At 66.5% G+C, this 230,686-nt stretch carries 187 protein-coding genes, 2 pseudogenes and 1 riboswitch (2 of these 190 only partly in view); of the genes and pseudogenes, 100 read left to right on the top strand and 89 right to left on the bottom strand.

Annotated features, from left to right (window positions below; all coding sequences use genetic code 11):
- Positions 1 to 1,051: the 5' portion of a helix-turn-helix transcriptional regulator gene (locus N4261_RS25670; RefSeq protein WP_261758088.1), read on the bottom strand. 428 nt of this gene lie to the left of the window's left edge; 1,051 of the gene's 1,479 nt are visible here — the first part of the coding sequence; it begins with the start codon at positions 1,049 to 1,051; its stop codon lies beyond the left edge, outside the window.
- Between the two features lie 230 nt (positions 1,052 to 1,281).
- On the opposite strand from N4261_RS25670, the gene N4261_RS25665 reads away from it, so the two are divergent.
- The 12 genes from N4261_RS25665 to N4261_RS25610 all read left to right on the top strand — a co-directional run bounded on the left by N4261_RS25665 (position 1,282) and on the right by N4261_RS25610 (position 16,021).
- A complete protein-coding gene (locus tag N4261_RS25665) occupies positions 1,282 to 1,926 on the top strand; it encodes a GNAT family N-acetyltransferase (protein ID WP_261758087.1) in 645 nt (214 codons plus the stop codon).
- 9 nt (positions 1,927 to 1,935) lie between these two features.
- A complete protein-coding gene (sctU, locus tag N4261_RS25660; RefSeq protein ID WP_261758086.1) occupies positions 1,936 to 3,015 on the top strand; it encodes a type III secretion system export apparatus subunit SctU in 1,080 nt (359 codons plus the stop codon).
- Between the two features lie 50 nt (positions 3,016 to 3,065).
- Entirely contained in the window at positions 3,066 to 5,123 is a 2,058-nt protein-coding gene (sctV, locus tag N4261_RS25655) for a type III secretion system export apparatus subunit SctV (protein WP_261758085.1), read from the top strand.
- Between the two features lie 16 nt (positions 5,124 to 5,139).
- Positions 5,140 to 5,844 (top strand): type III secretion HpaP family protein, encoded by a 705-nt coding sequence (locus N4261_RS25650; RefSeq protein ID WP_261758083.1) that lies wholly within the window; start codon positions 5,140 to 5,142, stop codon positions 5,842 to 5,844.
- Positions 5,841 to 6,839 (top strand): type III secretion system cytoplasmic ring protein SctQ, encoded by a 999-nt coding sequence (gene sctQ, locus N4261_RS25645; RefSeq protein ID WP_261758082.1) that lies wholly within the window; start codon positions 5,841 to 5,843, stop codon positions 6,837 to 6,839. Before N4261_RS25650 ends, sctQ begins: the two co-directional genes overlap by 4 nt.
- The gene (gene sctR, locus N4261_RS25640; RefSeq protein ID WP_261758081.1) at positions 6,817 to 7,473 is read left to right on the top strand and encodes a type III secretion system export apparatus subunit SctR; all 657 of its coding nucleotides are present in this window, start codon (positions 6,817 to 6,819) and stop codon (positions 7,471 to 7,473) included. Before sctQ ends, sctR begins: the two co-directional genes overlap by 23 nt.
- 37 nt (positions 7,474 to 7,510) lie before the next feature.
- The gene (gene sctS, locus N4261_RS25635; protein ID WP_261758080.1) at positions 7,511 to 7,774 is read left to right on the top strand and encodes a type III secretion system export apparatus subunit SctS; all 264 of its coding nucleotides are present in this window, start codon (positions 7,511 to 7,513) and stop codon (positions 7,772 to 7,774) included.
- The gene (locus N4261_RS25630) at positions 7,771 to 8,592 is read left to right on the top strand and encodes a hypothetical protein (protein ID WP_261758078.1); all 822 of its coding nucleotides are present in this window, start codon (positions 7,771 to 7,773) and stop codon (positions 8,590 to 8,592) included. The genes sctS and N4261_RS25630 overlap by 4 nt, the downstream gene beginning before the upstream one ends.
- On the top strand, positions 8,589 to 9,044 hold the full coding sequence (locus N4261_RS25625) for a CesT family type III secretion system chaperone (protein ID WP_261758077.1): 456 nt from the start codon (positions 8,589 to 8,591) through the stop codon (positions 9,042 to 9,044). The genes N4261_RS25630 and N4261_RS25625 overlap by 4 nt, the downstream gene beginning before the upstream one ends.
- A gap of 232 nt (positions 9,045 to 9,276) precedes the next feature.
- Entirely contained in the window at positions 9,277 to 11,400 is a 2,124-nt protein-coding gene (locus N4261_RS25620) for a type I restriction-modification system subunit M (protein WP_261758076.1), read from the top strand.
- Positions 11,400 to 12,719, top strand: coding sequence for a restriction endonuclease subunit S (locus tag N4261_RS25615; protein WP_261758074.1), 1,320 nt, complete (start codon positions 11,400 to 11,402; stop codon positions 12,717 to 12,719). The genes N4261_RS25620 and N4261_RS25615 overlap by 1 nt, the downstream gene beginning before the upstream one ends.
- 41 nt (positions 12,720 to 12,760) lie before the next feature.
- Entirely contained in the window at positions 12,761 to 16,021 is a 3,261-nt protein-coding gene (locus N4261_RS25610; RefSeq protein WP_261758073.1) for a type I restriction endonuclease subunit R, read from the top strand.
- A gap of 151 nt (positions 16,022 to 16,172) precedes the next feature.
- Here the strand turns inward: N4261_RS25610 and sctT are convergent, their stop codons facing one another.
- From sctT to N4261_RS25530, 16 genes are all read right to left on the bottom strand, one after another.
- The gene (sctT, locus tag N4261_RS25605) at positions 16,173 to 17,066 is read right to left on the bottom strand and encodes a type III secretion system export apparatus subunit SctT (RefSeq protein WP_261758072.1); all 894 of its coding nucleotides are present in this window, start codon (positions 17,064 to 17,066) and stop codon (positions 16,173 to 16,175) included.
- On the bottom strand, positions 17,063 to 17,578 hold the full coding sequence (locus N4261_RS25600; RefSeq protein WP_261758071.1) for a hypothetical protein: 516 nt from the start codon (positions 17,576 to 17,578) through the stop codon (positions 17,063 to 17,065). The genes sctT and N4261_RS25600 overlap by 4 nt, the downstream gene beginning before the upstream one ends.
- Positions 17,578 to 18,900, bottom strand: coding sequence for a type III secretion system ATPase SctN (sctN, locus tag N4261_RS25595; protein WP_261758070.1), 1,323 nt, complete (start codon positions 18,898 to 18,900; stop codon positions 17,578 to 17,580). The genes N4261_RS25600 and sctN overlap by 1 nt, the downstream gene beginning before the upstream one ends.
- Entirely contained in the window at positions 18,897 to 19,586 is a 690-nt protein-coding gene (gene sctL, locus N4261_RS25590; protein ID WP_261758069.1) for a type III secretion system stator protein SctL, read from the bottom strand. Before sctL ends, sctN begins: the two co-directional genes overlap by 4 nt.
- Positions 19,580 to 20,215: a type III secretion protein HrpB4 gene (locus tag N4261_RS25585; protein WP_261758067.1), complete on the bottom strand. Its 636-nt coding sequence runs from the start codon at positions 20,213 to 20,215 to the stop codon at positions 19,580 to 19,582. The genes sctL and N4261_RS25585 overlap by 7 nt, the downstream gene beginning before the upstream one ends.
- A 5-nt stretch (positions 20,216 to 20,220) precedes the next feature.
- Positions 20,221 to 21,057 carry a type III secretion system inner membrane ring lipoprotein SctJ gene (sctJ, locus tag N4261_RS25580; RefSeq protein ID WP_261758066.1) on the bottom strand — a complete coding sequence of 279 codons (837 nt, stop codon included), beginning with the start codon at positions 21,055 to 21,057 and terminating at the stop codon, positions 20,221 to 20,223.
- A 1-nt stretch (position 21,058) separates the two neighbouring features.
- A complete protein-coding gene (locus tag N4261_RS25575) occupies positions 21,059 to 21,445 on the bottom strand; it encodes a hypothetical protein (protein ID WP_261758065.1) in 387 nt (128 codons plus the stop codon).
- Between the two features lie 110 nt (positions 21,446 to 21,555).
- The gene (locus N4261_RS25570) at positions 21,556 to 22,014 is read right to left on the bottom strand and encodes an HrpB1 family type III secretion system apparatus protein (protein WP_261758063.1); all 459 of its coding nucleotides are present in this window, start codon (positions 22,012 to 22,014) and stop codon (positions 21,556 to 21,558) included.
- A gap of 95 nt (positions 22,015 to 22,109) precedes the next feature.
- Positions 22,110 to 23,318 (bottom strand): hypothetical protein, encoded by a 1,209-nt coding sequence (locus tag N4261_RS25565; protein WP_261758062.1) that lies wholly within the window; start codon positions 23,316 to 23,318, stop codon positions 22,110 to 22,112.
- Positions 23,319 to 23,381: 63 nt separating this feature from the next.
- Positions 23,382 to 23,597, bottom strand: a complete 216-nt coding sequence (locus N4261_RS25560) for a hypothetical protein (protein WP_261758061.1) — start codon at positions 23,595 to 23,597, stop codon at positions 23,382 to 23,384.
- A gap of 89 nt (positions 23,598 to 23,686) precedes the next feature.
- Positions 23,687 to 23,839, bottom strand: coding sequence for a hypothetical protein (locus N4261_RS25555; RefSeq protein ID WP_261758060.1), 153 nt, complete (start codon positions 23,837 to 23,839; stop codon positions 23,687 to 23,689).
- 264 nt (positions 23,840 to 24,103) lie between these two features.
- Positions 24,104 to 24,508: a hypothetical protein gene (locus N4261_RS25550; protein ID WP_261758059.1), complete on the bottom strand. Its 405-nt coding sequence runs from the start codon at positions 24,506 to 24,508 to the stop codon at positions 24,104 to 24,106.
- A 64-nt stretch (positions 24,509 to 24,572) separates the two neighbouring features.
- A complete protein-coding gene (locus tag N4261_RS25545; RefSeq protein ID WP_261758058.1) occupies positions 24,573 to 24,836 on the bottom strand; it encodes a hypothetical protein in 264 nt (87 codons plus the stop codon).
- On the bottom strand, positions 24,836 to 25,885 hold the full coding sequence (locus tag N4261_RS25540) for a secretion protein (protein WP_261758057.1): 1,050 nt from the start codon (positions 25,883 to 25,885) through the stop codon (positions 24,836 to 24,838). The genes N4261_RS25545 and N4261_RS25540 overlap by 1 nt, the downstream gene beginning before the upstream one ends.
- A gap of 40 nt (positions 25,886 to 25,925) precedes the next feature.
- Positions 25,926 to 27,863: a type III secretion system outer membrane ring subunit SctC gene (gene sctC / locus N4261_RS25535; RefSeq protein ID WP_261758056.1), complete on the bottom strand. Its 1,938-nt coding sequence runs from the start codon at positions 27,861 to 27,863 to the stop codon at positions 25,926 to 25,928.
- A gap of 119 nt (positions 27,864 to 27,982) precedes the next feature.
- Entirely contained in the window at positions 27,983 to 28,192 is a 210-nt protein-coding gene (locus N4261_RS25530) for a hypothetical protein (protein WP_261758055.1), read from the bottom strand.
- Positions 28,193 to 28,581: 389 nt separating this feature from the next.
- Here N4261_RS25530 and N4261_RS25525 point away from each other — a divergent pair, with 389 nt between their 5' ends.
- Both N4261_RS25525 and N4261_RS25520 read left to right on the top strand, forming a co-directional pair.
- Positions 28,582 to 29,397: a lytic transglycosylase domain-containing protein gene (locus N4261_RS25525; RefSeq protein WP_261758054.1), complete on the top strand. Its 816-nt coding sequence runs from the start codon at positions 28,582 to 28,584 to the stop codon at positions 29,395 to 29,397.
- Between the two features lie 126 nt (positions 29,398 to 29,523).
- Positions 29,524 to 30,141, top strand: a complete 618-nt coding sequence (locus N4261_RS25520; RefSeq protein ID WP_261758053.1) for a response regulator transcription factor — start codon at positions 29,524 to 29,526, stop codon at positions 30,139 to 30,141.
- A gap of 99 nt (positions 30,142 to 30,240) precedes the next feature.
- On the opposite strand, the gene N4261_RS25515 is transcribed toward N4261_RS25520, so the two are convergent.
- The 7 genes from N4261_RS25515 to N4261_RS25485 all read right to left on the bottom strand — a co-directional run bounded on the left by N4261_RS25515 (position 30,241) and on the right by N4261_RS25485 (position 43,123).
- On the bottom strand, positions 30,241 to 30,660 hold the full coding sequence (locus N4261_RS25515; protein ID WP_261758052.1) for a type III secretion system chaperone family protein: 420 nt from the start codon (positions 30,658 to 30,660) through the stop codon (positions 30,241 to 30,243).
- A gap of 63 nt (positions 30,661 to 30,723) precedes the next feature.
- Complete coding sequence (locus N4261_RS25510; RefSeq protein WP_261758051.1) at positions 30,724 to 32,472, bottom strand: hypothetical protein; 1,749 nt, start codon at positions 32,470 to 32,472, stop codon at positions 30,724 to 30,726.
- 243 nt (positions 32,473 to 32,715) lie between these two features.
- Positions 32,716 to 35,241, bottom strand: coding sequence for an ATP-binding protein (locus N4261_RS25505; RefSeq protein ID WP_261758050.1), 2,526 nt, complete (start codon positions 35,239 to 35,241; stop codon positions 32,716 to 32,718).
- 265 nt (positions 35,242 to 35,506) lie between these two features.
- Positions 35,507 to 37,897 carry a hypothetical protein gene (locus tag N4261_RS25500; protein ID WP_261758049.1) on the bottom strand — a complete coding sequence of 797 codons (2,391 nt, stop codon included), beginning with the start codon at positions 37,895 to 37,897 and terminating at the stop codon, positions 35,507 to 35,509.
- A 200-nt stretch (positions 37,898 to 38,097) separates the two neighbouring features.
- Complete coding sequence (locus N4261_RS25495; protein WP_261758048.1) at positions 38,098 to 39,048, bottom strand: SET domain-containing protein; 951 nt, start codon at positions 39,046 to 39,048, stop codon at positions 38,098 to 38,100.
- Positions 39,049 to 39,174: 126 nt separating this feature from the next.
- The gene (locus N4261_RS25490) at positions 39,175 to 40,815 is read right to left on the bottom strand and encodes a PepSY domain-containing protein (protein ID WP_261758047.1); all 1,641 of its coding nucleotides are present in this window, start codon (positions 40,813 to 40,815) and stop codon (positions 39,175 to 39,177) included.
- Positions 40,802 to 43,123 (bottom strand): TonB-dependent receptor, encoded by a 2,322-nt coding sequence (locus N4261_RS25485; protein ID WP_261758046.1) that lies wholly within the window; start codon positions 43,121 to 43,123, stop codon positions 40,802 to 40,804. The genes N4261_RS25490 and N4261_RS25485 overlap by 14 nt, the downstream gene beginning before the upstream one ends.
- 117 nt (positions 43,124 to 43,240) lie before the next feature.
- Positions 43,241 to 43,496, bottom strand: a riboswitch (cobalamin riboswitch).
- A 196-nt stretch (positions 43,497 to 43,692) separates the two neighbouring features.
- Here N4261_RS25485 and N4261_RS25480 point away from each other — a divergent pair.
- Positions 43,693 to 44,565: a DUF4394 domain-containing protein gene (locus N4261_RS25480; protein WP_261758045.1), complete on the top strand. Its 873-nt coding sequence runs from the start codon at positions 43,693 to 43,695 to the stop codon at positions 44,563 to 44,565.
- A 389-nt stretch (positions 44,566 to 44,954) separates the two neighbouring features.
- Here N4261_RS25480 and N4261_RS25475 read toward each other — a convergent pair whose 3' ends face one another.
- Positions 44,955 to 45,746, bottom strand: coding sequence for a bestrophin-like domain (locus tag N4261_RS25475; RefSeq protein WP_261758044.1), 792 nt, complete (start codon positions 45,744 to 45,746; stop codon positions 44,955 to 44,957).
- Positions 45,747 to 45,946: 200 nt separating this feature from the next.
- Here N4261_RS25475 and N4261_RS25470 point away from each other — a divergent pair, with 200 nt between their 5' ends.
- The gene (locus N4261_RS25470; protein ID WP_261758043.1) at positions 45,947 to 47,176 is read left to right on the top strand and encodes an amidohydrolase family protein; all 1,230 of its coding nucleotides are present in this window, start codon (positions 45,947 to 45,949) and stop codon (positions 47,174 to 47,176) included.
- Positions 47,177 to 47,406: 230 nt separating this feature from the next.
- A complete protein-coding gene (locus N4261_RS25465) occupies positions 47,407 to 49,344 on the top strand; it encodes a M61 family metallopeptidase (protein ID WP_261758042.1) in 1,938 nt (645 codons plus the stop codon).
- 275 nt (positions 49,345 to 49,619) lie between these two features.
- Here the strand turns inward: N4261_RS25465 and N4261_RS25460 are convergent, their stop codons facing one another.
- Entirely contained in the window at positions 49,620 to 50,135 is a 516-nt protein-coding gene (locus N4261_RS25460) for a nuclear transport factor 2 family protein (protein WP_261758041.1), read from the bottom strand.
- A gap of 249 nt (positions 50,136 to 50,384) precedes the next feature.
- Between N4261_RS25460 and N4261_RS25455 the strand changes: the two genes are divergently transcribed.
- Positions 50,385 to 51,308 (top strand): AraC family transcriptional regulator, encoded by a 924-nt coding sequence (locus N4261_RS25455; protein ID WP_261758040.1) that lies wholly within the window; start codon positions 50,385 to 50,387, stop codon positions 51,306 to 51,308.
- A gap of 169 nt (positions 51,309 to 51,477) precedes the next feature.
- Here N4261_RS25455 and N4261_RS25450 read toward each other — a convergent pair whose 3' ends face one another.
- The 8 genes from N4261_RS25450 to N4261_RS25415 all read right to left on the bottom strand — a co-directional run bounded on the left by N4261_RS25450 (position 51,478) and on the right by N4261_RS25415 (position 62,664).
- A complete protein-coding gene (locus tag N4261_RS25450) occupies positions 51,478 to 53,496 on the bottom strand; it encodes a DUF6765 family protein (protein ID WP_261758039.1) in 2,019 nt (672 codons plus the stop codon).
- A 548-nt stretch (positions 53,497 to 54,044) separates the two neighbouring features.
- A complete protein-coding gene (locus N4261_RS25445; protein ID WP_435531980.1) occupies positions 54,045 to 55,307 on the bottom strand; it encodes a PepSY-associated TM helix domain-containing protein in 1,263 nt (420 codons plus the stop codon).
- Positions 55,308 to 55,488: 181 nt separating this feature from the next.
- Positions 55,489 to 57,576 carry a TonB-dependent receptor family protein gene (locus tag N4261_RS25440; RefSeq protein WP_261758038.1) on the bottom strand — a complete coding sequence of 696 codons (2,088 nt, stop codon included), beginning with the start codon at positions 57,574 to 57,576 and terminating at the stop codon, positions 55,489 to 55,491.
- Positions 57,577 to 57,643: 67 nt separating this feature from the next.
- Positions 57,644 to 58,468: a DJ-1/PfpI family protein gene (locus N4261_RS25435; RefSeq protein ID WP_261758037.1), complete on the bottom strand. Its 825-nt coding sequence runs from the start codon at positions 58,466 to 58,468 to the stop codon at positions 57,644 to 57,646.
- A gap of 10 nt (positions 58,469 to 58,478) precedes the next feature.
- Complete coding sequence (locus N4261_RS25430; protein ID WP_261758036.1) at positions 58,479 to 60,608, bottom strand: TonB-dependent siderophore receptor; 2,130 nt, start codon at positions 60,606 to 60,608, stop codon at positions 58,479 to 58,481.
- A 75-nt stretch (positions 60,609 to 60,683) separates the two neighbouring features.
- On the bottom strand, positions 60,684 to 61,160 hold the full coding sequence (locus tag N4261_RS25425; protein WP_261758034.1) for a copper chaperone PCu(A)C: 477 nt from the start codon (positions 61,158 to 61,160) through the stop codon (positions 60,684 to 60,686).
- A gap of 52 nt (positions 61,161 to 61,212) precedes the next feature.
- On the bottom strand, positions 61,213 to 61,809 hold the full coding sequence (locus tag N4261_RS25420) for an SCO family protein (protein ID WP_261758033.1): 597 nt from the start codon (positions 61,807 to 61,809) through the stop codon (positions 61,213 to 61,215).
- 447 nt (positions 61,810 to 62,256) lie between these two features.
- Positions 62,257 to 62,664 carry a DUF2946 domain-containing protein gene (locus tag N4261_RS25415; protein ID WP_261758032.1) on the bottom strand — a complete coding sequence of 136 codons (408 nt, stop codon included), beginning with the start codon at positions 62,662 to 62,664 and terminating at the stop codon, positions 62,257 to 62,259.
- A 402-nt stretch (positions 62,665 to 63,066) separates the two neighbouring features.
- On the opposite strand from N4261_RS25415, the gene N4261_RS25410 reads away from it, so the two are divergent.
- On the top strand, positions 63,067 to 63,714 hold the full coding sequence (locus tag N4261_RS25410; protein ID WP_261758031.1) for an MBL fold metallo-hydrolase: 648 nt from the start codon (positions 63,067 to 63,069) through the stop codon (positions 63,712 to 63,714).
- A 12-nt stretch (positions 63,715 to 63,726) separates the two neighbouring features.
- Here the strand turns inward: N4261_RS25410 and N4261_RS25405 are convergent, their stop codons facing one another.
- Positions 63,727 to 64,689, bottom strand: a complete 963-nt coding sequence (locus N4261_RS25405; protein ID WP_261758030.1) for a M48 family metallopeptidase — start codon at positions 64,687 to 64,689, stop codon at positions 63,727 to 63,729.
- A gap of 240 nt (positions 64,690 to 64,929) precedes the next feature.
- On the opposite strand from N4261_RS25405, the gene N4261_RS25400 reads away from it, so the two are divergent.
- On the top strand, positions 64,930 to 65,445 hold the full coding sequence (locus N4261_RS25400; RefSeq protein WP_435531979.1) for a flavin reductase family protein: 516 nt from the start codon (positions 64,930 to 64,932) through the stop codon (positions 65,443 to 65,445).
- Positions 65,446 to 65,633: 188 nt separating this feature from the next.
- Here N4261_RS25400 and N4261_RS25395 read toward each other — a convergent pair whose 3' ends face one another.
- The 4 genes from N4261_RS25395 to N4261_RS25380 all read right to left on the bottom strand — a co-directional run bounded on the left by N4261_RS25395 (position 65,634) and on the right by N4261_RS25380 (position 69,091).
- Positions 65,634 to 67,124, bottom strand: a complete 1,491-nt coding sequence (locus tag N4261_RS25395) for a hypothetical protein (RefSeq protein ID WP_261758029.1) — start codon at positions 67,122 to 67,124, stop codon at positions 65,634 to 65,636.
- On the bottom strand, positions 67,121 to 68,068 hold the full coding sequence (locus N4261_RS25390; RefSeq protein WP_261758028.1) for an ABC transporter ATP-binding protein: 948 nt from the start codon (positions 68,066 to 68,068) through the stop codon (positions 67,121 to 67,123). Before N4261_RS25390 ends, N4261_RS25395 begins: the two co-directional genes overlap by 4 nt.
- Entirely contained in the window at positions 68,065 to 68,466 is a 402-nt protein-coding gene (locus N4261_RS25385; protein WP_261758027.1) for a GntR family transcriptional regulator, read from the bottom strand. Before N4261_RS25385 ends, N4261_RS25390 begins: the two co-directional genes overlap by 4 nt.
- A 313-nt stretch (positions 68,467 to 68,779) precedes the next feature.
- The gene (locus tag N4261_RS25380) at positions 68,780 to 69,091 is read right to left on the bottom strand and encodes a hypothetical protein (RefSeq protein ID WP_261758026.1); all 312 of its coding nucleotides are present in this window, start codon (positions 69,089 to 69,091) and stop codon (positions 68,780 to 68,782) included.
- A 72-nt stretch (positions 69,092 to 69,163) separates the two neighbouring features.
- Between N4261_RS25380 and N4261_RS25375 the strand changes: the two genes are divergently transcribed.
- Complete coding sequence (locus N4261_RS25375; protein WP_261758025.1) at positions 69,164 to 70,111, top strand: hypothetical protein; 948 nt, start codon at positions 69,164 to 69,166, stop codon at positions 70,109 to 70,111.
- Entirely contained in the window at positions 70,101 to 70,826 is a 726-nt protein-coding gene (locus N4261_RS25370) for an SH3 domain-containing protein (RefSeq protein WP_092945496.1), read from the top strand. Before N4261_RS25375 ends, N4261_RS25370 begins: the two co-directional genes overlap by 11 nt.
- A gap of 1,467 nt (positions 70,827 to 72,293) precedes the next feature.
- Here N4261_RS25370 and N4261_RS25365 read toward each other — a convergent pair.
- Positions 72,294 to 73,190: an AraC family transcriptional regulator gene (locus N4261_RS25365; RefSeq protein WP_261758023.1), complete on the bottom strand. Its 897-nt coding sequence runs from the start codon at positions 73,188 to 73,190 to the stop codon at positions 72,294 to 72,296.
- An 89-nt stretch (positions 73,191 to 73,279) separates the two neighbouring features.
- Between N4261_RS25365 and N4261_RS25360 the strand changes: the two genes are divergently transcribed.
- Positions 73,280 to 73,978 (top strand): DUF4336 domain-containing protein, encoded by a 699-nt coding sequence (locus tag N4261_RS25360; RefSeq protein WP_261758022.1) that lies wholly within the window; start codon positions 73,280 to 73,282, stop codon positions 73,976 to 73,978.
- Positions 73,979 to 74,057: 79 nt separating this feature from the next.
- Here N4261_RS25360 and N4261_RS25355 read toward each other — a convergent pair whose 3' ends face one another.
- The 3 genes from N4261_RS25355 to N4261_RS25345 all read right to left on the bottom strand — a co-directional run bounded on the left by N4261_RS25355 (position 74,058) and on the right by N4261_RS25345 (position 78,580).
- The gene (locus N4261_RS25355; protein ID WP_261758021.1) at positions 74,058 to 74,369 is read right to left on the bottom strand and encodes a hypothetical protein; all 312 of its coding nucleotides are present in this window, start codon (positions 74,367 to 74,369) and stop codon (positions 74,058 to 74,060) included.
- A gap of 417 nt (positions 74,370 to 74,786) precedes the next feature.
- Complete coding sequence (locus N4261_RS25350) at positions 74,787 to 75,287, bottom strand: hypothetical protein (RefSeq protein ID WP_261758020.1); 501 nt, start codon at positions 75,285 to 75,287, stop codon at positions 74,787 to 74,789.
- 377 nt (positions 75,288 to 75,664) lie between these two features.
- Complete coding sequence (locus tag N4261_RS25345; RefSeq protein WP_261758019.1) at positions 75,665 to 78,580, bottom strand: di-heme oxidoredictase family protein; 2,916 nt, start codon at positions 78,578 to 78,580, stop codon at positions 75,665 to 75,667.
- A gap of 746 nt (positions 78,581 to 79,326) precedes the next feature.
- Here N4261_RS25345 and trhA point away from each other — a divergent pair.
- The 8 genes from trhA (at position 79,327) to soxA (ending at position 85,915) form a co-directional block, all read left to right on the top strand.
- A complete protein-coding gene (trhA, locus tag N4261_RS25340) occupies positions 79,327 to 80,028 on the top strand; it encodes a PAQR family membrane homeostasis protein TrhA (RefSeq protein ID WP_261758018.1) in 702 nt (233 codons plus the stop codon).
- A gap of 290 nt (positions 80,029 to 80,318) precedes the next feature.
- Positions 80,319 to 81,014 (top strand): NYN domain-containing protein, encoded by a 696-nt coding sequence (locus N4261_RS25335; RefSeq protein ID WP_261758017.1) that lies wholly within the window; start codon positions 80,319 to 80,321, stop codon positions 81,012 to 81,014.
- A 115-nt stretch (positions 81,015 to 81,129) separates the two neighbouring features.
- Positions 81,130 to 81,633: a (2Fe-2S)-binding protein gene (locus N4261_RS25330; RefSeq protein WP_261758016.1), complete on the top strand. Its 504-nt coding sequence runs from the start codon at positions 81,130 to 81,132 to the stop codon at positions 81,631 to 81,633.
- On the top strand, positions 81,630 to 83,918 hold the full coding sequence (locus N4261_RS25325; RefSeq protein ID WP_261758015.1) for a xanthine dehydrogenase family protein molybdopterin-binding subunit: 2,289 nt from the start codon (positions 81,630 to 81,632) through the stop codon (positions 83,916 to 83,918). The genes N4261_RS25330 and N4261_RS25325 overlap by 4 nt, the downstream gene beginning before the upstream one ends.
- 22 nt (positions 83,919 to 83,940) lie before the next feature.
- Positions 83,941 to 84,360 (top strand): sulfur oxidation c-type cytochrome SoxX, encoded by a 420-nt coding sequence (gene soxX, locus N4261_RS25320; RefSeq protein WP_261758014.1) that lies wholly within the window; start codon positions 83,941 to 83,943, stop codon positions 84,358 to 84,360.
- Complete coding sequence (locus N4261_RS25315; RefSeq protein ID WP_261758013.1) at positions 84,357 to 84,842, top strand: thiosulfate oxidation carrier protein SoxY; 486 nt, start codon at positions 84,357 to 84,359, stop codon at positions 84,840 to 84,842. The genes soxX and N4261_RS25315 overlap by 4 nt, the downstream gene beginning before the upstream one ends.
- A gap of 3 nt (positions 84,843 to 84,845) precedes the next feature.
- Positions 84,846 to 85,166: a thiosulfate oxidation carrier complex protein SoxZ gene (locus N4261_RS25310; protein WP_261758012.1), complete on the top strand. Its 321-nt coding sequence runs from the start codon at positions 84,846 to 84,848 to the stop codon at positions 85,164 to 85,166.
- Positions 85,166 to 85,915 (top strand): sulfur oxidation c-type cytochrome SoxA, encoded by a 750-nt coding sequence (gene soxA, locus N4261_RS25305; RefSeq protein WP_261758011.1) that lies wholly within the window; start codon positions 85,166 to 85,168, stop codon positions 85,913 to 85,915. The genes N4261_RS25310 and soxA overlap by 1 nt, the downstream gene beginning before the upstream one ends.
- Positions 85,916 to 86,047: 132 nt before the next feature.
- Here the strand turns inward: soxA and mdoH are convergent, their stop codons facing one another.
- The 7 genes from mdoH to N4261_RS25270 form a co-directional block, all read right to left on the bottom strand.
- Positions 86,048 to 88,150 (bottom strand): glucans biosynthesis glucosyltransferase MdoH, encoded by a 2,103-nt coding sequence (gene mdoH / locus N4261_RS25300; protein WP_261758010.1) that lies wholly within the window; start codon positions 88,148 to 88,150, stop codon positions 86,048 to 86,050.
- Positions 88,147 to 89,688, bottom strand: a complete 1,542-nt coding sequence (locus N4261_RS25295; protein WP_261758008.1) for a glucan biosynthesis protein G — start codon at positions 89,686 to 89,688, stop codon at positions 88,147 to 88,149. The genes mdoH and N4261_RS25295 overlap by 4 nt, the downstream gene beginning before the upstream one ends.
- 163 nt (positions 89,689 to 89,851) lie before the next feature.
- Positions 89,852 to 91,219, bottom strand: a complete 1,368-nt coding sequence (locus tag N4261_RS25290) for a sigma 54-interacting transcriptional regulator (protein ID WP_261760847.1) — start codon at positions 91,217 to 91,219, stop codon at positions 89,852 to 89,854.
- Between the two features lie 56 nt (positions 91,220 to 91,275).
- Entirely contained in the window at positions 91,276 to 91,911 is a 636-nt protein-coding gene (locus N4261_RS25285; protein ID WP_261758007.1) for a hypothetical protein, read from the bottom strand.
- Between the two features lie 14 nt (positions 91,912 to 91,925).
- Complete coding sequence (locus N4261_RS25280; RefSeq protein WP_261758006.1) at positions 91,926 to 93,377, bottom strand: sensor histidine kinase; 1,452 nt, start codon at positions 93,375 to 93,377, stop codon at positions 91,926 to 91,928.
- A gap of 307 nt (positions 93,378 to 93,684) precedes the next feature.
- The gene (locus N4261_RS25275; protein WP_261758005.1) at positions 93,685 to 95,877 is read right to left on the bottom strand and encodes a phosphocholine-specific phospholipase C; all 2,193 of its coding nucleotides are present in this window, start codon (positions 95,875 to 95,877) and stop codon (positions 93,685 to 93,687) included.
- Between the two features lie 109 nt (positions 95,878 to 95,986).
- On the bottom strand, positions 95,987 to 96,580 hold the full coding sequence (locus N4261_RS25270) for a PEP-CTERM sorting domain-containing protein (RefSeq protein ID WP_261758004.1): 594 nt from the start codon (positions 96,578 to 96,580) through the stop codon (positions 95,987 to 95,989).
- A 559-nt stretch (positions 96,581 to 97,139) separates the two neighbouring features.
- Here N4261_RS25270 and N4261_RS25265 point away from each other — a divergent pair.
- Positions 97,140 to 97,757 (top strand): ORF6N domain-containing protein, encoded by a 618-nt coding sequence (locus N4261_RS25265; RefSeq protein ID WP_261758003.1) that lies wholly within the window; start codon positions 97,140 to 97,142, stop codon positions 97,755 to 97,757.
- Positions 97,758 to 98,027: 270 nt separating this feature from the next.
- Here N4261_RS25265 and N4261_RS25260 read toward each other — a convergent pair whose 3' ends face one another.
- The 5 genes from N4261_RS25260 to N4261_RS25240 form a co-directional block, all read right to left on the bottom strand.
- Positions 98,028 to 98,642 (bottom strand): HD domain-containing protein, encoded by a 615-nt coding sequence (locus N4261_RS25260; protein WP_261758002.1) that lies wholly within the window; start codon positions 98,640 to 98,642, stop codon positions 98,028 to 98,030.
- Positions 98,639 to 99,007 (bottom strand): hypothetical protein, encoded by a 369-nt coding sequence (locus tag N4261_RS25255; protein ID WP_261758001.1) that lies wholly within the window; start codon positions 99,005 to 99,007, stop codon positions 98,639 to 98,641. Before N4261_RS25255 ends, N4261_RS25260 begins: the two co-directional genes overlap by 4 nt.
- A gap of 22 nt (positions 99,008 to 99,029) precedes the next feature.
- The gene (locus N4261_RS25250) at positions 99,030 to 100,991 is read right to left on the bottom strand and encodes an ABC transporter substrate-binding protein (protein WP_261758000.1); all 1,962 of its coding nucleotides are present in this window, start codon (positions 100,989 to 100,991) and stop codon (positions 99,030 to 99,032) included.
- Positions 100,992 to 101,010: 19 nt separating this feature from the next.
- The gene (locus N4261_RS25245; RefSeq protein ID WP_261757999.1) at positions 101,011 to 102,969 is read right to left on the bottom strand and encodes an ABC transporter substrate-binding protein; all 1,959 of its coding nucleotides are present in this window, start codon (positions 102,967 to 102,969) and stop codon (positions 101,011 to 101,013) included.
- Between the two features lie 103 nt (positions 102,970 to 103,072).
- Complete coding sequence (locus tag N4261_RS25240; protein ID WP_261757998.1) at positions 103,073 to 104,959, bottom strand: ABC transporter substrate-binding protein; 1,887 nt, start codon at positions 104,957 to 104,959, stop codon at positions 103,073 to 103,075.
- Positions 104,960 to 105,320: 361 nt separating this feature from the next.
- Between N4261_RS25240 and N4261_RS25235 the strand changes: the two genes are divergently transcribed.
- The 6 genes from N4261_RS25235 to N4261_RS25210 all read left to right on the top strand — a co-directional run bounded on the left by N4261_RS25235 (position 105,321) and on the right by N4261_RS25210 (position 115,315).
- Positions 105,321 to 106,259, top strand: a complete 939-nt coding sequence (locus N4261_RS25235) for an ABC transporter permease (protein ID WP_261757997.1) — start codon at positions 105,321 to 105,323, stop codon at positions 106,257 to 106,259.
- Positions 106,260 to 106,350: 91 nt separating this feature from the next.
- A complete protein-coding gene (locus tag N4261_RS25230) occupies positions 106,351 to 107,406 on the top strand; it encodes an ABC transporter permease (protein ID WP_261757996.1) in 1,056 nt (351 codons plus the stop codon).
- Between the two features lie 35 nt (positions 107,407 to 107,441).
- The gene (locus N4261_RS25225) at positions 107,442 to 109,139 is read left to right on the top strand and encodes an ABC transporter ATP-binding protein (protein ID WP_261757995.1); all 1,698 of its coding nucleotides are present in this window, start codon (positions 107,442 to 107,444) and stop codon (positions 109,137 to 109,139) included.
- Positions 109,140 to 109,561: 422 nt separating this feature from the next.
- A complete protein-coding gene (locus N4261_RS25220) occupies positions 109,562 to 110,845 on the top strand; it encodes a solute carrier family 23 protein (protein WP_261757994.1) in 1,284 nt (427 codons plus the stop codon).
- Between the two features lie 247 nt (positions 110,846 to 111,092).
- Positions 111,093 to 113,117: a GGDEF domain-containing protein gene (locus tag N4261_RS25215; RefSeq protein ID WP_261757993.1), complete on the top strand. Its 2,025-nt coding sequence runs from the start codon at positions 111,093 to 111,095 to the stop codon at positions 113,115 to 113,117.
- Between the two features lie 200 nt (positions 113,118 to 113,317).
- Positions 113,318 to 115,315 (top strand): GGDEF domain-containing protein, encoded by a 1,998-nt coding sequence (locus N4261_RS25210; RefSeq protein ID WP_261757992.1) that lies wholly within the window; start codon positions 113,318 to 113,320, stop codon positions 115,313 to 115,315.
- 105 nt (positions 115,316 to 115,420) lie between these two features.
- On the opposite strand, the gene N4261_RS25205 is transcribed toward N4261_RS25210, so the two are convergent.
- Positions 115,421 to 116,317: an aldo/keto reductase family oxidoreductase gene (locus N4261_RS25205; protein WP_261757991.1), complete on the bottom strand. Its 897-nt coding sequence runs from the start codon at positions 116,315 to 116,317 to the stop codon at positions 115,421 to 115,423.
- Between the two features lie 99 nt (positions 116,318 to 116,416).
- Here N4261_RS25205 and N4261_RS25200 point away from each other — a divergent pair, with 99 nt between their 5' ends.
- On the top strand, positions 116,417 to 117,310 hold the full coding sequence (locus N4261_RS25200) for a LysR family transcriptional regulator (RefSeq protein ID WP_261757990.1): 894 nt from the start codon (positions 116,417 to 116,419) through the stop codon (positions 117,308 to 117,310).
- Between the two features lie 101 nt (positions 117,311 to 117,411).
- On the opposite strand, the gene N4261_RS25195 is transcribed toward N4261_RS25200, so the two are convergent.
- A complete protein-coding gene (locus tag N4261_RS25195) occupies positions 117,412 to 118,197 on the bottom strand; it encodes an exodeoxyribonuclease III (protein WP_261757989.1) in 786 nt (261 codons plus the stop codon).
- Between the two features lie 505 nt (positions 118,198 to 118,702).
- Between N4261_RS25195 and N4261_RS25190 the strand changes: the two genes are divergently transcribed.
- The 3 genes from N4261_RS25190 to N4261_RS25180 all read left to right on the top strand — a co-directional run bounded on the left by N4261_RS25190 (position 118,703) and on the right by N4261_RS25180 (position 122,873).
- A complete protein-coding gene (locus N4261_RS25190) occupies positions 118,703 to 120,952 on the top strand; it encodes a TonB-dependent receptor (protein WP_261757988.1) in 2,250 nt (749 codons plus the stop codon).
- Positions 120,953 to 121,353: 401 nt separating this feature from the next.
- Positions 121,354 to 122,028, top strand: coding sequence for an orotate phosphoribosyltransferase (gene pyrE, locus N4261_RS25185; RefSeq protein WP_261757987.1), 675 nt, complete (start codon positions 121,354 to 121,356; stop codon positions 122,026 to 122,028).
- A complete protein-coding gene (locus N4261_RS25180; protein ID WP_261757985.1) occupies positions 122,028 to 122,873 on the top strand; it encodes a hypothetical protein in 846 nt (281 codons plus the stop codon). The genes pyrE and N4261_RS25180 overlap by 1 nt, the downstream gene beginning before the upstream one ends.
- Positions 122,874 to 123,119: 246 nt before the next feature.
- Here the strand turns inward: N4261_RS25180 and gatB are convergent, their stop codons facing one another.
- The 3 genes from gatB to gatC are packed head-to-tail and all read right to left on the bottom strand — an operon-like array spanning position 123,120 to position 126,381.
- Entirely contained in the window at positions 123,120 to 124,577 is a 1,458-nt protein-coding gene (gene gatB, locus N4261_RS25175) for an Asp-tRNA(Asn)/Glu-tRNA(Gln) amidotransferase subunit GatB (protein ID WP_261757984.1), read from the bottom strand.
- Between the two features lie 5 nt (positions 124,578 to 124,582).
- A complete protein-coding gene (gatA, locus tag N4261_RS25170) occupies positions 124,583 to 126,085 on the bottom strand; it encodes an Asp-tRNA(Asn)/Glu-tRNA(Gln) amidotransferase subunit GatA (protein ID WP_261757983.1) in 1,503 nt (500 codons plus the stop codon).
- A complete protein-coding gene (gatC, locus tag N4261_RS25165) occupies positions 126,082 to 126,381 on the bottom strand; it encodes an Asp-tRNA(Asn)/Glu-tRNA(Gln) amidotransferase subunit GatC (RefSeq protein ID WP_261757982.1) in 300 nt (99 codons plus the stop codon). The genes gatA and gatC overlap by 4 nt, the downstream gene beginning before the upstream one ends.
- A 365-nt stretch (positions 126,382 to 126,746) precedes the next feature.
- Between gatC and N4261_RS25160 the strand changes: the two genes are divergently transcribed.
- The 5 genes from N4261_RS25160 (at position 126,747) to rodA (ending at position 132,939) form a co-directional block, all read left to right on the top strand.
- A complete protein-coding gene (locus tag N4261_RS25160; protein ID WP_261757981.1) occupies positions 126,747 to 127,790 on the top strand; it encodes a rod shape-determining protein in 1,044 nt (347 codons plus the stop codon).
- A 245-nt stretch (positions 127,791 to 128,035) separates the two neighbouring features.
- On the top strand, positions 128,036 to 129,046 hold the full coding sequence (mreC, locus tag N4261_RS25155; RefSeq protein ID WP_261757980.1) for a rod shape-determining protein MreC: 1,011 nt from the start codon (positions 128,036 to 128,038) through the stop codon (positions 129,044 to 129,046).
- Positions 129,043 to 129,564, top strand: coding sequence for a rod shape-determining protein MreD (gene mreD, locus N4261_RS25150; protein WP_261757979.1), 522 nt, complete (start codon positions 129,043 to 129,045; stop codon positions 129,562 to 129,564). Before mreC ends, mreD begins: the two co-directional genes overlap by 4 nt.
- A 25-nt stretch (positions 129,565 to 129,589) precedes the next feature.
- On the top strand, positions 129,590 to 131,788 hold the full coding sequence (gene mrdA / locus N4261_RS25145; protein WP_261757978.1) for a penicillin-binding protein 2: 2,199 nt from the start codon (positions 129,590 to 129,592) through the stop codon (positions 131,786 to 131,788).
- On the top strand, positions 131,785 to 132,939 hold the full coding sequence (gene rodA / locus N4261_RS25140; protein ID WP_261757977.1) for a rod shape-determining protein RodA: 1,155 nt from the start codon (positions 131,785 to 131,787) through the stop codon (positions 132,937 to 132,939). Before mrdA ends, rodA begins: the two co-directional genes overlap by 4 nt.
- Positions 132,940 to 133,017: 78 nt before the next feature.
- Here rodA and N4261_RS25135 read toward each other — a convergent pair whose 3' ends face one another.
- From N4261_RS25135 to N4261_RS25125, 3 genes are all read right to left on the bottom strand, one after another.
- The gene (locus N4261_RS25135) at positions 133,018 to 133,881 is read right to left on the bottom strand and encodes a Uma2 family endonuclease (RefSeq protein WP_261757976.1); all 864 of its coding nucleotides are present in this window, start codon (positions 133,879 to 133,881) and stop codon (positions 133,018 to 133,020) included.
- A 233-nt stretch (positions 133,882 to 134,114) separates the two neighbouring features.
- Positions 134,115 to 135,605, bottom strand: a complete 1,491-nt coding sequence (locus N4261_RS25130) for a sensor histidine kinase (RefSeq protein WP_261757974.1) — start codon at positions 135,603 to 135,605, stop codon at positions 134,115 to 134,117.
- A gap of 164 nt (positions 135,606 to 135,769) precedes the next feature.
- Positions 135,770 to 136,441 carry a response regulator gene (locus N4261_RS25125; RefSeq protein ID WP_261757973.1) on the bottom strand — a complete coding sequence of 224 codons (672 nt, stop codon included), beginning with the start codon at positions 136,439 to 136,441 and terminating at the stop codon, positions 135,770 to 135,772.
- 319 nt (positions 136,442 to 136,760) lie between these two features.
- Between N4261_RS25125 and recA the strand changes: the two genes are divergently transcribed.
- From recA to N4261_RS25050, 15 genes and pseudogenes are all read left to right on the top strand, one after another.
- Complete coding sequence (recA, locus tag N4261_RS25120; protein WP_261757972.1) at positions 136,761 to 137,804, top strand: recombinase RecA; 1,044 nt, start codon at positions 136,761 to 136,763, stop codon at positions 137,802 to 137,804.
- A 265-nt stretch (positions 137,805 to 138,069) separates the two neighbouring features.
- Positions 138,070 to 138,168: pseudogene (locus N4261_RS26190) on the top strand (recombination regulator RecX); the annotation flags it as partial.
- Between the two features lie 36 nt (positions 138,169 to 138,204).
- Positions 138,205 to 138,771: a regulatory protein RecX gene (locus N4261_RS25115; RefSeq protein WP_354005417.1), complete on the top strand. Its 567-nt coding sequence runs from the start codon at positions 138,205 to 138,207 to the stop codon at positions 138,769 to 138,771.
- 542 nt (positions 138,772 to 139,313) lie between these two features.
- The gene (gene sucC / locus N4261_RS25110) at positions 139,314 to 140,474 is read left to right on the top strand and encodes an ADP-forming succinate--CoA ligase subunit beta (protein ID WP_261757970.1); all 1,161 of its coding nucleotides are present in this window, start codon (positions 139,314 to 139,316) and stop codon (positions 140,472 to 140,474) included.
- A 27-nt stretch (positions 140,475 to 140,501) separates the two neighbouring features.
- Positions 140,502 to 141,395: a succinate--CoA ligase subunit alpha gene (gene sucD, locus N4261_RS25105; protein ID WP_261757969.1), complete on the top strand. Its 894-nt coding sequence runs from the start codon at positions 140,502 to 140,504 to the stop codon at positions 141,393 to 141,395.
- A 189-nt stretch (positions 141,396 to 141,584) separates the two neighbouring features.
- Entirely contained in the window at positions 141,585 to 142,316 is a 732-nt protein-coding gene (locus N4261_RS25100) for a TerC family protein (protein ID WP_261757968.1), read from the top strand.
- 18 nt (positions 142,317 to 142,334) lie between these two features.
- Positions 142,335 to 143,414 carry a serine/threonine-protein kinase gene (locus tag N4261_RS25095; RefSeq protein WP_261757967.1) on the top strand — a complete coding sequence of 360 codons (1,080 nt, stop codon included), beginning with the start codon at positions 142,335 to 142,337 and terminating at the stop codon, positions 143,412 to 143,414.
- Complete coding sequence (locus tag N4261_RS25090) at positions 143,411 to 144,205, top strand: Stp1/IreP family PP2C-type Ser/Thr phosphatase (RefSeq protein WP_261757966.1); 795 nt, start codon at positions 143,411 to 143,413, stop codon at positions 144,203 to 144,205. The genes N4261_RS25095 and N4261_RS25090 overlap by 4 nt, the downstream gene beginning before the upstream one ends.
- Positions 144,206 to 144,245: 40 nt before the next feature.
- Positions 144,246 to 144,914: an FHA domain-containing protein gene (locus N4261_RS25085; protein ID WP_261757965.1), complete on the top strand. Its 669-nt coding sequence runs from the start codon at positions 144,246 to 144,248 to the stop codon at positions 144,912 to 144,914.
- 197 nt (positions 144,915 to 145,111) lie between these two features.
- A complete protein-coding gene (locus N4261_RS25080; RefSeq protein WP_261757964.1) occupies positions 145,112 to 145,912 on the top strand; it encodes an MBL fold metallo-hydrolase in 801 nt (266 codons plus the stop codon).
- Positions 145,913 to 146,183: 271 nt separating this feature from the next.
- Positions 146,184 to 146,642, top strand: coding sequence for a pilin (locus tag N4261_RS25075; RefSeq protein WP_261757963.1), 459 nt, complete (start codon positions 146,184 to 146,186; stop codon positions 146,640 to 146,642).
- Positions 146,643 to 146,952: 310 nt separating this feature from the next.
- The gene (locus tag N4261_RS25065) at positions 146,953 to 147,411 is read left to right on the top strand and encodes a pilin (protein ID WP_290428843.1); all 459 of its coding nucleotides are present in this window, start codon (positions 146,953 to 146,955) and stop codon (positions 147,409 to 147,411) included.
- Between the two features lie 68 nt (positions 147,412 to 147,479).
- Positions 147,480 to 148,862 (top strand): O-antigen ligase family protein, encoded by a 1,383-nt coding sequence (locus tag N4261_RS25060; RefSeq protein ID WP_261757962.1) that lies wholly within the window; start codon positions 147,480 to 147,482, stop codon positions 148,860 to 148,862.
- 8 nt (positions 148,863 to 148,870) lie between these two features.
- Positions 148,871 to 149,626 (top strand): TfpX/TfpZ family type IV pilin accessory protein, encoded by a 756-nt coding sequence (gene tfpZ / locus N4261_RS25055; RefSeq protein ID WP_261757961.1) that lies wholly within the window; start codon positions 148,871 to 148,873, stop codon positions 149,624 to 149,626.
- A gap of 104 nt (positions 149,627 to 149,730) precedes the next feature.
- Positions 149,731 to 151,566: a PglL family O-oligosaccharyltransferase gene (locus tag N4261_RS25050; protein ID WP_261757960.1), complete on the top strand. Its 1,836-nt coding sequence runs from the start codon at positions 149,731 to 149,733 to the stop codon at positions 151,564 to 151,566.
- 106 nt (positions 151,567 to 151,672) lie between these two features.
- Here N4261_RS25050 and moaC read toward each other — a convergent pair whose 3' ends face one another.
- Positions 151,673 to 152,155, bottom strand: a complete 483-nt coding sequence (gene moaC / locus N4261_RS25045) for a cyclic pyranopterin monophosphate synthase MoaC (protein WP_261757959.1) — start codon at positions 152,153 to 152,155, stop codon at positions 151,673 to 151,675.
- A gap of 62 nt (positions 152,156 to 152,217) precedes the next feature.
- On the opposite strand from moaC, the gene N4261_RS25040 reads away from it, so the two are divergent.
- Positions 152,218 to 153,786, top strand: coding sequence for a M48 family metalloprotease (locus N4261_RS25040; protein WP_261757958.1), 1,569 nt, complete (start codon positions 152,218 to 152,220; stop codon positions 153,784 to 153,786).
- 55 nt (positions 153,787 to 153,841) lie between these two features.
- Here the strand turns inward: N4261_RS25040 and N4261_RS25035 are convergent, their stop codons facing one another.
- Positions 153,842 to 154,198, bottom strand: a complete 357-nt coding sequence (locus tag N4261_RS25035; RefSeq protein WP_261757957.1) for a phage holin family protein — start codon at positions 154,196 to 154,198, stop codon at positions 153,842 to 153,844.
- A 308-nt stretch (positions 154,199 to 154,506) separates the two neighbouring features.
- Here N4261_RS25035 and N4261_RS25030 point away from each other — a divergent pair, with 308 nt between their 5' ends.
- From N4261_RS25030 to N4261_RS24990, 9 genes are all read left to right on the top strand, one after another.
- On the top strand, positions 154,507 to 155,490 hold the full coding sequence (locus N4261_RS25030) for a TerC family protein (RefSeq protein WP_261757956.1): 984 nt from the start codon (positions 154,507 to 154,509) through the stop codon (positions 155,488 to 155,490).
- A 407-nt stretch (positions 155,491 to 155,897) separates the two neighbouring features.
- Positions 155,898 to 158,207 (top strand): TonB-dependent siderophore receptor, encoded by a 2,310-nt coding sequence (locus N4261_RS25025; RefSeq protein ID WP_261757955.1) that lies wholly within the window; start codon positions 155,898 to 155,900, stop codon positions 158,205 to 158,207.
- 201 nt (positions 158,208 to 158,408) lie between these two features.
- Positions 158,409 to 159,089, top strand: coding sequence for a Fe2+-dependent dioxygenase (locus N4261_RS25020; protein ID WP_261757954.1), 681 nt, complete (start codon positions 158,409 to 158,411; stop codon positions 159,087 to 159,089).
- 4 nt (positions 159,090 to 159,093) lie between these two features.
- Positions 159,094 to 159,834, top strand: coding sequence for a PepSY-associated TM helix domain-containing protein (locus N4261_RS25015; RefSeq protein WP_261757953.1), 741 nt, complete (start codon positions 159,094 to 159,096; stop codon positions 159,832 to 159,834).
- Positions 159,835 to 159,937: 103 nt separating this feature from the next.
- Complete coding sequence (locus N4261_RS25010; RefSeq protein ID WP_261757952.1) at positions 159,938 to 160,486, top strand: DUF2271 domain-containing protein; 549 nt, start codon at positions 159,938 to 159,940, stop codon at positions 160,484 to 160,486.
- Between the two features lie 23 nt (positions 160,487 to 160,509).
- A complete protein-coding gene (locus N4261_RS25005; protein WP_261757951.1) occupies positions 160,510 to 161,349 on the top strand; it encodes a DUF4198 domain-containing protein in 840 nt (279 codons plus the stop codon).
- Positions 161,350 to 161,356: 7 nt separating this feature from the next.
- Entirely contained in the window at positions 161,357 to 162,412 is a 1,056-nt protein-coding gene (locus N4261_RS25000) for an FAD:protein FMN transferase (protein ID WP_261757949.1), read from the top strand.
- Between the two features lie 289 nt (positions 162,413 to 162,701).
- Positions 162,702 to 164,315 carry a sulfite reductase subunit alpha gene (locus N4261_RS24995; protein WP_435531978.1) on the top strand — a complete coding sequence of 538 codons (1,614 nt, stop codon included), beginning with the start codon at positions 162,702 to 162,704 and terminating at the stop codon, positions 164,313 to 164,315.
- Positions 164,316 to 164,508: 193 nt separating this feature from the next.
- Positions 164,509 to 164,952: an SWIB/MDM2 domain-containing protein gene (locus N4261_RS24990; RefSeq protein ID WP_261757948.1), complete on the top strand. Its 444-nt coding sequence runs from the start codon at positions 164,509 to 164,511 to the stop codon at positions 164,950 to 164,952.
- A gap of 93 nt (positions 164,953 to 165,045) precedes the next feature.
- Here N4261_RS24990 and N4261_RS24985 read toward each other — a convergent pair whose 3' ends face one another.
- On the bottom strand, positions 165,046 to 165,438 hold the full coding sequence (locus N4261_RS24985) for a response regulator (RefSeq protein WP_261757947.1): 393 nt from the start codon (positions 165,436 to 165,438) through the stop codon (positions 165,046 to 165,048).
- A gap of 410 nt (positions 165,439 to 165,848) precedes the next feature.
- On the opposite strand from N4261_RS24985, the gene N4261_RS24980 reads away from it, so the two are divergent.
- Complete coding sequence (locus N4261_RS24980) at positions 165,849 to 166,679, top strand: MHFG family PEP-CTERM protein (protein ID WP_261757946.1); 831 nt, start codon at positions 165,849 to 165,851, stop codon at positions 166,677 to 166,679.
- Between the two features lie 6 nt (positions 166,680 to 166,685).
- Here the strand turns inward: N4261_RS24980 and uvrA are convergent, their stop codons facing one another.
- Positions 166,686 to 169,562, bottom strand: a complete 2,877-nt coding sequence (gene uvrA, locus N4261_RS24975; RefSeq protein ID WP_261760845.1) for an excinuclease ABC subunit UvrA — start codon at positions 169,560 to 169,562, stop codon at positions 166,686 to 166,688.
- A 359-nt stretch (positions 169,563 to 169,921) separates the two neighbouring features.
- Between uvrA and N4261_RS24970 the strand changes: the two genes are divergently transcribed.
- From N4261_RS24970 to N4261_RS24945, 6 genes are all read left to right on the top strand, one after another.
- Positions 169,922 to 172,075: an alpha/beta hydrolase family protein gene (locus N4261_RS24970; RefSeq protein WP_261757945.1), complete on the top strand. Its 2,154-nt coding sequence runs from the start codon at positions 169,922 to 169,924 to the stop codon at positions 172,073 to 172,075.
- A gap of 188 nt (positions 172,076 to 172,263) precedes the next feature.
- The gene (locus N4261_RS24965; protein ID WP_261757944.1) at positions 172,264 to 174,249 is read left to right on the top strand and encodes a putative bifunctional diguanylate cyclase/phosphodiesterase; all 1,986 of its coding nucleotides are present in this window, start codon (positions 172,264 to 172,266) and stop codon (positions 174,247 to 174,249) included.
- A 203-nt stretch (positions 174,250 to 174,452) separates the two neighbouring features.
- Entirely contained in the window at positions 174,453 to 174,632 is a 180-nt protein-coding gene (locus N4261_RS24960; protein ID WP_261757943.1) for a hypothetical protein, read from the top strand.
- A 250-nt stretch (positions 174,633 to 174,882) separates the two neighbouring features.
- On the top strand, positions 174,883 to 175,143 hold the full coding sequence (locus N4261_RS24955; protein WP_261757942.1) for a hypothetical protein: 261 nt from the start codon (positions 174,883 to 174,885) through the stop codon (positions 175,141 to 175,143).
- A 301-nt stretch (positions 175,144 to 175,444) separates the two neighbouring features.
- Positions 175,445 to 175,699, top strand: coding sequence for a hypothetical protein (locus N4261_RS24950; protein ID WP_261757941.1), 255 nt, complete (start codon positions 175,445 to 175,447; stop codon positions 175,697 to 175,699).
- 431 nt (positions 175,700 to 176,130) lie between these two features.
- The gene (locus N4261_RS24945; RefSeq protein ID WP_261757940.1) at positions 176,131 to 176,400 is read left to right on the top strand and encodes a hypothetical protein; all 270 of its coding nucleotides are present in this window, start codon (positions 176,131 to 176,133) and stop codon (positions 176,398 to 176,400) included.
- A gap of 215 nt (positions 176,401 to 176,615) precedes the next feature.
- Here N4261_RS24945 and recQ read toward each other — a convergent pair whose 3' ends face one another.
- A complete protein-coding gene (gene recQ / locus N4261_RS24940; RefSeq protein ID WP_261757939.1) occupies positions 176,616 to 178,487 on the bottom strand; it encodes a DNA helicase RecQ in 1,872 nt (623 codons plus the stop codon).
- A gap of 106 nt (positions 178,488 to 178,593) precedes the next feature.
- Between recQ and N4261_RS24935 the strand changes: the two genes are divergently transcribed.
- From N4261_RS24935 to N4261_RS24890, 10 genes and pseudogenes are all read left to right on the top strand, one after another.
- Positions 178,594 to 179,562 (top strand): GGDEF domain-containing protein, encoded by a 969-nt coding sequence (locus N4261_RS24935; RefSeq protein WP_261757938.1) that lies wholly within the window; start codon positions 178,594 to 178,596, stop codon positions 179,560 to 179,562.
- A gap of 166 nt (positions 179,563 to 179,728) precedes the next feature.
- Positions 179,729 to 180,283, top strand: coding sequence for a single-stranded DNA-binding protein (gene ssb, locus N4261_RS24930; RefSeq protein ID WP_261757937.1), 555 nt, complete (start codon positions 179,729 to 179,731; stop codon positions 180,281 to 180,283).
- Between the two features lie 430 nt (positions 180,284 to 180,713).
- Positions 180,714 to 181,862: an NAD(P)H-dependent flavin oxidoreductase gene (locus tag N4261_RS24925; RefSeq protein WP_261760844.1), complete on the top strand. Its 1,149-nt coding sequence runs from the start codon at positions 180,714 to 180,716 to the stop codon at positions 181,860 to 181,862.
- A gap of 574 nt (positions 181,863 to 182,436) precedes the next feature.
- Complete coding sequence (locus N4261_RS24920) at positions 182,437 to 185,019, top strand: RHS repeat domain-containing protein (RefSeq protein ID WP_261757936.1); 2,583 nt, start codon at positions 182,437 to 182,439, stop codon at positions 185,017 to 185,019.
- Complete coding sequence (locus N4261_RS24915; RefSeq protein WP_261757935.1) at positions 185,019 to 187,544, top strand: RHS repeat domain-containing protein; 2,526 nt, start codon at positions 185,019 to 185,021, stop codon at positions 187,542 to 187,544. Before N4261_RS24920 ends, N4261_RS24915 begins: the two co-directional genes overlap by 1 nt.
- Before the next feature lie 2 nt (positions 187,545 to 187,546).
- Positions 187,547 to 189,862, top strand: a complete 2,316-nt coding sequence (locus N4261_RS24910) for an RHS repeat-associated core domain-containing protein (RefSeq protein ID WP_261757934.1) — start codon at positions 187,547 to 187,549, stop codon at positions 189,860 to 189,862.
- Entirely contained in the window at positions 189,841 to 190,455 is a 615-nt protein-coding gene (locus tag N4261_RS24905; protein ID WP_261757933.1) for a hypothetical protein, read from the top strand. The genes N4261_RS24910 and N4261_RS24905 overlap by 22 nt, the downstream gene beginning before the upstream one ends.
- A 44-nt stretch (positions 190,456 to 190,499) precedes the next feature.
- Positions 190,500 to 191,333, top strand: a complete 834-nt coding sequence (locus tag N4261_RS24900) for an RHS repeat-associated core domain-containing protein (protein WP_261757932.1) — start codon at positions 190,500 to 190,502, stop codon at positions 191,331 to 191,333.
- Complete coding sequence (locus tag N4261_RS24895; RefSeq protein WP_261757931.1) at positions 191,330 to 191,650, top strand: hypothetical protein; 321 nt, start codon at positions 191,330 to 191,332, stop codon at positions 191,648 to 191,650. Before N4261_RS24900 ends, N4261_RS24895 begins: the two co-directional genes overlap by 4 nt.
- Positions 191,651 to 191,682: 32 nt before the next feature.
- A pseudogene (locus N4261_RS24890) lies at positions 191,683 to 191,907 on the top strand (RHS repeat-associated core domain-containing protein); the annotation flags it as partial.
- Between the two features lie 1,463 nt (positions 191,908 to 193,370).
- Here the strand turns inward: N4261_RS24890 and N4261_RS24885 are convergent.
- From N4261_RS24885 to mnmA, 3 genes are all read right to left on the bottom strand, one after another.
- Positions 193,371 to 194,015, bottom strand: a complete 645-nt coding sequence (locus N4261_RS24885; RefSeq protein ID WP_261757930.1) for a response regulator — start codon at positions 194,013 to 194,015, stop codon at positions 193,371 to 193,373.
- Between the two features lie 23 nt (positions 194,016 to 194,038).
- The gene (locus tag N4261_RS24880) at positions 194,039 to 195,280 is read right to left on the bottom strand and encodes a sensor histidine kinase (RefSeq protein ID WP_261757929.1); all 1,242 of its coding nucleotides are present in this window, start codon (positions 195,278 to 195,280) and stop codon (positions 194,039 to 194,041) included.
- Between the two features lie 201 nt (positions 195,281 to 195,481).
- Positions 195,482 to 196,588 (bottom strand): tRNA 2-thiouridine(34) synthase MnmA, encoded by a 1,107-nt coding sequence (gene mnmA, locus N4261_RS24875; protein WP_261757928.1) that lies wholly within the window; start codon positions 196,586 to 196,588, stop codon positions 195,482 to 195,484.
- Positions 196,589 to 197,007: 419 nt separating this feature from the next.
- On the opposite strand from mnmA, the gene N4261_RS24870 reads away from it, so the two are divergent.
- Positions 197,008 to 197,883 (top strand): response regulator, encoded by an 876-nt coding sequence (locus N4261_RS24870; RefSeq protein WP_261757927.1) that lies wholly within the window; start codon positions 197,008 to 197,010, stop codon positions 197,881 to 197,883.
- A 184-nt stretch (positions 197,884 to 198,067) separates the two neighbouring features.
- Here N4261_RS24870 and N4261_RS24865 read toward each other — a convergent pair whose 3' ends face one another.
- The 3 genes from N4261_RS24865 to N4261_RS24855 form a co-directional block, all read right to left on the bottom strand.
- Complete coding sequence (locus N4261_RS24865) at positions 198,068 to 198,574, bottom strand: NUDIX hydrolase (RefSeq protein WP_261757926.1); 507 nt, start codon at positions 198,572 to 198,574, stop codon at positions 198,068 to 198,070.
- Positions 198,575 to 198,581: 7 nt separating this feature from the next.
- Positions 198,582 to 198,788 carry a hypothetical protein gene (locus N4261_RS24860; RefSeq protein WP_261757925.1) on the bottom strand — a complete coding sequence of 69 codons (207 nt, stop codon included), beginning with the start codon at positions 198,786 to 198,788 and terminating at the stop codon, positions 198,582 to 198,584.
- Positions 198,789 to 199,017: 229 nt separating this feature from the next.
- Positions 199,018 to 199,542: a hypothetical protein gene (locus N4261_RS24855; protein ID WP_261757923.1), complete on the bottom strand. Its 525-nt coding sequence runs from the start codon at positions 199,540 to 199,542 to the stop codon at positions 199,018 to 199,020.
- Positions 199,543 to 200,078: 536 nt separating this feature from the next.
- On the opposite strand from N4261_RS24855, the gene N4261_RS24850 reads away from it, so the two are divergent.
- The 7 genes from N4261_RS24850 (at position 200,079) to N4261_RS24820 (ending at position 207,339) form a co-directional block, all read left to right on the top strand.
- Positions 200,079 to 201,197, top strand: coding sequence for a Re/Si-specific NAD(P)(+) transhydrogenase subunit alpha (locus N4261_RS24850; protein WP_261757922.1), 1,119 nt, complete (start codon positions 200,079 to 200,081; stop codon positions 201,195 to 201,197).
- A gap of 150 nt (positions 201,198 to 201,347) precedes the next feature.
- Positions 201,348 to 201,647, top strand: a complete 300-nt coding sequence (locus N4261_RS24845) for an NAD(P) transhydrogenase subunit alpha part 2 (protein ID WP_261757921.1) — start codon at positions 201,348 to 201,350, stop codon at positions 201,645 to 201,647.
- Positions 201,648 to 201,873: 226 nt separating this feature from the next.
- Entirely contained in the window at positions 201,874 to 203,295 is a 1,422-nt protein-coding gene (locus N4261_RS24840; RefSeq protein ID WP_261757920.1) for an NAD(P)(+) transhydrogenase (Re/Si-specific) subunit beta, read from the top strand.
- Between the two features lie 207 nt (positions 203,296 to 203,502).
- Positions 203,503 to 205,176, top strand: a complete 1,674-nt coding sequence (locus tag N4261_RS24835) for a long-chain-fatty-acid--CoA ligase (RefSeq protein ID WP_261757919.1) — start codon at positions 203,503 to 203,505, stop codon at positions 205,174 to 205,176.
- 67 nt (positions 205,177 to 205,243) lie between these two features.
- Complete coding sequence (locus N4261_RS24830) at positions 205,244 to 205,786, top strand: hypothetical protein (RefSeq protein ID WP_261757918.1); 543 nt, start codon at positions 205,244 to 205,246, stop codon at positions 205,784 to 205,786.
- Between the two features lie 58 nt (positions 205,787 to 205,844).
- The gene (locus tag N4261_RS24825; protein WP_261757917.1) at positions 205,845 to 206,411 is read left to right on the top strand and encodes an NADPH-dependent FMN reductase; all 567 of its coding nucleotides are present in this window, start codon (positions 205,845 to 205,847) and stop codon (positions 206,409 to 206,411) included.
- A gap of 136 nt (positions 206,412 to 206,547) precedes the next feature.
- Complete coding sequence (locus tag N4261_RS24820; protein WP_261757916.1) at positions 206,548 to 207,339, top strand: 16S rRNA (uracil(1498)-N(3))-methyltransferase; 792 nt, start codon at positions 206,548 to 206,550, stop codon at positions 207,337 to 207,339.
- 134 nt (positions 207,340 to 207,473) lie between these two features.
- Here N4261_RS24820 and N4261_RS24815 read toward each other — a convergent pair whose 3' ends face one another.
- From N4261_RS24815 to N4261_RS24795, 5 genes are all read right to left on the bottom strand, one after another.
- Positions 207,474 to 208,769: a THUMP domain-containing class I SAM-dependent RNA methyltransferase gene (locus N4261_RS24815; RefSeq protein WP_261757915.1), complete on the bottom strand. Its 1,296-nt coding sequence runs from the start codon at positions 208,767 to 208,769 to the stop codon at positions 207,474 to 207,476.
- Positions 208,770 to 208,890: 121 nt separating this feature from the next.
- Entirely contained in the window at positions 208,891 to 210,438 is a 1,548-nt protein-coding gene (locus N4261_RS24810; RefSeq protein WP_261757914.1) for an RNA polymerase factor sigma-54, read from the bottom strand.
- A gap of 15 nt (positions 210,439 to 210,453) precedes the next feature.
- On the bottom strand, positions 210,454 to 211,221 hold the full coding sequence (gene lptB / locus N4261_RS24805; RefSeq protein ID WP_261757913.1) for an LPS export ABC transporter ATP-binding protein: 768 nt from the start codon (positions 211,219 to 211,221) through the stop codon (positions 210,454 to 210,456).
- The gene (gene lptA, locus N4261_RS24800) at positions 211,218 to 211,838 is read right to left on the bottom strand and encodes a lipopolysaccharide transport periplasmic protein LptA (protein ID WP_261757912.1); all 621 of its coding nucleotides are present in this window, start codon (positions 211,836 to 211,838) and stop codon (positions 211,218 to 211,220) included. The genes lptB and lptA overlap by 4 nt, the downstream gene beginning before the upstream one ends.
- 476 nt (positions 211,839 to 212,314) lie before the next feature.
- The gene (locus N4261_RS24795) at positions 212,315 to 215,314 is read right to left on the bottom strand and encodes a polysaccharide deacetylase family protein (protein WP_261757910.1); all 3,000 of its coding nucleotides are present in this window, start codon (positions 215,312 to 215,314) and stop codon (positions 212,315 to 212,317) included.
- 197 nt (positions 215,315 to 215,511) lie between these two features.
- Between N4261_RS24795 and purB the strand changes: the two genes are divergently transcribed.
- The gene (gene purB, locus N4261_RS24790) at positions 215,512 to 216,879 is read left to right on the top strand and encodes an adenylosuccinate lyase (RefSeq protein ID WP_261757909.1); all 1,368 of its coding nucleotides are present in this window, start codon (positions 215,512 to 215,514) and stop codon (positions 216,877 to 216,879) included.
- A gap of 184 nt (positions 216,880 to 217,063) precedes the next feature.
- Here purB and N4261_RS24785 read toward each other — a convergent pair whose 3' ends face one another.
- The 5 genes from N4261_RS24785 to N4261_RS24765 form a co-directional block, all read right to left on the bottom strand.
- Entirely contained in the window at positions 217,064 to 217,636 is a 573-nt protein-coding gene (locus tag N4261_RS24785) for an outer membrane beta-barrel protein (RefSeq protein ID WP_261757908.1), read from the bottom strand.
- 227 nt (positions 217,637 to 217,863) lie between these two features.
- Complete coding sequence (locus N4261_RS24780) at positions 217,864 to 218,031, bottom strand: hypothetical protein (protein WP_261757907.1); 168 nt, start codon at positions 218,029 to 218,031, stop codon at positions 217,864 to 217,866.
- Entirely contained in the window at positions 218,028 to 219,341 is a 1,314-nt protein-coding gene (locus N4261_RS24775) for an ATP-binding protein (protein ID WP_261757906.1), read from the bottom strand. Before N4261_RS24775 ends, N4261_RS24780 begins: the two co-directional genes overlap by 4 nt.
- Positions 219,341 to 220,042, bottom strand: a complete 702-nt coding sequence (locus tag N4261_RS24770) for a winged helix-turn-helix domain-containing protein (protein WP_261757905.1) — start codon at positions 220,040 to 220,042, stop codon at positions 219,341 to 219,343. The genes N4261_RS24775 and N4261_RS24770 overlap by 1 nt, the downstream gene beginning before the upstream one ends.
- A 107-nt stretch (positions 220,043 to 220,149) precedes the next feature.
- Positions 220,150 to 220,914: a GNAT family N-acetyltransferase gene (locus tag N4261_RS24765; RefSeq protein ID WP_261757904.1), complete on the bottom strand. Its 765-nt coding sequence runs from the start codon at positions 220,912 to 220,914 to the stop codon at positions 220,150 to 220,152.
- A 147-nt stretch (positions 220,915 to 221,061) separates the two neighbouring features.
- Between N4261_RS24765 and pyrF the strand changes: the two genes are divergently transcribed.
- Positions 221,062 to 221,898 carry an orotidine-5'-phosphate decarboxylase gene (gene pyrF / locus N4261_RS24760; protein ID WP_261757903.1) on the top strand — a complete coding sequence of 279 codons (837 nt, stop codon included), beginning with the start codon at positions 221,062 to 221,064 and terminating at the stop codon, positions 221,896 to 221,898.
- Positions 221,899 to 222,258: 360 nt separating this feature from the next.
- Positions 222,259 to 225,519: a PAS domain-containing hybrid sensor histidine kinase/response regulator gene (locus N4261_RS24755; protein ID WP_261757902.1), complete on the top strand. Its 3,261-nt coding sequence runs from the start codon at positions 222,259 to 222,261 to the stop codon at positions 225,517 to 225,519.
- Between the two features lie 360 nt (positions 225,520 to 225,879).
- On the opposite strand, the gene N4261_RS24750 is transcribed toward N4261_RS24755, so the two are convergent.
- The 5 genes in view from N4261_RS24750 to leuS are tightly spaced (at most 27 nt apart) and all read right to left on the bottom strand, a layout consistent with a single transcriptional unit that may run on beyond the window.
- A complete protein-coding gene (locus N4261_RS24750) occupies positions 225,880 to 228,300 on the bottom strand; it encodes a putative bifunctional diguanylate cyclase/phosphodiesterase (RefSeq protein ID WP_261757901.1) in 2,421 nt (806 codons plus the stop codon).
- A complete protein-coding gene (locus N4261_RS24745; RefSeq protein ID WP_261757900.1) occupies positions 228,300 to 228,962 on the bottom strand; it encodes a methylamine utilization protein in 663 nt (220 codons plus the stop codon). The genes N4261_RS24750 and N4261_RS24745 overlap by 1 nt, the downstream gene beginning before the upstream one ends.
- A gap of 27 nt (positions 228,963 to 228,989) precedes the next feature.
- On the bottom strand, positions 228,990 to 230,057 hold the full coding sequence (holA, locus tag N4261_RS24740) for a DNA polymerase III subunit delta (RefSeq protein ID WP_261757899.1): 1,068 nt from the start codon (positions 230,055 to 230,057) through the stop codon (positions 228,990 to 228,992).
- A gap of 18 nt (positions 230,058 to 230,075) precedes the next feature.
- Entirely contained in the window at positions 230,076 to 230,567 is a 492-nt protein-coding gene (locus N4261_RS24735; RefSeq protein ID WP_261757898.1) for an LPS-assembly lipoprotein LptE, read from the bottom strand.
- Positions 230,568 to 230,571: 4 nt separating this feature from the next.
- Positions 230,572 to 230,686: the 3' end of a leucine--tRNA ligase gene (gene leuS, locus N4261_RS24730; protein WP_261757897.1), read on the bottom strand. 2,528 nt of this gene lie beyond the right edge of the window; the window shows 115 of its 2,643 coding nt (coding positions 2,529–2,643); the start codon falls outside the window, past its right edge — the gene reads right to left on this strand; the stop codon is at positions 230,572 to 230,574.

Here is a 230,686-nt window from a genome sequence, read left to right as displayed (position 1 = left end):
GTTCCTGATGCTCCAGGAACCGGGAGTAGGGCACCCGGGTGAGTTCGGAGCGCAGCCGCGTGAGCGTCAGCTGCGCATGTTGGCGGTAGCAGCGCAGCGCATCGGCATGCCGGCCCTGCATCGCATGCAGCCGCGAGGCGCAGTAGCGCAGCTCGATGGCGTGGCGGTGATGCTGCTGGCGCACGTCGTCCACACCCAGCGAGCCCAGCAGCTCGGAGGCCGCATGGCCGTTGCCCTGTTCCAGCAAGGCCAGCGCGGCTTCCACCCGGCCACGCTCTTCCATCTGCACCAGGCGGCGCTCGCGGCACCAGCGCAGGATGTCGAAGACCTCCGCCGTGCCGCCGGGCTGTCCCAGCCCCGGCTCCATCAGCGCGGCCAGGAAGTGCAACCGTTGCACCACGCCGGGCATTGATTGCAAGGTCGCGGCAGAGGCGCGCAGCGTGGTGGCGGTGACCCGTTCCATCGCGCCGTCGCAGGCGCTGCCGCCCAGGTCATCGAACTGCCGCAGCCAGCGCGCGGTGCGCAGCTCCAGACCGATGGCCTCCAACAGCCGTTGCACCACCGGGGTCGACGACGCCGCCAGGTTGACCGCATGGGCCAGCGTGCGCGTGGCCCGACGGTGTTCGCCGACGGCCTGCATCGCCTTGGCCAGGCCCGCCAGCGCCTCGATGCGCAAGGCCACCGGCGCGTCTTCCGCATCGGCCACCACATTGAAGGTTTCCGCCGCGCGGCCCGGCTTGTTCAGATGCAGGAACAGGAAGCCCCGATCCATCGAGGACATCCACCGCACCTGTGATCGCGGCATGCCTTCGAACAGTCTCAGCTGCTTCTGGACCAGCTCTTCGGCCTGCTCTTCGCGACCCGCGACCAGCAGCGCCTGCACCAGGACCTGGCCCAGCACCGCGAGCCGATCACGCTCACCGCTGGCCACGCGGTCCAGGCGTCCCAGACCGAGGTGCAGCGCCTCTTGCACATCTCCGCGCCAGACGGCGCGGGCCACATCGGCATCCTGCGCGTCCAATCGGATTCCGCTGAGTGCAAGCAACATCATCGTCAACTCCCTTGCTGATTCGCCACAGCGGCGCAAGGAAATAGTAGGCAGATGGGCGGGCCGCGATGCTCACATCTTCACGATGAAATTCTCAACAATCCTCACAGCCCGACCGACCGGTCAATGCGTGCGCCGTCGCGAATTCGCGTCCACGCGCAACGCTTCGCTCCCGGGTGAAAAGATCGTCGCAGCGAGTGGTGACATCGCGCCTCGATCCCAAAGGAGCGCGTGTGTCCCTCGCCCTGACCGCCCCCGAGAAACAGGAACACCAGCCGCTGGCTCAGCTCCGCCTTCGCCATGCCACGCTGGCCGATGCGCAGGCGATCGCTGCCATCTACAACGCGTCGTTGCGCACGCCACCCTATCAGGCGGACGGCACCACCGAGGCCGACGGCGCGCGCTGGCTCGCCGAACAGATGGCGCAGGTCCGGCAACTGGATGCCCCGCCGATTGCACACTACCTCGGTCCGATGAGCCTGCCCATGGCCGCCAACCTGATCGCGGTGCATCTGCGTGCGAAGCGGCACATGCTGGTGGCCGAGCTGGATGGCGATGTGGTGGGCTGGATGGGCTCGCTCGGGCTGCATGAACGGCCGGGCCTCAGCACCCTGTTCGAGATCGCCTACTACGTCGCGCCGCGTGTGCGCGGACGAGGCATCGGCACGCGGCTGGTGGATCACCTGATCCAGAACGCCAGCGAATGGGGCGTGGACCGGCTGCTGGCCATGGTGTGGAGCGACAACGCCGCCAGCCTCTCGGTCCTGCGCCGCGCGGGTTTCGACGCCTGGGGCGCGCTGCCGGGCGCCATCACCGCCTTCGGCAAGCGGCGCGACATGCTGCTGCTGGGCCGGGTCCTGCCCAACGTCACCGGTTGAGCGCGCGCCATGGGTGAGAAGACCGAAGAGCCCAGCCAGAAAAAGCTGGACGACGCCAAGAAGAAGGGCCAGTCCCCCAAGAGCCAGGACATCAATGCGGCCGCCGGCCTGCTGGTGGTGACCGTCTGCCTCAGTGCGGCCGCCAGCACCGCGCTGGACCATCTGCGCCGGCTGTTCGATCTGGCCAGCGGCATCGGCATGCAGATCAGCAGCAACGAGCAGATGCATGCGATCGCCATCGACATCGCCATCGAGGGTCTGTGGATCGTGCTGCCGTTCGTGGTGGCCGCGATTGTGGTGGGCATCATCGCGTCCTTCGCGCAGGTGGGCTTCAACATCACCTTCGAGCCGATCGCGCCCAACTTCGACAAGATCAATCCCGGCTCGGGCCTGAAGAAGCTGATCTCGATGCGTTCCATCATCGAGTTCATCAAGACCGTGTTCAAGGCGATCCTAGTGGGCGCGGTGGTCGCGGTCATCACCATCGGCCTGATCCCGTTGCTGGTGGGCGCGGCCACGCAGACCCCGATGGGTGTGGTGGCGGTGGCCTGGGGCGCGATGCTCAAGCTGTTCATTGCCGCGGTCATCGCCCTGATCGTGATCGGCCCGGTGGACTTCGGCATCCAGCGATGGCTGTTCATGCGCGACCAGCGCATGGACAAGGACGAGGTCAAGCGCGAATACAAGGAAATGGAAGGCGACCCCATCGTCAAGGGCCAGCGTCGCCGACTGGCCAACGAGATCGCCAACAGCAACCCGAAGCAGTCGGTGCCCAACGCGACGGTGGTGGTGACCAATCCCACCCACTATGCGGTGGCGCTTCGCTACAAGCCGGGCGAGACCCCGCTGCCGATCATCGTGGCCAAGGGCGCGGATGCGCAGGCCATGGAGATCCGCCGCATCGCCGAAGCCAGCGGGGTGCCCATCGTGGGCGATCCGCCGCTGGCGCGTGCCCTGTTCAAGGTGGCGCTGGACGAGACCGTCCCCGAGCCGTTGTTCGATGCCGTGGCCGCCGTGCTGCGCTGGGTGGCGATGCTGGACCGTGTCGGTCTGGATGCCAGCGGCGCCCGCGCGTCGCCGCCCGCCTGATTCCGGTCCCCCACCTTCACGTCCGCCCCCACGCCCGCACGGAGTTCCCCATGGCCAGACCCCTGTTGGACAAAGGCACCCTCGGCAACGACCTGGCGATGAGCCTGCTGGTCGTGGCCATCGTCGGCCTGATGATCTTGCCGCTGCCCACGGTGGCGATCGACTCGCTGCTGGCCGTCAACCTGGCGGTGAGCGTGCTGCTGTTGATGACCTCGCTGTTCATTCCGAATGCGGTCGCGCTGTCGTCGTTTCCGTCGCTGCTGCTGTTCACCACGCTGTTCCGGCTGTCGTTGAACATCGCCTCCACCAAGTCCATCCTGCTGCATGCGGACGCGGGTCACCTGATCGAAAGCTTCGGCGAGCTGGTGGTGGGTGGCAACCTGGTGGTGGGCATCGTGGTGTTCCTGATCATCACGGTGGTGCAGTTCATCGTGATCAGCAAGGGCTCGGAACGGGTGGCGGAAGTCGGCGCGCGCTTCACCCTGGATGCAATGCCCGGCAAGCAGATGAGCATCGATGCCGACCTGCGCGCCGGCCTGCTCTCGGGCGACGAGGCCCGTCGCAAGCGGGCGCTGCTGGGCATGGAAAGCCAGATGCATGGCGGCATGGACGGCGCGATGAAGTTCGTGAAGGGCGATGCGATCGCCGGTCTGATCATCACGCTGGTCAACATCCTGGCCGGCATCGTCGTGGGCATCATGTACCACGGCATGACCGCCGGCGAGGCGGCCAACCGTTTTGCGGTGCTGTCGATCGGCGATGCGATGGTGTCGCAGATTCCGTCGCTCTTCATCTGCGTGGCCGCGGGCGTGCTGATCACCCGGGTGGCGGATGAGCATGAGAAGAAGCCGCGCTCCCTGGGCCAGGAGATCTTTGCCCAGCTCACCGCCAACGTGCGGGCGATGTACCTGGCGTCCGGCCTGGTGATTTCTTTCGCCGCAGTGCCCGGTTTCCCGGCGCTGCAGTTTCTGGCGCTCGGTGTGGGCCTGGCGGTGGCGGGGCGTTATCTGTCGCGCCAACGCAAGTCCGGCGAGGGCGAGGTGGCCTCCGCGCCGATGGCCGCGCTGCAGCGCGAAGGCGCCAAGGGCGACGCGCCGTCCATCATGCATGAGGCGCCGCATTTCTCGCGGCCGCTGGCGGTGCGGATGTCCCCGGCGCTGGCGCAGTTGCTGATCCCTGCGCAGCTCGACACCGCCATGGAACGCGAGCGCCTGCAGTTGCAGACGATGCTCGGCGTGCCCTTCCCCGGCGTGTGCATGTGGGTGGCGCCGGAGCTGGAGGCGCTGCGTTTCGAGGTGCTGATCAACGATGTGCCGGTGCGCGATGTCACTCTGCCCGGACGCCTGCTGTGCCTGCCACCGGAGTCGCCCCTCGCCGCGCAGGCGGCGCGCCACGGCGCCTTGCTGGATCAGGCGGAATCGCTCTGGTTGCCGCCGGAGCAGGTGCCGGAGGCCGAGCGCGCGAAGTGCATGGACATCGAGCAGGTGGTGGCCCGCCAGGTCGTCTTTCTGCTGCGCCGTCATGCGCACCTGTTCATGGGCGTGCAGGAGATCCAGTGGATCGTCGACAAGGCCGCCGCCGACTATCCGGGCCTGGTGGCCGAGGTGCAGAAGATCCTGCCGCTGCAGCGCATCGCCGAAGTGATGCGCCGGCTGCTGGAGGAACAGGTGCCCATCCGCAATGTGCGCAGCATCTTCGAGAGCCTGATCACCTGGGGCCCGAAGGAAAAGGACATGCTGCTGCTCACCGAGTATGTGCGCGGCGATCTGGGTCGCTACCTCAGCTTCGAGGCCAGCGCGGGCCAGAACTACATCTCGGCCATCCTGCTGGATCCTGGGGTCGAGCAGGCCATCCGTCAGTGCATCAAGCCCACGCCGGCCGGCAACTACCTGGCGATGGCGCCGGAGAGCGCCGCCGCGATCACCGAGAAGGTGATGCAGATCGTCGGCGACCAGCCGCAGCGAGGCGTGGCGGTCATCACCTCGATGGACATCCGGCGCTATGTGAAGAAGATGATCGAGTCGCGCCTGGACTGGATGCGGGTGTATTCGTACCAGGAGCTGGGTAACCAGATCGAGCTGCGGCCGCTGGGCCGCGTGGTGGCTTGATGGCGGCCTGCGCGCGATGACCGACGAAGAGGTTCGCCGCATCCGGCGCATCATCGAAGGACCGCCCGTGCCACCGCCGCCGGTGGACCCGCGGCAGGCCGAGCGCTTCCAGCGCGCGCTGGGCAGCACGCGCCGGGTCGCGGTGCCCGCCGGGGCCGATCGGACGGACAGGACCGCCCGTGAGGAGAAGGCCGAGGACCGCCGCAAGCCGGAGACCCCGGCGGCGCGTGACGCGTCGCCGTCGGCAGGTTCGTCGCGCACCGCGACGGCCGCGCCCACCGGCACTGCCGCACCGGCCGACGGTCAGCGACCGCTGCCGCCGGTGGTGGCGGTGCCGGGCATCGCCGCGCGGGAGACGGCGGAGGAGGATGGCCGCTTCACCGCCTCGCCGGTGGTGCATCCGCCGCTGCCCACGCTGCCGGTGGTGAACTGGACGCCGTTGCCGCAGGGCTGGGATGCCGCCTTGGTCGACACCATTTCGCTGCTGTGCCGCAGCTCGGATCCGAACTTCCACAGCTGGACGATCCTGGTGCCGCTCAATCCCGAGACCCTGCCTCACACCGAGTTGCGGCTGAGCTTTTCGCCCCATCGCCTGCAGCTTCGCTTCAGCACCCAGTCGACCCGCTCGCTGGCCCTAGTGTCTGCGCACCACGAGGCCTTGCGCGGTTTGCTGCGACAGGCCCTGCCCGACGATCGCCACATCGACATCGAGATCACATGACCCGGCCGTCGCCTCCCGCCGCCCCGTTGACCGGGCGCCTGCCCGCGTCCACGCCGGGCCAGGCCCTGCTGTCGCGCCTGGCCTTCGATGCGCGTTTCAGCCGCTGGCTGAGCGAGACCTTGCGGCATCCGTCGGTGTCGGTGTCCCGACGCGCCAGTGGCGGTCGCTGGCGGCTGAGCTGCGACAGCGACCACGGCCGGTTCAGCCTCGCGGTCGACATCGCGGACTGGCCCGCCCTGCAACTCGCTGTCGCCATGGACGATGCGGCCGATGCCTGCGCCGTGCTCACCGTCTTGCTGGCCCCCTGGGCCGAGGCCCTGGCGCCCGCGCTGGGCACGGTGCGGGTGGCGGCGGTCGCCCCCATCGACGGCCCTTCGCCCGAGGTGGCCGTGGTGAGCTTCGGCGACCTCCGCATCGGCTGGCACGACGCCGATGCCGACTTGCTGGACCGCCTCAGCCTGCTCTGCCTGCGGCCCGGCGTCACCGACATCCAACCCTTTGCCGCGCTGCCGCTGCGATCGCGCCTGCGGCTGCTGGCCCGATCCCTGCCGCGTGCGGTGCTGCAGTCGCTGCGCATCGGCGACGTGGTGCTGGCCGGCGACCAGGCGCCGCTGCTGCTGTGCGGCGTGGGCCGCACGCTGCAGGCCCGCGTCCACATCCATCCCAAGGAGTTCACCGTGCATGTTGCCGAGTCCCCCTATGTCGCCGAAGACCCCGGTGTGCCCGACGCCCCGGCCGCCAGCGCCAGCACCTTGGACGAGCTGCAGCTGCCGGTCGCGTTCGAGCTCGACACCGCGCGGGTGAGCCTGGCCGATCTGGCCAACATGGCGCCGGGCTATGCGGTGGAGCTGGATGTGCCGCTGGCCGAGGCGGCCGTGCGCCTCATCTGCCACGGCCAGACGCTGGGCCACGGTCAGTTGATCGCCATCGGCGACCGGCTGGGCGTTCGCATCACCCGCCTGGAGTTCGTGCATGACGCCGCTGTCGCAAGCTGATCCCGTCTCACTGTTCCTGGTGCTGCTGGCGCTGGCGGCGCTGCCGTTCGCCGCCATGGTGGTGACGTCCTACACCAAGATCTCGATCGTGCTGGGTCTGCTGCGCAATGCCATCGGCGTTCAGCAGGTGCCGCCCAACATGGTGCTCAACGGCGTGGCGATCATCATCTCCTGCTACATCATGGCGCCGGTGTTCATCGAGGCGTCCAAGGGCCTGACCTCGCCGTCGGCGCAGAGCTCCAGCACCCAGACCCTGATGCAGGCGGCGGACTCGGCCCGCGAGCCTTTCCGGAAGTTCCTCGACCAGCATGCGGAGGAGCGGGAGAAGCAGTTCTTCCTGAAGTCGGCCGCCATCATCTGGCCGGCTGACCAGGCCGCCGCGCTGAAGAAGGATGACCTGATCGTGCTCGCCCCGGCCTTCCTGCTCAGCGAGCTGACGGCGGCTTTCCGCATCGGCTTCCTGCTCTACCTGGCCTTCATCGTGATCGACATCGTGATCGCCAATGTGCTGCTGGCCATGGGTTTGTCGCAGGTCACGCCCAGCAATGTGGCGATCCCGTTCAAGCTGCTGTTGTTCGTCACGCTGGATGGCTGGTCGCGACTGGTGCATGGCCTGGTGCTGACCTACCGATGAGCCTGGTGTGCCCAACGCCCTCTGACCGGAGTTCCGCATGAACTATGACGTGATCGTCCAACTGACGTCTGAAGCGCTGATGATGTGTGTGGTGCTGTCGCTGCCGGCGGTGGTGGTGTCGGCGGTGATCGGCCTGCTGGTGTCGTTCTTCCAGGCCATCACTTCGCTGCAGGATTCGAGCATCTCGCAGGGCATCAAGCTGCTGGCGGTGACCGGCGTGGTCGTGTTGACCGCGCCCTGGGCCGGCTCGACGCTGATGAAGTTCTCGGAAAATCTCTTCGCCGCCGTGTTCCAGACATGAGGCTCGACCGCGCCCAACAGACCCAGCAGGCGGCCGAGGCGCGGGCGCAGGAGCAGCACGCGTCCGGCCACGGCCACAAGGGGTTCGCCGGTGGCAGCCACAAGGGCACCACCTATCGGCATGCGCCGCGGGCCCAGGCGCCGGCGCGTCGCAACACGGGCCCGGCTCCCCGCGCCAAGCCGCGACCTGCGCCCAACGCCCGATCCGCCGGTCATCCCGAGGACGACCATGCGCAGTTGCCGGCTTCGGACCCGCAGCAGTTGGCACAGATGTCGATGCAGTCGGTCAGCGGCCCGAAAGGCCAGCAGCGTTCCGGCGCGTCATCGGATCCGCAACAGCGCGGCAGCCTGACCGATCGGTCCCATTCCCCACCGCCGCCGCCCGGACCGCCGGTGGGCGAAGGTGCCGCCCTGCGCCAGAGCCGCAAGCCGGCTGCGGCGCGGATGCTGGCCACGCCTGCGCCCGGCGGCATGCCGGCGGAGGCGATGTTCGATGCGATCGCCTCGCTCTACTTCGGCAACGCCACCGCGGCGGCGGCCACTCGGCTGGCGACGCTGGCGGCCGCGGCGCGGCACCGACCGGCCGACAGCCAGACGCCCACGATGGCCGAGGTCAAGGCCGCGGTCATGGCCTGGTGTGCCAAGGCGGGCAAGCCGCCTTCGGGCACCGAGGCGGAGCGCAATGCCAATCTGCTGTTCCCGATCTTTGCGTTGCGGGCATTGCGGCCGCTGCCGGAGGGCCCGCAAGGCCTGGCCGATGTCCGCAATGCGTTGCTGCAGCGCGCCACGCTGCCATCGCCCCTGGAGCGACGTTCATGAGCTACGACCGCTATTGCCAACTGATCCGCGAGCTGTGCGAGGTGGTGGAACTGCCCGATGCCGAGACCGCCATCGCCCGCAATGCCATCGAGGTCGAGGGCTTCGAGGTGCTGCTTGGGCATTACGACAACGACCCGGAGGCGATGTACCTGAACTTCACCTTCGGCAGCGTCACCTCCGGCCGCAGCCTGCGGGTGTTTCGGCTGATGCTGGAAGCCAATCTCACGCTGTATGCGCAGGACCAGGCGCAGCTTGGCCTGGATGCCGATACCGGCCTGGTGCTGCTGATCGTGCGCATTCCCATGACGCACGATACGGATGGCGTGTATCTGGCGGACACCTTCAACCATTACGCGGAGCACGGCCGGTACTGGAGGGAGAACATCCTTGTTGCCGAAGACGAGATGTTCGAGAGCCTGAGCCACGGCGATTACGCGTGGCTGCGGGTGTGAGGGGTTGAGCCATTGGGCTGAGCAAGCGATCGCTGCTGTTGGACCTCGTTCAAGCTGGAGCGGCTGTCAGCGAAGACGGAACGACTGCCCACTTACCTGCCAGCTGGTGGTCTCGTCGTTGATCGCGGTGCCGCGATTGCTGGGCTTCGTCCAGCGCGTCCGGGCTACTCCGAGCCGATGCTAAGCGGTCACTGACATGGCCGGACTTTGTCCCTCCGTTACCATTCGGGGCATGAATCGTGACCAACTAAAAAGACTAGAAACTGACCTCTGGATTGCCGCCGACAAGCTCCGCGCCAATTCCGACCTCAAGGCCAGCGAGTACAGCACCCCCGTCCTGGGCCTGATCTTCCTCAAGTTCGCCGATAACAAGTACCGTCAGCACGAAGCGGCCATCGACCAGGAGTACGCCAAGCTCAAGGGCACGCGAGCCGAGCGCAGCGAGCAAGACATCGCCATCGAGAGGTGCGGCTTCTACCTGAAGCCCCAGGCCCGCTACGACTACCTGCTGAACCTGCCCGAGAAGGAAAACATCGCCAAGGCCATCCGCGCCGCGATGGCCAGCATCGAGAACACCAAGCCAGAGCTGCTGGGCGTGCTCCCGCAGGAGGAGTACGACCGCTTCACACGCAGCCCCAAGAACCAGCACATCCCCAAGGATCTGCTCAAGCTGTTCTCCGACATCCCGGTGGATGCCTCGGGCGACGTGTTCGGCCAGATCTATGAATACTTCCTCGCCAACTTCGCGCTCAGCGAGGGCCAGGGCGGCGGCGAATTCTTCACGCCGCGCTCCGTCGTCAAGCTGATGACCGAGATCATCGAGCCCCATGGCGGTAAGGTCTTCGACCCGGCTTGCGGCTCCGGCGGCATGTTCGTGCAGTCGGCCGAGTTCATCCACCAGCACCAGGCCGACAAGGCCGCTGATCTGGACGTCTTCGTCTGCGGCACCGAGAAGACGTTGGAGACGGTGAAGCTCGCCAAGATGAACCTCGCCGTGAACAACCTCCGCGGCGACATCAAGCAGGCCAACACCTATTACGAGGACCCCTTCAACGCCTTCGGCGCCTTCGACTACGTGATGGCCAACCCGCCGTTCAACGTGGACGACGTGACGCTGGACGCCGTGGAGAAGGACCGCCGCTTCAACACCTACGGCGTGCCCCGCAACAAGACCAAGGCCAAAGCAGTGGGCGGCAAGGACGGCAAGGAAAAAGCCGTCGAGACCGTTCCCAACGGCAACTACCTCTGGATCAACCTCTTCGCCACTTCGCTCAAACCCGGTGGCCGCGCCGCGCTGGTGATGGCCAACTCGGCCAGCGATGCCCGCCACTCCGAGGCCGACATCCGCCAGACGCTCATCGGGCAGAACCTCATCTACGGCATGCTCACGCTGCCGTCCAACCTGTTCTACACCGTCACGCTGCCGGCCACGCTGTGGTTCTTCGACAAGGGCAAGACCGATGAAAAGGTGCTGTTCATCGACGCCCGCAACATCTTCACGCAGGTGGACCGCGCCCACCGCGAGCTGAGCGACGAGCAGATTCAGAACATCGCCCTCATCCCCCGCCTGCACAAGGGCCGCCGCCAGGAGTTCGTGGACCAGGTGGACCGCTACCTGCATCAAGGTATGGCGCAACTCAAGGACGCGGCCGAGCACCTGCCTGCCTTGAGCGAACGCCTGCTTTCCGTGCTGGCTGAAGAAGCGGCCGATGCCCAGACCAACCAGGCCGCGCGCGACGCCATCGACGCGCTGCAGGCGCAGTGGGGCCAGCTCGCTCCGCTGGCACAGGCCCAGGACCAGCACGAACGCACCCGCGGCCAGAAGCACAGCGTGGACGAGCGCAACAAAACCCAGCACCTGCTGCGTGCCCAGTTCACGCCCTTCTTCACCGGCCTGCACGCAGCGGTGAAGGCGCTGGACAAGGCCATCCGGGAGATGGACAAGCGCAAGGCCGAGGCCGCAAAGGCGGATGGCAAGCGCGCCACCGCTAACCGCCAGACCAAGGGCGTGAAGGCGGCGGTGCAGGCTCTGCACGATGAGTTGAAGGCCGCCGAGCTGTACTACCAGCATGTGAGCTGGCTGCAGGAGCGCTTCCCCCAGGCCGCCTACGAAGACGTCACAGGCCTGTGCAAGCTCGCCAGCCGCGAGGAGATGGCCGAGCAGGATTGGTCGCTAAACCCCGGCCGGTATGTAGGGGTGGTGATTGAGGAAGACGGGAAGACGGAGGAGGAGTTCCTGGCGGACCTCGCCGTCGCTCGCGATCAGCTTCAGGAACTGAGTGATGTCGCAAGCGCGCTTCAGCGCACCATCGCCGAAAACGTCTCGACCGTGTTGGGCGAGGAACAGCAAACGTGATGCAAGCGCCAATCCTGTTTTCTGACCTCATTGCCGAGACCAAGGATGGCGAGTGGGGGGAAGGCCAAGAGGCGCCAGGGCATGTGCTCTGCGACGTCATTCGCGGGACTGACTTCGCCAGTCTGAACGCTCCGAGCCTTGAGCTACCTCAACGCTGGGTCCCTGAGCACTTGGTCGTGCGCAAGGCTCTCGAGGCCGATGACATCCTCATCGAAACAGCTGGCGGTACTGCCAAGCAATCGACAGGCAGAACTGCACTCGTCACCAAGGAGTTCTTGGCGTCTCGGGGAGATCGCCCGGTATTGTGTTCGAGCTTTGCTCGGCATTTGCGCGTTGACCGAGACAAAGTCCAGCCCGTCTACCTTTACTACGTACTCCAGGCGCTTTACGTCTCCGGGTACATGGGCGTCTTCAATCTTCAGCACACAGGGGTTGCCCGGTTCCAGTTCACTGCCTTCAGGACAAAGACGCGGCTAGCGCTCCACGAGAAAGCCGCCCAGCCCAAGATCGCGGCGACGCTCAAGAGCTACGACGACCTGATCGCCAACAACCAGCGCCGCATCGCCTTGCTGGAGTCCATGGCCGAAGAGATCTACCGCGAGTGGTTTGTGCGGATGCGGTTTCCTGGATATGCAACGGCTGCACACGAGCGAGGAATGCCTTTGGGTTGGCAGGCATCAACGGCCACCGAGATGGTGCAGGTTCTAGGTGGTGGCACGCCGAGCACGGAGGTCAGCCAATACTGGGGTGGTGATATCCCCTTCTTCTCTCCGAAGGATTCGCATGACGGTGCGTATTGCTTGCAGACTGAACAGAGCATCACCGAACTGGGCTTGGAAAATTGCGCATCCAGGCGCTTTCCGAAGGACACGATCTTCATCACCGCACGGGGGACGGTCGGCAACCTAGTGTTGGCCGGTGAGCCGATGGCCATGAACCAGTCCTGCTACGCGCTGGTCCCCAAGATCGACAAGAAGCCGTACTTCGTGTTCGCCGGGCTCAGGTGCGCAGTCAATGTGATCAAAGGGGTCTCGAACTCTGGCGTCTTCGACAACGTGGTCATGGACACCTTCAAGATCATTCCACTGATCAATCCTGGCTTCGCCCTTCGTGACAGGTACAACGAAGTAGCTGAGCCGATTTTTGAGCAGTCGCTCATGCTGCGCCGGGCCAACACCCGCTTACGCGCTACCCGTGACGCCCTGCTCCCCCGCCTGATCTCCGGCAAACTCCGCGTCGATGCGTTAGACATCCAGTTCCCGCCCAGCATGCAGCCGCCGCCCGCAGAGGCCGCGCCGCGTGAGGCGATAAACAGTTAATAGGTCCCCTTCTCCACAGCCGGCAACACCAGGGAGGTGCCATGGCCGCAGCGAAAAATTTCATCAGCGAAGACGACATCGAGCGGGCCCTGCTCCAGCGGCTACAGCATCTGTGCGGCTTTAACGCGTTGAACTGCTTCACGACCCAGCCGGATGATCTGAAGGATGGCTCTGGCCGTGCCGACAAGCGCGAGGTGATCCTGGCCGACCGTGTGCGCGCCGCGTTGGAGCGGCTGAACCCACAAGCCCCGGCTCACGCCGTGGACCACGCCCTGGCGCAACTGGTGCAGCCGCGTACGGCGATGAGCCTGGTGGCGGCTAACCGGGAGATGGACGCGCTGATCCGCGACGGCGTGCCTGTGACCTACAAGCCCGAGATCGGGCCGCAGGCGGGGCAGATGGTGACCGAGCGGCTGAAGGTCATCGACTTCGAGGCTCCCGACCCGCGCACCGGCCGCAACCACTACCTGGCGGTAAGCCAGCTCTGGGTGCGTGGTGAGCACGGCTACCGCCGGCCCGACGTGCTGCTATACGTCAACGGCCTGCCACTGGTGTTCATCGAGCTGAAGAACAGCAACGTGAAGCTTCGCGCGGCCTTCGACGACAACCTCACGACCTACAAGGCCGAGATCCCGCAGCTCTTCACCGCCAATGCGCTGTGTCTGCTGAGCAATGGCATCGAGACCCGGCTGGGCAGCATCACGGCGCAGTGGGAGCACTTCTTCACATGGCTGCGAGTGGACGACGAGAAGGAAAAGCTGGACCGCCCGGCCATTGCCGCCCAGGGCCTGAGTGTGGAGCGGGCGGTGCTGGGCCTGCTGATGCCGGAGCGCCTGCTGGACTACGTGGAGAACTTCTGCGTGTTCTACCGCGAGACGCAGAAGATCATCGCCCAGAACCACCAGTTCATCGGCGTGAACAACGCCTTCGAGCAGTTCAAGCACCGCCGTGAGCTGGGCGGCAAGCTGGGGGTGTTCTGGCACACCCAGGGCTCGGGCAAGAGCTTCTCGATGGTGTTTTACACGCGCAAGATCTTCCGCAAGCTCACCGGCAACTTCACGTTCCTGGTGGTGACCGACCGCGACGACCTGGACGGGCAGATCTACCGCAACTTCCTGCACACCGGCGTGGTGGCGCCCAAGGACGATGTGCGGCCCAAGGGCAGCGCGCAATTGCGCGAGATGCTGGGCAAGAACAAGCGCGTGGTGTTCACGCTGATCCAGAAGTTCCGCTTCGAGAAGGGCAGGGACTACCCGCAGCTGTCGGAGCGCGACGACATCGTTGTCATCGTGGACGAGGCGCACCGCACGCAGTACGCGGGCCTGGCCGAGAACATGCGCGCCGGCCTGCCGAATGCGAACTTCCTGGCCTTCACTGGCACGCCGCTGCTGGGCCAGGAGCGCAAGACCAATGCGTGGTTTGGCGACTATGTGTCGGAGTACAACTTCCAGCAGAGCGTGGAGGACGGCGCCACCGTGCCGCTGTTCTACGAGAAGCGCGTGCCGGAGGTGTTGATCCAGAACGACGATCTGAGCGAAGAGTTCGCTGCGATCCTGGAAGACGAAAACCTGGACGGCGAGGCGCAGGAGAAGCTGGAGAAGCGCTTTGCGCAGGAGATGGAGGTCGTCAAACGCGAGGATCGATTGGACACGATTGCGCGCGACATCGTCTATCACTTCCCCCGCCGCGGCTACCTGGGCAAGGGCATCGTTATCTCGGTGGACAAGTTCACCGCCGTGACGATGTTCGACAAAGTGCAGACGTTGTGGAAAGCCGAGATCAAGGCGCTGAACGGCCGTATCACCGCGACGACCAACGACGTGGAGCGCCAGCGCTTGAAGCAGCTCAAGGCCTGGATGGGCGCGGTGCAGATGGCAGTGATCGTCAGCGAAGAGGCCGGCGAGGACGAAAAGTTCGCCAAGAAGGGCTTGGACATCAAGCCGCACCGGCAGCGTATGAACGCGCTAGATGAGCACAGCCACGACATCGAGTTCAACTTCAAGGACCCGGAGCACCCGTTGCAACTGGTGTTCGTCTGCGCGATGTGGCTGACGGGCTTCGACGCGCCGACGGTGAGCACGCTGTACCTGGACAAGCCCATGCAGGGCCACACGCTGATGCAGACCATCGCGCGGGCTAACCGGGTCAGCGGCCATGAGATCCTGGGCGTGGTCAAGCGGCATGGCGAGATCGTGGATTACTACAACGTCTTCCGCCGCATGAAGAGGGCCTTGCGCGACTACGCCGCAGGCCCGGAGGATGACGAGCTGCCGGTGCGAGACAAGAGCCATTTGTTCACTCTGCTGGACGAAGCCATCGACCAGGGCTTGGCGTACTGCCACGTCCAGGGCGTTCCACTGCACGAGGCGCTGGAACGTGGTGACGTGTTCACCAAGCTAGGCCAGTTCAACGGCTTTGCAGACACGCTTCTGGCAAGTGACGAGCAGCGCAAATCCTTCAACGTCTACGAGAACACGATTTCCTCGCTCTACGAGGCCTGCAAGCCCGAGGTGCTCGGCCGCAAGCTGAGCCGTGTGGTGTCGGCCTTCCAGTATCTGCGCGGCGTAATGGACAGCATCGTCGAGGGGGCTGACATCGACTGCGCGGTGCAGCGCATCGAGGCGCTCCTGGACGCCAGCGTGGTGGTGGACAACGTCGAGGCCTTCTCGGCCAAGGAGTTCGAGGCACAGTACAAGATTGTGCAGCGCGGCAAGGCCTGGAACTTGAGCACAGTGAATGTCGAGAAGCTGCGCGAGGAGTTCAAGCGTGCGCCGTTCAAGAACATCCAGATTGCCGACCTGCAGGCCTTCCTACAGCGCAAGTTGGCCGAGATGCTGGCTCAAAACAGCACGCGTACGGACTTCATCCAGCGACTGCAGCGGGTGATCGACGCCTACAACTCCGGCGCCACGTCTACCGAGAACTACTACGACGAGCTGACTGCCTATGCCCAGGAGCTCAAGCAAGAGGCCGAACGGCACATCCGCGAGGGCCTGACCGAGGACGAGCTGGAGCTGTTCGACCTGCTCAAGAAGGAGTCACTGACGCAGGATGAGACCCAGCGCGTTAAGCTCGCAGCCAAGCATCTGCTGAAGCGCCTCGTGGAGCAACAGCCCAGAGTGCTGATCCAGAACTGGCACCAGAGCGCACAGACGCAGAAGCAGGTGCGGGCAGAGATTGAGCGTGTACTGGACGTCGACCTGCCCGACAGCTACGACCGCACGACGTTTAAGCAGAAGTGCGACAACGTTTATGACCTTGCCGTGGAGTACGCGGCCAGGGGTAAGAAATGGGCTGCCTGAACTGAACGCGTTTGGATCGGCTCATGCAGTCTCCTTAGCCGCCTAACGTGTTCTCGGGAGACAGCCGACGCCGCCTAGGAAGGCCCGATGCGCCCTAGATCGGCGCGCCCCGACACGAGTAAACCGTCGATAGCTTATCGGAATCTGCCGCTCACCGCCCCGCGTCCACCCCTGACGCAGCCGGCGACGATCCCGTCGCTCCGCGGGGTTCTGCAGCCTGCTCCTGCCTCCCCGCCCGGCTCCATTGCGCCATCTCGCTAGACAGCGTCTGCAGCGCCAGCGCCGGCCGGACCTGTTCGAAGAACACCACCACCAGCAGCGACAGCATCGCGATCGCGACCGCGCCCTTGATCGGCTGCGCCAGGTTGTTGGGCTCCAGCTTCTCTGCGGACTTGGACAGGATGCCGAAGCCCAGGTCGATCAGCGTCAGCACCAGCATCGCGGGCGCGGCGATCTTGACCATCATCTCCAGGTAGTTCCCGGTCTGGACGCGGATGAAGTCCTCCAGGATGTTGGACCACGCCGGCGTCAGGCTGCCGATCGGCCACCAGTTGAAGGAATCGAACAGCAGCCCGGTCAGCACCATCATGCCGCCCAGCAGGTAGAAGCCCGCGATGGCCAGCTGCGACAGCAGGTTGCCCACCGGCGTGCTCTGCTCACCGCTCAGCGGGTTGGTCTGCTGGACGTTGTTGTAGCCCGCCTGGTTGTCGATCAGCACGCCCACACCTTCGGCCACCCAGAACACGGTGGAGGCGGCGAACCCCAGCATCAGCCCGATCAGCGCCTCCTTGCCCAGGATGATCGCCAGTTGGACCATGTCCACGTTGTGCACCAGGCTGGCCGGCTGGCCCCAGGCGATGAAGATCGCCAGGCACAGGCACACGCCGTTGCGCACATTGCCCTGCAGGCTTTGGTCGGTGGTGGCCGGCAGCACCAGGAAGATGGCGTAGACCCGCAGCAGGCAGACCGCCAGCAGCATCACGGCGTCCTTGAGCACGGCGCCCGCGCCCATCACCGCCGAGAAGCTGGAGAACATGTCGTTCATGCGTGCTGCTCCGCGAAGGCCGCTTGTTCACGCCGCTGTGCCACCTTGCGGGCGACGGCCGCTTCCTCGCTCTCTTCGTCCTGGGTGTCTTCGCCTTCCTGATCGATCTGCTTGAGCCGCTGTTGCCGGCGATCCTCCAACTGCTCGATCTGCCGCTCAGCGCGCTGCAGCGCCTGCCGCGCCGCCACCAGTCGCGCCTGGGCCTGCACGACCTGCGCGGCGGCGGCCTGCTCCGCCTCGGCGGCCTGGCGGACCAGATCCGACAGGCCTTGCAGCACCAACGTCAAGGTGACCGCTTCATCGGGCCGGAAGCCACCGTCGCTGCCCAGGGATTGGATCTTGGCCGCGCACGTCGCTTCATTGGCCACGCTCAGGGCGTGCTGGTGCACCGCCGCGTCATGGGCCTGCTGCGTGGCCGCCAGGTGCGCGGCGGCCGCCTGCACCTGCTGCTCCAGCGGTTCCAGTCGGCGGCGCTTGACCCACAGCAGTGTCTTCAGCGAGCGCAGGTCCATCATCCGTCGACCAAGGCCTGCAGCTCGGCCACGGTCTGCTCGAACGGACGCAGGTCGCTGGTGGCCTGGTTCAGGAACTCGCGGATGGCGGCATGCTTGCGCACCGCCTCGTCGGCCAGTGCGTCGTTGCCGGGCTTGTACTCGCCCATCTGGATCAGCATGTCCATCTCGTCGTACTTGGCCATCAGCTTGCGCAAGGTGCCGTTGGCCTTCTGATGCGGGGCCGGCACGATCTGCGACATCACCCGGCTCAAGCTGCCCAGCACATCGATGGCCGGATACTGGTTGCGCGCGGCGATCTTGCGCGACAGGATCATGTGGCCGTCCAGGATGCCTCGCACTTCTTCCGCGATCGGGTCGCTGCCGCTGTCGTCCTCGGCCAGCACGGTGTAGAGCGCGGTGATCGAGCCGGTGGCGCCCATGCCGGTGCGTTCCAGTAGCCGAGGAATCTCGGCAAAGACCGACGGTGGATAACCGCGCCGGGCCGGTGACTCGCCCGCCGCCAGGCCGATCTCGCGCTGGGCGCGGGCGAAGCGGGTGAGCGAGTCCATCATCAGCAGCACCCGCAGGCCGCGGTCGCGGAAGTACTCGGCGATGGCGGTGGCCACATGGGCGGCCTTGGCGCGCTCGATCGAGGACCGGTCCGAGGTGGCGCACACGACCACCGACCGGGCCATGCCTTCCTTGCCCATGATGATCTCGATGAACTCGCGCACCTCGCGGCCGCGTTCGCCGATCAGCGCGATCACGCTGATGTCGCATTGGGTGCCGCGCGCCAGCATGCCCATCAGGGTGCTCTTGCCGACGCCGGCCGGCGCGAAGATGCCCATGCGCTGGCCTTCGCCGAGGGTGATCATGCCGTCGATCACCTTCACGCCAGTGGGCAGTGGGTGCTCGATCATCTCGCGGTCCATCGGACTGGGCGGCATCGCGAACACGGGTCGCGACTCGTCGCACACCAGCGGCGGGCCACCGTCGACCGGCTGGCCGAGGCTGTCCACCACCCGGCCCAGCAGCGCATCGCCCACGGGAATGCTCTGGATCTGACCCAGTCCGACCACCCGTGTCTGACCCGCGCTCACGCCGAGGATCGAGCCGAAGGGCGACAGGATGGTCTGCCCCTGGGAGAAGCCGATCACTTCGGCCACCTGCAGCAGCTGGCCGCCGGCATCCAGCAGATGGCACATCTCGCCAAGCTTGGCGGAAAGTCCGCTGGCGCGCACCAGCGTACCCACCACCTCGGTCACCTTGCCGCTGCGATGAATGATCTCGGCGCCGGAGAGCTCCAGCTCCATCCAATGGCTGAGGTCCTTCAGGTTCATTCGGCCACCGCTCGGCGCACCGCCCGCGACATCGCGGCACGCAGCGCATCCAGTTGGGTGGTGAGACTCGCATCCACCACGCCGATGTCGGACTCGAACAGGCAACTGCCCGACGGCAGCGCCGGGTCCACCACCACCTCCACCGTGAGGCCCGCCGCCTGCAGATCGGGCACCGCCGCGATGCCATCGCGCGCCGCCTCGAAGTCGGCGGTGCTGACCCGCAGCGTGAGCGCCGTGGCCGAGCGCGACAGCGACTGCACGCTCTTCAGCGCCCGTTGATAGAGCGCAGCGCGGCCCTCGGTCTGGACGATCCGCTCGACCGCGCTGGTCACCACATCGGCCAGGCGCTCATGCAGACCGCGCACCACCTTGGCCTGGTCCACCGCCTGGTCGGCCTGCCGTTCATGCCAGGCCAGGGCGGCCTGACGCTCGCCTTCGGCGCGGCCGGCTTCGCAGGCGGCTTCGATGCGCGCCTGGGCCTGCGTCAGCAGGGCCTCGGCCTCGGCCCGTGCGTCAGCCAGGATCTGCTCGGCCTGGGCGCGGGCGTCGGCCAGCAGCTCATCCGCCCGTTCGGCCGCATCGCGACGCACGGTGGCGACTTCCCGCAACACCGCCACGTCGGCGGCCCGCACCACACCGTGGTCCGCGCCGGCCCGGGCCGCCTCGCCTTGCCACCAGATCAGCATGGCCAGTTCACTCCTGCATCGGCCAAGGCGGCCAGTGATTCGGTAACGCCGCGATCGGCGGGCACGTCAGGCTGCGCCAGGACATCTGCCAGCAGCGTGCGCGGCATGGAGAGTTGAACGATCTGTCGCACCGCGTCGTCTTCCGGCGCGAGCTGCGCGGACCAGTCGGCAAAGCCCACGCAGGCCCAGACCACCGGGGACCAATTGGCGGTGGCGGCATCCACCGGCTTGCCGCTGCGACTCATGGCGGCCAGCGCATCGAAGCTGTCGCCCAGCGCGCGTTGCAGCGGCGCGCGCACGCTGCGGTCGATGCAGCAGCGCAGCACGCCGGGGCGTCGCGCCAGCGCGATCGTGCACAGACGATGCAGCAGGTCGCCGCGCGGCAGCAGGCACAAGCGGGTGAGCGGGTCGGCAAAGCGCCGCAGCCGGGGCAGGCCACCGGCGGCGCGCAGACGGCCGCTCCACAGCCGCGGCATCAGGCGGCGGGCGTCGGCCTCCGGCATCGCATCGACGAAGGCCCAGGGGGTCATCACCTCTTCGCGCCATTCGGCATCCAGGTCGTCGATCAGGCCCTGCAGCTTGTGGCCGAACGCCAGCGCCCAACTGGCCTGCTGTTCAGCGGTGACCATGGTCGTCAAGCCTGGCTGGGGGCTGCCACGCCGAAGCGGCGCGCCAGTGGCAAGGGCAGCCAGGCGGGCTTCTTCCACACCACCAGCCCGAAGGCGCCGCCGACCAGTGCCAGCAGGGCCAGGACACCGCCGGCCAGCCAGGCCCACCAGGCATCGACCGGCACCGGCGCGCTGGCCACCGGCAGCATCGCGCCGGGCACCAGCGTGACGGTGACGTTCTCGTAGGTCAGGCCCTCCACGCTCCGGGCGACCATGCTCTTGATGGAGGGCGCCAGCATCGGCACATCGATCTCCGGCCGGTACTTGACGAACACCGACGCGCTGGACGGCTTGACCGTGGTGGCCATCGGATCATTGTTGGGCAGCACGATGTGCACCTTGGCGACGATCACCCCGTCGATCTTGGACAGCGTGCTCGACAGCTCCTGCGACACGCCGTGGATGAAGCGCACCCGTTCCTCGGTGGGCGTGGAGATCAGCCCTTCCTTCTTGAACATGTCGCCCAGCGAGACGTACTTGTCGGTCGGCAGGCCGTTGGCGCGCAGGATGCTGAGGGCATTCACCACGTCCTTCTCGTCCACCGCGACGTTCCAGGTCTTGCCGGCGTCGCTGGTCTTCTTCTCGGCGTCCACGCCGCGGCCCAGCAAGGCCGCCACCATCTCGTTGGCTTCGGCCTCGGTCCGCTTGGTGTAGAGGTCGGTCTTGCAGGCGCTGAGCAGGCACAGCAGGGCCATCAGCACCAGCAGGCTCAGCCGGCGCCGCACGGCGCCGACCGCTGAGGCACTTGCGGGCGCCGTCAGCGGGAACCGGGTGGGAACGCGGGGGACAGCGGCGGCGTTCATGTCATTGGTTCTTCATCAACGTCTGCAGGCCGTTCTTGCTGCTCTGGGCCACCGAGGTGCAGGCGGTGAACTGCAGGCCCTGGGTCGCCACCTGCAGGTTGAGCTCCATGGAGCGGGTGGTCAGCTCCTGCAGGTCCATGGTGGGGGCCTCGGCGACGAAGCGCTGCATGTCCGCGGTCACGTGGCGGGAGGCCTCGTCCAGCGTGTGCAGCGTCTTGGTCATCGTCGAATCCGGGCCGTTCATTGCCTGCGCGGCACTCGCGTCCGGCTGCGGCTCGCGGGCCATCAACTGCTCGAACTTCTGCGCCTGCGCCTGCAGGTCCGGGCCGGGGGCGGCGGCCTGGCGCATCACCTCGTGCACGGAAATCGCCTGGATCGGATCGGTCATCGTGGTCTCCTTGGAACGCCAGAGGCAGTGACAGCGGCACCTTCGGCAATGCGGCAATGCGCCGCCTCGGCCGGCACGCCAGCCGGCACCGTCGCCGGGTGCGGCCGGGATCAGGCCCGCATGTAAGCGACGTGCGACAGTTCCAGCGGCAGGCTGGGGACGGCAGCTGCTTCCTCTGCACTGTCCTGCGCCTCGTCCGGATTGAGCAGGGTGCGCACCATGTCCAGGGCCTCCGGATTGGTGGAGGTGTGCAGCACATCCTGGGCGGTGTCGCGCCAGCCCATGTCGCCGGTGGCGAACTGGCAGTAGGCGAGGAAGGCCTTGGCGGTGCTCCATTCGGGCGCGGCGGCATCCAGGTTGCGCAGGGTGCGCATCGCATCCGACCAGTGGCCGCGCTTCATCGCGATCCACGCCTCGAAGAAGTCCAGCTCGGAGACCTTGGGGCGCAGCAGGCGCACCGCGCCCAGCAGGGTTTCCGCGTCGTCGAGCCGCTCGCGGTCCACGGCCATGCTCACCAGGCCCACCAGGCCGGAGACGAATTCTTTGCGTTGCAGTGAGGAATCGATCATTTCCGCTCCATGCTTCTCGTTGAGGCGTCGGGTCAGGGATCCGGGAGACACCCCCGCGCGCCAGGCAATGCCGCGCGGGGGCTGGTCCGCTCAGATCAGCCGCGGGCCAGGGTCTTGTCCAGGTCCTTGAGGCTGAACTTGTTGTCGCCGCGCTGGTCGGCCTTGCCCTCGGAGATCTTCTGCGCGTTGTCCGCAGCGAAGCTCAGGGCCTTGTCCTGCAGGAACTTCTGGCAGGCCTGCATCAGCTGGAAGCTGGGCTGGTTGCCATCGGGCATGGCCTTGCCCTGGGCCACGTCCTTGACGGTGTCCAGATCGAAGGTCTTGCCGTCCTTGGACAGCGCATTGAAGTTCTCGCGCAGCGTCGAGACCGCGTCGCGCTGGCCGGCGTCCAGACCCTTCTTCTGCAGCGAGGCGGACAGGTCGCCGATGCCGATCGTGCCGTCCGGACGGCCGCCGAAGATGCCCTTGCCAGCGTTGTCCGCATCGGCGGTGTCGAGCTTGCGCAGTGCGCCCTTGCCCTCGTCGCTCTTGAGGAACTTGCAGGCGGCCTGGAATTCGGGCGTGAAGTCTTCCGGCTTCATGCCCTTGGGACGAATGCCGCTGGCGGCGTCATCCAGGTCCTTGGACGTCATCTTGGTCATGCCGGAACCCAGCATGCCCTTGGCGAGCGCCGATTCCGCGCGGTCCGCATTCATCGGACCGCCGGCGCCGCCCAGCAGACCCTGGTTGCCCAGGGCGTTGAGCGTGCCGGCCAGGGCGCCGGCAGCGCCCAGCGCGCCACCCAGGCCTTCGATGGCCGAGCCCAGCGCGTTCATCACGTTGCCGCCCGCGCCTTGCAGCGCCGCCTGGCCCAGGCCGCCGAGTGCCTGGTTCAGACCGTTCAGGCCTTGGGTGAGACCGCCCAGGCTCTGGCCCAGACCTTGGCCCAAGCCTTGACCGAGGCCTTGACCCAGACCCTGCGTCAGGCCGCCCAGCGCCTGGTTCAGGCCTTGGGTCAGACCTTCCAGCGCATGGCCGAGACCGCCCAGGCCCTGACCCAGGCCGCCGAGCGCCTGCGTCAGGCCGCTCAGCGGCGCGCCCATGGCCTGGCTCAGGCCGCCCAGGGCCTGGCTCACGCCTTGGCCGGCCGCGCTCAGGGCGCTGGCCAGCGGATTCTTCAAGAGGTTGTCCAGCGGTTGCAGCAGCTGCTGCAGTCCTTGCAGGCCTTGTTGAAGGCCTTGCAGTGCCTGCTGAATGCCGCCCAGGGGACTGTTCTCAATCCCTTGCAGCGCCAGGTTCAGCGGCGATTGAATGATCATGCTCATGTTCAATGCTCCGACAATGATTGATGCGGTGAGGCGATGACGCGGCGTGGAGGAAGTCCCCGGTCACACCAGGCCCTTGACGCTGTCGCCGCCCGCCTTGAACTTCTTGCCGAGGGCTTCCGACATGGCCGATTCCTGGCTCATGCGACCCATGGCCAGGTTGTTCGCGATGGTCTGCTTGCTTTGCGCCGCCAGCTGGTCCATCAGGGCTTGCGCCGTGGCGGATGCGCCTGCGGACTGCGCGCCGCCGATCGCCGCTCCCGAGCTTGAGATCGACATGGAGTTCTCCCTGCACGGCGCGGTGTGCCCACCGACGCCGTGAAAAACACGCCAGCCCACCAGGGGCCGGCGTGTTCAGTGCGATGACGTCAGACCAGGCCTTTGACGCTGTCGCCGGAGGCCTTGAACTTCTTGCCCAGGGCTTCCGACATGGAGGCCTCTTGGCTCATGCGGCCCATTTGCAGGTTGTTCTTCATTTGCTGAACGTTCTGCGCTTCCATCTGGCCCATCATTTGGTCCATGGTTGCGGTGCTGCCAGCCGATTGCGCACCACCGATTGCTGCTCCACCAGACATGACTCTCTCCTAGTTGATACGGAAGGTGACTTCCGGAATGAAGGCGCCGCGAGGCACCCGAAAAAGATGGAACGACCTATTCGTTCCACCAAACACTGTCGATCGGCGGGTCCTTCGGACCTGGGATTCGATCGATCCGTGGTTCTCTGGCGCCGCCGGCCCTTCGACCGGCGACGTCGTGGATTCATCCGCGGCCATCGGGCCGCGTCTTCATTGCAGCGTCGCCGCGTAGGCCAGCACACCATTGGCGGCCTGGCGCACGTTCTGGTCGGCGCTGGTGGCCAGGATCTCGTCCAGGATCCCCTTCCACCGCGCGTCTCGCGCCAGCAAGAAGGCGGTGGCCAGCGCGACCTTGGCGCCCTCGTCGTCCGGATGGGCCTCCACATGCTGGCCGAGCGTCGACGAGGCGTACTCCGCATCGCCCCCGATGCTGTGGGCGATGGCGCGGCACACGCGGAACGGCGTCGGGTCGTCGAGCGTGAGCTCCACGGCCGCGCTGACCGTGTCGGCATCGTCACGGGCCCGGTACACGGCACCCAGCAGCCCCACCGCCATCAGGTTGCGGTAGACCAGCGGGTAGCCGGACGCGTCGGGGGTCGGGGCTTCAGCGGCCATCGGGGTCTCCTTGTGGACGTTCTGGGCGTGACGAGAAACGTGAGTCGGTCGGGACGGGCCGGGCTCAGGCCGGCAGCGAGGCGGTGTGGATCGATTCCCACACATGGCGCACGATGCGCTGCGAGGCACGGAAGCCTTCGATCAGCTGCGAGGTGAGCTGGCGCTCCGCATCCGGCAGCGGCGTCTGCAGATGGCTTTCGCTGGTCTGCGCCACAGTGTCGAAGTAGCTCAGCATGGCGCGGGTGCGTTCGCCGCTCAGGTCGTCGGTCAGGGTCTTCTCGATGTGCGCGAGGTCCGCGAACACGGTCTGCTCGATGGGGTTGTCCATCAGGGTTCTCCGAGAGGTGAGGGGTTGACGCCGGGATTGACGGGCGCGGAGGCGGGCTCGGTGTTGGACGAGGTGTCCGCGACCGGGGTCCGCAACGAGAGGTGCTTGATGCCGTCGGCGGTCTGCACGTACTGCAGGCCGTCGTCGTTGAGCATGGCGCCCACACGGGCGCGGGAGGTCGGCAGCGTCTCGGTGGCCAGCACCTCGATGCGGGCGACCAAGGGGCCGATGTCGGTCGCCACACGGCGGGCTTCGTTCTGGAGCTGCGCAGGATCGGGCGACTGGCCCTCGACCGCGAACACGCCCTGGCCGCGGTAGCTCACCCGCAGGCCCGGTTGATTCAAGGCATCGCCAATCTGGCGCACCAGGTCGCTGGCGGCGGCATAGCGGTGCAGCAACTGGTCTTCGCCGAAGGGCTGCAGCGCGGCACGCACCCGGGCGGTGGCGGCGCTGTCCGGCAGCAGGCCTTCGACCACCACACGACGATCGATCTGGCGCACCGTCAGGCCCAGGACGCCCGCCGTGGACAAAGCCCGCTGCACCCGCTCCAGCGGACGGATCGGCGCGGTGGCGGTGGCCGAGGCCACCGTCTGGGTGGAGACCACGATCGCCAGTCCCGCCGTCAGCGCGGCCACGCACACCACCGCACCGACCTTCATGCGGGTGGAGGCGCTTTGACGTGGCGCCTGGACCGGGGGCGGGGCCATCAGCGCCTGCATCAGGGTCATGTCGCTCGGCCAGGCGGCGCCATCGGGGCCGGCGCACAGCACGATGTCTCCGAAGCGTCGCGGCATGAAGTCGACCAGCCGGCCCAGAGGGCTGGCGGGCTGACCGTCGTTGCCGGAGACATGGAGGGCGAGAGACACGGCGGATCCTTCATGGTCGCCCATCGGGTCGACCGCTTCGTCGAACATCAGGATCAGCGCGGGCTGGTCCCAATCGCTGATCTGCAGGTCGGCCTCTTCATCGCTGGCGATTCGGTAGTGCCGACGGGTCAACAGTAATTGCGCCCCTGCGTGCAGACCGGTGAGGATGCGAAGCTGCTTCATGGTTTGCGAATCCGGATGCGTGACCGTGAAGAGGCGGTGCTCAGGACGCGGAGCCCGCGTCGTGCATGAACGATTCGGGCACCGGTGTCGACACCGACGGTGCGGGCACCGAAGCCGGTGGCAGCGGCGCCTGCATGCCGCGAGGCTGCCCTGGTGCGGCATTGCCGGCCGTGCCGTTGTTCGTGCCGGCGGCCGTGGGCGGCAGGTCCGCCGGCTCACGGATGAGTCGCGGCGAGATCAGGAAGAGCCGTTCGCTGGAGCCCGACAGTTCCGAGGTCTGACGGAACAGCCCGCCCAGCACCGGCACCCGTCCCAGGACCGGCACCTCGTCGCGCCGCGTGGACTGGTTGGTGGTGGTGATGCCGCCGATCAGCAGGCTTTCGCCTTCGCCCACATGGGCCTCGGTCATGATCTCGGTCCGCTTGACGATGGGCACGTTGTCCACCCGATCGGCCTCGAAGCTGCCGTCCTCGATGTAGAGCGACAGCTTGATGCGGCGGGACACGCCGGTCCCATCGGCAATCGAGGTGATCTGCGGCGTGACCTGCAGCAAGGTGCCGGCCTCGATCTGGAACACATTGGCCTCGAGGTTGCCTGCCACCCGCACCGTCACCACGCGCTTCTCGCGCATCACCGCGGGCCGGTTGGCCACGCCCAGCACCTTCGGCTTGGCAATCACCCGGGCCTTGCCCCGCGCGCTCAGCGCATTGATGCGCGCCATCAGCTCACGCCCGGCGTTGGACCACAAGGTGCTCAGGGTGAAGGTGCCCGAGGTGTCGCTGGCGGGCTGGCTCACACCGAAGCTGCTCTTGCTGCCGCGCACATTCCAGTCGATGCCCAGCGAGTCGATGCTGTCGCTGCTGACGTCGATGATGGTGGCTTCCAGCTCGACCAGCACCGGCTGTACATCCAGGCGGCGGATCAGGTCGATGTATTCATCCATGCGCTGCGGTCGGCCATGGATCACCACCGAGTTGGTGCCCTCGTCGGCCTCGAAGACCGGCGGCGTCTCATCATCCACCGGGCTTTGCAGGCCGCGGGCACTGCTGCCAGCGCCGGCGCCCTTCTGCGACGGCTGGCCGCTGGTGGCCTGCCCGGGCTTGCGCGCCATCACATCGGCCAGTCGGGTGTCGCGGCCCATCACGCCCTGCATGGCGCGCAGCTTCTCGGGCTGCACCTCGACCATCGTGGGCGCATCCGCTGCGGCTGCCGGGCCGTTGGTGGCGCCGCCGTAGAGCGAGGTCAGCGTGGAGGCGATGCCGCGGATGCGGGTCTGTCCGAAGTTGCGGTCACCGGCGGAGGCGAATCGCAGCGGCACCACCCGCACCGTCTTGCGATTGCGTTCCATCGCGCCGACGTCCAGCGACTCGACCGCCGCGGCAATCAACTCCACATGGCGCGGCGGTCCGTAGACCAGCAGTGTGCTTTCGCTGGCATTGAATCGCAGCGGAAAGCGGCTGTCGCCGAGTTGCAGCGATTCCAGCAGCTCCGCGACCTGTTCGCGTCGGAAGCCCTTGAGTCGGAACAGGCGGCTCTGCACCGAGCCGGCCGGGTAGAAGTAGAGCGCCGTGCCGTCGTGATACCAGACGATGCCGTAGGCCCGGGTCATCGAGTCCAGGAACTTCTCCGGCGTGGTGTCGAAGCTGGCCTGCACCGTGCCTTCGATCCCATCGGCCATCACCGCGGGCAGGCCCTGGCTGGAGGCGAAGTCCAGCAGCACCTCGCTCACCCGCTTGCTCTCGGCCTTGTAGACGAAACGCTGGCTGCGCCATTGGCGCGAGACCCGGTTGGCGGCACGCGGCGTCTTGGCGGCTGGCGCGCGAGCGGCCGGAGGCGTTGCTGCAGCGGCGGGTGGCGTGTCGGCCGACGGTGGGGTCTCGGGCGTCTGCCGCGCCGCCCAGGCCAACGGCGGCGCGCACAGGGCCAGGCTCAGGCACACCTGTGGAAGGACGGGGAATCGAAGGCGGGGGGCATGCACGATGGAACGACCTGTTCTCGGAACTCGGAACTCTGATCTCGGGTCTTGGGCTTGGGCTTGGTCTGTGAGCACTGGGCTCCGGACGCTGCGCGCTGCGCACTGGGCGCCGCGCGACGTTCTTATTCCTCGTCCTGCATCGACTGCTTGATGGCGTCGGTCATCTTGTTCATCGACTTGGTCATCGCCTGCTGGTTCTGCTGCATGCGCATGATCAGGTTCTGGCCCATCAGGCTTTCGAACTTCTCCATCGCTGCGGCATCGGTAGCGCCGGTCGACGCGGTCGGTGCGGTGCTGGTGGCGGCCGTGGTCGAGCTGATCGAGTGACTCATGTCGGACTCCATGGATGCGATGGCCGGACCATAGAAGGGGACCGCGACGGCGCGCGGTTCGGACCCGAAGCGGACGACTCGCAGGCGAAGTGGCACGACCGCGGGTCGGCCCGTGATCGGGTGCGGTTCGGCTCGTGGTGACGGCCTTCGCATGGACGTGATCCGTCCGGTGCGGCTTGCCTAGAGTCCGGGTCTTCATTCCGTCATGGAGAACCCTGGGCATGCTGTCGTCATGGTTGTTGTTGCCGACGCATGGACTCATGCCCACGTGGCATGGGTCTGGACGGCGATATGAAGCGGCTTGGTACCGGTTGCAGCGACGGCCGCCGCGCGGGTTGCCACGCACCGCGTGGCGTGCCGTGGTGAGCGCGTGGGCACTGCCTTCCGCGATGGTGGTGACGACCTTTGTGATGGCGCCGATGTTGGTGTCTGCGCAAGCGATCGGGACCTCCGTGGCCGGCGCGACAGCGCAGAGCGTGGCGCGTCCGCGCGCCAACGCCGGGGCTGGTACCGATACCGATAGCGATACCGTGCTTCGCTATCGCTGCACCTTGCTCGATGGCAGGGTGCACACGCTCGTCGAGGACCTGCGGCTGCGGCATCCGGACCTGGTCGACCATTGCGAGCCGGTGCGGCTGGTCGCGCAGGCGCAGCGCATCGAGGACGCGCGCGACATGCCGATGCCCAGCCGGCGCGCAGCCTCCTGGCTGACGGTGATCCAGGGGCCGTCATCGCGCTGGGACGCCCCCGATGGCGCACCGCAATGGCGGGCCATGCCGCCCGCGCTGGCGGCCTTGGTTCAGTCGGCCAGCGACCGCCATCAGCTCGATCCGGTGCTGGTGTCGGCGCTGATCTTTCAGGAGTCGCGTTATCAATCGAACGCGCGTTCGCCCAAGGGCGCGATGGGCTTGATGCAGCTGATGCCGGCCACGGCCGCGCGATACGGTGTGACCTCGCCTCAGGACCTGCTGGATCCCCGCATCAATGTGGATGTGGGCGTGCGCCACCTGCGCAGTCTGCATGATCGCTATGACGGTCGCGTGGACCTGATGCTGGCCGCTTACAACGCCGGTGAAGGCGCGGTGAGCCGATACGGCAACCGCATTCCGCCCTACCGCGAGACGGAGGATTACGTGCGTCAGATCACCGCACGTGTTGGTGTGCCTGGCCCCCGCGTTTCGGGGGGCATAAATGCAAATGAATGAAACGTAAAGGACTTGAAAGATGGCATTCAGGACAGTGGGAACTCCCCAAGGTCCTCAAGGTTGCCCTTCGTGAAAATCGCTACCCTCGCCCCTTCCCGAACACTTGAGCAATTTGTTGCCGCGGCCTTGCAAGAAGCCGGATTCGAGGCCAGCCTTCATACCCATGTCGCGTCCTTGCTTGCGACCTTGCGCAGCGACGACATCCAGGCGGTGGTGCTGGAAGACCATGACCCGCTGATCGATGGCTGGCTCACCGCCTTGCGGTTGCACACCGGCCGACCGCTGTCGGTCATCGTGGTGGGCCTGGGCGACTCGGTGGGCATCTCGCGCGCGCTGCAACGCGGTGCGGATGACTATGCCGTCATCACTGACGGCGCCGAGCCGCTGATCCATCGCCTGCGCGGCCGCATCCAGTCGCGGTTGGACGCGCAGCGGGCCACCTCGCTGCGCGCCGGCCCTTATTCGTTGCATGCGCCCACCCAGATCCTCTCGACCGGCCACGGCGAGGTGAGCCTCACCGCGCGCGAGTTCGCGCTGGCCTGGGCGCTGTTCGAGAACCTCGGCCGTGTGGTCAGCATGCAGACGCTCTCCAACGAGATCTGGGGCCGTTCCAGCGACATCGGACGCCGCACCATCGAGCAGCATGTCTACAAGCTGCGCCGCAAGTTCAACGGCGAGCCGGGGCCCGCCGGCGGTCCGCGTATTCAGACGGTCTACGGCGTCGGTTATCGCCTCGAGGTCTGACGACAACGGCCCGGCCGCCCGGCAGCGCATGCGCCGGACGGCCGGGCCGTTGAGCACCGACCTCGGTCTCGGACTCGGTCTCAGTCTGGGGCTCGGACCTCACACGGCCGTCAGCACCTCGCGGGTGTCCAGCGTGATGCGTTGCATCGCCCGCAGCAGGGCCACCGCCGCTTCGGCGGAGTCGCGCTGGGTGGAGAACACCTGCATCAGCATCAGCGACCGACTGCCGGTGTCGAAGCCGAACACCGGCATCGCCGGACCGCACAGCATCAGCTGGGTGTGCAGCACGGCCTCCAGGACCGGCGCGGCCTGCTCGGTGGTGCCGACCGGCCCGATGAGTGCCTGGGCCATCAGCTGCGAGTCGTCGCCGGTGAGGGTGCGGGTCCAGAGGATGGGCACATCGCCCAACACCACCGCGGACTGGGCCACGCAGCGCTGATGATCGGCTTCGCTCAGGCCCAGGGCGGCGTGGACGCCGCGCAGCCAGGGCAGGGTGGATTCGGGGATCGGATGACTCATGGCGGGTTCCGTGATGGGAGGAGGGACGGGGTCAAAGGCGCTGCGGACGGCACACGTCAGACGTCACGGTGCTGCGGGATTCGCGGCGGCTTTGCGTTCGTTGCTTTTGTGCTTGCGCACGTCGTCGTTGAGCTGATAAGACTTGACCGTCAGCGCCAGCAGGCTGCCGAGCACCAGACCAGCGCAGACCGCATGCACCGTGGCCTGGGTGGCGATCTGATCGGCCGGCCGGCTGCCGTTGGCATTGGGCGGGGTCTGCGTCTGGATCGCCTGCATCACGCCCAGCGCCATGAGCGCCGGCACCATGGTGTTGAAGACCCGGGTGTCGACGCGCTCGGCCTGCCGCCCCAGTTCATCGCGGGTGAACGGGTTGCGGAAATCATTGTGCAGATGAGCGACGTGGGAGTGGTGGGTCTCCTGCATGCGTCGGGCCGAGGCTTGGTCCACCATGTGATCCTCGACCGACGAGGTCAACATGTTGGCCACGCCGGCGATCGCCCCGGCCAGCACCGCCATGCCGCGGGGTGAGTTCCAGGCGGGTTGGCCGCCGAGGGCGAACTGCTGAATCAGCTGACCCGTGAAATCGATGCCCGCAGCCGCGACACCGAACTGAGCCCGCATGCTCAACGGGATGTCGGCAGCGCGCAGATTGCGGCCCTCGGGTGGCTGGGCCACGTTGCCCTTCTGGTTGCCGACGTGCACCGTGTTGATCGCGGGTCGGAGCATCTCGCGGAACTGTGATTGCAGATGGGCGATCACCTGGATCGCCGCCACCGACTGGGCCACCGACTGCAATTGCGGATGGCTGCGCGCCATGACGCTCAGGCTCAGCGCCGCTGCGTCACCCGCGAGGATGCCGACGGTCTGGGCGCCTTGCCACAGGCGCCTCGCGGTGCTGCTGTTCTCGCCCGCTTCCTCGCCGGCGAAGGCGCGGTTGGCGACCGTGGAAGCCGATTCGCTGTGCATCTGTGACGCGATGCGTCGGACCAGCGACAGAGCGGTCAACCCGACCTGCAATCCCAGGGCGACATTTGGATTCGAGACCAGCAATCGGGCCATCTCCGGCGCCAGCACCCCCTGCACAACAGTTCGCACGCCTGCCACCGGAATCGCGTGGCGCGCGTTTTGCGCTGCGAAGAAGGCCACCCTGCCAGCGGGCTCAGGTTCGGGCTGAGGTTCAGGATGAGGTTCGGGGCCAGCGGGCGCCACCCCGCCCTGCGCATTCCCACTCGCACGCAGTTGCTCGCGTGCTTGCGCCACGCCCTGGCCCAGCGTGAGCGCGGCGGCCTCCGCGCCGCCTGACTGAGTGGGCGAGGCCAGCGCGATGTAATCCCCATGGGGAGGCAATCCACCGGTGGGTGATGGCGCCGACCGGGTACTCGACGACCGCACGAGCCCGTTGGACGGGGGATCCCGCTCGATCTCGATGATGTGATCCCGAACCGGCGTTGGCGGCCCATCCGTTTCATTCGAAGCCCTGCGGGACAAGGGCGGCGTGGGCTCACGCTGCAGGACCTCTGGCTGCTGCTGGGCAGCCTGGGAGGAGACAGATCCCCCCGCGGCGGGGGGCGTCCGCTGCAGCACCTCGTTCAAGGACTGGCGTGGCGATGGCGAGCCGCTCGAGGAGGACGTGCGGCGGCTCAGGCCTTGCAGCTCCACCGATGTCGGCGGACCGCGGTGCTGCGGCGAGCGGGGTAAGGACGGGGTGGACGATGAGCCCGTACCGGTGGGCGTGTTCGTCGATGGCTGAATCGTGGTGAGCGGGATGGCCGCGCTGCTCGCGCCGGTGTTGAGCGTGGGGGACTTCGTCATGGGGTACCTCGTGTGGACCCCACTCTCGGCAGACCCGATGACGTTGCCGTGACGCCCCCATGACCGGGCCCGGGCCCCTTCGTCCCGTTGGAATCGCCTTCGCGTGGGTCGTGTCCTCCGCGGCGAGCGACCGCCTCGGCAGGGCGTGACGGCGCTGACGCTGCGAGCGCGCCCGCAGCACCTCGAGATTGATCAGAGGGCGCTCACGTCGCGCCCCGGAGCCGGGCGCCGTTCAGGTCGCAGTCAGGTGGCCTCGACCAGACCGTCGGCTGCCGCGGCATTGCGGATCGGGGCCGGCGCGAGGGCCAGCGCGGCGGTGATGGCCTCGTCCTCCGACCAAGCCGCGCCTTCATGCTGCAGACGGGCGAGTCGGAACCCATCGAGTTGATGGCGCATCTTCCCCACCAGCACCCGCCACGCCGACGCGGATTCCACCTGATCGAACCGTGCGCGGCAGACATAGCCCATCAGCCGGGCGCCGTTGTCATGCCGGCCTTCCTCGATCGCCAACCAGGCGAAGACCGGCGCCACCCGCTCGAATCGCTCACGCGACCCGGACTGCCAGCGCTCGATGAACTCGGTGAGCAGCACCCGCGCCTTGGCCGCGCGGCCCTCGGCCAGCATCGACACCGCCAGGCAGATCAGCGCCCGTCCCCGGATCGACTCCGGACCGCAGGCCATCAGATGGCGAACGATGCCGCGCATGCGCAGCGCTTGGCCGTGCATCAGTTGTACCGTCGTCAGTCGATGCAGGTCGTCCTTCAGCCACGCGGCGGCGCCGATCTCGGTGGCCAGCGCCATCGAGTTCCCCAGCGCATCCACGGCCTCTTCGCCCCGCCCTTCCAGGGCCCACAGATGGGCCTGGGCGGCCAGGCCCCACAGGCGGGTGCGGACCGACCAGTCGCCCTCGGGCAGGGTGTTGATTTCGGCCACGAGCTCGCCCAGGGCGGACAGGCTGAGTTCGCCGTCCTCCACCACCTGACGGCACAGCGCGAGGTAGAGCAAGGCCGGATCGTTGGCCGTGCGGCTCAACGCGACCGCGCGGCGGAACCAGCTGGCGGCCTGCACCGGCGCGACCGTCGACAGCAGATGCGCATGATCGATGCAGTAACGAGCCCGCAGGGCCGTGGGCAAGGTGGCGGGCAACTCGGATTCGAAGGCGGCGTGTCGCCAGCGCACCTCGTCCGCGAGCCCCAGCAGCTCGAACAACTCGCGGGAGCGGGCCAGCAAGGTCACGCCCGCCGCCGGATCATGGATCAGGCACCAGTCCATCGCCGCGCGCAGGTTGCACAGCTCCGGGGCGAATTCAGCCAGCCAGCGGTCGTCCGGCATCAGGTGCCAGGCCCGCTCGGCGCGTTCGAACAACTGCACCATGGTGTGCGCATGCTGGCGGCGCACGATGTCGGTCTCGCCGGCCTCCTCCTGCAGCAACTGGCCATAGGCGCGCAGGTTCTCGCTCAGCCGATGGCGCGGCCGCTCGCCGGCCTCCACCGTCACCAGCGAGTGATCGACCAGGTTCTCCAGCGCATCCGCCACCGCCCAGGCATCCAGGCCGCAGTCATCCACTGCGGTGACGACCATGTCCAGGGTGAAGCCGCCTTCGAAGGGCTCCAGGCGGCGCAGCACCAGGCGTTCGGTGTCGGTCAGCAGCTCATGGCTGGCGTCCATCGAGGCGCGCAGCGAGCGATGCCGTTGCGGGCCGGCCTGCGTGCCGCGGGTCAGCAGCCGGAAGCGGTCGTTCAGCCGCTCGCTCAATGGGTCGATGCCGAACATCGCCAGGCGGCCGGCGGCGAGCTGCAGCGCCAGCGGCAGGCCATCCAGCCGGCGGCACAGGGCAATCACCGGCGCCACGTTGTGCGGCCCGAGCGAAAAGCCCTGATCTTGTGCACGGGCGTGGTCGACAAACAGCGCCACCGCACCATGTTCGAGCGCTTCCTGCGCATCGCAGGGCCCGGCAGGCACCGACAGCGGCGGTGGGCGGAACAGCCGCTCACCGGTCACCCGCAGCACCTTGCGGCTGGTGACCATCAGGCTGACCTGCTCGGTGCCCTCCAGCACCGCATGGCAGAAGGTGGCGGCCTGCGCCGCATCCACCTCCGCGTTGTCGAGGACCAGCAGCAGGTCGGTCGATCGCAGCACGGCCAGCAGCGCCGTCAGCTCGGTGCCCGGCTCCAGGCCCAGCGCCATGGCGACCGCACTGACCACGGGCAGCGGACCCTCATCGCGCAGCAGGTCGACCCACAGCACACCGTCGCGGAAGGCGGGTCTGCGCAGATGGGCGCAGGCCAGCGCGAGGGTGGACTTGCCCAGGCCGGGCGCGCCCACCACGGTCACCAGCCGGTGCTGTGCGCTGCGCAGGGCCAGCGCCTGCAGATCATGTTGGCGGCCGATGAACACGGGCGGTGCGGCCGGCAGCGCCACGGGCGTGATCGACGGGCCGGTGGCGGGCTCGGCGCCGGGCGGGGTGTCCGGCTCATCCATGCGCAGGGCGAAACGATAGCCCTTGCCGGCATGGGTCTCGATCGCGCCCCGGCCGAGCACCCGGCGCAGGGCCGACACATGCACCGCGGCATTGTTTTCCTCGACCACCTGGCCGGGCCAGACCGCATTCATCAGCGCGTCCTTGGAGACCAAGGCGCCCCGATGCGCGACCAGCACCGCCAGCAGGTCGAACTGCCGGCTCCCCAGCCGCACAGGCTCCCCCTGGACCAGGAGCACCCGCTCGGCCAAGTCCAGCTCGAATCCTTCGAAGCGATAACGACTTGTCACTTCATCTGCCCTTCATGACGCTCGCCGACAGTCGCCGCCGATCGTGGCGCATTGAATCGCGCTGCAGGGGGGCGGTCGCTGGGCGGGTCCGCTGACGTGCGGACCGCATGAGACGTGACGAAGTTTACGGGCGCCATGTGACAACGTCCAGGCGCCAGGTCTTGCCTGCAGCGTGTCTGGCAACGAAAGGTGACGGACGGCGTCCGCTGGGCGCGGGCGCGCGGTGCGTCTCAGCGCCGTGGTGCGGCGTGCCCCACGGCGGGGCTCAGCGCAGGTGGCCCATCTCCAGATCCGGGGTGGGGTGGGTGACGGGGTTGGGGGTGGGGGTGGGGTTCGTGGTGTCCCGAGGCGGCACGATCAACTTCAGTCCATTGGCCAGGTTCGCCTTGGCGTTGATCCAGAAATTCAGGCCGATCCAGGCGGGGTAGTTGCCTTCGGCGGCCTTGTGGAAGGGGTTGGCGTCCTGGAGCTTGTCGCCCAGGGCGATGGGCATGCCATTGGGCAGGGTCAGACCGAAATTGATGAGCATGCGCGCCGCGATGCCGGCGGCCATGGTGTGATAGTCGACCGAGTCATTGACCGAATGGCCGGCGGTGGCGCCGGGGAGCCTGCTCTTCATCAGGGTGGAGGTCAGGTCGGAGAGCGTGTCGCAGCCGATGCTGACGGCGCGCTGGCCGACGGCCGAGACCATCATGGCCGCGGCTTGGGCCATGGGCTCGGAATAGCCTTGGGCCTTGAAGGTCTCGGTGAGCATCGGTGTGACCTTGGCGCCGATGGCCGCGCCCGCCATGCCGCCGGCGATCGAGGTCCACATGTCGTTGAAGCCGGCCATCATTCGCGGCAACTCGCGTTGAAGGAAGGTCTTGTCCGGCAGCGAGATGGTGGCGCCCAGCGACGGAGCGGTCTTCATGTTCTCGCCGACGACCTCCTTGCCGATCGCCGCGGCCAAGCCGCCCATCGCGGAGGCGGTGGCCGTCAAGGTTTCCTTGGAGGCACCGAGCTTGCCACCGGCCGTCAGGGTCAGCGCCTGTACCGCCAGGGCGATCGCATGGCCACCGCCGTAGGTGACCGAGCGCTGGCCGAAGGTGGCCCACAACGCGCTCAGCAACTGGTCCCGAGTGACGGGTGGGCGCGCCGCCGCCGCCTCCTGGCCAGCGCCCGCGCCGCCGGACGTCGGCGGGGGAACGTCCGGCCCGCTGCCGGTCCCCTGGACCGCTGTGGACTGGGCCGTGGGCGTCCCGGCTGGGCTGAGGGCGGGGGGCGTGTTCAGTTGGGGCGGCTGCGCGAGGGGCTGAGTGAGCGTGGCAGGCACCTGTGGCGATCCCGCGCTGCCCCCGGCGCTGGCTTGACGGCCGGTGGGGGTTTGCAGCGGATGGAACGGCACCTGGCTGCCGCTGAGGCCGCTGGCGGGCGACGGTATTTGCGGCGAGCTTGCCGTGGTGGTGCTCGCCGCAGGTCGCGGCAGTTCGAGCGAGAGACGAGGCCGTGCGGCCCCTTCGCCGCCAGACGTCTTGCTTGGCCCCGGCAGCGATTCACGGCGCTGCGGCAGCCGGGTGGTGTCGGGCGTCCACGGGTCGTTGGTCGGCGATGTCTGCGGCTTGACGAGGCTGGTGGTGCTGGCGCTGGTGGCGTTGGTGCTGCTGCTGGTGTTGCCGGCGAGCGCCGGTGCCTTGCCGTTGCCATCCAGCGAGGATGTCCTCGCGGGCGTGGGGCGTTCGGTCGGACGCTCCCCCAGGCTGGGCTGCTGCGTGGCGCTGGACGTCGACAGATCGGCCGATTGGCGACGCGCCGGCACTTCTGCGGTGGAAGCGGCTGTGGCGGACGATGGGAGCGCTTCTGCCGATTGGCTCCTCGTCAGCGGCGGGCGCCCGGAGGGCAGGCCCGGATTCGGATTGGCATTGGCATTGGCATTGGCATTGGGGTTCGGATTGGCGCTGACATTGCCGTCGACGTGGGTGGTCGTGGGGGGCGTGGCCGGCGTGGTGGCGGTGTTGGCAACGGTCGTGGCGGCTGACGTGGCGGTGGCTGGGCCCTGCAGGTCGATCGAGTTTCGACGCACCGTCGACGTCTGCGCGGTCGTCGTGGCGGCGCTGGTGGTCGGCATCGACGAGGTGCGCGTCAAGGTGTGGCCGGTGCTGGGCGCCCATGGTTCGCGGGCTGGGGTGGGTGTCGTCGGCGTGGTGGCGGTTGGGGTGGCGGGCGACGACGGCGTCGTCGTCACCGGTGCGGTCACGGTGGCCGCTGCAGTGGAGGCAGTGGCGGCCGCCGCAGCGGTCGGCGTGGTGGGCTGGGGAGAGCCGCCCGTGGGCGTGGACGCCCGGGGCGTGGTGGGCGTGTTGGCGGTATTGAGCGTGGCGGGCGAGGTGTCGAGCGAGGGGCGTCGCTGCTGGGCTGACACCGCGCTGCCGCCGTCACGCTGAAGCGGCGGTGGCAGAGACTGGCTGCGCGGCAGCGACTGACTGCGCGGCGCGACGCTGTCCCCTTCACTGTTGCGGCGCTGGGGTCGCGCGCTCAGCCGCGTGTCCTGGAAGCTGCCGCCGGGCTGGCCGCCGGGCGGGGTGGTGGGCGTCGCGGGCGTCGCGGGCGTGTTGGGCGGTGTGGCCGGGGTGGGGTCCTGAACGGTCGGTGACTGGCGGTTCTGAACGGAACTGACCATGGCGGAACTCCCTTCGACGTGACACGATCGACGATGCCCCACGGCCGAGGCATGGCTGACATCCGACCGCGACTGTCAGCGCCCACCCAGGCGTGCGCTGGGCTCAGGCGAAGGGGTGCCGCCTCATGCGAAGCGCTGCGCCTGGATCCGAACCTGACCGAGCCTGTCGTGCGGATCTGTCATCACGCCGACACAAGGACTCAGCGACGTTCGCCCAGGTCGTAGTTCCAGCGCAGCTCGGTGCCGGCGGGAATGTCGGTGGCGGCGCGGAAGGCATGGATGCGGGCCTGCCAGCCGTGGCGCATCGCCACCCGGAAGCTCTCGCCGCTGACGTTGTAGCCAGTCTCGGGATGACCGGTCACACGGCCCTCGGCATCCACAGTGAACAAGGTGTTCATCAGCGACATCAGGTTCTCGCCGTTCACCGCCAGCGTGCCGGGCTCTTCGGCCGCGGCCATGAGGTAGCGGTCGTCGTCGAGCAGGAAGATGTCCACCTCGTCCATCAACTGGCCGCCGTACACGCCCAGACAGGTGCCGGCAGGGATGTGGGTGCGGGCGAACACGCCCCATTGGCCGATGAGAGCGCTCTCGCTGGGCGAGCGCAGGTCGGCGGCGGTCAACTGGCGGGGTTCCAGGTGGCGCAGGCAGGTGGAGGACCGGGTGCGCCGGCTGTTGCGCGAGGCGGTGAAGGGCTCGACATCGGCAAAGTCGTCGGGCCGGTCCAGCACGTCGAGGATGTGGATCACGCCGTGGTCGGCATCGCGGAACGGCGGATCGCCGCAGCGGTCGTGGCGATAGGCGCGGCGGGTGACCCGCTGGCGGTGGTCGTTGCGCACCTGCTGGAGCAAGGCGAGCCAGCGTTCGGTGCCGTAGGAGAGCAGCTCCAGCTGGCGAGTCCGCTCGGACAGGCTGAGCTGGCTGTCGGCGGGCAGGCTGGGCACGCGCGGGCCGTCCTCGGCGGGGCCGCTCCCTTCGTCAGGCTCTGCGGGCATCAGGCTGAGCAGGCGTTCCCGGCAGCTCAGCACATGGTCCATGTGGGCGCGTCGGCGCTGGGCCCTCGGCAGCGTGTGGATCGCGTGGTAGCGCTCCCAGAGCAGGCGATCAACGGCGGACTTGTCCCAGGTACGGGTGGTGGTGGCGGCGACGTTCACGGCGAGGCTCCCCGGTGGCGCAAACAGCCAGGGTACGCATCGCCGTGGGCGCCCTGCGCCACGCACCGAAGGCATGGGTGCAGGCGCGAAGGTGGTGCGACACCGCCCCGCCGGTCGCCTCAGCCCTCAAGCGCCTTTCGCGCCTTTCGCGCCTTTCGTGCCTTTCGCGCCTTTCGTGCCTTTCGTGCCTTTCGTGCCTTTCGCACCGTCCGCGCCTTTCGCATCCTGCGCGCCGCTGCGACGGCGTGACGGGTGACGCAAGCGCCGCCAACCGATCACCATGCCGCTGATGGCGACGATGGATCCAGCCGCCAGCAGCAGTCCGGTCACCACCTCCCAGAGCGGGCGGCGTTGAATCAGCCATGGGAAGTCGAGGCTGTGCGGCGCGTTGAACAGCCAGCGGCGCCATCGCGCCTGCGCCTGGCTGACGCCGAGGATCTGCCCATTCGCCGGATCCACATGCAGCCAGGTCAGCGCCGCATCGGTGAACCGCACCCGCCACACCGGCAGCACCCGCGTGCCGTGGTGGCTGTACCAATGCGCGTCCTCGCGGTCGAGCCACTGCAGCGCCGGGGGCGTCGCATCGGGCATGAAGCGCCGAGCGGCGGCGGTCAGGTCCTCGTCGGAGAGCGCGAAGGCCGTACCCGTGCGCGCGTCCACCACCTGCCGGTGGCCGGCCGCATCGCGCCACTGCATCAGCAAGCGCCCGTCGAAGGACAGGAGTTGCAGTTCACGTGCATCGGGCAGCGGCGGTGGGCCGAGTGCCGACAGGTCGGGCGTGAACGGCCCTTGCCAGCGCAGCTGCGCCGCTTCGTCCGATCCGGTGCGCTGGAACCATCGATTGGGGTCCATCGACAGCCAGCCGCTGGCCACCCAGGTGCAGACCAACAAGCCGCCCATCAGGCCGGTCAGATGGTGCCAGCGCATCCATCCACGGTACGGAGAGCAACTGCCGTTCTTGAAACGCTGGCGCAGCCGCACGCGCATCAGGCCGATCACCATGCCGGAGACCGCCGAGGCAATGCCCGCGCCGCTGACCCACAACACCACGGTGCGCCACAGCGGTGGGTCGGCGCGCAGCGGCGTGAAGTAGAGCCAATGCGGCACCGAACCCAGCCAGTTCCAGAAGCGCTCATGGCGGGTGGTGTCGCGCACGACCTCGCCGGTGACGGCGGAGATGTAGAGCATGGTGCCTGCGGCATCACCCACCTCCACGCGGTGCAGCGGCCGCAGCGCGTCCAGACCTTGCGGCACCGTCCACTGATCGCGATCGAGGGTCTCGACCACGCGGGCGCCCGGCGATCGGGAGAAGGCCTGACCGATGCGAGTGGCCGCCGTCGCGTCCACCGGCCCGAGGGCGCGGCCATTGACGGCGGACCACGCATGCGCTCGTCCCTTCGCATCCACGACCCGCCAGACCGGTTGGAATGCGTCGCCCTCGGGTGTGGCGGTGGCCATCATCTCCAGTGTCATGCGGCGTGGCGGCCGTGCACGAACCGCGTCCGGCAGCTCGCGCCACACCGCGGCCGGATTCACCCGGACCTGATCGGTGCGCAGTGGCGCCAGTCCGGTGAGCCGCTCTGCCTGGGTGAGCGCGGGATAGCCCACGAACATCATCACCAGCCCCGACAGGAACCAGATGACGAAGAGCAGGCAGCCGGCGATGCCCAGCCAACGGTGGGTCAGATAGAGCGCGCGTCGAAGCACCGGCCACGCCGGTGCCACAGCGGCCCAGCGGCGGGGCGCTGCCGTGTCAGAAGCGGACATAGGCGGACAGCTCCACGCTGCGCGGCCGTCCGAGCAGCCACTGGTTGCCGTTGTTGGACGTGCTGATCGCATAGGTCCGATCCAGCAGGTTGACGATCTGCAGGCCGAGGCGAAGATCCGGCCGTGCCTGCCAAGCGAGCACGGCATCGGTCACCGTGTAGGACGCGATCTGTCGGCTGTTGGCGGTGTCCACTTGTCGGCGTCCCACGTGGCGGATGCCGGCCGAGGCGGTCCAGTCGCTCAGGAGGCGCCAGTGCAGCCAGGCATTGGCGGTGGTCTCCGGGACGCCCGTCGGCGTGTTGCCATCGCGAGAGACCAGCGTGCCGCCGACGATCTCCCGGAAGTCGTCATAGCGCGCCCTCAGCCGCGCGACGTTGGCCTCCAGGCGCCAGGCGCTGCCCAGCGCCAGCTCGACCGAGGCCTCCACCCCTTGCGACGACTGCTGGCCGATCTGCTGCTGCACGTTGGGCTGGATCGGATCGCGCGAGAGCAGCTTGTTCTTCTCGATGCGGTAGCCCGCCACGGTCCAGGCGCTGCGTCGATCGGACAGCAGTTGCTTGTAACCGACCTCGACCTGCCGGCCGGTGGTCAGCTCGAACTGCTGCTGCGCGGCCGAGGTGGTGAGCAAGGCGCCGAGCGGATCGACCGCACGGCCGATCTGCGCATACGCCGACTGGGTAGACGAGGGCGCGAACACCAGTCCCAGACGGCCGGTGGTGACGTTGAAGCGTTTGTCGAAGCTGTTGGCCGGCGCGACCAGATCCTCCCGAGCGATCTTCGCGTGGTCCTGGCGCAGACCCGCCACAACCGACCACTGCGCATTCACCGCCAGGCGGTTCTCCAGGAACAAGGCCTGTGTGGTGGACCGGGCACGGTAGCGCGGCGTGTAGGGATAGGCGGCCTGATAGCGGCCCACGACCGGATCGAAGGGATCGACACCGATGCTGCCGCTGAAATAGGGCGAATCGTTGATGTGGGTGAAGCGGATGCGGTTGAACTCCAGCCCGAGGCTGAGCTGGTTCTCCATGCCGGCCACGGCCTGTCGGAGCCGCAGATCGCTGCGATTGCCCAGCTGCTCCTGCACATGGCCGATTTCCAGGAAGCTGCTCTGCTTCACTTGGCCGGTGGCCGCGTCCCAGGTGTAGCTCTCGGCATTACGCCAATGCCTGCGGCTGTCGAGGTGATAGAGCTGGTTGCGCAGCTGCACCGTGTCGGTCGGTGTCCATTGGGCGTCCAGCCGGGTCCAACGGTCGCGGTACTTGATCGCGGCATCCTCGGCGTTGTAGTTCTGGTGCCTGGTGCGATCGTCCAGCCGACCGTTGATCAGCGGCACGCCGAAATACGTCTGCGGCTGTTGATGGCCTTCGTCCCGGGACAGCGTGAGGTTGAGCGAGGGTGAGAGGTCCAGACGCAGCGCGCCGCCGACGGCCAGGCTTTCGGCATCGCCCCGGGCCATGAAACCGTCGGTCTTGCGGTGGCTGATGTCCACGCGGTAGGACCAGCGCTCATCGAGCGCGCCGCCGCTGCCGTAGGCGAGTTGGCGGGTGTGGTCGGCCCCGAGCGCGAGGCGGGCTTCCTGCCGAATCGGCGTGCGGGTCGGCTTCTTGGGCACCAGGTTGATGGCCGCGCCGATGGCGCCTTCGCCATAGATCACCGAGGCGGCGCCGCGCAGGACCTCGATGCGATCGGTGGACCAGGGGTCGAAGGGGAAGGTGATCGTGCCCGCCGCCACGTAGAGCCGGGTGCCATCGAACAGCTGCATCACCGAGCCATGGCCATTGAAGCCGCGCGCGCCCATGGACGTGCCCCCGTTGCCCGGCGCAGCGGACATCGAGAGACCGGTGGCGCGGCTGGCCGCCTCCAGCACGGTGAGGTCGCCGCGTTCGCGGATCGTGTCGCCGCTCAGCAGCTCGATGCTCGCGGGGGTCTCGAGCGGGGTTAGGCCCAAGCGGCTGGCGGTCGTCGGCGTGGTGAGGGTGGGCTTGGCCTCGGTCTTGCCGCTGATGCGCACCTCGGGCAGCGTGCTGGAGCCGGCGGCCCCGGGCGTGATGGCCACCGCTGCTGTCGTGGTGGCGGTAGTTGTGGCTGTGGTTGTGGCTGTAGCTGTGGCTGTGGCTGTGGCTGTGGCCGTCGCCGTCGCCGTCGCCATGACGGTTGGCGGATCCTGCGCGCTGGCCAGGCCGGTCAGGCCCAGGCCAGCCACCGTGCAGGCGATGGCCAGCGGGCTGGGGGCAAGGGCGGGTGCGGTGTGGCCGTGGCCGCAGGCGCGGCGGATGGTCGTGGTGAATCCACGAGCGAGGCGGGTCATGGGTGGGCTCCATCGGCCCGCGTCCCCGCAGGCCATTGCTGTGAATGGAGGCCGACGGGGCGAGCACGGACGACGCCGCACAGGCGTGCGACGCCGACGGCGCACCGCACCCCGCGGCTTCCGGAGCAGTTGCAGGCCGGTATCCGGGCTCGCGGCGTGTTTCGGAATGCGGTGGGCGCATCCCGGAACCGAGTCCTCGCCTTCCCATGCCCTGAGGGACACAGTGACCGTCGACGTGCGGACGCCGACATGAGGACTCTTGAACCGCTGACCGTTGCGGGGGCAGCACAGGCCTTGCATCGCAGGGATGCGCACCTGTTTCCCGTTTAACCCAGCCGTGAGACGGCCGGGCACCTTCAACTGATGATCTGCCGACGACACAGGGCCGTGCAGCGGCGGCGATTCTAGGGGAGTCTGCGCGCGGCCAAGCAGAGTGCGCAGTTTTCCTCATCCTCCCCCGCACGCACGCGATGGACGGGTGAGGGACGTGACAAGCGCATTCGCAAGCGCGAGGATCGTGTTCCCACTCATGCTGTCAGGGAGAGGTTATGGCGAATCGAGTCTTGCCCATGTGGCCACGGGGGCCGCTGCTCGGCATTGCGGCCGTGCTGTCGGCCTGTTCGACGACGATGGAGGCGCCGCTCGGTCCTCCAGCCAAGGAAGTGGCGGTGGCCGTCACCGCTGCCAATGAGCTGATCCAGTTCAATGCGGGGCAGCCGCAAAAGGTCCTGTGGACCAAGCCGCTGCAGGGTCTGTCCTCCGGCGAGCGCCTGCTGGGCATCGACTACCGGGTGGCCCGCGGCCAGTTGTATGGCCTGGGAAGCACCGGCCAGCTCTATCGCATCCATACCGGCACCGGGCAGACCGAAAAAATCGGCACGCCGGTGGCCCTGCCCTCCGACGGAGCGACGGAATGGGGCGTTGATTTCAATCCCACGGTCGACCGCATTCGTGTGGTCAATGACGCCGGCGTGAACATGCGGCTGCATCCGGACACCGGGGCGGTGGTGGATTCGAACCCGGACCAGCCGGGCGTGCAACTGGACGGCCGACTGGTCTACGACAGCGCGGATGTGAACGTGGACAAGACGCCTGGCATCGTCGCGGCGGGCTACACCTACAACAAGGACAACGAGAAGATCACGACCAACTACGCGCTCGACGGCAAGCTCGGCGTGCTGGTGCATCAGGGGTCGAAGGAAGGTGTTCAGCCGGTGGTCTCGCCCAACACGGGGCGCCTGTTCACTGTCGGCTCCCTGGGCATCGGCAGCTTTGCCAAGGCCACATTGGACCTCTCCGACATCGGCAACGTGGCCTACAGCGCGGTGTCGTCCCAAGGCAAGTCGACCTGGTATCGGATCGACCTGATGACCGGCAAGGCCACGCGCATCGGCAGTGTGGGCGTTTCATCTGAAGTGGTGGGCGCGGCGATCGAGCCTTGAGCTGCGCGTCGTGGTGCCGTCAGCTGTGAGCCCCGGGCACGGAAGCGCCAGCCGCTGCGGCGTTGACGGTGTCGAGTCGATGAAAAAAAGGAGCCCGCACAAGCGGGCTCCTTCGGTGCCGCACTTTCAGGCGGCGTTCTTCCGGATTGATATCGGTGGACGCGCCCTCATCGATGTCGGCGCGACGAATGTCCTCTGACACTGGCAGGCAGTGAACAACGGCAACGGGCAGTGGCTCCACGCCGCGATTGCAGAAGGCCGATCCCGCCAGTGCGGAATGAGCGCGTTCGATAGCATGCCGTGGCAATCCCCTTTCGCGCCGATCGGCAGATGCATCGGGTTCAGGTGTTGTGGCCCATGGACATGCGAGTGAGGCAACGCCGGGCGATTCATCGAGGCCCCAAGTCCCACTGCGCCATCTCTTGAAGGCTGATCTCGTAGGGCTGGGGGCTTACGCTCTGCTCGCCGACGAAGGGCCGGTCCATCTGCACGATGAAGAAGAACACCAGCCCGGTCGAACACGAGAGCAGGGCCACCGCCGTGCGGTTGAACGCCGTCGGGGGCAGAACCAGCATTGGCATCAGCGAAAGCACGCCGCCCGCGATGACGACGAACCACAGCGTGGCGGGCACCGACAGCTCACTGGCGCTGACGCGATCAAGCCGGAACTTCAGCACCTCATTCATGCGAGCCCAGATCTCGGTCAGCAGAATGGTCTGGGCCGGCGTGGTCGGCTCCACCGTCTGCAAGGCGCGAAAGATGCGGTTGATGCGGTCGCCGTTGTCGCGGTGGCCGGGCTCCTTCTGCATCTTCACCCATTCGTCGTCCACGATGCTGCGCGTGTATTCCCGAAGCCGCTCCCGCGCGGCCAATGCAGCCGGTGTGCCCAGCACCCCTAGGTCCCGCGCCAGTTCACTGATGGTGACGGCCTCATTGCTCACCGCGTTGTCCGCAGACCGATAGGCGTCCCAGACGGAGACGGCACAGAAGGCGAGCAGCAGCGAATTGAGCGTGGCAACCAGTGCCAGCAGCGTCATGGCCAAGCCCTTGTCTGCTTCCTCGAATCGGGGCTTCAAGAAGCGATGGATGACCTCGAAGCTGGCCATGGCCGGGACCATCCATCCGGTCATCAGCAAGACGCCGAATTGCCAGACAGGCAGTTGGTAGATCCAAAGCGGCATGTGGGCCTCGACGAGCAGATGGAGTCCTGCAGACTAGAGACCCGCTGGCGATGCCGCCATCGGCGATCAACCGAGATGGGCCAGCAAATACTCCGAGCCGCGCCTTCCCAAGATGGGCGAGCACCTCTGATAGGCTGCGACGCATGCGAACCCTCCGCCTGCCCCTCGTCCGCGTTGCCGCTGCCCTGATGTGCTGCGGAATGACCACCCCCTTTGCTCAAGCCGCCGATGACGGCGTCCGCGCACTGCGCGGCGTGAGGATCTATCCCGCGCCGGATGCGCCGCCCATCGACGATGGCGTGGTGCTGGTGCGCGACGGTCGCATCGTGGGGGTCGGCGCACGCAGTGCGGTGTCGAAGGAAATCCCCCCCTTGGCGTCGGCCTGCGATGGCGGCGTGGTGGTGGCGGGTTTTCAGAACAGCCATGTGCACCTCAATGGCGCGGCGTTCGCCAAGGCCAAGACCGCCCCCGCGGCCACGCTGGAGGCAGGGCTGACGGCGCTGTTGACGCGGTATGGCTTCACCACGGCGTTCGACATCGCCTCCGACCGTGACAACACGCTGGCCTTGCGGGCACGGGTGAATCAGGGCGAACTCAAAGGACCGCGGCTGCTCACCGCGGGACTGCCGCTGTTCCCGCCCCAGGGCCTTCCCGCCTATCTCGATCACTTCGATCCGGCCTTCCTGGCCAAGCTGCCGCAGCCCGCGACGGTGGCGTCGGCCTTGGCCACGGTGCGCCAGAACCTCGATGCCGGTGCGGAAGGCACCAAGCTGTTCCTGGTGACGCCGCAGCGCGATCGGCCGCCGAAGCGCATTGCGGCCGACATTGCCGAAGCCGCCGTGGCCGAAACCCATCGACGCGGTCATCTGGCCTTCGCGCATCCGACCGACCTGGACGGCGTGCGGGCGGCCTTGCGCGCCCAGGTGGACATCCTGGCGCATCCGCCGCTGGGTGTGCCGGGCCCCTGGCCGACGGAGCTGATGGATGCGCTGCGCGCGGCGGGTGTCTACATGGTGCCCACGCTCAAGCTGCTTCGGTATGAGCTCGTCAAGGAGCAGGTGCCGGCGCCACAGGCCGACGCCGTGTTGCAGGACAGCGTGCGCGAGGTGGGCCGCTTTGCGGCGGCCGGTGGCAAGTTGCTCTTCGGCACCGACGTCGACTACATGGAAGACAGCGATCCCACCGAGGAGTACGAGCTGCTGGCGCAGGCGGGCCTGCGCCCGATGCAGATCCTCGCGTCCCTGACGACGGTGCCGGCCGAACGATGGAAGGAGACGGCCCGACGGGGTCAGCTCAAGCCCGGCCTGGAGGCCGACCTCGTGGTGCTGGACGGCGATCCGGCGGTGTCCGTCAAACACTTCGCGAAGGTGAAGTGCACGGTGCGCGGAGGCCGCTTGATCTGGGCTGCGGCAGAAGCCCCCGCACGATGACGCGGCGATGACGCGGTGACGGTCTGGTGGCCACCGGTCCACGGCCCCATGGGACAGCCGAACCCCGGCGTTCACGGGCGACGCGGCTAACATTCGCGCGCTGTAGCGGCCTGGTGGATGGCGAGGCACATCCCAGCGGCATCGCCTGACCCGAGGGTGGGACTCCCGTCTGCCCGACTTCAGCCCGACGCCGGCACCGACGCCTTCTTCTCGATCCTAGAGTCATTCGAATGAATTCATCTCCGGCAAAGCGGCGGTCACCCGCAGTCGCCGCGACGATCGCTGCACTGGCGATCGTCGCGACTCCAGCCTCTGCTGCGCCCACCGGCTCGGCCTTGTCTGGCCCGGGTGCTGCGATCCAACGGGTGCCCGCGATGACGGCGGCTGCATTTCCTGGCGTGGTCGTGCTGGATGTGGATGCGACGGATGTGACGCACAAGGTGTTCCGCATCCGGCAACAGATCCCGCTGTCCGGCTCCAAGGCCATCACCCTGCTCTACCCGCAATGGCAAGCCGCCAGCCACGCACCCAGCGGCCAGGTGGGACGCGTCGCGGGGCTGACCGTGCAGGCCCATGGCCAACCCGTCCGGTGGACGCGGGACGCATCGCAACCGCATGCGTTCCACCTGCAGCCGCCGAAGGGGGCGACGGTTCTGGATGTCGAGTTCCGCTACCTCTCGCCGCGCGGCGGGAACCGGGCACTGGGGCGGCACATCGTCAATGTCGGCTGGTCCAATCTGCTGCTCTACCCGGCGGGGTATGAGCGGGACAAGATCTGGGTGTCGGCTTCAGTCACGCTGCCGGACGGCTTGCATCCCGCCACCAGCCTGCCCACCGTGGCCGCACCGGAGGGCCGCGTGCGCATCGCGCCGGTGAGGCTGTCTGCGTTGATGGACGCGCCCTTGCTCGCCGGCCGGCATTGGCGGGAAGAGGCCGTGTCGACGCGGCCGGACCAGCCGGTGCAGTTGCATGTCTTCGCCAACGACCCGGCGGACCTGGCCACGTCAGCGGATCGCGCCGAGGCCTTCCGCCGATCGATCGCCCAGGTGCAACTGCTTTTCGGTGAGCGTGCGCGGCCGCCGTTTCACGTCCTGATGGCCTTGGATGAACGCATGGGCGGACCCGGCGGCATCGAGCACCGTCACGCCACCGAGCTGTTCCTGCCGGACGACTACCTGCGTTCGCCGCAGAGCAATCTGCGCAATCTCGATCTCGCGCTGCACGAATACATCCATTCGTGGAACGGCACCCAGTTCGTGCCGGCCGACATGCGGGCGCACAACTACAACGAGCCGCTGCAGAACTCGCTGCTGTGGGTCTACGAGGGCCTGACCCAGTACCTCGGCAAGGTGACGGCCGCCCGCGGTGGCATGCGGACGCTGGAGGAGGCGTTGGATGATCTGGCGATCGACGCCGCCCTCGCGCAGACGCAGGCCTCTCACCGCTGGAAGTCGTTGCGGGACAGCGTCCATGATCCGGTGACCTTGTCAGGCAAGGGCATCGAGTGGTCCGATTTCACCGGCAAGAAGAACTACTACGGCGACGGTGCGCTCCTTTGGCTGGCGGTGGATGTGGAGATCCGTACCCGCAGCGGTGGGCGCAAGAGCCTGGACGACTTCGTGCGCCTGTTCTTCTCCGCGCCGACGCGCGGGGTGGACGACACGCGTTTCTATACCGAGGCCGAGGTGCACCAGGCCTTGCAGCAGGTGGTGCCTGGGGACTGGAAACGCTTCCTCGATGCGCGCCTGGATGCATTGGACGCCGATCTGTTGTTGACGGGCCTGGCGCGTGCGGGCTATCGGCTGGTCTACAGCGACTCGCCGTCCATCACCTTCGCGCAGGATGCGCGTGACCGAGGGGTGGAGGACCACCTCTTCTCGCTGGGCCTCGCGGTGGATGCGTCCGGCGCGGTTCGCGCGGTGCAATGGGACGGACCGGCCTTCCGAGCGGGCTTGGCGCCTGGGGCCAAGCTCCGGCAGGTCAATGGCGCGCCGTTCTCCGTGGATGGGCTCAAGGCGGCCGTCGGCGCGGCGCGGCCGGTGCGTTTGCGGGTGGATCAGGACGGGTCGTCCATCGAGCTGGAGGTCGCCAGTCCGGGGCTGCGGTACCCCCGGCTGGAGCGGGTCGAGGCGGGCGCGGTGTTGGATGAGATCTTTCGGGCGCGGTAGGGGGCGTTCGGATGCGCGGGCAGCTGCAGTCGCCAGTGCGGGTGCTTCGAAGCCTCTCGCCTTCCTTTGCTGCGCGGTAAAACACTCGCTCGTCTTCCGAGCGGCATCCACCGCGCGGCGGTCATCGCCGCAGTGGATGACCGGCGTCGGAGATCGAGCAGTCGATTGAACATTCGATTGAACGGTCGATTGACCGGCGCGTCCGGCGCATCAGCGCAGCACACCTCGCGGCCCTGCGCGCAGGGCCACTTGCAAGCCGATGACAGCATGCGGGCTCATCGGTCCTCTTTCTTGGTGGGGGCCGGTACGCGGCGGAGCACGTCGTCGTAGGGGACGAGATCGAGAAAGGCGATGACCTCGGTGGCCCGCAGGTCGGTCATCTTGAAGATCCACACATAGCTGTTGCGATAGGGCCGGCCATCGGCCGCCACGCCGGCGCCGTCCCAATGCACGATCACCTCGTCACCCTCGGCCCAGAGCCCCTTCACCGTGGGGCGGATCGGCGAGGACAGGCGCGAGGCGAAGGGCGCCACCGCGCGTGTCATGAAGTCGTCGCGGCCCTCATAGGTCCCGGCGGCGGGGCTGGTGCCCTTGATGGTCCAGCGCACGTCGGGCGCCAGCACGTCCTGGAAGAAGGTCGCACCGCCGGCGGCCCACTTCTCAAAGGCTTTCCGGACGAGCGAGCGATTGCGTTCAGTGGGCGTGTCACCCGCATGCGCCAGCGCCTGCCCGCTGATCGGCGCGGCAAGCACCAGCGGCGCTGCGGCCATGAAATGTCGTCGCAAGGTCATGCGGTTTCTCCTGTTTCAAGGTGAGGGTTCGTCGCACCCGCCGGCCGCGAGACTTGCATGCCGCCTCGGCCCAGCCGCTGGAATGGATCTGGGGCTGGGTGAGATGGCATCATGAAATCTCATCGGCGACGGGTGGCATCGGCCAGGCCAAGTGTGTCGCGGCCCGGCCGAAGGCTGTAGATGCATCGTCCGGCGTTCTTGCACGATCGTCTCAGCGCCGTCACTGGCCCTTTCTGACCGGAGTACCGCATGGGTTCGCTCGCCAGGCTTGTCGAGATCCTCAGTCGTCACGCCACCGCCGAGGGCATGCAGCGCACCGCCATCCCGGGCGTCAGCGTGGTCCGCGCGCAATCGCCCACGCTGCCGATGCCGGTGCTATATCAGCCGACGCTCTGCCTCATCGCGCAGGGCCGCAAGCAGGTGATGCTGGGCCGCACGGCCTATGTCTATCACCCGGCGAAGTACTTGCTCGCGTCGATCGATCTGCCGGTCACCGGGGCGGTGATCGAGGCCAGTGAGGAAGCGCCTTACCTGAGCCTCGTGCTCGACCTGAACACGGCCGAGCTGACGGATCTCGCGCTGCGCCACCCGGTGGAAGCGCCCCGGGCAGAACCGTTGGATGAGCCGTTGGATGAGATGCCCAGCGCGGGCATCGCGCTCAACGACACCACGCCCGCTTTGTTGGATGCGGCGGTGAGGCTGGTGAGCCTGCTCGACACCCCGCGCGACATCGAGGCGCTGTCGCCGCTGGTGGGGCGCGAGATGCTCTACCGGCTTCTGACCGGCCCGGGCAACCACCTGGTGCGGCAGATGGCGCAAGCCGAGAGCCGCCTCAACCAGATCGCCAAGGCCGTTGCCTGGCTGCGTGACCACTATGACGAGCCGTTCCGGATCGACGACCTGGCCGAGATCGCCGGCATGGGCCGGTCGACCTTCCACGCCCATTTCAAGGCCGTCACATCGCTGAGTCCGCTGGCGTTCCGCAGCCAGCTTCGGCTGCAGGAGGCGCGAAGGCTGATGGTGGCCGAAGCGATGGACGCAGCCGGTGCGGGATTCCGGGTGGGCTATGAAAGCCCCTCGCAGTTCAGCCGGGACTACACCCGCCTGTTCGGGCTGCCGCCTGCGAGGGACGCCGGCCGGCTGCGCAGCGCGGGCCGGCGATCGGCGAACTGACAAGGTCATCAGGGCCTAGGCGTCTCGTTCATGCAGCGAGGGCCCGTGTGGACGCCCACCCTGTGTGGGCGCATGCGTGCTGCCTGCATCGAGATGAACCACCGCCGGTCCCCCGGAACGCCAGCCAGGCGCGGTCTGTGGGACGGCCATCGCGTGACCGCAATGGATGTCAGAGGTGCTGACTCACCCCCTTGTCCGGCGGCGGTGCGCTGGCGGGAATGCTGACCACCGGGTTCAGCAGATAGGGCGTGATCTGCCAGAACACCTCGGTGTTGACGGCCTTCACATCGGTGCCATCTACGCCGAGGAACCAACCCGGATAGCGCACGCTTTCGAAGGAGGAGAGGCCGGACTCCGGGTCGATGTTGCGTTTCCATCGCTGGTTCCTGCTGCCGTCGAAGGTGTTGAACCAGAGAATCTTCGACACGATGCTTTCGGGGTACTCGAGGAACAGTTGCTTGCCCACACGGTTCTCGAACGTGCGCAGGTACACCCCCTCGTCGGGATTGAATTCAACCAGCCTGATCGGCTGGGCCCGTGTGGCATCGGCGCTGACGGTCGGCGTGAAGGCCTGGCGCACGGCGCCGGAGCTGAATCGCGACGTGGCCGAGAAGCTCAGGCAGCGGCCCTCCCGCTGCATCACAAACCAATCCGGCGTGCTGGATTTGTCGGCATCGGTGGTGCTGTAGGGACCGAGCAGGACACTGTTCATCTCGTCCGATGAGGCGGTGGTGACGAGTGCGTCGTTGAGCGTCTGACTGGTCGCGTCAGTGGGGTTCCAGTAGCGGCTGAATTCGTCGATCACCGACTGGCGCGGGTCCATTGCCGTCGAGAACTGGGCGCTGCGAATGACGCGGCCGATGCCATTGCTCATGCCGCGCAACTGACCGTAATTGGCGCGGAACAGCAGCTTGGCGGCGATGGTCCATTTGAAGAACTGAAGCGTCTTGAAGGTGTCGAGCGGGATGGGATCGGACCCCATTTGCTCGACCGTCTTGGGCCAGCCGTACTTGGCCTCGTTGTAGCCCGGGATCGGATTGAAGGGGACGTTGTCCAGCAGTTTGGCAAGCGCGGCGCCCCAACGTTCCTCGGACTTCTGAAACCATTCGGTGGAGGGAACGCACAGCCCCTGGTCGTACATCCGGATCTCATTGGCCGACTTCACATCGGGACAGAAGAGCTGCTTGATCATGGTGAAAGACTGTCCGGAGGTCAGGCTCTGGATGTGGTCATCACGCATCTGCTGGTTGTTCCAGTCGAAGGGCCAGTTGTTCAGGATGCACTTGAGCGCGAGCGTCATGTCGATGAACGCATCCATGTACTGCTGGGGGTTGTTGCGCACGATCGCGGCATTCGACCAGGCTGGCTGGTAGCGGATGGCCAGGCAGGAGCAATCGGGCATGTGCCCCATCTGGCCATGGCCGAGTGCGCTGGTGGCGATGTTGTTGGCCAAGGGCGGATAGGTGTTCAGCCAATCCACCGAGACATTCGTCGGCCAGACGATGTCGCGGAAAGTGTCCTCCTTGGGCAGCCATTGGGTGCCCTTCCATTCGCCATAGAGCGTGAATTGGCCGGGATCCTTCGAGTAGCCGTTCTTCAGTCCGTTGAGCGCATAGGAGGCGGTGCCGGCGAAGTCTTGATGCGCGTAGGTATCGGCGAAGACATGCATCACGCAGCCAACGACCATCTGTGCCAGTTCGGCGTCGGTCCCCTTGATTCGTGCAAAGGCGGTGCGCGCGAAGTTGATCATGTTCTGCGCACTGTCACTGCGCGGGCGGCACAGCAGCTGAATGCTTTCGGCCGAATCGTTGGTGAGGTCGCCCTGCGCATCGATGCCCGGGCGCAGCTCGACGAGCTTGGAGCGCTGCCCCGGAAAGTTGCCCGGCAGGAAATGGAACGGCATCCAGATCTGTCGGGTCTCGTCGTAGTCCGACGACGGGGCCCAGGTGGTCACGCCGTAGACGGAGGTGATGAGCGGGAAGAAGGGATAAATGGTGCCGTCACTCATCCGGACGTTGAATTGCCGGGCGCGGCTGCCCAGCGAGAAGATGCCGCCGGTATGGGTCAGGGCCTCGGTGCAGTCGTCGATGAACTGGGCCGAGGTGCCGATGGCGCGCGCCGCATCGGGACTGAAGCCCGCACAGGCTGCGGCCAGGACAGTGCCGTAATAGTGGAAGTCGCGGTCCATGGGAGCTCCCTGTGGTGGAGGTGACGAAACGGATCAGGCGTTGGCGGCGGACGTGACGAGGCTGAAGAGCGCATCGGGCCCGTCCGTCCGTCGGGCAGGCGGTCATGGACGCGGTCGTTCAGACGATCGGTCAGGCGACGGGTCGGGCCCGTCAGAACGGCCTTCTTTGCACCGTGTGGAAATGCTAGGAATCAGGCGCCGTCGCCGATAGGCGCGTCCCACGGGAAACACGGGCTGGATGCCGCAGATGACGTGGCGGTCCGCCGTCGAAAGCGCGGGGCGTGATCAGCAGATTGACCGCATGGGGGAGGACCCATGAGGGGGCCCGGCGGTCGTGATGAGGCCTGAGGGGCGAAATCCGGTGGATTCGCGGACGGGGTCGGGCGGGCGGCACCGCGTGGTGAGGGCGGCAAGCGGGGCGGCCTTGGCGGCTCACCCAATTTCCTCGCTCGCCCATGCCGGCCTCGCGGAGCTGGGCGTTCGGGAAGGGGCGGTCCTTCTGGTGGCCTGAGACCGCTGCTGGCTTGAATCGGCCGTCTATCTACAGGCTACAGGCCGAACCGCGCGCGCCAGTGGTCAGGCACTGCCGCATCCAGGACCAGGACGACCACGATCGACGCCCCCAACAGCGGATACAGCAAGCCAAGCGCCGCCGCCACTGCCACGGCGCCGAATGCGGCGCGATCGCCGTCGCGCCGCGGCGGCGCGCCCAGCCGGCCCTGCGGACGACGCTTCCACCACATCACGACCGCTGAGACGGCGAGCAACACGATGGACAGGCATCCCGCCAGCATCACCAGCTGGTTCAGCCCACCGAATTGACGTCCGGTGTGCAGGCTGATGCCCCATTCCACTGCTTTTCCCACCGCGCCGTAGTCGCGATATCCCACGTCGGCGAGCACCTCGCCCGAGTACCTGTCCAGATGAACGACACGCTGGCGCGTGACGTCGTCAGGCATCGACATCGCGGTGAAGACGCCGGTGGGACCGACCGGCAGGCCGATGGATGCGCCGGCGGGGATGCCCAGGCCTGCGAAGCGGTTTACCGCCGCGTCGATCCCGAACGTGGGAGATCGACGTGCCGATGCCGATGCCGATGCCGTCGACGCCGGAAGCTTGGCCGCGCTCATCGTCCATGGCGTGTCGCCGACGCTGGTCAGCGGCGGCGTCGACGCCGGCTTGCCCCAGAGATAACCCGGCAGGCCCACTCCCCAGTCGTTGGTGAGTTGTCCGAATTGCCTGCCCCAGAACGCCGACCAGGGCATGCCAGTGACGGCGAGGAAGAGGATGGCCACCGCAGCCACTGAACCGATGACGGCGTGGAGGTCCCGCCACCACAGGCGTTGTGTGGGGCGCCCGCGCACGGACATGACCCCGCCGGAGCGCCTGCGAGGCCACCACAGGAACACGCCGGACACCACCAATACGATGGCCCAACCGGCAACGATCTCGACGCCATGGTTCGCCACCGGCCCTGCCATCGTCATCGAGTGCAGCTGCTTGGCGATCTCCATCAGCTTGAGGTCGTCCCGCAACTGTCCCAGCACGCGACCGTCGACTGGGTCCAGGTAGACGCTGACCATGCCCTGCGCGGTACGAAGCCCGACCTGCGCGCTTCGCCCCGTGGCCTTCGGTCCGATGAAGCGAACCGGCGTGCCCGGCACTGCCGCTGCCGCGCGCTCGATCAAGACCGACGCGGCCAGCGGCGGCTGCTTCGAAGGCTCGACCTTCAACAGCGCCGCATAGACAAGGTCATCGATTTCATCCTTGTAGAGATAGAGCGCCCCTGTGATGGCCATCAGCGCCAGCACGGGCAGGCAGATCAGGCCGGCATAGAAGTGCCAGCGCCAGACCCGCAGGTACAGCGACGAGTCGGGTCGAACGGTGCCGCCGGTGGGCTGGGGCATGCCCGTGCCGCGGGCGTCGGTGGTTGCATCGGTGTTGATCGGTGGGGTGGCGGTCATGGCAAATCCGGGTGGGTCGCAGGTGTCCTCAGAACGTCAGGCGCGCGCCGACATACACCGAACGGGGCTCGCCCGGCGACAGGATCGCGTCGCCGGCCGCCGCCCGGTCGCGCACGCTGAACTGCGACACATGGGCCTTGTCCCCGAGGTTTCGTCCTTCGACATAAGCCTCCCAGCCCTTGCCACCCAACCCCGCCCGCAGGCCCCACAGCGTGTAGGCATCGACCTGGTAGGTGTTGCTGAAGTCGGCCCAGCGGCGCCCGATGACGTCGAACGTCGGACCCGCGAAAAAGCCGCTGGCATGCCGGTACAGCACCTCGCCCTTGACCGCGTACTTCGGCGCGGCAGGCAGATCGCCGTGGCCATAGACGCGATCGCCGCGGAATTTGAAGTGATTCAGTGTCAGGTTGACCAATGGCTCGATGCGATGCGTGCCGGTGGCGTCCACTGCCAGGCTCGCGCCCACCAGCGCCTCGAGTCCGGCATGGATCGTCCGTCCGGCATTCATCGACAGGCTGGTGCCCGGGGCGTCGGGATCGTCGCGCGACAGAATCTCATTGCGCAGTCGGCCGTAATAGAGCGCGGTCTCCCAATGCCAGCGATGGCGGCCGGCGGTGTGAGTGCCGCGGGTTCCGATTTCCGCCACCACGCCCCGCATCGCCGCCAGCGCGGAGCCGTCTCCACGTGCGTCGTCCTGCAATTCGAAGGTCGTGGGGGCCTCGTACAAACGGCTCAGGTTGGTAAATACCTGGATGTCCGGCGTCAGTTGACGGATCAGGCCCGCGCGCGGATTGACGGCGTCATAGTCGCCGCTCGGATGGAGCAGCGCGCCGCCCGGCACACTGGTGTTGCGAATGTCGCGGCTGCTGTTGACCACTTGGGCGCCGTACACCGCCGTCCAGCCCGATGCGAACTGCCAGCGGTCCATCGCGAAAAGCTCCAGGCTGTCCGCCTGGTTGTCGACGGTGGTGAACGGTGTCTGCGTCCAACTGCTCGGGGTGTAGCTGTCATTGCTGCCCTTGACCGTCATGCGCGCGTAGTTCAGCCCCAGCAGCAGACCGTGCGTGCCGACGCGCCGCTCGTAGCGCAGCGTGGCGCCGGCGTTGCGCTGCTCGGTGTCGATGAGCAGGCTGAAGTACGGCGGCGAGTAGACGATCGGGTGGAAGAGCTTCTGGCGCTCATAGGACAGCCCGGCGCTGAGCTTGGTGTCGGCGTCGATCTGCCAGGTCGTCTTGTTGGCCAGGCGCCAGGTCTTGACGTTGTACTGGTAGTCGCCTGCGGCGGCCGCGGCCTGCGCCTGCTTCGGATCGTCCGCCCATTCGTCACGCGTGAGCGCGCCGGGCAACTGCTGCTTGTTGTCGATGGCGGTGACATAGAAGCGGGTCTGCACGCGTTCGTCGATCTGCCAGCCGGCATTGGCGTAGACGGCGCTGCGCCGCTGGCGCTGATGCTCGCGGTAGCCGTCGCTGCGCTTGCCCTCCACCGTGACCAGGCCGTCGAAGGCGCCGGCATGCCCGCCCATGGTGGCGCGCGCCTGACGTTGTCCGTGGCTCCCGCCGTTGATGAGCACTTCGTTGACGGCACTGTCGCGCGCGGTCGGCGTGATGAAGTCAATCGCTCCGCCCAGCGTACTGGCACCGTAGGTGAGCGCATTGGCGCCGCGCGCCACGATGGCATAGCGAGCGGACAACGGGTCGACATCACGGTTGTGGTTGTTGCCATCAGCTCCGGTCACCGGCAGGCCGTCGACCAGCAGCTTGATGCCGTTGCCGTCGTAGTTCGTTGCGTCCAGGTTGGAGCCGCGTGAGGAGTAGAAGGTGGCGTCGCCGGTCGAGCCGCTGGCGACGAAGAGGCCCGGCACGTAGCGCAGCGCATCGGCCAGGCTGGTGACGTTGCGCTGCCGCAGGCCCTCCCCGTCCAGGACGGTCACAGCGCCCGGCGTGGCGGCTTGCTCAGTCTCGATGTCTTTCCTGACGGGGTCGGAGGCGGTCCTGCCAGTGACGACGACGCCTTGCAACTGCGTGGGTGGGGCCGCAGGCGCGGTGCTCTGGGTCTGTGCGAAGGCGTATGGGGTGAAGGCGAGCGCGGACAGGAGCGCGCAGGTGGGGTGGTTCATTGAAGCAAATCCTGGTCAAAACAGTTGGGGCGGTTCAATCGGCCGAAGGCACGAAGGCACGAAGGCGTCAGCCGCCGAGCGCCGACGTCGCCGACGCGCGCATGTCGGCCCTGAGGGTGTCGAACATGGCGTCCATCATTTGATGCACCGCCGGCGGCGCGGTCTTCGGCGTGCCGGCATTCAGCGGCGGCTGAGGGGCGTACTCGGCCATCAGTTGCACGCCCTGCGCGTAGGTCTTGTCGCGCAATCTGGCAACGACCGCCAGCCCGAGGTCGAGTCCGGCCGAGACGCCCGCGCCGGTGACGACCTTGCCGTCCCATACCACCCGCCGGTCCACCGGAATGGCACCGAAGTCCTTCAGCAGCGCACGGGTTCCCCAATGGCTGGTCGCCCGCTTGCCGCGCAACAAGCCGGCTTGGCCGAGGATCATCGAGCCGGTGCAGACCGAGGCCACCATCTTGGCCCGGCGTCCGCGATCGGCGACCCAGGCGATCAGCGCGGGGTCTCGCATCACCTTGAGCGTGCCCACGTCTCCGCCGGGGACAAACAGGATGTCCAGATCCGCCGGCGCTTCATCCAGCGTCATGGTGGGCACGAAGGTGATGCCGTTCTGGCCCCGCACGGGCTCGTTCGTGGCGGCCACCAGGTGGACGGTCGCACCCCAGAGGCTGGTGAACATGTGGTACGGACCGACCAGGTCGAGTGCCGTGAAGTCGGGGTAGAGCAGCATCGCAATCTGCTCTTTGCCGTGCCACTGGGGTGGCATGGTGCTCATGTCGTGCATTACCTCGGGCGCCGAGGGCTTGGACGCTGCCGCCTGGGTCGCGACAGCGGAGCCCGCAACGCTGGCCGCAGCGAGCTTGCGCAGGAATTGACGTCGTGCGTGGGCCATCTTGTGCTCCTCAATAGTCCAGGCGCAAGGTGACCGATGCCGTGCGCGGCGTGCCGGTCTGGATCCAGTCGCGCGCTCCAGGGTGGCTGCCGCTGTAGTACAGCCTGTCGAACACGTTCTTCAGGTTGAACTGGACCGAACCCTTGCCTGAACCGGCGCGGAACCCGTAGGACAGCATTGCATCGACCCGGCCGTAGCCCGGCAGCTGGAAGCTGTTCAATTGGTCGCCTTCGCGTTGGCTCTGGAAGAACACGCCAGCGCCGGCGGCCCATTGCGCATCGAACATCCAACGACCCCACACGCTGCCGGAATGGCGCGCCGCATTCGCCAGACGGGTGCCGGCGTAGGTGCCGTTGTCGGTGATGTTCGCTTCCAGGTAGGCATAAGACGCCATGACGGCGAGCTGCCGCGTGAGCTGGCCCAGCAGGTCGATCTCCAGTCCGCGCGAACGGGCCTCGCCGATGGTGGTGATGGTCGGGTACAGGCTGTAGTCCGCGCGGTTGCGCTTGACGAGGTCGAACAGGGCCACCGTGGTGTTGAGCGCGCCCTCAAGCATGGAGCTTTTCCAGCCGATCTCCACCTGCCGCGCACGCTCGGCCTGCAAGGGCGAGCCGTCAGGATTGCGGCCGTTGTTGGCGGCGACCGAGTCCTGGTACTGCGTGTACAGCGTCTGCCCAGGCGAGACCTCGTAGACGAGTCCGACACGAGGCGTCGTGAAGCTCTGGCGGTTCAGGTCCAGCGTTGGATCGGCGCTGTACAGGCCCGCAGTGCGATCGTGGCGCAGCGCGAACACGGCGTGCCAGCCGCTGCCGAGCTGAATCTGATCCTGCACGACCAGGCTGGTCCAGCGCTGGACGTCCCTTGTCTCGGACCCCGGCGCCAGCGTTTGGCCGATGGTGGGTGTGCCGCTGAAGTCCGGGTGGTTGACGTCCACGGCATTGACCTGGGCGAACACCAGCGCCCCGGTGCGGCGGGTCTCGTAATGATCCAGCTCGAACAGCCACTTGTGCGTCAGCCCACCCCAGGTGATGTCACCTTGCAAGTCCAGTGTGGCCTGGTCCAGGCGCACCCGACCGTCGGGGCGGTCGTAATAGTAGTAGCGGCACATGCGCTGCAGTGGGGTGGTCTCCACGCAGCTGTCGGCGGGGCCGGTACCGGCGCCGAGATCGACCCGGTAGGGCCAGATGTCGACTTCCTTCGTCTTTGCGCGCAGGGTCACGGCGCGGGCCTTCAGGGTCCACGTCGGTGACAGCCGAGTCGATGCATCCAGGGTGAGCGACTGGCTGTCAAAGGAAGACAGTTCGGGCGCATTGTTGAACTGCAGCGAGCGTGGCACCTTGGCCGGCCGGTCGCCATCGGCGTAGACGCCGAAGTCGTTGCGGTATTTCTGCGCGTTGCGGTCGTAGGCCACCGACACCCGCGTGTCGGCGTCGGGGATCCAGGCGATCGTGCCGCTGAAGGCCGCCAGGCGGTTCTCGACGAAATCCCGGTTGGACTTCGCAGTGTCGTACGACGCGCTGGCACGGCCAAGCAGGGTCTTGTCGCGGTTCAGGGCGCCTGCGCCTTCAACGATGGTGCGCGATTGGTCGTACTGGCCGAAGGTCTGCTCGATGCCGAAGCTCGGTGTGGCCGACAAGGCGCGCGGCACGATATTGATCAGTCCCCCCGGCTCGGCGCGACCATAGAGCACCGACGCCGGCCCTTTGACCACCTCGACCGAATCGACGTTGGCCATGTTGACCGGCACGCCTTTGACCTTCACGCCATTGATGTAGTAGGTGGACATGCCCGACATGGGGCCGGAGGCGGTCATCGATTCGGTCTGGAAGCCACGCAGCAAGATGAGCGGTTGCGCGCTGCCGTTGAAGCCGAAGTCACTGCCCGTGCCGGCGACATTGCGGATGGCATCGGTCAGCGTCAGCGCCTTCTGATCGTTCAGCACTGCACGGGGAACGACCTGCACCGACTGGGGCGTGAGCAGGTTCGGTGTGTCGGTCTTGGTGGCCGTCGAGCTGGGCGGCGGCTGATAGCTTTGAGACGTGCCGTTGACTTCGACACGCTCAAGTTCGCTGGTCTGGGCTTGCGCGGAGATCGCGAACAGGACAGCGCTGGCGATCGGGGTGAATCGTTGAAATGTCATTGTTTTCTTTCAGAGTCGGCGCGGTCCGACGCGCCGGTGAGGCCGGCCGGTATCGGTCGGCCCCGAAGTCGCGGCTCAGTGCTTGTGTTCCCCGTGTTCATCCTTGGGTGCGACCGCAGCGTTGAGCGCTCGTACCGGCACCTTGACGTCCTGTGTCTTGCGGGCGCCGCTCTTGTCTTCGAACACCAGGGTGAGCGGGACTGTCTGGCCTTCCTTCACCTGCGCTGGCAGGTCCATCAACATGACGTGGTAGCCGCCGGGCTTGAGCTCGACGGTCTTGCCCGCCGGCAACTCGATGGCGCGGACCTGCCGCATGCGCATGACGTTGTCCTGCATCGCCATCTCGTGCACTTCCGCTTTCGGGGTGAGCGGCGTGTTCACGGACACCAGCCGCGTGTCCTGGCTGGCGGTCAGTTGCATGAAGGCGCCAGTCGCCTTCTGTTGGGGGACGGTGGCGCGGATCCAGGCCTCTTTGACGGTCACCTGCGCATGGGCAGACACAGCCAGCACGGTGCCGGCGATGAGAATGGCGGACTTGATTCGGGAATACATGGATGTCTCCTTGGGTGTGCGGCCTTCGATGGCCTCGAGGAATGACGCTGTGTCAGGGAATGAGCAGCAGCCGGATGTCGGCGGCCAGGTCGGCTGCGGGCATGTCATGCTTGATGGCCACACGCAGACGCCCTTGCGGATCGAACAGATAACTGAGCGTCGTGTGGTCGAGCGTGTAGCTCGATCCGGTCGGGACCTTGTGGAAGAAGACCTTGAAGTCCTTGGCCACAGCGGCTGTCCCGGCGGCGTCGGCCCACAGACCGAGGAAGCCCGGATCGAAGGCCGTCGTGTAGCTGCGAAGAACGCCCGGCGTGTCACGCTCAGGATCCAGCGTCACGAACAGCACCTGCAGGAGCCCGGCATCCCTGCCCAGCAACTGCCTCACGGCCGCAGCCCGTGTCAGCGCCGTCGGGCAAACGTCGGGGCACTGCGTAAAGCCGAAGAACAGCAGCACGACCTGACCCCGGAAGTCCGTCAGGCGGCGGAGCCGACCGTCGGGATCACGCAGTTGGAAGTCACGTCCATAGGCAGCGCCGGTGAGATTGACGCCGTGAAACGGCGGATCCTTCGGTTGGCAGCCCGTCAGGCCGAGGAGCAAGGTAGCAGCTGCGGCCAGCAGCGACCGCCTGACATGGCATGCGGACTTCATGTCGGCCTCCCGACCTGGTGGCTAGGCATCGTGATCAGCCTCAGCGCCGGCGGATGCGGGTCGGATACCGGCGAACAGTGGCAATCACGGTTCGGACCCTGCAAGGACGCAGGGATGGCCCGCTGGGGCTGAAATGGATCGGCGGCACGTGGGGTCGCCAGGAGCCGCACGCTCAGGACCATGAGCAGCAGGGCCAAGCCCAGGCTCAACCCCAGCACGAGGTGAGCGCCCAGGCGGGCGAAGTCGGATCGAGTCATGAAGACTCCTCCATCAAACGGAGCCGTTCCGGGCGCAATTGACGGCTCCGGGAGGAGCGCGCGCAAAGGCCGGACGGCAGATTGCAGCAGAGCGGCGTGCCGAATGAAGGCGCACCGCACGTCGACTCCGTGAGCGTGTCTGCGCCGCAGCGACGCAGTGGTCGCCGAGCGGGTCAGTCAACGGAGTGGATCAGGCCGCGACGGGAGGGGCGCGTGCGAGTGCACCGGCCCAGGCGAACAGCGGGCGTGGTGCGAGATAGAAGAGCCGCGGCAGCGCGAAGCTGAGCGACTCGTTCAACCGCCAGTTCAGCGGTGCGGGCGGCAAGTAGGGAACCGCCGTATGGATGGCACAGTAGGTGCAACGCTCCATCATCGACGCCGTGTGGCGCTTGTCCGAATCGGACGCCGGCGCGAGGTCTTCAGACCGGTCCACATCCAAGCGGACGAACTTCGCGCCAGTGACCGTGCAGACCTCCGCCCACACCGCCGTATCCCGCGGCAACGCAAGGTGCGACAGCAGCGGCAGCAGTGCGCTGGTCAAGATCGCGAGGGACACGATCCAGACCAAGCGGTTGACGAAGGGCCGTAAAGCGGACATGGCGGGAGTGTACGAGCCCGGGCGCAAATTGCCCTCGTCGCGCGGTGGACGAATTGTCCTAGGGAAGTTCCGTATGACGCCCGCATCGGGCGGCCCGATGCGTTGCAGATCCTTGTCATCGCTCCTGCTAAGGCGACGACTGCTGGGGGCGCATTGAGGCCCTTCGCGAATCAAAGCCACCCCGGTTGGCGGGCGTTCTGCTGAACCTGTCGGGTGCGGCTGCACGACCGTCCGATCATCGACGGTCGGCGGTTGGGACCAATTCAGACCCGGTGGGGCCGATCGCGAGAAAATCGCCGGTCCGGCCCGAGCGCACAAGCAGTCCGTCGTGCCGCCTGCAGAGTCGCGCATCTTCCGGTGCTGCCGCGGCAGCTTTTGTCTTTCCGCAGAACCATCGACCTCATGCCTCTCCACTACCGCACCCTCCCTGTCACCGCCTTCCAACAAAACTGCTCGCTGGTCTGGTGCGATGTCACCAAGGAGGCGGCCGTCATCGATCCGGGTGGTGAAGTGGCGCGTCTGGTCGCCGCCGCCGACTCGTTGGGCCTCACGCTCAAGGCCATCTGGCTGACCCATGCCCACATCGATCACGCCGGCGGCGCAGGTCAGCTGGCTCGCGAGCAGGGCCTGCCGATCATCGGGCCGCATACCGGCGACCAGTTCTGGATCACCTCGCTGCCTCAGCAGTCGGCGATGTTCGGCTTCCCGCCCGCCGAGATGTTCACCCCCACCCGCTGGCTGGAGGATGGTGACGAGGTGCAGATCGGCCACGAGTCCCTGACAGTGCGGCACTGCCCTGGCCACACCCCCGGGCATGTGGTCTTCCACTCCGCCAGTGCGAAGCGCTGCTTCGTGGGCGACGTGCTGTTTGCCGGCAGCATCGGGCGCACCGATTTCCCCGGCGGGGACCACGCCACGCTGATCCGATCGATCACCGAGCGGCTCTGGCCCATGGGCGACGACACCGTGTTCATTCCCGGCCACGGTCCCGAGAGCCACTTCGGCGAGGAACGCCGCAGCAATCCGTTCGTGCGTGGCCGGTGGGGGTGAGCGCGCCGACGCTCAGGCGGCCGGCGCGCTGAAGCGCTCGGTGGGTTTGGCGGCGCGTTGGTACAGGCCCTCGACCTTGGGCAGATTGGCGCGGATGTCCTGGATGCGTGTCGGCCCGGCCGGGTGGGTGGACAGCATCTGCGGCGGGGCGCCCTTGGCGGCACGGCCCATCTTTTCCCACAGCGAGACGCCGGCCTCGGGGTTGTAGCCGGCGCGGGCCGCCAGCTCCATGCCCACCAGGTCGGCCTCGGATTCATCTTCCCGGCTGAAGCGCAGTGACAGCAGCTGTCCGCCGATGCCGGCGATCGAGCGGCCCATGTTGCCCAGGCCGAAGATCGCGGCCCCCAGCTCGATGGCGCCGTTGGTGGCCATGGTCTTGCCCATGCGTTCGCGGGCGTGCTCGCGCAGCGCGTGGGCGATTTCGTGACCCATGACGATGGCGACCTCGTCGTCGGTCAGCTGCAGGGTCTTGAGGATGCCGTAGTAGAAGGCGATCTTGCCGCCGGGCATGCAGAAGGCGTTGATCTCCTTGCTGCCCAGCAGGTTCACCTCCCACTGCCATTGCTGCGCGCGGGCGTTCCAGCTGTTGGTCAGCGGGATGATGCGTTGAGCGATGAAGCGCAGGCGTCGCAACTGCGGGTCGTTGGCGGGCGCCAGCGCGCGTTGCTGCTGGGCCTGCTTCATCATCTGCGCGTATTGCTGCTGACCGGCGGCTTCGATCTGCTCCGGCGGGATCAGGCGGGTGGTCCAGCTTTGCTTGCCGACCTCGACGCCATCGCGCGCCCAGGCCGGTACGACCGCCGCGCCGCCCGCTGCACCCAGCAGGCCGGTGAACAGGCGACGCGACAGGCGTGGCCCGCCAGCGGGCGCATCCGCGGCGGCGCCGCAGCCGCAGTCGTCACAGCGGCCGAAACCGCGGGTGGGGGCCGAGCTCAGGATCGGCTCGCCGTCGGGGTGGAAATCGACTTCATCCATGCGGTGATTCTAGGGAGGCTGCGCGGCACACCCCGCGAACCCCCCACACCGATTCGGGTGGACCGCTTCGTGGCCCACGGCAGGCATGCAGGGCCCCATGGCAAGGATGCATCACGTGCAGAAGGTCCGCCCCAGGCGCTTCAAGGGTTCCGGGGCATGGCGCAGGGACTTCGAAGGCAGGTGACAATCGCGTCCACCATGTCCCAGCCGTCCTCCCCTCCGTCCGCCTCCCTTACCGGGTTGACGATCGATCCCGCCGAGTCGGCCTGCCCCGCCGCGTTCGATCCGCAGCAGTTCCGCGCCGCGCTGGGCATGTTCGCCACCGGTGTCACCATCGTCACCGCGCGCGCGCAGGACGGCACGCTGGTCGGATTGACCGCCAATTCCTTCAACTCGGTGTCCCTGTCGCCGCCGCTGGTGCTGTGGAGCCTGGCGCAGCGTGCCGGCTCGATGCCGGTGTTCAGCCGCGGCTCGCATTACGCGATCAACATCCTGGCGGCGGACCAGAAGGACCTGGCCCAGCGCTTCGCCACCCGCGACATCGACCGCTTCGCCGGCGTGCGCTGGCGCGAAGGCTGTGGCGGTGCGCCGGTGCTGGAGGGCTGCGCGGCGGTCTTCGAATGCGCCAACCGCAGCCAGTATGAGGAAGGCGACCATGTCATCTTCGTCGGCGAGGTCGAAGCCTGCAGCCGCGTGCCCGATGCGCAGCCGTTGATCTTCCACGGCGGCCGCTACTACACCGAGCTGCCGATCTGATGCCGCTGGCCGCCTCGTCCGTCAGGGCGATGCGGTGGCCTGGCCAGCGGGGTGCCGTCTCCATGGCCTTCAGACGCGAGGTGAAGCGCGTTTGACGCTGATGACGCTGATGACGCTGATGACGCGCGCATCGAGCGGCCATCGCTCACCGATCACCCATTCGTCACATGTCCATCACCCGGTGGCGGTCAGCTCCAGCGTCCGACCGGCCAGAAGGTCGGGCGGGTCACCACGCGACGCCAGCGAACGACGATGCCGACGGCGGTCAGCGCCACGGAGATGCCCATGAACAGCCACGGCGAGATGTCCAGCTTGGACACCAGGACGCCGAGACCCAGCATGCAGGCGACCAGCCCCATCACCAGCAAGGCCATGTGGGAGCCGTTGGGCTCGCCCTGGCGTGACCAGTCGCGCCACAGCAGCAGGCCGGCGGGCAAGGCGATGGTCGAGTAGTTCAGCCCCATCGAGAACAGCGTTGTGCTGCTGGATCCGGCGCTTTGCAGGTCCATGGCCACTTGCAGACCGACGATCAATGACAGGCCGAAGCCCCAGCAACCCAGGAACTGAAGGAACTGGCGTCGAGCCAGACCGCGATTGAGCGCTTCGCCGCGCGGCATTCCGGGCAACAGCAGCAACAGGGCCTGTTCGCGGCGCCGTTTGTAGAGCGCCGACGGTGTGGCCATGACCGGGTTGATCAACATGCTCATCACCCCGAAGGCAAAGCCGCTGACTGCATTGCGCAGGCCGATGTGGCCGCGGTCCCCCGTGATCGCGAATCCCACCGCGAAGGCGATCAGCACGCCGGCAATGATCACCAGTGAAGTGCCGATGACCATGCTCCAGTGCGTACCGGGATTGGCCACCAATTCGGCTCTGGCCAATGCGGAGCGGGGGGTCGATGTGGCGCGGCGCACCAGATGCTCACGCCAGATCACCCGCAGCCAGCAGAACAAATGGCGGAAGAACAGCGCCAGTCGGCCCTCAGGGAACAGGTTGGTCACGCGGCCACCGAACGCGTGTTCCTTCATGGCCTGGCGCATGGCCTGAGCACGCAGGTACTGCTGGCCGTGGGTCGGTCCGCCGGACTGGAACAGACGCCAGAGCATGAAGCCCATCAGGCCCAAGGCCAGTGCCGCCTGCGTCACCGGCTGGCGTTCATGCCAGCCCTGCATCACGGCCACGACCATCCGCCAGGCGGGGGATTTGAGCCAGATGCCGGCGGTCGACGGCACCACCCACACCAGCGTCCACAGCAGCGGCCAACGCGTCAGGATCGACAGCGCGAAGCAGGCCGCTCCGCCCACGATCGCCCACAACAGGAAGCTGCCGTCGACGAGGGACATCAGCGCCCCGGCCGTCAACGCCAAACCGAGGAACAGTCCGACAGCCACCTCGCGCAGCTGCCGCAACTGCCCCGGCACCAGGCGGGCAGCGATCGGGTGGTTCTGCGCCTGCAGCGCCATGAACGCGGACCACCAGACGAAGATCAGGCTGAAGGCCAGGAGCGACGGCATCGCCTTGGCCGTCATGTCCCAGCCCCCGAAGGTGAAGGTCAACACCATCGCGATCAAGGCCACCGGCACCGCGATGATGAAGAACATCTTGAACTTGCGACCCACCGCGCCCAGGATCTGCGCATGTCCGCCGGCCGGGCGCGGCGCGGCCAAGGTGGCGCTCATTGCGTCAGCTCCACGAACAGATCCTCCAGCCCGAGGGTTTCGCAGCGGACCTGGGCGTCGGAAGCAGGCATCGAGTCGCCGGCGAAGCGCACCAGCCAACGGGACTGAAGGGCGGTCTGCACGCCGGTCTTGTCGCCCGGTGCGCGACGCCGCAAGACCTGGCCCCGATGGGTGTCGACGAAGGCCTTCAGCGCGGTTTCGTCGCCGATCAGCAAGCGCACCTGTTCCGACAGCTCGTCCTGTGGCGCCTGCAGCGCGATGCGCCCGCCGCTGAGGAAGGCGATGTTGAAGGCCACGCGTTCCAGGTCCGACAGGATGTGGGTGGAGAAGAGCACGGTGGTGCCGCGGTCGAGCACCTGCTCGACCAGTTCGCGCAGGAAATCGCGCCGGCCGGCGGGATCGAGGCTGGCCACGGGCTCATCCAGCACCAGCAGGTCTGGATCATGCGCAAGGGCGCGCACGATCGACAGTCGCTGCTGCTGTCCCTGGGACATCTTGCCGATGGCTCGGTGGCGAGGCAGGTCCCAGCGGGAGAGCAGGCCTTCGACCTTGGACTCGTTCCAGGTGGGATAGAAGCTGCGGAAGTAGCGCAGCAGCTGGTCGGCGGTGAATTCGTCGAACAGATCGGATTGCTGCGGCACGTAGCCGAGCCGGGCACGCAGGGCATCGTCGGGGGACAAGGCGGGCTGGCCGAACAGTTGCACCTTGCCTCGCTGAGGCTCTCGAAGGCCCAGCAGGGTTTCGAGCAGGGTGGTCTTGCCCGCGCCGTTGCGGCCGAGCAGGCCGACCACCTGGCCGGGCTGCAGCGTCCAGTCCAGCCCGTCGAGTACGGCGGGCTGGCCGTCGAAGTGCAGATACAGGCCGCTCGCCCGAACCGGCAGTGCGCCGAGGGTGGGGGTGCCGACGTCTTGTGGGGCCGTCTCAAGGGCCAGGGTCTGCGTCATGGTGTGTCTCCCGTGTCCTGCAACAAAGTCTTGAACAGCGCCAGCACCTGGTCGGGCGGCAGCTCCAACTGATGCGCCTCGGCGGCGGCCTTCTCCAGCGTGGGCCGCAACAGCTCCACACGGGTTCGGGTGCCCATGGCTTTCTGATGCCGGGCCGCGACCACCATGGGCAGCCCGCGGCGGCGTTCCACAAGACCTTCGGCCTCCATCTGTCCGAAGGCCTTGGAGACGGTCATCGGATTGACGGCCAGCGCCTGCGCCAGCTCCCGCACCGACGGGATCTCCTGGCCCGCCACCAGCTGTCCGCTCGCGACCCGGCGGCGCAGTTGGTCGACCAACTGCCGATAGATCGGCTCGGTGGAACCGGGGGTGATGGTGAAGAAGAGGTCGGTGTCCATGGGTGATACAGCGTGTACTAGTACAGTAATACAGCTGGGTGGACGGCGTCAAGTGAGGGTTGGTACGGGGTGGACGGACCTTCCGCGCGGAGTGCGGGCTGAATGCGGGCGGGAGTTGTCGAAAACCATTCAGTTCTGAACTTTGTTCACTCAGTTCTGAACTTTTCGGAGGGCTCCCGTGTCGAAAACCATTCATCTCTGAACTTTGTTCGTTCATCCCTGAACTTTTTTGACACGAAAGGACGCGGGGTGGGCGGGCAGGGCGCCGCCGCGCGCGCTCCGCCGCCAGTCTTTTGCAGCAGAAGTTGCGCCCTCACGGGTGCATCTGGGAGGCGCCGGGAGGCGGGGGGGGTGCACAGGTCTTCGGGCGGGCCCGAAAGTCGCCTGCAAGGCCATTTGCGACCTGCGGCGGCGGCTGGCCGCCTTCAACGACAGCTATGTGGCGCACGGCCGAACAGGTAGTCCCGGCGAGCATGGACAGCATCGACGCGCTGCTCACCAGCAGTTCGCGCAGATTGGCCAGCGCCGAGCCCATCGTCAGATCCGCGCGCAGGCAGATCGCATCGGAGCCGAGACGCGGGGCGTCGAGGCCTCCTCCTGCCAGGATGACTTTCGACCATTCCACATCCCTGGTTGCCGTGCAGAATCGACTGTGCTGCTCGCTCGCAACGAACGAAGCAAGTCTCCAGGAAATTCCATGGGCGCCACCATCAACCCCATCGATCCTGATCTCGAATCCTTTGCCCGTGCCTTTGCCTCGCGGGCCGCAGCCGCGCCGGACGAAGCGCTGCAGCAGTGGCGCGCCGATACTGCAGGCCTGACCGAAGTCCAACGCGACATCGGCGGGCGCCTCGCCGCCGCACAGCTCGATTGGCAAGCCAAGGCCGTGCTCGGAACGCGGCGCGATGGCACAGCTCTCATCACCGAGTGGGACGCCGATCGCCTGCGCGCACCTTACGTCCCGCGCCTGCCTCTGCTCTCCCAGCGCCAGACCTATGCCTACTGCGCCGGCATCGTCCTTCAGCGCGGCACCGCCGCAGCCGTCAACGCCCTCCAACAGGGCCGAATGATTCTCGTCGGCCTGCGCCGTGAGACTTCCACGCTCGCCAATCAAGGCCTCGGTGTCTATGACGACCACATCGTTGTGCTCAATGGTGGGGACGGTCTGCGTACGGCTCGCGTTTTCCCCGCCTGCACCGAGCCTGGCGCCCAATACGCCCACCGCGCCTCTCCTGTAGGCAATGGTCGTCTCGATGACCGCTACAAGAACGTGCGCTTCAAACACACCGAAGGCTTTGACGTGAATGGCGACGGCATCGCCGAGATCGGCCGCCTCCGCGCAGGCACCTACTTCTTCGGGGAGAAGCCGCGAGGTCACGTCAAGCGCCGCGCCTTCGAGGCCACGCGCACCCAAACCGCCGAACGCGACACCAACGGCGATGGCCGATTCAACGCCTTCGATCCCAATCGGATCGACACGAAGAACGCCCAGACTACGATGTACATCCACCGGGGCGGCACCCAGGCCTCAGGCAACACCTGGTCCGCGGGCTGCCAGACCATTCCGGATGATCTCTACTACCGCTTCCTGGCCTCACTGGGCCAGATGTCGTCGTTCCACTACGTCCTCGTCGATGGCTACTGAACACCTCCTGCGTAACGTCGCCCTGCTTCTCGCCACGGCCGGCTTTGCTTCGCTTGCCAGTTGTGCTGGCGCTCCCTCCGAGAACAAGGCCGCGACGACCGTTGCGAACACAACGCTCCCGATTACCGCTTGCAAGTTCGGAGCCTTCGTTGCCGAGAACGATCCGGCCGGCCTCAACGTGCGCGCAGAGCCGAGTGCATCCGCCAAGGTGCTCGGGAAGCTTCCGCGGACCTTCGTCGAACCCTCGGCGGGCTACGGCGTCCGCATCGAGGTCGAGGTTGCCGGGGCGCGCAACGGCTGGTTCCTCATCCGCAACGCGCAGGACAACGATGCCCTCACGGGTCAGCCACCCCGGCGCCTGTACAGCGGCGAAGGTTGGGTCAGCGGTAGCAAGTTGACGGTGAAGTCTCAGGCCGACGTCGGCCGTTCCCTACCCGGACCTGACGCCGCTGCAGTGCTGCGCATCGGCGACAACCAACGCTTCGATGACGACGACACCATCGAGGCTGCTCGCCTTGTGGACTGCAAGGGCACCTGGGCGCAGGTGGAGTTTTCCGAGCAGCGTTTTCCGGCGGACATGCGAGCGAGTTTGAAAGTCGAGCGCGCCGCGCGTGAGGGTCTGCCCTCCGGTCGCTTCCGTGCCTGGGTTGATCGCATTTGCGCGATTCAGGAAACGAGCTGCCCCAGTCTTGGTGCGCCAGAGCCGGCGCCTTGAGACGGCGCAGAAGCCGCCGCCAGGTAGAACAGCCAACGAGGTCCGACGCGAGGCGATCGGCCTTTGCCGTCGCCTCTCTGCCTCTGACACTCGCGCTCAAGACGTGACCCTCCTCAGCTCGTCGGTCAATCGCGCGCTCCACCACCCCCAGCATCCTCTGCCCTTCGCGGAGCGACTCCTTCACCGCGTTTCCGGACGAGGTCGATGCTGCGCTTCTCGCGGTGATGGAGACGGTCATGGCTTAAGGCGGTTCGGACGAGCGGCTTTGCAGCGATCGGCGACGGTCGGGAGGCTTGGCAGCGGTCACTCAGAGGTCATGAGCGCGGGCGGGATCGTGGAACGGCCGGTCTGGCCACCAGCCCGATCTGTCTGAGCTTGAGCCGGTCGGCGCCTGGATGACAGGAATGCGCTGATGACCGGTCGCACCACGCGCGGCGTCGAATGACCGAGAACGCTGCAAAAGCGTCTCTCACGTTTTCTCGATCGCGTTGCAGATCCTCGCCGATGCATCGACACTCGCGTTGCAGCTTCTGGTGAACATTTCACTCAGGGGAGGCCTCACCCACAGGAGCTTGTTGATGAAGTCCACGCGCCCCTACTCCATTAAGAGCCGGTATTCTGCGTTTGTCCAACGCGGGGGCCGTATTGCGCTTCCGCCTGATACGCCAGATCTCCATCTGGGCCAGCGAATTTACTTTTTCGCGCAGGACGGTCAGATTGGCTTTATGACTCGGCCGAAGGGGCGAGTTCACGGACGGCTGTTGTCCGCACGCGTCCGTCGCTCGGTGAGAAGCTTGGCCATATATGGACCTCGCACCCGTGTCCCTATTCGACGGAGCATCCGCCGCTGACCCCAAGCCATCCGGGATGGCAAGGGCAGGCTGGGCATTAGGTCAAGCCAGTGGCAGATTACCGCATCGCTGTTGGTTGAATGAAAGTCATCGTCCCAATGATCGTCGCCTGCAAACCAGCGAGAGCGTTCCCGCTGCGCTCAATAGAAAGAGACCATGCGCGTCTCTTCGCCATGGCTCGACAGACTCACCCAAAACAGCGCCGACTTTGACGCACAGAGCAGTGCCGCAAAGGCTGCCGGGCCTGTAAATGATCCCCAAACCGCAATCGCATGCTCACGGAAGCCACCTTGTGGCGCGCCAGTCCAGTGAAACGCAGCTCACCTGGGGTCCCCCGAGGCCGCCAAACCGCGCCTCGTGAAAAAGTTCAGAACTGAATGAACAAAACCCCGGAAAGTTCAGAACTGAACGAGCAAGCAGTTCAGAAGTCGACGAGCAGGGTTCTCGTAAGTACTTGATCCGACGTTGAGCAGAGTTCAGAACTCGCTGAACTTCGACATGCGGGCGGGAGTGCCTCCCGACACTGACTCGTCATGCACCGCCCGGTCTCGCCGCTCCCTGGCTGACGGCCGTGCCGACAGGTCTCGCTCAACTTGGCCCGCCGGTCAGGGGCAGGTCATGCGCCCCCAATGCCCCAAAGCCGGTAGGTCCAGAATGAGGGCTCGGCCTTGACGCGTTTGAAGAGCGCCGCCGGCGTGAACCCGGTGATCCTGCGCGCATGGCGGATCATGTGGGACTGGTCGGCGTAGCCGGCTGCTGCGGCGACGTCGGGCCAATCGATGTCTTCTTGGCCATCGTCCTGGGCCAAGGCTTCGAAGAAGGCACGCTCGGCGCGTCCCATCGCGAAGAGCTCTCGGTGGGGAAGTCCCAGCCACTGCTTGAAGCGGCGCTCAAACTGGCGGGCGCTGCGCCCCTTGCCACTCAATGCCGCCCGGCGTGCGAGATCCTCGCACCAGTCGTGGATGCGTTCTCGCCGAGTCACTGACTGGGTCTGCTCTGCGCGCCACAGCGGACGGAAGAACTGCTCGATCAGCGTCATCCGGGTGGGGTCGTCCGACGCCTGCAGCACCCGCTGCAGGAAGTCGTGCCACGAAGGTGGCATCACCTCATGCGCATCCACCCACTGGTCCAGCCACTGCGCGGCGTCCACGCCCGTCAGGCGTCGCAATGCGTCGGGCCTGAAGTTCAGCATCAAACCGTGAGAGGGCGGTGAGCACCAGGTGGTCACGGGGCGTCGTTGGGGGCCGTTGAAGGTGATGCGGGGAAGCGCCCGCCTGCGATGTGCTGAAGCCCGTTCGCCGCCGACATCGCACCACTCGCCTTGCCCTTGCATCCACCATGACACCGTGCAGTAGGGCGATGCCGGGTAGTGGTTGTAGAAGTCGGCATCCGCCTTCAGTTGCACCGCATCGCAGCGCCTGGACATCGCCGCCACCACGCAGCCAGAGAGTTCATAGGTGGGCAGCCACAGTTGGCCATCGCTGGGAGGGAGAGAGGTTGGGCTGAGTTGCATCTCGGTCGATGGTAGGCCGATCCTGGGCCACGTCGGGTATGTCGGTTGCGTTCTATCCCGGATCGGGACGTGCGGGCAGCATCCCGCTCATGACATCTCCGAAGTTGATTCCCGTCTGTGAAGACATCTGGCAGGTGCGGCGGGCACTTGTGGTCAATGGTGTGCCGGCGCACACGCGGATGACCGTGGTCCGGTTGGCCAGCGGCCAGCTCTGGGTGCATTCGCCGGTGGCCCCTTGCGCCGACCTGATCACTCAGTTGCAGCAACTGGGTCCGGTGGTGGCGGTCGTGGCACCCAACTGTGCCCACCATCTGTTTGCGGGCTCGTTCATGCAGGCCTTTCCGCAAGCCAGGTTGTACCTGGCGCCAGGGCTGGCGCGCAAGCGGCCGGACCTTCAGGGTCATCCCCTGCCCGACGAGCCCGGCAACTGGCAGCCCGATCTGGCCTACCACTTGTGGCGCGGCATGCCGCTGATCAACGAGACGGTCTGGTTCCACGCCCGCAGCGGCACCCTGATCCTCACGGACGTGTGCCAGTGGTGGACGGGTGATGCATTGCCCTGGCAGGCCGCACTTTGGGCACGGCTGACGCGTGTGCGCAGCCGCGTGGGTGTGCCCCTGCATGTCCGCGCCTTGGTGCGTGATGCCGAGGCCGCCGCCGCCAGCGCGCGGCAGATCCTGAACTGGCCCATCCAGCGCATCAGCTTGGCGCACGACGCGCTCGTTGACGTGCAGGCCCACGAACAGCTGGCCCGGGCGCTGGCCCCCCTGCTTCGTAGAGGGCGCTGAGCCTTTGCCGGCCGCCTTGATCTCTATGCCCACTGAGATTTTTATGGTGACAGCCTCGGCTTTGGGCCGCAGTGCGCGGTCAGTCTTCCGTGTCGCCGAAAGCGGCCATGAACGCCTGAGCGAACGCGGGTGATGCGCTGAAGGTCAGTGTCACGGTGACCCAGCCGTCAGCCTCGCGCTGGACCAGCAATTCGTCGTCCCAGTCGTGCCCGTCTTCCACGGGACCTTGGCGGCCTGCAAATTCGCGTCGGGCCCAGGCGCGCAGGAGATCCACCTCGGTCATGACCGCGCCGTGCTGCGTGTCGCGTGTCGACGCCATGGCTTCTACGGTGAGGATTTCGTCTGAGCCGTCGGAGAGGTCGAGGGTGAGGTGGCGGATGGGAGCGTTCATGGCGGCGGGGGACGAGTGCCTTGATGGGGGCGTCGGAGCGTAGGCGAATCGTATCGAAGGCCCCGGGCAAGGCAGCGCTTGCCCGGCGCGCGCCTTACAACATGCAGGAATGGATCTGCCGCTCGACACCGGCGCGGGGCATCCTGACCCACAAGGACGGCGGCTCGACCTCCAGCTGGGATTTCCAGTTGAGAGGCAGGCGGCTATGCCGTCCGGGGAGTGAGGCCTTTGCACGAACACCCCTCTGATTCCGCCATGAAAAACGCCCGGCATCAGCCGGGCGTCTCAGTCTCAATCGATCACACACTGTCATCAAGACGTCGCCACTGAAGTCGTGTCGTTCATCCTGACAGGCAGCGTCGATTCACCAGGCGCATGCCGCCAAAGAAGCGGCCAACACTCCCGGCGTCTGTCACATCACTTGCTGCTGACGACCTGCGGCGCCGAGGCGGCGGCAGCAGGCGCTGGGGTGACGACTTCGGTCGCCAGGGTGGGCTGGCCTTCCTTCTCCACCGTGCGATCGAAGACCAGGGTCTTGCCGAACACCAGTTGCATCCAGGTCGGATAGGTGTAGGCGGTGCCGCGGTTGTGATCCACGATGGCACCAATGCCGCCGCCCAGGATGATGTTGCCCCACATGCCGCCATTGGCGCGCGAGATGGCACGCGCATTGGCTTCCGGGTTCTTTGGATCCTTGCAGACGATGTCCAGGTCTTTGCTGGAGCGACGGACCTGGGCGGTTTCGCCCGACTTCATGGTGGTGGTGCCGTAGTCGTTGGTCAGACGGCATTCGGCGCCGACCACCATCTCGCCGGTGGCGCTCTTGGTTTCCACCTTGATCGGATGGGTGGTCTCGTTGACCACCGACGCACAACCGGTACAGGCGAGCACGACGAGTGCGGCAAACAAGGTCTTCATTTCAGGTTCTCCCTCAACTGTTGAAACGCTCCGCCACTCATTCTTTTGAGCGCTCATTGGCTTGGCGCGGAGCGGGTCCGCATCCTGCCATTGCTCGGGCACGTCGATGCCCCCGGAGAACCCTGTGTTGCCCCACTCATTCAGGGTGGATCGGTGCCACGGCACCCATCGCCTGGCAACCCGTAGACAGTGGCGCAAGACGGCCGCGCGCGTGAGATCGCTCAGTTGAGGGCCTCCTGTTGCCGCCGTTGGACTTCGAGTGTTTCACCATGAAAAACGCCCGGCATCAGCCGGGCGTCGCAGGCGCATCCAATCACGCGCCGTCAGCAGGGAGCCCACACCGTCTGCACCGTGCGGCTCCTCGTGGTCTCCTCACCTCATAGCGAGTTGAGGAAGGCGATCAACGCCTGACGGTCCGCCGTGCTCAAGTTGACGAAGCGCTGACGGCTGGCGGCACCTTCGCCGCCGTGCCACAGGATGGCCTCGGTCAGCGTGCGGGCGCGGCCGTCATGCAGATAGCCTACCTTCACGCCGCTACCGGCCACCGCCTCGGTATAACCGATGCCCCACAGCGGCGAGGTGCGCCACTGGCTGCCGCTGGCCTGGTCTTCCACCAGGTTGTCGGCGAGGTCGCTGCCCATGTCGTGCAGCAGCAGGTCGGTATAGGGCTTGATGGTCTGGTTGCGCATCTCGGCCAGTTCGGAGGCCAGGCCGGTCTTCATCTCCGCCACGTGGCAGGCGGTGCAACGGATGCTCGAGAAGACCTTGGCGCCAGCTGCGATCTGCGTCGGATTCACATCCAGATAGGGCAGCGGGGTCACGCCCTTGGGGAAGCCGCTCGTCACGCTGCGCTGCGCCGGCACACCCAGCAGGGCGACATACCGCGAGAGCAACTGCAGGTCGTCCTCGCTCAGGCCCTTCTCCGACTTGGTGCGATTGCACTGAGCCGGTCCGGCCAGGCAGTCCCGGTTCGGATAGATCGGCGAGGTGACCGACATGTCCAGCAGCGCGGCGCTGGCCGTCTGATGGCGCAGGCTCACCTTGGTGGCCTTCCAGCCGTAGCGGCCCACCCGCACGGCGCCGGTCTCCGGGTCGTAGACCAGGTTGGCCTGACCCTTCACACCGTCTTCGTCTGCCGTGGTGCGCACCCGGGCCAGGATGTCTGCGTCCGGAATCGCTTCCAGCAGACCCATGCCGATCACCGGCTGCGCACTGCGCAGCGAATAGGCGGCCGGCGTCGGGCCGTCAAAGCTCACCCGCGGCTTGCTCAGCGTGACGACGGTACCGTCCGCCAGCGTCACCGTCTTGGTGTCGAAGCCGGCCACACGCACGCTGTTGCCCCAGTCCTGTGCCACACCGGTGGTCAGCGAGCGGGCATTCATCTGCACCGCCAGGCCATACACCGGATGCGGCTGCTGCTTGCCGTTGGCGTCCACCGCCGCAGTGCGCACGGCCATGGTGTCCAGCCGCTGGTTGATCACCTGCGGGGCCAGGCTGCGACCGTTGTTGATGTGGCAACCGAAGCAGTTGGTCTGGTTGAAACGCGGGCCCTGCAGCTTCACCGCCGCTGTGTTGCGATCGTTGCCGGCTTCGTTGTGGTCGCCGGTCCACATGTTGGTGTGGAACCAGCGGCGGCCCTCGACGAAGCGCTGCATGTTCTGCATCCCGATCTGCGTGTTGGGCTGCTGGAACATGAAGGTGGCGTTGTCGGCGTAGTCGTAAGAGATCGAGCCGGTGCCGCCTTGCAGGGTGTCCGCCGGAAGCGGGGCGTTCATCAGACGGGGCTGCACGCCGTACCAGGGCCGCAGGCCGCTGCCCACCACGTAGGTCACTTCGTTGGTGTAGTAGCGGAAGTTGCCGTTGTCGCCGATCGCATCCATCGCGGCGCGACTGGAGAAGAACGAGCCGGTGAACTCGATCGCGTCGCCCACCTTGAGGCTGCGCGACGGCACATTCACGCCGTTGGGCACCATCACGCCGTTGGCATTGGCGGCCACATCCTGGTGGCCCGGCACGTTGTCCAGCACCACGGAGCAGCCGTCGTTGGCGCCGATCACGCCGCCGTAGCCGGTGTTGGGCTTGAGCAGCGCGCCCTCCGGCGGCTTGGGGACGACCGGGCAGGAGGTCAGGTCCTTGAAGCCGTCGGTGTAGGTGGTGCGGTCCAGCAGCGTGCCGGGGGACATCCAGCCATAGCCGGTCACGCCCGGGTCGTCGAATCGGCGGAAGAAGGAATGGCCGCCGCCGCGCTGGGCCTGCTGGTAGTACTGGTTGACGATGACGGTCGGCTTGGTGACACCCGCCACCCGGCTGTTGTCGATGAACTCCACACCCCAGGTGCGGTTCTTGAAGTAGTTCGAAATGAAGTTCAGATAGGCGCCCGGGCCCTTGTCCACCGGCTTGCCGTTGGCGTCCACGGTGGCATTGGTGCCGTAGCCGACTTCCGCCCAATCTTCGCCCCGCTCGCGCGCATGGCGGGAGCGCCCGACGAATCCAAATCGGGTCACCAGCGTGCCGTCCGGCAGGGTGAACTGGGTTTGCTCCAGCACCGTCGGCGTGGCGGGCGTGACCACGGTGCTGCCCATGGGCGGCGCCGAGAACGCGGAGGTATTGAGCGACGGCAGCGTGTTGTCATTGCCGGGCCCGTTGAAGGTCACCTCGAACAGCGAATAGCCGTACTGGGTGGCGCGAGCCACGCCCTGCAGACGGACGTACCGGACGTTGGCGTTGAGGTTGAAGAACTCCTCGGTTCCGCCCTTGCCGCCGGCGACATAACGCAGCTGATACCAGGTCTCACCATCGTCGGACACCTGCAGCGCGTATTCCTTGCCATAGGCGTTCTCCCAGATCAGCTTCATGTAGCCGATCTGCGTCTTGGCGCCGAAATCGAACTGGATCCACGCTTTGTCGTCAGGCGTGCTGGACCACCGCGTGGTCAGGTTGCCGTCGACCGCCTTGTCCGGTCCGTTGGCATTGTTCTCCGAGGCGCTGGAGGTCGCCTTGACCACCGCCACGGCGCTGCCGGGCTTGCTCAAGTCCACGCCCGAGGGCAGTTGCAGCGAGGGCGGAAGGGCCGGCGCGGCCGGGCCGGTGCCGGTGGGCAATGCCGGAATTTCGGGCGGGGCCGGTGGCAGCTCGGGTTCGTCGGTGCCCCCGACGGGTGAGGATGCCGGGGGCGCGGGTGCCGGCGCGGGAGCGTCGGCCACCGGCTTGGTGTCGGTGGAGTTGCCGGAGGACCCGCCGCCGCAACCGGTCAGGGTGCCAGCGGCGCTGATGGCGACAACAGCGCCGAACATGAGTCCCCAAACGGTCCTCGGGAATGGGCATGCCAACGTCGGGTCAGCCTCGGTGTGGGTGTGGCGCATTGCGCTCCTGCAGGTTCGATAGAACGAGACACCACCAGGCGCGCGGGTTCGGCGCCCAGGTGTACTTGGGTGTCGTTCAAGCAGAGAACGTGCCGGTTGCGATTTGTCACACCCAGGCGTCAAAGTGACAGAAAGGGTCCGTTCTGACCTTGGGCGCCCGGTTCCAATGGCTCATTTGTGCGAATTGAGGTCAACCCGTGGTCACGTTTGGTCAGGAAGGGACAATTTGTGTCACTTCCTTTGACCAAATTGGTCGGGGGTGAACCGAGTCGGTGGCGTCAGGCTTGATCCCAAGCGATGCGATGGGCGCGCAGATCTGGCGCCGATCGCCCTTTCTGTGCGAGGCCGATCGGTCGCCATTCGCTGTCCCCTCCTCTAGAGGAGTCGTGTCCCCTGCTTTCCAGTTCTGTGTGGGCAAATTAAATGGCCTCAACGCCCAACGCCCAACGCCCAACGCCCAACGCCCAACGCCCAACGCCCAACGCCCAACGCCCAACGCCAACGCCAACGCCAACGCCAACGCCAACGCCAACGCCAACGCCAACGCCAACGTCGGGGGCCGCACGCGCTCGATGGGCGGTCCAAGCACACGAGGCCGGCACAAGAGGCCCGCACACGTCCCTTCCACCGAAGGGTCCTCCCGAATCAGCCTACAGTCCGTCGCAAGGAGTCCCCGCATGTCTGATCGTTCCCTTCCCACCGCCGCCGCTCCCGCCGCGTCGGTGATGGTCGACCGCCCGCAAACCCTGGGCGAGGAGATCGCCAATGCCATCAGTCATGGTCTGGGCACTTTGCTGGCAATCGCTGCGCTGCCCATCCTGGTGACGCGGGCGATGGGCCACGGCGGAATGGCCGATGTGGTGGCGGCCGCCATCTTCGCGTCGACCGGCATCCTGCTGTACGGCATCTCCACGCTGTATCACGCCCTGCCGGCGCGGTTGGCCAATGGGCGCCTCAAGGCCTGGCTGATGCGACTGGACCATGCGGCGATCTATGTCTTCATCGCCGGCAGCTACACGCCGTTCACCCTGGGCGTGCTGCACTCCGGCCCGGGCGTGACGCTGTTGATTGCCGTGTGGGCGGCGGCGGCCTTCGGGGTCACGATCAAGTTGCTCAACCGGTTGCGCCATCCGTTGGTGTCGACCGCGCTCTATCTGGCGATGGGCTGGGTGGTGGTGTTTGCCATCGGACCGCTGATCGAGCGCACCCCGGGACCGGGCCTAGCGCTGCTGGTGGCGGGCGGCCTGAGCTACACGCTTGGCGCGGTGGTCTTCCTGCTGGACAACAAGGTCCGCTATGCCCACTTCGTCTGGCACCTGTTCGTGCTGGGTGGGAGCGTCTGTCACTTCTTTGCCGCGCTGTTCTACGCCTACGCGTGAGGGCCGAAAAGCTGTCGAGCCACATTGACTTGACAAGGACAAGCGGTTTCGAGAGCGGAGGTGTCTGTTCGACTCGATATCAAGCATGGACGCGTTCATCTGCGGTCCTTCTGCGCGTGGGTCACCTTACGCTTGACCGCGAGTGGCTATATTGCGAAAATCCAGCGACCACTCATCCCTTGCGATGTCATTCAGTTGGCCCTCGTTCGGGACGAAAAAGCCGCTCTTCTGGGCGGCTTTTTCACATCTGAACGGCTTCAGTTCCTGTGGCGGACAGCGAAAAAGTTCCCTTGAAGATTGGCGTCTATATCGACGGCTATAACCTGTATTACGGCAGGTTGCGCAACAGCGCCTACAAGTGGTTGGATCTGGTGAGCCTCATGGAGGCCATCCTGCGGCGGAGGGACCAGAGCGAACAGCTGGCCTGCGTGCATCTTTTTACGGCACACGCGTTGGCCACCTTTGCCACTCACGGCGCTGCCTCTGTCGAAGCACAGTCCGCTTATCTCCGTGCCTTACAAGCCAGGCATCCAGATCGGTTCAGGATCACTTACGGCAAGCACAGCTTCGATAAAGACGGATCGCTGTTGCCGGAATTCGTGCAAGGTCAGCCGTATGACCGAGCCCGACGAACGCGGGTGTGGCATCTGGAGGAGAAGAAGACGGATGTGAATTTGGCGATCGCCATGTACCGCGATGCGGCTCAAGGTCGCTATGACCGAATCATTCTTGTGTCCAACGATAGCGACGCCGAACCGGCGCTCCAGGCACTGCGTGAAGACTTTCCTCACATTGGGATTGGTGTGGTCGTCCCCATCCCTCCTCCCATCCCTGGGAAGACGCCAGGCCGCAGAGTCAGTGGGTCACTTTCTAACTTGGCTGATTGGGTCATACGGCATCTGACAGATGAGGAGTTGCAGGCGGCGCAGTTGCCATCGCAAGTACCCACAAGGAAGAAGGCTATTCCCAAACCAGCACATTGGTGAGCGGTCTCCCATCCGTTCCCACTTCCCCCTATCGCCCCTTCGGATTTCCCGTACGACAAGCACCCGCCTTGTTGATAAGCTCCACCGCGCACAGAACCACGCAGGGAGCCAGGCGATGACGCAGTTGCAGGTGAATGGCAAGACGGTCGAGGTGGACGCCGACGGCGACACCCCGCTTCTATGGGCGCTGCGTGAGCAGCTCGGCTTGACCGGCACCAAGTACGGTTGCGGTCTCGCCCAGTGCGGCGCCTGCACGGTGCATCTCAACGGCGAGGCGGTCCGCAGCTGCGTGCGGCCGCTGTCCACCGTCGCGCCGACCGACAAGATCACCACCATCGAAGGGCTTTCCGCCAATGCCAGCCACCCGGTGCAGCACGCCTGGGCCAGGCTGGACGTGCCCCAGTGCGGCTTCTGCCAGAGCGGCATGATCATGGCCGCCGCCGCACTTCTAAAGGACAAGCCCAAGCCCACCGATGCCGACATCGATGCGGCCATCACCAACATCTGTCGATGCGGCACCTACAACCGGGTGCGCGCCGCGATCCATCTGGCGGCCGGGCAGGTGCCGCGCAAGTCCATCGCCATCCGGCTGCTGGACCCCAACGGGAGCGAAGCATGAACGCGCCGCGCGATCTGCCTCAAGGGCCTGACCTTTCTGCGGACACCGCGGCGCAGGCGCCGCTGGGTCAACCCCGCAGCCCCGCCCGTCGATTCTTCCTGCAAGGCTCCAGCGCCGCAGCGGGCGGCTTCATGTTGGCCTTCCATGTGCCGGGCCTGACGGCGCCGGCCGACGCCACCCCCGTGTCCGCCGTCGCGGCCGCTTCGGGCGCCTCGGGCGGGACACCGGAGGTCAATGCCTGGGTGGTCATCCAGCCCGATGACACGGTGATCGTCCGCATCGCCCGCTCCGAGATGGGTCAAGGCACCCTCACCGGCCTGGCCCAATTGGTGGCCGAGGAGCTGGACTGCGACTGGACCCGGGTCCGCACCGAATATCCGACCCCCGGCCAGAACCTGGCGCGCAACCGCGTCTGGGGCAGCTTCTCCACCGGCGGCAGCCGCGGCGTGCGCGAGTCCCACGACTACATACGCAAGGGCGGCGCCGCCGCCCGCCTGATGCTGATGCAGGCCGCAGCGGATCAGTGGAAGGTGCCCATGGCCGAACTGGCCACCGCCAACGGCCAGGTCCGGCATATGCCCACCGGTCGCACCTCGACCTACGGTCCGCTCGCCGCTGCGGCGGCCAAGCTCACACCGCCCACCGATGTGACGGTGAAGGATCCCAAGGACTGGCGCATCGCCGGCAAGCCCTACAAGCGGCTGGACACGCGCGGCAAGCTCGATGGCAGCCAGGTCTACGGCATGGACCTGTCGCTGCCCGGCATGCTCAATGCGGCGATCAAGGATTGCCCGGTCTTCGGCGGCAAGGTGAAGCGCTTTGATGCGGCCGCCATCGCCGGCAAACCCGGCGTGAAGAAGGTGGTGCAGGTGGGTGACAGCGCCGTGGCGGTGGTCGCCGACACCTGGTGGCGCGCGAAGACGGCCCTGGATGCCCTGCCCATCGAATGGGACGAAGGCCCGAATGCCAAGCTCGACAGCGAGCAGATCGCCGCCATGCTCAAGGCGGGCCTGGACGCCGGCGAGGCCGCGCTCGGCCAAAGCCAGGGTGATGCCAAGGCCGGCCTCAGCGGCGCCGCACGGCGGATCGAGGCGGTCTACAGCTATCCGTTCCAGAACCACGCCACCATGGAGACGATGAACGCCACCGCGCGTTGGACGCCCCAGCGCTGCGAGGTCTGGACCCCGACCCAGAACGGCGAGGCCGCGCTGGCGGCCGCCTCCGAGGCCTCCGGTCTGCCGCCCGCCCAGTGCGAGGTCTACAAGCTGCATCTGGGCGGCGGCTTCGGCCGACGCGGCGCGGTGCATGACTGGGTGCGCCAGGCGGTGGCGATTGCCAAGGCCATGCCCGGCGTGCCGGTCAAGCTGATCTGGAGCCGCGAAGAGGACATGCTCCACGGCCGCTACCACCCGATCACCCAGTGCAAGCTCACCGCGGGCCTGGATGCGCAGGGCAAGCTGCAGGCGCTGCACGTGCGGATCTCGGGCCAGTCCATCGTGGCGGGGATCTTTCCGCAGAACATCAAGAACGGTGTCGATCCGGTGGTGTTCCAGGGGCTGAGCAACGGCGGCACCGAAGGCGCTTTCGGCTACACCGTGCCGAACCTGCTGATCGACCATGCGATGCGCAACCCGCCGGTGCCGCCGGGCTTCTGGCGCGGGGTGAACCTCAACCAGAACGCGATCTATGTCGAGAGCTTCATCGACGAGATCGCACACGCCACCCGGCGTGACCCGCTGGAGTTGCGCCGCGAGCTGCTGGCCAAGTCCCCCAAGCACCTGGCCGTGCTCAATGCCGCCGCCGAGAAGGCCGGCTGGGGCAAGCCGCTGCCCAAGGGTCACCATCGCGGCCTGGCGCAGATCATGGGCTTCGGCAGCTATGTCGCGGCCTGTGCCGAGGTGTCAGTGGCCGCGGACGGCACGCTGAAGATCCATCGCATCGTGGCCGCGACCGACCCCGGCCATGCGGTCAATCCGCAGCAGATCGAGGCGCAGGTGGAAGGCTCGTTCGTCTACGGTCTCTCGGCGGCGCTGTTCGGCGAGATCACCGTGAAGGACGGCCGGGTGCAGCAGGACAACTTCCACACCTATCCGGTGGTGAAGATGGAGCACATGCCGAAGGTGGAAACCATCGTCATGCCGTCCGGCGGCTTCTGGGGCGGCGTCGGGGAACCGACGATCGCAGTCGCGGCGCCGGCGGTGCTGAATGCGATCTTCGCGGCGACCGGCCAACGCATCCGCGACCTGCCCTTGTCCAAGCACACGCTCAAGCCGCGCGCGGCCTGACGCGCCCAGAGCACCGACGCCGATGCTGCTCGCCGAACTGCTGCTGGCCGGTAGCGTGCTGCTGCCGTTCCAGATCACCGGCGACGCGATTCAGGAGCCCCTGGGCGGCCTGAACGGCGATGCGGCACGGGGTCGCGCGCTGGTGGCCAGCCGCTCCCAGGGACTGTGCCTGCTCTGCCATGCAGCGCCGATTCCGGAAGAGCGGCAGCAGGGCAACCTGGCGCCGGACCTCAAGGGCGTGGGCGCCCGCCTGGACGCCGGTCAACTGCGGCTGCGTCTGGTCGCCCCGCAGCAGCTGAATCCGCAGACGTTCATGCCGGCCTACTACCGGGCGGGACCCGAGGCCGGGCTGCACCGTGTGGCGACCGACTTCGACGGCAAGCCGGTGCTCGATGCGCAGCAGATCGAAGACGTGGTGGCCTATCTGCGGACCTTGAAATGAAGTCGACGATCTCATCGACGGCATCGCCTGCGTCGACCACGCCCACCGACCCCACCCGTTGGCCCACCCGCCGCCTGCTGCTGCAGGCCGGCGTGGGTGCCCTGCTCCTGCCGCGGCCGGCCTGGGCCAGCCGGGTCGAGCTGGAGCGCGCGGTGCTGGCCTTCACCGGCGGGGTGACGCCCGAGCCGGGCGGGCTGGTCCTGGACATTGCGCCATTGATCGAGAACGGCAATGCCGTGCCCGTCACCCTTTCCATGACCGAACCGGCCCGCGCCATGGCCCTGTTCAACGAGCTGAATCCGCAGCGCGAAGTGATTCAGGCGGCCTTCGGTCCGCGATCGGGCGATGCCCGTCTTTCCACCCGCATTCGCCTGGCCACGAGCCAGCAGCTGGTCGCCGTGGCCCAGACCGCCGACGGTCGCTGGCGTTCGCAGCGGGTCGAGGTGGTGGTCACCTTGGCCGCCTGCATCGAAGGAGGCTGAGCCATGGCACTGACCCGCATCACCCTGCCCGAGCGCGTGCGCGCCGGGGAAATCGTCGAGGTGCAATGGCTGATCGCCCATCCGATGGAGACCGGCTACCGCGCCGATGACCTCGGGCAGGTGGTGCCACGAGACATCCTCCGCAGCTTTGAATGTCTTTATCTCGGCGAGCGGGTGGTGCGGCTGTCGCTCTACCCCGCGATCGCCGCCAATCCCTATGGGTCGTTCACCCTCAAGGCCGATCGCAGCGGGCCGGTGGTCTTCCGATGGGAAGGCGACCACGGCTTCGTGCAGCAGGAAGAGCGCCGACTGGAGGTGATCTGATGCGCGCCTGGGCGCTCTTGCTGCCATTGCCCTTGCTGTTGGGAGCGGCGCGGGAAGTGCCGCCCGCGTCGCGCTCCGGATTCGATGTCATGACGCCGGCCCTGCAGGCCATGCAGCGCAACGACGCGCAGAACCCGGCGATGCTGTGGACCGCCAACGGCGCCACCTTGTGGAAGGCCGAGCCGCCCAATGGCCGGCCGTCGTGCGCGGGCTGTCATGCGTCCGGCCTGGCCGGCGCAGCGGCCCGGTTTCCGGCGTTTTCCGAGGCGTTGCAGCGACCCGTCACCCTGAACCAGCAGATCAATCGCTGCCGCACCGAGCATCAGGAGCAACCCGCCTGGACGTCGGAGAACGATGCGTTGCTGGCGCTGTCTGCCTACATCGGCCAGCAGTCGCGCGGCTTGCCGATCGCGCCCCCCAAGGATTCGCGGCTGGAGGACTGGCGTCGCGCGGGCGAGGCGCTCTATCGCCAGCGCATGGGGCAGTTGCATCTGTCCTGCGCGCAGTGCCATGAGGAGCGCGCGGGGCAGCGGCTGGCGGGCGCCGTCATTCCGTCGGGGCTGGCCACCGGTTATCCGATCTATCGACTGGAATGGCAGGGCATGGGCTCGCTGCAACGGCGGCTGCGCAACTGCACGACCGGCGTGCGCGCTCAGCCCTTGGGCGAGGACGCCTTGACGCAGGTGGAGCTCTATCTGATGCAGCGCGCCGAAGGGCTCAAGCTGGAAACACCGGCTGTGCGCCCCTGAGGCATTGGGCGGCTTGTGGCCGCGAGCTCCGGAAACAGGCGCGCGGGTCGGGCGCCATGACTCGCCGCGACCCGCGCTTCGGAGCATCGGTCGACGTCACCGCTGGGGTGACGTCGGTGGGGAGGGGCTCGCTCAGGCGGCCTGCACCTCGCTCAGGCGGCGCAGGTGGCCCGGCTCGCTCAGGAAGCGCATGCGCTCGTTGGCCGCCAGACCCTGCAGGGCGCCTGGCACCGTGGCGATGCGGTCCAGGTGCAGCCCGCGGACTTCGGCGCGCAGGCCGCGTCCGGTGTCGCGTCGGCCCATGGCCTGGCAGGCCAGGTCCAGCAGGCGACGGCTGGACAGCAGTTCGGTCCAGCCCGGCAGCTGCCGGGTTTGCTGGCCATAGGCCCAGGCCTGGCGCAGCACCGTGGGCGGGCGCTGTTCCTCGGGGATCAGCAGCAACCCGGCGCGGCGCAGGCGGGCACCCAGGGCGGCCCGGCTGGAGAACACGGTGATCGGCGCGGCCAGGATCAGCGGCAGGGCGATCGGTGCAATCCAGATCAGGGTGGACGGACGCAGCACCGCCAACACCACCGCCAAGGCCAGCGCGAACAGCATCGGGCGACCGAAGGTGGCAAAGGCCTGCGACCAGGACACATCCTCGGCGGCCCGCGGCGGGGACTTCCACTCCAGCTGCAGGCCGGTCAGCGCCGCCAGACAGAACAGGCTGTGACCCACCATCCGCAGCGGCGCCTGCAGCAGCGCCATCGTGGCTTCCGCCGCGCTGCTGGCCAGCAGGCCGAGCACGCCGCCGTACTGGCCGTGCTCGCGGCGCAGCAGCACCGCCATCAGCGCCAGCACCCGCGGCAGCGTCAGCATGCCGATGGTGCCCAGCCACAGGGCCAGCACGCCGGGAGCGAGTTGGCCGTCCGCGGTGAAGGGATGGAAGCTCTCGTTGCCGCCCACATTCCACATCACCACGCCCAGGCTCACATACAGCAGCCACAGCGGCGCTGCCAGATAGGACAGCGCACCGGTGATCAGCATGCCGCGGTGCACCGCATGCAGACCGGGTTCGGCGATCAGGCGGGCATTCTGGATGTTGCCCTGGCACCAGCGGCGGTCACGCTGCAGCTCGGCCAGCAGATGCGGCGGTTGCTGCTCATAGCTGCCGATCAGGTCATGGACCAGCCACACGTGATAGCCGGCACGACGCATCAGCGCGGCCTCGACGAAGTCATGCGAGAGGATGTCGCGGCCGTTCAGCGGCGCCAGCGCGCAGTGCTTCATGAAAGGCTCGACGCGGATGATCGCGTTGTGGCCCCAGTAATGCGCCTCGCCCAGCTGCCAGTACTGCATGCCGGCGGCGAACAGTCGACCGGTGACGCGGCTGGCGAACTGCTGCGCACGGGCATGCAGCGTGTCGTGGCCGCAGACCTGGTTGGCCGCCTGCAGGATGCCGCAGCGCGGGTTGGCTTCCATCAGCCGCACCAGGCGGATCAGGCAGTCGCCGCTCATCACGCTGTCGGCGTCCAGCACCACCATGTAGCGGTAGTTGCGGCCCCAGCGGCGGCAGAAGTCGGCCACGTTGCCGGCCTTCTTCTTCACCCGGCGCTGACGCCAGCGGTAATGAATGCGGCCTTGGCCGGCGAACTGCTCGCGCAGCTCGGCCCAGGCGGCCAGCTCGGCGGTGCGGCACTCGGGGTCGCTGCTGTCGGACAGGATGTAGACATCGAACAAGCGCAGCGCCCCTTCGGCCGCCAGCGATTCGCAACTGGCGCGCAGACCGGCGAAGACGGTGGTCACGTCCTCATTGCAGATCGGCATCACCAGCGCCGTGCGGGCATCGGCACCGATGGGGCGATGGTCGGCATCGGCCGCGGAGAGTGCGTGGCGGTCGCCGCGCAGCATCACCCAGAAGCCCATCACCGCGGTGACGCAGCCGGCGCTGACCCAGGCGAACAGCAGCACGAACAGGCCCAGATGCAGGCTCTGCAGCAGCAGCGGCAGTCCGGGCGAGGCCCAGCCGCCTTGCGTATGCAGCATCACACCGGTGGCCAGCGTGGTCGCGGCCGCGATGCACAGCATCAGGGCCTGGCGCCGACGGCGGGCGGCGCGTTCCCAGGGCGCCGGCTCGGAAGCCGGCGGCAAGGCGTGATCGATCGGGGCCTGGCTGAACCATGGGCGAGGCACCATGGCGCCGCGCAGGATGCGCGGTGCGCTGGGACCCGTCGGGCCAGAGGCGCCGGCGATCATTGGGGAGGAAGAATGAGGCTCCATGTTTCCGTCAGAACGTTCGATTCGTGTTGAAGGAATCCGCGCAGCTCAGTCGGCTGCCCGGGGCGGAGTTGCTTGACGCGGGCGGTCATCCGCCAGCCGCCAGTGGCCGGATTGGGATAGGCATTGGCCTCGGTGACGCGGCCGTTGGCATCGGTGCTGAGCTGGGCGACGACCTTGGCGTCGGCCGGCAGGGCCTTCAGGGACGGGCCCTCGAAGTCGACGATGTATTGGGTTTCGTCCTTGTCCAGCTTGGCGTAGCTGTAGCCGGTGCGGGTCTGGCTGGTCCAGGCGCCGGGCGGGCGCTGCTGGGGCGCATCGCCTTGCTGATGCAGCCGGTAGGCGAAGTCCAGCGGCTGGCCCGGAGCGGGCTGCTTGGCCGGCACCCAGTAGGCGACGATGTTGTCGTGGGTTTCGTCGGGCGTGTGCAGCTGCATCAGCTCCACGCGGCCCGGGCCCCAGTCGCTCAGCGGCTCGATCCAGGACGAGGGCCGCTTGTCGTAGCGGGCTTCCACATCCTCATAGTTCGCGAACTTGCGGTCGCGCTGCATCAGGCCGAAGCCGCGCAGGCCCGGCACACTGAAGGAGGTGGTGAAGGTGCCCTTGGGATTGATCAGCGGACGCCAGATCCATTCGCCGGTGCTGCTGGCGACCATCAGACCGTCGGAGTCATGCACCTCAGGGCGGAAGTCGCCGAGCTGCGGCTGGTTCTCGCCGAACAGGTACATGCTGGTCAGCGGCGCCAGCGCCAGCGTGGCCACCGGCTGGCGCAGGAACACCCGCGCCTTCACATCGATGACGGTTTCCGCGCCGGGGCGCACCAGGAATTGATAGGCCCCGGTGGCGCTCTTCGAATCGAGCAGCGCGTGGATGGTCAGGGTCTTGCTGTCGGTGGCGGGCCGCTCGATCCAGAACTCGGTGAAGCGGGGGAATTCCTCGCCCTTGCCGCCGACGGTGTCGATCGCGAGACCTCGGGCCGACAGGCCGTAATGCTGACCGGCACCCAGTGCGCGGAAATAGCTCGCGCCCTGGAAGACCAGCAGTTCGTCCTTGTACTGGTCGTTGTTGAGCGGGTAGTGGACCCGGAAACCGGCGTAGCCGATGTCGCCCCAGCCTTGCGGCGAGAGCTTGTTCTTGCCGTAGTCGAAGTCGTCCTTGCGGAACGGGATCGCGCGGGCATGGCCGCCCACCACTTCATTGATCCGCACCGCCTCGGTCTGATAGTGACCGAGGTGGAAGAACATGGTCTCGAACGGCAGCTTCTCCTGGCGCCACAGCGCGCGGGCGGGCTTGAAGCGGATGTCGCGTGCCTGGTCGTAATCCAGGTTCTTCAATTCCGCGGGCAGGCGGGCCTGCGAAGCGGCGTACGGCTGGGCGGCCAGCTGCTGGGCGCGTTGCGCCACGTCCTCGAAGCCGAATGCCTGGGCGGCCGCGCCGTTCAGCGCGAGCAGCAGCCCCAGAAGCGGCCCCAGGACCTGGGTCGCACTGCGCGGGGAAGGGTGGAGGTGGTGTCGCATGTCCGGGCTGTATTGCAAGCCCCGTGCCACACGGTAAACCTCAATGAAATCAACAAGTTAGCGAGTCGATCGGTAGTTTTTGGTGTCCAACCTGTCGCCGTTCGGCGACAACTTGCCGCCACACTTTCCCAAGTGCTTGATTTGAAAAGGAAATTTCCTGTCGCTATTCGGCGACAGGCCCGTCGGAGCGGAAAAGCCCCGGATTCAGGCCGTTGCGCTGGAGCAGTCGGTAGAACTCGGTGCGGTTGCGGTCGGCCAGTCGTGCGGCATCCGCCACATTGCCGTCGGTGAGCTTGAGCAGGCCCACCAGGTACTCGCGCTCGAAGCGCTCCCGGGCCTGCGCATAGTTCAGCACTTCCATGCTGGGCACCCGCAGCGCGCGCTGCACCAGCGAGAGCGGAATCAGCGGCGAGGTGGCCAGCGCGCTGACCTGTTCCACCACGTTGTGGAGCTGGCGCACATTGCCCGGCCAGGAGGCCATGCTCAGCGCCTTGAGGGCGTCGGGCGCGAAGCCGTTGAGTCGCTTGTCGTATTTGGTCGCCAGCCGGTTGAGGAAATGCTGGGCCAGCAGCGGAATGTCCTCACGCCGATCGGTCAGCGTGGGCAGGGTGAGGCTGACGACGTTGAGTCGGTAATACAGGTCCTCCCGGAACTGGCCTTCGGCCATCGCCGCATCCAGGTCCCGATGGGTGGCCGACAGGATGCGCACATCCACCGGCACCGAGGCATTGGCGCCGACCGGTCGCACCTGATGCTCCTGCAGCACCCGCAGCAGCTTGACCTGCAGCGGCAGCGGCATGTCGCCGATCTCATCGAGCAGCAGGGTGCCGCCATCGGCCGCCTGGAACAGGCCGCGATGGTTGCTGAGCGCGCCGGTGAAGGCGCCCTTCACATGGCCGAACAGTTCGGATTCGAGCAACGGCTCCGGAATCGCGCCGCAATTGACCGCCACGAAGGGGCGGTCCGCCCGCGGGCTGGCCGCATGGATCGCGCGGGCCAGCAGTTCCTTGCCGCTGCCGCTTTCGCCGCGGATCAGCACGCTGGCCTGGGACGAGGCGACCAGCTTGGCCTCCGCCAGCACCTCGGCCATCACATTGGACCGGCTGACGATGGCCTCGCGCCAGGCGGAATCGCCGCCCTGCGCCTGGGCCGGCCCTTGCGGCGCGGTGAGCGCGAGCGCCTGGGCAATGGTCTCCAGCAGGGCCCGGCCGTCGAAGGGCTTGGTGAGGTAGGTGTAGACGCCGCGTGCGGTCGCGGCCACCGCATCGGGAATCGTGCCGTGGGCGGTGAGCAGGATCACCGGCAGGGCGGGATGGCGTTCGCGGATGGCGTCGAACAGGGCCAGGCCGTCGATGCCGGGCAGCTGCACGTCGCTCAGCACCAGGGCTGGTCGCTGCACGGCGAGTTGGGTCAATGCGGCCTCGGCACTGCCCACCGCAGTGACGTCGTAGCCCGCGGCTTCCAGACGCATCGACAGCAGCTTCAGCAGATCGGCATCGTCATCGACCAGCAGCAACCGCGCACCGGTCATGGCGGGCGTCCGCGCGGCGGGTGTGGCCGGCGTCGCCGAGGACTTCGATGGCGCGTTCATGGCTTGTTGGTCCCGCCCGCGCTGGCACCGGCGGCGGGCGTGGGCGGCGTGCCGGAGCGTGGCGCATTGAGGCTGCGCTCGATGGCCTTGAGCGCCTCCAGCTTCTGATTGGACTGGTCCAGCCGGCGTTGCACCTCGCGGGTTTGCTGGTTCTGCTTGTCCAGCAGGTCCTCCAGCCGGCGTTGTTCCGCCAGACGATCCGCCAGCAACTGGGCCAGCGGGCGCCACTCGGGGGCGCGGGGGTCGCGCATCACCTGGTCCAGCAAGGACTGGGCACGGGCCAGTTCGCCGCTGCCGTGGCTGGTCATCAGCGCCAGTGCGAGCGGCACGGCGGCGGGCGGCGGCAGGGCGCCGTCGTCGCGCGGGGCGACTTCCAGTTGCAGCTCGGGCGGCGGCAACTGCCGCAGGCGCTCGTGATAGGCCAGCAGGCTGCGCGCGGCCGCGTCGGCGGGCTGGACCACCGGCACCTCGACGGGCACCTCGATGTGGATCTCGCGAATGATGGTCTTGGGTGGCAGCGGCGCGCAGCCGGTGCCCAGCACCGCGCAAGCCGCCAGCGTGGCGAGCGCGGTCGCCCGGGAGGCGTTGCCGATGGCGCGGCGCGGGAGCGGATCAGGCGGGGTGGACTGCATGGGGAACACGGACCTCAGGACGTCACGGTGGGGAGCGTGGGATGAGCAGATGGCAGGCGGATTCTGAAGTGCGCGCCGCGCTCGGAGGGCAGCAGCTCGATCTGCCCGCCGTGGGCGGCGATGTACTCGTTGACGATGGACAGACCGATGCCGGTGCCGCGCAAGGCGTCCTCCGGCTGACGTTCACCGCGGAAGAACGGCTCGAAGATCCGGTCGCGGTCCGCCGGCGCCACCCCGGGGCCCTCGTCGGTCAGGTCGATCAGCAAATGGCCGTCCTGATGCGACAGGGCAAAGTGGATGCCGCCGCGCGGCGGGGCGAAGCGTATCGCGTTCGACAGCAGATTGCCCAGCGCCACGCCCAGCTTGGCCGGATCGACCGCGGCCTCCATCGGGCCGCCGGTGATGTCGATGCGCAGGTCGCGGGCCTGCCACTGCAGGCGCTGGCTGTCGACGGTGTCGCGGATCAGCTCGGCCAGTTCGGTGGGATGGCGCTCCAGTCGGCGCGCTTCAAAGGCGGCGGCATTGAAACGCAGCAGATCTTCGATCTGGCGCTGCAGCACGGCGGTGTTGTCGCGCAGGATGCGGGTGACCTCGCGCTGCTTGGGCGTGAGCGTGCCGGCCACCTCATCTTCCAGCAGCGCCACACCTTCGCGCAGCGCGGCCAGCGGGGTCTTCAGCTCGTGGGAGACATGGCGCAGGAAGCGGGCCTTGTCCGCATCCAGCTCGCCCAGGCGCAGTCGCAGCCAATCCAGCCGTTGGCCGAGCGAGCGCAAGTCTTCCGGGCCGGGAATGTCGATCGGCTCATCCAGCCGGTTCTCGCCCAGTCCGACGATGGCGTGCTCCAGGCGGCGCAGCGGCCGCGTCAGCCAGATGCCGAAGGTGAGCGACAACAGCACCGACAGGCCGATCGCCCCCAGCACCTGCTGGCCGAGCTTCACGCGGCCGTTCTCCAGCTGATCCTGCAACGAGCCATTGCTGGCTTGTGTGTGCTGGCGCACGTTGTCGGCCAACTGGGTGGTGAGGGCACTGAGATCACGGAAACGGGCGGTGAGGTCGGCCTCGCGGCGCCGGGCCGGTCCGCCACGGGTGGCGGTGTCCAGCAGGGCGCGGATGTCCTGCAGCTTGGCCTGCCAGGCGTCGACTGGCGCGGGATCGAGCGGCTGGGCGCGCAGCTGGCGCAGCAGCCGTTCGGCGTCGCCGGCATCGTCCTCGAAGCGCTGACGCAGGCTCTTGTCTTCCAGCACCAGGTACTGCCGCGCGGCGCGCTCCATGCCGACGCTGCGTTCGGCGAGTTGCTGCACCTCGCCACTCATGCGCGCGGCACGCAGGATGGCCTCGCGGCCCTGCGAGGTGAGGCGTTCGAGCGTGAGCAGGCCGCCCAGCGAGGCAGCGGCGAGCAGCCCGGCGATCAGCAGGAAGCCGACCAGCAGGATCTGACGAAAGGAGATGCGGGGAAGTCTGAACATCCGGCGGCGGCGACTAGGCGCGGGTCGGGCCCGTGGCGGCCCGTCGCGCAAGGCCGGATGCCGGGAACACTCCTCGGCGGGGCGGCGTGGACATGGCGGGCAGTGTAGCCCTGGGCGCGAAATGCCGTGAAGCGGACGGTCTCAACCGCAGCCCAGTGGATGCGATGGGGCGCCATGAATCAAGCGGAGGCCCGATGCCATCGAGCCTCCGCCGCTTCTCGTCGTTGTGACCAACTGTTTATCGCCCTGCGCGCATGCACCCTGCGGGCGGCGCCAGGGCGCCCGACATCACGTCGGGCGACGACGATCAGCCCTGCACGCGGTACTGGTCCGCAATCGCCACGCCTTCCATCGCCGGATCGCTGACCGACGGGGCGCCGGTTTCGATGTGGCCGGCGAAGCGACGCAGGAAATCGCCCTGCCCGGCCACGCGCAGCGAGACGTCATACCAGTGCGCGCTGGTCGCCACCGGGATGCGCAGCACGCTGCTGCTGCGCGCCGGCACCTGGATGGACTGCGCCGGCACCTGGCGGTACTTGTTGTGGACCAGGGTGAAGGTGGCTGCGACCGGGCCGGTGTTGGTCAGCGTCAGCTGCAGTTCGCCGGCGGCGGCATCGGCCTTGGCGATCACGTCCGGATTGGGCTGGGCCGCGGCTGCAGCGCGGCGCGCGTTGCCGGCAATGTGGCGATGGAAGCCGTTCGGGCCCAGCACCCACAGGTCGTAGGCGCCGGAGGCCTGCGGCGTCCAGGTGCCGGTCAGTTGCTTGCCGGCCTCGACGGTGTAGCGACGCGGAATCTCCGACAGACGCAGCCGGTCGTAGACATGGAAGACCGCCGCGGCCCGACCGGTGTTCTCGAAGGTGATGTCGAGCTTGGTGCCGCCCAGCGCCGCATTGGGCGTGATGCGGGCGCGGGTCTGCAGGTCATAGGGCAACGCCCGCGCCGGCCGCACGCCGGATTGCTGACGTGGCAGCTGCAGGCTGGTCGGGACCGGCGGCGTGGAGGTGCCGGGAAGCGCCCGCGCGCGGTTGGCCAGCGCCACCGTGGTGGGCAGACGGGAGAAGAACTCGCTGTCCTCCGGATCGGCGAAGTTGAAGCAGGACGTCAGATCGCCGGCCACCGCACGCCGCCAGGCGCTGATGTTGGGCTCCATCACGCCGAAGCGGGCTTCGACGAAGCGCAGCACCGAGGTGTGGTCCGCCACCTGCGAATTGACCCAGCCGCCCTTGCTCCACGGCGACACCACATACATCGGCACCCGCGGGCCCATGCCGTAGTTGCGATGCAGGTAGGTGGGCGAGGAGCCGTTGAGGATCTCGTGATATTCGCCGGTGGTGTCGACGGTCGAGGCGCCGGCCAGCACGGCCTTGGCCGGATCGGCATCCCAGGTGACGTAGGACGGGGCGGCGGGCGGCGGCAGGTGGTCGAAGAAGCCGTCGTTCTCATCGAAGTTGATGAACAGCACCGTCTTGCTCCAGACCTCCGGGTTCGAGGTCAGCGCATCCAGCACCTTGGCGGTGTAGTCCGCGCCCTGGGCCGGGCTCGACGGTCCGGGGTGCTCCGAGCCCTCGGCGGTCGCGACCACCCAGGACACCTGCGGCAGGCGGTTGTTCAGCACGTCGGCCTTGAGCAGGTCCAGATCGCGGGTGGAGATGCCGCGGTCCTTCAACACCTGGGAATAGCCGGGACGCAGATACCAACCGTCGCGGAAGACCTTGAAGCCGGCCAGCGAGTTGTCGGTGAAGTTGTCGTCCATGTTCTGGTAGACCTGCCAGCTCACGCCTGCGGCTTGCAGGCGCTCCGGGTAGGTGGTCCAGGTGTAGTCGTCGGCCGGGTTCGCATTGAACCAGTCGTGGCTGTTGTCGGTGGACGGGCCGTTGCCCTTGCGCAGCGGATCGTTGGTGCCGGTCCACAGGAACAGGCGGTTGGTGTTGGTGCCGGTCTGGGTTGCGCAGTGGTAGGCGTCGCACAAGGTGAAGGCATTGGCCAGGGCGAATTGGAACGGCAGATCCGCTTCCTGGAAATGGCCCATCGAATGGTTCTGCTTGGCCTTGGGCCAGGCGTTCATCCGGCCATGGTCCCAGGCGGCCTGGGCATCGGTCCAGGAGTGCGGTGTGCCGCTGATCCGCATGAACGCGAAGTTCTGCGTGGTGTTGAGCGGGAACGGGGCAATGACCGGCGTCGCGGTGCCGGCGACGGTGGGCTGCACCCACACATTGCGGCCCTGGATACCGCTGCTGTCGGCGACGGGCGCCGGGAAGGGATCGCCGAAACCGCGCACGCCGTTGAGGGTGCCGAAGTAGTGGTCGAAGGACCGGTTCTCCTGGGTCAGGATCACGATGTGTTCGACATCCTTGATCGTGCCGGTGCGGCGGTTGGCCGCAATGGAGAGCGCGCGGGCGATGGCGGGCGGGAAAGCGGTCATCGCGGCGGAAGCGCCTGCGGCGCTGGCGACGGCGCGCAGGAAATGGCGACGGGGCGGCTGTTGATGCTGCGTCATGGGGTCATCCTTGTGCGTGCGGGGACGCGGGTCGGAGGGCGGCGGTGCGCATCGAACGCGCGGGTCGTCGCCGAGGCGGAAGTGGCTGGGCCTGGACGGGGTGCGCGAGTCAGTCGACGCGGCGACGGCGCATGAACAGGCCGACGAGGCCCAGGCCGGCGAGCGCCAGCGCGCCGGTGCCGGGTTCGGGCACGGCGCTGGTGAAGCTCAGGTCGTCCATGACGAAGTTCGCCGGATCATTGCTGCGGAAGACCAGGCGATCGACCGCGCCGCTGTAGCCGCTGGCGAGGAAGGTGGGGGAATCGCTCAGGTCCAGCGTCGAGGTCGAGCCCACGCGCGTGCCGCCGTAATAGAGGTCGATGGTGATGGACACGCCCTGGTAGCCGGCGAACCAGGCGCCGCTGAAGACGCTGGCGGTGGTGAAGCCGATGGCGCTGGTGTCGGCGCTGCCGTCCCAGCCGAGGGTGGCGCGATGGTCACCGGAATGCGGCGTGAACGGGGCTTGTTCGCCGGCGTACTGGAACCAGCTGCTCGCCGACCAATCGAGGCCGCCGTAGTTGACTGGCACCAGACCGTCGCTGCCGAGGTCGTCGAAGGTCAGCACGGTGGCCGAGGCCAGCGGTGCGGCGAGGGTCAGGCCAAGGGCCAGGGTGAACGGCACCAGGCCGGCGAGGCGGCTGAGGCGGGCGAAGGGCTTGCGCATGGGGACTCCTGAAGCAGATCGAGGGGCCGCCGGGCGCGCATGCTGACGCGCGAGGGTCAGCTCATGCAGGCGGCGAACTAGTCGATGTTCAGCGCCTGGTTTGACAGTGCGGTGAAGCTGCGGTGTCAGCGGCGGTGCGTCGGGATGGCCGCGACGGGGATGTCGTGGGAAGCAGGGGCGTGTCGTGGGAATGACGTCAAGATGTCATCCGACGGTGGGTCGAAGTTGGCTGGAGTAGGAGGTCCGGCGGCGATGTCCGAGGTTTCGCAAAGTCTTGACCCCCAGGCGAATCCTGGATGCCATCGGTCTCGCTAAATTGATCAGCCTTTGCTTCAACAAGGTCGGTGTGTATGAGATTTCCGGAATTCATCCCTGCCGTGGCTTGGGACATCAACGACCGCCCGCGTTGTCGTGGTCCATGGCGCCTGGCCGTGCAGGTCGCGCAGAGGTGGCTTGACGGCGCGGCTCCGCCGTGTGGCTCACTGGCACCCACCATCGATTTGCACGGCGCGCGCGCTGGCTCGCCCAGCAAGTGCCGCCACGCACCGGATGACCTTGCATGAACCGCGCGGATTTCCCAGCGCCTGAAGCCATCACGCTCCGGATAGCCACCGTGCGCGGCCAGCGCGTTCTGTTGGACGCCGATTTGGCAGCACTCTATGACGTTGAGACCAAACGATTCAACGAGGCCGTGAAGCGCAACATGAACAAGTTTCCGTCTGATTTCATGTTCCAGCTCTCTGCGGATGAGTGGCAGGCTCTAAGGTCGCAATCTGCGACCTTAGACATCACATTCGATGGACGCGGCAAGCATCGGAAGTACCTGCCCTATGCCTTTACCGAGCATGGCGCCATCATGGCCGCAAACTTGCTGTCCAGCGCCCGTGCCGTCGAAGTCGCCGTTTTCGTGGTTCGGGCCTTCGTGCAACTGCGCGAATGGGCCGCGACGCATGCGGATCTCGCACGGCGACTCGAGGAACTGGAGGAGAAGACCGAAGGCCTGGAGCAGAGCCATGGCCAATTCCGCCACAACACGCGTCTTCAGCTGAAGCAGGTGATCGAGACCCTGCGTGAGCTCATGACCCCACCGGATCCTCCCAAGCGGCCGATCGGTTTCGTCACACACGACGACAAGGACAAGTCGCAACAAGATGCTCAGAACACATCGAGCTGGTGATGGCGGCTCATCACTTCCAGAGGGTCAACTGCGGACATCGACTGGGACCTCACACATGAACGAACGTCACTCGCATGAGACGTTCCTGAAACAGCCAAGGATCACGGGGCTGCTCCATGGCGTCGGCGGGCGAAGATCTTCGTCAATGCGTCTGATCAGGGAGACCGTCCGCTGTGCTGCGCGTGCTAGGAGGATGCTCGCCCCGCTCGCAGTGGCATCGGTCCGCCTATTCCGCCCGACGAGCCATCTCACTTGGCACGGCCCACTCCTTCAGGCGATCGCCCGCGCCAGATTCCCCCGCGCCCGCACCTCCAGTCGTGCGCGCAAGTCCGCCGTGCTGTAGATCACCGGCCGATCCAGAAAGCGCCGCAGGATCTGCCTGCGCTTGTGGCGGAAGATCAAGCCCGGCACATGCGCGTATTCCTCGCAGATCTGGCGTTCATACTCGTCGAAGCGGGTCGTGTCGGCGCCCAGGATGGCCAGGTCGATGTCGACCAGCACCTGTTCGTCCAAAGTCACCGGCTCACGGGTATGCAGCGTGACCCACACCAGATCCCGCACCCGTTGCACGGATTCCCGAGCGACCCCCGCCGCCCCGAGTGCCTGTTCGGCCCAGGCCGCGCTGCGCGCTTCGTTGTCGCCACCGCGGAGCTCGTAGATTGCGTCGTGGAACCACAGCGCCATCTCGACTTCCGCCGGATGGGGTGGGAGATCGCGAACCTCGTCGAACAGGTTCAGGCATTCCTCGAGGTGCTGCTGCGTGTGGTACTTGCGCTGTGGCTCGGCGTAGCGCGCCAGCAGCGTATCGCGCAGGTCATGACCGTGGCCGGTGGCGCCCAGGGCGGTCCAGGCGCGCGTCCAGGAATCGACAAAGCGCGGTGTCATCCCGGCCCGAGCAGGAAGAACGGTACGGCGACCAGCACCGAGGCCGCAATGGCCACGACCACGAAGCCGAAGAAGCGGCCCACCGCTCCCAGTCGCTCGCCCGCAGGACGGCTGCGCAGCAGATAGACCGGTATGCCCACCACCGAGCACACGATCACCAACCCGGACAGCATGACGCCCACCCGGTGTTGCCGCGCCTGGGCGTCCCGACGCAGCCAGAGGTAGGCGACCAACGCCATGACCACGGCGTAGGCGACATCGAGTGCCCGGGACGGCGCCATGCCGCGCCAGTCGGCCAGACCATCCATCAGGCCCATGACCACGGCCAGAAGCAGCAGGAGGGCGAGGGCGCGACGGGTCGTCATGCGGTGAGGCGGCGAGAGGAATTCATCGGCGTGGAAGCTGGTCGGTATCGATGTCCACGAACTGCCAGAACATCTGATTGAAGTAGGGACGGCGATAGCCGCTCAACCAGGGTTGGCTGATGTCGGTGACATAGCGGTGCACCCGGAATTTCTGCGGCATGTAAGCGGTCAGCAGCTTCTGCGCCTCGCGCAGCAGCGCCAGCCGTTCCGGACTGTCGGGCATGACCAGCATGCGGCGGTACAGCTCATCGAAGCGCTCGAGCTTGAATCGGCCCAGGTTCTGGCCACCGGCCGCCGGGCCGTACATCAGCTCCAATCCCAGTTGCGCGTCCGGCGTGGAGCTGTTGAAGCCCAGCTGCCAGATCTGCAGCTGCGCCGCGCGGGCCGCCTTGAGGTTCTCCGGCCACTGGCCCATGCGGATCTTGAGCTTCACGCCCAGGCGGTCCATGTCGCGCTTCCACATCTCGTCGTAGGGCTTGGAGCGGGAGTCCGGCTGCGAGGCGTATTCGATGACCAGCGGGCGGCCATCGGGCAGGTCGCGCCAGCCATCGCCGTCCTTGTCGACATAGCCATAGAGGTCGAGCAACGCCTTGGCGCGGGCCAGGTCGAAATCGCTGTTCTCGGTCTTGAGGTCCTCGTCATAGCCCCAGGTCATCGGCGCGACCACCGTCTGCGCCGGCACCGCCTGATGGTGCCGCACCTGCGCGATCTCGGCCTCGATGTCGGTGGCCAGGCCGATGGCGCGGCGCAGGGCGACCTTCTCCGGCGTGTAGCCGCCCACCACCGGGTCTTCCATGTTGAAGTAGTACATCGTGCGGTCGCTGGCCAGCACACGGTGCAGGTGCATGCCCTGCTTGGCCAGGTTGGGCGCCAGCTTGCCGTGTGGCATGGCCACATCGGCGTATTCCTCCGGCAGGGTGAAGATCAGATCGAATTCGCGGTTGAGGAAGGACAGCCAGCGCGGCTGGCTTTCGCCAATGATGCTGATCTCGACCGCATCCACCATTGGCAGCCGGCGGCCCTTGTAGCGGGCCAGCAAAGCCTGGCCTTCGACATCATCCGGATTGGGTTGGGCGTCGTAGCGGATCTCGCGGAAGTCGGGATTGCGCACCAGCCGGATCAGCGAGCTGCGGCGCCAGCGCTCCAGCTTGAACGGGCCGGTGCCGACCGGATGCTCCATGATCCGGTCGCCGTAGCGCTCCACCACCTCCCGGGCCACGGCGCCGTAGGTGTCGCCGCCCGCCAGGTTGTAGATGAAGCGCGGCCGCGCCTGCTCCAGCCGGAACTGCAGCGTGTAGCGATCCAGCGCTCGCAGGCCGTCGATCGGCTTGTCGTAGTTGAAGGGCTTCTTGGTTTTCAGCGCTTCGTCGCGCAGCGCCTGCAGGCCGATGATTCCTTCCTGTCGGAAGGACGAATACAGCGGCGACTTCACTGCGGGATCGAAGAATCGCTTGAGGCTGTAGACGTAGTCCTCTGCCGTCAGTTCCCGCACGCGACCGCCGAAGGCAGGATCGTCGGCGAACCGGATGCCGGGCCGCAGCCGGATGGTCCAGGTGCGGAAGTCGTCCGAGACTTCCGGCATCGCAGCGGCGGTGTTGGGCAGCAGCTTGAAGGGACGGGCCAGGTAGTCGTAGTTGTAGAGCGATTCGAAGATGTGGGCCGTGATGATCCGCGAATACAGATCGCTCAGCTGCGCAGGATCGAAGCCGGTCTCCGCGACCAGAAAGGCGTATCGCAGCACCTTCTCCGGCTGGGCCGCTGGGACGGTGCCGGACGCGGGGGCGATGGATGACGGTGTCGCTGGGGGAGACGAGACCGCCGCGGTTGTTGAGGTTGTGGCGCCCGGTGCGACGGCGGCCTGGGCCACCGGAACGCTGGCCGCAGGAGCCTCGCCCGCGCCGGCTGCTCGCGCGCCACCGGGCGTCGCGGTGAGCAGCGCCAGTGCGAGCGTGCCGATCGTGGAGACAAACGTAGGCAGACGCATGGCGTGATGGAGGCTGAGGCTAGTGGGTGGTGACCGGGGCGACGGTGGCGGCGGTGCCGGTGGCGTTGACTGTGGCGGCGCTGTGGGACGCGGCGAGCTGTTCGCCTGGCGCGACGATATCCACATATTCCCACCAGTTCTGCCAGAAGGCCCCGCGGCGGAAGCCGATCAGCTCCGGCCGGGCGATGTCGGTGATGAAGCGATGGCCGCGGTACTTGTAGGGCAGGTAGGCGGTGGCGATGCGCTTGGTCTCCAGGAAGACGGCCTCTCGCTCGGGGCCGTCCGGCAGGTGACTGGCCTCCTCATAGAGCTTGTCCAGCGCGGGCAGGCGGAAGCGGGCGTAGTTCTGACCGTTGATCTGGCTGCTGTACATGCGGGCCAGGGAGTCCTGGCCATCGGGCTTGGAGGCCGAGGTGGCGAGCGACCACATGGTGAAGCGGCCGCCCCGCATCGCCTTCAGGTTCTCCGGCCACTTGCCGGTCTTGAAGCGCAGCCGGATGCCGATGGCGGCGAGGTTCTTCTGGTAGATCTCGTCGATCTGGCGCTGGAAGGCTTCCGGCGTGGTGAGGCTTTCGATGATCAGCGGCTGGCCATCGGGCAGGTCGCGCCAGCCGTCGCCGTCCTGGTCGACATAGCCGTACAGGTCCAGCAGCGCCTTGGCCCGAGGGGGGTCATAGTCGCCAATCTCGCTTTTGAAGCTGGCGCTGAAGCCGGTCGTGTTCGGCATGTAGAGCGATTGCGCGGTGATCGCCTGGCCGCGCCGGGCCACCCTCAGCTCGCGGCCCACGTCCATGGACAGGCTGATCGCGCGGCGCAGCGCCACCTTCTCGGCCGTATAGCCGCCCACGATCGGGTCTTCCATGTTGAAGACGGTGAACAGCACGTCGGAAGCCAGGGTGCGATAGCCCTTCATGCCCTGCTTGGCCAGGTTGGGCGCGATCCGGCCCTGCGGCATGGCCTGGCTGATGAAGTCTTCCGGCACCCGCTCGATGTAGTTGAACTGGCCGTTCAGGAAGGACAACCAGCGCGGCTGGTTCTCCTCGATCACGCTCACTTCGACCCGGTTCACCATCGGCAGCCGCCGTCCTTTGAAGCGCGCCAGCAGCGCCTGGCCTTCGGCATCGCCGGGGGCGGGATGGACTTCCTGCTCATAGAAGCGCTCCCGATAGGCCGGATTGCGCTCCAGCACGATCAGCGAGCTGCGGCGCCATTGCTTCAGCACAAACGGGCCGGTGCCGACCGGATGCTCCATCGAGGCCCCGGGATAGGCCTCGATCACTTCGCGGGCCACGGCGCCGTACAGATCGCCCTGGGCAAAGGTCTCCATCAGGCGCGGACGCGTTTCGCGCACCCGGAACTGGAGGGTGTAGCGGTCCAGCGCCTTCAGGCCGTCGATCGGCTTGTCGTAGTTGAAGGGCTTGCCGCTCTTGCGCACTTCCGCGCGGTACTCGGACAGCCCGATCAGGCCCAGCTCCTCGACCTCGCTCCACGACGGCGCATTCACCGCCGGATCCGCGAACCGCTTGATCGCATAGACATAGTCCGCGGCGACCAGCTCGCGCGGCTGACCCTTGAAGGCGGGATCGTCGGCGAAGCGGATGCCGGGCTTCAGCCGCACTGTCCAGGTCTTGTAGTCGTCGCTGATCTCGGGCGCGGCGGCGGCGGTCAGGGGCCGCAGCTGCGCCGGACGGGCGAGGTGGTCGTAGACGTACATGCCCTCGAAGATGTGGGGCGTGATCATCCGCGAGTAGAGGTCGGTGATCTTGGCTGGATCGAAGCCGGTCTCCGCCTGGCGCAGCGCAAAGCGCAGCACCTTGGGCGGATGCGCCGCGACCTCGGCCGAGGCCACGCCACCTGGCGCCGCGACGGCCGCCGGGGCCGTCCCTTCGGCAAGCACGAGCCACGCCGGCGTCAGCAGGCCCGCACCCAGCAGAGCGGCGCGCAGCAGGCGCAGGGGAGCGGAGCATCGGGCGTTCATCGCGGGATCCAGTCTGTGGCGAGTGGGAGCGGTCGGGGCGGGGCGGTATCGACGAGGCGTGATCGACGAGGCGAGATCGGGGTGGCGCGGTGAGCAGCCGCGCTTACTTCACCTGGGCGCGCTGGAAGGCCTCGGTGTCGATGTCGACATAGGTGTAGAAATCGCGCTGGTAGAGGTTCTTGTCGTAGCCTACGACCCACGGCTGAGTCATGTCGGTGAAGATGCGGTGCACATGGACCTTGTAGGGCATGTAGGCGATCAGCAGGCGCTGGGCCCGGTCCATCACCGCCCGGCGCTCGGGACCGTCGGGCAGGCTGTGCTGCTGACGGTAGAGCGCATTGAACTCGGGCAGGTCGAAGCGGGCCTTGTTGGACTGACCCTTGCTGCCCACATAGCCCAGGCCGAGGAAGTTCTCGCCATCGGGCACGTCCGCGCTCCAGCCCATGCCCCACATCTGCAGCTTGCCGGCGTTGGCGGCCTTGAGGTTCTCGGGCCACTTGGCGATCTTGAAGCGGATCCGGATGCCCAGGGCGTCCATGTTCTTTTGCCAGAGTTCCGAGAGCTGGCGCTTCTGGCCGTCCGGCTCGGTGGCGTATTCGATGACCAGGGGGCTGCCGTCGGGCAGGTCGCGCCAGCCGTCGCCGTCTTTGTCGACATAGCCGTACAGGTCCAGCAGCGCCTTGGCGCGGCCGCGGTCGAACTCGCTCATCTCCGACTTGAACTGCTTGTCGTAGCCGGTCACGCCCGGCGAGATGATGCCCTGCGCGGGGATCGCCTGGTTGCGGCGCGGCAGGCGGATCTCCTGCTCGAGGTCGATGCCCAGGGCGATCGCCCGGCGCAGCGCGATCTTGTCGGCGGTGTAGCCGCCCACCACCGGATCTTCCATGTTGAAGTAGGAGATCGCCACATCGGCCCGCTCATAGCGCACCGCCTGCACGCCCTCCTTCGCCAGATTGGGCGCGAGCTTGTTCTGCGGCATGCCGATGGGTGCGAACTCCGCCGGCAGGTCGTCCAGCATGTCGAATTCCTTGCGCAGGAACGACAGCCAACGCGGCTGGCTTTCCTCGATCACCGCGATCTCCACGCGGTCGACCATCGGCAGCTTGCGGCCCTGCAGACGGCGCGCCGCCTCGATCAGCTCGGGGCGGCCGGTCTTCGGCACCTCTTCCTGGTAGCGCAGCTCGCGGAAATTGGGGTTCTTCTCCAGCACGATGCGCGATGATCGCCGCCATTCCGCCAGTTGCCAGGCGCCGGTGCCGACCGGGTGTTCCATGATGCGGTCGCCGTAGAACTCAACCACCTCCCGCGCGACGATGCCCACCATCGGGTCGGCGAAGTGATAGAGCAGCCGCGGGTCGCTGTTGGCCACGCGCAGCTCGACGGTGTAGCGGTCCAGCGCGCGCAGGCCTTCCACCGGGCGGTCGTAGTCGAACGGGGTCTTGTTCTTCAGCGCTTCGGCACGGACGTCCGACAGGCCGAGGATCTTGGCGCCTTCGAAGCGATAGAGATGGCCGCTCTTGATCCGCGGGTCGTAGTGGCGCTTGATCGAATAGATCAGGTCCTGCGCGGTGAGTTCACGGCGCTTGCCCTTGAACGCAGGATCGTCGGCGAAGTAGATGCCCTGCTTGAGCCGGAAGACGAAGCGCTTGGCATCGTCCAGCACCTCGGGCATGCCGTCGGTGACGGCCGGTTCCAGCCGGTAGGGACGCGCCAGATAGCTGAAGCGCAGCGGCGCATCGAAGATGCCGGCGGTGATGTTGCGCGAATACAGGTCGGTCACTTGCGCCGGATCGAAACCGGTTTCTGCGGCGCGGATGGCATAGCGCAGCACCTTGGGTGCGGCGGCCGTGGGTGTGGGGCTCTGGGCGGCGCCGTCGGCGGCGCGGGCAGGGAAAAGCGGAACCAGTGTCAGGGTCGCGGCCACGGTGGCCGCCAACGTGCGGAGCCGGGCCCATCCGGCGGCCCGTTGCTGGGCCGGAGTGCGTCGCATCAAGATGCCATCCTCGAAAAACAGGGGCGCGCCGCTCGTGACCGCGCGCGAAAGGAAACCTTCAGTCTAAAAGCCAGGCTCCGGACTGACCATGCCGGCAACCCTGCTCGTGGAGGGCGGTCGGCTCGCGGGGGCGAATTGTGAACCAAAGCGCTTGGCTCCTCCGCAGTCGATCTTCAGTTTTCTTCGATGGATTCAGGGCAAATGCCGGTGTTGGCATGGGATGTGCTCGCGTAGACTCGCGCGTGATTTGCTGATCCCCAGGCCCCGGCCGTCACAAGCGTCCGGGGTCTTGCTTTTGTCTGTTGTCCTTTGCCCGCACACGCCGGGCGAGGCGACGCTTGAATGGAGTTCCGCGGCAATGGCGGCTTACCTCGTCAGGCGCCTGTGGCAAATGATCCCCACCTTGTTGGGCGTCGTGCTGCTGGTGTTCTTCCTCTTCAAATGGTTTGGTGGCGATCCGGCCGAAGTGCTGGGCGGCCTCAACGCCAGTCCCGAACAGATCCAGTCCATCCGCGAACAGCTGGGCCTGGACAAGCCCACCTGGGAACAGCTGCTGATCTTCCTCAAGCAGATCGCCACCTTCGACTGGGGCAAGAGCTGGGCGACCAATGAATCGGTCGCCAACCTCTTCGCCACCCGCATGCCGGCCACGCTGACGGTGATGCTGCCGATCCTGCTGCTGGAAGTGCTGCTGGCGATCCCCTTCGCACTGGCCGTGGCCTACCTGCGCGGCAGCCTGACCGACCGCGTGGTGATGATGGTGACGACGATCGCGGTGTCGATCTCGCTGCTGGTCTATGTGATCGTGTTCCAGTACTTCTTCGCCTTCCGGCTCGGCTGGTTCCCGGTGCAGGGCTGGAGCGACAGCCTGTGGACCAACCTGACCACCTACGCCCCGCTGCCGGTGTTCGTCGCGGTGGCGGTGGCGCTGTCGCCCTACACCCGGCTGTACCGCACCTTCTTCCTCGACGAGATCGGCCATGAATACGTGCGCACCGCGCGCGCCAAGGGCCTGACCGAGAAGACCATCCTGCTCAAGCATGTGCTGCGCAACGCGATGATCCCGATCATGACCAACATCTCGGTGGCCTTGCCAGGGGTGTTCGTGGGCTCGTTCCTGCTCGAGGTGTTCTTCTCCATTCCCGGCCTGGGTCGCGAGATCCTGCTGGCGGTCAACCGCAACGACTACCCGGTCATCCAGGCGTTCGCGATCTACATCGCGGCACTGACCATGGTGGTCAACCTCATCACCGACTTGCTCTACAAGATGGTGGATCCGCGGGTGGTGCTGAAATGAAGACGCGCCTCTCTTCCCGCCTTCCTTCCCCCATTTCTTCCTGCGTTGCAGCGCTTCCCGCGCCCTGCCTGGTTTCTCTGGAGTTGTCGGTATGAGCAGCGTGATGACGACGGCGAGCGCGCCGGTGAAGTCGGGCGCACGGTCGCAAAGTGTCTGGGCCGCCTCCTGGCGCCGACTGCGGTCCGACAAGGTCGGCATGGGCGCGATGGCGGTGGTGATCCTGTCGCTGCTGCTGGTGGTGGCCGCCGGCCTGGGCCTGGTGGCCGGCGACTGGCAGCGTGAGACCGGCGTGCCCAATGCGCCGCCGACCTTCATGGGTCCCGCACCGGCCGAGAGTGCCGGCGCGATCGAACAGCCCAAGGGGCCGAATGTCGACCTGAGCGACATCGACCCGCTGGCGCCCAAATACGCCGAATGGGCCGAACGGTCCAAGCAGTACAAGACCGACGAAGCCCCCCGGGCGCAGACCCTGCCCTTCGGTGCCGACCGGCTGGGCCGGGACGTGCTGGCCAAGGCGGTCAAGGGCGCGGAGATCTCGATCATGGTGGGCCTGCTGGCGGCCGTGGTCGCCACGCTGATCGGCACGGTGCTGGGCGCGTTGTCGGGCTTTTACGGCGGCAAGGTGGGCGACTTCCTGGAATGGGTCTACAACGTCTTCACCGCGATGCCCAACATCCTGCTGATCTTCGCGTTTGCGGTGGTGTTCGGCCGCGGCGTGCTGCCGGTGGTGATGATCCTGGGCCTGGCGGGCTGGACCGGCATCTACCGGCTGGTGCGGGCCGAGTTCATGAAGCACTCGGTGCGCGAATACGTGCGCTCGGCCGAGGCCATCGGCGCCAGCAAGACCTCGCGCATGTTCAAGCACATCCTGCCCAACGTCTCGCATGTGGCGCTGGTGCAGCTCTCGCTGCATGTGGTGAGCTTCATCAAGAGCGAAGTGATCCTGTCCTACCTGGGCCTGGGCGTGAGCGTGGACCAGGTGTCCTGGGGCACCATGCTGTCCGAAGCCCAGGGCGAACTGATCCTGGGCTACTGGTGGCAGCTGGTCGCGGTGACCGGCTTCATGGCGGTGTTCGTGACCGCCTTCGCCCTGTTCACCGATGCATTGCGCGATGCGCTCGATCCCAAGCTGCGCGGCCTGGAATGACGGCCTCCCTCACTTGAGCGCCAAGGACGATTGATATGTTGCTGAGTATTCAAGACCTGAAGGTCGCCTTCCGCATGGGCAAGGTCAACGGCGAGATGCAGCGCTCGCTGGCAGTGAAGGGGGTCAGCTTCGACATCCCGGAAAACAGCACCGTGGCGCTGGTCGGCGAGTCGGGCTCGGGCAAGAGCGTGACCGCCATGTCCATCCTCAACCTGCTGCCGGACAATGCCGAACGCACCGGCCAGATCCTGTTCCAGGGCCGTGATCTGCTGAAGACGACGCTGCGCGAGCTGCAGTCCATCCGCGGTCGCGAGATCGCCTGCGTCTTCCAGGATCCGATGAGCTCGCTCAATCCGGTGTTCCCGGTGGCCGACCAGATCATGGAGCCGCTGATCAAACACCTGGGCCTGTCTCGCCGTCAGGCGCTGGTGCGGGCGGAGGAACTGCTCAACGAGGTCGGCATCCCTGATGCGAAGCGGCGCCTGAAGAGCTATCCGCACGAGATGTCGGGCGGGCAGCAGCAACGGGTGATGATCGCCGTGGCCCTGGCCTGCAGCCCCAAGCTGCTGATCGCCGACGAGCCCACCACCGCCTTGGATGTGACCATCCAGCGCCAGGTGATGGAGCTGCTGGCGCGACTCAAGGAGTCGCACAAGATGAGCATGCTGTTCATCTCGCACGACCTGGGCGTGGTGGGCGAGATCGCCGACCAGGTGGTCGTCATGCGCCACGGCGAGATCCGCGAGAAGGCGCCGGTGGCCGACATCTTCCATCAGCCGCAGGATGCCTACACCAAGGCGCTGCTGGCCTGCCGTCCGTCGCTGACCGAGAACCCCGCGCGCCTGATGGTCATCGACGACCACATCGCCGGCCGCGGCGCGCAAGGCATGGGCAAGGCCAAGGATCCGAATGCGCCGGTCATCCTGGAAGCCAAGGGCCTGCGCAAGAGCTTCTTCTTCAAGTCCGGCCTGTTCGGCAAGACCGAGTTCAAGGCGGTGAAGGGCGTGGACTTCCAGCTGCGCAAGGGCCACACCCTGGGCGTGGTCGGCGAGTCCGGCTCCGGCAAGACCACGATGGGCCTCACGCTGTTGCGCCTGCACGAGCCCACCGGCGGTGAGGTGCTGTTCGAAGGCCAGGACCTGCTGAAGATGTCCGGCCCGGACTGGCAGAAGATGCGCCGCCGCATCCAGGTGGTGTTCCAGAACCCGTATGCGTCGCTCAATCCGCGCTTCACCATCGCGCAGACGCTGCTGGAGCCGATGGAGATCCATCAGATCGGCGCCAGCCACGACGAACGCCTGGCCACTGCCAGCGCCCTGCTCAAGAAGGTCGGCCTGGACGAGTCCGCGCTGCCCAAGTACCCGCACGAGTTCTCCGGTGGTCAGCGCCAGCGTATCGCCATCGCGCGCTGCCTCACGCTGCAGCCGGAAGTGCTGGTGCTCGATGAAGCCGTCTCCGCGCTCGACGTCTCCGTCCAGGCCCAGGTGCTCAACCTGCTCAAGGACCTGCAGGATGAGTTTGGGCTCAGCTACATCTTCATCTCCCACGATCTGGCCGTCGTCAAGTTCATCTCCGACGAAGTGCTGGTGATGCAGCACGGCGATGTGGTCGAACAAGCCGACGCGCGAGCTTTGCTGGCTGCGCCGAAGGAGGACTACACACGTCGGCTGCTCGGTGCGGTGCCACGAGGCTACCAAGGTGCTGGGGCGGCGGCGGGCGCCGCGGTGGCCTGAGGCTGGGGCTGCTGGGGCTGGCCTCGTGGTTCTGGGTCGTGTGTCGAGGCTCCTCGATAGACCCCGGCCCTCCTCCTGGTCTCCCCCTTCCCCCACCGAGCAGGCTCAGCGGACCTGGGGTCTGTTTGCTCCATGTCCTCCTTCGGCTGCCTGTCGGCAGCCGAATTCCCCCTAATACTTCCGCAAACAGACCCCAGGTCCGCTGAGCCCCATCACCACCCTGCCTTCACCCCAAGGGTTCCCTACACCGTCCACAGACCTTCCCCAGACTGTCGCAGACCAACTCCCAAACCGTTCTCCAGACCTTTCGCTGGACCTTCCGCCGCACCTCCCCTGTGGCGCGCAGCGCCCGGGATATGCCCGTAGTGGCGTCGCCATTCGCGCTCACTACACTCGGAGGCTCCCAGTAGTGAGGTGAGTCCATGGCGTGGTTGATGCGCTGGCGGCAAGTGGCCGTCAGCCCTGAGCGGGCAGTTGCCCCAGATGAACGGTTGTCCTGGCCGCAGACGGCGGTCCTGGGCTTGCAGCATGTGGTGGCGATGTTCGGCGCGACGGTGCTGGCGCCGCTGTTGATGGGTTTCGACCCGAATGTGGCGGTGTTGATGAGCGGCGTGGGCACGCTGCTGTTCTTCGTGCTGGTCGGCGGTCGGGTGCCCAGTTATCTCGGCTCGAGCTTCGCCTTTATCGGCGTGGTGATCGCCGCCACTGGGTACTCCGGCAGCGGCCCGAATCCGAATCTGGCAGTGGCCCTGGGCGGCATCGTGGCCTGCGGGGTGGTCTACACCCTGATCGGCATGGTGGTGAGCGCCACCGGTGGCGCCTGGGTGGAGCGATGGATGCCGCCCGTGGTCACCGGTGCCGTGGTGGCGGTGATCGGCCTGAACCTGGCGTCGGTCCCGATCAAGAACATGGCGCCCACGCCCTTCGATGCCTGGATGCAGGCGATCACCTTCCTGAGTGTGGCGGCAGTGGCCGTGGTGGCCCGCGGCATGCTGCAGCGTCTGCTGATCCTGGCCGGTCTCATCCAGGCCAGCCTGATCTATGCGCTGCTGACCAACGGATTGGGGCTGGGCAAGCCGGTCGACCTGTCCGCCGTGATCGCCGCCCCGTGGTTCGGCTGGCCGCAGTTCATGGCGCCCCGCTTCGAGTTCCAGGCCATCGCGATGATCGTGCCGGTGGCGCTGATCCTGGTGGCGGAGAACCTCGGCCATCTCAAGGCGGTCGGCGCGATGACCGGCCGTGACCTGTCGCCCGACTATGGCCGCGCCTTCATCGGCGACGGTCTGGCGACCATCGTCAGCGGCGCATCCGGCGGCACCGGCGTGACCACCTATGCCGAGAACATCGGCGTGATGGCGGCCACCCGCATCTACTCCACCGCCGTGTTTGTCATCGCGGCGCTGATGGCGTTGCTGCTCGGCCTGTCGCCGAAGTTCGGCGCGTTGATCCAGGCCATCCCGCTGGCGGTGATGGGCGGGGTCAGCATTGTCGTCTTCGGGCTGATCGCGATCGCCGGCGCCCGCATCTGGGTGGATCATCAGGTCGATTTCCGCGATCCCCGGAATCTGATGGTCGCGGCCATCACCCTGGTGCTGGGCACCGGTGATTTCACGTTGAAGATCGGTGCGTTCTCGCTCGGAGGGATCGGTACCGCGACCTTCGGCGCCATCCTCCTCTACGCGCTGCTGGGGCGAGCACGCCAGTGAGCGGTGTCGGGCGGCCAGGGCCACCCGCCATCCGCAGCAGGAGAACGCGACGTCCTGCACGCTGGAGCGGGCCTTTCGCTCCGATGTGACGGTCACGGCAGGTACAACTCGGCATCAGCACACGATGAGCATGGTGAGGCGTCCGCGATCCGCAGAGCACAAGGCGCCGCCTGAGGCGCTCGGCGGTCAGCCGGGCGCCGGGCGGTGGACCTCGCTGTTTGTCTCCGGGTGGGGGATGGCGCTCGGCATGAGCATGGTCCTGACGCTCATGCCGCTGGCGGGTTGCGGCGATCGGCGGGAGGACGTCCCCGTCGCGGCGACCCAGGATCGTGCCCTGCGCAGCGAGCTCGAACAGCAGGAGCGGATCGGCCTGGCCCATCCCCAGGCGCATGCGCAGGCCTTGGCGCAGCTGGAAGCGAGCAGCCCCTTCGGCAGCGCCGAGCGCCTGGAAGCGATCAGTCAGCGGGCGGCCTTGCTGGCGCAATTGCGCGACCGCCCCGGCCATGAGGCGGCGGTGGAAAGTCTGAAGGCGTGGCCGGAGGCCTCGCCCATGCGCCGGCAGGTCCCGCTGGCCTTGATGCTGGCCCGGGCCCAGTGGCTCAAGGCCAATGGTGAACTGGGTGCGGGGGTGCGGCTACTGGGCAGCGGCCTGGGCGAGTTGGATGTGCATGGCGCCGACCCGGTGCTGCTGTGGCGCGCCACCCTCTTGCTGGGCTATCTGCAGAGTGACTACGGCGAGGTGGATGCCTCGGTCGAGAACGGCCTGAAGGCCCTGGAGCAAGCCCGCGCCCTGGGCTCGGCCTGGCGAACCGCCACCACCGAAACCACGCTGGCCTTCGCCTACTTCCGCAGCCAGCAGTTCGATCAGGCCCAGCGGATCGCGCAGGAGGCGCTGGTCGCTGCACAGCAGGATCCCGATCCGGTGCTGATGTACCAGGTCCACACGATGCGCGGCATCGTGCATTCCGTGGATGAGGACCAGCGCCTGACCCAGCAGGCCCGCGAGCAGGCGCTGCAGTACGCGCGCGAAGCCCAGGCGCCGGGCCTGCAGGCGCTGGCGCTGGGCAACCTCGCGGATTTCGAGCTGCGCCGGGACCACTTCGCCCGCGCGCTCACCCTGGCCGAACAGAGCATGGCGTTGGCCCGGGACGCCCACGACATCTCCACCGAAATCCTTGCCCGCCACAACATCGGCATCGCCAAGATCGGCCTGCGCCGGCTGGATGAAGGCAAGCGCGATGTGCTGCAGGCGATCACCATGGATGCCCAGCGCGAAGCCGGCAGCAACGCCGCCGATTCCTGGTTGGAGTTGGGCACCTACCTGGAGAAGGTCGATGACATCGCCGGTGCGGTCGATGCCTATCACCGGGGCCGGCAGTTCCAGGACACGGTGCTGCGGGACGTCACCCGCAAGACGGTGCTGGAAGCGCAGGCGCGCTTCGAGGACCAGCAGCGTCAGCTGGAGATCCGGCTGCTCAACCAGGACAACCACCTCAAGGCGGAACAGATCCGCAACCGCGATCTGCAGCTCAAGCTCTGGGCAGAAGTCGGGGGCTGCGTGCTGGTGTCCGGTGCGCTGCTGGCGCTGGCCTATCGGCGCATCCGACGCACCAATGCGGCGCTGGCGCAGACCAACGAATCACTGCGGGTGCAGAGCGAGCGCGACCCGCTCACCGGGCTGGCCAATCGCCGCCATTTCCAGCAGATCGTCGCCCATCGCGTCGAGCGCGGCGAAGGCCTGCGCGGCAGCCTGTTCCTGATCGACATCGACCACTTCAAGCGCATCAACGATCAATGGGGGCACGCCGCCGGAGACTCGGTGCTGATCGAGGTCGCACGTCGCCTGCGCAGCGTGCTCCGCGAGCAGGACCTGGTGGTGCGATGGGGCGGTGAAGAGTTCCTGATCCTGGTGAAGTCCGAAGACACCGAGGACGCCCGTCAGCTCGGCCAGCGGCTGCTGGACCAGATCGGTGACATGCCGGTCGACCACGGCCCGCTGCGCATTCCCATCAGCGCGTCGATCGGTTTCGCGAGCTTCCCGATCGCGCCACGCGATCTGACGCCCTCGTGGGAGCGGGCCATCGACCTGGCCGATACGGCCATGTACATGGCCAAGGCCCACGGTCGCAACAAGGCCTATGGGATCGCCGCCATGCGCTGCGAGGACCTGGAAGCGCTGCAGGCCTTGGCCGGCCGATTGGAGTCGGCCTGGCATCAGGGCCAGGTGGAGCTGGTCAGCCTGCTGGGGCCGACCCAAGGAGAACGGGCTTGAGCGGCCAGCGCGATCGCGCGTCGCAACCTGAGGTGTGGCCGTCACGCTGGCCATGCCGGCGGCAATCCCTGGGGGCGCTGCGGTCGCTGCGGTCGCTGCGGGCGCTGGGATCGTTCGGGGCGCTGACAGGGCTGTGGTCTTCGGTCTGCCGGGTTCGGGCGACGCGCGCGCGGGCTAGGGCGGCCGTTCTCCTTCTGGGCGTGATCGCCGCGGGCCTCGGCGCCGCGGCACAGGCGCATGGGCCGGACCGGGCGCTGGATCTCCAGCTCAGCCAGTGGGAACGTCAGAGCTACAACGATCCGGGCGGTGCGCTGCGCGGCCTGCGAGCCCTGCGCGTCGACCCGCAGCATGCGGACCAGCGCATGACGATCGACTACATGATCGGCCGGGTTCAGGCGGTGTCCGGGGACGTCGATCAAGCCCGGCTCATCGGCGACGAACTCGAGTCCCGCCCCGGCGGCGCGCCGCTGGCCCGCATCCTGCGCGCCGAGGTGCAGGACCGCATCGGGCTGACGGTCAAGGCCGGCGACCTCGCTCAGCAGGCCCTGGCCGACCTGGAGCCCGCCTGCGTGCCAACGGCCAATGCCGCCCACAAACTCGGCCCGAATTGCCAGTGGCGAGCCACCTACCACGCGATGCGCCTGCTGGCGCGGGCGCAGGGAGCCCGCGGTGAACTGGCCTTTGCCGATGCGCGGCTGCGCCAGGCGCTCGCGCTGGCCCAGGCGGTGCCGGACGCCTACACCAGCGCGCAGACCATGGGTCTGCTGGCGCTGTCGGCCCAGTCGCTGGATCAGTCGGCCATCGCCCACCAGTGGGTGACGCAGGCTTCGCAGCTCTCGCAAGGGGATGTGCTGGCGATGGTGCGCATCCGCATGATCGAAGCCACGTTGGCGGCTCGACGTGCCGACCAGCAGGCGCAACGCGCGGCGCTGGAGGATGGCCTTCGACTGGCCGAGCATGCCGATGCACGGCGCGAAGTGGCGTCCATGCGCACCAACCTCGCTGATGCCTACATGCATTCCAACGAGCCGGCCAAGGCCGCCGAGCAGGCCCGTGCCGCGCTGCCGGTGGTGCTGGAGTTCGGCGACCAGCGCCTGGAGCGCACCTTGCGCCACAACCTGTCTGTGGCGCTGATCCTGCTGCGGCAGTTGGAGCCAGCACGCCGCGAGATCGAGCGGGTCAACGAGATCGCACGCGGCGACAGCGACAACGTGCGCCGCAGCCTGCAACTGCGCGAACTGGGCGAGGCCTATGCCAAGGTCGGCCAATGGCGGGAAGCCTTGCGCCTCTATCACGAGGAGCGGGCCCTGAGCGCCGAGACCGCTCAGCGCAACCGGGAGTCCTCGCTGCAGCAACTGCGCCTGAAGTACGACAGCGAAGCCAAGCAACGCGATCTGGAACTGCTGCGCCGCGACCAAGCGCTCAAGCGCCAGGAACTGGCGAACCGGCGCCTGGCGCAGTATGTGGGCGTGGGGCTGGCGGCGCTGCTGGGCCTGTCGGTGATCCTGCTGGGCGTGATGCTGGTGCGGGTGCGTGACGCCAACCGGCAGCTCAGGGTCAACCAGCGGCTGCTGCGGGCCCAGAGCGAGCGGGATCCCCTCACTGACCTGGCCAACCGTCGCCATTTCCTGTCGGTGATGGACCGGCAGGCCCGCACCGAGTTTCAGGGCGCGCTGCTGATGATCGACATCGACCACTTCAAGGTCGTCAACGATCGCCACGGCCATGCGGCGGGTGATGCGGTCATCTGCGAGGTCGCGCGGCGCATCAGTCAGGCGGTGCGCATCGACGACCTGGTGGTGCGCTGGGGCGGCGAGGAGTTTCTCGTCTTCGCGCCCGGCGTGGCCCAGGAACAGCTGCAGCTGATGGCCGAGCGGATCCTGATGACCGTCGGCGACGAGCCGATTCCCACCGAAGACGGCGCGCTGAGCGTCACCTGCTCGATCGGCTTCGCCCACTTTCCGTTGGCGCCGGCGCAACTGACGCTGCATTGGGAACAGGCAGTGAACTGGGCCGACATGGCGCTCTACACGGCCAAATCCCAAGGCCGCAACCGAGCGCGCGGCGTCATCGCCGTCCAGGCCTCCGATGCGCAGGCGCTACGGCAGATCGAAGCCAACTTCGAAGCCGCGTGCAGCAGCGGCCTGGTGACGATGCAGACCCTGCGGGGACCCGACGAGGAGGCGGTCTCGGCCTGATCGTGCCGAGACCGCCGACGGTCGACCGCTGACTGGCGACCGCGGTATCGACATCGACCGACATCGACCGACATCGCCCGATAGCGATCGACCACCGCGAGGCGGTCAGGCCCGCTTCGCGTCCACCGCGTCCGTTGTTCCGATGGCTTCCAGCTCCGCCATCACCGAGGGCGAAAGGTCGAGCTGGGCCGCCGCCAGGTTTTCGCGCAGGTGGCCGACGGACGAGGTCCCCGGAATCAGCAGCAGATTGGGTGATCGCTTCAGCAGCCAGGCCAGGGCCACCTGCATCGGCGTGGCCGCCACGCGTGCGGCGATCTGAGACAACGCGGTGGACTGAATCGGACTGAAGCCGCCCAGCGGGAAGAACGGCACGTAAGCAATGCCGTCCCGGGCCAGTTCGTCGATCAGGGCGTCGTCGCGGCGATGGACCAGGTTGTACTGGTTCTGCACGCACACCACTGTGCAAAGCCGCTGCGCCTCGGCGATCTGCGCGGCGGTCACATTGCTCAGGCCGATGTGGCGGATCAGCCCTTGCTGCTGCAGTGTGGCCAGCGCGGTCAACGGCGCTTCGATGCTGCCTTCCGCCGGGCCGAACACATCGAACATGGCGCGAAAGTTGACCACTTCCAGCCGGTCGAGTCCGAGGTGGCGCAGGTTGTCGTGCACGGCGGCGGTCAGCGCGTCGGCGGAGGTGGCGGGCAGCCACGCGCCTTGGGCGTCCCGCACCGCGCCGACCTTGGTCACGAGGGTCAGGTCCTGCGGATAGGGGCTGAGGGCTTCGCGAATCAGTTGGTTGGTGATGTGGGGACCGTAGAAGTCACTGGTGTCGATGTGATTCACGCCGGCGTCGATCGCAGCGCGGAGCACCGCCAACGCCGCATCGCGGTCCTTCGGCGGGCCGAACACATGCGGTCCGGCCAACTGCATGGCGCCGTAGCCCAGGCGGTTGACCGGGCGGTCGCCGAGGAGAAAAGTGCCGGCGGAGAGAAGGGTCTGCGTCATGTCGCGTCCTGTGTGGGCTGGGAATGGCGCCAGTCTAGGAAGCGGGCCGGTGCTTGATAAGCCCATCCAATCCGCACGGGCTGTGCATAATTCCGAACAATGAAAGCCGACCTGGGAGACCTCAACGCGTTCGTCGCCGTGGTGAAAGCCGAGGGCTTTCGGGGTGGGGCCCGCCAGATCGGGATGAGCGCGTCGGCGGTCAGCGACGCGGTCCGGCGGCTGGAGACGCAGCTGGGGGTGCGCCTGCTTCACCGCACCACGCGCAGCGTCGCACCCACCGAAGCCGGCCAACGGCTGCTGGAGCGACTCACGCCGGCGCTGCAGGAGGTCGAATCCGCGCTGGACGTGGTCAATGGATTCCGCGATCAGCCCGCCGGTACGCTGCGACTGAATGTCCCGATCTCCGCGCTGAAACTGGTGCTGCCGGCCATCGTGCCCGCCTTCCGCGCGGCCTATCCGGACATCCTGCTGGAGGTCATCGCCGAAGACGGCTTTGTCGATGTGCTGGCGGCGGGCTGTGATGCCGGCATTCGCTACGGCGAGCGGTTGGAGCAGGACATGATCGCCGTGCCGATCGGTCCTCGCATCCAGCGCTTCGCCTGTGCGGCCTCACCGGACTACCTGGCACGCCGGGGGATGCCCGGTCATCCCAAGGAGGTCCTCGACCATGACTGCCTTCGCCTGCGCTTCGGCAGCGGCGCCATGCCGCAGTGGGAATTCGAGCGCGGTCCCGAGCGCTTGCAGGTCGACCCCAAACCCGCGCTGATCGTGCAGGCAGGTGCGGCGGCGGACCTGGCGGTGGACGCCGCCGTGGGCGGCATGGGTCTGGTCTATCTGTTCGAGGATTGGCTGCAGCCGCATCTGGACAGCGGGGCGCTTCAACCGGTGCTCCAGGACTGGTGGCCGCAGTTTCCGGGCCCGTTCCTTTACTACCCGGGTCGCCGGCTGATGCCGGCGCCGCTGCGGGCCTTCGTGGATTTCGTGGGGCGCTGACGGCGAGGCCCGTCGAGGCTGTCAGCCCGTCAGCCCGTCAGCCCGCCTGCCCGCCTGCCCGCCCGCCCGACAAAACGTTGAAACGTCGAAACGAGAGACCGTCAGATCTTCAGGTCGTAATCGATCGTGAGCGGCGCGTGGTCGCTGAAGCGCTGCTCCAGGTAGATGGCCTCCCGGGTGGCGAGGTGGGCCAGGCCGGGGGTGGCCAGGTGGTAGTCCAGCCGCCAGCCGACGTTCTTGGCCCAGGCCTGACCGCGATTGCTCCACCAGGTGTATTGATCCGGCTTGTCGTTGAGCAGCCGGAACACGTCGACCAGGCCGGCGTCCTTCTCCAGCAGCTTGGTCATCCAGGCCCGTTCCTCTGGCAGGAAACCGCTGTTCTTCTGGTTGCCCTTCCAGTTGCGCAGATCGATCTCCTTGTGCGCGATGTTCACATCGGCCACCAGGATGAATTCGCGCTCGGCCCGCAGCTGCATCAGGTAGGGATGCATCGCTTCCAGGAAACGGAACTTGGCCGCCTGGCGGAGCTCGCCGCTGGAGCCGCTGGGAAAGTAGCAGCTGATCAGGCTGAGCTTGCGGCCGGGTTTGTCGAAGCGCTTCTCGACCCAGCGGCCTTCGTTGTCGAATTCATCGCTGCCGAAGCCGACGATGACGTCGCTGGGCGTTTCCCGGGTGTAGAGGCCCACGCCCGAATAGCCCTTCTTCTCCGCGTAATGGAAGTGGCCGCTGAGCTTGTCATAGCCGCTGAACTTCGATTCCACGATGTCGGCCTGCGCCTTCAGTTCCTGGACGCCGACCACATCCGCGGCCTGTTGCGGCAGCCAGTCGAAGACGCCCTTGTTCGCGGCAGAGCGGATGCCGTTGAGATTGAGGGTGATGAAGCGCATGGTGCTGGAGCGTTGAAAACGGGGACCGGAATCGGGGACACGCCCGCGCGGATCGATGTCCCGCGCGGCCGGCCGCCTCGAGCTGGAGGCGGTGCGGCCGGGAGTATCGCAAAGGGATGACGCCGACGTTGGCAGCAGCGTCGACCGCCTCGGCAAGTCGTCCCGTCTCCCTGCCGACGCCCCGCGTGATCCCTGTCCAGCGGCCGAAACAGCGGGCGGTAGCCATCTGCCAGGGGCGGCGAACGCCCCAATGACGGTCGCGTTCGACACAAATCCGTCGGCAGATGGTGCGATGCAGTGTTTCGGCAACAGTTCCTGCACCAACTGAGTGCCTGGGGTGACGCAGTGATGACGAACTTGCTAGATTCGCCCCCACTCGCGTCGTCTGGCGCCCAAGTATTTGCCATCTGCTGCTGAACGTTTGCGCGCTTGATGCCGCAGCGTCCTGACGGTGGATGGCCGAGTCTTTGTCTTTCGTTTTTCCGCCTTCCCCGGAGTTCATCTGATGAATCGAATCGCCACCCAGCGCGCCGTTGCCCGTCCGGCTCTGCGCGAGGCCGCTCTGGCCGTTTCCCTGGCTGTCCTGGCCTGGCCTGCGCTTGCGCAGGACGCGCCCAAGGACAAGAGCCAGCTGGACACGGTCACCATCACGGCCGAACGTCGCGTCGAGAACATCAAGGACGTGCCGAACGCCGTCTCGCAGATCTCCGGTGAAAAGCTGGACGTGCTGAACTCCAGCGGCCAGGACATCCGTTTCCTGTCCGGCCGGGTGCCCAGCCTGAACATCGAATCCTCCTTCGGTCGGGCCTTCCCGCGCTTCTACATCCGCGGCTACGGCAACACCGACTTCCGCCTGAACGCCTCGCAGCCGGTCTCGCTGGTCTATGACGACGTGGTCCAGGAGAACCCGATCCTGAAGGGCTTCCCCGCCTTCGACCTGGCCGCCATCGAAGTGGTGGCCGGTCCCCAGGGCACCCTGTATGGCCGCAACACGCCGGCCGGCGTGGTGAAGTTCGACTCGGTCAAGCCGTCGCAGCGCCAGGAGGGTTATGTCAACTTCTCCTACGGCACCTACGGCACGATGAACCTGGAAGGCGCCGCCAATGTGCCGCTGACCGGCGAGTGGTCCGCCCGTATCTCCGCCCAGGTGCAGCACCGTGACGACTGGGTGAAGAACCAGGCCGTCACCGGCAAGCCCGGCAAGCTGGAAGGCTATGACGACCGCGCCATCCGCATCCAGGCCCTGTATGAGCCGCACAAGGATTTCAGCGCGCTGTTCAATGTCCACGGCCGTGACCTGAGCGGCAGCGCCCGCCTGTTCCGTTCGTCGATCATCAAGACCGGCACCCACGACCTGGTCGATGGCTTCGATCCCGAGAAGGCCTACACCGACGGCGTCAACGAGCAGACCCTGCACGCCACCGGCGGCAGCGCCCGCCTGCGTTGGGGCCTGGGTGCGATCAACCTGTACTCGATCACCGGCTATGAGTCGGTGCGCCCGTTCAGCCGCGGCGACGTCGACGGCGGCTACATCTACGGCGGCACCAAGCCGTTCACCCAGGAAGGTCAGGCGACCTTCCCCGGCGAGTCCTCAAGCTCGATGGACGGCCATCGCCAGATCACCCAGGAGTTCCGCGTGGAATCGGCTGCGGCTGGTCCGCTGCGCTGGCAAGGCGGCGTGTATTTCTTCGACGAGCGCTACACCGCTCGCAGCACCGACTACACGACCGCCACCGGCCTGGCCGCTGGTTATGTCGATACCCATCAGAAGAACACCGCCTGGGCGACCTTCGGTTCGGTGAACTACGCGGTGACCCAGGACTTCCAACTGCGCGGCGGCCTGCGGTTCACCAAGGACAAGAAGGATGTGGACGTCACCAGCAGCTACGCCGGTCTGAACACCAGCACCGGCGTGTCGGCCAAGACCTCGGATTCGAAGTGGAACTGGGACGTGTCCGGCAGCTATGCGCTGACCAAGAACACCAACCTCTATGCCCGCGTGGCCACCGGCTTCCGCGCGTCGTCGGTGCAGGGCGCGTCGCTGTTCGCCGGCCAGTCCCAGGCCTCGCCTGAGAACGTGACCTCCTACGAGATCGGCGTGAAGTCCGACCTGTGGGATCGCCGCGCCCGCCTGTCGGCCAGCGTGTTCGACTACACCGTCAAGGACCTGCAACTGACCGCCGTCGGCGGCCAGAACAATGCCAACCGTCTGCTGAATGCCAAGAAGGCCACCGGCAACGGCGTCGAGCTGAACCTGGAACTGCTGCCGGTGGATCAACTGCTGATCACGCTGGGTGGCAGCCTGAACAACACCAAGATCCGTGACACCAGCCTGTCGCTGCCGGCTTGCGGTGGCGGTTGCACGATGCTGGATCCGCTGGTGGCGGGCTCGACCACCAACTACAGCATCAACGGCAATTCGCTGCCGAATGCGCCGAAGTGGGTCGGCAACCTGACCGCCCGCTACTCGATCCCGACGCCGGCCGGCAACGAGTTCTACATCTACACCGACTGGGCCTATCGCTCGAAGGTCAACTTCTTCCTGTATGAGGCCAAGGAGTTCACCGGCAAGTCCCTCACCGAGGGTGGCCTGCGCGTGGGTTATGTGTGGAACAACGGCAAGTATGAAGCGGCGACCTTTGTCCGCAACATCACCAACCAGATCCGCGTGACCGGTGCGATCGACTTCAACAACAACACCGGCTTCATCAACGATCCGCGCACTTACGGCGTCCAGTTCAAGGCGCTGTTCTGAGCGAGCGCCGGCAGGCTGCGCTGGACGGCGCGGCCTGACCGGGCCAGTGAGCCCGCCGATCAGCGCGGGCCGACGGATCTGACGGCGGTGTGACTCGCCGTCAGGCCGGCACACGGTGAAGTCGGCAAACCGTGAAGCTGTCACACCGGCTTTCGCGCCTCTTGCGGCCTTTGCCGCCCCGTCGACGAATCGCCCGCAGGGCCTGCACCGAACCTCGGTGCAGGCCCTTTTTCATGGGATGGCGCGCTGTGCGCCCAGCGATGGGGCGACTGATGCGTCATCCCCACGGTCTCCCCGCGCGTTCAAGGGGCTGAAGGCCTCCGCCCGTCGGCGCGAGCCGCTCGCCAAGCAGGTCGACACCTACAATCGCGCCCCAGTTTCACTCTTGCCGAAGCCCTCCGATGAGCACTGCACCCCAAGACGATCTGGCCCAGGAATTCGTCGCTTTTGCTGTCGAGACCGGCGTGCTGCGCTTCGGTGAGTTCAAGACCAAGGCCGGCCGGCTGAGCCCGTATTTCTTCAATGCGGGCCTGTTCGACGACGGCCTCAAGGTCGGTCGACTGGCGCAGTTCTATGCCCAGCGTCTGATGGCTTCGGGCCTGGAGTTCGACATGATCTTCGGCCCGGCCTACAAAGGCATCACGCTGGCCGCGGCGGTGGCCATCGAGCTGGCGCGCCTGGGCCACAACAAGCCGTTCGCCTACAACCGCAAGGAAGCCAAGGACCATGGCGAAGGCGGCACCCTGGTCGGCGCGAAGGTGCAGGGCCGGGTGCTGATCATCGACGACGTCATCTCCGCCGGCACCTCGGTGCGGGAGTCGATCGCGATGATCCAGGCCGCCGGCGCCACGCCGTGTGGCGTGACCATTGCGCTGGATCGCCAGGAGAAGGCCGCCGAGAACGGGCAGGATCTGCCGTGGTCGGCGGTACAGTATGTGAAGGAGCAGTTGAAGTTGCCGGTGGTGGCCATCGCCGGGCTGTCCGACTTGCTCCACTACCTGCAAACGACCAGCAGTACGGCGGTATCGGCCCATGCCGCCGCGGTTAACGCCTACCGAGATCGTTACGGAGTCTGATGCCTGCCTTCACCTCCCGCCGTCGCCTGCTGTCGGACATGACCCCTTCGGATCGCTCGACCGGTCTCGTCGCCACCACGCTGGGAACTGCCCACCGTCTAGGTGGCGCGCATGGCCGTTCATCCGTCTGCGTCTCGGTTGCCCGCTTCAGCCGCGCCGTCGGTCGTGCCCTCACGCTCGGCGTGTTGACGGCCGCCGTGTCCGGTGCCTTCGTCAGCGCGGTGGCGGCACAGGGACAGCCGTCCGGCCCGTCTTCGATCTACAGCTGCACCACGGCCGATGGGCGCAAGCTCACCTCCGATCGTCCGATTCCGGAATGCGCCGCCCGCGAGCAGCGGGTGCTCAACTCCGACGGCTCGGTGCGCAAGATGATGCCGCCCACCCTGTCGCCGGAAGAGCAGGCCGTGGCCGATGCCCGCCAGCGTGCGGCCGAAGTGCAGCGCCTGGCCCTGCAGGATGCCGTCCGCCGTGACCGCAACCTGCTTCAGCGCTATCGCGACGAACCGGCCCATCAGCGGGCCCGGGAAGCGGCGCTGGATGACATTCGCCAGGCCATGCAGCTGTCCGAGAAGCGGCTCAAGGATCTGGCCGCAGAGCGCAAGCCGATGCAGGAAGAGGCCGAGTTCTACAAGGGCAAGCGCCTGCCGCTGAAGCTTCAGCATCAGATGGACATGAACGACGCAGCGGCCGAGGCACAGCGTCAGTCCATCGAGAACCAGCGGGCGGAGCTGGTCCGGGTGAACCGGCTGTTCGACGAGGAACTGTCGCGGCTCAAGCGCATGTGGGCCGGCGGTGCGCCGGGCTCACTGGAGAAGGCGACCCTGCCGCTGCCCGCCAGTCGTTGAGGGCGGGAGCCACACGGCGCGAAGGGCGGCTTGATCGAGACAGCAACAAAGGATCCGAAGAACGCAAGAACGGCGCGACGATGAGGCCGAGTCACACGACGCAACGCTGCTGACCGCGCAGGCTCGACGGCGATGCGAAAAAAGAAACGGGGGCGGAAGTGATTCCGCCCCCGTTTGCCTTTCTGGGATCGCAGTCGCCGCGCGACGGCCGACTGGCTTGCGGCCGGCCGCCCATCAGCTCGCGCCTCAGCCGCCGAGCTTCTTCTTCAGCAGCTCATTGACCGCCGCAGGATTGGCCTTGCCCTTGGTCGCTTTCATCGCCTGTCCGACCAGCGCGTTGAAAGCCTTCTCCTTGCCGGCACGGAATTCCTCGACCGACTTGGCATTGGCTGCCAGCACCTCGTCCAGGATGCGTTCCAGCTCGCCGGTGTCGTTGGACTGCTTGAGGTCCTTGGCGGCGATGACCGCATCGACCTCGCTGCCTTCGCCGGTCCACAGTGCCTCGAACACCTGCTTGGCCGAGTTGTTGGAGATGGTGCCGTCCTGGATGCGCTGGATCAGTGTGGCCAGCAGGGCGGGCGTCACCGGCGCGGAGGCGATGTCCCGTTCCTCGCTGTTGAGGCGGCGCGAGACTTCGCCCATCAGCCAGTTCGCCACCAGCTTCGGCGCACCGCAGCCATCCCGTGCGGCTTCATAGAAGCGCGCCATGGCCAGGCTCTGGGTCATCATCGTCGCGTCGTACGGTGGCAGTCCGTCGGTCTCCTGGAAGCGGCCGGCCATGACCGCCGGCAGCTCCGGCATGTCGGCGCGCACGCGCTCGATCCAGTCCGCGCCGATCATCAGCGGCGGCAGGTCGGGATCGGGGAAGTAGCGGTAGTCGGCCGCATCTTCCTTGGTGCGCATCGCGCGGGTTTCGCCGGTGTCCGGGTTGTAGAGCACCGTGGCTTGCTGGATCGTCAGCCCGTCTTCCAGGCGATCGATCTGCCAGTTGACCTCGAAGTTCACCGCGTCCACCAGATAGCGGAAGCTGTTGAGGTTCTTGATCTCGCGGCGGGTGCCGAAGACCGGGTCACCCGGCTTGCGCACCGAGACGTTGACGTCGCAGCGGAACGAGCCTTCCTGCATGTTGCCGTCGCAGATGCCCAGCCACATCACCAGCGCATGCAGCGTCTTGGCATATTCGGCGGCTTCGGCACCGGAGCGCATCTCGGGCTCGGAGACGATTTCCAGCAGCGGGGTGCCGGCACGGTTCAGGTCGATGCCGGATTGGCCGTGATAGTCCTCATGAAGGCTCTTGCCCGCGTCCTCTTCCAGGTGGGCGCGCGTGAGCTTGACGACCTTCTTCTCGTCGCCGACGAAGAACTCGATCTGGCCGCCCTGCACCACCGGGATCTCGTACTGGCTGATCTGGTAGCCCTTGGGCAGGTCGGGATAGAAGTAGTTCTTGCGCGCGAAGATCGACAACGGCGCCACTTTCGCACCCACGGCCAGGCCGAAGCGGATCGCCCGCTCCACCGCGCCGCGGTTGAGCACCGGCAGGGTGCCCGGCAGCGCCAGGTCCACCGCGCAGGCCTGGGTGTTGGGCGCGGCGCCGAAGGCGGTCGAGGCGCCGCTGAAGATCTTCGAGTCGGTCGAGAGTTGGACGTGGTTCTCCAGGCCGATCACGACCTCGTAGCCCCGCACCAGTTTGCTGTTCTTGCTCATCTCGTTCACACCCCCGCCGGACCCTGGCGGTGCCAGTCGGTGGCCTGCTGCAGCGCGTGCGCGGCATGCAGCAGCAGCCCTTCGTTGAAGTAGTTGCCCAGCAGCTGCAGGCCGACCGGCATGCCCCCTTCGCCAAAGCCCACCGGCACGCTCATGCCGGGCAGGCCGGCCAGTGAGCCGGGCAGGGTGAAGATGTCGGCCAGGTAGGCCTTGACCGGGTCGTCTGAGCCCTCGCCCTGTTTCCAGGCCACGGTGGGGGCCACCGGGCCGGCGATCAGGTCGCAGTGCTGCAGGGCCTGCTGGAAGTCGTCGGCGATCATGCGGCGCAGCTTCTGGGCCTGCAGATAGTAGGCGTCGTAGTAGCCGTGCGAGAGCACATAGCTCCCGATCATGATCCGGCGCTTGACCTCGGCGCCGAAGCCTTCGGCGCGGGTCTTGCGGTACATGTCCAGCAAGTCGTCGTACTGGGCGGCGCGGTGGCCGAACTTCACCCCGTCGAAGCGCGACAGGTTGGAGCTGGCCTCGGCCGGGGCAATGATGTAGTAGACCGGGATCGCCAGTTCGGTGCGGGGCAGCGAGACCTCCACCAGCGTGGCGCCCAGCTTTTCCAGTTCCGCGAGACCGGCACGCACGGCGCTGTCCACATCGGACGAGAGGGCGGCGGGGAAGAACTCCTTGGGCAATCCGATGCGCAGGCCCTTGAGCGGCTGCGCCGCGGTGGCGCCTTCACGGGCGGCCCGCATCTGGAGGCTGAAGTCCTGCGGCGGGCGTTGCACGCTGGTGGCGTCGCGCTCGTCGAAGCCGCTCATGGCCGAGAGCAGCAGGGCGCAGTCTTCGGCGGAACGGGCCATCACGCCGGCCTGGTCCAGGCTGGAGGCGAAGGCGATCATGCCGTAGCGCGAGCACACGCCGTAGGTCGGCTTGATGCCGGTGATGCCGCTGAAGCTGGCCGGCTGCCGAATCGAGCCGCCGGTGTCGGTGCCGGTGGTGGCGGGCACCAGCCGGGCGGCCACGGCCGTGGCCGACCCGCCCGAGGAGCCGCCCGGAACGCGGCTGCGGTCCCACGGATTGAGCGCCGGGCCGTAGGCGCTGTTCTCGTTGGCCGAGCCCATGGCGAACTCGTCGCAGTTCAGCTTGCCCAGCGAGACGGTGCCGGCGGCATTGAGCCGCTCGATGACGGTCGCATCGAAGGGGCTGAGATAGCCCTTGAGCATCAGCGAGCCGGCCGTGGTGGGCATGTCGCGGGTGACGAAGATGTCCTTGTGCGCGAGCGGGACGCCGATCAGCGCGCCGCCGGGCTGTTCGCCCTCGCCGCGGGCCAGCCGCGCGTCGGCGGCGCGGGCGCGTTCCAGCGCGGCCGCTTCGCCGACATGCAGGAAGGCGCCGAGATCCTTCGCGTCGGCAACACGCGCAAGCAGATGTTGCGTCAGTTCAAGGCTGGAAACCTGTTTCTGGCGAAGTGCGCGGCCCAGCTCGGCCACGCCCAGATGATGAAGCGGCGTCGTCATTCGATGACCTTGGGAACGAGGAACAGGCCGTCCTCGACGGCGGGGGCACTGCGCTGGTTGAGTTCGCGCTGATTCGATTCGGTGACGCGGTCCTCGCGCAGGCGCAGGGCCACTTCCTGCACCGCCGACAGAGGCGTGTAGAGCGGCTCGACGCCGCTCGTGTCCACCGCGCTCATCTGCTCGACGATGGAGAAGAAGCCGTTGAGCTGCGGCAGCAGCGCGGCCTGCTCGTCGCTGGAGAGTTGCAACCGGGCCAGCAGGGCGATCCGGGTGACGTCGTCGTGGGTCAGGGCCATGGGGAGATGATGGGCTGGAGGTCGATCTTCCAGGGCCCTCTGAAACATTCACCAAACAATCGCCAATCGTTTCTTTGGTGCTTGCCAGCGGGCCAAACTAGGGGGTGATCAGTTATTATCCCCGCTTATCTCCATAAGTCGGGGCTGCTATTGCAGCCTCGTCTCTTATGGTCAGGAATTCCGCTCGCGCGGCGCTTTGTGCAGCCGCGCGGTTACCGCCCGAACCTCTCGAATCGCAGCCGCCCGGACCGAACGCAGACGAAGCCGCTTGAAGCAGCCGAATCCCGCCGAATGACGTCCGTTCGGCGATTTGAACTGGCTGCGGTTGGCGATGAAGCGACTCGGTCCGGCAAATGCCCAACCACATGCTCGCCTCCCTGCGCCGCTATTTCTCCACCGATCTCGCCATCGACCTGGGTACCGCCAACACGCTGATTTACGTCCGCGGCAAAGGGGTGGTGCTGGATGAACCGTCGGTCGTGGCCATTCGCCACGAAGGCGGCCCGAACGGCAAGAAAACTATTCAGGCCGTCGGCCACGAAGCCAAGGCCATGCTGGGCAAGGTGCCCGGCAACATCGAGGCGATCCGCCCGATGAAGGACGGCGTGATCGCCGACTTCGTGGTCACCGAGCAGATGATCAAGCAGTTCATCAAGATGGTGCACGACACCAAGCTGCTGCGTCCGTCCCCCCGTATCATCATCTGCGTGCCCTGCGGCTCCACCCAGGTGGAAAAGCGCGCGATCCGCGACGCCGCCCTGGGTGCCGGTGCCTCCGAGGTCTACCTGATCGAAGAACCGATGGCCGCGGCCATCGGCGCCGGCCTGCCGGTGTCGGAAGCCTCCGGCTCGATGGTCATCGACATCGGCGGCGGCACCACCGAGGTCGGCGTGATCTCGCTGGGCGGCATGGTTTACAAGGGCAGCGTCCGGGTGGGCGGCGACAAGTTCGATGAAGCCATCATCAACTACATCCGCCGCAACTACGGCATGCTGATCGGCGAGCCGACGGCCGAGTCCATCAAGAAGAACATCGGTTCGGCCTTCCCGGGCTCCGAAGTCAAGGAGATGGAAGTCAAGGGCCGCAACCTGAGCGAAGGCGTGCCGCGCAGCTTCACCATCTCGTCCAACGAGATCCTGGAAGCCTTGACCGACCCGCTCAACCAGATCGTCTCCGCCGTGAAGAACGCGCTGGAACAGACGCCGCCCGAACTGGGTGCCGACATCGCCGAGCGCGGCATGATGCTGACCGGCGGCGGCGCGCTGCTGCGCGACCTGGACCGGCTGCTGGCCGAGGAAACCGGTCTGCCGGTGCTGGTGGCCGAGGATCCGCTGACCTGCGTGGTGCGCGGTTGCGGCATGGCGCTGGAGCGCATGGAGCGTCTCGGTTCTATCTTCACCTCGGAATGAACGTGGCCAACGCGCAGGCGTCATGAATCGTGGGTCGGTGCGGGCAGGCGCGGAGGGCGGCATCGTCGCTCGGCGGTTTCCGTGCCCGACACCCGACCCGACACCCGACCCGACACCCGACCTGATGCCCGCGCATGAGTCTGGGCCGCGGATTCAACGGCGGCCTCTGCCTCCTGCCAGCCTTCACCGAGGCCGACCGATGGCCCACCGGGACCGTGCGCCCATTCTGAAAGTCTGAGATCCCCATGCCACTGGGCACTTTGGATCGCAATCCACCGCCGCTGTTCCGGGAAGGCCCGTCGGCGTTGACGAAGCTGGCGTTCTGCGCCGCGCTGGCGGTGTTTCTCATGGTCGCGGACGCCCGTTTCGGTATCACCGCGCCGGCGCGCTCCGGGCTGGCGCTGGTGCTGCATCCGTTGCAGCGCATGCTGCTTGCGCCGGTCGACGCCTGGGAGCAGGCCGGCGACTATGCCCGCGGCATGGAGCGCGCCACCGAGGCCGAGAACCAGGCCCGTCGGCAGCTCGCCGAGCAGGCGGTGGTGCTCAGCCGTGCCGCGCAGCTCCAGGCGGAGAACCAGCGGCTGCGCGCCTTGCTCGACCTTCGAGAAGCGCTACCGGTCAAAAGCTTGGCCGCCGAGGTGCTGTATGAGGCGGCGGATCCCTTCTCCCGTCGGATCGTGATCGACCGGGGCAGCCATCGAGGCGTCCGCCTGGGCGCGCCGGTGGTCAACGATTCGGGCGTGCTGGGCCAGGTCACCCGCGTCTATCCGCTGTCCGCCGAAGTGACGCTGCTGACCGACCGCGAAGCCACCATCCCGGTGCTCAACACCCGCACGCAGCAGCGCGGCGTGGCCTACGGCGGCGAACGTGGCGTGATGGAGTTGCGCTTCATCGCCGCCAATGCCGACATCAAGCCCGGCGATGCGCTGGCCACGTCGGGCCTGGACGGCGTCTATCCGCCCGGCCTGCCGGTGGCCAAGGTGGCGGAGGTGGAACGTCGCGGAGACACGAGCTTCGCCCGGGTCGGTCTGGCACCGGTCGCGCAGCCGGACAGCGCCCGCCATGTGCTGGTGCTGGAGCCGCTGCTGGGGCAGGAAGCCGCCCGTGAAGAGGCGGCGGCCGAAGCCGCCAGCGCGGCCACCACCGCCGAAGGCAATCGCAAGGGCGGCAAGTCGGGCAGATCCTCGCGCGCCGCCGCCAATGTCGACGAGGCGGCCTCCGCGCCCGCCGCCGCACAGAAAGGAGCCTCGCGATGATCATGCCGCGTGGCGCCAGTCAGCTCCTGCTGCCGGCCAATCCCTTGTTCATCGCCTTCAGCCTGGTGGTCGGTCTGCTGATCGACATGGTGCCGGTCGGCCGCCAGCCCTGGATGCCGGACGTCCTGGCGCTGACGCTGGTGTTCTGGAACGTCCACCAGCCGCGTCGCGTGGGCGTGGGCTGGGCGTTTGTCTTCGGTCTGATGATCGATGTGCATCACGGCGCGCTGCTGGGTCAGCATGCACTCGCCTACAGCCTGCTGGCCTTTGGGGCCGTGGCGCTGCATCGCCGGCTGCTGTGGTTCACCGTCGGCGCGCAGGCGATTCACGTGTTGCCGCTGTTCGTGCTGGCCCAGGCCATTGCGCTGCTGGTGCGCCTGATGGTGGGTGGCATGTGGCCGGGCTGGAGCGTGATGCTCGCGCCCCTGCTGCAAGCCTTGTTGTGGCCGCTGGTGGCGGTCTTGCTGTTGGCGCCGCAGCGCCGGGCGCCGGATCCCGACGCCCACCGCCCGCTGTGAACCGCCTGCCGAGGATCCGCCGGCCATGACGGTCCTGAAGAACCTGCACCAGGAGCTCTCACGCTTCCGCCTCCGCCTGATCGCGGCGGCGGCGTTCGTGCTGTTCTGCTTCGGCCTGTTGGTGGCGCGCCTGTTGTTCCTCCAGGTGGTGCAACACGACACCTTGCTGGAGCGGGCCGAGTCGAACCGGGTGTCGGTGGTGCCGATCGTGCCCAATCGCGGCCTGATCGTGGACCGCCACGGCGTGGTGCTGGCGAGCAACTATTCGGCCTACACGCTGGAAATCACGCCGTCCAAGGTGGCCGACCTGGACCAGACGATCGACCAGCTGTCGACCGTCCTGGACATCCAGCCGCGCGATCGCCGGCGCTTCCGTCGCCTGATGGACGAGAGCAAGAACTTCGAGTCGCTGCCCATCCGCACCAAGCTGACCGACACCGAGGTCGCGCGCTTCGCCGCCCAGCGCTTCCGCTTTCCGGGCGTCGACATCAAGGCCCGGCTGTTCCGCAACTACCCGCTGGGCGAGGTGGGCAGCCATCTGCTGGGCTACATCGGTCGGATCAACCAGGCCGAGAAGAAGGCCATGGATGACTGGTCCGAAGAGGACCTGGCCAACTACCGGGGCACGGAATACATCGGCAAGCTCGGGCTGGAGCAGGCCTACGAACGGGAGCTGCACGGCCAGACCGGGTTCGAGGAGATGGAAACCAGTGCCGGCGGCCGCGCCGTGCGTCGGCTGCGCAACCGACCGCCGACGCCGGGCAATACGCTGCACCTGTCGATCGACATCAAGCTGCAGGCCATGGTGGAGCGACTCTTCGGCGATCGCCGCGGTGCGCTGGTGGCGATGGATCCGCGCAATGGCGAGGTGCTGGCCTTCGTGTCCAAGCCCACCTTCGATCCCAACCTGTTCGTCGACGGCATCGATGCCGACAGCTGGCGCGAGCTCAACGAGTCGCCTGACAAGCCATTGCTGAACCGGGCTCTGCGGGGCACCTATCCGCCGGGCTCGACCTTCAAGCCGTTCATGTCCATCGCCGCGCTGAATTCGGGCAAGCGTGCGGCCAGCACCGTGATCATGGACAACCTGACCTACAGCTTCGGCGGCCGCACGTTCGGCAGTCCGGAGACCGACCGGCCAGGTCCCAAGGACATGCGGCTGGCGATCGTCAGCTCCTCGAACGTCTATTTCTACAGTCTGGCCAACGAGATGGGCGTGGACCTGATCCATGACCAGCTCGAACCCTTCGGTTTCGGACGCAAGACCGAGATCGACCTGTTGGGCGAGGTCGCCGGCGACCTGCCGTCCACCGAGTGGAAGAAGCGCAAGTTCAAGCGGCCGGAGCAGCAGAAGTGGTATGCGGGCGAAACCATTTCGCTGGGCATTGGCCAGGGCTACAACAACTTCACCGCGCTGCAGGTGGCGACGGCGGTGTCCACGCTGTCCACCGGCGGCCTGCGCTTCCGTCCGCGGCTGGTGCAGGACATCGTCGACGTGGTCCGACATGAGAGCCGCCGCACCGCCAGTGATGCGCTGACGCCGCTGGCGCTGCGGCCGGCCGATACCAAGGTGGTGCTCAATGCCATGAACGGGGTGACGCTGGAGGGCACCTCGCGGCAGGTGTTTGCCGGCGCGGCCTACACCAGCGGCGGCAAGACCGGCACCGCGCAGGCTGTCGGCTTGCGTCCCGGCGAGCGTTATGCGGCGATCAAGGCCGACGAGCGCAAGCGCGACCACTCTTGGTACATCGCCTTCGCACCGGTCGAGAATCCGACGATTGCGTTGGCGGTCATCGTGGAAAACGGCAGTTGGGGCTCCAGCGCCGCCGCGCCGATCGCCCGCCGCGTGCTCGACTATGTGCTGGCCGGTACCTACCCGAGCGAGGAAGACATCGCGCTGACTCAGCAAGCCAAGACGATGGCGCCGATCGGCACGCCGCGTCGCGTGGCCGATGTGCCCCTGCCCGGCCAGGCGGCCAGCGCGCCGCAGAGCGCGACCGCAGCATCCAGCGCGGCGTCCGGTGCGATGTCGGCTGCCTCCGGTGCCGCGGGTGCCAACCCGGCGACGTCCGCAGGCCCCGCAACGCCCGCCGCTACGCGCGCACCCCGACCGGCGGGGCCGCCCGCGCCGGCCGGATCCGGCGCATCATCGGCACCGACCGCCCTTCACGATCCCCGCGCCGCCGCCCAGGCGACGCGACCGAGCCCGGGAGCCTCCCGATGAGTGCTGTCTTCAGCAAACCCAGCTGGTTCCAGCGGATCCGGCCCTGGTTCCAGGGCTTTGACGTGCCGCTGCTGCTGGCCCTGTTCTGGCTGATGGGCCTGGGCCTGATGTGCATGTATTCGGCGGGCTATGACCATGGCAGCCGCTTCATCGACCACCTGCGCAATGGCGCGTTGGCGCTGATCGTGCTGTTCATCACGGCCCAGGTGCCACCGCAGCGGCTGATGCAGGCGGCGGTGCCGCTCTACGCGATCGGCGTGACCTTGCTGATCGCAGTGGCGATCTTCGGCATCACCAAGAAGGGCTCGACCCGCTGGATCCGGCTAGGCATTGAATTCCAGCCGTCGGAAATGCTCAAGATCGCGATGCCGCTGATGCTGGCCTGGTGGTTCCAGAAGCGCGAGGGTCAACTGCGCCTACCGGACTTTGTGGCGGCCTTCATGTTGCTGGTGGTGCCGGTCGGGCTGATCGCCAAGCAACCGGACCTGGGCACCTCGCTGCTGGTGCTGGCCGCAGGCCTGTATGTGATCTTCTTTGCCGGGCTGTCCTGGAAGCTGATCATCCCGGCGATGGTGCTGGCGGGGGCCGGCATCACCACGCTGGTGATGAGCGAGGACCAGATCTGCCAGCCGGATGTGAAATGGGTGGTGCTCAAGGAGTACCAGAAGGACCGTGTCTGCACCTTGCTGGATCCGACCAAGGATCCGCTGGGCAAGGGCTTCCACATCATTCAGGGCGAGATCGCGATCGGTTCGGGCGGCATCACCGGCAAGGGGTTCATGAAGGGCACACAGACCCATCTGGAGTTCATCCCCGAGCGGACCACCGACTTCATCTTCGCCGCTTACGGCGAGGAGTTCGGTCTGGTCGGCGCGCTGGGTCTGTTGATCGGCTTCACTGCCTTGATCCTGCGCGGCCTGGCCATTGCGCATGAAGCGCCCACGCTGTTCGCCCGGTTGCTGGCGGGCGCGATCACCCTGAGCTTCTTCACCTATGTGTTCGTCAACATGGGCATGGTGACCGGCATCCTGCCCGTGGTGGGCGTGCCGCTGCCGTTCATCTCCTATGGGGGAACCGCCATGGTGACGCTGGGGCTGGCGCTCGGGATGCTGATGTCCATCGCCAAAAGCCGCGGCGCCACGCAGCGTTGATGCCGTGCAGTGGCGGGTTCGCGATCGCGGCTGAGCGCATGGCGGCCGGTCGCTGGAGACTGGATCGTCCCCATTGATTCACCCAGCAGGCGAGCCAGCCTGCGGTGCCTCCGATGGCGCTTGGTGACACGCTTCAGAACCGGCTTGCCGGGCCACGCTGCGCAAGGGCAGGGTGACCCGGGGTGTGCTCGAGCCTGCAGCGGTCTCTGCGGCGGTCGTGTCGTCCGTGGGGTGGTCGGTGTTGCCGGCGAGCACGGCCAGCGCGGCACCGTCCGTCCGGCCCGACAGGCCCGAGCCCCTCGCCGCGCCCCTCAGCGTGCTTGGGGCAGGATCAACGTCGGCCCACAGGTCATTGGCCGCCAGATGCAGGCCGACGCTCTTCAGCACCAGCGGTTGGTCCGGCTGCACGAGCAGTGTCTCCCAGTGGCCGGCGGCGCTGCGTCGATGCAGATCGCTCACGCGGCGCATCAGGTCGATCAGCACATATTCCTGCAAGGCCTCAATGCGGCGATAGTGCGCCAGCTTGGTCGCGCGATCGTACTGGCGGGTGCTGGGAGAGCTGACCTCGACCAACAGGGTGGGCCGCGATTTGCTCAGGCGGGTCGCGTGGTCGTCGGGGTGGCAGGTCACCATCACGTCGGGATAGAAGTACGCCCCCTCGCCGCCCGTTGCCCCTGGCGTGCCGGATGCGTGGGACGCGCTGTGCGTCCTCGCGTCCGCCACGTGCAGCCGCCTGTCGCTGGCGTAGGTGCGGCATCCCTTGCCCTGCAGATGACGCTTGAGTGCCAGCGCCACGTTCAGCACCACGGTCACGTGATGATCCTCGGCCCCCGCCATCTCGATGACGGTTCCGTCGACGAATTCATGCTTCGTCGGTTGGCGGGCCTCCCAGGCCAGGTAGTCATCGGCGGTCATCAGTCGCTTTCGGTGAAGGGATGTCATGGCGGTGGTCCTGAGGGGCGTGTTGCCGTCCATTCTGGAAATGCCGTCTGCGTTTGTCGCCTGCATCAACAGGCAGCGGATGAGTGACGTCGCTCCTGGGATGAGTTGGCCGATGACTGAGACATGATGGCCGTGAGCCGTGAGCCGTGAGCCGTGAGCCGTGAGCCGTGAGCCGTGAGCCGTGAGCCGTGACTGCGTTGCGGCGCGTCGGCTGTCCCAAAGCAGCCGCGGGATCAATTCGGCCGCGGGTGGGCGGCAAAGCGCACGGTGAAACGCGCGCCGGGCCCGAGCCCTTCGGCTTCCGCCTGGCGTCGCACGCGGGTGTCGTCGACGGTGATCTCCGCATCATGCTGCTGGACGATCTCCCTCACGATGGCCAGGCCCAGGCCCGAACCATCCACATTCGTGCCCAGCGCGCGGTAGAACGGCTGGAAGACCTTCTCTCGTTCCGCTTCCGCGATGCCAGGCCCTGAATCCTCCACCTGCAGCACACAGACCTGGCCGAACGGATCTTCGACCACGCGGACGGTGATCGTCCCGCCGGCAGGCGTGTAGAGCAGCGCGTTGTCGACCAGATTGCGGATGAGCTCACGGATCAGCAAGGGATGACCGAGGATGGACAGGCCGGCCTGATCGCTCTCCGGGCCCTCATAGCCCAGGTCGAGGCGCTTCTCCATGGCGCGCGGCACGAAGTCGCGCACGGTTTCGATGGCCAGCACCGGCAGGTTGACTTCGCTGCGCCGTGCCGCGTGCTCCTGATCTTCCGCCCGCGCCATCGCCAACAACTGGTTCACCATGTGAGCGGCACGCTGGCTGGAGAGCGCGATCTGCTGCAGCGAGCGACGCAGATCGGCGGGCGAGCTGCGGCCTTCATCGATCTCGCGCTGGGCCAGTTCGGCCTGGGTCCGCAACCCGGCCAGCGGGGTCTTGAGCTGATGCGCGGCATCGGCGAGGAAGTGCTTTTGCGCCCGGATCGATTGATCCAGCCGTTCGAGCAGGTCGTTGATCGCCTGCACCAGCGGTGCGACTTCGTCGGGGATGCGGTGCTCGTCGATCGGGCTGAGGTCGGAGCTGTCGCGGGATCGGATGCGGCGTTGCAGCTCATTGAGCGGGGCGATGCCGCGTGCCAGCGCCAGCCACACCAGCAGCACCGCCAGCGGCAGGATCACGAACTGCGGCAGGATCACGCCCTTGATGATCTCGTTGGTCAGGCGCGAGCGTTTGCCCAGCGTCTCGGCCACCTGCACCAGCATCATCCGGTCACTGCCGGCCGTGCCCTCCGGTGCGACCCAGAGGTAGGCCACCCGCACCGCGTCCGCGTTGATCTCGTCGTCGCGGAAATGCAGCTCCCAGGGCACCACCGGTGGCTCGGGCTCGGGCACGGCTAGCTGGCGGTCGCCGCTCAGGAACTCGCCACGCAGTCCGAGCACCTGGTAGTAGACGGTGTCGGACTCATCGGCCCGCAGCAGGGCTGCTGCTTCCGGCGCCAGCGCGTACCGGGACCGGCCGTGCGGCAGCTCGCCTGGTGCCGGGTCGATGGCCACCTGCAGACCGAGGGTGCGGGCCATCTCACCGAGTTCGCGGTCGTAAGGCTTGTTGGCAATGCCCTGCGCGACCAGCCAGGTCAGCGCCACGCTGATCGGCCAGATCACGAGCAGCGGCGCGAGCATCCAATCCAGGATCTCGCCGAACAGGGAGCGATGGCCGGATGTTTCAGCAACCATGAGCGACGACGTGATCGATGCGCGCGACCATGGGATCTGCGGCGCACACCTCGGCGAGCCTGGCGCCTGTCCCCCTCAGCGCGTGCTTCGCCCGGCCGCGTCGCAGGTCGGATCGTGATCGCCACCCCCATTCGGGCGGCGAACTCGAGGGCGGCCGCCGCCGGTCAGCCCGGGATCTTTTCAAGGCAGTAACCCAGGCCGCGGACTGTCGCGATGCGGATCGGCCCCTGCTCGATCTTCTTGCGCAGGCGGTGGATGTAGACCTCGATGGCGTTGTTGCTGACTTCCTCACCCCATTCGCACAGGCGTTCGACCAACTGATCCTTGCTGACCAGTCTTCCGGCCCGCTGCAGCAGCACTTCCAGCAGCGACAGCTCCCGGGCGGAGAGCTCGATCATCTGCTCATGGATGTAGGCCACGCGGCCGGTGGCGTCGAAGGTGAGCGGGCCGTGCTTGATGAGGCTGGAGGCGGTGCCCAGCCCGCGGCGGGTCAGCGCTCGGACGCGGGCTTCCAGTTCCTGCAGCGAGAACGGCTTGGCCATGTAGTCGTCGGCGCCCAGATCCAGTCCCTTGACCCGCTCTTCGATGCTGTCCGCCGCGGTGAGGATGAGCACCGGCAGGGCCGAGCCCCGCGCCCGCAATCGGCGCAGCACTTCCAGTCCATGCATGCGCGGCAGACCGAGATCCAGGATCAGCAGATCGAACTCATGAGAGGCGAGGGCGGCGTCCGCCTCGCTGCCGCTGCCCACCTGGTCCACGGCGCAGCCTGATGCGCGCAGGGTGCGCAGCAATCCATCGGCCAGCACTTGGTCGTCTTCGGCGATCAGGATGCGCATGTCTTGTCCCCTCTTGTTGTGAAGGCATTCTAGGGACGCTCGGCCTCGCACTCGCGGCCGCTGTGTGCCCGAAACCATCGATACGGCGCGCGATCCACGGCCTCTCCGGCTGGCCATGCCGGCTGGCGCCGGGTCGTCTTCCCGGGTTTGGACCCGAGGGTCAGGTCTCGCCGGATGTTGAAAATCTGGCTCATCCTGTGAGCCACCCTCTCCCTACGATGCGTTTCAACGGTCGCGCTCAGCAAGGCGTGGTCGCTGAACCACTGTACAGATATACAGATTGCGCCATAATCCTGCGCAGCCCTACTGGAGAATCTTCATGGACGCCCCCGTCAAATCCGCCAACCCCGAAAAAGCCAAGGCCTTGCAGGCCGCTCTTGCCCAGATCGAAAAGCAATTCGGCAAGGGCTCCATCATGCGCCTGGGCGAAGGCGAGAAGATCGAGGACATCCAGGTGGTCTCCACCGGTTCGCTGGGCCTGGACATCGCATTGGGCGTCGGCGGCCTGCCGCGCGGCCGGGTGGTCGAGATCTACGGTCCGGAATCGTCGGGCAAGACCACGCTGACCTTGCAGGTCATTGCACAGATGCAGAAGCTGCAAGGCGTCTGCGCCTTCATCGATGCCGAACACGCATTGGACGCCCAGTACGCCCAAAAGCTGGGCGTCAACCTGCAAGAGCTGCTGATCAGCCAGCCTGACACCGGTGAACAGGCGCTGGAGATCGTGGATGCGCTGGTGCGCTCCGGCTCGGTGGACCTGATCGTGATCGACTCGGTCGCGGCGCTGACGCCCAAGGCCGAACTCGAAGGCGAAATGGGTGATGCGCTGCCCGGTCTGCAGGCCCGCCTGATGAGCCAGGCGCTGCGCAAGCTGACGGCGACCATCAAGAAGACCAACTGCATGGTGGTCTTCATCAACCAGATCCGGATGAAGATCGGCGTCATGTTCGGTTCCCCCGAAACGACGACCGGCGGCAACGCGCTGAAGTTCTACGCCTCGGTCCGCCTGGACATCCGCCGCATCGGCTCGATCAAGAAGGGCGAAGAAGTCATCGGCTCCGAGACCAAGGTCAAGGTCGTCAAGAACAAGGTGGCGCCTCCATTCAAGACCGCCGAGTTCGACATCCTCTACGGCGAAGGCATCAGCCGCGAGGGCGAGATCATCGACATGGGCGTGGTCAACAAGATCGTCGACAAGGCCGGTGCGTGGTACGCCTACAGCGGCGAGAAGATTGGCCAGGGCAAGGACAACGCGCGGGAGTTCCTGCGTGAGAACCCGGACGTGGCGGTCGAGATCGAGAACAAGATCCGCGAATCGCTGGGCATTCCGCTGTTGGGGGCCTCGGAAGCCGCCAAGGACTGATCGGCCAACTGATCGGCCAACGTGCCCCGGGCGCGAGACGTCTTTCGGTCACGCCAGGATCGCCTTGCAAGCAATGCCGCCCTCTCATGGGCGGCATTTTTTTGAGCTGCCGGGTTAGCGACACTTCCCCCTACCCGAGCCCGGGCCCGAGCCCGAGCCCGAGCCCGATCCGCTGCTTTGAGCTCTGAGCGCCGGACGTGGCGACGGACTGACGCCGTGCCCCCCGACCCCGACATGGACCGTTCTCCGTGATCCCGCAAACAACATGAACTCGGCGAGACAACCGTTGTCTTTGAAGGCGCGAGCCGTGGCCTTGCTGGCGCAGCGCGAGCACAGCGTCGTGGAGCTGCGGCGTAAGCTGCTGCGGATCGCGACATTGAGCGCCAAAGCCCGGGCCCCGATGCAGAGTCCATCGAGCCCCGCCGACCCCGATGCCGACAGCCCGACGCCTGCGGATCGCCGTCGTCGCGCGGCACGCCATGAGGGCGATATCCCCAGCGACGACTGGATGCGCGAGCCGGGCCTGGACGACGCCTCCCTGCCAGAACAGGAGGCGGACGCCGATGTGGCGGCTTCCTTGGTCGACGAGGTGGAGTCGGTCCTGGCTTGGCTCCAGCAGCAGGGTTACCTGGATGAATCTCGCTTCGTGGAGTCTCGGATCCACGCGAGATCCCAGCGCTGGGGTCAGCGACGGATCGAGCAGGAGCTGGGGCAGCACGGCCTGAGCCTGGATGCATCACAGCGCGCACAGCTGGCAGAGGGCGAATGGGCCCGCGCCACAGAATTGCTGCGCCGCAAGTTCGGCGCCTCCCTGTCGCCGGACGGTGGCGTCGATCCCGCGCTGGAGGCGAAACAGATGCGATTTCTTCTGGGGCGTGGGTTCGGCACCGACGTCGCGCGGCGGGCCGTGCGCTGGCTGAAATCCTCGCCCGATTCGTCGTCAGGTCCCGCATCGGACACCGACTGATCGCCTTTCCACGCAGCGCGTGGGGAGGCAGGGCGCGGTGCGACGAGCGGGGCTGTGCGATCACGACGGCCATTCATGCACCGCGGGGCCGCACGGCGTGCGATTTCCGGTTGGATGGCACCCCGATGCTCCCAATGAAGGCACCAACTGGGCGCGTGTCAACCGCAAGGATGGGTTGATGCAACGCAGCATGCTACATTGGCGGCTTCGCACGCGTGCCCGCTGACCTCTGGTCGCGGGCGTGTTTTTGCGTGTTTGCACCGGTCCTATGTCTTCCACCGCCTCCTCTGAGCGCCAACTGCCGCCGCGTCGATTGCTCGACGTGCCCTGCTATTGGCGTGAAGCCGGGCCGTTTGTGGCCGATCTCGACAGCGCCGGGCTCCGGCTGCGTCGAACCCGCCTTCCGAACGGCTCGTGCGCGACCCCATCAGGCTCAGGGCCGGTATCGCCAGCGATCGTGCAAACTCAATACCTTGGCCTGCTCCGCGCCCCCGTGGCGTCGGCCTTCTCTTCCTGATTCATCCATCAAGCGAGACCTCCCTATGAAGATTCACGAGTACCAGGGCAAGGAAATCCTGCGCCAGTTCGGCGTGCCGGTGCCGCGCGGTATTCCCGCGTTCACGGTGCAAGAGGCGGTTGAAGCCGCGCAGAAGCTGGGCGGCCCGGTCTGGGTGGTCAAGGCGCAGATCCACGCCGGCGGCCGCGGCAAGGGCGGCGGCGTGAAGCTGGGCAAGAGCCTGGATGAGGTGAAGAGCCTGTCCGAGCAGATCCTCGGCATGCAGCTGATCACCCACCAGACCGGCCCGGAAGGCCAGAAGGTGCGTCGCCTCTACATCGAAGAAGGCGCCGACATCAAGAAGGAACTCTACGTCTCGCTGGTCACCGACCGCGGCACGCAGAAGGTGGCCTTCATCGCCTCCAGCGAAGGCGGCATGGACATCGAGGAAGTGGCCCACAGCACCCCGGAAAAGATCATCACCGAGATGATCGATCCGCTGACCGGCCTGACCGCCGAGCAGTCGAAGAAGATCGCTGCGGCGATCGGCCTGACCGGCGCTTCGGTGGATCAAGCCGTCGACCTGTTCGCCAAGCTCTACAAGTGCTACATGGACACCGACGCGTCGCTGGTGGAGATCAACCCGCTGAACTGCGATTCCAAGGGCAACCTGATCGCCCTGGACGCGAAGTTCAACTTCGATGCCAACGCGCTGTTCCGTCATCCGGAAATCGTCGCCTACCGCGACCTGGATGAAGAAGACGCGGCCGAGATCGAGGCTTCGAAGTTCGACCTGGCCTACATCTCGCTGGACGGCAACATCGGCTGCCTGGTCAACGGTGCCGGTCTGGCCATGGCCACCATGGACACCATCAAGCTGTTCGGCGGCGAGCCGGCCAACTTCCTGGACGTGGGCGGCGGCGCCACCGCCGAGAAGGTCACCGAAGCCTTCAAGATCATGCTGAAGAACCCCGAGGTGAAGGGCATCCTCGTGAACATCTTCGGCGGCATCATGAAGTGCGACACCATCGCCGAAGGCGTGATCACCGCCTGCAAGGCCGTGAACCTGTCCGTGCCGCTGGTCGTCCGCATGAAGGGCACCAACGAAGAACTGGGCAAGAAGATGCTGGCCGAGTCCGGCCTGCCCATCATCGCCGCCGACACCATGGCCGAAGCCGCGACGAAGATCGTCGCCGCCGTCAAGTAAGCCGCAGACCCAGCCAAGGAATTCGACATGAGCATCTACATCAACAAGGACACCAAGGTCATCACCCAGGGCATCACGGGCAAGACCGGTCAGTTCCACACCCTCGGCTGCCAGGCTTATGCCAATGGCAAGAATGCGTTCGTCGCCGGCGTGAACCCCAAGAAAGCGGGCGAGAAGTTCTCCGAGATCCCCATCTACGCCACGGTGAAGGAAGCCGCGTCGCAGACCGGCGCGACCGTGTCGGTGATCTACGTGCCGCCCGCCGGCGCTGCCGCCGCGATCTGGGAAGCCGTCGAGGCCGACCTGGATCTGGCGATCTGCATCACCGAAGGCATCCCCGTCCGGGACATGCTGGAAGTGCGCAACAAGATGAAGGCCAAGGAAGCGGCCGGCGGCAAGAAGACGCTGCTGCTGGGCCCGAACTGCCCCGGCCTGATCACGCCCGACGAGATCAAGATCGGCATCATGCCCGGTCACATCCATCGCAAGGGCCGCATCGGCGTCGTGTCGCGCTCCGGCACGCTGACCTATGAAGCGGTGGCTCAGCTGACCGAAATCGGTCTGGGCCAATCGTCGGCTGTCGGCATCGGCGGTGATCCGATCAACGGTCTGAAGCACATCGACGTGATGAAGGCCTTCAACGACGATCCGGACACCGATGCGGTGATCATGATCGGCGAGATCGGTGGTCCTGACGAGGCGGAAGCCGCCCGTTGGTGCAAGGCCAACATGAAGAAGCCGATCGTGGGCTTCATCGCGGGCGTGACCGCACCTCCCGGAAAGCGCATGGGCCACGCCGGCGCGCTGATCTCCGGCGGTGCCGACACGGCCGATGCCAAGCTCGCCATCATGGAAGAGTGCGGCTTCACCGTCACCCGCAACCCGTCCGAAATGGGCAAGCTGCTCAAAGCCCTGCTGTAAGTCGCAGGAAAAACGAGCAAGGGCCTCTCATGCGTAGTTCCACGCATCGAGGCCCCCCGGGGGGCGCGCTGACAATCCACCAGCCTCCACCGAACGAATCAGGAGGGGCCTCGGGCCCCTCCTGTCGTTTCATCTCCCCAACGCTATAGACTGGCGCGCACTTGTTGTCGCGACCAGCAGGTCATCCTCATGGACATGTTCACCAGCCCCGAGTTCTGGCTTGCCGTCGGCCAGATCATCCTGATCGACATCCTGCTGGGTGGCGACAATGCCGTCGTCATCGCGCTCGCCTGCCGCAAGCTGCCGCCAGCAATGCGCACACGCGGCATCATGTGGGGCACCGCCGGCGCGATCGTGCTGCGGGTCGTGCTGATCTTCTTCGCCCTGACGCTGCTCAAGCTCCCGTTCCTCAAGCTGGTCGGCGGTTTGCTGCTGCTGTGGATCGGCATCAAGTTGCTGATGCCCGAGGACGATGACGAGCACGCCAACATCCAGGCCAGCGACAAGCTCTGGGCGGCGGTCAAGACCGTCATCGTGGCCGACTTCGTGATGAGCCTGGACAACGTGATCGCCATCGCGGGCGCCGCCGAAGGTGCGGGCAGTGCGCATCAGATGCCGCTGGTGATCTTCGGCCTGCTGGTGTCGATCCCCATCATCGTCTGGGGCAGCCAGCTCGTCATCAAGTTGATGGACAAGTTTCCGATGGTCATCACCCTCGGTGCCATGCTGCTGGGCTGGATCGCCGGCACGATGATCGTGGGCGACCCCGCGCTGAACAGCTGGGTGCCGATGCAGCCTGGCGAGAAGCCCGGCTCGTCCGAGGTCCTTCCGCAGCTCTATTACGCCATGGGCGTGGGTGGCGCGCTGTTTGTGTTGATCGTGGGCAAGGTGCTGGCCGCACGTCGTCCCGCGCAAGCCTGAAGGAAGGCCTGCCATGTCATGAGCGCCGCCGGCTTCCTGAAGCGACTGCTGGGTCGGGGCGCGTCCGTACCGGACGAGGCGGGTGCCGTGCCGCCCAGCTCCCATCAGCCCTCCACGCTGCCCCTGCCCAAGCTTGCGGGTGCCAAGCTCGACAGCTATGAGATGGGCGAGGAGATCGGCCGGGGGGCGATGGCGGTGGTCAACCGTGCGGTGGAGCGCCGCACGGGCCGGCAGGTGGCGATCAAGCGCCTGTCCCTGCAGCGCGAGTTCGCGCCCGAGGACCTGCTGGATGTCCGCGACCGCTTCATGCGCGAGGCCAGCGCCGCGCAGCATCTGGAGCATCCCGACATCCTGCGGGTGATCGACGCCGGCGAGAGCGGCGGCGACACCTGGATCGCGATGGAGTTCGTCGAAGGCCATGACCTGAGCCATCACACCCGCAGCGGCCAGTTGCTTCCTTTGAGGGAGGTGCTGTTGCTGGTGGCGCGGCTGGCCCGGGCGCTGAACTATGCGCACGGCCATGGCGTGGTGCATCGGGACATCAAACCCGCCAACGTGATGGTGGAACGGCCCACCGGCCGGGTGAAGATCATGGACTTCGGCATTGCCCGTGTTGCCGATGGCAGCCGAACCCGGACCGGGCTGGTGCTGGGCACGCCGTCCTACATGTCGCCCGAGCAACTGGCCGGATTGAAAGTGGACGGGCGCAGCGATCTTTATTCGCTCGGCGCCATGCTGTTCCAGCTGCTGACCGGACATTTGCCACACCAATCCGATTCCATGGCCACGCTGATGCACCAGATCGCGAATCAGGTGCCGCCGGATGTCCGACAATTCCGTGCGGAACTGCCCGAATCGCTGGCCCTGGTCCTGGCGCTGTGCCTGGAGAAGCGTCCTGAGCTACGCTACCAGTCTGGTGAAGCCTTGGCGCAGGACCTGGAAGCGGTTCTCGCCGAGTTGCCTGTGTCGTTATCCAATAGCACAGGTGGCACAACCCCCCCGACAGCGGGGCAGGCTTTCGAGCAAACTTTACGCATGCACACTGGAGACGCGGTGCACAATCAGCCTCCCCCAGCCGATCCCGCCAGCAAGACATGACCCTGGAGTTCTTCAGCGCCACCGACACCGGGCGTGTGCGCGACAACAATGAAGACTCGGTGGCACTGGAGCCAGGTGTCGGATTGGCGGTGCTCGCAGACGGCATGGGTGGCTACAACGCGGGCGAGGTGGCCAGCCAGATGCTGACCTCCTTCATCAAGTCGGAACTGGGCCGTTGGCTGGCGGAGTCCGGTCAGCATGCGTCGGATTCCGATGTGCGCCGGGCGATGGACATCTGCGTGGACAACGCCAATCGGGCGATCTTCAACGCGGCCAATACCAATCCCCGCTATGCCGGCATGGGCACGACCCTGGTGCTGGCGGTCTTCCGCGAGCAAAGTGTGCTGATGGGCCATGTGGGCGATTCGCGGGGCTACCGGCTGCGTGAGGGCCAACTGACCCAGCTCACGCGAGACCATTCGTTACTGCAGGAGCAGATCGATGCTGGTCTGCTTACGCCTGAGGAAGCGGCGTTTTCCAGCAACAAGAATCTGGTGACCCGTGCTGTTGGCGTCGAAGACACCGTGATGCTGGAAGTCCATCAACATCAGCTGCAGCCGGGTGATCAGATCCTGTTGTGCAGCGATGGGCTGTCGGACATGGTGGACGATGCCGCCATGGCACAAGTGCTCCAGGCGCATGCCGATCTGCCGGAAGCGGCACAGGCGCTGGTGGACGCCGCCAACGACATGGGTGGCAAGGATAATATTGCGATCGTTCTGGTTCGCGCGGAGAGCCGCACCAAGCCTTGGGCCTGGTGGCCATTCAGTCGGAATACCGGGCGTCGCTGAGTCGGCCCCCTACAACTAAAGACAGGACTAGAGGTCAAGCATGGGCAAGCTGGTGGTTTCGCTCGACGGCGTGGTGATCAAGGAAGTGCAGGTCACCAAGGACAAGACCACGCTCGGTCGGCGTCCCTACAACGACATCGTGATCGACAACCTGGCCGTCAGCGGCGAGCACGCGGTCATGCAGATGGTCGGCGCAGATGTCTTCATCGAAGACCTGAACTCCACCAACGGCACCTACATCAACGGCAAGGCGATCAAGAAGCAGCTGCTGTCGCATGGTGACGTGATCGAGGTCGGCAAGTACAAGATCAAGTACCTGGTCGAAGACAACGCTGACTATGAAAAAACCATGATCCTGCGCCCCGGCGCCGGTGGCGGTGGGGCGCCGACCAGCGGCTTCGGTCTGCCGTCGTCCTTTGGCGGCCTGGGCCCGGCGCCGGCAAGTGCCAATCCGGCGGCGATCAAGGTGCTGAACGGCCCGGCCGCAGGCCGGGAAGTCATGCTGAGCAAGGTGGTCACCACGGTGGGCAAGCCCGGCGTGCAGGTGGCCTCGATCACCAAGCGGCCGAGCGGCTATGTGTTCGCGCACGTCGAAGGCAGCGTGCGTCCTGTGGTCAATGGCGCGCCGCTCACGGCCGAATCGGTGCCGCTGAAGAACGGCGACGTCATCGAACTGGCCGGCACGCAGATGCAGTTCGTGCAGGTCTGAACCTCGTTCATCGGGCCGAGGGCGGTGGATACCGCCTCGGTACCGGTGTCAGGCGATCACCTACAACTGTCAGCAGATGTCTGACCCCGTGCAGGTTTTCACGGCAATGCGTCGGGTCTGGTATCCAGATGGAAAAAAGCGGCTGAATGTTCAAATCAGCGCTTAGCAAGCGGGGTCGCTGGCCCTAAAGTGCCTGCATGAAGATCCGCGTGCTGGGGTGCGCAGGCGCCATGGCGTCTGGCCACCGAACCACTTCCTTTCTGCTGGACGACGATGTGCTCATCGACGCCGGCAGCGGTGTGGGTGAGCTTCCCCTGGACGCGATGGCCCGGGTGGACCGCATCCTGATCACCCATTCCCACCTCGACCATGTGCTGTCGATCGGCCTGTTGGCCGATGCGGTGCAACGGCGCCGTGCACAAGCCGGTCGCCCGCCGATCCAGGTCCATGCGCTGCCCGAGACACTCGATGCGCTGCGCAAACACATCTTCAACGGCGTCATCTGGCCTGATTTCACCCGGTTGCCCAGCGTGGAGCGTCCAGCGTTGACCTTCCATGCCTTTGCAGTCGGCGAGCGCCTGGACCTTGGCCGCGGACGCTGCATCGAGGTGCTGAGCGCGGCCCACACGGTGCCGGCGGTCGGCTTCGCACTGGATGGCGGGGAGGCCGGCTACTGGGTGTTCACCGGAGACACCGGCCCGAATCCGGCGCTCTGGAGGCGGCTTTCCGAGCTGAAGCTGGCTCATTTGGTCATCGAATGCGCGTTCGGCGACGAAGAGTGCGGTCTGGCGGGTCTGAGCAAACATCACTGCCCCCGCACGCTGGGCGCGGAGCTGACTCGGTTGGCGGGCAGCGTCCAGGTCCACATCACCCACATCAAGCCCGGGGAACGGGCAGCAGTGATGGCGGCGGTCGATGCGTTGCGCACCGTGCATCGAGTGTCGGCGCTCGAAAACTTCCAGGAATTCGAGCTCAGCGAGGCCGTCGCTCAGGTCTGACAGGACTGCGGTCGCGGCGCTTGGCCCGCCCGAAATCGATTGAAATGGGACGAGACCGGGCTGCAGCAGGTGCGACCGGCCATGACTGACGTTTTTTGTCGTCACTGCTTGGAATGACAAACTGCGGCAGCCGGGACCGACGCAAAACGTCAGTTTGCGGTCTTACAACAGCACGAATGTGTCCAAATGCACATCAACTTGTGCTGTTTCAGCGTTGGCACGGGCAGTGCAAACAGGAGGAGATCTCCCCTGACTGTCCGAGGCCACCACCATGAAATCTGTCCAACGTGGATTCACGCTGCTTGAGTTGATCGTCGTCGTTGCAGTGATCGGCATCCTGGCGGCGCTCGCGCTGCCGGCCTACTCGGACTACGCGAAGAAGACCAAGGTGTCTGAACTCATGATGGCCCTGTCACAGCCCAAGGCGGCGGTGCTGGAATACATGGACACCATGAACACCTTTCCCACGCCGGAGCAACTGGACCTCGGGCCCGTGTCCAGCAACTACATCGACAGCCGGAGCTATCTCAAGAACAGCGACACGGAGGCGGTGATCGCGGTGGTGGTCAAGGCCGGCAGCATTGCGGAGGATCTGGATGGGCGGCATCTGATGCTCACGGCCACCGCACCGGCGGCGCCGGCTGGTGTTCGGCCCTCGGTGAGCTGGAAGTGCAGCGGTGACATTCCGGAGAAGTATCTGACTGTTTCCTGCAAGACGCCGGCGACCTGATCCGCACCCAGTTCCCAAGCAAAACGCCCCGCTCATGCGGGGCGTTTTGCGTTCTGGCGAGGGGGCTGCCATGCCAGGTGAGGGACGCGGCGCGCCGGGGCTGACAAATCTTGTCCAGCCTCCTTTGACTGACAAACTTTGGCAGGTCGCCTGACAAAAAACGTCACTTGAAGTGGCAGAAAACGGGGCAGGTCGTGATCTAGGTCACAAATCAATCCCTAAAACGCCCTTTGGGGGGCTGGCACGACCCCTGCGTTCATGGGGAGTGTCTCTACCCTGAACCCCTCTTCTCTCTCTCTAGGAGTTTTTCATGAAGCGTTCCATCCAAAAAGGTTTCACCCTGATCGAACTGATGATCGTCGTGGCGATCATCGGTATTCTGGCTGCCGTGGCTCTGCCGGCGTACTCCGACTACATGAAGAAGTCGAAGGTTACTGAAGTGGTTTTGGCTCTGACCGCCTTCAAGAACCCGATTCAAGAGTACGCCACCACGATGAATGCCTTGCCGACTGCGGACCAACTGGGCTTGGCAACCCCTACTGCTGTGAACAGCAAGTACGTCACCCAAATCGCCTACGTGAAGTCTGGTGATGTCGTGGGCTCCACCGCTACGCTGACCGCAACTGCCCGCGCCATTGGCACGGAAGTTGACGGCGCCACGCTGACGCTGGTCGGCACCCTTCGCGATACCGGTGCGCTGGCATGGGAATGCGGTACTGGTGCTACGATCCCCAACAAGTACCTGAGCGCGTCCTGCAAGCGTACGTAATCAGAGTAGTTTGAAGTTTGGATTAAAAGGAGTCCTTAGGGACTCCTTTTTTCGTTCTGTGAAAGCAAATGCCGTACTTGACTTGCATAGTCGCCGTGGCAATATGGCTGATTCCTGTCTTGCATTCTGTAATGCCGGGCTACTGGTCTGCGCATGACTTTTCGCGACTTTCGCAACTGGTGTTGTTAACTGCAGCGGTGCCATTCTGCCTTCAGTCGGCATCTATCCGATACCCGAATCAAGTCGTCGATCGGGTGGGCTTTGCGGCGTTCTCGATGTGTGTGATGACGTCGGTGGGAATGTCGTACATTCCTGCCATCGCGATCCGCGAAGTTATTTTGTTTGCTGCACTGTTTACGTTGTCTTGTGCGATGGCGCGCGAGATGGCCCGCGTTGGTTGTGAACGCCCCCTGCAGATTATGGCGTTGGGGACACTGATCTATGGCCTCCACGTAGTCGGTATGGCAATCGTAGTTCTCGCGAATGGACAGCCGATTGCAGGATGGGAGCTATTGACGGGTTTTGATAATCCAAGGTTTCTCAACCACGCCCAGACGATTGCAATTCCACTAGCCGCAGCCGTCTCGCTTCAGCCGAACACAAGGCGGCTCATGCGCACCATCGCCTTGGGTGCAACGTTCCTGAGTGGCGCGCTTCTGTTTATCTGTCAGGGCCGAGCGACCATCGTTGCTATCGCCGTCGGCATTTGTGTTGTGATCGCCTTATTTCGAGGTACTGCGGTGCGGCGATACGCTGTCGCATTGAGCGTTCCTCTTCTGCTAGGAGGGCTAAGCATGGCCCTACTTTTTCAGTTTGCGCCAGAGACTGTTGGGGGGGTTGGCAGCGACGGATTCACGAAGGTTCACTCGAGAGACTTCCTGATCCTTCGGGCCATGGATATTGCTATAGATTCCCCTTGGTTCGGCGTCGGTCCGATGCACTACGCTCATGCTTACAACGGCAAGGCGTCCCATCCTCATAATTTCTACATACAACTGCTCGCCGAGGTCGGTATCCCAGCCACGCTGATCTCGGCAGTCTTGGTCGCACGATGGATGCGTCGCTGTTATCGCACCCTAAGGCGTGTCTCAGGTGATCTGCAGCCGCTGGCCGCTGGCGTATGGACAGCTTTCACCGCAGTTCTGGTCGATGGCCTTTTCTCAGGCAACTTCGTGATGCCCATTTCTCAACTCTGGATAGCCGTGTTGCTTGGAATAATAATGGGTATGCTAGGAGGGGGCGCTAACTCCGAGTCGGATCACTCTTTCCCGAGCCCGCGGCTGGCGATTGCTCGCCGTCCTGTTGTGTTGCTAGTATTTGCCGCAACAGGGTGGCTCGCACTACAGGCTTTTAGTGAGGCTGCGGGTGTCGATGCGCCTACGCTGCACGGAGCGTCAGAGGCGTTCAAGACCTACATAGCCCCACGATTTTGGTCACATGGTTGGTTCTAGTACATATCATGAACTGGAAAATTAGACTTCGCGCAGCTGGAGTTCATTTAATTTCATGTTTGACGGTGGCGGCCCTTGCCGCTGCGGTCGTATTTTTAGTTTGGTATCCCTGGCCCTATCAGGTGGTGTCGGGTGGGCAGGATTTGTTCATCTTGCTAGTCACGGTCGACATTATCATGGGACCGCTGATCACGTTGGCAATATTCAATATAAACAAGCCAAAGGCGGAGCTTAGACGAGATTTGGCAATCATTGTCGTGCTTCAGTTGGCCGCGCTGATTTTCGGCCTCCACACTGTCTACGCTGTTCGCCCAGCCGTACTTGCGTTAGAGATCGATCGGTTTCGCGTATCGACAGCGATCGACATCGCGAATAGCGAATTGGATCTGGCGCCGGATGAGTTCAAGACCTTATCGATTACAGGCCCCCGATTGGTTGATACTCGTGCGCCGAAAGACGAGGAGAGATACAATGCAATCGTGCTTGGTATGAACGGCGTGGACCTCGGGTCTCGACCGAGCTTCTGGAAAAACTGGGACGAATCGTCCCGCCAGCGCACGCTAAAGTTCGGCAAACCCCTCACCGACTGGCTCTCCCAGCACCCCAGCGACCTGGACAAGCTCCAGCCCGCCATCGAGCGCACCGGCCGCCCGGCTTCCCAGTTGCTCTACCTCCCGATGCTGGCCCGTCGCACCGACTGGTCCGTCCTCGTCGACAAGACCACCGGTGACCCCGTCGGCTTCGCGCCGATCGACGCCCCGTAGCGCGACGCACTTCGCTGTGCGCGGGACCGCCCCGCGCCAGCGATTAGAGTTCCGCCCTGTTCGCCCGGTCTGCTCGACCGGCCCCCAGGCTCCCAGGACCGTTCATGACGCTCGCCGCGACGACGCCTTCTCCCGCCCCACACCACCAGCCGCTGACCCTCATCGGGCTGCTGGTCGGCGTCACGCTGGCGCCGCTGCTGGCGTTCAACCAGACGCCCTCGGCCACGCTCTACAACCAATTGCTGGCCTTCGCCGGTTTCGGGCTGCTCGCCGTCGGGCTGGCTTGGGGCGCCTCGTTGCGCCGTGGCTGGCGCCTGGATGGCGTCACGCTCGGACTGCTGATCATGTTGGCGGCCGCACTGACCGCACCGTCGCTGAACGGCCTGCCTTGGTCGATGGCATTGACCAGCGCGGCAATGCTGCTCGGTGCGGCCTTCGTCATCCAGATCGGCCGCTCGGTGCGGGCTGACCAGCGAGAAGACGTGCTGACCCTGTTCTGCCTCGCACTCGTGGGCGCTGGCCTGCTGAGCGTCATCGTCTGCTTCGTCCAATTCTTCGTTCCGACCTGGGCCGACGGCAACGTCATCGCCCGCACCGGCCTGGCCGGGCGTGCCGTCGGCAACATGCGCCAGCCCAATCACCTCGCCAGTCTGCTGATGTGGGCCTGCGTGGCGGCGGTGTGGCTGGCTCAAGGCGGCTGGCTGACGCGTCAACTGGGATCGGCCCTGCGCGGCAGCGTCGCGCTGGGCGTGCTGCTCTTCCTGTTTGTCTTGTGCGTCCTGTTCAGCGCCTCCCGCACCGGCACCATCGGCGTCATCTTGCTGGCGGTGTGGGGTGTGGTGGATGGTCCGTTGCGCGTGTCCTCCAGCCGTGTGGTCAACACGACGCTGGGACGCCTGCGCCTGGGCGTGCGCATCGCACTGATGCTGACGCCGCTCATGTGGGGCCTGTGCTGGTTGCTGGTCGCCTGGTGGACTCATGCCAGCGGTCACGCTTTTGGGGCCGAAGCCCGACTGAACGAGGGCGCAGGCTCACCGACCCGCTTGGCCATCCTGAGCAACGCCTGGTCGCTGCTCCAGCGCTATCCGTGGACCGGCAGCGGCTGGGGCGACTTCAACCTCGCCTGGACGATGACGCCCTTCCCGGAGCGCCCGGTGGCCTTCTTCGACCACACCCACAACCTGCTCATGCAGGTGTTGGTGGAACTGGGCTTCGTGGTGGGCGGGGTGGTGCTGCTCGCCTTGCTGATCGGCGTGGCGACCGCGGCGATCCGTGCCTGGCGAGCGCCCGGTGCGGCGGGCCATTGCGCCTTCATGGTCGTGGCCATGATCGGCCTGCACAGCATGTTCGAGTACCCGCTGTGGTACGCCTATTTCCTGCTGCCCGCGGCCTTCGCGCTGGGTTTGTGCCTGCCCCGCTCAACGTCTGAGGACGATCCCGCACCGAGCATCACGCCCATCCGGCGATGGGTCCCGCTGGTGCTGGGCGCGGTTATGACTGCGCTGGTGCCGCTGACCGTGCTGGACTATCTCCGCATCGTCCACATCTACGCCCCGCCTGCGGATGCAGCGTCGCTGGATGAGCGGATCGTGGTGGGCCAGGGCTCGCCGCTGTTCGACCTGCAGGCCGATTACGCCGCCGCCACGGTGCTGCCACCGGGGGCGGATGCCTTGGGCGCCGCGCAGCGCACCGGTCATCACCTGATCGATGTCCGGCTGATGATGGCGTGGGCCAAATCACTGAATGCCGTCGGCGAGACCGACAAAGCACGCTATCTGGTCCAGCGGCTCAAGGAGTTCCGCAACGCCGCCGCCGAGGACTGGCTGGGCGAATGCGCGGCGCTGTCGGACGTGGGCGACAAGCTGCGCCCATTCCAGTGCGATGCGCCCACGCGCGAGTACGACTTCCGTGAGATGCGCGACGCCGGACCGAAACCCTGAGCCCCGAGGCTGAGCCCGGGAGGTGTTGACGGCGAGCGCGTCGTTTTTTTCACCCTGCCTGGCTGCACGCACCGGCGATGGCAACCGTCACGGCGGCCGACGTCCGTCAGATCTCCGCGACCCAGGCCCCGGATTTGCCGCCCTGCTTCTCGAGCACGCGAATCTGCTCCATGACCATGCCGCGATCGGCCGCCTTGCACATGTCGTAGATGGTCAGCAGACCGATCTGGACGGCAGTCAGCGCTTCCATTTCCACACCGGTGCGGCCCAGCGTCTCGACCTGCGCGGTGCAGATGACCGCATGGGCGGTTTCGTCGAGTTCGAAATCGACGGCCACCCGGGTGATCGGCAGGGGATGGCACAGGGGGATGAGGTCGGCGGTTCGCTTGGCGCCCTGGATGGCCGCGATGCGGGCCACCCCGAGCACATCGCCCTTCTTGGCGGATCCGCTGCGGATGAGTTCGAAGGTTTCAGGGCGCATGCGGATGCGGCCAGCGGCTCGGGCGACACGGTGCGTGACATCCTTGCCGGCAACGTCCACCATGTGGGCTTGGCCCTCGGCGTCAAAATGGGTCAGTGGCGAGCTCATTGAAGCGGCAACAATCGCGAAACCGGAATGGCGCCATGATAGTTCGTGGTCTTGGAGATCCCTTGAATCGACTGAATTCCACCTCTCCCACCAAACGCGCGCTTGCGCTGCTGTTGAGTGCCGCGCTGCTCGGCCAGAGCGCCCTGGCCCAGGTCAATCTGCCCGCCCTGGGCGACTCGGTCTCGGCCGATGTGAGCATTGGCGCTGAGAAGAAGCTGGGCGATTCGGTGATGCGGCAGATCCGCATCGATCCGGATTACATCGACGACCCGCTGCTGCTGGAGTACCTGCAGAACACCTTCCAGCCCTTGGTCACTGCCGCCCGCAAGCTCGGCAACATCAGCGACGACACCTCCGATCGCTTCGCCTGGGAGCCCTTCCTGGTGCGCGACAAGTCGGTGAACGCCTTCGCCTTGCCGGGCGGCTATATCGGCGTGCATCTGGGCCTGATCGCGATGACCGGCGCCCGGGACGAACTCGCCTCGGTGCTGGGCCACGAGCTCTCGCACGTCACCCAGCGCCACATTGCACGCAGCATCGTCGGCGATTCCCGCAACAGCCTGTTGGCCACCGCCGGCCTGCTGCTGGGCATCCTGGCAGCCGCGCGCAGCCGCAGCGTTGATGTCGCCCAGGCGGCGGTCGTCGGCAGTCAGGCCGCCGCGGCGCAGGCGTCGCTGAACTTCTCTCGCGACATGGAACGCGAGGCCGACCGTGTCGGTTTCCAGGTGATGACCCAGGCCGGTTTTGCCGGCGCCGGCATGGCCAGCATGTTCGAGCGCATGGAGCAGGCCTATCACCTGATGGACTCCGGCGCCTATCCGTACCTGCGCAGCCACCCGCTGACCAGCGAACGCATTGGCGAGGCCCGCGCCCGGCTGGGCACGCAGGGCGAGACCAAACTGATCGGAACCTCCGAACATGTGCTCATGGCCGCCCGCGCACGCGTGCTGATGGACCAGCGTGCTGAGGCTTGGCGCCAGTTGCAGGGCCTGGATGCCGGATCGCGACAAGGGCAGGGCGTCGATCAACTGGCCGCGCGCTACACCAGCGCGTTGGCGTCGATCAAGCTGCGCGACTTCAGCCGGGCGGAGGCCACGCTCAAGACGGCCGATGCACTCGCCGGCATGCTCGGTGCGGATCCGGGCGCGCGGCGACTGCTGACTTACCTGCATGCGGAACTGAACCTCGCACGCGGCCAGCCCGCCGCAGGTTTTGCAGCCTTGGAAGCGCTGGGCAATGAGCGCTCACGGCCGCTGCTGATGATCAAGTCCGATCTGGCGCAGGCGGACGGTCGGCCCGAGATCAAGCGCGACGCCGCCGATGCGCTGCAGACGCACCTCAGCCTCAACGGGCATGACGCCCTGGCCTGGCAAGAGATTTCGACGTTGTGGCAGCAGCTCAACCAGCCGCTGCGCTCGGTGCGTGCTCAAGGCGAGGCCCGTGCCGCGCTGGGCGACATCAACGGAGCGATCGACCGGCTTCGTTCAGCGATGCGCCAGGCACGCGGACGCGATACCGATCAGATCGAGGCGTCCGTCATCGATGCACGCCTGCGCAGCCTGCTCTATGAACAGCGGCAGATGCTGGCGGAGATGTACCCGCGCGGGGTGCCGCCCGGGGCGGAGCCTTGAGTGGCCTGCACGGGTCGACGACGCACTGAACGCCTCGTCGCGCCCGCGCGGAAGTTCATTCCGTTTCCGGGAACAGCCGCTCGATGACCACGTCGATCGCCATGCCGCACAGGCTGTAGATCAGCGAGCCGATCAGCGCGGCACCGAAGCCGGTGACCGTCAGCCCGGTGAGCAGCGAAGCCGTGGCCCAGAACAGCAAGGCGTTGATGACGAACAGGAACAGGCCCAGCGTCAGCAAGGTCACCGGCAGCGTCAGCAGCACCAGGATCGGACGCAGCAGCGTGTTGAACAGGCCCAGCACCAGCGCCGCCAGCAGCGCGGTGGTGAAGCTCGTCACCTGCACGCCGGGATAGAGGTGCGCCACGAGCAACAACGCGGCGGCCAGCAGTAACCATCGGATCAGCGTCTTCATGCCCGCAGCATAGCGGGAGTGGGAAACAGATAAAACCGAAGTTAGTGAGATCGATCAATCAGGATAATCCGAAACTTCCGGAAGGGGAGTAGCCGCGCGGCGATGGCCGCGGCAGCGGTCCGTCAGTACGTCGCCGAAAGGCGGCCGGGCCCTGCACCTGGGTGCCACGCGTCTCGCGGCGGTGTCCCAGCCTTGCAAGACCTTTCGAGCGTGACCGCCGTGCGGGACGACTCCATACTGGATCGTCTTCGTGATGGCGTCGTTCAACACAGGCGCGTGGTTCGCGCCTGCCCTTGCAAGGAGCGCATATGAGCACCGTGGTGCCGAGTTGGTTGTGGGCAGTCTTCGTTGGCGTGGTGATCATCGCCTTGATCCTGGACTTCGTCGTGCTGCGCAAGCAGGGCGACCATGATGTTTCGGTCAAGGAGGCGATCAACTGGTCGCTGGTGTGGGTGGCCTTGAGTGTGGGCTTCATGGGCCTGCTGTGGTGGGCGGTGCGCGATGGCACCGGAAGCACCGAACTCGCCAACACCAAGGCGTTGGAGTTCATCACCGGCTATCTCATCGAGAAGTCCCTGGCGGTCGACAACATCTTTGTCTTCCTGATGATCTTCACCTACTTCGCGGTGCCGTCGGCCTACCAGAAGCGGGTGTTGATGCTGGGCATCATCGGCGCCATCGTGCTGCGCACGGTGATGATCCTGGTGGGCGGCTGGCTGATTGCGCAGTTCCACTGGGTGCTCTACCTGTTCGGCGCCTTCTTGCTGATCACCGGTGTGAAGATGTGGTGGGCCGCCGGCCAGGAGCCGGATCTGGAAAGCAATCCCGCGCTGAAGCTGCTGCGCAAGGTGCTGCCGGTCAGCAAGGACTTCCACGGTGAGCGCTTCTTCACCATCGAGAACGGCAAGCGCGTCGCCACGCCGATGTTGCTGGTGATTGCGCTGGTGGGCATGACTGATGTGATCTTCGCGGTCGACTCGATCCCGGCGATCTTCGCCATCACCTCCGACCCGTTCATCGTGCTGAGCTCCAACATCTTCGCGATCCTGGGCCTGCGTGCGATGTACTTCCTGCTCGCGGCCATGGCGTCGAAGTTCCACCTGCTCAGCTATGGCCTGGCCGTGGTGCTGGTGTTCATCGGCGGCAAGATGATGCTGATCGACGTCATCAAGATCCCGGTGCTGCTCTCACTGGGTGTGGTGATCGGCATCCTGGCGCTGACGATGTGGCTGAGCGTGCGCACCGCACCGCGCCTGTCGGAAAGTGCCCAGGAGCCGCCCGCCCTGCGATGAGCCGCTGACCGCACAAGCGGTCATTCCTTTCGAAACCCGCGTGGACACCAGTCCTCGCGGGTTTTTTCATGGGCTTCGGACGGGCGCGATGACCACGACACCCGAGTCGGATTCGTAGCGCGTACACCACGCCGCGCCAAGGGCCCTGCGCAAAACTTTGACATGAACAAATGAGAATGATTAGCATTTGGTGCTTTGGCGGATTCGCTGCACGGCCCACACCGCGTCGAACCCGCCAATCCCGGATTGCCACCGCCAGCCAGACGTGAACAGGGGGGAGCATCGCCACGCAGCGCCCAGCGCTGCCGCCGTCGATGCCGCACGCACGCAGCCAGCCGAGCCCATTGCCAGATGTGCCTCCCGATCGGAGGCGCACCGGACAACCACAAGAGACCCTCGGAGCTTCCATGTCCTCCTACATCAAGAGCCGCAAGCATGCGGTGGCCCCCCTGGCGGCCCTCGCTGCAACCCTGACCCTGCCGATGGCCGCCCAGGCCCAGGCGCCGGCTGACACTACCGTCGCGCAAGCCAACGTCGGCGCAGCCGCCAGCACCTTCCTGCCGACCGTCAAGGTCGACGGCGCCGCCACCTCGGACTACAAGGCCGACAAGAGCGCCTCGTCCAAGCTGACCCAGCCGCTGCTGGAAACGCCCAAGACCATCTCCATCATCAAGAAGGAAGTGCTGCGCGAGCAGGGCGCGGTCTCGCTGATGGACGCGCTGCAAAACACCCCGGGCATCACGATGCAGCTGGGCGAGAACGGCAACACCTCCGCCGGCGACGCCTTCCAGATGCGCGGCTTCTCCGCCAGCAGCTCCACCTTCGTCGACGGCATCCGTGATCTCGGCGCCGTGACCCGTGACGTCTTCAACCTCGAGCAGATCGAAGTGGTGAAGGGTCCCGCCGGCGCGGACACCGGCCGCGGCGCGTCCGCCGGCTACATCAACCTGATCAGCAAGCTGCCGCAGCTCGAAGCCTTCACCGAAGGCACCTTCGTGATCGGCGACGCCAGCCGCAAGCGTGTCTCGGTGGACACCAACCAGAAGGTGATGGACCACACCGCCGTGCGCCTGAATGCGGTCTGGCAGGACAACGGCGTCCCCGGTCGTGACACGGTCAACAAGAAGACCTATGCGGTCGCGCCGTCGGTCGCTTTCGGCCTGGGCACCGGCACCCGGTTCTTCCTGTACTCGCAACATGTGCGCCAGGACAACGTGCCGGACGGCGGCATCCCCGCCATCGGCTGGGGCGGCTACACCGTGGCCCCGACGGTCGCACCGGCCACCGCAGCGGCACTGCTGTCCGCCTCGAAGGTCAACACCAGCAACTTCTACGGCAGCAGCAGCGACCGCGAGAAGGTCAAGGCCGACATGGTCACCGCCAAGCTGGAGATGGACCTGGGCAGCGGCACCACCGTGCGCAACGTGTCGCGCTACGGCCGCACCCACATGGAGCGCACCCTCACCGGCATCATCAACATCTATGCCGCACCGGTCGCCACCGATGCGCAGACGGCGGGCATCGTCACCAGCGATCCCTCGACCTGGAAGATCTCGCGCTCGCGTCAGCGCGTGGACCAGACCAACGACATCCTGGCCAACCAGACCAGCCTGAACACCAGCTTCACCACCGGCGGCATCAAGCATGACCTGTCCACCGGCATCGAGCTGATGTATGAAACCCAGAACTCGCTGGGCTTCGCGTTGGCCACCGGCGTCGTCACGCCTCACGCCAACCTGTACCGTCCGAACGCCGCCGATGTGCTGCCGACGCCGGTCCGCAGCGGCAACGACACCGACGGCAGCACCAGCACCCAGGCCGTCTATCTGCTCGACACCCTCAGCATCACTGAGGCGCTCAAGCTCAACGGCGGCCTGCGCACCGAGCACTACACCATCAAGACCACCAGTGGTCTGCCCTCGGCCACCACGCGCCTGAGCGCCGGCAAATGGATCACCAGCTGGAACGTCGGCGCGGTGTACAAGCTGGCCGACAACGGCACGGTCTACGCCGCCGCCGCCAACTCGCTCACGCCCCCGGGCAGCGCCAACTTCACCCTGGGCGCCACCGGCCAGACGGCAGGCACGGCAGATGCGCAGGAGACCACCAACTACGAACTCGGCACCAAGTGGGACCTGCTGAACAAGCGCCTGAACCTCACGGCCGCGCTCTACCGCAGCGAGAACGACGGCCAGGTCAGCGTGGACCCGGTCACCAACCTCGCGACCCAGGGCGGCAAGACCCGGGTCGAAGGCATCGAGCTGGCCGCCGTCGGTCAGATCACCAACTTCTGGCAGATCACGGCCGGCGTCCAGACCATGGACACCAAGCAGATCAACCAGCGTTCCGCCTCCACCGCCACCAACCCCAACCAGGTGGTGACCGACGGCGTGCGCTGGTCGCCGAAGTGGTCCGCCACCGTCTGGTCGTCCTACCAACTGGGTGATTTCACCTTCGGTGGCGGCGTGCGCCACACGGCGGAACAGAAGCGGGTGATCACGGTCGCGCAGGCGGCGTCCACCGGCCTGCCGCAGTTGCCTGCCTACACCGTCGTCGATCTGATGGGCGCCTACCGCGTCAACAAGAACGTCAACCTGCAGCTCAACGTCACCAACCTGTTCGACAAGGAATACATGTCCTCGCTGAACAACGGTGGCGGCCGACTGGTCCTGGGTGCACCGCGTGCGGTGACGCTGATGGCCAGCATCGGTTTCTGACCGACTTGAGTTAGCGTACGCGCGGCCCGTCCCGTCCTAGCGGGACGGGCGTTTCCGTTGAGACGCCCGATCGTGGCTGCTGTCCCCACCCGGCCCCCACCTGGTTGAAGGGACGGCCTCATCGGTCGCCGGTCGAGACACGATCCAGAAATCCTTCACCGCGACGCTCGCGGATGCGTTCCGATCCCAGGTTGCCCCAACATGCTCCTCCATATTCCCCAAGTGCTCAGCAAGCAGGACGTGCGTGAAATGCGCCGCGTGCTGGACGCTGCCGACTGGACCGATGGTCGCGCCACCGTCGGCGAGCAGGGGGCCAAGGTCAAGCAGAACCGGCAGTTGCCGGTCGACCATCCCGCGGCGCTCGAGATCGGCGCCCACATCCAGCAGGTGCTGGCCCGACATCCGCAATTCATCTCCGCCGCACTGCCGCTGCGCACCCTGGCGCCGCTGTTCAATCGCTACGAGGGCGGCGAGCACTACGGCTTTCATGTCGACGGCGCGATCATGCGTCAGCAGGGCACCCCGCAGCCGCTGCGCAGCGACGTCTCCTCCACCCTCTTCCTGTGCGAGCCCGAGGAATACGACGGCGGTGAGCTGGAAGTCATCGACACCTACGGCGCGCATGAGGTCAAGCTGCCCGCCGGCGACCTGATCGTCTACGCCAGCACCAGCCTGCATCGCGTGCTGCCGGTCACCCGCGGCGCCCGCATCTGTTCCTTCTTCTGGACCCAAAGCATGATCCGGCAGGACTGGCAGCGTTCGATGCTGTTCGAACTCGACCAGACCATCCAGAAGCTGCGTGGCCGTCTGGGCGACGACGCCGAGACCACCGCCCTGACCGGCCACTATCACAACCTGCTACGCCTTTGGGCCGAGACCTGATCCGATGACTCCGCCGGTTGATCCCACCCCCTCCGCCCAGGCAGCGGCCACTGGCGCAGCGACGGCGCCGACCGCCCCGCGCCCGGCCTCCCGCGCGGCCTGGCTGAAGCAACTGCACCAGTGGCACTGGATCAGCTCGGCGATGTGCCTGGTCGGGATGATCCTGTTCGCCTTCACCGGCATCACGCTCAACCATGCCGCCGACATCGAGTCCAAGCCCGCGCTCATCAGCCGCACCGCCCAGTTGCCTGACGAGCTCCTGAAGCGCCTGCAACCGGCGGCGGCTGCTGAAGGCCAACCGTCGGACCCGCAGGCGGTCCCTTCGAAGGCCAAGGACGAGGACAAGAAGGCCGCTTTGCCCGCGCCGATTCGCGCCTGGCTGTCCAAGACCCTGGAGCGCCCGATCGATGACCGCGAGGCCGAATGGTCGCGCGACGAGATCTACCTGGCGATGCCGCGACCCGGCGGCGATGCCTGGGTGCGCATTGCCCGCGACACCGGCGAGGTCGAGTTCGAGGACACCGACCGCGGTTGGATTTCCTACCTGAACGACCTGCACAAGGGCCGCCATACCGGGCTGGCCTGGAGCTGGTTCATCGACCTCTTCGCGGTCGCCTGCCTGATCTTCTCGATCACCGGCCTGCTGATCCTGAAGTTCCATGCCGTCAACCGACCGAGCACCTGGCCCCTGGTCGGGCTCGGGCTGGTGATTCCCGCGCTGCTGGCCTTGTTGCTGATCCATTGACGCGACGAGCCGCTGCGCCTGATTTCTCCATCCTTCCGAGCCGCCGCCAGGACCTTTTTGCTCTCCGAGCTTCCTCCCGCTGATCCACAACCGAGACCTCGACATGAATCGCTCCGCAAGTCGCCACCCCAGTCGCGCCCTTCTGGCGCTTGGTGCCCTGGGCACGCTCAGCGCCGGGTCGTCCGCCTGGGCGGCCACCGTGCAGCTCAAGCTGGAGCTGCCGCGCCTGAATGTCGCCGAGTACCACCGCCCCTATGTCGCGGTGTGGGTGGAAAAAGCCGGTGAGTCCGGCCCGGCCGTCGCCCAACTGGCCATCTGGTATGACATCAAGAAGCAGAACAATGCCGGCACCAAATGGCTGCGCGACATGCGCCAGTGGTGGCGCCAGGGCGGCCGCAACCTGACCGTCCCGGCCGACGGCATCAGCGGCGCCACCCGTGCGCCCGGTGAGCACACCCTGTCCTTCGACACCCATCCCAGCCTGGCCAACTTGCCCGCAGGCAAGTACGAGATCGTGGTGGAGTCCGGCCGCGAGGCCGGTGGTCGCGAGGTGCAGCGCCTGCCGCTGACCTGGCCGATCAAGGCCGAGCAGAAATCGACCGCGCAGGGCGAGCATGAGCTCGGCGCCCTGGAATTGATCGCCAAGCCCTGAACCCGCGCCCAGGAGAACCGCTGATGACCACGAACTTCCGCATCGTTTCCCGCCTGGCGCCGCTGGCCCTGGCCATCGCCGCCGCGCTGCCGCTGTCCGCGCAGGCCCACATGACCTGGCTGCTGCCCAACAAGGCGGCCTTTGACGGCAAGGAGCCGGTGGCGTCCTTCGACGCCGCCGTGTCCGAAGACCTGTTCAATTTCGAACGCGCCCTCAAGCTCGACACCCTGCGCATCACCGCGCCGGACGGCAAGGCGGTGGACGCCGAAAACCGCAGCAGCGGCCGCCATCGCGAAAGCTTCGACGTCAAGCTGACCCAGGACGGCACCTACCGCATCAGCAACGTCAGCCAGGCGTTGATGGGCAGCTACAAGCAGGGCAGCGAGACCAAGCGCTTCCGCAGCACGCCCGCCACGCTCGTCAAGGATGTGCCGGCGGACGCCGAGATCACCGCCATGACGCTGATGACCAACCGTCAGCAGACCTTCGTCAGCAAGGAAGAGCCCGGCAAGGTGGCGTTCGCGCCCGAGGGCAACGGCCTGGAACTGCTGCCGCTGGGCCCGGTGACCGACCTGAGCCATGGCGACAAGACCACCTTCCGACTGCTGCTGGACGGCAAGCCGGCGGCCGACATCCCGGTCAAGCTGCTGCGCGAAGGCAACCGTTATCGCTACAAGCTGGGTGAGATCGAAGTGCGGACCGATGCCAAGGGCGAATTCACCGTGGCCTGGACCGAAGCCGGTCGCTATTTCATCGGCGCCAACGCCGGCCCCGCACGCGGCCCGAACGCACCGACCGGCACCCGCGAGGCCCCGGTGCAGCGCGCCAGCGTGAGCGCCACCTTCGAGGTCCTGCCGAAGTGAGTGCGACGTGAGCGTGGACGGCGGGGCGCTGGCGCCCCGCGTCCTGGTCCCGCTGCGCATCGACGGCGAACCGCCCGCCTTGGGCCAGCGCGTGCATGCGCTGGCGGGCGAGACGATGGGCACGACCTGGTCGGTCCGGTTCGTCGGGCCGGCCTCGCTTCGCTTGGCGACCATCGAATCGGCGATCGTCCAGGTCTGCGATCGGGTGATCGCCGAGATGAGCCAATGGGTGCCTGACTCCGAGATCAGTCGGTTCAACCGCGCCCCGGCCGGAACCATGCACCGGCTCTCGCCGGGCTTTGCGCGGGTGATCGATGCGGCCCTGCACATCGCGGCGGTCAGCCACGGCGCCTACGATCCGACAGCCGGCGCGCTGGTCGCGCTGTGGGGATTTGGTCCCTCCGGCCCGACGGCGCTGTCGCCGCGGCACGATGCCCCAGGCTTTCGACCGCCGTCCGCAGCCGAGTGCGCGGGCGCGCATTGCGGCTGGTCGTCGCTGACTTGGGACACCTCTGCCTGCCGCTTGACGCAACCCGGTGGCGCGACCCTGGACCTGTCGGCCATTGCCAAGGGCCATGCGGTCGATCAGGTGTCGGCCGTGCTGGCGTCGCTGGGCCTTCGCGACCATCTGGTGGAGATCGGCGGCGAATTGCGTGGCGCGGGCCTGAAGCCCGAGGGACAACCTTGGTGGGTGGACCTGGAGCCGCCGTCAAACGACTGCGGGCTCGCGCCGGTACGGATGGCCCTGCACGGCTTGGCCGTCGCGACCTCCGGCGACTACCGAAAGTGCTTCGACGACGACGGGCAACGCCGCTCCCACACCGTGGATCCGCGGACCCGTCGGCCGGTGACGCACGGGTTGGCCTCGGTCACCGTCGTCCACGAGCAGGCGATGTGGGCCGACGGCTGGTCGACCGCGCTGATGGTGCTGGGACCGGACGCCGGACTCGACTTGGCCAACCAACTCGGCTTGGCGGCTTTGCTGGTGCGGCGGCGTGATGCGTCGGAGGGCGGCGGATTCGAGGAACAGTTCTCGGCGTCGATGCGCGAACTGATGGTGTGAGGCCGGACCGCATGAGCACGTGGGTGACCGCATGGCCACGGACGAATGCCCGCCGGGCCACCGGCGCGCCGAGTGGGCACGGCCAGAAGGTTCGGGCCCATCGACCGGCACGCCAAGCGCCGGGCATCATGCGGCCGGGCGGATGCGCCCCGACGGGTGTGCCTCGGCCGATGAGCCAAAGTGATGAGCCGAAAGTGAAGAGCCTGGCGAGCGTGGTGCACGGGGTGCGCCGAGCTCGCGTCGTGAGAGAGAAGCGTCCGTGATCCTGTCCCGTCCCGTGTGTGCGATCTTGCTGATCGCACTCTATTCATTGATGTGCGCCGCAGTCTGGTGGCGGCACCGCCGCCGCCAGCGCAAGGCCGCGGCGGATGCGGCCGCGCTGCTGCCCGCAGCGGATGCCGGTGTGCCCGTGCTGGTGCTCCATGCCAGCCAGACCGGCCAGGCCGAGGAGATCGCCTGGCAGACCGCCCGGTCGCTGCACCTGGCCGGCATGCCGGTCCGCGTGGCTGCGCTGGGCGAGGTGGGTCGGGCCGATCTCCTGGCGGCCCGCCATGCCCTTTTCATCGTCAGCACCCATGGGGAAGGTGATGCGCCGGACAGCGCCGTTCCCTTTGCCCGAGACCTGATGAGTGCGGCCGATACGCCGTCGCTGTCGACGCTGCAGGTGGGTGTGCTGGCGCTGGGCGACCGCACCTACACCCACTTCTGCGGATTCGGCCGTGCGCTCGACGCATGGCTGAGGGCCTGCGGCACCGCCGCGTTGTTCGATCGCATCGACGTCGATCGCGGCGATCCGCAGGCGATCGCGCACTGGCGGCAGCGGCTCAGCCATCTGGCGGGCACCGCGGATCTGGCTGAATGGGAGGCGCCGGTCTTCGCCTCGTGGCGGCTGCGCGCGCGCCACCACTTGAACCCGGGCAGCCAGGGCGGGCCGGTCTATCACCTGGAACTGACGCCGGCGGACGACCAGGCAGCGCCTGTCTGGGAAGCCGGCGATCTGGTGCAAGTACGCCCCGTGCTGGCCGATGACGAGCCGCCAGGGACGGATGACGTCACCCTCGGCAACGGCAACGGCAACGGCAACGGCAACGGCAACGGCAACGGCAACGGCGCTGAAGCCGACGATGCCCACCGGCCGCGTGAATACACGATCGCTTCGCTCCCGTCGGACGGCTGCGTCGCGTTGATGGTGCGTCGCACCGAGCGCGAGGACGGCAGCCCGGGATTGGCTTCGGGCCTGTTGACCGAGCGCTTGCCGATCGGGGGCACCGTCGCGCTGCGGCTGCGGCCGCATGCGAGTTTCCGCATCGGCGCCAACCAGTCACGTCCGTTGATCCTGATCGGCAACGGCACCGGGTTCGCAGGCCTGCGCGCGCATCTGAAGGCGCGTGCGGCTTTGGAGTCGGCGTCCTCGTCGATGTCGCCAACGGCGGACCCGCGTGTTCGGACGGCCGATCCGTCGCCGGCGCAATGGCCATCGCCAGCGGCAACAGCATGGCCATCACAGATGCCCGCCGATGCCGTCCCGACACCGAACTTGCCGCAGGCCTTGCCGATGCCCGTCCCCGCCGTGGCGCCGGTCTGGCTGCTCTTCGGCGAGCGGCAGTCCGCGCACGACGCCCACTACCGCGACGAGATCGAGGCATGGCAGCGCAGCGGTCTCCTCGCGCATGCGGATCTGGCGTTCTCCCGCGATCAGCCGGAGCGCGTGCATGTGCAGCATCTGCTCGCGCGCCATGCGCAACGGCTGCGCGAATGGGTCGCTCGGGACGCGGCGATCTACGTCTGCGGCAGCCTGCAAGGCATGGCCGGCGCGGTCGATGCGGTGCTGCGCGAGACGCTCGGCGATGCCGATGTCGACGCGCTGATCCAGCAAGGCCGCTATCGCAGGGACGTGTATTGAGCCTCGAGTGATGCGCCCCTGCGACAAACCGAGGGTCCGGCGTTGACTTCCGAGACGTTTCCCCCCTCGTAAAGCCTTCTCAATGAGAGAGGTGCGCAGTACCATTGCCCGCGCAGGGTGCCAACGAGTACCGAAGGCGTCAGACCTTCACCAGGGCCCGGCACATCAACAACCCTTGATGGAGAGAATCGAAATGGCAACTGCGAAGAAGGCCGCGCCCGCCAAGAAGGCGGCTCCGGCCAAGAAGGCGGCGGCTCCGGCCAAGAAGGCCGCCGCTCCGGCGAAGAAGGCGGCCCCCGCAAAGAAGGCCGCCGCTCCAGCGAAGAAGGCGGCGCCGGCCACGAAGGCGCCTGCAGCAAAGAAGGCGGCAGCTCCTGCGAAGAAGCGCACGCCCAACGCCGCCTTCATGAAGGCCCTGACCCCCAGCCCCGCGCTGGCCGCGATCGTCGGCGACAAGCCGCTGGCGCGGACCGATGTGGTGAAGAAGGTCTGGGAATACATCAAGAAGCACAACCTGCAAGACGCTGCCCAGAAGCGTGTCATCAACGCCGACGCCAAGCTGAAGGAAATCTTCGGCAAGGCCAAGGCGGACATGTTCGAGATGACCAAGCTGATCAACAGCCATCTGAAGGACTGAACCCGGCGCAGGCCTCTGCGGCCTGTCCTGGTTCGTACAAGGCCCGCCTCGTGCGGGCTTTTTTACGCCTGCGCGACGCAGCGGCCCCGCCGCTCAGAAGCGCTCGAGCTGTTCGCGCAGACGTCGGACGTCGATCGGCTTGAGCCAGTAGTCCTGGAAGCCGGCCGCACGGGCGCGTTGGCGCTGATCGTCCATCACGTCCGCCGACAGGGCGACACAGGGCAGGCCGGCCAGCCGTGGATCGGCACGCACCAAGCCGATCAGTTGCAGCCCGTTCATGTCGGGCAGGTTCATGTCCATCAGCACCAGGGCCGGCATCACCTTCGGCAGCATGTCCATCGCCTGCGCGCCGGTTTCGGCGACATGCAGCGTCCAGCCGGACATCAAACGAAACACCTCCTCCATCAACACGATGTTGATGCGGTCATCCTCGACATAGAGGACGTGGCGATGACGTTCGGTGTCAGGCAGGGCAGCGGTGGACATGCAAGCCACGATACCAGTGAAACCCCTGCCCTGTCAGCGTTGTCCCTGAGGGCGGTGGCGATGCGCTGTCGGCGTCGTCCGGCGATGTCGACGGCCCGAAGACGGCTGTCGACGCCGATGTGATCCGGTCTGCGTGGGCCGGTCGCCCGTCCATCCGTTCGAGGTCAACGGCACCACCCGCGCCGGCCCGGTCCGTCGCTTCCCCCGTCACGCGTGCGATGTGTGAGCCAAATGTGACAAAAATCCCGAGGGATCCCACCCTCGGCTGAGGGGGCCCTGCACCCACGACAAACGACTGCTCCCTACACTGCGACCACACCCGCGGATACATCTTGAAACGGGTGACGACGGCAAGGTCTGACCCCGATGGCGGGCGCGGATCGCCGCGAACAAAGAGACTGAGAACAAGCATGTCGTTGGTGGTATCCGTCGCATTGGCGGCGTCAGGGGTGACGCTGCCGCATTGCTCCTGGGACCGTCCTGGAGCGAACCCCTTCATGGGCGATCTGGTGGCCGCCGTGGACCGCTATCCGGATATTCCGGTGGCCACGCGCGCCAAGCTCCAGGCGCGCATGGCCGCCCGCCGCTACGACGAGATCGTGGACATCCATCGCGACCGCATCGTGGGCCGACATGCGTATGGCGCGGAGATCCGTGACATGCATTTCGGCAACGGCCAGGTGTGCCGCTCGGTCTCGCGCGGGAAGTGGACCGCCCAGACCTTGGAGCGCGGCCTGGTCTATTGCGAAGACGGTCAGTGCATCCTGGTGCCGACGGTGTGCCGCAATGTCAGTCGGATCACCCGCACGACGACGATGCCTGGCGTCGGCGGTTCGCCCTCGCAGGCGCGCGATGAAGAGACGTCCGCGCTGGCCTTCGATCCGCCTGGCGCCGGCGCGCCCATGACCGAAGGCGGCGGTGCCGGCACTGGCGAGGGCGTCAGCTTCGCGCAGGTCGCCGTGTTGCCGAACCCCGTCGCGTCGGCTGAAAGCCTGATTCGATCGCCCAGCCTCGGTGGGGCGGGAACGACCGTGCCCGGGCTCATCTCGCTGCCGCAGGTGACGTCATCAGGCCATGGAGCCACGCCGACGACGCCCGACCTCCCCACCGTGCCGACGGTGCCTGACCTTCCCGCGCAACCTGTCTTCCCAGCCGTTCCGGCCGTGCCGGAGCCCCAGACCTGGGCGCTGTTTGTCCTCGGTCTGGCGGCGCTGGCGGTCAGCGCCTGTCGACGCCGCTGAGCGGCCTCAGCCGCGCGCGAGCAACGGCTTCAGATAGCGCCCGGTGTGGCTCTCGGCACACTCGGCCACCGCTTCCGGCGTGCCGGCGATCAGCAGCCGTCCGCCGCCGGAGCCGCCTTCGGGGCCCATGTCGATCAGCCAGTCGGCGGTTTTGATCACATCGAGGTTGTGCTCGATGATCACGATGGTGTTGCCCGCATCGCGCAACTGATGGAGCACCTTCAGCAGCAACGCGATGTCGGCGAAGTGCAGGCCGGTGGTCGGCTCGTCCAGGATGTACAGCGTGCGGCCGGTGTCGCGCTTGGACAGCTCCAGCGCCAGCTTGACCCGCTGCGCCTCGCCGCCGGAAAGCGTGGTGGCGCTCTGGCCCAGCTTGACATAGCCCAGGCCCACATCCATCAGCGTCTGCAGCTTGCGCGCCAGGGTCGGCACGGCGTTGAAGAAGCCCAGCGCGTCCTCCACCGTCAGCCCCAGCACTTCGGAAATGTTCTTGCCCTTGTAGAGCACCTCCAGCGTCTCGCGGTTGTAGCGCTTGCCGCCGCAGGTGTCGCAGGGAACGTAGACGTCCGGCAGGAAGTGCATCTCCACCTTCAGCACGCCGTCGCCCTGGCAGGATTCGCAACGTCCGCCCGCGACGTTGAAGCTGAAGCGGCCGGCGCCGTAGCCGCGTTCGCGTGCGGTCGGCATTTCGGCAAACAGCTCGCGGATCGGCGTGAACAAGCCCGTGTAGGTCGCCGGATTGGAGCGCGGTGTGCGGCCGATCGGCGATTGGTCGACGTTGATGACCTTGTCGAAGGCGTCCATGCCCTCGATCTCGTCATGCTCGGCGGGTTCCGCGTGGCTTTGGTAGAGCTTGCGGGAGACGGCCGCATACAGGGTGTCGTTGACCAGCGTGCTCTTGCCCGAGCCGGAGACGCCGGTCACGCAGGTCAGCAGGCCCACCGGGAATTCCGCAGTGACGCCCTTGAGGTTGTTGCCCCGCGCGTTGACGATCTTCAGCGTGCGCGCGTCGGCGCTGTCCGCCAGCGTGTGGCGGTGCTGGGGCACTTCGATGCGCTCGACGCCGCTCAGGTAGCGACCGGTCGACGACTCGAGATTGGCGGCCACTTCCTCGGGCGTGCCCTGCGCCATGATCCGGCCGCCGTGGACCCCGGCACCGGGGCCCAGGTCCAGCACATGGTCGGCGGCGCGGATGGCGTCCTCGTCATGCTCGACCACCAGCACCGAGTTGCCCAGGTCCCGCAGACGGCGCAGCGTGGCGATCAGGCGGTCGTTGTCCCGCTGATGCAGGCCGATGCTGGGCTCGTCCAGCACATACATCACGCCGGTCAGGCCGGAGCCGATCTGTGAGGCCAGACGGATCCGCTGGGCTTCGCCGCCGGAGAGCGTGTCCGCGCTGCGGTCCAGGCTGAGGTAGTTCAGGCCGACATCGTTGAGGAAGTGCAGCCGGGACGCGATCTCGCGGATCACCTTGTCCGCGATTTCCGCCTTCGCGCCCTTGAGCTTGAGGCCTTCGAAGTACACCAGTGCTTCGCGCAGGGTGGCGTGCTCGACCTCATAGATCGGCTTGCCGCGCTCGCCGTCGGCAGCATCCGCCGGTTGCAGCAGCACATTGCGGGCTTCGCGTCGCAGGCGCGAGCCCTCGCAGTGCGGGCACGGCTTGGCGCTCTGGTAGCGAACCAGTTCCTCACGCACCGCCGCCGAGTCGGTCTCGCGGAACCGGCGCTGCAAGTTGGGCAGGATGCCCTCGAACGGATGCGCCCGCTTGACGCTGCGCTTGCGGCCGTTGGCGCCCTCGGCCTGGTAGACGAAGGTGATTTCCTCGTCGCCGGAGCCGTTGAGCAGCACCGCGCGGGCGGTGTCGGGCAGTTCCTCGAAGGGCAGTTCGATGTCGAAGTCGTAATGCTTCGCCACCGATTCCAGCATCGAGAAGGTGTAGGCATTGCGCCGATCCCAGCCCTTGACCGCACCGCTGGCCAGGCTCAGCGTCGGAAAGGCGACCACCCGTTCCGGATCGAACACGGTGACCTGTCCCAGACCCTCGCAGGAGGGGCAGGCACCGACCGGGGAGTTGAAGGAGAACAGGCGCGGTTCGAGCTCCGGCAGCGAGTAGCTGCAGATCGGGCAGGCGAACTTGCTGGAATAGATGGACTCGGTGCTGCTGTCCATGTTGAGCACCAGCGCCCGGCCGTCGGCCAGGCGCAGCGCGGCCTCGAAGCTCTCGGCCAGTCGCTGGCGCAGGGTGTCGATGCTGTCGTGGCGCAGCTTGATGCGGTCGACCACCACATCGATGTCGTGCTTCTCGGCCTTCTTCAGCGCCGGCAGATCCGGCACTTCCACGGTCTGGCCGTCGATGCGGAACCGCACATAGCCCTGGGCCTGAAGGTCCTGGAACAGCTCGACGAACTCGCCCTTGCGGTCGCGCACCACCGGTGCGAGCAGCATCAGCCGGGACTCGTCGGGCATGGCCAGCACCGCATCCACCATCTGGCCGATGCTCTGGGCTTCCAGCGGCAAATGGTGATCGGGGCAGAAGGGCGTGCCGGCGCGCGCATAGAGCAGGCGCAGGTAATCGTGGATCTCGGTGACGGTGCCGACGGTCGAGCGCGGGTTGTGGCTGGTGGCCTTCTGCTCGATGGAGATCGCGGGCGACAGGCCCTCGATGACATCCACCTCCGGCTTGTCCATCAGTTGCAGGAACTGGCGGGCGTAGGCGGACAGGCTCTCGACATAGCGGCGCTGGCCTTCCGCATACAGCGTGTCGAAGGCCAGGCTGGACTTGCCCGACCCCGACAGACCGGTGATGACCACCAGCTGGTTGCGCGGCAGGTCGACGTCGATGTTCTTCAGGTTGTGGGTGCGCGCCCCGCGCACACGGATCATCGGCGTCTCGCCGGTGATGGGGGCGGCCCGGGTCAAACCGACGGCCGAAGGATGTCCCGGACGCGCGGCGGAGTCGTCGGACGGGACGGGAGCGGCGGGCGGAACTTTCGTGGACATGGGCCGGGAGACTGCTGAAGAGAGCCGAAGAGGCGGGAAGCCGAACTCGCCATGATAGGGCCAGGGCCCAACCGGCGCTTGGCCGTGCTGACGTCGGATGGCAGGACGCCCGCCGAAGCGCCCGCAGGGCAGAGGGGGCGCTTCGTCAAGTCAGGGTAAGAAAGTACCGCGCGTGCCCGAGGCTGTCCTGACAATCCGCCGTTCTGTCAGATCCATCCAATCGGATGCAGGGAGTGGAGTACATGAGTCGAATTGGAAGCCGCCCGGTCGGCGGGCCCTCGTTCGCAGGTCGCGTGCTGTCTTGTCTGGCCTTGGCCGGTGGCCTGGCGCTGGGGGTGTCGGGCATGTCAGCCTCGGCCCAGGGTCAAACTCCGGTGGCTCCGGGCAAGCCGGCGCTGGCGGATTTCTTCCGTCAGCCGCAGATGCGTGACGCGGAGCTCTCGCCGGACGGCCGCTACCTCGCCGCCGTCGTGCGCAGCGGTGAGGGCGACAGCATGCTGGCGGTGATCGAAGTCGATCAGCCGAAAAATGCCAAGGTGGTCGCCGGCTTCGGGGATGCCTCCATCGGCAGCTTCTATTGGGTGAACAACGATTACCTCGTCTACACCGCCGGACTGACCGAAGAGGGCAATGTCCGCGGTCTGCAAGGCAGCGGCCTGTGGTCGGTGCACCGTGACGGCAGCAATGAGCGCATCCTGATCACGCCGAAGTTCGGCGTTCGCGACAGCACCTCCAGCCGCGTGGTGGACCGCACCCTGACGCCGGACTGGGCGCTCGGCGCAGTGCCGCGCGACGGAACCAGCGAGGTCGTGGTGACCAACTACCGCGGTGACACCAAAGGCGATCTTCGCGCCGTGCGACTCGCGCGACTGAATGTGGAGACGGGCATCCGTCGCTTCGTCGACGAGGGCGCCCCGCAGGGCACCCAGGCCTGGTGGGTGGATGCCACCGGGCAGCCCTGGGCGCTGCAGACCCGTCAGGTCAACCAGGTCGCCACCTACCTCAAGGGGCCAGGGGGCGACTGGATCCGCTGGAAGACCGGCGACCTGTATGTCGATCCGCCGCCCACGCCGATCAGCTCCGACGGCCAGGGCCTGCGCCTGATCGCCAAACGCAATGCCGAAGGCACGACCGCGCTGTTTCGACTCGATCCTGAGACGCTGAAGATCGAAGACCAACCGCTGATCTCCGCCAAGGGCTTTGATGTGATGGGCGGGCTCGCCTACGACCGCACCAGCAAACGTGCCCTGGGCCTGTATTTCGGCACCGACGCGCCGGGCAGCCTGTGGTTCGACGCCAAGCTCAAGGCGTGGCAGGCCGCGGTCGACAAGCTGCTGCCCGGTCGTGCCAATGTGCTGCAGTGCGGCGAATGCCTGACCTCGTCGCGGGTGCTGGTGGTGTCGCAATCCGATGTGCAGCCTGCGGAGTTCTATCTGTATGACGGCGCGAGCGGCAAGATGCAGATGATCGGCAGCAGCCGGCCCTGGATCAAGGCGTCCGAGATGGGACAGCGGGACCTGGTCCGCATCCGGGCGCGCGACGGGCTGGAGATCCCGGTCATGGTGACCCTGCCCCGAGGCAAGGCCGCCGGTCCGCGTCCGGCGGTGGTGCTGGTGCACGGGGGACCGTATGTCCAGGGCACGCAATGGCCCTGGAACCCCGTCTCGCAGTTCCTGGCCACGCGCGGCTATGTGGTCATCGAGCCCGAGTTCCGCGGCAGCACCGGCTACGGCGACAAGCTCTTCCGCGCCGGCTGGAAGCAATGGGGCCTGGCGATGCAGGACGACGTCAGCGATTCGCTCAAGTGGGCCGTCAAGAAGGGGTGGGTCGATCCCAAGCGGGTGTGCATTGCCGGCGCCAGCTATGGCGGCTATGCCACGCTGATGGGCCTGATCAAGGATCCCGATCAGTACCAATGCGGTGTGAGCTGGGTGGGTGTGACCGACATCGACATGCTCTACACGGTGCACTGGAGCGACGCCTCCGATGTCTGGAAGGACTTTGGCATGGTCGCCATGGTCGGTGACCGGGTCAAGGATGCGGAGCAATTCCGGCGGACCTCCCCGCTGCAGCGCGCAGCGGAACTGAAGCAGCCCCTTCTGTTGGCCTATGGGGCCAGCGATGACCGGGTCCCCCTGAAGCACGGCACTGAATTCAAGGGCGCCGTCGAGGCCGCAGGCAACAAGAATGTGGAATGGGTGGTGTACGACGGCGAAGGCCACGGCTGGGCCAAGCTGGCCAACAACGTGGACTTCTACGGACGCATGGAACGCTTCCTGGCGAAGTACATCGGTACGGAGCCGTCCCCGGCGCCTGCCGCACCTGCCGCCCCTGCCGCCCCTGCCGCCCCTGCCGCCCCTGCCGCCCCTGCCGCCACGCCGGCCTCGGCGCCCTGATTGGCGCCCTGAGTGATGCGCCGAGCGGTCCGCCGTCCCGCTGAAGCGGACGGCATCCGCCTGAAGGCCGTCCGAGGCACCGTGAGGTGGCCTCCCCGGCATTCTTCCTCGGCGCCCCCTCCTGGGGACGGGCATCCGGACCGGACCGTTGCACAATGGTTTCGGTCCGGACTCCCCGAGCGCCCACCTTGTTCAAAGTCCAACTGCCCTCGCTGTCGCTGCGCAGTGTCATCCTGCTGGCGGTGGTCGTGGGGATCGTGGCCCCGGCCACCCTGCTGCTGTTCTTCAGCGACGCCATGGTCCGGCGCAGCCTGGAGCCGCTGCTCGAAGGCCAGCGTGCCGCCGTCCTGACCCTGGCCGCCACCGGCTTGTCGGATCCGCTCTGGACGGTGGACACGCCCGCCGTGCAGCGCGCCCTGGACCAGTTGCTGTCGGATGTGAATGTCTGCGGTGTCGAGCTGAGCGAGGAACGTCCCGACACGCCGGACATCGTCCGTACCAAGTGCGATCCCGGTTGGCCCACCGTCACCCTGGCGTCGATGATCCGTCGCGAGGACAAGGTGCTGGGCATCCTGCGGGTCCACTTCGATGACGCTGCGCAGGAGCGGCTGCTCGCCGATGGACGTCGCCAGACGGCGCTGATCGTCGGCATCCAGGTGCTGGTCGGCGTGACCATCGTGCTGCTGGTGTTCTACCTGCGCTTCGTGCGGCCGATCGATCGCCTCAAGCAGCTCGCCAGCGCGGTGGCGCAGCGCCAGACGGTGCCCCGGCTGCAGTGGAACCGAAAGGATGAACTGGGCCAGCTCGGCGCCCATCTGGATGAGATGGGCCGGCAGATCACCGGGCTGATCGCCGACATGGAGAGCAAGAACGCGCAATTGCATCAGCTGGCGATGTACGACCATCTGACCGGGCTGCCTAACCGCACCCTGTTCCGCGAGATCTTCCTGCACGAGGCCGCGGTCGCTCAGCGCGACCAGACGGCGCTGGCGCTGATGTTCGTCGACCTGGACCGGTTCAAGGCGATCAACGATTCACTGGGCCATGCGGCCGGCGACCGCATGCTGCTGCAGGCCAGTGAGCGTTTGCGTCAGGCGGTGCGGGCGTCCGATCTGGCCTGTCGGGTCAGCGGCGATGAGTTCCTGCTCCTGATTCGCGACGCCAGCGACCTGGTGGCCCACGCCGCCCAGCGCCTGATCGAGGCGCTCAATTCACCGCTTCAACTCGAGACCGGCGTGGCCAGTGTCTCGGCCAGCATCGGGATCGCGGTCTATCCGCGCGACGGCGAGGATTTCGACACCCTGGTGCGGCATGCCGACCTGGCGATGTACCGCGCCAAGCAGCTTGGCCGCGCCCGCTACAGCTTCTTCCAGCAGGACATGGATGCCAACGCGGTGCAGCGCATGGAACTGGAGCGTGAACTCAAGCTGGCGCTGGAGCGCGATGAACTGCTGCTGCACTATCAGGCGCTGGTGGATGCCCGCACCGGTGAATGGCGCGGTCTGGAGGCGCTGATCCGCTGGCAGCATCCACAGCGCGGCCTGCTGCCACCCGGCCATTTCATCGAGCTGGCCGAAGAAACCGGCCTGATCCTGGAACTCGGCTGGCAGGTCATCGAGAAGGCCTGTGCCCAGCTTGCCCGCTGGAAGGCGGCGGGTCGACATCCCGGTCAGATCGCGATCAACCTGTCGGCGCTGCAGTTCCGGGAACAGGGACTGCCGGATCGGGTGGCTGATGCGATGCGCCGCCATGGCGTACGCCCCGGCGAGTTGGCGATCGAGCTGACCGAAAGCACCCTGCTGCGCGACACCGACACCGCCTTGCAGATCCTCACCCGCCTGCGGGACCTGGGCCTGAGCCTCTCGGTCGATGATTTCGGGACCGGATACTCCTCGCTCGCCTATCTGAAGCTGCTGCGACCGGCGCGGCTGAAGATCGATCGCGCCTTCGTGCGGGAGGTCGACACCCGGGCGGACGACCGGGCGCTGGTGCAGGCGATGCTGGGCATGGCCGCCGCCTTGTCGATCGATGTGATTGCCGAAGGGGTCGAGACCGACGCGCAGCGCGACGCGCTGGTGGCGCTGGGCTGTTGGCAGCAACAGGGCTATCTGTTCTGCCGTCCTCAGGCGGTGGACGTGCTGACGGATCGGCTGGCGGCCTGGACGGCACCCTGAGGCGGCCGGGTCGGGGCACCCACCTGCCTCCATTCAACCGCGCTCCGAGCATTTCAGCGCGCGCTGCCGGCAGTTCGTCGCCTGCGCGTGGCGCGGCGGCGGGCTGGCGCGCACAGTTCATCCTGCGCCGTCGCCCCCGTTGTCCGGGAGGTCTGCGGCGACCGGGCCGCAGCGCCCGCTCGACACCGCAGGGAGCCCCTCACATGAACGCCACCGCCAAAACCTTCTTCACCGCCCTGGCCGCCGTGGTCAGCGCTGCCGTCATTGCCGTCTGGTTGGCCGACCAGACCGAGGCCGTGCACCGCGCACCGACCTCCACCCAATGGGCCACGCAGACCCTGCCGGGCACCCAGGCCGAGCAGGCCAGCAAGCCGCGCGGGTAACCGCCCGGCAGCGCAGCCTGCCTCGTCCATCGTCCTCCCCGGCATTTCCAGACCCGCCTTGACCGGCGGGTCGTTTTTTTCCGACCGCCGCCACGGGATTGGCGGCGGGCACGGACCGGCATTCATCGCGGCCGAACGCCATTCGCCTCGGACATCGGACATTCGTCGCACCGGTCTGGCATGCCGACGCAGTGGTGCCGACACTGCCTTCACTGACGCAGCCCGGCCCCCAGGCCCCCAGGAGATCCTCATGAACCTCACCATTTACAAACCGCTCGCCTTCATCGCCGGCGCCACTGCCGCCATGATCTTCACGCTGTCCATGACGCCGTCACGGCAGGTTGGCCGCACCATCACCATCATTGAAGTGGCGCCCGCCTCATCCGCAGGATCAACAGCCATGGACGTGCGCCAACTGCCCACCGTCTACGTGAACGGGCGCCGCAGCTTGGCCCCGGTCGACGAAAAGCTCGCCTCGGCACAGATCAGTTGCTTCGGCGGACGCTGCTGAACCGCAGGCACCGCGCTGCCTCAGTCAGCGGATCACCCGGAACGCCTGGCCTCGGCCAGGCGTTCTGCTTTTTGGGGCGACGGACCGTGACAGGGCGGCCAACTCCCCGTGCTGGGGCCCTCAAGCCGGTGGGTGATGGGCCTGGACCCGGCGGTCCATCGGCTTGGCCGCCATGACGTTCGTCACCGCCGGATGCAGTTCACGCCGTCGCGCCGCCGGTTGGTCGCGAGCGCCTGGAAAGCGTCCTCGCCATTGCAGACACTGCAATCACTGACACAGCCAAGCCCTCAAGGAGATCGACATGAACACCACCGACATCCGCACCAGCACCGCCACCAGCTTCAAGGCCCTGGCCTTCGGCCTCGGCGCCACCCTGGCCCTTGTCCTGGGCATGACCCATGCTCAAGCACAGCGCGACCTGCGCGCCCAGATCATCACCCTGGAGCCGGTGGTGATCACCGCCAAGCGGGCCGACATGGTCAAGCAACTGCCCACCGTCTACATCTCGGGCCGCCGCGCCGACGTGGACGGCCAACAACTGGCCTCCGCCGAATGATCGGCCGGTCGATCCTCCGCTGAGCAACGGCGCTTGCGCTGTCTCAGTCGTAAGAGCAGACGCCGAACTTTCATCGCCCCACCCACGCCTGGCACTCGCCAGGCGTTTTGCTTTGTAGCGTCGCGATCGTGTTCCGCCCGTGCTGCACTCGTTGTGAGTCGGTGCTGCGACCGTGGCACCGACGCAGCCACCCCGCGCTTGCGTGCCGTGGGACTGCGTGCCCATCGACCCCTCATCGACCCCGCATCGACTGCGCATCGGCCCGGACTTGGACCGTTGCCCATGACGTTCGTCATCGCTGCCTGCAGTTCACGACGTCCCGCGGGCAGTTTGTCGCGAACGCCTCGCAAAGCCGATGGCCATTGACGACACTGCATTCACTGACCCCACACCGACACGTCCCAGACGCAGCCCACCTCAAGGAGATCGACATGAACACCCACTTCAACACCACCAGCTTCAAGGCCTTCGCATTCGGCATCGGTGCCACCCTGGCCCTGGCCATGAGCTTCACCCACCTGCAAGCGCAGCGTGACCTGCGCGCCTCCATCGTCACGCTGGAACCCGTGGTGATCACCGCCAAGCGCGCCGACCTGATCAAGCAACTGCCCACCGTCTATGTGACCGGCCGCCGCGCCGCTCAGCCCGGCGATGCGCAGTTCGCCTCCGCCCAGATCGCCTGCGCCATCCAGCTGTGCTGATGCGTTGACGGTGGCGCTGCGTCAGTCGACGCGTCCACGGACGCCCAAGAAAAACGCCTGGCTTGTGCCAGGCGTTTCTGCTTTCAGGATCAGAAATGTCGGAATTTCCGGAGTCACCGGAATCACCGCCGATGGCGGAGTCACCGGCGATGGGGCGGGTCGGCGTGAGGGGCCGCGCCACGGCGAGGCGTCGCCGCAGTCGCCTGGCCGTGACCTCAGAGTTCGTCCAGCACCCGCAGGATGTCGCGCCCATACGCATCGAGCTTCTTGGCGCCGACCCCACTGACACCGGCCAGCTCGTCCAGCGAGCGGGGATGCTGCCGGGCCATTTCGGCGAGGGTGATGTTCTGGAAGATCACATAGGCGGGCAGCCCGTGTTCGCGGGCCACGTCGCTGCGCCAGGCCTTGAGCGCATCGAAGCGCGCCTGGGCGGGAGCGTCGAGGTCGGCTTCCGCTTCCGAGCGGCGCGAGGACGGCGCGCTGCCGGTCCGGCTGGACTTGGTGCGGCGCGGCGGGGCGACCTGCTGACGCAGCAGCAACTGCACCTCGCCCTTGAGCACCGCGCGCGAGGTCTCGGTCAGCGACAGCGTGTGGTACTCCCCTTCCGAGAACACATAGCCCAGCGCGATCAGCTGACGCAGCACGGCGCGCCATTCCTGCTCGCTCAGCTTGGCGCCGATCGACCAGGTCGACAGCTGCTGGTGGCCGTACTGCCTCACCTTGTCGGTCTCCTTGCCGCGCAGCACATCGATCAGATGGCCGGCCCCGAACCCGAACCCGTTGGACTGATGGAACCGATAGATGCAGGACAGCGCCATGCGCGCCGCTTCGGTGGCGTCCCAGGTCGCGGGCGGGTTGAGGCAGTTGTCGCAGTTGCCGCAGGGCTTGCTGTCCTCGCCGAAATAGGCGAGCAGCCGCTGCCGGCGGCAGTCGATCGCCTCCGCCAGGGCCAGCAGCGCATCCAGCTTGCCGCGCTGGCCCTGCTTGAACTCTTCCTCCGACGGGCTTTCGTCGATCATGCGGCGCTGGTTGACCACATCCGCCAGACCGTAGGTCATCCAGGCCTGAGCCGGGGCGCCGTCACGTCCGGCGCGGCCGGTCTCCTGGTAGTAGCCCTCGATGTTCTTGGGCAGATCCAGGTGGGCGACGAAGCGCACGTCCGGCTTGTCGATGCCCATGCCGAAGGCGATGGTGGCCACCATCACCAGGCCGTCTTCGCGCAGGAAGCGGTCCTGGTGGCGTCGGCGCACGTCCGCATCCAGGCCGGCGTGATAGGGCAGCGCATTGATGCCGGCCGCGCGCAAGGCCTCGGCGGTTTCCTCGACCTTCTTGCGGCTTTGGCAGTACACCACGCCGGCATCCTTGTCATGCTCTTCCTGGATGAAGCGCAACAGCTGCTCGCGCGGCTTGTCCTTCTCCACGATCAGATAGCGGATGTTGGGCCGATCGAAGGAGGCGATGAAGACCCGCGCTTCCTCCAGCTGCAGCCGCTGGATGATGTCGGCGCGGGTGATGTCGTCGGCGGTGGCAGTCAGCGCGATGCGCGGCACCTTCGGAAACCGCTGATGCAGCACGCTGAGCTGCAGGTAATCGTTGCGGAAGTCGTGGCCCCACTGGCTGACGCAATGCGCTTCGTCGATGGCGAACAGGCTGAGCAGGCCGCGCTCATACAGCGAGCCCAGTTGCGCCTGGAAGCGTGCGTTGTTGACCCGCTCGGGCGCGGCGTAGAGCAGGGTGAGCCGGCCGGAGAGCATTTCGCGCTCGATGTGCTGGGCTTCCTCCGCCGTCTGGGTGGAGTTGAGGAAGGCCGCATGCACGCCGGCTTCTTCCAGCGCGCCGACCTGGTCATGCATCAGCGCGATCAGCGGGCTCACCACCACGGTGACGCCATGGCCGGCACGCTGCCGGGCGATGGCGGGGATCTGATAGCACAGGCTCTTGCCTCCGCCGGTGGGCATCAGCACCAGGGCGTCACCGCCCTCGGTGACATGGTCCACGATCTCCGCTTGCTGGCCGCGGAATGCGCTGTAGCCGAACACCTCTTGCAGGATGTCGGTGGGGACGGGATGATGGCTGGGCGGACTCATGGAGCCCGCGATTGTCCAGGAGATCGACGATGACCGAGTTTCTTGCTCATCGGCTGGGTATGCGCAAGGTCAAACGTGTGCCCATTTCCCCTCCAAGGCGGGTCCCATGATCCCCCCGCTCATTCCCCCTGACGAAGGAGCGCGCCTGGCCACGCTGCGTGTCTTGCAGCTGCTGGACACCGATCCGGATGAACGCTTCGATCGCATCACCCGCATGGCCAGGCGGCTGTTCCAGGTCCCGATCGCCCTGATCAGCCTGGTGGATGACGAACGTCTGTGGTTCAAGTCCGCGCAGGGCCTGGATGCCACCGAGACGCCGCGCGACCTGTCGTTTTGCGGCCATGCCATCTTGTCCGATCACCTGCTGCTGGTGCCGGACGCCCACCTGGATCCGCGGTTTGCCGACAACCCGCTGGTGACCGGTCCGCCCCACATTCGCTTCTACGCGGGTTGTCCGGTGCGCGCCCCCAGTGGCCACCGGTTGGGCACCCTGTGCCTGATCGACCATGTCGCGCGTGGCTTTGATGTGGACGACCAGGCCACGTTGCGCGACCTGGCCTCCCTGGTGGAGCAGCAGTTCGCGGCGCTGCACTTGGCGTTGGTGGACGAGTTGACCCGTCTGGCCAACCGGCGCGGATTTGAATCGCAGGGTGGTCAGGTGCTGGCGCTGTGCCAACGCCAGCAATGGCCGGCGACCTTGCTCTACTTCGATCTGGACCGGTTCAAGCAGATCAACGACCGCTTCGGCCATGCGGAGGGGGATTGGGCGTTGAAGGCGTTCGCGGATTTGCTGCGGGTCTGCCTGCGTGCGTCGGATGTGGTGGCGCGGCTGGGCGGCGACGAGTTCGCGGTGCTGCTCAGCGGCACCGCCGTGGAGCGTCTGGATCATGCGCTGGCGCGACTGCGGCAACAGCTCCAGGCGCAGAACCAGCGTGCGCAGCGGGGCTATGCGCTGGATTTCAGCGTCGGCAGCGCGTCGATGGCGACGGGGCAGGTTTTGACGCTGGCGGAACTGATGGCCCTGGCGGATGCGGCGATGTACTTGAACAAGCAGGCGCGTCGGCAGGCCGCGTGAGGGGGCGACCGGCCCGTCCTCCCCGTTTTGGGCGAACGATGGGGGACCCCAGGCACCGGATGGGACGGCTGGCGGCATAATCCTGGCCTTGCGCCGCTGGCTCCCCGGGGTCTGGCGGCGGCCCCAGATTCACATCCACCTACACGCAAGCGGACGGCAAGCAACCATGGCCTCGGTCAACAAAGTCATCATTCTCGGCAACCTGGGTCGTGATCCCGAACTGCGCTACACCCCAAGCGGCAGCGCGGTGTGCAACGTCAGCATTGCCACGACCCGCAACTGGAAAAGCCGCGAAGGTGGTGAGCGCCAGGAAGAAACCGAATGGCATCGCGTGGTGTTCTACGACCGCCTGGCCGAGATCGCCGGCGAGTACCTGAAGAAGGGCCGTCCGGTGTATGTGGAAGGCCGCCTGAAGACCCGCAAGTGGCAGGACAAGGAAGGCAAGGACAACTACACCACTGAAATCATCGCGGAGCAGATGCAACTGCTGGGCGGCCGTGACGGTGGTGATGAGATGGGCGGTGGCGGTGGTGGCGGCGGTTACAGCCGAGAGCGCAGCGCCGAACGCAGTGGCGGCGGCGGTGGCGGTAGCGGCCGTGACAGCGGTGATTTCGACGCGCCGCGCGCACCCGCCCCTCGGGCTGCACCGGCTCCGCGCCAGGCGCCCGCACCGAAGCCGGCAACCGGTTTCGACGACATGGATGACGACATCCCGTTCTAAGCAACGGTCAGAGGGATCGGTGACGATTCCGATGAATGGCGCCGGGGCCTGTAGCCGGGATCCATTCGCTGAAGACTGGGGAGGCAATCCGCAAGGGTTGCCTCCCTTTTTGTTGTCGACGGCGGTGACCCATCGAGAAGGCCTGCATCGACACCCCCAGCCCCACCCATTCCGTCGAGGACGAGGTTCATCGATGGTGTGTTGAAGGCGCCCGCTTGCTGGCGGGACTGCCTGCCGTTGCCTCTCGTTGCGTCGACCTCGGACGCGTGTGTGCGTCTGGTTCGGCGAGAACACGCCTGAGCTTGCGCCAGATCAAGATGACACCCGCCAGCCCGGCTCAGCATTGCGCGTTGCGACAACCACGCCCAATGCCATGACCACGCCTTCCCTCCTCGACCGCCTGGCTTCAGCCGGCCTTCAACCGCTCCGGATGGGGGGCAGGCAACTCCTGCCCATCGTGCAGGGTGGCATGGGCGTGGGCGTCTCGGCCCACCGTCTGGCCGGCAGCGTGGCGGCGCAGGGGGCCTGGGGCACCATCGCGTCGGTGGACCTGCGTCGCCACCATCCGGACCTGATGGCCCGCAGCGAGGGCCTCAGCGACGGTGACGCGCGCAAGAAGGACATCATCCAGCAAGCCAACCAGGAGGCGCTGGTGCGCGAGATCCGCCAAGCGCGTGCGCTGGCGGGTGGCCAAGGGCTGTTGGCAGTCAACGTCATGCGCGCAGTCAGCGATTACGCGGCCAGCGTGCGCACGGCGCTGCAGGAAGGCATCGACGCGCTGGTCGTGGGCGCCGGCCTGCCGCTGGATCTGCCCGAGCTGGCGCAGGACCATCCGGACACGGCGCTGGTGCCCATCCTGAGCGACGCCCGCGGCGTGGCCCTGCTCTGGAAGAAGTGGGAGCGTCGCCAGCGTCTGCCCAGCGCCATCGTCATCGAACACCCCGGGCATGCTGGGGGCCATCTGGGCGCGGCCAAGGTGGCCGACCTGGGCGATGCGCGCTTCTCCTTCGACACGGTGCTGCCCGCTGTCCGCCAGCACCTGCGCGAGGCGGGTGTGGAGGGGCGTGTGCCGCTGATTGCGGCCGGCGGCGTGCGCAGTTGCGAGGACATCCAGCGCCTGCAGGCCCTGGGCGCCGATGCAGTGCAGCTCGGGACCGCGTTTGCCGTGACCGAGGAATGCGATGCTCATCCGAACTTCAAGCAGGTGCTGGCCGAGGCGCGTGATGAAGACCTGTCGGAGTTCACCAGCGTGGCCGGCCTGCCGGCACGCGCCGTGATGACGCCCTGGCTGAAGAAGTACTTCAACGCGGAAGAGCGGCTCCAGGCGGTGGTTCAGCTCAAGCAACGCTGCACCATGGCGTTCGATTGCCTGAGCCAGTGCGGCCTGCGCGATGGGCTGAAAGGCTGGGGTCAGTTCTGCATTGACCAACGGCTTGCCGCTGCGCTGCGTGGCGACATGAGCAAGGGCCTGTTCTTCCGTGGCCGTGGGGCGCTGCCTTTCGGCAGTCAGATCGCCAGCGTGCGGCAGCTGCTGGATCGGCTGTTGACGCCGGGCGTGGCGGTGGGAACGCCAGCTTGACGTCCTCTGCCGGGCACTTCTGCGGTTCCATTCTCACCACCTCCGTTGGGTGACGGCGGTACGCCGCGTATCGGCCTTCTCGGGGATGAAGAATGGAGCGGCAGATTGGCCGCGTGCGCCCGTCGCCGGATTTTGACTCCACCCTTCGGCTGGGCGTTTGTCGCACCGAATGGAACGGAGTTAGCCCCGTTTGATGGGGTTTGGTGAGGACCAGGCGGAATGTGTTGTGGCTTTGCCATCGTCATTCGCCTACGCGTTTGCAAGAATCGCCGCGATCAAAGGGAGGAGAAGCCGAGTGGCGCGCGGAGACGTGCACCGGCGGGAGTGAAGCGCGCGGCGTGGCTGCGCGCATTCGCAAGGCGAATCCAGCGATGCCGGAATGCGGCAGCGCTAGGATCGCTGCTAAATCCTTCTTCCCTATTCACACGGCGCCGCTCATGTATTGGCTCCGAAACTGCTGGGAGAAGGTATGCGTTTCCTTGGCTGCAGGGTCTGTTGGAGCGCCGGGCGCGTAGACCTCGATTTTTGGTTGAGGGCATTCCCTCGACTGCTCGCGGCTGTGTCGATTCTTTTCATGGTGGGAAGCGCCTCTGCATACAACCGCGGCTTCTCGAAGGACTGGGACACTCCTGCAATCACATTGGCAGGAGGAACCTGGGCTGGAAGCGGTCCGCCGCAGGTGCCCGGTTTTCCCTATCTCGGTACAGGCTACTACTTCGGCATTGATCTTTCCGGAAGCGCCTATGGCATTCCCGAGGATGCCGCACGGCGTGGGCTGGCATTTCTGAATTCGCATGTTTCGGCTCAAGGCCTGTGTACTTCCAAATACACGTTCTCTTTCGGCGAGCCTTGTTCCTTGACTGTCAGTATCGATGGAAGAAATGGGGAGTTCCGTTGCAAGATTCGCGGAAGTGCATGGTATCGAGGGTGGTGGTTGGGGTCCGGGTGGATTGGTACCGAGGATTGCGAAGGAGACGCCACGGGAACGCGGTCTGAGATTGTTGTTAACTCAACGTTGTTGATTCAAAAGCGCTGCAATATGCCTGGAGCGCTCGACACGTTTTTTGACCCCGTTTCACGTCAATGCGTTTGCCGCCCTGGCCAGGTCTACATCGCTGAACGAAAGATTTGTGCGCCGATCCGAGACCGCTTTATTCTGAAGCCTTGCGACAACTGCCATGGCAACCCGATCATGGCGCCTATCGGCGCAAAGACCCAGTCCGTGGACGTTGGCTGGCAGCCATGGCTTCCCATCCGATTGACGTTCAATTCCATCCGGCGCGTGCCGTATGAACAAGACGTCGATCCCTTTCTGCAAAGCGACCCTCAGACGTTTGGCGGTTGGACAGCCAGTTTCGATCGCGCGCTGTTCATTGCGCCTCAACCGAATGGCGCATCGCTCATCAATGCCGCGCGTGGCGATGGTCTGTGGACCACATTCACCAGCGCGCCAAACGGTTTTGTTCCGGCGAACGGCTTGGTCACTGATCGTTTGCAGGCCAGCGCGGACGGCTATCTCTACAAGGATAACCAAGCAAGATTCATCGAGCAGTACAACACGCGCGGCCAGTTGATGAAGGTTTGGCGCGCCGACGGAGCAACCCTGACCATTGACCGAGCCACCGCCGCGGATTACCCCACATACTTGGATGAAGGCGTGCCCAAATCCTTGACCGACCACTTCGGCCGGGTGTGGCGGATGGAATACGGCGGTGCAGAAGGTGCGACACGGGTCACCGCCATCGTGGATCCGGCCAATGGCCGCACCGCGATCGAATATGACAAGGACCAGGTCAGCACACTGGTATGGAATGACGGCCATTCCCGTCAGTTCCTTTATGAGCATCCCCTGTTCTGGCCGTTGACCGGCTATCTGGATGAGAACGGGGTTCGCGGCGGCACGTACACCTATGACGCAGAAGGTCGTGCCATCGGCACAGCGCGCGCCGGTGGCCTTGACGCCTATTCGGTGACATGGTCGGCCCCGAGTCGCTGGTCGATTCAGGAGCGGTACGACCCGCAGGCCAACGTCCTGTGGCTGGACCACACCCTCATGCCGGCGCAAGACGCGCGCGTGCAACTGCCCAACGGAGAGGTGGAACAGGTGTCGGCATCCCCGCTGTTCGGATCGGTGAAGTGGACCACCAAGACGCAAGCCGCAGGCGCGGGGAGCGCGGCGGCCACCGCGCGTCGAACGCTGGATGCCAATCAGAACGTGACCCAGTCGGACGACGTCAACGGCAACCGCAGCTGCATGAGTTACGACAGCAGCCGCAACACGGAGACAGCGCGGATTGACGGTCTGACCACAGCGACCGAATGCGCAACGGCTTGGGCGTCGCTGCCTGCCGGCGCGCGCAAGACCAGCCGGCAATGGCATCCTGATTGGAACTTGGCGGTCAACACGGCAGAGCCGGGTCTCATCACGACGCTGATCTACAACGGGCAGCCGGACCCGACACAAAACAACGCCGTGTTGAACTGCATGACGGGTGCGACGCCGCTGCCCGATGGCAGCCCGGTGGCCGTGCTGTGCAAACGCGTGGAGCAGGCGACCACCGATGCCAACGGCTCCCTGGGTTTTGCCGCGAGGCCTCAAAGCGGCGTCGCCGCACGCAGCTGGCGCTGGACTTACAACGAGTTCGGCCAAGTGCTCACGGAAGTCGATCCGCGAGGAAAGACCACGGTGACCAACGAGTACTACGCCGACACCACAGCAGACCACACGCTGGGGGATCTGAAGAGCACCAGCAACGCGGTGGGGCACGTGACGAGCTTTCCTCGCTACAACGCCTACGGACAGCCGTTGGAGGTCGTCGACCCGAACGGCATCAGCAGCACCTACGCCTACGACGCTCGCCAGCGCGTCAGCTCAGTGATGCTTGGCGAGATCACCACCAGCTACGCCTATTGGCCCACCGGGCTGCTCAAGCAGACCACGCAGGCCGACGGCAGTTCGGTGTCCTACGAGTACGACGACGCCCATCGGCTGGTGGGTATCTCAGACCAACTCGGCAATCGGATTGATTACACGCTGGACAGCAGCGGCAATCGGACCCGGGAGGCGGTGAAGGATCCGAGTGGGGCGCTCAGGAGGACCTTGTCGCGAGCGTATGACGCCCTGGGTCGGGTACAGAACCTGACGGGAAGCCGTTGATGGCAATGCACCCCAATAACGAAACCGGACGTTCGCTCATGACCTTGAATTTGCGATTTTTCCGCCGCGCGATGGTCTTCCTCGCCTTGGCGTTTGGGTTAAGTGGAGGAGCTTTTGCCACAACGCAAATTGACCGCTGGTGTATTACCAACAGTCTTTACTATCATAATTTTAATAATTGTTATGAAACTTCTGGAAAGTTAATTCAAGAGTTTTGGTCGTATCTGGAGCCCACCTACCGTAAAACTTCTGATCCAGGTGCGGAGGGAACTTATACGAAATCATGGATAGAGCTTGATGGTTGCAATGCCGTTGGTACCTCACCTCCAATAATTCGTTGTCAAACATGGCAAAAATTCACGGCATATACCACCGAAGGCGAGTTGTTGCGAGAATATGATCCAGTCGAGGGGTGGTTCTTTCTAACGATGATGTGCGGCGGTGCGATGGGCACCTCGTACTATCCCCCAGCAGATCGCTGTGTTTACATCGTGGAAGAGCAAAAGCCTCCATGTGCCTGTGCGGCGGACAATCCTTCCCATGGGAATCCCATCACGGCCCTGGATGGCACCAAGCACCAGCAAGAAACCTTATTGCGTTGGGGGCGTGGTCATTCGGTGAGGGCGACCTATAACTATTTGCGCCAAACTGTGGGCCAACGAGTCCACGAGATGGGGTTTTCCGCTCTTGGATCTGTTTGGTTTACCAACCACCATCGCGCGAGTTTCAGTTCCTGGGATTCTCAGCAGTTTCAGCGTGGCGACGGAACATGGAGGACGTTCAAGTCCGGCGCTACGACCCCATCGAGTCCGTTGGAGGTCGATCCTGCCCCTGTTTTTTCGGGATCCTCTGGGATTTTCTTCTACGACACGTCCGCCGAAGCAGTTGAAACCTTTACGTCGTTTGTGTACCCGCGGCGTTACGCAACGTCCACTGCTTATATTGATGGTCGCAAAGTGACCTACCTGATCGATGGCGAAACCTTTGGCAATGGCGCAGTGACTTCCGTGTTGCGCACCATCACCGACGAATCGGGACGGCAGGTGAGTTTCGCGTATGAGGTCGATCCAACGGCAGCTGCCGCCATGCGCATCACCACAATGACGGATCCGGCCGGCGGCCTCTACAGGTTCAGCTATGGGGATAAGGGCCAGCTCGCGTCGATTCAATATCCAGATCAGACCTCCCGCCAATACCGCTATGAGGTACAGGGTAAGCCTTGGTTGATCACCTCTCTGATCGACGAAGCGGGCAATGTTTACGGGCGTTACGCCTATGACGATGAAGGCCGTGCCATCTCGACCCAAACGGGCACGGGAGGGGAACGCTGGGATGTGGAGTGGACACAAGCGCCCCAGGTGTATGCGGCCGAATACTTTGACGGCGATGTCTTGCGTCGGACGCTGGCATTCGTCCAGCCCGCTGTGGCTGTCCTCCATGGCCCTGACGGTTACCAGGAAACCCTGTCCAGCGCACCTGTAGACGGCGTGACGCTGCTGGCGAACCGTGTGCTTCCTGCAGGTTCTGGATCGGCGTCTGCCTCCATCCAAATGGACCGCGATGCGGAGGGCAATGTGATCCGTCGTCTGGACGCCAATGGACGGCAGTCCTGCTCCGCGTATGTGGCGGGCCGCCACGCGGAGTCCACTCGTGTTGAAGGACTTGCCAATGGGACTGCCTGCGCCGCGGTCCTCGCGACCAGCGCCACCTTGCCCGATGGTGCTCGCAAGGTGAGCTCCCAGTGGATCCCAGTGTGGCGCAAACAAAGCCGAGTCGCCGAGCCCGGCCGAGTGACGACCTACGTCTACAACGGCCAACCCGACCCGCTCAACGGCAACGCCACGGCGTCCTGCGCGCCGGCAGACGCTCTGCTGCCTGACGGCAAGCCCATCGTCGTGCTTTGCAAGCGTGTCGAGCAGGCCACCACGGACGTCAACGGCGCAGCGGGTTTCAACGCCGCAGCGCAGCCCGGCGTGGCGGCCCGCACCTGGAGCTGGACCTACGACGCGCAGGGCCGAGTCCTCACCGAGGTCGACCCGCGTGGCAAGACCGTGCTCACCAACGAGTACTACACCGACCGCACCGCGGACCATTACCCCGGCGACCTCAAGTCCTCCACCAACGTCGCGGGCCACGTCACCAGCTTCCGGCGCTACAACGCCTTCGGCCAGGCGCTGGAGGTCATCGACGCCAATGGCATCAGCACCAGCTACACCTACGACGCGCGTCAGCGGCTGACCTCGGTCACCCAGAACGGAGCGACCACCGGCTACGCCTACTGGCCGACCGGCCTGCTCAAGCAGGTCACGCAACCGGACGCGAGCTTCGCGGCGTACGACTACGACGACGCCCATCGCCTGGTGGCCGTCTCCGACAACCAGGGCAACCGCATCCGCTACACGCTGGACCAGCGCGGCAACCGGACCAAGGAAGAGGCGACGGATCCGAGCGGGGCGCTGCGCCGCAGCATGGCCCGGGTCTATGACGCGCTGAGCCGCACACAACAATCGACAGGCAGGGAGTGAAGATGAAGAACCACCTGGGGCGCCTGAGGCGCCGGATGACGCTCGTGGCGATGGCCGCGGCGCTCATCAGCCCCCTCGCACACGCCGCCACGCTGCCGCCGCCGCCCGTCTCGCCGGCGCCGGTGACCGACTACGAATACGACGCCAAGGGCAATCCCACCAAGGTCATCAAGGCCAAAGGGGTGAGCGGCTTCGGCTTCACCACGCAAAACGGCTACGACCCGCTGGACCGGCTGCGCACCAACACCGATGCCAAGAACGGCACCACCACGCTGGGCTACGACGGGCAGGACCAGGTCAAGCAGGTCACCGACCCCCGCAACCTCGTCACCACCTACCAGCGCAACGGACTGGGTGACCTCACCCAGCTCATCAGCCCCGACACCGGTACCGCCAACAGCACCTACGACGCTGCGGGCAACCTGCTCACGCGCACCGACAGCCGAGGCGTGCTGGCCACCTATGCGTATGACGACCTCAACCGGCTCAAGTCGATCGTCTACACGCAGAGCGGCCAGACCAGCCAGACGTACGGGTGGACCTATGACCAGACGGGAACGGCCTTCGGCTACGGGGTGGGTCGGCTCACCACCGCCACCTTCCCCACGGGCAGCACCCAGTTCGGCTACGACGCTCAGGGCCGGGTGATCAGCCAGGTGCAGAACGTCGGCGGCATCGTGCTGAGCACGCGCTACGGCTACGACGCCACTGGGCACCTCACCAGCATCACCTATCCCTCGGGCCGTGTGCTGACCGTCGTCTACGCGGGCGGACTGCCTGCGGCGCTCTACCTGGCCGCAGACGGGACCGCCACGCCCAAGCCCTTGATCAGCGGCTTGCAGTGGGAGCCATTTGGCGGCTTGCGCAGCTGGTTGATGCACCTCAACAGCGGCACCAAGGCGCAGGAGCGGGTGTATGACGTCTATGGCCGACTGGTGCGCTACCCGCTGGGTGACGTCGTGCGCGACCTCACCTACGACGCGGCAGACCGCATCGTCAACTACACCCACCTGGACGCCACCACCGGGGCGGCCACTGCGGCCACCCAGACGTTGGAGCAGACCTTCGGCTACGACGAACTGGGTCGCCTGACCACGGTGACGCTGCCGACGTCGGTCTGGTCCATCGGCTACGACGCCAACGGCAATCGCACCAGCGTGACGCTCAACGGCGCCAGCCGGGCGTACACGACCTCAGCCACCAGTAACCGGCTCAACGAGATCAGCGCTCCGGTGCGCAGCTTCAGCTACGACGCGGCGGGAAACACCACTGCGGACACCTCGGGCTACACCAGCACCTACGGGCTGGACGGGCGCATGGCGGGGCTGGTCAAGGCGGGGGTGACCTCGGCCTATGCATACAACGCGGCGGGTCAGCGGGTCCGCAAGATCTCAGGGGCGCAGAAGTACCACTTCGCGTATGACCTGGACGGTCATCTGCAGGGGGAGTACAACAGCGGCGGAGGGGCGCTGCAGGAGTTCATCTGGCTGGGCGACATGTTGGTGGCGGTGATCACGCCGTCCAGCACCACCGAGCCGCGGGTGTATCACGCGTACTCGGACCACCTGAACGCGCCGCGCCTGCTGATCGACATGGCGGGTGCGCAGCGCTGGCGCTGGCTGAGCGAGCCGTTTGGGACCACGCCGGCGGAGGCGATTCCGAGTTCGATCGAGACGCTGGCAGTGAATCTGCGGTTCCCCGGGCAGTACTTCGACAAGGAGTCGGGGCTGAATTACAACTACTTCCGGGACTATGACGCGACGACGGGGAGGTATGTTCAAAGTGACCCCATCGGGTTGGACGGGGGCATCAACACGTACGCTTATGTGGGTGGGAATCCGCTGGGCTTTAGTGACCCAATGGGTTTACAGGCTGTTCCTACACCCTGGGGGCCAATGCCACTGCCGCCGCCAGTGCCAAGTGCGAGTCCGAGTGGCGGACGCGGGGGTTATGACCCAAGGTCAGATACTTACACGCCTTCAGGGACGAATTCGAATAACGATAACTGCTGTTCTTCATACACAGACGTCTACGAGGCAAATGACGAAAAGCATGGAAGTACGCCGCGCGGGAAAATTTCTGCTGAACCATCATTCCCAGACCTCGCACTTCAGAATTCCGTTGCTGTGGGAAGATCAAAGATTGGTTATGATGGTTTGTCCGGCCAAGTTGTGATGTTTCGTTCGCACTGGACTGACGAGCAGAAGTGCATTAAATATTGGCATGGGTATGTAGTTTATCAGCGAGATCTCACTCCGGAACAATGGAAGGCTGGGCGTGACGCTGGTTTTCCAAATTGGCCGAGAAAACCAAAATGACAAATGAGAATGTCGTGTCTTATTCTTTGAGCTTCGCCGGTTTCTCAATCGAAGTTCGCGTTGATGAGCAATCATCTATAAATTTCACAAATCGGTTTGATCAGTATGGCCCAGACTTCGTGTTTGCTGTTGCAGAGATATGGCTAAACCACGAAGGCTCAACGCACCTCATCGTTCCGGCTACTCACCCAGAAAATTTTCTGGAATGCTTGAGGGATTTGAGCGCATGTGTGTCCAGCCCACCGGTAGTGCTTGGTATAGAAGAGGTAATTCCTTGCGGTGGATGGTGCTCGTGGATGGCCGGATACTGGGATCGAGTTGACCGAGAAAGTGATATAGTTGGTGACGAAAAAACATATGAACTTCTGATTCCGGCATCTTTTGTAGCAAGCAAGGTTGGTTATATTGCTGTCTACGTGTACGGTGACAAGAAAATATTTGAAGTTGCCGTCCGCCCCGGTGAAGGACGCAAGGCAATAGGCGCTTGGGCGCAATTCAATTCAGATGCGCTAGGTACTGAGGTTAAACATCTGGCGAAGGTTATCGCTGAGAATATTCGTGGTGCGGAAAAGAAGCCCGGTAAGCTGGGGTGAGCTTGCAAACCCCAGGGGCACTCGCTGAAACCCTTCGCGTAGACATGTTGGTGGCGGTCCTCACGCCTTCCAGTACGACCGAGTCGCGGGTGTATCACGCGTACTCGGACCACCTGAACGCGCCGCGCCTGCTGATCGACATGGCTGGAGCGCAGCGCTGGCGCTGGCTGAGCGAGCCGTTTGGGACCACGCCGGCGGAGGCGGTTCCGAGTTCGATCGAGACGCTGGCAGTGAATCTGCGGTTCCCCGGGCAGAACTTCGACAAGGAGTCGGGGCTGAATTACAACTACTTCCGGGACTATGACGCGACGACGGGGAGGTATGTTCAATCTGACCTGATTGGGCTCGCGGGTGGTTTGAACACCTACACATACGTCAGCGGAAACCCTATTTCAAAAATGGACCCGCTAGGTCTCCTTGAGAACTACACGTTCGACCGTCGCGCAGGTACTGTTACTCATGACTGCGAGTGCTCATCAAAGACCTCGACCACTGCATTCTCTGGCAACTACCAGTATGCGAATCGACCGGAGTATGAAGCATTCCCCGAGCATGGTCCCATCCCCGCCGGCAAGTACTATATCGTTCAACCATACAATTATTCTCGAACTAATCCTTCCGTGTTTTTCAGACTGTTCAGAGACGATGGCGTCATTGACGACGAAACATTCGTCCCCGACCCAAATAATCCCGGCGAGTCTGTGCGTCGTGGGCAATTCAGATTTCATCCCGGAACGGCATCTAACGGCTGCATAACAGTGCCAAATAGAAAGACCCTGAGGGAATGGAACAAAATTCAAGAGCAGTTGATGCGCACAAAAACGTCAACGATACCAGGGACCAACATTGAGTATTACGGCACGGTGACTGTTAAATGAAACAGCTATATTGGGTTGCCTGGATTCTCGCTGCATTGGCGGTGTGGCTTACAGTGGGGTGGTTCGGACTAAAATTTGCAGTTGTAGACCCCTATTTCGACCGCCAAGTAGATGCAGTTGCTGCAAAAGCCCCATCGGTTTTTCTAAGCAAGGAAGACGTCGCAGAGATTGAGCGCGCTCGTAGCAGTGCATTTAACGCACTGGGTGTATTTGGTGGCGTTCTATGTGGTTTTGCGTTCGGAGTCGCTGGTTGCCGATTTTCTTCCACGAGACGAAATAAATCTGAAGGCTTGGCGACCGTCAAGCAGGATGAGTAGCACGGGGGAGGCTCTAAAAATACGACCTTGGCGATTCGCGGTATGTTCAAAGTGACCCCATCGGTCTGGCAGGCGGCATCAACACCTATGCGTACGTGGGCGGAAATCCATTGTCATACGTGGACACATTAGGTTTGTGGGAAACCACCACGTTGCTCAATACCGATAAGTCTACTGTTGTATACAATGGAAATGGCATGCCAATTCCACGCCGGGTCCAGGCTGGCCGCCAGGCCACCCGAAGGGCTCGGCCTTGATGCGGACTCATGCCGTTCGACGCTCGCCGTGGGCGGTGCATGCCAGGAACCCCGGCATGCGCCGCTGACGGCAGAGGGCGACTCGCTCCCTTCGGTGGAAGGGCGGGGGGATGGCGGCTGGATGTGTATCTGTGCTCGCAGCCGGCGTTCGGAATTTCTTGGAACCCAGTCAATCACAATTGGTTGAAGACGGACTCGGCGGAAGCAGGCATGGGTGGCACACGAGGGAATGTCCCGGGAAATGATAGTGGTGACCTGCCAGGCGAAAGAGTTCAAGTGACGGACCACACTGGAAGAAGCAAGGAGGCTGGCGCCTCGTGCGGGAAAGTTTCCGATGTCGATGAAAAGAAGGTCAATGAAGCATTAATGATTGGTCGGGCGCTAGGCCGCTGGGGGCCGACTAATCAGTGCCAGTCCTTTGCACGTCAGACTCTTCGTGATGCATCCTTGGTCCCGCTGCCGTCACTGCCCTATGGCTCTCCGAACCGTTGAATATGAAATCACTTAGGTCTTTGTTCGCCCTCGTTCTTTTGGTTGCGGTTACCGCCAGTTGCTCCAAGTCGAATGCCAACTATGACGCGCTAGCTAGCCGGAACATTCAATGCCCACAGGGCACGCATCTGGCATACCTACCGTGGGGCGAGTCCGGGTTGGAAGCTGCGTGTTTGCAGAAGAGCGGACCGTCGGTGATTGCAGAGTATGGCCGAATCAAAATCGAAGGGCAGTACGCGGAAGATAAGCAAGTGGGCGAGTGGCGCTGGTTCGATGAATCAGGAAAAGTTGTTCGCACGGAGCAAAAGGGCTCTCGCTGAGAGTCCGCCGTGTCCAGGCTGGCCAACGGCCACCCGAAGGGCTTGGCCTTGGCGCGGGGAGCGCAACACCTGAGGCTCGCCGTTTGGCGAGGGCTTGTAGAGGAAGTGGCATGCCCGGGTGACGGGAGAGGGCGACTCGCTCCCTTCCCTGGGAAGGGCGTGGGGATGGGGTGAAACCGCTGCCGCAGGACAGCGGGCAGGCCAGGCAGGCGCCAGGCCTGACGCGAACGCGCACCCGCCCCCAGGCGGGTTGCCCGAGCGCTGCAGGGGCCGACCTTGTTCAGGCGCGGTCCTGGCGCCGGTTCGTGCCAACGCGAAGAACGAGGTTGGGGTGCAGGTCAGCGAAGCTGACCGAAGCCCGCCGCTGACGAAGCGCAGCGCAGGAAGCCACCCTGGATGGCGGCGACGTTAGCCAACCAGAAGCGCCTGGTGCACTCCATCTGGCACTAGCATTTAGAGCGACAAGCGCAGCCGCCCCTCGTTGTAGATATGGACCGATGACTTGCCCCACAATTCCCTGGGCAGCTTGCCGCCGGCGGTCTTCAAGCCCAGGGTGTTTAACCAGGATGTCTCTAGTTCTGGGCTGTCTACTTGACGAGGGAGCTTACGTACCCAGATCCCCAAGCCGCCCCGCGTCGGCAGCCCCGCCCCTCAAATCCAACCAAGGTCAATCGCCCTCAACACCGCCTGGGTCCGGTCCCGCACGCCCATCTTGGCGAAGATCGCCGAGCAGTGGTTCTTGATCACGCCCTCGCTGTTGCCCAACAGCGCCGCGATCTCGGTGTTGCTGCGGCCGCTGGCCACCAGCCGAAGCACTTGCAGCTCCTTCGGGCTCAAGGTCTCCGGTTCCGGCGTCGCGGAGAACGCCCGTTCGCCAGGACCGCGCTCCATCCGGTCGGTTAGCAAGGGCCGCAGCGCGGTGGAGCCGCCCACCACATCCCGCAGCGCCTGCACCAGCGTGTCCGGGCTGATCGCCTTGAGCAGGAAGCCCCGTGCACCGGCACGAACCGCTTCGTCGAAGGCCGCTGCATCGTCGAAGGTGGTCAGCAGCACGACCGGGATCTTCAGCGCCCGTGACGCCAGCGCGCGGATCAGGCCGATGCCGTCCAGCCGCGGCATGCGCATGTCCGACAGGATCACATCCGGCTGCTCGCGGGCCAGCAGCTCCAGCGCCTCCGCACCGTCGGAGGCCTCGCCTACCAGGCGGATGTCGTCATGCAGCGCCAGCAGCCCCTTCAGGCCTTCGCGCACCAGTTGCTGATCCTCCACCAGCAGCAGCTTGATCGTCTCGCTCATTTGCTTCTCCCATGCCGTCGCGGTCACGCGTGCCGCGGACAGTTCAGTTCGATCAGAAAGCCCGGATGGTGACGCAGCACCTGCATCGTCCCCCCCAGCTCGGCCATGCGCTCCTGCATGCCCTTCAGCCCGTTGCCCTCGCGCAGCTTGCGCGTGCCCCGGCCATTGTCGTCAACCCGGACCCGCACCTGCGTCGCGTCCGCACCGTCCACCAGGTCCAGGCTCACCTGCACCCGTGTGGCACCGGCATGCCGCACCGCATTCGTCACCGCCTCCTGCACACAGCGCAGCAGCGCATGCGCGCAGCGTGGCGACAGATCCTGCGCCACCGGGTCCAGCGTCAATTCGATCGGCGTGCTGGCAATGCCCTCGGCCAGCGTGCGCAGCGCCGCCTCCAGGTTGATGCGCTGGCTCTCTCGCTCCCGCGACACCGCCGCCCGCACCTCCGCCAGCAAGCCGGCCGCGCCCAGGCGCGCCTTCTCGACCGCCTGCGCGGCCCCGCTTTCGTCGTGCCGCTTGAGCAGCGCATCGCTGAGCTGCAGGTGCAGGTTCAGCGCGGTCAGGTGGTGGCCCATCACGTCATGCAACTCACGCGCCATGCTCATCCGCTCGGCATAGCGCAGTTGCTCGACCTGCAGGCGCTCGCCACTGTCCTTTTCCGCCAGCATGGCCTGGAACCAGCGCCGCCGCTCCGCCTCCGCCGCCGCCAGGCGACCCAGGCCGAACGCCATGCCGTGCAAGGCCACCATCGAGATCGCCAGCCCCAGGCTGTTGAGCCACCAGGGCAGGTCGTTCTGCAGTTGTTCGGCCCGCTGCGCCTCGCTGGGCAGCAGCCAATACAAGGCCACGTTGATCACCACCTGGGCGAGCGCAAAGCCGAAAGCCTTGCGGACGTTGAGCAACAGCGCGGCCAGCACGGTGACGAGGAAGGGCAGGCCCGGTGTGACGGTGAGGGCCAGCAGGTCCAGCAGCAGCACGCGCGACATCGCATTGCGCGGCGGCAGATCCAGATGCTGCTGCCGCGCCAGACGCCAGAAGTGCCAGGCAAACAGCGTGACCAGCGCCAGGCAGGCCAGCACGAACGGCGCATCATGGGTGTCCCCGCCCAGGCGGCGGTACAGGCTCGCCAGCATGCCGTCGTACGGCTCGGTGGGATTGCCCATCAGACCCCAGACCGCCGACGCCAATTCCAGCAGGCAGACCGCCAGCGCGGCGATACGCAGCACGAAGGCGGGTTGGGCAATGCGGGCGAGCAGTCGGTCCAAGGGGCAACAATCCAGAGCAGGTCACGGCGGCACTGCCGCCACAAGCGGCAGGGCCAACCAACAACGCGGATTGTCGCGGGAGCGCCTCCCCCGTGGCGCCACCGATGCGACGAGCGCCTCAATCCGGGGGATGAATCGACAACAGATTACGTCGGGCGGGGTGGGGCCATCGTCGTCACGTGAGACCGTGAACCTCGATCGCTATGCGATCGCCTCGGCGATCACGCCGCCGCCCAGGCAGACCTCGCCGTCATACACGACCGCGCTCTGTCCAGGCGTGACCGCCCATTGCGCCTGCGCAAAGTCCAGCCGGATCTGGCCCTCACCCGGGGTGAGCGCACACGGCGCATCCGCTTGACGGTAGCGGGTCTTGGCGCCGAAGCCGCCGAAGGCGGGCGGCGCGTCGGTCCAGCTCAGGTCCTGGGCGACCAGGCTGCGGCTCTGCAACAGCGGATGCTCATGCCCTTGCACCGCGATCAGCGTGTTGGTGTCCAGGTCCTTGCGAGCGACGAACCACGGCTCATGAGCACCCGCCCCGCGTGGCGCCCCCTTCTCCTTGACGCCGCCGATGCCCAGGCCCTGGCGCTGGCCGAGCGTGTAGAAGGACAGTCCGACGTGCTCACCCAGCTTGCGGCCGCGGTCATCCTTGATCGGACCCGGCTGATGCGAGAGATAGCGGTTCAGGAACTCCCGGAACGGACGCTCGCCGATGAAGCAGATGCCGGTCGAGTCCTTCTTCTTCGCGTTCGGCAGGCCGATCTCCTCGGCAAGGCGGCGCACCTCGGTCTTGGGCAGGTCGCCCACCGGGAACAAGGTCTTCTGCAATTGCGCCTGATTGAGACGGTGCAGGAAGTAGCTCTGGTCCTTGAGCGGATCCAGTCCCTTGAGCAGTTGCACCCGACCGTCGCGTTCACGCACCCGGGCGTAATGGCCGGTGGCGATCTTCTCGGCGCCCAGGCGCATCGCATGGTCGAGGAAGGCCTTGAACTTGATCTCGGCGTTGCAGAGCACGTCCGGATTGGGCGTGCGGCCCGCCTGGTATTCGCGCAGGAACTCGGCGAACACCCGGTCTTTGTATTCGGCCGCAAAGTTCACATGCTCGATCTCGATGCCGATCACGTCGGCCACCGCGGCGGCGTCCACGAAGTCGATGTTGGAGGAGCAGTAGGCGCTGTCGTCGTCGTCTTCCCAGTTTTTCATGAAGATGCCGACGACCTCATGCCCGGCCTGCTTCAGCAGCCACGCGGACACGGCGGAATCAACACCGCCGGACAGTCCGACGACGATGCGTTGCTTCTTGGGATTCATGGGGACGGATTGTCCGCGATGCCGCGGCGCCCCGTCTCGTCTGGGGAGACTTCGCCCCAGGTCGGTGCCGGCCCGGCGCCCGTCGCCCGTCACCCCGCAGGCGCCGCGATCCGTGCGAAGCGTCACGACGCTCGACACTGGACGCACGACGCACGACGCTCGACGACGGAGGCCGGTCCAGGCTGCGTTCTGCGGAGCGGGCCTGGCGTGAGGGCGGTGACCTTCACCGGCGGCCCCATGGAAGGCCGGTGGGGGAAGTTCGGCCGTGCAATCCCTCGGTTTGTCTATCCCCCACGATCCCCCCGCCTGTAGGCAAATCGCTGACGAGCGGATCCGACATTGCGCACAGCAGACATCGCCAACCGCCACTGTCCGTCGCGGAGGCGGCGTCGCACACTGGCGTCAAAGGGAGTCGCCTCATGAACGTCGTCATCGTTGAATCCTCCGTCACCATCCGCAACCAGTTGCAGGCGCTGCTGGCGCGCGAGAAGCGCATCCATGTCGTGGGCGAGGCCGCCGATGAGGCGTCGGCCATCCGGGTCATCGCCCAGACGCAGCCCGACGTGATCATGATGGACCTGGCACTCCAGCCCGGCAGCGGCCTGCGGGTGCTGCGCGCGGTGCGTCAGCTGGGCGTGGGCGCTCGCGTCGTGGTGCTGAGCAACAGCTATTACGAGGAGATGCGGCGCGCCTGCGCGGCGCACGGCATCTCCGGATTCTTCGAGAAGAGCCACCAGACCGAGGACGCCCTGGCCCTCATGCGCAGCTGGCTGCCGCCGGTCTATGGCGACGAGTCCCAGCGTCTGCGGGCACTGGGCCAGTTGGAGGTCTCGCCCGGCCAGCACGGCGCCTTCCATGAGCTGGCCGACCTGGCCTGCGACATCAGTGGCAGCGGCATGGCCGCCATCAGCCTGATCGATGCCGAGCAGCAACGCTTCATCGGCACTTCCGGCCTGACCCTCTCCACGCTGCCGCGCTCGCGCGGCTTCTGCGCCCAGGTGATGCATCAGGGCCCGGTGGTCGAGGTGCCGGACACCTGGCAGGATGCCCGCTTTGCCGACCACCCGCTGGTGCAGGGTGCGCCCTATGTCCGCTTCTATGCCGCCGTGCCGCTGGCGCTGTCCAGTGGCGATGTGGTGGGCACGCTGTGCGTGCTGGACCGGCTGCCTCGCCGCCTGCGCGAGCGCCAGCGGGAGGCCCTGCTGACGCTGTCGCGCTGCGCGATCAACGAGCTCGAAGCCACGCGCCAGCCCGGTCCGGTCGCTCGGTTGATGGGTGCCGCCATGACGGCCTGAATCGGCCGCCGGGATCACCTTCGGCAACCCTGGGGCGATCCGGTGCTTGCCTGTCGGATGTCGGGCCGACGTCGGATGGATGCGGGGCGCATGCCGGGGCTGCCGGACAGGTGGCCAGGCGACGAGCTCCGCTCACTGGTTCCACCTCGCGCTCAGCGACGGGTCAGAACGCGAACGGCCGATTTCAGGCCGCGGGTGGCACCGGCGCCGTGGGCGCCTCGAACAACGACGGATCGTTGACCAGCGCCTCCAGAGGCAACCGCCGTCCGGCGGCGTGGTCCTCGATGCATCGCAGCACCAGGGGGCTGCGGTGGCGGTCCCGGCTGGCGCGCACCTCGTCCAGCGTCATCCACAGGGTGCGCTGCACCGGGGTGTCGAAGGCGCGGCCGGGAATCTGTTCCCCCACCTGGCCGACGAAGGCGATCCGCACATAGGTCACGTCTTCGTTGCGGGCCGGCCGCAGGAAGCGCGACATGTACACCCCCAGCCAGGCTGTGGGCGTGAAGTCGCGGGCGGATTCCTCCAGCGTCTCACGGATCACGCCCTGGATCGGTGACTCGCCCTGTTCCAGATGGCCGGCCGGATTGTTCAGCAGCAGTCCGCCGGAGGTCAGTTCCTCCACCAGCAGATAGCGACCGTCCTGTTCGATGACGGCGGCGACGGTGACGTTGGGCTTGAAGCGTTCGGTCATGGCTCCCCTAAGACGCGATGTTCCTGCGCAGGCCGGCCCTCACCGGGCGGGTGACCCGCATGGGGGCCTGCTCGAAATCCTGGCGCCGCCGCTCGTCCTGGCCGAGCCGCAGCGCGCATGGCGATTCCCGGTCCGCATCGGCCCGCAGGCGCGTTGCCCGCAGTGCGCCGGTGGCGCCCAGGGCATGCGCCTCGGCCGGATCGGTCTCACTCATGGGCCGACATTGTGCTTGGTCTTGATGACGCTTTCCGTGCCGACGCTCGTCGCCTGTCCATCGCGGGGCAGGGCAGCGGCGCAATCCTCGTGTGCAGGGGCCCTGGGGGTCATGAAACGAAGCCGCCCGCCAAGCCGGTGATTCCAGCTTGGCGGGCGGCTCCAGGTCATCAGCGTGGGGTGTCCGTCAGCGACGGCTCCTGCGCCAGGGCGATCAACTCAGCGCACGTTCAGCGGCCACGTCCGTGGTCGCCGCGATCCCCACGGTCTCCTCGATCGTCGCGATCTCGGCGGTCATGGTCGTGATCGGGGCCGTGCCCGTGCCCGTGCCCGTGCCCGTGAGCAGGGCCATGACCATGAGCGGGGCCGCGGCGGTCATCCCAACCACGGCCGCGCGGGCCTTCCGGATGTTCATGGCGGTAATGCGGCGCGTAGACGTCGCGGTACCAGGTGTCCCGTACGAAGTACACCGGGCGTCCGCAGGCACCGTACTGGCCGCAGTAACGGCGCCAGTTCTTCTGATGGCCGGGAGGCACACGCACATACACCGGTGGCGGTGGTGCCTGGACGCGATGGATGATCACAGGCTGGGCGTAGACGACTTCGGGACGGGTATTGCCGATGTTGATCTGGCCATAGAACCCGGGTTCACCGATGCTGACGGACACGCCGACATCGGCGGCCTGGGACGCCAGCGGCGCGGCCAACGCGGCCAAGGCCAGTGCGCCGGAGAGGAGGAACTTGTGGATGAGCATGGTGGCTCCTTTCTACCTGGACACAACGCCTGGATGTCCGGTGCGGTGCACACCGGTATACAACTGCGAACAACATGTTGTTTTGTTTCTCTGCCCATGCGCCACGTGGCCGGGTAGGGGGAGCGGCGCTGGCATGTGGCGCGGCCCGGTGCGGCTCTGGTCATGCGGCTCTCGTCATGGGGCGCTGGTCGTGCGGCGCTCGTTCGAGCGTGTCGGCTTCCGCCGCGACGTTCTGACATCGATGATGCGAGGAACCCTGAGCATCCGCGGCCGACTACCTTGCCCGGAGCGCCACCGGCGTCGATCGGCCGACGGGCCCTTCCGCCTGCGGCGCTGGCCTCGAAGTGGAGCGATGTCAAGGCGTCCTGCCGCTCTGCCTTGCTGCAGTGTCGTTCCCACAAGATTTGGTCACCTGAAAACAACGGATTGCCTTGTGCGTGGACCGCCCTAGTGAATCCCCTGTCGCCCAAATGCCGCGCTTCTCAGGGAGCGCGGGTAAGCTCGACCGACGCTGAGCCAAGATGGAGGACCAACAGATGCTGATTGGTGTGCCGCAAGAAACCACTGCGGGGGAAGCGCGCGTGGCCGCAACACCGGAGACGGTGAAGAAGCTCGTTGCCCAGGGCCATGCCCTGCGGGTGCAGCAGGGCGCCGGCCTGGACGCCAGTGTGACCGATGAGGCCTACGCCGCCGCCGGGGCGGAGATCGTCTCGCGGGAGGTGGCCTTCGGCAGCGACCTGGTGCTCAAGGTGCGTGCGCCCGACGCGCAGGAACTGGCGCTCTTCAAACCCGGCGCCTTGCTCGCCGGCATGCTCAACCCCTTCGACCGCGACGGCCTGCAGCGGTTGGCGCAGGCCCGGCTCACCGCGTTCGCTCTGGAAGCAGCCCCGCGCACCACCCGCGCGCAGAGCATGGATGTGCTTTCCAGCCAGGCCAACCTGGCCGGCTACAAGGCGGTGATGCTGGCCGCCTTCCACTATCAGCGGCTGTTTCCGATGTTGATGACCGCCGCCGGCACCATCAAGGCCGCACGGGTGGTGGTGCTGGGCGTGGGCGTGGCCGGGCTGCAGGCGATTGCCACGGCCAAGCGGCTCGGCGCGGTGATCGAGGCCTCCGATGTCCGACCGTCCGTCAAGGAGCAGGTCGAGTCCCTGGGCGCGAAATTCATCGACGTGCCCTTCGAGACCGCCGAGGAACGCGAGGCGGCGGAAGGGGTCGGCGGTTATGCCCGGCCGATGCCGCCGAGCTGGCTCGCGCGCCAGCAGCTGGAGGTGGCCAAGCGGGTGGCGCAGGCCGATGTGGTCATCACCACCGCGCTGATTCCTGGTCGCCCCGCCCCGGTGCTGGTCACCGAGGAGATGGTGCGGGCGATGAAACCCGGCTCCGTCATCGTGGACATTGCCGCGCCGGCCGGCGGCAATTGCCCGCTCACCGAGCCCGGCCGGACGGTGCGCAAGCACGGCGTCATGCTGGTGGGCGAGACCAATCTGCCCTCGCTGGTGGCGGCGGACGCCTCCGCCTTGTATGCCCGCAACCTGCTCGACTTTCTCAAGCTGATCCTCACCAAGGAGGGCGGCTTCGCCCTGCCGGCCGACGACGACATCGTCACCGCCTGCCTCGTCACCCACGAGGGCCAGGTGTTGCGACCCGGCTGATCGACGCGACGTCGAGCCCCGCAGGCCCAGGCCGGTCGGAATCCGAAAGGACGATCGACAGCCCCCAGTCTCTGCGGGATCCCGCGCCCTCGAATCGATCGGTACCCGGCCACGGTTCACCGAATCCACCGCTCACAGGAGGTTTCTCTCATGGATGCCGTCTCTCCCACCCTGATCAACCTGACGATCTTCGTGCTGGCGATCTACGTCGGTTATCACGTCGTCTGGACCGTCACCCCGGCCCTGCACACCCCGCTGATGGCGGTGACCAATGCCATCTCGGCGATCGTCATCGTCGGCGCAATGCTGGCCGCCGCGCTCACCGAGACCCCGCTGGGCAAGTTCATGGGCACCTTTGCGGTGGCGCTGGCGGCGGTGAATGTCTTCGGCGGCTTCCTCGTCACCCGACGGATGCTGGAGATGTTCAAGAAGAAGGAGCGCAAGCAATGAGCCATCGTCATTGGCCTGCTGCGCGACGGCAGGCGCCTTCTGTCGGACATCGGGCCGCGCGCGCCTGGCCGCAGGGGGCGTGCTCAGCCGCAGTTTCGGCGGCATCTGCATCTGCACTTGCACTTGCACTTGCATTTGCATTTGCATTTGCACTCGCATCCGCATCCGCATCCGCATCCTCAGCCGCGCTGCATGAGGGCGCGCCATCGACCGGGGAGAACACCGCATGTCCATGAATCTCGTCGCGCTGCTGTACCTGATCGCGAGCGTGTGCTTCATTCAGGCGCTGAAAGGGTTGTCGCATCCGACCACCTCGATCCGCGGCAATGTCTTCGGCATGGTCGGGATGACGATCGCGGTGCTGACCACCGGGGCGCTCATCCTCAAACTGGCCGACGGCCAGGTGCTGGGGCTGGGTTATGTGCTGGGCGGCCTGGTCGTCGGCGGTGGCATCGGCACCGTGATGGCCCAGCGGGTGGAGATGACCAAGATGCCGGAGCTGGTCGCCTTCATGCACAGCATGATCGGCCTCGCTGCGGTGTGCATTGCGGTGGCGGCGGTCGCGGAGCCCCATGCCTTCGGCATCGCAGTGCATGGGGATCCGATCCCGGGCGGCAACCGCATCGAGCTGGCACTGGGCTGCTTCATCGGCGCGGTGACGTTCTCCGGCTCCGTCATCGCATTCGGCAAGCTCAGCGGCAAGTACAAGTTCCGCTTGTTCCAGGGCGCGCCAGTGAGCTTTCCTGGCCAGCACTGGCTGAACCTGGCGCTGGGTCTGGCGGCGGCGTTCTTCATCGTTGGCTTCTGGCATTCGCAGAGCTGGATGGATTTCATCCTGGTCGTGGCGCTCGGTTTCGCGCTGGGCGTGTTGCTGATCATCCCGATCGGCGGCGCGGACATGCCGGTGGTGGTCTCGATGCTCAACAGCTATTCCGGATGGGCCGCCGCGGGCATCGGGTTCTCGCTCAACAACAGCATGCTGATCATTGCGGGATCGCTGGTGGGCAGCTCCGGCGCCATCCTGAGCTACATCATGTGCAAGGCGATGAACCGATCGTTCTTCAACGTGATCCTGGGCGGGTTCGGCGGCGAGGCGAGTGCAGCGGCGGTGGCCACGCAGCAGCGGCCGGTCAAGAGCGGCAGTGCCGATGACGCCGCTTTCATCCTGGGCAATGCGGAGAGCGTGATCATCGTGCCCGGCTACGGCCTGGCCGTGGCCCGCGCCCAGCATGCGGTCAAGGAGCTCGCACAGAAGCTGATCGCCAAGGGGGTGACGGTCCGCTATGCGATCCATCCAGTGGCCGGTCGCATGCCGGGCCACATGAATGTCCTGCTGGCCGAGGCCGAAGTGCCCTACGACCAGGTCCATGAGATGGAGGACATCAACCCCGAGTTCGGCCAGACCGATGTGGCCATCATCCTGGGCGCCAACGATGTGGTGAACCCGGCAGCGCTGACCAAGGGCAGTCCCATCTACGGCATGCCGATCCTGGAAGCCTACAAGGCGCGCACGGTGATCGTGAACAAGCGGTCGATGGCGGCCGGTTACGCGGGCCTGGACAATGAACTCTTCTACATGGACAAGACCATGATGGTGTTCGGCGACGCCAAGAAGGTGGTCGAGGACATGCTCAAGGCGGTGGAGTGACGCCGCCACCCGGGCCCGGCGCGAAGGGGTCGGCCGGGTTGCTTCCGCGTGTCGCGCGCAAGGTGTACCGGTACCAACCCGCGCCGTTCTGACTCCATTTGCGGCCTTCTGGGTTTCTTTTGCCGGCGTTGTGCGGTGTATCGAATCCCCTGATGGGGCGCTTCCGGGGATCGGCGAGAATCCGCGCCGTACCTTGGAGACATAACAATGGAGAAACTCTGGCTGAAGCACTATGCGGCAGGCGTGCCCGCCGAGATCGATGCGGATGTCTATCCCTCGCTGATCGAGCTCATGGAAGCCGCGTTCGCGCAGTTTCCGGACCGGCCGGCCTACAAGATGCTGGGCCGCTCGATCAGCTACGCGCAGATTGACGAGGCGTCCCGCGCGCTGGCGGCCTACCTGCAGGGCCTGGGGCTGGAGAAGGGCGATCGCGTCGCGATCATGATGCCCAACGTGCCGCAGTATCCGGTCGCCGTGGCTGCGGTGCTGCGTGCGGGCTTTGTGGTGGTCAACGTCAACCCGCTCTACACCCCGCGGGAACTGGAACACCAGCTCAAGGATGCCGGCGCGAAGGCGATCGTCATTGTCGAGAACTTCGCCGCCACGTTGCAGCAGGTGATGGCCCATGTGCCCACCAAGCATGTGGTGCTGGCCGCCATGGGCGACATGCTCGGCCTGATCAAGGGCACCGTCGTCAATTACGTGGTGCGCAAGGTCAAGAAGCTGGTCCCGGCGTTTGAACTGCCCACCGCGGTGCGTTTCAACGACGCGGTGGCCAAGGGCCGCCACCAGCAATACCGCCGTCCGGCCGTGGGGCCCAACGACATCGCCGTGCTGCAGTACACCGGCGGCACCACCGGCGTGTCCAAGGGCGCGGTGCTGCTGCACCGCAACCTGGTGGCCAACACGCTGCAGTGCGAGGCCTGGTACCAACCCGCGCTGCGCAAGATTCCCAAGCATGAACAGCTGGTCAGCATTTGCGCGCTGCCGCTATATCACATCTTCGGCTTCACGACCAACCTGATGCTGTCGATGCGAGTGGGCGGCTGCAATGTGCTGATTCCCAATCCGCGCGACCTGCCCGCGGTCTTCAAGGAACTCAGCCAGCATCGCTTCCACAGCCTGCCGGCGGTCAACACGCTGTTCATGGCCATGGCCCATCACCCGGCCTTCGGCACGGTGGACTGGAGCGGCCTGGTGATTTCGGTGGGCGGCGGCATGGCCGTTCAGCAAGCCACCGCCAAGCAATGGCTGGACAAGACCGGCTGCCCGATCGTCGAAGGCTACGGACTGTCCGAGACCTCGCCCGTGGCCAGTTGCAATCCGACCGACAGCACCGCCTACACCGGCTCCATCGGCCTGCCGCTGCCCGGTACCGAACTGCGTCTGCTGGATGACGATGGCCGGGAAGTCCCGGCGGGCGGCGCCGGTGAGATCGCCATCAAGGGCCCGCAGGTGATGGCCGGCTACTGGCAGCGTCCGGACGAAACCGCCAAGGTGATGACCGCCGACGGCTTCTTCCGCACCGGCGACATCGGCACCGTGGACGAGCGGGGCTATTTCCGCATCGTGGACCGCAAGAAGGACATGATCCTGGTCAGCGGCTTCAACGTCTATCCGAACGAGATCGAGGATGTCCTGACACAAATGCCGGGCATTCTGGAATGTGCGGCGGTGGGCGTGCCGGATGAGAAGGCCGGCGAGACGGTCAAGGTCGTCATCGTCAAGCGCAATGCCGCGCTCACCGAGGCGGATGTGAAGGCCTACTGCGAAGCCAACCTCACTGGCTACAAGCGCCCGCGGATCATCGAGTTCCGCACCGAACTCCCGAAAACACCGGTGGGCAAGGTGCTGCGCCGAGAATTGCGCGACAAAAAGTAGCAGTTTCCCTGGGGGCTGCGCGGCGCACACCGCCTAAGCTTCGCGCTCCTGAGGAGGAAGCAAGGCCGTGCTAGAAGAACGTTATGAAAAGTCAGAGGCCGGGCGAGCGGAGATCAAGTCGCGCTCGCTCGTGCAGGCGCGGGTGGCGCGCAATCTGTTGTTGGTGATCGACGCCACCAGGACCGGTGAAGAATGGCTGGGCATGGTGCAAGGCGCCACCCCGGCCGATCTGGAATTGCTGCTGCAACACCGCCTGGTGATGCCGACCCCCGCACTGGCCTCCCTGAGTCGTCCGGCGCCGTTGTCGGGCCCGGCCTCGACCATCGGGTCGCCACGCGGTCCGGCGACCCAGACGGGCTCACGGGCGGCCGTGTCGCGGCTGGCGGGCGCGCCGCAGTCGTCGCTGGATTTCGGCCAGCTCTACACCGCGCTCAGCACCTTCGCCAAACAGCAGGGCCTGCTCAAGGGCTACCGCTTGGCCCTGGAGGTGGAGCAGTGCCAGGACTTGCCGCAGCTGCAGGTGCTGGCGCTGGATGTGGTGGACCGGGTGCGTGCCACCAAGGGCGATGCGGCCGCGCATGAACTGCGTGCGACACTGGGTTTTCACTGAGTTCAGGGACCGAGACCGCATGTCCTGACCCTGAGCCGTCCTTTTCTCGGGAGATTGCATGTCGACCTCGACCCCCTATCAAGTTGCGGTGCTGGTGGGCAGCCTGCGCCAGGCCTCGTTCAACCGCAAGCTGGCCCTGGCGCTGCAGGCCCTGGCGCCGCCGGAGCTGGCACTGCGCATCGTGGAGATCGGCCATCTGCCGTTCTACAACGAGGACGAGGCCGCCGCGCCGCCCGCCCCCTACGGCGAGTTCCGTGCCGCGATCAAGGCGGCGGATGCGGTGCTCTTCGTCAGCCCGGAATACAACCGGTCGATTCCTGCGGCGCTGAAGAACGCGCTGGATGTCGGCTCGCGGCCCTACGGCCAGAATGCCTTCGAGGGCAAGCCCGGTGCGGTGGTCACGCTGTCGCCCGGCGGACTGGGCGGTTTCGGCGCCCACCATCACCTGCGTCAGGTCCTGGTCTGCCTGAATGTGGCCACCCTGCCCACGCCCGAGATGTATCTAGGCGGCGCCGCGGACATGTTCACGGCGGACGGGGCGATCGCCAAGCCCGACACCGAAGCGTTCCTGCGCAAGTTCCTGGCCACCTTCTCGACCTGGATCCGCAAGCAGAAGGCGGCCTGATCCGCTGACTGCAGGCGAGCTGCGCCACTGCGGCCGCTCGCCGTTCCTCGCTTTCCTCTTTCCTCTTTCCTCTTTCCTCTTTCCTCTTTCCTGTGTGGCAGCAGCCCCGCTGCCTTCGCCGCCAACGATTCCCGCCGTGCCAGCCCGCCTCTTTGTCGAGCAATCGCTCCAAGCTTCTCCCGCGTCATCGGTCTCCTCGGAGGCTGACGCGGCAGCGGCCGCCGACTTCAATCTCCCACCGGGCGCCGCACGGCATGTGCAGGTGCTGCGGCTTCAACCCGGCGATCGGGTCACGCTGTTTGACGGCAGCGGCGACGAATGGACCGCCGAGGTCACCGCCATGAGCCGGTCCGAGGTCCGGGTCGTGCTGCGGGAACGCCATGCGGTCGACAGGGAGCTGCGGCCCCGCGTGACCCTGGCGGTGGTGATGCCGGCCAATGACCGCATGGATGGCATCGTCGAGAAAGCCTGCGAACTCGGCGCCGTCGCGATCCAGCCGCTGATGAGCGAACGCTCGGTGCTGCGCTTGACCGGCGACCGCGCCGAGAAGAAGCGCGCCCATTGGCAGGGCGTGGCCATTGCGGCGGCCGAGCAGTGCGGCCGCACCCGGCCGCTGCAGGTGGCGCCGGTCAAGACGCTGGGCGCCTGGTTGGCCGAGTTGGGCGAGGCCGATGGGCCGCGCTGGTTGCTCAGTCCGGTGGCGGCACAGCCGCTGTCGGCGCTGGCGGAGGTGCCATCCGAGTCCGCCGAAGGCGAACGTCGGATCCTGGTGCTCAGCGGACCGGAGGGCGGGCTCAGTGAGGCGGAGGAGCAGTCCGCACGCGCTCGCGGGTTCTCTGCAGTGAAGCTCGGCCCGCGCATCCTGCGTGCCGATACCGCACCCTTGGCCGTGCTGGGGTGGTTGGCCCTGAGCGACACCGGCGCCTGAGCGGACCAGGACGCTCGGTCCTTGATCGTCTCAGGCCCCGTCCCGATGGTTCGCGGCAACGGCCCGTCACACGAGGCACGCCACACGAGGCGTCGCCGGCGTGGGTGCACCCCGGCTCGCCATCGGACTCAGGCTCAGTCCTCCGACTCGGTCGTCGGCGCTTGCTTACGCGCCGATCCGGCGACCAGGTCGAACTTGAACATCCGGCATTCGATCGGGCCGTTCCACATCGGGATGCGGCGCGATTCCTTCAGCCGCATCTTGCTGGGCAGTTTCATTTCCGGACACAGCAGCCAAGCGGTCCATCCCGCCGGATGCTGGGTGTAGGCCCGCTTCCAATGAGAGGCCAGGCGAGGGAAGAAGTCGTCGCCGGCATCGCGCTCTTCGGACAGCGGTCCGTCCTCCATCGCCCGTGAGCCGGTGCCCGCCTTGCCGCGGACTTCGATCCGCTCGCCATACGGGGGATTCAGCATCAGCGTGCCGGGCAGCTCGTCCGGCAGCTTCGGTGCCGGACGCTCCAGCGCGTCGCCGCCGTTGAACTGGATGTACTGAGCCACACCGGCCCGCTCGGCATTGCGTCGGGCGAAGTCCACCATCCGGAAGGCCACATCGCTGGCAAACAGCGGCACCTCGGGCTCATGCTGGGCGGCGCGGGCCTCGTCCTTCATGCGGCGCCACGCCGGCAGCATCGACTGGAAGGGGCGCAGCTTCTCGAAGGCGAATCGGCGTTGGATGCCGGGGGCGATGCCGCAGGCAATGGTCGCCGCCTCCACCACGATGGTGCCCGAGCCACAGCAGGGGTCGTGCAGCGCGCCGCCTTCCTCAGGCGTGCCCTTCCAGCCGGCGGCCGCCAACATGGCCGCGGCCAGGGTCTCCTTGAGCGGGGCGTCGCCCTTGTCCTCACGCCAGCCGCGCTTGAACAGCGGCTCGCCGGAGCTGTCGACATACAGCGTGGCGTCGAATTCGGTCAGATGCAGTTGCAGCGGCAGATCGGGCCAGCGCGTGTCGACACTGGGCCGTTCGCCGGTCTGGTCCCGCAGCACATCGCAGACCGCGTCCTTTACCCGCAAGGTGGCGAAGTTCAGGCTGTGCAGCGGCGAGCGCTGGGCGGTGGTGTCCACGCGGATCGTCTGCTCCGGCGAGATCCACTGGCCCCAGTCGATGCGGCGGGCCATGGCATAGATGTCGTCCTCATGCCGATAGTCTTCCTGCGCCACCTCGATCAGCACCCGTTGGGCCAGTCGGCTGTGCAGATTGAGCCGCATCACCGCTTCCAGCGTGCCCAGCAGGCCCACGCCGCCCCGGAAGGCCTTGGGGCCCTGCAGGCATTCGGCGGGGGAGAGGATGTCGCGCACTTCCTCCTCCAGCCAGGCTTCAACACCGGCAGGGCAGGGCAGGAAGAGGTGATACGAGGACGCGGACAGGGACATGGGGCGATGCGGCAGGGAGAATCGACGAACAGCCGATGGCGTCAGCGGCGCTGGGCCGTGCGGGATCGGGTCGAGCGCCGCATTGTCCCACCGCCTCAGGATCGCCGGCGGGCGAGCCTGCTCAGCGGGCCTTGCGCAGGTTCGCGGGCGCGAGCTTGAGCGCCTCGCGGTACTTGGCGACGGTGCGCCGGGCCACGGTGATGCCCTGCTCGCCAAGCATGGTCGACAACTGGCTGTCCGACAGCGGACTGGTGGTGTCCTCCGCCGCAATGAACTGCTTGATCAACGCCCGCACGGCGGTGCTGGAGGCATTGCCGCCGGCTTCGGTGGAGAGACTGGAGCCGAAGAAGTATTTCAGCTCGAAGGTGCCCCAGGGCGTGGCCATGTACTTGGCGGTCGTGACCCGGGAGATCGTCGATTCATGCAGACCCAGCTCATCGGCGATCTCGCGGAGCACCAGCGGTTTCATCGCCAGTTCGCCATGGGTGAAGAAACCGCGCTGGCGTTCGACGATCGCCTCGCTGACCCGCAGGATGGTGTCGAAGCGCTGCTGGATGTTCTTGATGAACCAGCGCGCCTCCTGCAACTGGCCACCCAGGGGCGAGTTGCTCACGCCGCCCCGGGTCGCCCGCAGGGCCTGGGCATAGAGATCATTGATGCGCAGCTTGGGCAGCACATCCGGATTGATCATCACCCGGAAGTTTCGACCGGCCTTCTGCACGATCACATCGGGCACCACCGGCCGGTTGTCATTGCGGGCATAGCGCCGGCCGGGCTTGGGCTCCAGACCGGAGATCAAGGCCTGCGCACCGCGCAGCAACTCGTCGTCCGCGCCGGTCAGGGACATCAGGCGGCGCCAGTCGCGCTTGGCCAGCAACTCGAGGTGGCGTCGGCAGATGACGATCGCCAGCGCCTGCTCGGGCGATCGCGGATGGGTGCGAAGCTGCAGCTCCAGGCATTCCGACAGCTCGCGCGCCCCGACACCGGCGGGCTCCATCGATTGCAGCCACTTGAGCGCACATTTGAAGTGGGCGAGCAACTGCTCGCGCTGCTCCTCGTCGCCGTCCTCGCCCAGCAAGGCGACCACCAGCTCTTCCAGCGTGTCTTCCAGGTAGCCGTCGTCGTTGAGGGACTCGATCAGCGCCAACAGCGCGGCGCGCTCGACCTCGTCGAGCTGCATGCCGGCCATCTGCGCGCGCAGCACGTCCTGGAGCGACGCGTCGGGCGCCTCGGTCTCCGGGCGCTCATCGTCGTCGCCGCCGCTTCCCGGCGAGGCGCCTGCGGGCTGCTCGCGGATGCCGTCGAAGTCGTCACCCTCGGTGCCGTTTTCCCAGTCGTCGCGCTCGGTGGTGCCGAAGTCCTCGGCGCGGATCTCGTCGGCCGCTGCCCCGTCGCCGGAAGTTTCCCCGGTGCTCTCGCCCACGCCGCCCTCGGTCGTGCCTGCGCTGCGCTCTTCGCGCTCTTCGCGTTCGGTCAGGCGTTCCTGGGTGGCGGCGGGCAACGGGGCGTCATGCTCTTCATCGGTCTCGAGCAGCGGATTGCTGGCCAGCATCTGCTCCACTTCCTGGTGCAGTTCCAGCGTCGACAACTGCAGCAGACGGATGGACTGCTGGAGCTGAGGCGTCAGCGCCAGATGCTGGGACAGGCGTACCTGTAGCGTCGGCCTCATTGCGCGCCTCGCCGCCTACATCCGGAAATGTTCGCCGAGGTAGACCCGCCGCACATCCTGGTGGTCCACGATGTGCTGAGGGGTGCCTTCGGCCAGCACCGTGCCCTCGCTGATGATGTAGGCACGGTCGCAGATGCCCAGGGTCTCCCGGACATTGTGGTCAGTGATCAGCACGCCGATGCCGCGCTGCTTCAGGAACCGGATGATCCGCTGGATCTCCAGCACCGCGATCGGGTCCACGCCGGCGAACGGCTCATCCAGCAGGATGAAGCGCGGCTGGGTCGCCAGGGCCCGGGCGATCTCCACCCGACGCCGCTCGCCACCGGACAGCGCAGGCGCCGGGGTGTCGCGCAGTTTCTCGATGGACAGCTCCTGCAGCAGCTTGTCGAGCTCGGCATCGATGCGGGCGGTCGGCCAGGCCTTGCCCTTGTCGTCCAGCTGCAGCTCCAGCACGGCGCGGATGTTCTCCTCGACATTGAGCTTGCGGAAAATCGAGGCTTCCTGCGGCAGATAGCTCAGACCCAGGCGGGAACGCTGATGGATCGGCAGCCGCTGCACTGGCTGGCCGTCGATCTGGATCTCGCCGGCATCGGCGCGGACCAGCCCGACGATCATGTAGAAGCTGGTGGTCTTGCCGGCGCCGTTGGGGCCGAGCAGACCCACCACTTCGCCGCTGTGCAGATCCAGGTGGACATCCTTGACCACCTTGCGCACGCCATACGTCTTCTGCAGCCCCCAGGCCTGCAGTCGGCTGCGGGGGAGGGCGGGGCGGGCGTCGCTCATGGCTGGGGCTGACGCGGAGTCAGGTTCATGCTGGGACGCAGGCCCAGCGGCTCGCTCGCAGCCGGCGCCGGTTCGGCCGGAGGATTGCGCGGCATCAGCACCACGCGGCCGCGGCCGCTCGGATGCGGCGAGCTCGCGCCAGTTTCGACCACCAGTCGTTCGGTCCGGTTGTCGTAGTTCAGCGAGGCGCCGGACATGGTCTGCATCAGCTGGTCGCCGCGCATGACCTTGGCTTCGGCATTGCCGACCAGGCGCATGGTTTCGCTGCGGGTGTCGTATTCGATCTGGTCGGCGCGGCCTTCGATCCGCTCGCCGGGGGTGTCACGGTCCTGGCGGAACTGCACCTGCCGGGCGGTGGCGCCGGTGGCATAGGCCTGGTAGTAGCCGTCGCTGGTTTCCTGCACATCCATGCGCTCGGCCCGCAGCATGAGCGAGCCCTTGGTCATGATGACGTTGCCGTTGAATTCGGCACGCTGCTTGACCTTGTCCACCTCGCCCTGCTTGTCGAAGACCAGGTTCAGCGGCTTCTGGCGGTCATCCTTGGCGGCGTGAGCCCAAGGCGCGACCAGGCCCAGCGCGAGGGCGCCGGTCAACAGCAGGGAGCGACGGAACGGCATGTGGGAATCCTGACGGCACAAAACTTGCAGGCCATTCTAGCCCTGCGGGCGGGGCGCTGCCGAGGCCCGCGCGTGGTGTTGTGGCGTCAGCGGGCAAGGCGCGATTGCGGCCCCAGTGCAATCTGTGGCTGCTGCCCCTTTCACTGGCCCAGGGCAGAGCCCCCTCCCCACGCCAAACACGATCGAAGCAACCGGGGGCCACTTTTCTCCGTGTCCCTTCTTCGTCGGACTGACGTCCGCCGAATTCATTCCTTGACCTCCGAAAAGTGGCCCCCGGTCGCTTCGATCCGAGCCACCCTGCCCTGCACCCAATCCCACTTCAACCGCTCAAGCAGCACCCACCCACCCCGCAAGACGCGGTCTCGCCATCCATCCATCCGTTCGTTCGTTTGATGATTCGTCGAATCGTTGAATCGTTGAATCGTTGAATCGTTGATTCGCTTGTCCGACTGAATCACGCTCCGAACGTCAGAGCCTCACCGCGGAGGCGCCGGCCGATGGGCCGCATCGGGCTGTTCCAGCCAGGCTCGGATTTCGGCCACGCGGGCGTGCTTGGGCGAGAGTTCGATGAAGCTGCGATAGGCCGCCTGCGCCTGCGCATCCTCGTTGGCCATCAGCAGCGCATCGCCGAGGTTGAGGTGAGCCAGGGCCCGGCTGCCGTCCATCTCGATGGCCTTGCGGAACCAGCGGGCTGCTTCGACCGGCTTGTCGCGCTTGAAGTAGATGAAGCCGAGGTTGTTGGCGGCGAGCGCGAAGCGCGGCTGCAGCTTGAGGGCCTCGGTGAAGGCGGCCTCCGCTTCGTCATAGCGGCGCTCCTTGTAGAGCTGCAGGCCACGATCATTCGCGCGCTGCGCCGCGACGCGGGGGCTGATCGAGACCGCCGTGGCGCTGGTGGCGATGGCCGTGTCCTTGCCGTCCAGGCCCTTCAACACGATCTGCACCGAGGCCGCGCTCGCTGCGGGCGCTTGTCCGGCCGCTGCGGTGGTGGTCGTGGTCGTGGTCGGTGCTGCGCCCGGTGTGGCGGAGGCGGCAGCAGGCGAGGCCACCGGCTGGAGCTGCGCATTGCGCGCGTCGTCGGCACGCTTGGCCAGCGCGCTGGTCTTGGCGTCCAACTGGTTGCTGTCCCCGCTCAAGGCCTGCTCCGGCGTGGACGCGAGCTCGAAGATGAACTCGCCGCCTTCGGACCCCGGCAGGCTGCCGAAGGCCGGTGTCTGGTGCGCAATGGCCGAGACTGCTGGCGCTACATAGGCGGCCAGCTCGGTGGCGGTGATCAGGCCGTCACCGTTCAGGTCGGCCTTGCCGGAGAGGGCCTGCAGCAGGGTCCAGGTGAAGACCGAATGGCCGCCGGGGCCGTCATCGGCCACCTGCTGGTCTGCGCCGCCGGCGGTCATCATCTGGCGACCCATGCGGCGGGCGTTGTCCCGCACGAAGTTGGCGCTGCCGCCCGCCGAGCCGGCGCGGGTCAGGCCCAGGCCGGAATAGCAGGCATCGATGATGAAGAAGGCATGCTTGGCCGGCAATGCTTCGCCGAGCTCCTGCAACTGCGGCATGGCGATGGCGTCGGTCTGCAAGTCATCGGTACCGGCGTCCACCGGGATGATGTAGCCCACATCCCGGCCGCTCGGCAACCGCCGGGTGCTGCCGTGGCCCGCGAAGAAGACGAACACCCGGTCGTCCCGCTTGAGCTTGGACGAGCCCGCCTTGTCCCGCACCAGGCCATTGAGTGCGCGCAGGATGTTGGCGCGGGTGGCCTCACCATCGGTCAGCGTGACGACGTTCTCGGGCCGGAAGCCGAACTGGGTCTGCAGCGTGTCCTGCACGGCGCGTGCATCGCGCACCGCGTGCTGCAGGCGCGGCCAGCTCTTGTACTGGTCGATGCCGATCACCAGCGCATAGCTGTCGCGGTAGAGATTGGCACCCGCCAGCTCGGGCGCCGCAGCGCTTTCGCCGCCCGCAGGCGCGTCCAGCGGCTGGATCTTGCCGTCCTTCCAGGCCGCGAAGCGGTAGCCCTCCGCCTTGAGCTGATCCAGCACCAGCGGCAGCGCCTCGACGGTGCGCGCATGGATGTCGTGGAACAGCACAATGCCGCGCTGCTGTTTGGACAGCTCATTCAACACCCGCGCAGCAATCGATTTCGGGATCGGATCGGACCAGTCCAGCGAGTCCACGTTCCACATCATCGACCGCAGCTTCAGCGATTCGATCACGCCCAGCGCCCCATCATTGCGCGCGCCATAGGGAAATCGAAACAGGGCCTGGCCATTGCGGCCGGCGTTGTCCAGCAGCGCTTCGGTCCTGCTGGCTTCGCTGCGCACCTGATCGAGCTGGAACTTCGACATCAGGCCGTGGGTGAAGCTGTGGTTGGCGATCGGATGACCCGCCGCCAGCACCCGCTGCGCCACCTGGGAGCCCGGGCCGGGCTTGACCTTGCCGTCCTTGTCGACCGTGCCCAGGTTGCGCCCGAGTTGAAAGAAGACCGCAGGCGTTTGGTAACGCTTGAGAATCTCCAGGATTTCATCGGTGTAGCGCGGGTGCGGACCGTCATCGAAGGTCAGCAACACCGTCTTGGGCGGCAACTGCAGGCCGAAGAATTCCCGCTCGGCCTTGGCGGTGGCCGGCCCGCGTGTCGCGCCCGACGCCGGCTCGCCCTCGGGCGCCGCTGCGGTGGTGGTGGTCGCGTTGTTGTCGGTGCTGGGACGGGCCCGCAGATCGGGCAGCACGGTGGCGTAATCCTTCAGGATGCCTTCGCGGGTGTAGAGCCCCTTGAGCTTGGCCACATAGTCTGCCCACTTCTCCCGCTTGAGCGTGATGCCCCGCTGGGCGAAGCGACCGAAGGTGTCGCGCAGTTCCTGCGCATACGCCTGCTCGACCTCCGCCAGCACCGCCAGGTCCTCATTCGCCCGCTTGGCCAGCTTCAGCCCCGCGATGCTTTGCGAGGTGGACATCTGCTGACCGAACTGGGTGAGGAACTCCTTGAACGCGAGTCGGTCGGCATCGAACCAGCTTGGTTCCTGCTCGATGCGGTCCAGCAGCTCGGACAGTGCGGCCAGACCGGCCGGATCCTGGCTCTTTGCCGCGGTGGCACCCAGCGCCTCGACGCTCTCATGCATGTCGTGGAACAGCATCAGACCGACCGCATGCACCGCTTCGCGTTCCGCGGGCTTGAGCGAGGACTCGCCGTCCATCAGCACAATCATCTGGCGGTAGCGCGCCAGCACCTGATCGGCCTGGGTGCGCAAGGTGGCGCTGACGGTCGGGCTGGCCGAAGCCGCCACGGCCGGCTGGATCGCCTGCGGATCGGCGGACTTCTGGCAGCCGGACAGCGCGGTGGACAGGGCCAGCACCACGGCCGCCGCGGCTCCCAGGCCGGTCGAAGCGCCGGGGCCGCCGCGGTGCGTGGGCCGATGGGTCGTCCGTGCCAGGTCCGGCACCGAGCCCTCGTTCGATTGGCCCATCGTTGTCGCGCGCTTGCCCATCCCTCGTTCCTCGTCCACGTCGTGTTGGTCTGCCGCGGCATTGTCGCGTCTGGCGCCGCTGGTGCTGCGGGCGGCGTGGCGGACGCGCGTCGGGAACCGGAAGCCCGTCACGCCAGCAGGCGTTGGCCACACCCGGCTGGGGCCGCTCTGTAGAATCTGCGGGTTTGCCCCAGCCCTGGCCGATGCGCCGCCCCGCCATGAATCTCTCCGCCCTCACCGCCTTGTCGCCCCTGGATGGTCGCTATGCCTCGCGCATGGCGTCGTTGCGTCCGCTGCTGTCGGAATTCGGCCTGATGCACCGCCGCGTGCAGGTGGAAATCGAATGGTTCATCGCCCTGTCCGATGCCGGCCTGGCCGAATTCAAGCCACTGCCGGCCGCCGCCCGCGAGCGACTTCGTGCCCTGGTGGCCAACTTCTCCGAGGCCGATGCGCAAGCGATCAAGGACATCGAGAAGACCACCAACCATGATGTCAAGGCGGTCGAGTACTGGATCAAGAAGCAGTTCGCCGGCCATGCGGAACTGGAAGCGGCCGGCGAGTTCGTGCACTTCGCCTGCACCAGCGAGGACATCAACAACACCAGCCATGGCCTGATGCTGAAGGCCGCGCGCGAACAGGTGATCCTGCCGGCGCTGGACCGCGTCATTGCCAAGCTGACCGAGATGGCCCAGGCCATGGCCGCCGCGCCGATGCTCAGCCGCACCCACGGCCAGACCGCCAGCCCGACCACGGTGGGCAAGGAGATCGCCAACGTCGTCGCCCGCCTGCGCCGGGCCCGGGTCGTCATTGCCGAGGTCAAGCTGCTGGCCAAGATGAACGGCGCGGTGGGCAACTACAACGCCCATCTGTCGGCCTATCCGGAGCAGGACTGGGAAGCCTTCAGCCAATCGGTGATCGAGAAGCAGCTGGGACTGACCTTCAATCCCTACACCATCCAGATCGAGCCGCATGACTACATGGCCGAGCTGTTCGATGCCGTGACCCGTGCCAACACCATCCTGGTGGACTGGTCGCGCGATGTGTGGGGCTATGTGTCGCTGGGCTACTTCAAGCAACGCACCAAGGCGGGCGAGATCGGTTCCTCGACCATGCCGCACAAGGTCAACCCGATCGACTTCGAGAATGCCGAAGGCAATTTCGGCCTGGCCAATGCGCTGCTGACCCACCTGAGCCAGAAGCTCCCGATCAGCCGCTGGCAGCGTGACCTCACCGATTCAACGGTGCTGCGCAACATGGGTGTGGCGCTGGGTTATGCGTTGCTGGGTTATGACTCCCTGAGCAAGGGCCTGGACAAGCTGGAGCTCAACGCCGCCGCGCTGGACGCGGATCTGGACGCCTCGTGGGAAGTGCTGGCCGAGCCGATCCAGACGGTGATGCGCCGCTATGCGCTGCCCAATCCGTATGAGCGGCTGAAGGAACTGACCCGCGGCAAGACCATCACCCGCGAATCCATCCAGGCGTTCATCCAGGGCCTGGAACTGCCCGAGGCCGAAAAGCAGCGCCTGTTGGCGATGACGCCGGGCAACTACATCGGCAAGGCGGAGGCGCTGGCGCGACGGATCTGACCCCCGCCGCACTCGACCGACCAGAGAGGTCAGCGTGCCGCCATGGCGGGACCTGATGGTGGGTCCGGCCTGATCGCCAACGAAAAAAGGGCAGTGCCGAGGCACTGCCCTTTCGCTTTCCGGCGTTCGGGAGGGAGGAGGATGCGTAGGAGCGCAACCGGAAAGCGCCGATGTCCTCAGGACATCAGAACTGGTAGGCCACGCCGACGCCCAGTCGGTCCACCTTCTTGTTGAAACCGTTGGCGTCCGGCATGTTGTTGAAGCGAGTGGCTTCCGCACGCAGCGAGACGTTCTTGGTCAGCGCGTAGTCGACACCCACGCCCAGCTTCAGGCCGGTCTTGTCTTCATTGCCCAGGCCGTTGTTGAAGTCGCGCTGGGCGTAGGCCAGACCCACCTTGCCGTACACACCGAAGTTGTTGCCCAGCGGCGCGCGGGCAATGCCATCCAGCGAATAGACCTTGTTCTTGGCGCTCACGCCGCCAAAGTCGATGCGGCCCAGGTCGGTGTAGTTGGCTTCCACGGCGAAGTTCTCGTTGAACTTGTAGCCACCGAAGATGCTGTAGCTGTCGGCGGTGCGCTTCTGCGAATTGCCGTCCACGCGGCTGGTCGACTTGGCGACGTCGCCACCCAGGTAGTAAGGCGTGTCAGCCGCCATGGCCAGACCAGAGCCCAGGGTCAGGGCGAGCGCGGCGGCAGCAAACAGGCCGGCCTTCTTGCCGTTGACGATCGTGCGGGTGTTGTTGTTCTTGCGGTTCATGTGAGGACTCCTTCAGAGCATTCGCAACGGACGCGGAGATCGCGAGTCGTGCGTGGGTTTCACGATGTCGTCGGGCGGGTTCCGGAAGATCCGGTGAGATTCGCTCTCGACATGGATGCATTGTGGGAATCCCGGTCCTCCGCGTCTGTGGACCGAGTTGGGCGCTTGTGTGACGGTTGATGACAGCCGACCGCCGTGCGCTTGACGCGCGCTTTACCTTTGTGCGTTCAAGCGTCGCTGTCGCCGCAGTGGACGGCGGGGATGATGTCGCCGCAGATGTCTGCGCAGTTGCAGTTGCAGTTGCAGTTGCAGTGGCGAGCGCTGGCGTCGATGCCGATGCCGATGCCGATGCCGATGCCGCCGGAAATGCCGCTTCCGACCGCGGCTGCCTTCATGTCACCGGCCAGTGCAGCAACAGTCGCGCCCCGCCCAGGCGTGGGGCCTCGCCGAGCCGGGCCTGCCCGCCGTGGGCCTGGGCGACATGCCGCACGATGGCCAGCCCCAGGCCGAAGCCGTGGGTGGCCGACCGGCCCTTGCGTTCCAGCCGTTTGAACGGAACGAAGGCCGCCTCGCGTTGCGCGGGCGGCACGCCGTCGCCGTCATCGTCGATGGCCAGCCACAGCTGACCGGCCTCCACCCAAGCCGACAGCAGGATGCGCGAACGCGCATAGCGCGCCGCGTTGCGCAGCCCGTTGCGCAGCGCATAGGGCACCAGCCGCTCGTCGAAGGGCAAGGCCGGCGGCAGGCGCAGATCGGTCTCCAGGGCCTTGCCGTCCAGCAGCGGCTCCAGCGAGCGGGCTTCTGCCGTGAGCAGTGCCGCCAGATCGCCGCGTGCAAGCTCCGGCTGCATCGCCCCCATGTCCAGCCGCGTCAGCGTCAGGCTGGCGTCGATCAGGGCATCCAGTTCGTCGATGTCGCGCTCGCAGGCCTGCACCGCGCGTTCGCGGGCCTCACGGTCGTCCTCCTCGACCAGCGCGTCCACCGCGAACCGCAGCCGTGCCAGCGGCGTGCGCAGTTCGTGGGAGATGGCGCCGGTCATTTCGCGCTGCGTGGCCAGGGCGTTGGCGAGACGCTCCAGCATGGCGCGGCTGGCCACCACCACCGGCGCAAACAGCCGGCTCTGCAGGGCCGGCATCTCGGTGTCGAACCGCCCCGCACTGAGCCGTTCCGCCGCACGCTGCAAGCCGCGAAGGTCGCGCCACAGCGGCCGCAACTGCCACCACGCCAGGATCGCCACGGCCAGCGCCAGCACCATCGCCACCACCAGCTGCGAGGCCAGCTCCTTGGGCAGCTCGCCGGCGCGTTTGGAGTCCAGCGGACCGAGCAGCAGCAACTGGTCGGGCTCGCCCGGCAGCGCGGCATAGATGCGGCGATTGAAGCCGGTCACGATCACCTCGCCGCGTGCGAGCCGATCCCGCTGCGCCGGTGTGAGCCGCTCCCGGGCGGCCGGGATGAGCCGCACCGGATAGTCGAACTGCGCGTCCAGCTCCCGCAGCCGTTCCCGCCGGGCGGACGGATCCAGCGGGGCCAGATCACGCACCAGCAGGTCGACGGTGCCGCGCATGAAGTTGCGCACATAGTCGTCGGTGACTTCGGAAGCGCCGATCAGCACCAGCGCCTCCACCAGCAGGGCCAGCGCCAGCACGGCCAGCCCCAGGCCCAACGCCATCCGCAGCAGGGAGGCGCGCAGCGACAGGGCCCGCATCAGTCCACCGCGAAGAGATAGCCCTGGCCGCGCACCGTCTTGATCCGCGTCGGCGATTGCGCGTCGTCGCCGATCTTCTTGCGCAGTCGGGAGATGCGGGCATCGATGGCGCGGTCCAGGCCGTCGAACTCCAGTCCGCGCAGGCCCTGCATGATGTCGTCGCGGCTGACCACCTCGCCGGCACGCTGGGCCAGGAACTTCAGCAGCTCATATTCGGCCGTGGTCAGGGGCACCGGCTCGCCGTTGACCCGCAGCTCGCGGGATTGCGGCAGCAAGGTGAGGTGACCGAACTGCATCGCTTCGCCGATCGGATGGGTCACCGGCAGCGCATCGCGCCGCAGCAGCGCCTTGATCCGGGCCATCAGCACCCGCGGGGCGACCGGCTTGGTGATGTAGTCGTCCGCGCCGCCTTCCAGTCCGAGCACCTGGTCGATGTCGTCATCCCGCGCGGTCAGCATCACGATGCGGCCGGTGAAATCGCGCCGCGTGTCGCGCAGCACGTCGAAGCCGTCCTTGCCCGGCAGATGGCCGTCCAGCAGCACCAGGTCGAAGCTCTCCTGCTTCATCAACGCCTCGCCGCTGAGCCCGTCCGCGCACAGGGTCACGTGGTAGTGCGACTTGCGCAACGCATCGGCCACCAACTGGGCCAGGCGTTCGTCGTCTTCGATCAGCAGGATGCGGGGAATGTCCGGGACGTTCATGGGATGCAAGCATAGGCGAGTGCCCCGTCATTCGCCTGCGCCGGGGCTTGTGCGAGGGGCATCGTCCAGGTTGCAAGACGTGGCCCCGGCGCCGCGGGCCGAACCTGTCAGGGCGCGGGCACCTGCAGCCGCCAGCCCGCCGGCGTCCGGATCGCCGGGATCGAGACGTCCTCGGCCAGCGGTGCCCATCGGCGCGCGAGGTCGTCATAGGCGGGCGGAGACAGATCGGCGCGGCCGTTCATCACCGCTTCCAGCGTGGAGGGCGCCACGCAGGCGGTCAGCGCTGCCCGTGCCGGGCCCTGCAGGGCGGCCTGCCAGCGCCAGCGCAGCGCGGCGATCTGGGCGTCGTCATCGGCGGGCTGCGTATCGCGCCAGCGGTAGACCCGTGACAGGCCTTCATGAGCAGCCGTCTGCTGCACGCCTTCATCCTCCAGGCCGATGGCCAACAGCACCCGGCCGGACGCGTGGTTCTCGGGGCCGGTGGTGCCCATCACCTCGCGCAGGCCCAGCACCTGACGACAGTAATCGAAGGTCCCGGCAGCGGCTTCGCGCGCATAGCCATGGCCCCAGCATCGGGCAGGGAAGCCATAGCCGATGTCCGGATGGTCCAGCCCGTCGCGCTTGATCACGCCGCACAGGCCCAGCAGTTCGCCATCGGACAGCCGCTCCACCGCCCAGAAACCGAAGCCCAGCAGCCAGTAGCGCATCACCAATCGTTCGCGGATCCACTGGGCGGCCTGCGCGTCGGTGCGCACCTCCGCATCGTAGATGTGCTGGATCCAGGCCGGCTCATTGAGCAGTTCCCGAACGAAGGGCGCATCCGCCTCGTTGAACCAGCGCAGGCGCAGGCGCGCCGTCCTCAACACGTCCATCCAGGTCTCCAGCGGTGTGAGCTCTCCCGCGCGCGCCACCGCGCCCGCAGGCAAAAGCGGGACAATACCGCACCCCGGCGGCCCGCCGGATCGATCCTCGATCGCCACGGGTCCCGCCCGATCCCCACACGAACGCCCGCACCACCTATGAAATTCATGCAGCAACTGCAGGCCGCCGAGCGGCTGAACGACTCCCTGCTGTGCGTCGGCCTGGATCCCGATCCGGCGAAGTTCCCCACGCACTGGAAGGGCGATGCCAGCCGGATCTACGACTTCTGCGCCGCCATCGTCGATGCGACCAAGGACCTCGTCAGCGCCTTCAAGCCGCAGATCGCCTACTTCGCGGCCCATCGCGCCGAGGATCAGCTCGAACAGCTGATGGCCCACATCAAACGCACTGCGCCGCAGGTGCCGGTGATCCTCGATGCCAAGCGCGGCGACATCGGCGCCACCGCCGAGCAATATGCGCGCGAGGCCTTCGAACGCTACCAGGCGGATGCGGTCACGCTTTCGCCCTTCATGGGCCGCGACAGCATCGAGCCCTACCTGCGTTATCCCGACAAGGGCGCCTTCCTGCTGTGCCGCACCTCCAACCCCGGCGGTGACGACTGGCAGATGCAACGGCTGGCCGACGTCCCCGGCCAACCCCGCCTGTTCGAACACCTGGCCGCGCTCGCCGGTCGAGACTGGAATCTGAACGGTCAGCTCGGCCTGGTGGTGGGCGCCACCTATCCGAAGGAGATCGAGCGGGTGCGCACCCTGGCCCCGGATCTGCCGCTGCTGATTCCGGGCGTGGGCGCCCAAGGCGGCGATGCGCAGGCCACGGTGGCGGCCGGCTGGCGGGTGGCCAAGGGCGGCGGCACGGTCATCGTGAATTCCTCTCGCGCGGTGCTGTATGCGTCCTCGGGCGAAGACTTCGCCGCCGCCGCCCGTCGGGTGGCTCAAGAGACTCGGGACGCGCTTCGCCCCCGCCTCCGCAACTGATGCCGGATGGCGGCCTCACGAGACGCCGTCCCTGAGGCCGCCCCGACGGCTGCCCCGACGGCTGCGCCCGGCCACGTCCCGGCCGTGCCCCGGTCGCCGCAAGCAATGCCCGCAGCCATTCAGCCTCGGTGCCGCGCGCGTGCCGCTGCGCGCCGCCGATCGCTGCAAGTCCTCGATGTGACCGCACCGATGCCTGCAGCGGGGTGGCGAGTCCCCGCCAATTAATTGGCACAAACCGCGAGCACGCGCATTTGGGCCCCGATTTGGGGGTAAGGCCGCTCTTCACTTCGCTGTCCTCTCGCCGAGACTTCGTTACCGGACCTCACAAGAGTCCGATAACAACAAGTTGGGCACGACAGAGTGAGCACGGATTCCCAGGATGACCTCAGCAGCCTGGTTGGGCAGGAGCTGACGCACAACGATCGGCTACCGCCCGGCCTGCAATGGCGCGCGGCGCGGCTGTTCATCGCCGCTTGCGTGATGCTGGCCGCTGTGGCCGGTGTCTTGCTGGCCTTCAGCACCCAGCCGGGAGAGCCCCTGGCGGGCCTGCTGCCGCCGCTGATGGCGCTGCTGACCGCGGTGACCGGCGTGGCGTTGCTGTGGCGGTTGCCGTCGCGGCGTGGGCCGGGCGCGGTGCTGGCCATGCTCAGCCTGGCGCTGCTGATGTCGCTGTCGGTTGCGGTGTCGCGTCATGAGGGCCTGGGTGCGACCAGCCTGGGCATCATGGGGTTGATGGTGGCCATGGCCACCGCGCTGGTCAGCCTGAGGGCCGGGCTGTCGGTGTTTGGTCTCGCGCTGAGCATGCTCAGCGGCCTGGCCTTCGCGGAACTCAACGGCTGGCCGCTGGCGGCGCCGCCGTCGGACAGCGTCGCCGCGCGGTGGGTGACTCAACTCATGCTGCTGGTGGCCGGCCTGGTGGTGGGTGTGGGCACTTCCAAGCTGATTCGCCGCACCTTGCAGGAGGTCGGCGATCGCCACACCCGCTTCCGCCACCTGCTGCACATGGCCGCGGACTGGTATTGGGAGATGGACCGGCAGTTCCGCTTCACCCATCTGGCGGAACATCACCCGGGCAGTTCGGGCCTGTCGCATGAATCCCGACTGGGGCGCACGCCCTGGGAGGTGGAGAACCTGGGCCTGTCCGACGAGGAGATGGATGCGCACCGCGCCGACCTCGAATCGCACCGTCCCTTCCGCGGGCTGGTCATGCGCCGCCATGACGAGGCGGACGGCACGCTGCGGTATGTGTCGATCAGCGGGGAGCCGCGCTTCGATGCCAAGGGCAACTTCCGCGGTTACTGGGGCGTGGGGCGCGACGTCACCGACGAAGTCCAGACCGAGCAGGCGATGCTCGCCACCGAGACCCGCTACCGCGAACTGTTCCGGCGTTCGCCGTCGCCGCTGGTGTTGCATCGATGGGGCCGGGTGATGGATGCGAATCCCGCCGCGATGGCGATGTTCGGCTATACCCAGCGCTCATCGATGGTCGGCCAGGACTTGTTTGCGCATTACGAGGGCGGCGACGAGGAGCGCGGCCGGCAGCGGGCCGCGAAGATCGAGGACATGCCTGTCGGCGCCATGCTGCCGATGACCGAATTCAAGCTGCGCACCTTGTCGCGTCGACGCCGGCTGGTGCAGGCCACCAGTGTGCGGGTGGATGCAGCCAGCGGGCCGGCCACGCTGTCCTTCTTCATCGACCAAACCGAGGCCTCCCGCGCTCAGGAGGCGCTGCGACGGTCCGAGGCCTTGCTGTCGCACCTGTTTGCCACCAGCCCGGATTCGGTCACGCTCACCGAAACCGCGACCGGCCGCTATGTGATGGTCAACCGCACCTTCGAACTGCTGACCGGCTACAGCAGCGACGAGGTGCTGGGACGCACCACCGAGGAACTGGGCATCTGGAAGAACCTGGGCGACCGCGACCGGTTGATCGAGGGCATCGCGCAGCATGGCCGGGTCAGCGACCTGCCGACCTCGTTCATCACCCGTGACGGTCAGGTGGTGCCGATGCTGATCTCGGCGGCGCCCTTCGTGATGGACGGCATGTCCTATCTGGTCGTGAATTCGCGGGACGTCACCGACACCGAGCGCACCCGGTTGGTCCATGCCGCCATCCTGGAGAACGCCTCCATCGGCATTGCGCTGACGCGTGAGCAACGCTTCGTCCAGGCCAACCGGTTGGTGGAGGAAATGTTCGGCTGGCCCCCGGGCGCGCTCATCGGCCAGCCGGGCGAGGTCGTCTGGCCGACGCCGCAGGATTACGAGGCGATCGGCCTGGAGCTGGGGCCGCGTCTGGCGGCGGGTGAGCAGGTGGAGGTGGAGCGGCGGATGCGTCGACGCGACGGCAGCCGCTTCCTGTGCCGGATCCTGGCGCGAGCCGTGGATCCGACCCATCCGAGCCGCGGCGGCACCATCTGGATCCTGGAAGATGTCACCGAGCGTCGGCGGGTGGAGGCGGCGCTGGCGCAGGCCAAGGACGAGGCCCAGGCGGCCAGCCGTGCCAAGAGTGCGTTCCTGGCCAACATCAGCCATGAGATCCGCACCCCGCTCAATGGTCTGGTGGGTCTGGCGCGGCTGCTGCAGCAATCGGACCTGGCGTCGGACACGCGCAGCCATTACCTGGACCAGATGCTGGACAGTGCCGAAAGCCTGTCGGGGTTGATGTCGGACATCCTGGACCTGTCCAAGATCGAAGCCGGTCGGCTCACGCTGGACACGGCGACCTTTGCGCTGCGGGACATGCTGGCCACCATGCGCATGGGCTACCTCACCCTGGCGCAGGCGCGCGGCCTGTCCTTCGGCATTGCGGTGGATGATGCGGTGCCGGCGTGGGTGGTGGGCGACCCGGTGCGCACGCGCCAGATCCTCAGCAACTATCTGAACAATGCCTTGAAGTTCACCGAGCGGGGCGCGGTCAGCGTGCGGGTGCGCAGCCTGGACGATCGACGCATCCGCATCGAGGTCAGCGACACCGGGCCGGGCATTGAGCGGGCGATGCAGGAGCGGCTGTTCCAGCCGTTCACCCAGGCGGATGAATCGACCACGCGTCGGTACGGTGGTACGGGGCTGGGCTTGTCGATCTGCCGGGAGTTGGCCACCTTGATGGGGGGCGACGTGGGCGTGGAGAGCCAACCGGGCGAGGGGGCCACCTTCTGGGCGGAGCTGCCGTTGCCGGCGGCGTCGGCGCCGGCGAGTCCGCAGCGACGCATGGCGGACAGCGCGGCGGCGGTGGCGCAGGAACTGCAGGGGCGGCGCATCCTCATGGTGGAGGACAACCCGGTCAACATGATGATTGCGGTGGCGATGCTGGAGCAGTGGGGTGCAGAGGTGTCCCAGGCCAGCGACGGTCGCCAGGCGGTCGAAGCGGTGCATGCGGCGGCGAGCATGGGCAAGGCCTTCGATGCGGTGCTCATGGATGTCCAGATGCCGATCATGAGCGGCCACGAGGCGACCCGCGAACTGCGTCGGCGTTACGACGCCCAACAGCTTCCGATCATTGCGCTCACGGCGGCGGCCCTGGTCCAGGAGCGTGACGAGGCACTGGCTGCGGGCATGAATGAGTTTCTGACCAAGCCCATCGACGCCCAGCGGCTGCGCGAGGTGTTGATGGCGTTGACGTGAGCGCAACCGCGAACGCAAAGCCGCCCTCGTGCGCCGCCGCGAGCCTCCGTGAGGTCCCCGCAGGGCGACCGAAAGATCAAGCGGAGCGTGGAGATCGGGCTTTGCCAGACCGCCGCTGACCAGTAGGACAGTCGCGCGGCAAGTCAAATTGAGGTCCCCGCAGGGCGACCGAGAAATCAAGCGGAGCGTGGAGATCGGGCTCCGCCAGACCGCCGCCGGCCAGAAGGACGGTCGTGCCGCGAGCCTCCGTGAGGTCCCCGCAGGGCGACCGAAAAATCAAGCGGAGCGTGGAGATCGGGCTTTGCCTGGCTCCCGCTCGCCCCCCTGGGGGGGCCGGCGTCAGCCGGTAGGGGGGGGACCCTACAACCCCGCCAAGACCGTGTTGGCGCGCGCGTCGCCGAGGTCCGGCGGCTGCCAACTGCGAAGCCAGTCGGCGAACTGTTCGCCGGGCATCGGCCGGGCCAGCAGATAGCCCTGGCCCTGGTCGCAGCCCAGGGTCTGCAGCAGCGTCCAGGCCTTGGGCGTTTCCAGCCCTTCGGCCACGACGCTCAGGCCCAGGTTGTGCGCCAGCTCGATGGTCGAGCGCACGATCTTGGCATCGTCCAGATCGCGCTCCATGCCCATCACGAAGCTGCGGTCGATCTTGAGCTCATCCACCGACAGCTGCTTCAGATAGGCCAGGGACGAATACCCCGTCCCGAAGTCGTCGATGGACAGCTTGAATCCCAGCGCATGCAACTGCTCCAGCGTCAGCAGCGCCCGTTGGGGATCGTCCATGATGGCGCTTTCGGTGATCTCCAGGCACAGGGCCTGGGGCGGCACGCCGGCGGCCAGATCGGCGATCTTGATCGGCAGGTCCTGATCCATCAGGTCCCGGGTCGACAGGTTCACGCTGATTGGCAAGGCCAGTCCCTGCCGCTTGAGATCGATCCAGGTCTGCGCCGCCGCGTGCAGCATCCATGCCGTCAACTGGCGGATGAAGCCGGTCTGCTCGGCGAAGGGGATGAATTCCATCGGCGGGACCAGCCCGCGCTGCGGATGCTGCCAGCGCACCAGCGCTTCGGCGCCGGCAATCCGCTGGCTGTGCAGATCCACCTTGGGCTGCAGGTACAGCCTCAGCTCGCCCGCATCGATGGCCTGGCGCAGTTCGCTCAGCAGCGACAGTGATTCCTGGCTGGCGGCGTCCATGCTCGGGGCATAGACCTGGCAACCGGTCTGGCTGCGCTTGGCGGCATGCATGGCCAGTTCAGCGCGGCCCAGCAGGATGGTCACATCCCGTCCGTGATGCGGATACAGCGCAATGCCCATGCCAGCGGAGAGATCCACCGTCTGGTCGTCGATGGTCAGTGCGCGTTCGAAGTTGCGCTGGATGCGTTGGCACACCGCCTCGGCACGGGTCGCCCCCGCACCCTCGACCAGCATCACGAATTCGTCCCCGCTCAGCCGGGCGATCAGGCGGACGTCATCCTTCAACAGCTGCTGCAGGCGGTCGGCCACGGTGCGCAGCAGGCGGTCGCCGAACGGTCGGCCCAGCACATCGTTGACATGCTTGAAGCGGTCCAGGTTGAGCATCAGCACGGCGAACCGCACCGAGCTGTCGGCGATGCGGCGGGTGACCGTCTGGCTGAACTGCTCGCGGTTGGGCAGGTCGGTCAACGGATCCCAGAACGCCAGCCGGTTCACCAGCTCCTCGCGCTGCCGAATGCTCTGGCGCATGGCCTCGAAGGCTTCGGCCAGATCACCGACCTCGTCGCGCGAGGTGCGGGGCACCGGGCTGGCATAGTCGCCCCCGCCCAGACGCCGGGCCACGCCGGCCAGCGCCTTCACCGGTTCGGTGATGCGGCGCGCCGTCACCACCGCACCGAGCGCAAACACCGCCACGCCGCCCAGGCTCAGCGCCAGCAGCGTGTACTGCAGTTGCCGGTAGGGCGCGAGGGCCTCATCGACCGAACGAAGCAGCAGCACCGCCATCGCATGGTCGCCGTCGCCGCCGCCGTGGGCCAGCGGCTGCAGGCGCGCCTGGAACTGCTCGCCGTTCAAGGTCATGGCGAAGGACAAGGGCTCGGTGGGCAAGGGCCGAACGACGTCCGGCATGCTGGCCAGCAGTTCGGCGTTGGCCTTTTCGTCCAGCACGCTCGACAGCACCTGCCATCCCGATTGCGGCGGCCGGCTCAGCAGCACGCCCTCGATGTGGACGATGCGGTTCAGCTCGGTGAGCTGTTCTTGCCGCAGCTCGAAGCCCATGAAGACCCAGCCGCCCAGTCCGGCCGCTCGCATCTTGGCCACCACCACCTGATAGGCCTTGCCCCCGACCAGCACCAGTTGGCTTTGCGTCCGGCTCTGCTGCTGGCGAGTGACGCCGCGCAGCAGCGGAGCGACCTGGGTGGCCAACGGGTTGGTGGCTGCCATGAGCTGGAAGCCGTCGTTGGCGTAACCGATGAAGCTGGCGTCTCCCCGCTCGCTGAGGTTGGTGAAGACATCCTCCATCATCGTGCGCAGCTCATCGCCCTGGATGCCGGCGGCCACCAACTGGCGCAGACCGTAGTCGGACTGCAGCAGGTCCGCCACCAGGCCGCGCTGTTCCGCATCCTGCGAGAGCAACTGGGTGAAGATGCGTTCGCCCGCTTCCAGTTCCTCGTCCACCGAGCCGCGGGCATTGCGGACGATGCCCTGGTTCAGCAAGGCCAGGCTCATCAGCTGCACCACCAGCAGCAGCGCCAGGAACAACGCCACGATGCGCCCTTCCAGGCGTCGCAGGTTGAGGAAGTCGGGCCAGCGCATCAGTCGCGTAATTCCAGTTTCAAGTTGCCGGAGGCCCCGGCGCCAATCTGCAGCGGCTGCGCCACCGGCGCCGCATTGCCCATCGCGGCACGCCACAGCCGCACCCGGTGTTCACCGGCGGGCAGATCCAGCTTCACCTGGCCTTGCGCATCGGTGGTCGCGAACAGCGGGGTGTCGACCACGATGATCCGGGCAGTCATCCGGTCATGGATGTTGCAGCCCAGTTGTGCCACGCCGGGTTGGTCGAACACTACCGGCTCTGCCGGCGTGCCGGCATAGAGCTTCAGTTCGAAGCGCTTGATTGGCGAGAACGAATACACATGGTGGCGGACCGTGTCGAAATTGGGAAAGCTCACCGCCGTCCCGGTCTGGACCACCAGCAACTGGGGTTGGAACTGCCGGTCGCGCTGGGACATCTGAGCGGCCGTGCCGGCCGCCGCGCGGCTGGGCTGGCCCTTGACCTCGACCGCCACCACGGTGTCAGGCAGTGGCTGGCCGCTGCCGTCGCGGACCTGCAGGGTCCAGGGCGCCGCCTGCGCAGGAGTGACCAGGGCGGCTCCCGCCAGCCCCGACAAGAGGGCCGTCAGGGGCGTCAGGGCCATCAGAGCCATCAGGGACGGCAGGCGCACGGTGAAGGGCGCAGAGGTCGGGCGGGGGGGCATGGCGGATGTCAGGTGAATGACCAGACATCAACCATAGCGGGTTTTGGGTGTCGGCGGACGCAGGGCTTGCTCCAGCATGAGCGCCAGACGGGCCAGTGCCTCCCACGGATCGGCCGGCCATTCCGGATGCCGCAGGCCCTTGACGATACCGTCGCAAACCTGGGCCGCGACCAGCAGCCGGGACAGCGCGGCGCCGCCCAGTTGAGGCACGATGCGTTCGAACAGACGCTCCTTCGGGCCCCAGACGCGCGCCTCGCGCAGCGCCATCGGCAACGGCTTGCCCGCTGCGACCGCGTCATGCACCCGCTTGAGGGCGCGGATGTCCTCGGCCATGGTCCAGTGCACCAGCACGGCGGCTTCGCCTTCGGCCTTCAGGCCCTCGAGCATCCGCAGCACCCGGGCCACCCGGCCGCTGAGCAGGGCTTCGCTGAGCTTGAACACATCGAAGCGGGCGACGTCCAGCACCGCAGCTTCGATCTGCTGCAGGCCCAGTTCCCCCGGCGGATGCAGCAGCGCCAGTTTCTGAAGCTCCTGATGGGCCGCGAGCAGGTTGCCCTCGACCCGGTCAGCGAAGAATTCCAGCGCTTGCTGGCCTTCCGGTCCGGCGGCCACCTGCTGCCCCTGCTGTTGCAGCCGGCGGGCGATCCAGGCCGGCAGCTCGCGCCGTTCAACCGGGTCGACCTTCACCGTCACGCCCACGCTGTCCAGCGCGGTGAACCAGGCGCTGGAGAGCTGGGTCTTGTCCAGCCGCGGCAGGGTGACGATGGTCAGCACATCAGACTGCACCCCCTCGCAATAGCGCTGCAGCGCGTCCGAGCCGTCTTTGCCGGGCTTGCCGCTGGGAATGCGGATTTCGATCAGTTGGCGGTCGGCGAACAGGCTCATCGCCTGCGCAGCGGCCAGCACCGGCGCCCAGTCGAAGTAGGCCCCCGAGACGGTGAACACCTGCCGCTCGCCGAAGCCCTGCCGGCGCGCTTCGGCGCGCAGCAGGTCGGCGGCTTCCTGCGCCAGCAGCGGCTCATCGCCGTGAACCGTGTAGACCGGCTTGAGCCCCTTGGACAGGTGGCCCGCCAGCGCGTCGCCCTTGATCTGCATGACCGGGTGCCGGGCGGATCAGGCGGACAGCCGCACGGCCGCGAGCCGGCGCAGCAGCAGGCCCACCGCCTCGACCTGCATGGCCTTCTGCAGCGACGCCTCTTCCTGCTCCTTGGCCAGGGCCGCGCTTTCGCTGTAGTTCATGTCCCGGGTCAGCCGCAGTTCGGTGCGGGGCAGCAGGATGTCGCCGCCGGCCGATCGCAGCGAATAGTCCAGTTGCAGCCGCAGTTGCCATTCGGTGATCTGCCCGGCGGTGGTGGTGGCCACCGAGGTCTTGTCGCGGATCTCGCGCTCGACGTCGATGATGACGTCGGCACGGTTGGGGTCCTCCACCAGCTTGAGCGGGCTGCGCAGCACCTGCCGGCGCAGTTCCTGCGCCAGCGGCGAGTGCGGGACGAAGCCGGTCAGGGCCAGGGTCTTGAAGTGGTAGTCCGGCTCGCGCCGGAGTTCGAAACCACAGCCCGACAACAGGGCCACGGCACCCAGCGACAGCAGATCACGGCGTTGCATGGCGTCAGACCACCAGGTTGACGAGACGGCCCGGCACGATCACCACCTTCTTCGGGGTTTTGCCTTCGGCAAACTTCTCGAAGTCGGGGCTGGCCAGGGCGATGGCCTCGATCGCGGCC

Origin of the sequence: Roseateles amylovorans (assembly GCF_025398155.2) — a bacterium.
Classification (GTDB): Bacteria; Pseudomonadota; Gammaproteobacteria; order Burkholderiales; family Burkholderiaceae_C; genus Roseateles; species Roseateles amylovorans.
Note: the sequence above shows the minus strand (reverse complement) of the source record. Positions and strands in the feature narration are given on the sequence as shown.

Coding starts and splice junctions, on each gene's coding strand:
- N4261_RS25435 (WP_261758037.1), bottom strand. CDS start 58,468: ATGGCCCACGCACGACGTCAATTCCTGCGCAAGCTCGCTGCGGCCAGC.
- mrdA (WP_261757978.1), top strand. CDS start 129,590: ATGACGGTCCTGAAGAACCTGCACCAGGAGCTCTCACGCTTCCGCCTC.
- N4261_RS25600 (WP_261758071.1), bottom strand. CDS start 17,578: ATGGACCTGCGCTCGCTGAAGACACTGCTGTGGGTCAAGCGCCGCCGA.
- N4261_RS24815 (WP_261757915.1), bottom strand. CDS start 208,769: ATGTCCCTGTCCGCGTCCTCGTATCACCTCTTCCTGCCCTGCCCTGCC.
- N4261_RS25085 (WP_261757965.1), top strand. CDS start 144,246: ATGGGCAAGCTGGTGGTTTCGCTCGACGGCGTGGTGATCAAGGAAGTG.
- mreD (WP_261757979.1), top strand. CDS start 129,043: ATGATCATGCCGCGTGGCGCCAGTCAGCTCCTGCTGCCGGCCAATCCC.
- N4261_RS25550 (WP_261758059.1), bottom strand. CDS start 24,508: ATGGCCGCTGAAGCCCCGACCCCCGACGCGTCCGGCTACCCGCTGGTC.
- recQ (WP_261757939.1), bottom strand. CDS start 178,487: ATGAGTCCGCCCAGCCATCATCCCGTCCCCACCGACATCCTGCAAGAG.
- N4261_RS25060 (WP_261757962.1), top strand. CDS start 147,480: ATGCCGTACTTGACTTGCATAGTCGCCGTGGCAATATGGCTGATTCCT.
- holA (WP_261757899.1), bottom strand. CDS start 230,057: ATGCAGATCAAGGGCGACGCGCTGGCGGGCCACCTGTCCAAGGGGCTC.
- N4261_RS25100 (WP_261757968.1), top strand. CDS start 141,585: ATGGACATGTTCACCAGCCCCGAGTTCTGGCTTGCCGTCGGCCAGATC.
- lptA (WP_261757912.1), bottom strand. CDS start 211,838: ATGCCGTTCCGTCGCTCCCTGCTGTTGACCGGCGCCCTCGCGCTGGGC.
- N4261_RS25480 (WP_261758045.1), top strand. CDS start 43,693: ATGTGGCCACGGGGGCCGCTGCTCGGCATTGCGGCCGTGCTGTCGGCC.
- N4261_RS25540 (WP_261758057.1), bottom strand. CDS start 25,885: ATGAAGCAGCTTCGCATCCTCACCGGTCTGCACGCAGGGGCGCAATTA.
- N4261_RS24985 (WP_261757947.1), bottom strand. CDS start 165,438: ATGTCCACCGCTGCCCTGCCTGACACCGAACGTCATCGCCACGTCCTC.
- N4261_RS24780 (WP_261757907.1), bottom strand. CDS start 218,031: ATGAAGGCAGCCGCGGTCGGAAGCGGCATTTCCGGCGGCATCGGCATC.
- mnmA (WP_261757928.1), bottom strand. CDS start 196,588: ATGAATCCCAAGAAGCAACGCATCGTCGTCGGACTGTCCGGCGGTGTT.
- sctR (WP_261758081.1), top strand. CDS start 6,817: ATGACGCCGCTGTCGCAAGCTGATCCCGTCTCACTGTTCCTGGTGCTG.
- N4261_RS25270 (WP_261758004.1), bottom strand. CDS start 96,580: ATGCGCAAGCCCTTCGCCCGCCTCAGCCGCCTCGCCGGCCTGGTGCCG.
- N4261_RS25575 (WP_261758065.1), bottom strand. CDS start 21,445: ATGACCGATCCGATCCAGGCGATTTCCGTGCACGAGGTGATGCGCCAG.
- sctV (WP_261758085.1), top strand. CDS start 3,066: ATGGCCAGACCCCTGTTGGACAAAGGCACCCTCGGCAACGACCTGGCG.
- N4261_RS25285 (WP_261758007.1), bottom strand. CDS start 91,911: ATGCAGTCCACCCCGCCTGATCCGCTCCCGCGCCGCGCCATCGGCAAC.
- soxX (WP_261758014.1), top strand. CDS start 83,941: ATGCTGCTCGCCGAACTGCTGCTGGCCGGTAGCGTGCTGCTGCCGTTC.
- N4261_RS25410 (WP_261758031.1), top strand. CDS start 63,067: ATGCCTCTCCACTACCGCACCCTCCCTGTCACCGCCTTCCAACAAAAC.
- gatC (WP_261757982.1), bottom strand. CDS start 126,381: ATGGCCCTGACCCACGACGACGTCACCCGGATCGCCCTGCTGGCCCGG.
- tfpZ (WP_261757961.1), top strand. CDS start 148,871: ATGAACTGGAAAATTAGACTTCGCGCAGCTGGAGTTCATTTAATTTCA.
- N4261_RS25020 (WP_261757954.1), top strand. CDS start 158,409: ATGCTCCTCCATATTCCCCAAGTGCTCAGCAAGCAGGACGTGCGTGAA.
- moaC (WP_261757959.1), bottom strand. CDS start 152,155: ATGAGCTCGCCACTGACCCATTTTGACGCCGAGGGCCAAGCCCACATG.
- N4261_RS24840 (WP_261757920.1), top strand. CDS start 201,874: ATGTCCATGAATCTCGTCGCGCTGCTGTACCTGATCGCGAGCGTGTGC.
- N4261_RS24770 (WP_261757905.1), bottom strand. CDS start 220,042: ATGAACGTCCCGGACATTCCCCGCATCCTGCTGATCGAAGACGACGAA.
- N4261_RS25455 (WP_261758040.1), top strand. CDS start 50,385: ATGGGTTCGCTCGCCAGGCTTGTCGAGATCCTCAGTCGTCACGCCACC.
- N4261_RS25160 (WP_261757981.1), top strand. CDS start 126,747: ATGCTCGCCTCCCTGCGCCGCTATTTCTCCACCGATCTCGCCATCGAC.
- N4261_RS25025 (WP_261757955.1), top strand. CDS start 155,898: ATGTCCTCCTACATCAAGAGCCGCAAGCATGCGGTGGCCCCCCTGGCG.
- N4261_RS25095 (WP_261757967.1), top strand. CDS start 142,335: ATGAGCGCCGCCGGCTTCCTGAAGCGACTGCTGGGTCGGGGCGCGTCC.
- N4261_RS25005 (WP_261757951.1), top strand. CDS start 160,510: ATGACCACGAACTTCCGCATCGTTTCCCGCCTGGCGCCGCTGGCCCTG.
- mreC (WP_261757980.1), top strand. CDS start 128,036: ATGCCACTGGGCACTTTGGATCGCAATCCACCGCCGCTGTTCCGGGAA.
- sucD (WP_261757969.1), top strand. CDS start 140,502: ATGAGCATCTACATCAACAAGGACACCAAGGTCATCACCCAGGGCATC.
- sctN (WP_261758070.1), bottom strand. CDS start 18,900: ATGAACCTGAAGGACCTCAGCCATTGGATGGAGCTGGAGCTCTCCGGC.
- N4261_RS24835 (WP_261757919.1), top strand. CDS start 203,503: ATGGAGAAACTCTGGCTGAAGCACTATGCGGCAGGCGTGCCCGCCGAG.
- N4261_RS24980 (WP_261757946.1), top strand. CDS start 165,849: ATGTCGTTGGTGGTATCCGTCGCATTGGCGGCGTCAGGGGTGACGCTG.
- N4261_RS24915 (WP_261757935.1), top strand. CDS start 185,019: ATGGCAATGCACCCCAATAACGAAACCGGACGTTCGCTCATGACCTTG.
- N4261_RS25390 (WP_261758028.1), bottom strand. CDS start 68,068: ATGACGCAGACCCTGGCCCTTGAGACGGCCCCACAAGACGTCGGCACC.
- pyrE (WP_261757987.1), top strand. CDS start 121,354: ATGAGCACTGCACCCCAAGACGATCTGGCCCAGGAATTCGTCGCTTTT.
- N4261_RS24810 (WP_261757914.1), bottom strand. CDS start 210,438: ATGAGGCCGACGCTACAGGTACGCCTGTCCCAGCATCTGGCGCTGACG.
- N4261_RS25260 (WP_261758002.1), bottom strand. CDS start 98,642: ATGACACCGCGCTTTGTCGATTCCTGGACGCGCGCCTGGACCGCCCTG.
- N4261_RS24990 (WP_261757948.1), top strand. CDS start 164,509: ATGGCAACTGCGAAGAAGGCCGCGCCCGCCAAGAAGGCGGCTCCGGCC.
- ssb (WP_261757937.1), top strand. CDS start 179,729: ATGGCCTCGGTCAACAAAGTCATCATTCTCGGCAACCTGGGTCGTGAT.
- N4261_RS25180 (WP_261757985.1), top strand. CDS start 122,028: ATGCCTGCCTTCACCTCCCGCCGTCGCCTGCTGTCGGACATGACCCCT.
- sucC (WP_261757970.1), top strand. CDS start 139,314: ATGAAGATTCACGAGTACCAGGGCAAGGAAATCCTGCGCCAGTTCGGC.
- N4261_RS25230 (WP_261757996.1), top strand. CDS start 106,351: ATGAGCAGCGTGATGACGACGGCGAGCGCGCCGGTGAAGTCGGGCGCA.
- N4261_RS24855 (WP_261757923.1), bottom strand. CDS start 199,542: ATGCTCATCCACAAGTTCCTCCTCTCCGGCGCACTGGCCTTGGCCGCG.
- recA (WP_261757972.1), top strand. CDS start 136,761: ATGGACGCCCCCGTCAAATCCGCCAACCCCGAAAAAGCCAAGGCCTTG.
- N4261_RS25075 (WP_261757963.1), top strand. CDS start 146,184: ATGAAATCTGTCCAACGTGGATTCACGCTGCTTGAGTTGATCGTCGTC.
- N4261_RS24945 (WP_261757940.1), top strand. CDS start 176,131: ATGAACACCCACTTCAACACCACCAGCTTCAAGGCCTTCGCATTCGGC.
- N4261_RS25325 (WP_261758015.1), top strand. CDS start 81,630: ATGAACGCGCCGCGCGATCTGCCTCAAGGGCCTGACCTTTCTGCGGAC.
- N4261_RS24785 (WP_261757908.1), bottom strand. CDS start 217,636: ATGAACCGCAAGAACAACAACACCCGCACGATCGTCAACGGCAAGAAG.
- N4261_RS25615 (WP_261758074.1), top strand. CDS start 11,400: ATGCAAGCGCCAATCCTGTTTTCTGACCTCATTGCCGAGACCAAGGAT.
- sctL (WP_261758069.1), bottom strand. CDS start 19,586: ATGCTGATCTGGTGGCAAGGCGAGGCGGCCCGGGCCGGCGCGGACCAC.
- N4261_RS25650 (WP_261758083.1), top strand. CDS start 5,140: ATGACCGACGAAGAGGTTCGCCGCATCCGGCGCATCATCGAAGGACCG.
- N4261_RS24970 (WP_261757945.1), top strand. CDS start 169,922: ATGAGTCGAATTGGAAGCCGCCCGGTCGGCGGGCCCTCGTTCGCAGGT.
- N4261_RS25255 (WP_261758001.1), bottom strand. CDS start 99,007: ATGACGACCCGTCGCGCCCTCGCCCTCCTGCTGCTTCTGGCCGTGGTC.
- N4261_RS25130 (WP_261757974.1), bottom strand. CDS start 135,605: ATGGTTGCTGAAACATCCGGCCATCGCTCCCTGTTCGGCGAGATCCTG.
- N4261_RS25440 (WP_261758038.1), bottom strand. CDS start 57,576: ATGAACCACCCCACCTGCGCGCTCCTGTCCGCGCTCGCCTTCACCCCA.
- N4261_RS24870 (WP_261757927.1), top strand. CDS start 197,008: ATGAACGTCGTCATCGTTGAATCCTCCGTCACCATCCGCAACCAGTTG.
- N4261_RS24795 (WP_261757910.1), bottom strand. CDS start 215,314: ATGGGCAAGCGCGCGACAACGATGGGCCAATCGAACGAGGGCTCGGTG.
- N4261_RS25290 (WP_261760847.1), bottom strand. CDS start 91,219: ATGACCGGTGCGCGGTTGCTGCTGGTCGATGACGATGCCGATCTGCTG.
- N4261_RS25115 (WP_354005417.1), top strand. CDS start 138,205: ATGCAGAGTCCATCGAGCCCCGCCGACCCCGATGCCGACAGCCCGACG.
- N4261_RS25620 (WP_261758076.1), top strand. CDS start 9,277: ATGAATCGTGACCAACTAAAAAGACTAGAAACTGACCTCTGGATTGCC.
- N4261_RS25570 (WP_261758063.1), bottom strand. CDS start 22,014: ATGATCGATTCCTCACTGCAACGCAAAGAATTCGTCTCCGGCCTGGTG.
- N4261_RS25135 (WP_261757976.1), bottom strand. CDS start 133,881: ATGACATCCCTTCACCGAAAGCGACTGATGACCGCCGATGACTACCTG.
- N4261_RS25280 (WP_261758006.1), bottom strand. CDS start 93,377: ATGTTCAGACTTCCCCGCATCTCCTTTCGTCAGATCCTGCTGGTCGGC.
- N4261_RS24925 (WP_261760844.1), top strand. CDS start 180,714: ATGGGGGGCAGGCAACTCCTGCCCATCGTGCAGGGTGGCATGGGCGTG.
- N4261_RS25530 (WP_261758055.1), bottom strand. CDS start 28,192: ATGAGTCACTCGATCAGCTCGACCACGGCCGCCACCAGCACCGCACCG.
- N4261_RS25225 (WP_261757995.1), top strand. CDS start 107,442: ATGTTGCTGAGTATTCAAGACCTGAAGGTCGCCTTCCGCATGGGCAAG.
- N4261_RS25375 (WP_261758025.1), top strand. CDS start 69,164: ATGGGCGCCACCATCAACCCCATCGATCCTGATCTCGAATCCTTTGCC.
- N4261_RS25475 (WP_261758044.1), bottom strand. CDS start 45,746: ATGCCGCTTTGGATCTACCAACTGCCTGTCTGGCAATTCGGCGTCTTG.
- N4261_RS24950 (WP_261757941.1), top strand. CDS start 175,445: ATGAACACCACCGACATCCGCACCAGCACCGCCACCAGCTTCAAGGCC.
- N4261_RS25245 (WP_261757999.1), bottom strand. CDS start 102,969: ATGAACGCCCGATGCTCCGCTCCCCTGCGCCTGCTGCGCGCCGCTCTG.
- N4261_RS25490 (WP_261758047.1), bottom strand. CDS start 40,815: ATGTCCGCTTCTGACACGGCAGCGCCCCGCCGCTGGGCCGCTGTGGCA.
- N4261_RS25365 (WP_261758023.1), bottom strand. CDS start 73,190: ATGCAACTCAGCCCAACCTCTCTCCCTCCCAGCGATGGCCAACTGTGG.
- N4261_RS25195 (WP_261757989.1), bottom strand. CDS start 118,197: ATGCGCTTCATCACCCTCAATCTCAACGGCATCCGCTCTGCCGCGAAC.
- N4261_RS25470 (WP_261758043.1), top strand. CDS start 45,947: ATGACCACCCCCTTTGCTCAAGCCGCCGATGACGGCGTCCGCGCACTG.
- N4261_RS25385 (WP_261758027.1), bottom strand. CDS start 68,466: ATGGACACCGACCTCTTCTTCACCATCACCCCCGGTTCCACCGAGCCG.
- N4261_RS25315 (WP_261758013.1), top strand. CDS start 84,357: ATGAAGTCGACGATCTCATCGACGGCATCGCCTGCGTCGACCACGCCC.
- rodA (WP_261757977.1), top strand. CDS start 131,785: ATGAGTGCTGTCTTCAGCAAACCCAGCTGGTTCCAGCGGATCCGGCCC.
- N4261_RS25235 (WP_261757997.1), top strand. CDS start 105,321: ATGGCGGCTTACCTCGTCAGGCGCCTGTGGCAAATGATCCCCACCTTG.
- N4261_RS25450 (WP_261758039.1), bottom strand. CDS start 53,496: ATGGACCGCGACTTCCACTATTACGGCACTGTCCTGGCCGCAGCCTGT.
- N4261_RS24865 (WP_261757926.1), bottom strand. CDS start 198,574: ATGACCGAACGCTTCAAGCCCAACGTCACCGTCGCCGCCGTCATCGAA.
- N4261_RS25200 (WP_261757990.1), top strand. CDS start 116,417: ATGAAAGCCGACCTGGGAGACCTCAACGCGTTCGTCGCCGTGGTGAAA.
- N4261_RS24845 (WP_261757921.1), top strand. CDS start 201,348: ATGGATGCCGTCTCTCCCACCCTGATCAACCTGACGATCTTCGTGCTG.
- N4261_RS25630 (WP_261758078.1), top strand. CDS start 7,771: ATGAGGCTCGACCGCGCCCAACAGACCCAGCAGGCGGCCGAGGCGCGG.
- N4261_RS25430 (WP_261758036.1), bottom strand. CDS start 60,608: ATGACATTTCAACGATTCACCCCGATCGCCAGCGCTGTCCTGTTCGCG.
- N4261_RS24850 (WP_261757922.1), top strand. CDS start 200,079: ATGCTGATTGGTGTGCCGCAAGAAACCACTGCGGGGGAAGCGCGCGTG.
- N4261_RS24750 (WP_261757901.1), bottom strand. CDS start 228,300: ATGCGCTGGCCCGACTTCCTCAACCTGCGACGCCTGGAAGGGCGCATC.
- sctT (WP_261758072.1), bottom strand. CDS start 17,066: ATGAACGACATGTTCTCCAGCTTCTCGGCGGTGATGGGCGCGGGCGCC.
- N4261_RS25405 (WP_261758030.1), bottom strand. CDS start 64,689: ATGGATGAAGTCGATTTCCACCCCGACGGCGAGCCGATCCTGAGCTCG.
- N4261_RS25485 (WP_261758046.1), bottom strand. CDS start 43,123: ATGACCCGCCTCGCTCGTGGATTCACCACGACCATCCGCCGCGCCTGC.
- lptB (WP_261757913.1), bottom strand. CDS start 211,221: ATGAGCGACGCCCGCCCCGCCCTCCCCCGCAGCCGACTGCAGGCCTGG.
- N4261_RS25190 (WP_261757988.1), top strand. CDS start 118,703: ATGAATCGAATCGCCACCCAGCGCGCCGTTGCCCGTCCGGCTCTGCGC.
- N4261_RS24745 (WP_261757900.1), bottom strand. CDS start 228,962: ATGCCCCCCCGCCCGACCTCTGCGCCCTTCACCGTGCGCCTGCCGTCC.
- N4261_RS24935 (WP_261757938.1), top strand. CDS start 178,594: ATGATCCCCCCGCTCATTCCCCCTGACGAAGGAGCGCGCCTGGCCACG.
- N4261_RS24765 (WP_261757904.1), bottom strand. CDS start 220,914: ATGGACGTGTTGAGGACGGCGCGCCTGCGCCTGCGCTGGTTCAACGAG.
- N4261_RS24885 (WP_261757930.1), bottom strand. CDS start 194,015: ATGAGCGAGACGATCAAGCTGCTGCTGGTGGAGGATCAGCAACTGGTG.
- N4261_RS25565 (WP_261758062.1), bottom strand. CDS start 23,318: ATGAGCATGATCATTCAATCGCCGCTGAACCTGGCGCTGCAAGGGATT.
- N4261_RS25545 (WP_261758058.1), bottom strand. CDS start 24,836: ATGGACAACCCCATCGAGCAGACCGTGTTCGCGGACCTCGCGCACATC.
- N4261_RS25395 (WP_261758029.1), bottom strand. CDS start 67,124: ATGAGCGCCACCTTGGCCGCGCCGCGCCCGGCCGGCGGACATGCGCAG.
- N4261_RS25585 (WP_261758067.1), bottom strand. CDS start 20,215: ATGGTCACCGCTGAACAGCAGGCCAGTTGGGCGCTGGCGTTCGGCCAC.
- N4261_RS24960 (WP_261757943.1), top strand. CDS start 174,453: ATGAACGCCACCGCCAAAACCTTCTTCACCGCCCTGGCCGCCGTGGTC.
- N4261_RS25220 (WP_261757994.1), top strand. CDS start 109,562: ATGGCGTGGTTGATGCGCTGGCGGCAAGTGGCCGTCAGCCCTGAGCGG.
- N4261_RS24775 (WP_261757906.1), bottom strand. CDS start 219,341: ATGCGGGCCCTGTCGCTGCGCGCCTCCCTGCTGCGGATGGCGTTGGGC.
- N4261_RS25610 (WP_261758073.1), top strand. CDS start 12,761: ATGGCCGCAGCGAAAAATTTCATCAGCGAAGACGACATCGAGCGGGCC.
- N4261_RS24860 (WP_261757925.1), bottom strand. CDS start 198,788: ATGAGTGAGACCGATCCGGCCGAGGCGCATGCCCTGGGCGCCACCGGC.
- N4261_RS25240 (WP_261757998.1), bottom strand. CDS start 104,959: ATGCGACGCACTCCGGCCCAGCAACGGGCCGCCGGATGGGCCCGGCTC.
- N4261_RS25125 (WP_261757973.1), bottom strand. CDS start 136,441: ATGCGCATCCTGATCGCCGAAGACGACCAAGTGCTGGCCGATGGATTG.
- N4261_RS25035 (WP_261757957.1), bottom strand. CDS start 154,198: ATGAAGACGCTGATCCGATGGTTACTGCTGGCCGCCGCGTTGTTGCTC.
- N4261_RS24910 (WP_261757934.1), top strand. CDS start 187,547: ATGAAGAACCACCTGGGGCGCCTGAGGCGCCGGATGACGCTCGTGGCG.
- N4261_RS25515 (WP_261758052.1), bottom strand. CDS start 30,660: ATGAGTCATCCGATCCCCGAATCCACCCTGCCCTGGCTGCGCGGCGTC.
- N4261_RS25215 (WP_261757993.1), top strand. CDS start 111,093: ATGAGCATGGTCCTGACGCTCATGCCGCTGGCGGGTTGCGGCGATCGG.
- N4261_RS24895 (WP_261757931.1), top strand. CDS start 191,330: ATGAAACAGCTATATTGGGTTGCCTGGATTCTCGCTGCATTGGCGGTG.
- N4261_RS25010 (WP_261757952.1), top strand. CDS start 159,938: ATGAATCGCTCCGCAAGTCGCCACCCCAGTCGCGCCCTTCTGGCGCTT.
- N4261_RS24825 (WP_261757917.1), top strand. CDS start 205,845: ATGTCGACCTCGACCCCCTATCAAGTTGCGGTGCTGGTGGGCAGCCTG.
- N4261_RS25310 (WP_261758012.1), top strand. CDS start 84,846: ATGGCACTGACCCGCATCACCCTGCCCGAGCGCGTGCGCGCCGGGGAA.
- N4261_RS25525 (WP_261758054.1), top strand. CDS start 28,582: ATGGTGGTGACGACCTTTGTGATGGCGCCGATGTTGGTGTCTGCGCAA.
- N4261_RS25560 (WP_261758061.1), bottom strand. CDS start 23,597: ATGTCGATCTCAAGCTCGGGAGCGGCGATCGGCGGCGCGCAGTCCGCA.
- N4261_RS24920 (WP_261757936.1), top strand. CDS start 182,437: ATGGTGGGAAGCGCCTCTGCATACAACCGCGGCTTCTCGAAGGACTGG.
- sctQ (WP_261758082.1), top strand. CDS start 5,841: ATGACCCGGCCGTCGCCTCCCGCCGCCCCGTTGACCGGGCGCCTGCCC.
- N4261_RS25555 (WP_261758060.1), bottom strand. CDS start 23,839: ATGGACCAAATGATGGGCCAGATGGAAGCGCAGAACGTTCAGCAAATG.
- N4261_RS25090 (WP_261757966.1), top strand. CDS start 143,411: ATGACCCTGGAGTTCTTCAGCGCCACCGACACCGGGCGTGTGCGCGAC.
- N4261_RS25250 (WP_261758000.1), bottom strand. CDS start 100,991: ATGCGTCTGCCTACGTTTGTCTCCACGATCGGCACGCTCGCACTGGCG.
- N4261_RS25355 (WP_261758021.1), bottom strand. CDS start 74,369: ATGAACGCTCCCATCCGCCACCTCACCCTCGACCTCTCCGACGGCTCA.
- N4261_RS25205 (WP_261757991.1), bottom strand. CDS start 116,317: ATGACGCAGACCCTTCTCTCCGCCGGCACTTTTCTCCTCGGCGACCGC.
- N4261_RS25510 (WP_261758051.1), bottom strand. CDS start 32,472: ATGACGAAGTCCCCCACGCTCAACACCGGCGCGAGCAGCGCGGCCATC.
- N4261_RS25080 (WP_261757964.1), top strand. CDS start 145,112: ATGAAGATCCGCGTGCTGGGGTGCGCAGGCGCCATGGCGTCTGGCCAC.
- N4261_RS25065 (WP_290428843.1), top strand. CDS start 146,953: ATGAAGCGTTCCATCCAAAAAGGTTTCACCCTGATCGAACTGATGATC.
- mdoH (WP_261758010.1), bottom strand. CDS start 88,150: ATGATCGCCGGCGCCTCTGGCCCGACGGGTCCCAGCGCACCGCGCATC.
- N4261_RS24955 (WP_261757942.1), top strand. CDS start 174,883: ATGAACCTCACCATTTACAAACCGCTCGCCTTCATCGCCGGCGCCACT.
- N4261_RS25330 (WP_261758016.1), top strand. CDS start 81,130: ATGACGCAGTTGCAGGTGAATGGCAAGACGGTCGAGGTGGACGCCGAC.
- sctJ (WP_261758066.1), bottom strand. CDS start 21,057: ATGAACGCCGCCGCTGTCCCCCGCGTTCCCACCCGGTTCCCGCTGACG.
- N4261_RS25425 (WP_261758034.1), bottom strand. CDS start 61,160: ATGTATTCCCGAATCAAGTCCGCCATTCTCATCGCCGGCACCGTGCTG.
- N4261_RS25345 (WP_261758019.1), bottom strand. CDS start 78,580: ATGTTCGGCGCTGTTGTCGCCATCAGCGCCGCTGGCACCCTGACCGGT.
- N4261_RS25420 (WP_261758033.1), bottom strand. CDS start 61,809: ATGAAGTCCGCATGCCATGTCAGGCGGTCGCTGCTGGCCGCAGCTGCT.
- N4261_RS24735 (WP_261757898.1), bottom strand. CDS start 230,567: ATGCAACGCCGTGATCTGCTGTCGCTGGGTGCCGTGGCCCTGTTGTCG.
- N4261_RS25500 (WP_261758049.1), bottom strand. CDS start 37,897: ATGGTCAGTTCCGTTCAGAACCGCCAGTCACCGACCGTTCAGGACCCC.
- N4261_RS25415 (WP_261758032.1), bottom strand. CDS start 62,664: ATGTCCGCTTTACGGCCCTTCGTCAACCGCTTGGTCTGGATCGTGTCC.
- pyrF (WP_261757903.1), top strand. CDS start 221,062: ATGAAATTCATGCAGCAACTGCAGGCCGCCGAGCGGCTGAACGACTCC.
- trhA (WP_261758018.1), top strand. CDS start 79,327: ATGTCTGATCGTTCCCTTCCCACCGCCGCCGCTCCCGCCGCGTCGGTG.
- N4261_RS25015 (WP_261757953.1), top strand. CDS start 159,094: ATGACTCCGCCGGTTGATCCCACCCCCTCCGCCCAGGCAGCGGCCACT.
- N4261_RS25370 (WP_092945496.1), top strand. CDS start 70,101: ATGGCTACTGAACACCTCCTGCGTAACGTCGCCCTGCTTCTCGCCACG.
- soxA (WP_261758011.1), top strand. CDS start 85,166: ATGCGCGCCTGGGCGCTCTTGCTGCCATTGCCCTTGCTGTTGGGAGCG.
- N4261_RS25265 (WP_261758003.1), top strand. CDS start 97,140: ATGAACCGCGCGGATTTCCCAGCGCCTGAAGCCATCACGCTCCGGATA.
- N4261_RS25050 (WP_261757960.1), top strand. CDS start 149,731: ATGACGCTCGCCGCGACGACGCCTTCTCCCGCCCCACACCACCAGCCG.
- N4261_RS24900 (WP_261757932.1), top strand. CDS start 190,500: ATGTTGGTGGCGGTCCTCACGCCTTCCAGTACGACCGAGTCGCGGGTG.
- N4261_RS25030 (WP_261757956.1), top strand. CDS start 154,507: ATGAGCACCGTGGTGCCGAGTTGGTTGTGGGCAGTCTTCGTTGGCGTG.
- sctS (WP_261758080.1), top strand. CDS start 7,511: ATGAACTATGACGTGATCGTCCAACTGACGTCTGAAGCGCTGATGATG.
- N4261_RS25295 (WP_261758008.1), bottom strand. CDS start 89,688: ATGCGACACCACCTCCACCCTTCCCCGCGCAGTGCGACCCAGGTCCTG.
- N4261_RS25460 (WP_261758041.1), bottom strand. CDS start 50,135: ATGACCTTGCGACGACATTTCATGGCCGCAGCGCCGCTGGTGCTTGCC.
- N4261_RS25275 (WP_261758005.1), bottom strand. CDS start 95,877: ATGACGCAGCATCAACAGCCGCCCCGTCGCCATTTCCTGCGCGCCGTC.
- N4261_RS25465 (WP_261758042.1), top strand. CDS start 47,407: ATGAATTCATCTCCGGCAAAGCGGCGGTCACCCGCAGTCGCCGCGACG.
- uvrA (WP_261760845.1), bottom strand. CDS start 169,562: ATGATCCGTGTGCGCGGGGCGCGCACCCACAACCTGAAGAACATCGAC.
- N4261_RS25360 (WP_261758022.1), top strand. CDS start 73,280: ATGACATCTCCGAAGTTGATTCCCGTCTGTGAAGACATCTGGCAGGTG.
- N4261_RS25350 (WP_261758020.1), bottom strand. CDS start 75,287: ATGAAGACCTTGTTTGCCGCACTCGTCGTGCTCGCCTGTACCGGTTGT.
- purB (WP_261757909.1), top strand. CDS start 215,512: ATGAATCTCTCCGCCCTCACCGCCTTGTCGCCCCTGGATGGTCGCTAT.
- gatB (WP_261757984.1), bottom strand. CDS start 124,577: ATGAGCAAGAACAGCAAACTGGTGCGGGGCTACGAGGTCGTGATCGGC.
- N4261_RS25625 (WP_261758077.1), top strand. CDS start 8,589: ATGAGCTACGACCGCTATTGCCAACTGATCCGCGAGCTGTGCGAGGTG.
- gatA (WP_261757983.1), bottom strand. CDS start 126,085: ATGACGACGCCGCTTCATCATCTGGGCGTGGCCGAGCTGGGCCGCGCA.
- sctU (WP_261758086.1), top strand. CDS start 1,936: ATGGGTGAGAAGACCGAAGAGCCCAGCCAGAAAAAGCTGGACGACGCC.